We start from the raw sequence: 205,837 nt of genomic DNA, 5'->3' as shown, positions 1-205,837 counted from the left end.
GAAAAATGGCATCAGTATTTTGCTAAATATCAGCCGCCTATGCTGATTGTTTGGGGTAAAAATGACCAGTTTTTTACCGCACCAGGTGCAAATGCTTATAAAAAAGATAATCCAAGTGCAGAAATTCATTTCGTAAATGGAGGACATTTTGCATTAGAAGAACACTACTCAGAAGTATCAAAGCTGATTATTAATTTTTTGAGTAAAAAAGTTAAATAACAATATCAATGCTTTGGGAGACTTTAAAAATCTCACCAAGAAATTATCTATCAATCCAATTTAATTAATCAATAAATCTCAACTATTATGAAAAAGTTATTCTTAACAGCAACAGTTGTACTTTCGTCTCTGACTGCATTCGCACAAAAACCAAGCCCGCAATTATTAACTCCTAAAAACCATACATTGGTTTTAGTGGATCATGAAGGCCAGATGGCATTCGCAGTTGGTAACATACCTGTAGATCAGCTTCGAACAAATACCGGTATGGTTGCAGGAGCGTCAAAGATTTTTAAAGTTGCTACAGTAATTACAACAGTAGCAGAACAGTCTTTTAGTGGCCCTGTTTTTCCTGAAGTTCAAGAGTTTTATCCTAAATCGAGCACGAAATATTTTGACAGAAGCACTATGAATTTCTGGGAAGATGCCAATGCTTACAAAGAGGTAGTAAGCAAAGGAAACAAAACCATTGTAATGGGAGGTTTGTGGACTTCGGTTTGTATTGTCGGACCTGCGCTATCTGCTATAAATGACGGCTATACCGTTTATGTAATCACTGACGCAAGCGGGGATGTATCAGACGAAGCTCACAATCAGGCTGTAACCCGTATGGTTCAGGCTGGAGCAAGACCTATTACTTCAATGCAGTATTTATTAGAATTGCAACGCGACTGGGGAAGATCAGAAACGTATACAGCTGTTACAGATTTGGTTCAAAGATTCGGCGGATCTTATGGAATTGGTGTTCAATACAGCCGAGCAATGCTTAAACACTAATTTATTGTACAACTCAATAGTTTAATTTATTGGCCTTTAACAAGTCAAGTTCTGGATCGAGATTTTGGAAATTGTACTTAACTAGGCCAATAAAATTAAAAGTTACTTTAAAAATAAAAACTATGATACATATTTTTTTTTCACTGCTATATTCAAATGTTGGAACCAGATTGAATAACTTTGTTCTGCTCTTTTTTAGGATTGCCGTTTCTTTGGAACTTATTTTTGCGCATGGATTAAAAAAAATCGGCATTGGGACTGAATTAGCAGAAGTTGTTCCAAATCCTTTAGGCCTGCCTGATGCTTTCAATCAAGTTTTTGCCACAGCGGCCAATCTTGTAATGCCCCTTTTTATAATAGCAGGTTTAATGACCCGTTTAGCAGCTTTACCAATTTTAGCCGTTACACTGACAGGTTATTTTGTAGTGCATTTTAATGATCCAATATTAGTAAAAGATACGCCTCTAATTTACAGTCTTTGTTTTTTACTAATTTGCTTTACTGGCGCAGGTAAATATTCGATTGACCATTATATCATTAGCCGAAGAAAAATTTAAAATCTCTAATAACTTTAATCTGTGTAAAATTTAGATTATGAACTATCAAAAACTAGCATTTACGGACGCCATAAAAAAGCTTCAGGAAGAAAATGGAAGCAGATCAGCGTATGAAAATATGGAAAAGAGATCTATAGTTGATGGACTTACAGAAAATGAAATCGGATTTATTTCTGAAAGAGACAGCTTTTATATGGCCAGTTATGGTGAGAATGAATATCCTTACATACAGCATCGAGGAGGACCAACTGGTTTTATCAAAGTTATTGATGACAAAACAATCGGCATTGTAGATTTTTCAGGAAACAGACAATATATTTCGTTAGGGAATATTTCAAATAACAATAAAGTGGCTTTATTTCTGATGTCGTATCCGCAAAGAGCTAGGCTAAAAATTTATGCCCATGCGAAGGTGGTTGAATTAAAAGACAACGAGGAATTATACAATCAGCTAAAGCCTTCTGATTATAAGTTCAGACCTGAGAGAATGCTTGTATTTGAAATTCAGGCATACGATTGGAATTGCCCTCAGCACATTACACCCCGTTTTACCAAAGAAGATGTCGAAATGGCTTTTCAGCCCCAAAAAGAATATATTACCAAACTAGAAAATACGATTAGAGAACTGGAAGAAAAACTGGCTCAAAAATCGAAATAGCGCTTGGAAATTAGTCTAGCAAACTTTGTTTGCGGTAATCTAAAGGTGTTATTCCAGTATGTTTTTTGAAAAAAATGCTAAAATAAGAGGTATAGCTGAACCCTAGCATGAACGCAATTTCTTTCATGGTGTATTGAGAATCCTGAATTAAAATTTTTGCAGTACTAAGCGTTTTTTCAGCAATTAATTGACCGGCGGTTTTACCTGTTTTTTCTTTTAGGACGGTGGATAAGTAATTTTCATGAAGCTGCTGCATTTCAGCATAATCTTTTATATGAAGGATCTGTTTTACTTTTCCTTTTAGGAGCTGGTCATAATGATACTCCAGATTTTGTAAAAAATCATTCAAGATGTCAGGATTTTTTGACTGTACGTTATGAACGCTGTAGCCGACCCAAAATTCTTGTTTTATTTTAAGCAAAATCCTCGTCAGAAGGTTGGCGCATAATTTTTTCTTAAGCGGTGAATCCTTTTTCAGTTCCTGATGAATCAGCAAAATAATTGCTCTCAACTCCTGTTGGAATGCGGCTGATGTATGCAGAGGTAGATGTCTTTCAAATAATAAGAAAGGGAATACTTCATAGATAGAGATTCCTGCATATTTTAAAATAAAATCTTCTGAAAACAGCAAACCGTAAGTTTCTGTTACTTCTTCCCATCGTAATTCCTGAAGATCTCCCGGTTTGTTCATAAACAGCATGTTAGGTCTTATTTCGACCGTAGTATCTTCATACTTCATCGACCCATAGGAATCAATAACAATTCCAATGGTAAAAAGGGTAGAGCGGAATAGTGAATAAGTGTACGGAAGTCTTTCTTTCGGGTGCAGTATTTTTGAAATGATCAGCGAAAAATCGTCATCACCCATATGTCCTTCCGAGTAATCGATTCCCATTACTCTAACATTATCATAGAGTTCGTATGTTTCCTTTTTTTTAATTGTACTCATGATTGTAAAATCCTTAAATTGGCATATTCTGATAAAGGCAGTATCCTTTCTATGGAATTAGGTATTTTGATGCATTTTTCTGTATATCCCTGGAGCAGATTGGGTTTGCGTTTTGAAAAAGCTGTAAAAATAGTTCAGATCATTAAAACCGTATAGAAAAGCAATATCCTTCATCGATTTTTCAGAATGTTTCAGCAGGTATTTGATCTCATCGACAAGTTTTTTGTTAACCCATTCGTTAACCGTTTTTTTTGTGATGTTGCTTATGGTTTTGGATAAATAATTCTCATCCAGATTCAACAGCTGGGCGTGCTCTTTGATGCGCATCACCGAAATGCATTTACCTTGAGAAAGTTTGTTAAAATTATTTTCAATATTTTGGCGAAAGTCGATTACAATTTTATTGTTTTTTTCGTTATTTATTTTGAATTCTGGTTCATTCTCTTTTTCCAATTGCACAAAAAATAAAAGATTTAGTGTCAAGTTTGCCATTAAATCATTTTTATAGCATAAATCTGAAGTTGCTATTTTATGCATTTCAATACAGGTTTGTTCAAAATAATTCATGGTATCTTGAGTGACACAGCAACAATAGCCGTTCGTAGTATTGAATTCCATAATATTATCGATTCCACCAGGAAAGTGTTTTAAAATGAACGATTTCTTGAACGCTATATTGTAAACTTTTTCCATATCTGTCCAATGGATTTTAAAATAAGAATCAGGACAGGCCACTACGATATGATTAGGATGCAGTTCAAAAATATCATCTCCTACAGTAAAACTTCCATTTGCATTGGTGACAATGGTGAAACTGTAATAATCCGACCTGAATGTCGGGGAGTTAAATGGAAAAGTCAGATCCCATTCGTGCACTTTTACAATTGAAAATTCGTCATTATCAATATAATCATGATAAGAAAGCTTTAAAAACTCAATCTGATCTTTATAGGTACTGAGGTTTGTTGGTTGTGATATCATGGCTATAAAAATTGGTTATGGTAAGTTATCTGGCGAATTGGGAACTTTTATTATTCAAAGATATGAGAAAGGAAAATTACCATTATACCTTAAAAATGGCATTAATTTATAAAATTCAAAGATTAGGAGATTGCTGTAAACTTTTTCTATAATTCATAGGTGTCATTGTAGTCTGTTTTTTAAAGTAACGGCTGAATGAACGGCTGTCGGCAAATTGAAATAAGTTGCCTATTTCTGAAATTGGAATGGATGTTTCAGTCAATAGCACTTTAACCTCACCTAAGATTTTGCTGTTAATCCATGCAGTTGGAGTTCTGCCAGTTTTGTTTTTTATCATTCTACAGAAATAGTCCTCATTTAGAAATTGATTCGCAGCAAAATCACCAGCTTTTAGTTGCTTAGGCTTTTCGCCGTTTAGTATTTCACCAAAATATTTGTCCAGATCTTTATAGAATATGCTAACTACACTTGAATTAACATTTTTATCAGACATCGAATTTGATTGATTTTGAAAAAGCTCGTTAATTTTTATGAGCAGAAATTCTACCATATTGCCGATAAGAATCATATTTTGATTTTCTTTTTTTGTTTCGTGCTTAAGCTGGTCGATGTTGCTTTTTACTACTTGGTAATTTTCAGAGTCAACGATGCTGTACATAAAAGAATCTGATAATAAAAATGGAAACTCATTATAGATGTTACTAATGCAGTGCTTAGCAAGAAAATTTTCAGTAAAGCATATAAAATACGCCTTGGAAATATGGTCTATCGTGTAATTACGAAAATGTCCAGGCGTCGTTATAAAGATACTTGACGATTCCAAATGCATTTCTTGATTATTGTAAAGATGTGTTGCTCTCCCTTCATAAATGATGAATATGGTAAAGAAGTTTGCTCTGTACGGATTAGCTGCTTTAAGCAGTTTATTTTGATTTGACAGATCTATTTCCTGAATCATAAAATCTTCGCACAAAGGTCCTTCGGCGGGTATTCCAAACCAATCACGTATTTCAGTTAAAGTCTTGAGCATTTCTATTTTGGTTTCCATGTCAACGATATATAGAAGAAAAGTAATTTCACAATTGCACGAGCTGGTTATTGTCTGTTATTACATTTTCTAGGTTAGTACTATTGATGATCCTTAAGAGGTGAGATAGAATACGGGAATATTTAAAGTATGTTATTAAGATTTATTTCAGTAAAATACTCAATTTCAAACTCTTATATTATGCATAATTACTAAAGAAAAATGAGTTGCGCTAATGTTATCAAACAAACCTTTTTGGAATCTTAGGTTAGTATAATAATTTGTGGTTTATTCACAGAGAATGAGGTATTTCACCTCTAATTTCCAAGAGGAAATATCGAAAGGATAATCTGAAATTGTAATACTAATTTGGACGGAAAAATCGTAAGGATAAAAGCCAGCTCTTTGTAAAATATTATTTCAATAACAGCGAAAGCTTTCAGAAATGAAAGCTTTTTTTATCGATACAATGGGGATTTCTTTACTTTTGAATCGAAATTTAACCAAAAATAAAATTTATGAAAAGAATACTTTTTAGTATTGCCTTATTTTCTTCTGTTTATTTATCAGCTCAAACTGTGATTGTTGAGGAAAAATATGAGAAGAGGAATGAACCTATAGCATATAGATATCTTCCTAACTCTAAAAAGCTTGTAATTTTTAAAGGAGAGACATTACCACTATTTGCGGTCACATCTGAAACCATTTTCTTTATGACAAAATCTGCTTATAGTTTTGATGAAAGTGGAACTAGAACTATTTTGTTTGAAAATGAAAAATTGGCAAATTGTACATTTTCTTTAACTGAAAATTCTTTTAAAGCATTTGGAGGTAGTAAAATATCGGTTACATCAGATAGGAAATATTATCTAAACAATGTTTACACAAACAGTTTTACAAATGATGAAATTAAAAATATTAATTCCAGTTATTTTGGACTTTTAAATAATGATAATGGATTTTTTTTTAATGGATATTCTCGTACTCTTTTTTTTAATTCTTTTAATGACTCCTATGATTTAGGTTTTACAAATCAGAAAGGTAAGGAAAAGATTAATTTTGAGAAAGATGAAGTTTTTCTAGAGGTTTTTGATCTAAAATCAAAGCAAAAAAATAGAGTAAAATTAGAAACCCCTAAATTAGATTTGTTAAAAGGAAATTCATTTGTAGAATCAACGGATGGAGTGACTTTTAGTTGTAAGCTACAAGCAAATAATACCTTTGATATGGTGACAAAATCAGTTTCAAAAGAACAGAATGAAACTACTATTTATAAAACTACTTATGATATACAAGGTAAGAAGATAAAAGATGTAGCACTGAAATTAAATTTAAAAGACAACTTTTTTGTTTTATCTTCCTGTGGCGCTGGTTATGTTGACAATTTTGTTTGGGATGTACAGGCAGTCAATAATTATTACGAAGATTCTAAGAATGGTGATATGTATGTTTATGGAATCTATACCAATAAAAAATCTAAAATTCATAAAGGTTTTGACCCTGTTGGATTTTATATTTTTAAGTTTGATAAAGACGGAAATAAAATATGGGAATCTATTAATCCTATGAAGGATAAATATTTTGAAGGTTTATGTTGCGGTTTATACTTTAATCTTAATTTGTTTGAATACAATGGAAAACTCCTTTTTACTAATTCTGTAAATGAAGCGACTGAATTTTCCAATTATGCAATTGTTGATAAAACATCTGGTAATGTTTTAAAAATGAATAGAGTAGATTTTAATAATACAACAAGTTTTGCTAGAACTAGAGCGTTTATAAATAATACTTATGATAAAAGGGATTTGAAGAACAAAGCATTTTCACCTGTTTCATTTGTTGCGATGGATCTTAGCCCAGCAATGGATAACTATTTAAAAACAATTCCGAGTAAAGGAAATGCAGTTTATTTTGAAACCATTTTTTCTAATCAAGGAATATGGCTGGTAGAAACTGATAACAAAGAATATTATAAAGTTCTTTTATTTAAAGATTAAAAAAAAGGTCCAATTTGGCAGTCATGGTCGGAAGAAATTCCGACCATTTTTGGTAGTGCTACAGATTAGGTGTTTTTATAATTTAACCACTTAACTGAGAAAAAGAGAAGATCAGTTCAAATTTTGGGAGCTTTTTTTGCTATCTAAAAATTTTATAATATAAGATTAGAGAAACGGTATGCAGCTTACCTTCTAAAGAAGGTCCCGTATAAGTATTTGTTTGAGAGTAACTGTCTGTTTGAACATCACTTAATAAATTAGAGAGTCCCATATTGTATTTCAAAGCAAGTCTAAATTTGTTGTAACCCCCAGTTAATCCGAAAGAGACTCCATAATTTAATTTATTAATATCTGCCAAACTGTTTTCAGTAAGCCTATAAGGCAAATAATATTGATCATTTGCATCTTCCTTAGCATCAAGCTGGCCAGTATTTACAGAAACATAAACACCTGCTGAAGGGCCAAAATAAAATTTATCTTCATCAGGAGTTATGATATAATAATTCATACTAAAACCAGCATCAAAGCTGTGTAAAATATATTTTGCTTGACGAACAGTTAAAGCCTCAGAATCTACGTAGTCTAATTTTAATGCATTACCACTTATTAAAGTAGTAATTTCATAATTAAAACTTTCGTGATATCCCGTATTAAAAGTAAGTCCTGCATTATAACTTATATTAGGATCTGCAAGTAAATCTTTGGAATCAAGCATGGTCTGATTCATTCCTACACCAAAAGAAAATCCGCGAGGAACTTGCGCATGCATAGAAATAGTAATAAAAAGTAAAATAAATAAATGTAATTTTTGTATCATAATTGTAATGTAAATATTAGTTGCATTTTAAATAAATAGGTGAATCAAAAAAGCCAAGAATATCCATAAAATATTCGTCATTAGTATTAAAAGATTCCATTCGTTCAATAACTTTTGGGCAGTTTTTAAAATTTCTTTTAATCAATTCTGGCACCTTCTTTCTTAATTCAACATGACCTAAGCTTTTGTTAGTTCCTTTAAATTCAAGAGTTTCAATAATATTATTATTTAAATCTAAAACCAAAATATCATAATAAGTTATTGTAGAATAAAGACTTTTACCTTGTTTTGTTGTTACTGTAGTAACGAGACAAACTAATCGTTTATCTACATCCTCGGCTAAAACAAAATAACCTTTTTGTTTCTTATTAATTATAAAAGATTTAAAAACATATGGTCCAAAAGAGGCATAATCTAAATCTTTGTATGTTATGTACTTTTCCCATGTTTTTCCTGGAATTACATATGAAATTCTCTTATCGATATTTATGACCTCAAAGTCATCAAACTTATCAGATATTTCTATTTTAGTTCCATCTTTTTTTAGAATGAAAGAATTTTGAGAATAAGAATTCAAGCTAAAAAAGAATACTAAAAAAAATAAATTCTTCATTATTATCATTTTAATTGGTTAAACTAGTGTTCAGTAAACTTCGCCGATGCTGTAAACTCTTTTTGATTATTGGTACTCTTTACATTTGAAAAAGGTACATCACAAAAAGTAACCATAAATTTTCCATTAGAAAAAGAAACAGACACATCGCCAGATATAGCTTGATAATATAAAATGGAATGCCAGTTAAAATCAACATGAACTGTATTCGCAGAGAGAGCGGTAGCTGAATTTACTATTGTATAATTACCTGTTTTAGGAATATCATTTCCTTTAAAAAACACATTTAAATTAAGATCAAGATTACCTGCATTCAAAGTATAACTATTCTCTGGAGTACCATGTCCGTCAGTATAGTGAGGAAAAAATGTTTGTTTTGTAAACGGGGAATTTACAAAAGTCATTTCATAATTATTAATAGCACATGTTGTAACATTCTTTATTACGGTAACTTCTGTTGTTAATTCTTCTGTTTTACAAATTCCAATAGAAGTTACAAGCTTATACTCGCCAGACATGTCTACTGTAGAATTAGAAATAGTTGGATTCTGAACATTTGATTCGAAACCATTTGGCCCAGTCCAGTGATAAGTTGCTCCCTCAATTTTAGGTGTCTTTAAAATAATTGGATCATTGGAAATAATTGGTGAGTTACTACTAACAGTAGTCGCAGGAAGTATGCATCGTAACTCCCCTTTCTCAACACAACCTGAGAATAAAATTCCAATTCCAATGATTGGAAACAAAAAGCTTTTAGAATTCATTATAAATAATTAAATGTTAAAAGCACGAAAGTAATTTAATACTTATTAAAAAAACTGATTTATTTATTTGTATTTTTAAAAATTAATATCACCATGACCCCAATTTTAATTATCTTTTTTGTAATAGCTTTTTTTTATTTTCATGTCTTCCTTCTTTACAGTAAAGCAACAGGCTTCTGTAATTATAGAAAGATTTGGAAAATTTATAAGCGTTAGAAATTCAGGATTACAGCTTAAAATTCCTGTGAAGGACAGAATCGCGGGACGTTTAAATCTTAAGATTCAGACCTTGACGGAACAGAATTCGAACCACTTAATGGAGCCAGCTGGAAACAAATTCCAGACACATATTACTTTAGAGTATTTTTGTCATCGGCTGTTTATAATGCATCTGCCTGTAATCAGTTATTACAGGCAGATGCTTTGTTTTAAGCAAAACAAATATGTCTTTAGTAGTTTCGAACTTTAAGGCCACAACCATTGATTTTGCTATGTTTTTTTTCTATAAAACTGCAAGTGCCACGATTTTGCAACAAAACTTAGAATAGGTGAAAGAGGAATAAAAATTCGCTATATTTTTTGTAGCAGTAAGGTATCGATTCTATTCTTTTTGAACAATAAGATTTCTTTAAAATGCAAATTATAATTTCATATGAAGTATAGGATATTCTCTGCCTTTTTCATCAAACGCTGATCTTTTTACTATTTTGAAGCCCATATATTTGTAGAAGCCAACTGCTTGCGTATTCTGCTCATTCACATCAACTTTACTTGCTTTTAAATTGGTTATTGCGAATGCAATCAATTTTTTTCCTATTCCGATTCCTCGAAAATCATTATCAATAAACAGCATTTCAATATTTTCTTCAGAAGTTCCCATAAAACCAATTAATTCTCCATCTTTCTCAAATCCAAATAAGTCAACATGTTTGAAGTAGGTAGGAAGCATTTCCTTGTAGTATAAAAAATCTGTTTCTTTAAGAAAATCATGTGTGTTCAGTACCGCACTTTGCCAAATTTCCATTAATCGCGGATAATCCATCTCTGTAATTTCTCTAATCATAACTGTAAATTTTAAAAGAGCAAAGTTCCAAACTAATAAATAGATAACACTGAACCCAAGTTAAAAAATGCGTCTGCGTATTCTGCTCAATGCTTGTGGCGTAATGCCCAAATAGGATGCTATATCTTTTAACGGAATATGGTTTAAAGCCGTACCATATTCATCAATCATCTGCAGATAATACTGCTCGGGCGAGTTTTTGATTATGTCAATATTTCTTTTCAATATTTCTTTTCAATATTCTATTCAATAATATAGCAGTCAAGTCGCCAAATATTGGTTTTATCCTTGGAATAGAAGCATATAGTTCTGCTGCCTGTTCTTTGCTGATTCTATAAATAACACAATCTACGATAGCCTGCACATTAAAAGCCGAACTTTCCTGTAATGTAAATGATATGTTTGACATGGAAAATGTTCCTGGCTTACAGAACCAAAAAGTTTGCTCTTCTCCTTTATTATTTAATAGCCAGCAGCGCAACATGCCATCAAAAACAAAATAGCTGTAATTTTCTGTTTCACCCTCTTTAATTAGAAAGTTGTTCTTTTTGACCAATATTTGTTCAAAATAGTTATCATATATATCAGACTCCTCTTCAGTAAAAATATTGGTGTCTACATTAAACTCGTCAAGTAATTTTTCTAAAAGCATAATCTAAATATAATAATTCGTAGTGTTTTATAAATAAGTTCAGAATACCAAAATTTGATTTGCAATAAGTTTAATTTTATAATAGACAGAAACAGGATTTTGAACTAACAGTATGAGACTTCTGACAAGTAAAATTAAAAAAAAAGCCTCAGATTGCTCTGAAGCTTTTGTATTGATATTCTAACAGACAATTACTTTTTTTTGTACCATTCCAATGCATTGGCGTAAAAAATCTTTTTGTTAGCTCAACTTTACCATTCTCAAAGAACTCCAGCTGATTTTGGTAGATTATACAAAAAAACAAGCCGCCTGCGTGAAGATCAGTATCTGCGCGTAATCCTGGCAGGTACTTTTTATTAATTTCTATTTTCATTAGTGCATTATTAATGGACGTAAAATAATTTACTCTTTTATTGAATATAAAAACCGAGTCAGAAATGGCTCGGTTTTTTTATGCCTAATAATTTGTAGAGATCTACTGTCGTACGTCTTCTTATGGGATTTCCACAAACTGATAATTGTCATTTCCTGTTCGGATTCTTTTTCGTAATATTACTATTGTAAATTTTCATGAATGAGAAAGATTAAATACAAGAAAGGGCGCAAACTGCAACACATTACTTTAGAGTACACTGGCACGCATAAAGATCACGAAACAGAGATGCAACTTTTTGTATATAATGATGCTGATGTTGTCGAATACGATAAGTTTACGGTCTTAGCTTTAAATTCTTGTTTTGATTACACTAAAAACAATTGGCTCAATATTCATGGGCTTAATGATATCAATCTTATTAAAACGATCGGCTCACATTTTAAATTAGATGATTTTCTTCTTGCCGATATTTTAAACACTACAAAAAGAACGAAATTAGAAGAACAGCAAGATGTTTTGTTCTTTAATATAAAATCACTTCTTCCTTCTGAGTATTCAGATAATATTAGCGTTGAGCAATTAAGTTTTATTTTGAAAGACGGAATCTTGATTTCCTTTCAAGAAAAACGAAGCGACTTCTTTACACACATTCGCGAGCGTTTGCGTACACATGCAGGAATTGTTAGAACCAAAAAGGTAGATTATCTCTTGTATTTGCTTTTAGACGCTGTAATGGAGAATTTCTATATTACATTGGAAGATGAAGAAGATAAAATCGAAGACTTAATCAATTTGACTAAAAAAGATGCTAAACCAGTTATTTTAGAAAAAATTGAAAATCATCGGGATAATCTAAATTTTCTAAAACGTTCCATTGTCCCGCTTCGAGATTCGCTTTATTATCTGAAAACGAAAAAAGACGACGATGAAGATAATGGATTAATTCAGAAAGAAACGTTCAATTTCTTTATCAGATTGCATCAAAAAAGTTTAGAACTGTTAGATCAGATAGAATCAGATATGAGTGCTTTAGAAAGTGCATCCAATTTCTATTTTTCGGAGCAAAGCCGAAAAATGAATGAAATCATGAAAACGCTGACGATCATTTCAGCGATATTTATTCCGCTTACTTTTATCGTTGGAGTCTACGGAATGAACTTTGAAAACATGCCAGAACTCAAAATGCAAAACGGCTATTTTGTAGTCATGGGCGTAATGTTTTTGCTGGTAATAGCCCTAATCATTTATTTTAAAAAACGACGTTGGTTTTAACGTTTGTTTTGTTTTAGAAGAATGTGATTTTGTATAAATTTGTTATTTAGAATAAATATAAATAATTATGAGTAAAGCAATATATATAGCCACTAGCGACCATAATAGTGGTAAATCAATTATCACGCTCGGCTTGATGAGTATCTTAATTGGTAAAACAGCCAAAGTAGGATATTTTAGACCTATAATCGAAGATTTTGTCGATGGTGAAGTAGACAATCATATTGAAACTGTTTTGTCGTATTTCAACCTTGATATTCAGTTTAAAGATGCCTATGCTATTACCAAAAGCCAATTAATCAAAAAAAAGAACAAAGGTAAAATAGGAGAGGTTCTCGATTTAATCATCGAAAAATATAAAAAGCTCGAAGAACGCTTTGATTTCGTTTTGGTTGAAGGAACAAGCTTTACTGGAGAAGGAACTTCAATCGAATTGGATTTGAACGTTTTAATTGCTAAAAACCTTGGAATTCCGACCATAATTGTGGGTTCTGGAGTTGGTAAAACTTTAGAAGAACTTTTAGACAGTTTATATTTGGTTTACGATTCTTTCAAAGTAAAAGAAGTTGAAGTTTTGTCAGTTTTTGCTAATAAAGTGCAACCAGAAAATATTGAATTAGTTACGACTAGTTTGCAAAAGAGTTTGCCATCAAATGTTTTGATAAATACAATTCCGCTTATTTCGAGTTTGAATAATCCGACGATGCAGGAAATTGTACACGAATTGAATGCTAAAGTTCTTTTCGGTGAAAATTATCTGAACAACGAAATTGGGCATTATAGCGTTGGAGCGATGCAATTGCATAATTATCTAGTTCATTTGCATGACAATGCTTTAGTAATTACTCCAGGAGACCGTTCGGATATTATTTTGGGAGCTTTACAAGCTAATGAATCAGCAAATTATCCGACTATTTCGGGAATTATCCTGACAGGAAATATTGTTCCAGAAGAAAGTATTTTAAAGCTTATTGAAGGACTTTCTGCAATTGTCCCGATTATTGCTGTTGATGGCGGAACATATCATATTACGAATAAAATTGGTTCGATAAAATCGGAGATTTACGCTAATAACACTCATAAAATTGAAACATCGATCAATACTTTTGAAAAGTATGTTGAAATCGAAGCGTTGTCGCAAAGAGTAATCACTTTTGTAGCTGAAGGTATGACACCAAAAATGTTTCAATACAATATGGTTAAAAGAGCTAAACAGCATAGAAAACATATTGTACTGCCAGAAGGAAATGATGACAGAATTATTGCTGCAGCATCAAGATTGTTAGATATGGATGTGGTTGATATTTCTATTATTGGAGACAAAAAACAAATTGAAAGTAAAGTTGCAGAACTTGGACTTACATTTGATTTTTCTAAAGTAAACATCATCAATCCGATTGAATCTGAAATGTATGAAGATTATGCGAATACATACTACGAGCTTAGAAAAGCGAAAAACGTAAGTATCACAATGGCAAGAGATTTAATGGAAGACGTTTCGTATTTCGGAACTATGATGGTGTACAAAGGTCATGCAGACGGAATGGTTTCCGGCGCAGCGCATACTACACAACATACAATTTTACCAGCATTGCAATTCATTAAAACAAAACCAAATTCATCTGTAGTTTCTTCCGTGTTTTTCATGTGTTTAGAAGATAGAGTTTCAGTTTTTGGAGATTGTGCCATTAATCCAAATCCAACGGCTGAACAATTGGCAGAAATTGCGATTTCTTCTGCAGAATCAAGTTTAGCTTTCGGAATCGAGCCCAAAATTGCCATGCTTTCTTATTCTTCTGGATCATCAGGAAAAGGTGATGAGGTTGATAAAGTAAGAGCAGCTACGGCAATTGTAAAAGAGAAAAGACCAGATTTAAAAATCGAAGGGCCAATTCAGTACGACGCTGCAGTTGACTTAAGCGTTGGAAAAAGTAAAATGCCAGATTCTGAAGTGGCAGGACAAGCAAGCGTATTGATTTTCCCTGATTTGAATACAGGAAATAACACTTACAAAGCTGTTCAAAGAGAAACTGGAGCTTTGGCAATCGGACCAATGTTACAAGGTTTAAACAAACCTGTAAACGACTTAAGTCGTGGTTGTACAGTTGATGATATTATTAATACAGTAGTTATTACAGCAATTCAAGCCCAAGGAATGTAATATAATTGTGAATTATATTTTGCCTTAAAAAAGTTTTGAGTCTTTAAATAAAACTCAGCACCTTAGAAACTTAGCATCTTAGCACCTTTAAATAAAAATGAAAATACTAATAATAAACTCAGGAAGTTCTTCAATTAAATACCAATTAATGATAATGCCAGAAAACGAAGTAATTTGTTCTGGAATGATTGATAGAATTGGTTTAGAAACTTCAAATGTCACTTTTAAAACAGCAACAGCTTCTCGCGAAGAAACACTTCCTATTCCAAATCATAAAGTAGGTTTGCAGAAAGTGGCGAATATGCTTTTAGATGCCGAAAAAGGGGTAATTAAATCAACTTCAGAGATTGCGGCTGTTGGACATCGCGTTGTGCATGGAGGAAGCGATTTTAGCGCCACAGTAAAAATTGATGATAAAGTAAAAGAAAAAATCAAACAGCTTTTTGAATTGGCGCCTTTGCATAATCCGGCAAATTTAGAAGGGATTAATGTGGCAGAAGAAATTTTCAGTTCAGCAGAACAAATTGCTGTTTTTGATACCGCTTTTCATCAGACAATGCCTGAAGTGGCGTATAAATATGCTATTCCAAATTATCTTTTAACAGAAAATAAAGTTCGTGTTTACGGTTTTCACGGAACGAGCCATAAATATGTTTCTGAAAAAGCAATTAATTATTTAAAAGACAATTCAAAAATAATTACAATCCACTTAGGAAATGGCTGTAGTATGGCCGCTATTAAAGACGGAAAATGTATTGATACTTCAATGGGATTTTCGCCTTCAAATGGTTTAATTATGGGAACTCGTGCGGGTGATATTGATCAATCTGTTGTGTTTTATATGATTAAAAACTTAGGATATACTCCAGATGAGGTAAATGCTGTTTTGCTGAAACAAAGCGGTATGCTTGGGCTTACGGGTTACAGCGACTTACGAGATATCGAATCTGAGGCAGAAAAAGGCAACAAAGATTGTCAGTTGGCATTACAAATGAATGCTTATAGAATTAGAAAAACAATTGGTGCTTACGCCGCAGCTTTAAACGGATTGAACGCAATTGTTTTTACTGCAGGAATTGGAGAGAATTCTTCTTTCATGCGTAATTTAATCTGTACCGATATGGATTATTTTGGAATTGAAATCGACGCAGCAAAAAATCAAATTCGTTCTAAAGAATTAAGAGAAATCAATTCAGAAAATTCAATTGTAAAAGTTTTGGTTGTTCCTACGGATGAGGAATATGAAATTGCCAATCAGGTTTATCAATTGCTTGAAAATTAATTTCAAAATACTATCAGAAGAAACTCCTCAAGCTTGAGGAGTTTTTTTTGCCCTAAAAACAAATATTTGTGAGTATCTTTGGGTTTAAAAACGAATATCTTGAAATCGATACTTTTTAAATCAGTTTTCTTCTTTTTCATCGCTTTACAACTTCAAGCACAAGAATTACTTCCATTTGTCGAAAATTACAGCAAATCAGATTATCAGGGAGATAATCAGATCTGGAATGTGGCTCAAGGAAATGATAATGCGATGTATTTTGCCAATAATCATTATTTGCTTCGCTACGACGGAGTAAAATGGGAAAAATATACACTTCCGAACAAAACCATCATTAGATCTATTCTGATTGAAGGCGATAAAATATATTCTGGCTCTTATAAAGAATTTGGTTATTGGTACAGAAAAGATGGAACGATGCATTATGTCTCTATTACCAAAAACCTAAGATTATTTGACGAGAAAGACAACGAAGAAATCTGGAAAATATTCAGATTTAACGGTTCGCTTTATTTTCAATCTTTTAACGATGTTTTTATTTATAATGGAAAAACGATAAAGAAAATTAAATTTCCATTTCTTATTTCGTATTGTTTTGGTGTAGATAAAGATTTATATGTTGCTTCTGTTAGGGACGGAATTTATAAAATGAATGGTAAACATATTGCCAATCCAAAAGGATGGAATGTTTTGAAAAATACCGTTGTTCACGCGATAGAAAAATATAAAAATCAAACTTATATCTTCACTCAGAAAAAAGGTGTTTTTATTGTAGAAAAAAATGGACTTAGAAGTTGGGATAATCCAATAAATGAAATTTTAAAATCGGCTACAATTAATGTGGCGAAATTTGTCAAAAACGAAAAATTAATTTTCGGAACTGGAAATCGCGGTATTTTCATTTTAGATTTAAAAACCAATTCATTCAAAAATATTGAACGCGATAATGTTCTCATGAATAATTCGGTTTTGAGTTTAGGATTGGATAAAGAAAACGATTTATGGGTTGGTTTGGATAATGGAATCGCGCATGTTGAGGTGAATTCTCCAATTTCTTTCTTTTACGACAATTCTGGACTTTTGGGATCGGTTTACGCAGTTGCTTCCATTAATAAAGGTTATTTGATCGCTTCCAATCACGGTATTTTTGAATACAGTGCAGGAAAATTTAATATGATGCCAAATACGCAAGGGCAGGGCTGGAATATTTCTTTAATTGATGGAAAATATATTATAGGTCACAATGATGGTACTTTTTCATATGAAAATAATGCTTTGACCAAGATAAATGGTGTTAGCGGAGGATGGAACATGTCTAAAAGTAGCATCAATGATACGTATTTTCAGTCGACTTACAGCGGAATTTTGGTTTATGATGATCCTTCGAACATGTCTCATTATAAAATCATAAAAGAACTTGCAAAGCCTATTAAATATGTAGCTCAAAATAAGAAAAATGAAATTTGGGCGGCCGATAATTATCGTGGTTTATATCGTGTTCTGCTGGATGATAATTACAACACGCTAAAAGTTGAAAATGTTACGCAGCAAAGTAAAAATCAAAATGATTTTGGAATAAAGATTTTTGAGTTTAGAAAAGAAATACTTTTTCTAATTAATAATTCTTGGTATACCTATAATTCTATTTCAGGAAGGCTGGAAGAAAATGAATTGTTTAATACCAATTTCAAAAATGTTACCGATGTCGTTTCTATAGATGAGGATCATTTTATGGTTTTGCAAAACGGAATCTTATATCATATTTATGCACAAGGCAGCAAGTTTGTCTGGAATATTATTCAGGAGAAATATTATAAAGGAAAATTGATTAATGAGAATCTTAGAATTTTCAAAAAAGACAATTATTATTTATTCAATCTCGATGACGGATTTGTTTCGCTTAAACTTCAATACGAAAACAAACAAAATTCTGGAGTAAAAATTGAAGCGTTTAGTAATGATGCTTTAGTTCCGATTGATGAGAAAATTAAATTTAATACAGAATTAAGAATTAATGTCATTTCTGGAATTTACGGAGCAAGTAGACCAAATCTATTTTACAAACTTGATAAAGAAAAAGAGTTTTTTCCAATTTCAGACGGATTGATCGTTTTGAATAATTTAAGCAGCGGTTATCATTCTGTAGAAATATTCAAACATGATGGAGCAACTTATGATAAAGTTTCATTTTATAAATTTAAAGTTGCCGAGCCATGGTATTTTTCTTTTTGGATGATTCTGCTTTATTTTCTTGTTGTTGGTGCTGTTTTATTTTTCTATTATAAATGGAATAAACTTCGCTATATGCAAAAACTAAAATTACAAGGCGAGGAATTAAAACATCAGAGAGAAATTCTTGAGATGGAATTGAAGAAAGAAAACGAACTCAATATTCAAGAATACGAAAAACACATCTTAGAATTAGAATTGCAAGCCAAATCTTCGGAAGTAGCTGGAAAATCTTTATCAATTGCAAAGCAAACAGAAATGATTGATAAGATTCAAGGAATTTTAGAAACGGAGAAAGATTTCGGTAAACTGAAAAACGAAATTAGAAAAGCAATTAAGATTAATGAAGTAAATAAACACGAGTGGGAAACTTTTGAAACCAATTTGAATCAAATTCACAACGAGTTTATTATTAATCTTTCTAAGAAATATCCGCAATTGACTCCAAAGGATATAAAGCTTTGTGTTTATCTTAAAATGAATCTTTCTTCTAAAGAAATTGCTCCTATGATGAATATCTCTTTTAGAGGCGTAGAACTGCATAGATATCGCCTCAGAAAGAAGCTAAACCTTACTCAGGACGAAAACCTGTCAAAGTTTTTATTAAGTCTGTAAGATTTGGTTTTATTTTTTAGAGAATTTATATTTTTCAATATCATTTTTTATATAATTACGATACATCATTACTACATCATAACGTTATGTTAAAGAATTTATGTTAACATTTATTATATTGATAATCATTGTAGTAAAGTTGAATTTTAACATAATGATGTAGTTATGTTGTAGTGTTATTTGATGTACTACAACGTTGTAATTGCTTAATTTGGCTCTACTAACTTAAACGATTACGTACTGTATGAAAAATTTTATTTTTAGCTTTTTAGCTCTCTTGCTACTGCCTACATATATGATGGGGCAAGCGCAAGCAATCAAAGGAAAAGTGGTTGACAGCAGCGGAATGGGAGTTCCTGGAGCAATCATTAGTGCTTCAGAATCTAGAACTTCTGCTGATGCTGACTTTGATGGTAATTTTACCATAAATGTAAAAGCTGGAGAAATTTTAAAAGTCTCTATGCTTGGTTTCGATTCTATTTCTGTGCCTGCAGCGGCAGGAATGACGATTACATTAAAAGAAGCAGGTGACACTGCTTTAAAAGAAGTAGTTGTTATTGGTTACGGTACCAGAAAGAAAATAGACAATACTTCTGCAATTACTTCATTAAAAGCGGAAGACGTTACTAAAACAAAGGTAATGAATGCTTCTCAGGCTATTCAAGGTAAAGCTGCCGGTGTACAAGTAACTTCTTCAGATGCTCCAGGAAGTACACCTTCTGTAGTTATTAGAGGTTTGGGTACTGCATTAGGAGGAAGAAGTCCTTTATATATTGTTGATGGTATGCCAACAGAAAACATCAATAATATCAATACAAATGATATTACTTCTTATGAGATTCTTAAAGATGCGTCTTCATTAGCAATCTACGGAACAAGAGCTGCAAACGGGGTTATCATTATTACTACTAAAAAAGGTAAAGGTGACAGAGTTTCTGTAGAGATCGAAAGTTTTGGAGGTGTTAGAACACCGCTTAAGAAAGTTAAAATGGCAGATGCTAATCAATACGCAAGCTATACTAATGCTTCTTTAGGAACAGATAAATTTTCTTTAAATCAACCAGTTAATACTAATTGGCTTGATGAAATTACAAGAACAGGTACTTATACTCAAAATAATATTTCTATCTCTGGTGCCTCAGAGAATGTTAAATACTTTTTTAGTGCAGGTAACTACCAAGAACAAGCAATTCTTAATGGCTTAAACTATAGCCGTACAAATTTTAGAAATAATAATGAATTTAAGATTTCTAAAAAAATTACTTTAAATCAGAACTTTAGCTTTACATCGGCTAATTCTACTCCAAAACCATTAAGTGCTTTTACAAATGCATATAAACAATCACCAATTGTTCCTGTACGTTTTTCTAATGGAAAATATGGTGTGCCTTTTGTAGATGCTAATGGAGTTGCGAGCCCAACAGGTGCTTCATTTAATAATGTTGGAAATCCAGTATCACAATTAGATTTCTACAATGAGCAACAAAGAAGCATCACACTTCAAGGAGGTTTGAAATTAGATTACGAAATCTTAGAAGGATTAAAATTCACTTCACAATTTAATGGTGAATATTATACTTGGAAACAATATAATTTCGAGGATACTAGAAATATCTGGTTAGCAGCAAATCCAACTCGTGTTGAGTCTGGTTATAATTCTTCAGACCCTATTAACTTATTGACAAGAGGTAGAGAGCAGTATTTTAACTGGAACTTATCTAACTACTTGACTTATAATAAAGTTTTTGCAAATATTCATGATGTTGAGTTAACGGCAGGTATTGAAACTTCTGTAAAAGGTCCTAGAGAAAAATTAGCAATTGTTAGAAAAAATGTAAGTCCAGATTCTAATTATTGGTCTTTATATAATTCAACAGATTCTAAAGGTGTAGATTACGTTGGTACAGTAACTAGTTTACAAGATATTGTATTCAACGAAAGTAAATTAGCTTCTTATTTTGGACGTGTACAATATAAATTATTGGACAGATACTTAGTTACTGGTACTATTAGACGTGATGGATCTTCAAATTTTGCTAAAGATTACCGTTGGGGAACTTTCCCATCTGTAGGTCTTGGATGGATTATGACTAAAGAAAGCTTCTTGAAAGATATTAAAGGAGTTGATTTAATTAAATTAAGAGGAAGCTGGGGTAAATTAGGTAACCAAAATGTACCGTTAAATAATCAAGGATATGCTTCTGGACTTAACAGTTACTTAGGAGGCTCAATCTTAAATGAAGGTACAAGTATAACTTCTCAAATCGACCCTACTTTAACTTGGGAAATTACAGAAGAAGCGTCTGTAGGTTTAGATTTCGAATTCTTAGATAGCAGATTAAAAGGATCATTCGATGTTTATAACAAAAACACTGATAACGTTATTTTAAATATTAAACCTTACCCAACTTCAGGTATTACTGTTGCTACGCCATCTCATGTTGGAGAAGTATCAAACAAAGGATACGAGGTTGCTTTACGTTGGGATGATAAAATCACTGACGATTTAAGCTACTGGGTTGGAGGTAACTACTCTCACAACAAAAACGAACTTACAAGTTTGAAAAATGTTTCATTATCTCAGGTTATCGGAGGTAATTTAGGTAATGGTCAGGATACTAAATTGTTGTACAACAATTCAATTGGTCAGCCATTAGGTAGTTTCTACCTTTATCAATATGCAGGTGTAGATCCAGCAAACGGAAATATGCTTTATTATAATGCTTCTGGAGCTAAAGTAACTCAAGACGCTTTATCTGCAACAGCTGATAAAAAATATGTTGGTTCAATTTTACCAACATCTAACTATGGTGTTTCTTTAGGATTGGTTTACAAAAGCATCGATTTCTCAGTTGATGGATACGGAACTGGTGGAGCAAAAGTTTACAACGGTAAAAAAGCACAACGTTTTGGAGGTGAAAATATTGAAGCTTCTATGACTAATAATTATTGGACTCCAACAAATACAACTGCATCAAATCCAAGACCATTTAATACTGTTCCTGTTGCTTCTACTTACTATATGGAATCTGCGGATTTCTTCAGAATCAACAACATTACTGTAGGATATAAACTTCCTATTCCTGAAGGTCAATTTGTTAGTTCTTGCAGAATTTATTTTAATGCGATTAACCCTTTTATTACACAAAAGTTTTCTGGTTTCTCTCCTGAGTTAAACGGAGATGGTAACCCATACGGAACACAAGGTGTTGAATTGGATGCTTATCCAACATTAAGATCATTTGTAATTGGTGCTAATTTAAAATTTTAATATTATGAAAAAGATATATATATCAATCTTCGTATTATCTGCATTTACTTTTACAGGATGTGCTGATGATTACTTAGATGTTAAACAAACAGAAACTGTTTCTGTAGATGATATCGAATTGTTTAATAATGACAACGGAGCAAAAACATTTGTTACCTCAATTTACAGTAAATTTTTAGACTGGGATATGAGTTCATTCGGATGGATTGGATTAGCTAGTATTACATCTGATGATGCTGACAAAGGTTCAACTCCAAGTGATACAGGTACAGATAAAGATGTTTTAGATGCACTAACTTATAACGCATCAAACCCATCTGCTGAGAGCACATTTAATGCAAATTATGATGGAATCAACAGATGTAATCAGGCATTAGCAATTATTCCTAAATTAGATAAAGCTGATCCGGCTTTGAGAGCAAGATTAATTGGAGAAGCAAAATTCTTGAGAGCTTTCATGTATTTTACTTTAGTTAAATGTTATGGAGGGGTGCCAATTGTAGATCACGTTTCTAGTATTCCATTATCTCCAGAGGATAAAACAATGCAGTTAACTCGTAAAACTACAGCTGAGGTATATGCATTTATTGAAAAAGATTTAGCTGATGCTATCCAAGCTTTGCCAAATAGAACAGCATATGCAGATTCTGAAAAAGCAAGAGCATCAAAAGGTGCTGCTTACGCTTTATTGGCAAAAGTAAGTTTATACCAAAAAAATTGGCAGAAAGTAATAGACAATTGCGATCTTATTACAGGATACGGTCTTGCTCCAGATTATGCTAAAATGTTTAGACTTGAAGGAGAAAACGATATTGAGTCTATTTTTGAAATAAATGGAAACGGTGCAGTTCCTGCACGTGGTATTCAAGGATATTCAAACACTCAAGGTGTGCGTGATTCTTGGGGATGGGGCTTTAACCAGCCTTCTCAAAGTTTGGTAGATGCATACGAAACAGGAGATGTTAGAAAAGATGCAACCATTATTTTTAGAGGAACAACTTTATATGATGGTACTGTAGTTCCAACAGTAGAATTAGAAGAAGGACAAACAGATCCTAATCCAAGATATAACTTTAAAGCATATTCTTCTGCCTTTACTAATGCATGGGAAACAGATGCAAATATTAAATACCTAAGATACGGTGAAGTTCTATTAATGAAAGCTGAAGCTTTAAATGAATTAAGCAGAACTTCAGAAGCAATCACTTTGCTTAACCAAATTAGACATAGAGCAAAATTAGGTGATACTCCTGCAGCAAGTCAATCAGAAGTTAGAACTGCTATCTGGAAAGAAAGAAGAGTAGAGCTAGCATTTGAGTTCGACAGATTCTTTGATTTAGTAAGAACTGGCCAGGCAAAAGATGCTTTTGCAGCAGACAAAAGTATTTATTTCCCTAATGGAAGAGTATTTACAGTAGGTAAAAACGAAGTATTCCCAATTCCTGCTTCATTTATTTTACAAGCAGAAGGTTTGAGTTCTCAAAACCCTGGTTATAATTAATATTCCCTTATATATCACTTCCTTCAGTTTCTGAGGGAAGTGATTATTTTACAAAATCTTAAATTTTTATAATGATTAGAATTTCAGTTTTATTTTTAGCTTTTACTTTCTTTAGCTGCGGATCTAAGTCCGAGAAGCCACAAGAAAATGCACAGGAAAATACTTCTGGCGTTGCTGCATTAACAGATGAGCAGCTTTTAGATGCTGTTCAAAAACAAACTTTTAAATACTTCTGGGATTATGCAGAACCTAATTCTGGATTAGCTAGAGAACGTTACCATCCAGATGGGAATTATCCTGAAAACGATTCAAATATCGTAACAACAGGAGGTTCAGGTTTCGGATTAATGGCACTTGTTTCAGGAATGTCGCAAGGTTATATTACTAAAGACCAAGGAGTAGAAAGACTTAACAAAATTGCAGATTTTTTAGGCAAAGCAGATCGTTTTCATGGAGCATGGTCACATTGGATTGACGGAAATACAGGAAAAGTAAAACCTTTTGGAACCAAGGATAACGGAGGAGATTTGGTCGAAACCTCATTTTTGGTTGCAGGAATGATTACCGTTCGTGAATATCTTAAAGATGGTTCTGAAAAAGAAAAAGCAGTAGCTCAAAAATTTGATGCGCTTTGGAAAGGTGTTGAATGGCAATGGTTTACAAATAATAAAAATGTTTTGTACTGGCACTGGTCTCCAAATTATGCTTGGCAGATGAATTTTCCGTTGCAAGGATATAATGAATGTCTTATTACCTACGTAATGGCAGCATCTTCGCCAACACACACAATCGATGCGAAAGCATATCACGAAGGCTGGGCGAGAAGCGGTGGCATAGTTTCTTCAAAAACAAAATACAATATCCCGCTTATTTTAAAACATAATGGAGCTGAAGAATTTGGCGGTCCGTTATTCTGGGCACATTACTCTTATGTAGGTTTAGATCCGAACCAATTGAGCGATAAATACGCTAACTATTGGGATTTAAATGTAAATCAGACTAAAATTAACTACCAATATTGTGTTGAAAATCCGAATAAAAATGCAGGTTATGGCCCTGAATATTGGGGATTAACAGCTTCATATTCAAGAAATCCTGATGGTTCAATTGGCTACAATGCACATATGCCAAGCAATGATCAAGGTGTAATTTCTCCAACTGCGGCAATTAGTTCAATTGTATATACGCCAAAAGAATCAATGGCTGTTATTCGCAATTTATATGAAAATCATAAAGAAGAAACTTGGGGAGATGCAGGTTTTTATGATGCTTTGAGTTTAGGAAACAAATGGGTAGCAAAACGTTATTTGGCAATTGATCAAGGTCCAGAAGTTGTAATGATTGAAAATCACAGAACTGGATTATTATGGAAGTTGTTTATGAATGCTCCAGAGGTAAAACAAGGTTTAACAAAACTTGGATTTAAATCTGGGAAATACGGAATTTAAGATTCGATGAAAAATACATTAGCATTTATATTGATGTTAGTTTCTACTGTTGTTTTTGGGCAGAGTGAAACAACCGGAAAAATTAATACAGTTATAATGTCTAAATACGAACTGGGATATGTTTTGCATCGTCCAGCGAATATTAAAGAGAAAAAACCATTGATTGTTTTTATTTCTGGAGATGGAGAAAAAGGAACTGATCTGGAAAAAGTAAAAATAAATGGTCCTTTAAAATATTTGAAAAGCCACCAATTGGATGCTTATGTTTTGGCTCCACAATGCAAAGAAGATGAAAATTGGGATATAGAATCGATTTATCAGCTGATTGTAAAAATTCAGAAAGAAAACAAAATTGATTCAGATAGAATATATGTTACTGGTTTGAGCTCAGGAGGTTGGGCTTCATGGAATTTGGCTTTTTCACATCCAGATCTATTTGCAGCAAATGTACCTGTCGCTGGTTTTGTAGATTTAATTCAGTTAGAACACGCTTGTGAAATAGCCAATATTCCAACCAGGATTTTTCACGGATTACAGGACAATGTGGTAAATGTGAATTATGCAATTACAATTTATAATGAATTGAAAAAATGCAATGCAAAAGATGTAAAGCTGACCATTTTTGATGACGCAAATCATGACAGCTGGACAAGAGTTTATGATAACAAAGAGATCTACGACTGGATGTTTCAGCAAAGAAAAACGAATACAAACAAATAAATAGAATAGAATGAAAAACAAATTAGTCTTACTTTTTTTAGGATGCGCTGTTTTGGGCTTTGCTCAAAAAAAGACGCCTAAAAATACAGTGAAAATTAAACCAAAGTCTGAATTTGTGGCGGAGTTGATGTCAAAAATGACTTTAGACGAGAAATTGGGTCAGTTAAACTTGCCTACATCTGGTGATATTACCACAGGGCAAGGAAATAGCTCAAATGTGGCAAAAAATATTGCTGAAGGAAAAGTGGGTGGTTTGTTCAACATTAAATCAGTTCAAAAAATTAAAGAAGTACAGAAAATTGCGGTTGAAAAAAGCCGTTTAAAAATTCCGTTGCTTTTTGGTATGGACGTAATTCACGGTTACGAAACTACATTCCCGATTCCGTTAGGATTGTCTTGTACTTGGGATATGGGCTTAATCGAAAGAAGTGCTCAAATCGCTGCTAAAGAAGCAAGTGCAGACGGAATCAACTGGACATTCTCTCCAATGGTTGACGTTTCTCGCGATCCAAGATGGGGAAGAGTTTCTGAAGGTTCAGGAGAAGATCCGTACTTAGGAAGCCAAATTGCAAAAGCAATGGTAAACGGTTACCAACAGCATGATCTTTCTAAAAATAACTCAATCTTAGCTTGTGTTAAACACTTCGCATTATATGGAGCTCCAGAAGCGGGTCGTGATTATAACACGGTAGATATGAGTCACATCAGAATGTTTAATGAATATTTTCCTCCTTACAAAGCGGCTGTTGATGCTGGTGTAGGTTCGGTTATGGCTTCTTTCAATGAAGTTGACGGAATCCCTGCAACTGGAAATAAATGGTTAATGACCGATGTTTTAAGAAAACAATGGGGTTTCAAAGGATTTGTAGTAACAGATTACACTGGAATTCCTGAAATGATTCCTCACGGAATGGGAGATCTTCAAGATGTTTCAGCTTTAGCGTTAAATGCTGGTGTTGAAATGGATATGGTTGGAGAAGGTTTCTTAACGACTTTGAAAAAATCTTTGGATGAAGGAAGAGTAAAAATCGAAACAATCGATAATGCGGTTAAATTGATTTTAGAAGCAAAATATGATTTAGGATTATTCCAAGATCCATACAAATACTGTGATGAGAAAAGAGCTAAAACGGAGATTTTCACAGCAGACAGCAGAAAAGAAGCTCGTTCAATCGCTGCACAATCTTTAGTTTTATTAAAAAACCAAAATCAGCTTTTACCTCTTAAAAAATCTGGAACTATTGGTTTAATCGGACCATTAGCAGATGCTAAAGAAAACATGCCAGGTACTTGGAGCGTTGCTACAAAAATGGAAAATGCTGTTTCATTATTGAGAGGTATTCAAGAAGTTGCTGGAGCAGGAACTAAAGTTCTTTATGCTAAAGGAAGCAACTTAGATTACGATGAAACTTTTGAAACTAACGCTACAATGTTTGGAAAAACATTACACCGTGATTCTCGTTCAAAAGAAGATTTATTAGCAGAAGCTTTAAAAGTAGCAGAGCAATCAGATGTAATTGTTGCGGCTTTAGGAGAATCTGCTGAAATGAGTGGAGAATCTAGCAGCCGTACAAACTTGGAAATTCCACAAGCGCAAAAAGATTTATTAAACGCTTTATTAAAAACAGGAAAACCAGTTGTTGTAGTTTTATTTGACGGACGTCCGTTAGTAATTACTGAAGAAGAAAAAACAGTTCCTGCAATCTTAAACGCTTGGTTCGCTGGAACAGAAGCTGGTTACGCTATTGCTGATGTTTTATTTGGAGATGTAAATCCTTCTGGAAAATTAACTTCAACTTTCCCAAGAAGCGTTGGACAATTGCCAATTTACTACGCACACAAAAATACAGGAAGACCGCTTTCTAACACAGAAGGTAAATTCGAAAAATTCAGATCAAATTATATTGACGAAAGAAACGAGCCTTTATTCCCATTCGGATTTGGTTTAAGCTACACAACTTTTGATTATTCAAACATCAAAATTTCTTCTGATAAAATGAATGCCTCAGGAAAATTGAAAGTAACTGTTGATGTAACAAACACTGGAAATTTTGACGGAAAAGAAACAGTTCAATTATATATTAGAGATTTAGTTGGTTCAGTAACAAGACCAGTTAGAGAATTGAAAGGTTTCCAAAAAATAACACTTAAAAAAGGTGAAAAACAAACAGTAAGTTTCGACATTACTGTTGAGGATTTAAAATTTTATAACTCTGATTTACAATTCGTAGCAGAGCCAGGGCAGTTTGATATCTTCATTGGAGGAAATTCAAACGCCGATAAGAAAGTTAGTTTTGAGTTAACTAAATAGTTGGTTTATTTGATTAGTGAAAAGCCCTTCGTTTGGAGGGCTTTTTTTCTAAGAATGAAAGACCCTTTTGTAATTTTTTAACTACACAATATTATGAATAATTTAAAAATATTTAGTGCCGTTTGTCTTATTGCTTTTTCATCTAGTTATGCACAAAAAAATGCAATTGTAGCACATCGCGGAGCTTGGAAAAAGAACAATCTGCCAGAAAATTCGATTGCAGCTTTAAGACATGCAATCGATTTAAAATTGCCAGGTTCAGAATTTGATGTTTGGAGAACAGCAGACGATTCGCTTGTAATCAACCATGATGCTCATTACAACAAATTGCTTATCGAAGAAACGAATTATGCAGATTTAATAAAGTTCAAATTATCAAACGGAGAAAAACTTCCGACCCTTCATGAATATATTTCAGAGGGAATGCGAAATAATAAACATACACTTTTGGTTTGCGAAATCAAACCTTCAGAAATAAGTAAAGAAAGAGGACAAAAAACTGGTGTAGCAACCGTCGAAACCATTAAAAAATTAAAAGCCGATAAAAATACCTGCTACATCAGTTTTGATTATGATATTCTAAAGAAAATCAGAACAATAGATCCTAAAACTTCTTTGCAATATCTTGAAGGAAATAAATCTCCGAAAGAAGTAAAGGCTGATAAAATTAACGGAGTCGATTATCATTATTCTGTTTTCCAAAAGCATCCAGAATGGATTCAAGAAGCAAAGGATAACAAAATTATCCTAAACGCTTGGACTGTTAATGATGCGAAGGATATGGATTGGATTATTGAACACAAATTCAATTACATCACGACAAACGAACCCGAACTTCTGAAAGAAAGATTACAGGCAAAAAAATAATTCTTTCGACTTTACAAACTTAAAATCTAACCATGAAGAATATATTTAAACAATTTAAGCCAATTGTATTGCTTTCGATGCTTATCGGAACCAGTCTTTCGGCACAAAATTCTGGTAAAACAGAATGGTTTGACCCGAGCAAGCCTGCAACAACTTATTGTAATCCGATTAATATTGGATACAATTATACAACGCACAATCATAACGGAATTCCAGAATCTCGTCGTTCAAGTGCAGATCCAGTAATTATTACTTATAAAGGTGAATATTATTTATTTGCAACCAATCAAGCTGGTTTCTTTTGGAGTAAAGACATGTCAGATTGGAATTTTGTTTACGGAAGTTTCCAAAGACAGCCAGGAGATGATGACCAGTGCGCTCCAGCGGCTTGGGTTGTAAATGATACGTTATTTTACGTTGGTTCAACTTGGAAAAGAGATCATCCAATTTGGAAAACTGCAGATCCAAAATCAGGAAGATGGACACGTCATGTAGACAAAGCAATGTTGCCAACTTGGGATCCAGCGATTTTTCAAGATGATGACAAAAAAGTCTATATGTACTACGGTTCTAGTGGAAAACTACCATTAGTTGGTGTTGAGGTTGATTATAAAACTTGGTTACCAAAAGGAAATCAGGCAGATTATGCGACTTTATACAAAGCTACAGAAGTAGAGGATATTCAAAAGCCCTACGGACAAATCAAAGAAGTTGCAATTCTGGATCCATCAGCTCACGGATGGGAACGCTTCGGACCAAATAATGATATGGAACCTGCACCTTGGGGGAATTTCATTGAAGGCGCTTGGATGACCAAACACAACGGAAAATATTATATGCAATACGGTGCGCCAGCAACCGAATTTAAGGGTTATGCAAATGGTGTGCATGTTGGAGATAATCCGTTAGGGCCATTTACATATCAAAAACACAATCCAATGTCTTATAAACCAGGCGGATTTGTAATTGGCGCTGGACACGGAAATACGTTTGCAGACAATTACGGAAATTATTGGAATACAGGAACATGCAAAATTTCCATTAAAGACCGTTTTGAACGTCGTATAGATATGTTTCCTGCAGGATTCGACAAAGACGATGTAATGTATTCTATTACAGCTTACGGAGATTTTCCAATCGTTTTGCCTACAAGTCAGCGCGATCAGACAAAAGGAGCTTCTTCTGGATGGATGTTGCTTTCATATAAAAAGCCTGTAACAGTTTCTTCTTCTGAAGAATGTATGGAAGTAGAAACGCACAGAATGGACAACGGTGGAAAGAAAGTATACGAAAAATTCTGTTACGGACCTGAAAATCTAACAGATGAAAACATTCAAACGTATTGGTCGGCAAAAACGAATAATCCTGGAGAATGGCTTCAAATGGATTTAGGAAGACAAATGGAAATTAATGCACTTCAAATCAACTATGCAGATCATAAAGCAACTCAGTTTAATAAAGCAATGGATATTTATTATCAGTATAAAATCTTCATGTCTGATGATGCTCAAAACTGGACTTTGGTTGTAGATAAATCTAAAAACGATAAAGATGCGCCTCACGATTATGTAGAATTGACAAAATCGATTAAAGCGCGTTACATTAAAATGGAAAACATTCATAATGCATCTGGTTTATTTGCTGTTTCAGATTTCAGAGTTTTCGGAAACGGGTTGGCGGCAAAACCAAAAGCTGTAGCTTCTTTCAAAGTAGACAGAAACAAAGCAGATTCTAGAAATGCGATGATTTCTTGGAAAAAACAAGCTGATGCAATTGGTTATAACATTTATTACGGAATTGAACCAGATAAATTGTATAACAGCATTATGGTTTACGGTGATAATACTTATGATTTCAGAGGTTTAGATAAAGGAACGAAATATTATTTCACAATCGAGCCTTTTAATGAAAACGGAATTGGAACAAAAAATAAGATTATTGAAGTAAAATAATTTTTATTTATAAAATCTGTAAAAGCTCTAATTGCAAATTGAAGAATTTGTAATTGGAGCTTTTTTTTGAGAAAAGGTTGAGAAAAAAGCCTCAGAAATGTCAATTATTTTGTTCCTTTGTGAATGTGCCAAAAGCACTATAAACTCCAAAATTACTATCAAAACTATGAAAAAAACAATTCTTTTAACTGCATTAGTTTTAAGCGGATTGACATCTTTTGCTCAAACAAATGATGAAAAAAACATCAAATTATTTTACAAAAAAGCCTTAACTGAGTCAAAATGCTACACTTGGTTAGAATATTTGTCTAACGATATCGGAGCTCGTTTGTCTGGATCTAAAGGTGCAGAACAAGCAGTTGACTACACTAAAAGACAATTAGAAAGCTTAGGACTTGATAAAGTTTATTTACAAGAAGTTATGGTTCCTCACTGGGTTAGAGGCGAAAAAGAAACAGCTTATATTCTTGATGGAAAAGTAAAAACAAATGTGCCAATTTGCGCGTTAGGTGGTTCTGTTGCAACAGCAAAAACAGGTCTTACTGCAGAAATTATCGAGGTTCAAGGAATTAAAGAATTAGCTGAATTAGGAGCAGATAAAGTAAAAGGAAAAATTGTTTTTTACAACCGACCAATGAATCCTGAAAACATTGAAACTTTTACTTCTTATGGAGCTTGTGTTGACCAAAGATATGCAGGAGCAAAAGAAGCTGCAAAATTAGGAGCAGTAGGAACAATTGTTCGTTCTATGAACTTACGTTTGGATGATTTTCCTCATACAGGTGCTCAAAGCTATGGTGATTTGCCAAAAGAACAATATATTCCAACAGCTGCAATTAGTACAAATGGTGCAGAATTGCTAAGCAAAACTTTAAAAAGAAATCCAGCTTTGAAATTTTATTTCAAACAATCTTGCGAGACTTTACCAGATGCATTGTCTTATAACGTAATTGGTGAATTGACAGGAAGTGTATCTCCAGAAAATATTATGGTTGTTGGCGGACACTTAGATTCTTGGGATTTAGCAGACGGTTCTCATGATGATGGAGCAGGAGTAGTGCAAAGTATGGAAGTACTTCGTATTTTGAAAAACTTAAACTACAAGCCAAAAAATACAATTCGTGTGGTATTGTTTATGAACGAAGAAAATGGCGGAAAAGGTGGTGCTAAGTATGAAGAAGTTTCAAAACAAAATAAAGAAAACCACATTTTTGCTTTAGAAAGTGATTCAGGAGGATTTTCTCCAAGAGGATTTTCAATTGAAGCTGATGATGCTAACTTGAAAAAAATTCAAGGTTATAAAGATCTTTTCGAGCCTTATTTAGTGCACAGTTTTACAATTGGTCACGCAGGTTCAGATATTAGCCATTTGACTTCACAAGCTATCGTAAAAGCAGGTTTAAAACCAGATTCTCAACGTTATTTTGATTATCACCACGCAGCAAACGATAAATTTGATGCAATCAATAAAAGAGAATTAGAACTTGGTGCAGCTACAATGACTACATTAATGTATTTATTAGACCAAAACGGAATCGAGACTAAAAAAGCGAATTAAGATTCAAATTATAAAAAACAAAAAGCCATAAGTTTTACTTGTGGCTTTTTTTATGTCAAGATTTCATCACAATCAAATAATAAAAAAAGAGGATTGGAATATTAGAAAGCAAGATTAAAAGCTTCATTCCAATATCTTTTCGCTGTTGCGGAAGATGTACAAAACGATCGGTCAAATGTACAAACATGATCGAATTGACAACAATTCCAGCTAAAGCAAATGGCCAAGCAATAACCAAAACCATTGGATTTCCATTTGAAATAATATAAAGGACAAATAGAAGCGTACTGATTATAAATGTCCCAATAGCTAATTCTGTAGATTGTTTTTCTTCTGAAGGATTATGAATTGTTTTCATGATTTTTAAATTTTAAAAGTTTGCTGAATAGTTTGAATTGGCATAAAAAGCATTTTCGAAAAATCGAGATAATGAAAGGTGTGTGCTTTTTTTCCTTTTTTATATTGTTGAATGAAATAGCTCATTCGTTTTGGGTAAAAAATAGTGCCTGTCAGTATCACCATAAACAAATACAAGCTTTTCTTTCCATTTCCGAATAAATAATACTGCATTCCGATTTCTTCATAAACAGAAATTCCAGTACCAGTTAAAACGTGAATAATATCGTGATCTTCGAGTTTCTCCTGAATATCAAAATGGTTTTTGTAAAGAAAACTTCCTAAGCCAAATCCTAAACTTTCTTCTGGATAATCCATTAAAAGGCTTTTATCAATATTCCAAGGTTCATTTTTCTTGAAATATTTTTGATATGGTTTTTTTGAACATTCATACAGTTTTTCAATTAAATAGTCTTTCATAGGTTAGTTTTAAAAAGTTCTTTGAGTTTCAAAGTAAAATGATAAATAAAAAAGCTAGAAACAATAAAGCAATCTAGCTTTTTAAAATATTAGTAAGTGTCTACAACAGTTTTCAAAATATTAGAATCAGCAATATCAGAAGGAGCAACGACTTTTTCGTTTAATAGTATGTTGTTGCCATAGCGCTCTTTCAGTATTTTTTGAACTCTCGGATCTTTCAAATTAAAGTCTTTCAATTCTTTAAGTTGAGATAATTCAATTCCAGCCGCATTTTTATAAATCTTCCAAATCAATTCAGAACAATAAATTCTGTTATCCGTCCATTCAAAATAAGCGTCATATTCTTTACCATCAAATTGCTGACTGTAATCTTTCATTTTTTGCAAAACTACTGGCTTTAAAACGCTATCGTCTTTCAATCGTTTAACCACATATTTACTATCTCTTCCATGTTTAATCCAATCTTCTAACGGAGTAAGTTTTACAGGCTGAACAGCTTCAAAAACAAACCATTTTCCGTTGATGTCATAAATAATCCCACAATGAGAAAACTTTGAATTTGTCGCAATACGAACCGCTTCACATTGTTTAGATTCTGAAGTCTGAAAAATAAGATCTCCGTCTTTATACTTGCTTGCGCTTGCAGTTGTTTTTTCTACTTTGGTTCCTGTAAACGGATTGTTAGGAAAAACTTTTATAGCCACAAATAAAGCGCATCCAAAGCTTAAGAAGAAAGTTATAATCGGAAATAGGTATTTTTTATTTTTCATAAAGTAAAATTTAAAGTACTTTGAGTTGCAAAGTAAATAATAAAAAAAATAGCTGCCAAATAAAATGACAGCTATTTTCGAAATATATTTTTTGAAATATTTAGATTCTAAAAATACCTCCAACAGCAATGATTCGTTGGAAATAAGTAAAGTGCTGAGAAGCTTTATCTTCAGGACTTGTTGTAGTTTTGATATCCTGCATGTTGATATAACCACCTTTTAACTCTCCTTGAATGTAGAAATGTTTAAAAAAGGTAATGTTTAAACCAGCTTTAGCAGAAACACCATAACCTGAAACGTGAAAATCATCATGACGTTCTTTTCCTAAAAGTGTTGTATTGGTTTTAGGATATAAAACTCCAGCACCTAAACCTTCAGTTAAATTGATTTGAACTTTATCAATATTTGGTAATCCAAACCATTTTGAAATATCATCAAATCTAGCTACTTCAGTATTAATGTAATTCAAACCGTCGGTATGCTCATACATTAAGAAAGCAGGACCTCCTAAATGAGTCTCGCCTTTATCATAACCACCTTCTTTAGCGCCACCTTGAGACATATCTACTGGTCTGTTATTGTATTCGCCATTGTAGATTGAAGCTGGATCGTCAGAAGGTAAATTAATGTTTCCGTTTACGTTTGCAATTTGGTTTTGTGACATTACATATTTCATGTGGTCAACACCAATTGTAACGCTGTAATGATCGCTAAAAAAGTAACCCAATCTCAAATTCGTTTGCGGAATTGTCATATTAACAGGATTAACATAATCAACATGCCATCCTTTTGGTTTGTCATGAGCTTGCATGTTTTCAACTGTAAAGTTGTAATCTTTACCTCTGAAATTCACATCAGATTTTGAGTAGCTTTCTCTGTTACCGCCCCACATTACAAAGAATTTTCCTTTGTTGTGTGCCGCGTATTTTTGTACAGGTATTTCTTCCTGAGCAAATGTGCTTAAAGAAACACACATCAGTAAGAAAAATAAAATTTTTGTTTTCAAAGAACTTAAGTATTATAATTTAAAATGCGTTAACTGTTTTTCTGATAGCAACTAACTTGTTCATTAAGCCTTCAAAATAGTCTAAATGAAGCATATTAGCACCGTCACTTTTTGCATTAGCAGGGTCAAAATGCGTTTCGATAAAAATACCGTCAACACCAACTGCGATACCTGCTTTTGCTACTGTTTCAATCATGTCAGGTCTTCCACCTGTAACACCAGCAGTCTGATTTGGCTGTTGTAAAGAGTGTGTAACATCAAGAACCGTAGAAGCATATTGTTGCATAGTAGGAATTCCTCTAAAATCAACAATCATGTCTTGGTAACCAAACATAGTACCACGATCTGTAACCATAACGTTCTCATTATTACAGTCTAATACTTTTTGAACAGCGTGTTTCATGCTTTCTGGACTCATAAATTGTCCTTTTTTCAAGTTAACCACTTTTCCAGTATTAGCTGCAGCTACAACAAGATCAGTCTGACGAACTAAGAAAGCTGGAATCTGCAATACATCAACGTATTGAGCAGCCATATCAGCATCTTCGTTAGTATGAATATCTGTAACAGTTGGAACGTGAAAAGTTTCTGAAACTTTTCTTAAGATTTTTAATGCTTTTTCGTCACCAATTCCAGAAAAACTGTCAATTCTAGAACGGTTTGCTTTTTTGAAAGATCCTTTAAATACATAAGGGATCTGAAGTTTGTCAGTAATACCAACTAATTTTTCAGCAATTCTTAGTGCCATTTCTTCTCCTTCGATAGCGCAAGGCCCCGATAATAAAAAGAAATTCCCGCTGTCAGTATGCTTAATTTGAGGAATATGTTGTATGTTCATAAAATTATTTTTTTGCACTGCAAAGGTAGTTATGATTTATGAGTTTCAGATTAAGATTTAAGATTATTTTAAGAACTACAATGGCTGGCTAGCAGCTAATAGAATTAGTATTTTTCTATAATTTTTTAAAAATGATTAAATACTTTTTCCCAAGCAATATTAAAGCATAATCGAAAGTTAGAAAATGACATTTATCATGTTCTAAAGTTTTACATTTTATTCCTTTTTGCTCTCCATCTTTTAATCAAATACTGAATCGAAATAATTAAGATAAGAATCAAAAGAAATAAGATACAAGCTGCAGCGGTTCCTGCAAGAGATGTTCCGCATCTTACAGGATATGGTTCAAATTGCTTTCTAAGATGATAGTCTGCAATATTAAAAGCAGCAAAAGAGAATATAACTTGCAGTATAAAATTTATCCAAGAAATATTGCTGAATTTTAGAAAAGCAGTTTTATAAATTGAATAAAAACCAAGTATTATTTGCGACAATATTGGTAAAGTAATAAGAATTAACGGTAATAGACTAAGCATAATTTATGTTTAAAATTGTGGTTCTAAATTGACAGTTTGAAATATGCCACAATATTAAAGATTATAAATTAAAAATAAATATATTCTCACAAATCATAGTTTATTGAAATAGTTATGAGATATTAATTTTGCTTCAATCTCAATCCCATAGGAACCATCAAAATTCCTTTTTCATAAATATTCAAATAAAGCTTAACTGGCTTTTTTTGACCTTCCCATTTCAATTCATATACATTCAAAAATCCAGCACCCATACTGCTTCTTTTAGTAGGGAACGGGCAACAAGTTTCTAACCTGTGAAATGTTATTTTCTCTCCATTTGGACCAGCCAAAGCATTTAAAAAGCGGACTTCGTTCAGCGCTTCATTATTGGTATTCTGAAAAAATATATTAACCGGATAATCAGGGTCGTAACCGTATTTTTTGTCTTTCGCAAATTGTGTTATAGAAAAAGTATTGTCTTTTTTCAAAATCAAATCTGGCGCATTATCATCAACATTTTTCAAAGTCGATTTTGTGCTTACGCAAGAAGAAGCGCTAATTAATAAAACAATTAAAAGAGCTATTTTTTTCATGGGTTGAGGTTATTGCTAAAGTTAAACTGGTTGCTGTTCTTTTTTCGGATTTAGTTTTAAAACACCAACTACAATCAGATATTGTGCCAGAAGATAAGTTAGCATAATAAAAAATGAACTTTTCGGAATTGGAGCGTAAAATTTATTTATAGCCAAAATGCTATCAGAAATAATAAAGAAAAGAGCTCCAAAAAACACGAGCTGATTGCCTGGTTTTTCCCAAACCAAAAAGCCGTTGAAAGCAAATAAAAGCATAATTGAAATTACGGAAGCATAAATAGAAACCGGAATTTCAAGATCTCCTAAATAAGGCATCAAAACAGAAACCATTCCAATTAAGTAAATAGCAATTAGAATGCTGCCAAATATAAAAAATGGTTTGTTTTGTTTTTTTCTAGTTCTTCTCTGCTTATTAAAAAGAACACAATAAACAATGTGTGCCGTTAGGAAGCATACGAGTCCTAAGATAAAATAAATCTCTCCAAGATCTGTAAAAAGTAAAATCACATCTCCAAGCCAAGAAAGGATCAGCGCTGCCAATAAAATATTCTGACTCGGAAATTTTCTGTAAAAGTAAGCTCCAAAGCCCATAATTGGCATCAAAATGGGTTTAAGAAAGAGATCAAAATGCTCGTAGCCAGAAAGTAGTATGATTAGATAAATTATACTAAATGCTACATAAATTTTAAAAAAAGAAGAGTTTCTCATAATAGGGGTTATGAATTGATATATTGGTTTTGGTTGGTTTTAAAATCAAAATTGACAAAATAAAATGTCGCTAAAAAAGATAAGATCAGGTAGGTAAAAATAATATAATTACTAATTGGAATTACACGATTTAATCCAAACCAATCTCCATAGTAGCCAATAATACAAATTACAAATCCTAATCGTATGCCTTCCCATAAAAGCGCAAACCTACTTTTGTCCATTAACTCTGTATAGCTATATATGGTCACAAAAATGAAAAAGCCATAGATAAAAATATTTGGAAGTCCAATTTTAGCAATATTTTCAAACAGATAACTTACAAATAATAATGTTATTAAAACTTGTGCAACAGACCAGTATATTAATTTTTGAGAATTCTGTGTGCCGTATTTCTCAAAATCAAAAACATTTTCAATTTTGTTTACGGGATATTTTTCTTCAAAATTTTCTGGACGCCACCCTGTTGGCTTAAACCAAATGGTTAATTTGTCTTTCCATTTTGGAGCGCGCCAAGCATCTTTTATAAGTAAACTCAAATGCTGAAAATTTATTTTAATCGGATTCCATGTATTTGCAGGTCTTGTGATTCCGAAAACGGGAGGCACGTCGTCTAATTCTTCTTGAAAAGTACCGAAAAGCTTGTCCCAAAAAATAAAAATCTGAGAATGGTTTTTGTCTAAATATTCTGGATTAATGGCATGATGCACGCGATGATGCGAAGGAGTTACTAAAATATGCTCAATAAACCCCATTTTTTTAATATGTTTGGTATGATACCAAAATTGTAAAAACAAATGAAGAGGAAGCGTTATAGCAATTACAGAAGCAGGAACGCCCAATAAAGCCGCAGGAATCAACAAAAAGGTAAACAGATTAACCAAACTCGCAATTGGTTGTCGAAGGGCACAAGCAAGATTAAATTCTTCGCTGCTGTGATGTATGGCATGTTTGTTCCAAAGAAAATTAATTTGATGTGCCAAACGATGGCTCCAATATCCATAAAAATCGATTACAAAAAATGCGATGCAGTAGGAGAGAACATTAGCTTCAAGATGTTGCAAGGCAATTTTAGAAGCCAACCATTCGTAAGAAAGAAAAGTAATGCTTAGTCCCAAAACATCTTTAACCGAATTCGTTATGCCAGAACTTATGCTAGATACGCTGTCTATTAACGGAGCGGTGTCGTTTTTTTTATAAATGCCATAGATTTTTTCAATAACAATTAAAGCTAAAAAAACCGGCATCGCAATAATTAATATTTTTCCGTATTCTTCCATAAAAACATTGTATTTCATTCAAATATAGAATAAAATAGAATGCTTTTTAAATTATTGATAAATTAAACCGCTTTATTGTAGTATTTTGATTTAAAATAAGTAAAACAGAAAAGGGATTCTCACAAATGAAAAGAAAAGTTTACAGAAAACTATTTTCTTGTATTAAAAAACGCACCCTATTCAATTCTGATACAGAATAAATAGGGTGCGTTTTTTGAATTATGGATCAATTAGACAATTTCGGCGCTCAGACCAGCTTCCAAAAGTTGTGTGCATTGAGGTTTAAGTTTTTCTATCGGACCTGTTTTTACAGTGCATTTTCCATTGTAATGTACAATCAAAGAGCATTGTTCGGCTTGTTCAGCCGTGTGGTCGCAAACACGCATAAGAGTATCAATTACGTGATCAAAAGTATTTACATCATCATTGTAAACAATGATCTCGTTATTAAAAGCAATGGCTTCTTTTTCGCGAACTCTTTCTCTTACTTTTTCTTTAGTACTCATAGTTGTATAGTTTTGTACTGAATTGATTATCAGTATCTAATTTACGTATTTTAAAGACACCCAGTTATTTCTTTGAAGCTTTTTAACATAAGTTAAACCTTTTTCTACGCATGAAGCATCAATAAATGGAATGTCTTCTTCGTAAAAACCGCTAAAAAGAATTATACCTTTTGGGTTCAAAGCATCAACATAAGCCTGCATATCATTCAATAAAATATTTCTGTTGATGTTGGCAATAATCAAATCGTATTTTTTTCCTGCCAATAACGCTGCATCGCCCTCATAAACGCTGATATGTTTGCAATTATTGCGTTCAGCATTTTCAATTGAGTTTAAATAGCACCAATTATCAATATCAATAGCATCGATAGGCTCTGCGCCTTTCATTTCGGCCAAAATAGCTAAAATTGCAGTTCCGCAACCCATATCAAGGGTTTTTAGACCTTTTACATCCATTTCTAACAAATGCTGAATCATCATGTGAGTTGTCTCGTGATGACCTGTTCCAAAACTCATTTTAGGTTCGATTACAATATCAAACTCTGCATTGGTTTTTTCGTGAAAAGGAGCACGAACGTGACATTTTCCATCAACATCAATTGGCTCGAAGTTTTTTTCCCATTCTTCGTTCCAGTTTACCTGATCGATTTCTTCAATTGTATATTCAATCTTAAACTCTTCAGATTGTAAAATATAAATATCATCTAGAATATTCTCATCCCATAAATCTTTCTTCACAAAAGCCGAAATTCCGTTTTCAGTCTCTGTAAAACTTTCAAAAGCTTTTTCGCCTAATTCAGCCACTAAAATTTCTGAACCAAGTTCTTTTGGCTCAATTGTAAAATGATATCCTAAATATATATTCGACATAAATAAAAATTTTTGCAAAGGTAAGAATAGAAAATAGAAGTTGGGAAAGAACAGGGCAATTTTAACCATAAAAAAAGCGATACTTTTGGGTATCGCTTTTCATTTTATATAAATCTAAAAATTAGATAGCTGTAACAATTGCTAAGAAATCATCAGCTTTTAAAGCAGCACCTCCAATTAAACCACCGTCTACGTCTGGTTTAGAGAAGATTTCTTTAGCGTTTTCTGGTTTTACAGAACCACCGTATAAAATAGAAACTTCATCAGCGATTTCAGCTCCAAAAGCTTTACGGATAGTCTCTCTAATAAATTCGTGCATTTCTTGCGCTTGTTCTGGAGAAGCAGTTTCTCCTGTTCCGATAGCCCAAACTGGCTCGTAAGCTAAAACAATTTTAGACCAAGATTCTTTTGCAATATGGAAAACACCATCACGTAATTGGTTTTCAACAATGTTGAAGTGATTTTCAGATTGACGATCTTTTAATTCTTCTCCAAAACAGAAAATAACTGTCATGTCATGTTTTAAAGCTGTATCAACTTTGTTTGCAATTAAAGCATCTGTTTCGTGGAAAATAGCTCTACGCTCAGAGTGTCCTAAAATTACAGTGTTAACACCAATGCTAGTTAACATATCAGCAGAAATTTCTCCTGTAAAAGCTCCACCTTCAGCTTGGTGAACGTTTTGAGCAGAAACTCCGATAGTTGTATTTTTTAATTTTGTTGCTGCCGCTTGCAAGTTTACAAAAGTTGGCGCTACAATTACTTGTGCATTTGTTTTTGCTGGAATTTTAGCGATTAACTCGTTTAATAATTCTTCAGTTTGCGCTGCGTTTTTATGCATTTTCCAGTTTCCTGCAACAATCGATTTTCTCATTTTGGTAGTTTTATATTATTTTTTTGTTTTTTTGAAATTAAAGCCAAAGTCCAAAATTGATATTTGAATTTTGACATTGCCATTGAAAAATTATTTCAATGTTTGTAAAGTAGAATTGATTTTCTCGAAATCAGTTTCTATAGCGCGGTATAAAACGATTTTACCGGTTTTGTCAACAACAATATATCTCGGAATCCAATCTAAGTCGATTGCTTTTCCAAAAAGACCTTTCATACCATCATTCATCATGAAATGATCGCCTTTTAATTCGTGTTTTTCAATTCCAGCTTTCCATTTATCTGCTGTTTTATCTGCAGAAAGGAATAAGTAAGACACATCAGGATTATTAGCTTGCAATTCTTTTAATTTTGGCATTGCTTTTACGCAATCACCACACCAAGAAGCCCAAACTTCGATAACCAAAGTTTTTCCTTTATATTTTTTTAAGATGTTTTTGAAAGTAACCTGACTTCCGTCAAGAGCAAGCAATTTCTCCGATAAAGCTTCTTTAGAAAAAGCTGTTTTTTGAGCTTGTGAGCAAGAAAAAGAAATAAATGCAATTACGACAAGGACTAATTGTTTCATATTTTATAAAAATTATTTTTTATTAGGTACTGAATTCACAAAGTTAAACAAACAAATGGAATGCCAATTGTACATTAACAAAATTTGAAGAGTCGTTTATTTTGTAACAAATCGGCATTTTTTGGTTGAAAAAAGCCTATTGAAATCGTAATAGTAGCGCTGAAAAATTGTGTTTTATTTTAACTGAGACATTTTAGAAGAAAAAAAATGATAAAAATTTTATTTAGGGAAGAAGATTTCAATCAAAAAAACGTCAGATTTCAATCAAAAAAGCCTTCAATAAAATAAAAATTATTGAAGACTTTTTTATGTTTTTTGGAATGCTTAATTCAAATCATAATTTCCATTTGCCCATTTTTTGCTTGGAGCAATCCAATTGTCTGCAGCTTTGTATAAAAAACCATGTTTTAGACCTGTATTAAGTTCAATTTCTTTAAAATGAATTATTTTACACTTCGAAGTTTCCTTTCTTTTGATGGCAGAAACTCCATAAATATCTGATTTTTCGTAAATGGTTAAAATGTTTCCGCAGAAATTAATATCCGGAATTTCTGTAATATCGACATCTCTGAAACAACCGATAAAAACAAAATTTACATCAGGATTTGAAAGATAAGTAGAAACATATTGTGCAATATAACCACCTTGTGAAGTTCCTACTACTGTTATGTGATTTGGCGGAACACCATTCTTTATTAGCTTTTTGACTTGTTTTGCCATTTTTTCGGCATATTCTGCAGAATTGGTGTTTTTCTTTCTTTTTTCACTAAAAACAATAAAGCCATCTTTTCTATAAGATTCTAAAATCTCATTGTATTCTGCTCTGCCATATTCTGGATGAACTGCATTTAAATCATTTTCTTCAACAAATTTGTTATGGAAAAAGAAAATGTAACGTTGATTTTCATTTTTAGTTTGGCTGAAACCTGAAATACTAAATAAAATCGAGAACGAGAAAATAAGTGTTTGAAAGAGCCTTTTCATTGATTAAATTAGAGAATTATAAAGTAAAATTGATTTTAGTTTTTTGTATTAATCAAGATTTTAAAAGCTCCTGTATTCTTATCTTCAGCGTATGTAGCATTTTTAATTTCTTTAGATTTTAGTACAGTATTAGTGCAATGTTTTCCTTTTACTCTTTCTGTGACAACCGATACCTCAAACGCTACTTTATCTTCAAATTTAATAGCATAATTATATGTTCCTGGTTCAAATCCTACAAGTAAGTTTAGACGATTTAAATTATTACTATTTATATAAATAGACTGAATAACCTTGTTTTGGTTTAAATCTGTTATTGTTACTGGCTTTGTGCGGTCAAAAGTGCCGTTTTCAAATAAATTAGCTCCAGAATCTTGATCTACGAATTCAAAAGCAAGTGACACAGGTCCTGATGAACAATCTACATGAGACGAGTCACAGCCTGTGATTAAGATTAAAACAAGAAGCACTGAAATATTTAGCAGTTTTTTCATTATTAAATAGTTTTTGGTTGATTCAAATGTAGGATTATTATTCGAAATCTAAAATGTTATTATGAAAGTGAAACCTTAAAAAAATAAAAAAGCGCTAATAAACGTACTGTTTATAGCGCTTTTAAAATTTATAATTTTTTTTAAATTTTATAATTTCAAATCATCAACATCATTGTAATGTACTTTTTGAGCTATAGTTCCATCATTAACTACAACAATACTTGGATTTGCTCTTTCAACCGTTTTTAAAGCTGTTCCGTCGCAGAAATAGAAATCAATATCTAAAGCATAGTCTTTTTTCGCTTTAGCGATTTCATCAGCTCCAGAAGCGGTCATTCCGATTACTTTGTAGCCTTTTGCTTTTGCATCTGCTGTAACTTTTGCTAATTTTTTCATTCCTTCAGGATTCGATAAATTCAAATCGTAAGTTACATAAATTAACAATTTAGGCTCTTTTAATAATTCTTCTTTATAATCAGAATCATCTTTTGTCATTGTAAAATCGTGAATAGGAGGAACGTAACCTTCAGAAATTACTTTGTCTTTACGATCAACAAATACGGCTCCTTCTGGAATATTCATTAAATCTTTCTCTGTAAATTCTTTATCAACTCCGTTTACTTTGTAGATAAAAATCATTTCTACAACAGATTTTGGAGCGCCTTCCGGAATTTCCATTCCTTTTTCAATGTTTGTTCCCACTTTATAAGGACGGAAATCTTTAATCGGATTATGGTTAATAACCCAAACGGCCATGAAAACGCACAAAACAATGCTTAATAAAGTAAGGATGTTTGTAACCATTTTTGAAAATAACGGTTTCACTAATTTTTTGTTTATGAATAAAATCAAAATAAAGAAAAGTAAAACAACATCTTTTGTAAATGATTGCCAAGGCGTTAAGTGTAAAGCGTCTCCAAAACATCCGCAATCTTTTACTACATCAAAATAGGCAGAGTAGAAAGTAAGGAACGTGAAGAAAACAATCAATAATAATAAAGCCCAAATCGTTAGCTTTGACTTATACCCAACTAAAAGCATTACGCCTAAAACTACTTCTAAAATCACTAAAAAGATAGCTAAACCTAAAGCTAAAGGTTCTAAAAAAGGCATATTGAAAACGGGCTCGCTAAAATATTCAGCCAATTTATAAGAGAAACCAACAGGATCGTTTAGTTTGATTAATCCGGAAATGATAAATAGGACACCGACAAATAATCGGGAGAATTGGGTAATGATGTTTTTCATGGGGTAAAGTTTTTTCTGCCACGAATTACACGAATTTGATTTGTGTAATTTGTGGCTAAATATTATTTTATTGGATTAAGTATTAAAGCAAAAACAGAATAATTAATCATATCCTGATAATTGGCATCGATTCCTTCAGAAACCAAAGTTTTACCTTTATTATCTTCAATTTGCTTAACGCGAAGGAGTTTCTGCAAAATCAAATCGGTCAGAGAACTTACACGCATATCACGCCAAGCTTCACCGTAATCGTGATTTTTAGCTTCCATTAAGTCTTTGGTCAATTGTACTTTAGCATCATACAATTCAGTTGCTTTTTCTACGTCAAGATCGGGCTGATCTACAACGCCAAGATCTAACTGAATTAAAGCCATGATAGAATAATTGATAATTGCGATGAATTCTCCTTTTTCATCTTCATCAACTTTACGAACATCGTTTTCTTGCAAACTTCTGATTCGTTGTGCTTTTATGAAAATTTGATCGGTTAACGATGGCAATCTTAAAATTCTCCATGCGCTACCATAATCTTTCATTTTATTGATAAACAATGTTCGGCAAATCGCGATAACATTATCAAATTCTTGGGAAGTATTCTTCATTTATATGCTGTATATTTGCTAAAATTTCTTCAAAAATAGGGAAAAATTAAAGAGTTTCAAGTTTCAGGTTTCAAGTTTTTCTAAACAAATTGTTAATGGGGTTAACTTGAAAGTAATATTAAAAGTTTCAGGTTTCACGTTTCAAGTTCCAGAACTTGTGCGATCACATCAACTTGAAACTTGAAGCTTGAAACAAAAAATAAAAAAATCATGACAATTAATTGCAAAGGAGAACTTATCGATTTGTCGATTCCTAAAGTAATGGGAATTCTGAATGTTACTCCAAATTCTTTCTTTGATGGAGGAAAATATAAAAACGAAGACGAAATAATTTCGCAAGTAGATAAAATGCTTTCTGAAGGCGCAACTTTCATCGACATTGGAGCATATTCAAGTAAACCGAGCGCAGAGTTTGTAACCGAACAAGAAGAAATCGACCGAATTGTTCCTGCAATTGAATTGATTTTAAAGCATTTTCCAAAGACATTATTATCAATTGATACTTTCAGGGCTGAGGTTGCAAAAGCGAGTATAGAAAGCGGCGCAGCGATTATAAACGATATTGCCGCTGGAGAATTAGACGAAAAAATGTTTGACGTAATCGCACATTATAACGTTCCATATATTATGATGCACATGCGTGGCAATCCGCAGACGATGCAGAGTTTGACGCAATACGATGACATGATAAAAGAAATACTTTTTTATTTTTCAGAAAAAGTAAAAAAAGCAAGAAGTTTAGGAATCAACGATTTGATTTTGGATCCAGGTTTCGGTTTTGCTAAAACGACCGATCAGAATTATGAATTGATGCAGAAAATGGAGCTTTTCAATATTTTGGAGCTACCAGTTTTAGCTGGAATTTCAAGAAAATCAATGATTTATAAAGCGCTAGATATTACACCACAAGAAGCTTTAAACGGAACTACTTTCTTGAATACAATTGCTTTGATAAAAGGTGCCAAAATTCTTCGTGTTCATGATGTGAAAGAAGCTATGGAATGTGTTACTTTGTTTGGTAAAATGAGTTTTTAAATGTAATTTCATTTAGTTTGTCATTCCGACGAAGGAGGAATCTTCGTTGCAGAGTCGACAAAGATTGGAATTACTTTTAGGAGTTTCTTGTGGAGATTCCTCCTTCGTCGGAATGACAAACTTTACGTAAAATAGTTATCTGAAAAAATATGAAATACTTTTCTCTACTTATAATTTGCCTTCTATTTTCATGCGGAAAAAAAGAAGATGTTTTATTGCCAAAATCAAATGTTTCAATTGTAAAAGACGTACAAGATCATTCGCCGATCTATATTTTCTTTAAAGTTGATGGAAAAGATACAATCGCAGATTTAAACCGAAAAAGTGCTATTATTTCTACCAATTGGATTTTTAATATTGACAAGCGTCTGCCTTTAAAAACGGTGATTCCGGACGTAATTAAAATGCAAGAAAAGAAAAGAGCTGATAGCGCGCACAAAAATGAAAATGCTCAAAACTATTACTCTTATGCTGATTCTATTGGAAAGAATTTAGCCTTTTTGCCTTTCACGAAAGTGTTTTATAAAATGGAAAAACCGACTGCAGGAAGCTTTGTCGTTTACTTCAAAAAAGGAAAGCAACAGGTTTTTATGGCAAATCAGGAAATAAAAATTTCAGAAATATTGAAGCAATTTTACAGTATAAAATTTGAAAAAGTCCCAGATTTGGTGTTTTTATTTGATAAGGATATGAGTTATGAAGAATACATCCAATATAAAATTATATTACAAAAAGATGTGACTTATAATCTTGATACACTTCCAGTAGAATTTATAAACTAGGAATTTATTTCGGCATTAAAGCTGCGACTTAAAACTGCGACTGAATACTAAATCATTGATGGTGATAAGGTTCGTTGCGTAAAATCGTAAATCCACGGTACAATTGCTCGATAAAAAATAAACGAACCATTTGATGGGAAAACGTCATTAGCGAAAGCGAAATTTTTCCTTGTGCTTTTTTGTAAACGGTTTCAGAAAATCCGTACGGTCCGCCAATTACGAAAACCAAAGTTTTTACACCAGAATTCATTTTCTTTTGTAATTCTTCAGAGAAACCAACGCTTGAAAAGTTTTTTCCGTTTTCATCCAATAAAATCAATTGATCTGTTGCAGAAAGTTTAGAAAGAATCAATTCACCTTCTTTTTCTTTTTGCTGACTTTCAGATAAGTTTTTTACGTTTTTGATGTCTGGAATAATCTCCAATTCAAATTTGATGTAAAAGGATAAACGTTTAGTGTAATCGTCAATCAAAGTTTGAAGCGATTTGTTATCTGTTTTTCCTATTGCGATAAGTTTGATGTTCATATTTTGTTTTTGCCACGAATTGCACGAATTAAATTTAAAATATATTTTTTAACACATAGAGACATAGTTTTTCTTTGTCTGCAAAAAAGGTATTTCACTTGCATTAATTCACATAGCTGAATACAATATTGCGATGTGTTAAAATCTAGATTTTTTCTAATTTCTCAAACAAGATAATTTGCCTATGTTTCTATGTGTTTAAATTTTAGCCAAATAAAGCTTAATTATTTCTTTTTACTCTCAAAAACAGTTTCAAAATGCTCTACAATTGGAAACGGCTCATAATAATGGTGTAAAATCTTTTTCCATTCCAAATAGGCTTCAGAGGTCCTAAAACCAATTGTGTGATTTTCTAAAGTATTCCAATCCACTAACAAAAGATATTTGTTTTCAATTTCCAAACATTTTTCCAAACGATGCGCTAAATAGCCTTCAATTGAAGAAATGTATTGACTTGCTTTCGCAAAATCAGCTTCAAATTGAGGAGCTAATTCTGGTTTTACATAAAGAAATGCTGCTTCTAGAATCATAATTTATATATTTTTTTTTCACGCAGATTTTACAGATTTAAGCAGATTTAATTTTTGATGTTTCATTAAAAAAAATCTGCGTTCATCAGCTTAAATCTGTAAAATCTGCGTGCAATTTTCGCACAGATTGCAGATATTAATTTTTAGAAAATTTCGCTTCAAAATCTTTAAAACGACTGTCTAAATCTTTCAATAATTGTTTCTTAACCGAAGCATCTTGAATAAAACTGTAATTGATACTGTTGTAAACGTACTTTTTAATTGTCTCGTAATTTACATCAGGATATCTTTTCGCTAATAAAACATACTGTTCTGTCATACTGCTTCTTAAAATTCCCGCATCATCTGTGCTGATTACGATTGGAACATTAAATTCTTTGTAAAGCGTAAACGGATGTCTGTTTTCTTTTACTTTCAAAATGAATTCGTTACTCGCTAAATTGATCTCAATCGGAATATTATTTTTAGACATATATTTCAATAAATCGTATGAATTTGCTTCGTACGCAATGTCAACTCCGTGACCAATTCTGTTTGCTCCTGCGACGTAAATGGCGTCATTTATATGCCAAGTCAATTCTTCTGGCTGAACCAAACCTAAAGTCAATTCGCCCGCGTGAAGCGTATATTTTACGTCAGGAAATTTCGAATGGCAATATTTAAACATCACCATGTGTAGCCAGTAGTCTTTCATAGAAGTCTGTCCGTGTTCTGGAGAAACGATGTTTACACCGGCAGTCAGTTTGCTTTCGCTTGACGAAATAAAAGCGACAACAAGATTCTTGAATAAATCTACCGGTTCCATAAAACGAAGCACAAAGTTTTGATAGCGCATGGTGAATTTTTCGTCATCCATTTTTAAATCTTTATGCAGTTTTGCAATGAAATTAGTGTTGAAATTTTCAGCGTATTTTTTAGCATCTTTTTTCTGAAGAGATTTATACAATTCGTCCAAAAGTTTCAAAACTGCTTTTTCATCTTTTTGATCTGCTGCCTGACGTAATTTTGTATTGAAATCGGTCAAATCAGAAACATTCATATCACACGGAATTGTAGATAATTGTGTTTCGATATAAGAAACATTTTCTGCGATTGCGCGCTTTTTTAATTCCAACATTCCTTCAGCAAAATGGCCTTGAATTGTAGGTTCAAATTTCATGAAAGAATCAAAGAATTGATCATCAGAAGGAACAGAACCATTATAATCTTTAACAGACCAAGTTTGCATGATTTGCTGTTCGTAATAATCTAGTTTTCCTTTATTTGCAAGAGAAGAAAAGTTTTCCCAGTTCCCTTTTTCAGGTTTGGTTTTAGAAACCGCCATTGTTTCCAGATTCAAATAAAAGTCTTCTGCAATAGCTCTTTCTAAAAGAGGTTCTGCATAAACGGATCCTGAAAAATGGTGGTGTAAATCGCCTCCTTTGGGCATTTGTTGAAAGAAAGCTGTTAAGAGAGCTTCATTATTTCTGATTTTTTCTAAATAACTCTCAGCTGATTGAGAAAAGCCGATTTGTGCTATAAAAATACAGAAAAGCGTAATTATTCTTGTCATACTCTAAGATTAAATTACGCGCAAATATACGATTTTTCTTTGAGGTTCAAAGGTTCAAAGCGACAAAGGTTCAAAGTTTTGCTTATAGTTGTCATTTCGAGGAACGAGAAATCGCACTCGGTAATCGACAGAGATTGACTTACTTTCGCGGAATTTCTAGTGCGATTTCTCGTTCCTCGAAATGATAAATTGGTATGAATAAAAAAGAAAAGACGCACAGCAGTGCGTCTCTACAATAAACCTTTGTCGCTTTGTAACTTTAAACCTTTGTCCCTTAAAATTAAGAAAAAAGTACATCACGAATTTCTTCAACCTTATCAAAGACGCTTTTCGCGAAAGGGCAAAGCGGAATAATTTTTAGATTGTTAGCTCTAGCATATTCTACAGAAGCCATAACTAGTTTTTTACCAACACCTTTTCCGTTAAAATCTGGACTTACTTCAGTGTGATCGATGATGAATTTTGAATCTCCCGCCCAAGTATAAGTCATTTTTCCAGCTTCTTTTCCGTCTTCGATTGCCTCAAAATAGCCTCTTCTTGTATCGTTTATTTGTTGAATTTCCATGGTAATTATATGAGTGTGGTTTTAATTTCGATTGAATGTGTTAGTGTTTTATGAATCGGACAACTGTTTGCAATTGTCTCTAATCTACGTCTTTGCTCGTCGTCAACTTCGCCTATTACTTCAATTCTTCGGGTAAATGAGGTACAATTTCGCTCTGAATCTCTTTCAAAATCAATTTTTATATTGATTTCTTCAACGTTCCATTGTTTACGATTAATGTACATTCGTAAAGTAATTAATGTGCAAGACGCCAATGATGAAGCCAAAAGTTCAGTCGGATTTAAACCTAAATTTTTACCGCCCATTTGTACAGGTTCGTCTGAAATTAAAACATTTCCACTTGCTGAAGTGATTTCCGTGCGATACAAACGTGTATCTATTTTTGCTGAAATTGTATCCATAATTATTTAATTCTTGGTTCAGGTAAAGGAACAAATTCGGTTTCGCCATGAACTTTCGGGAAAGTTTGAGCTGTCCAATCTTGTTTTGCTTTTTCGATTAGGTTTTTATCAGAAGAAACGAAGTTCCAAAAGATAAAATGTTCTTCAGGAAATGGCTCGCCACCAAAAATATAAACGGTAGAGTTTTCGGCAATTTCGAATTCACAAAGCGAACTTTCTGTAGTAATCAGAATTTGTCTCGGATCGTAAGTGTGTTCGCCATTTTTAATGCTTCCTTCTAAAATATATAAACCGCTTTCGCCGAATAAATGTTTTCCAATATTGATTTTCTTAGCGGCTGCACTTTTGATTTCAATAAAATACAACGGACTATAAACAGGAACTGGTGATTTTTTTCCAAAAGCTTCACCAGCAATCAATTTGTATGAAACACCATCTTCTTCCCAAGCCGGAATATCGTCTGCTTCAACATGCGTAAAATTAGGTTCCATTTGCTCTAATTCTTTTGGAAGCGCTACCCAAATCTGCAATCCGTGAAGCATTTTATCAGAATGTCTTAAATATTCAGGAGTTCTTTCAGAGTGAACGATTCCCTTTCCAGCGGTCATCCAGTTTACAGCGCCTGGTTTTATTTCTAATTCTGTTCCTAAACTGTCGCGGTGCATAATACTTCCTTCAAACAAAAAAGTAAGAGTCGAAAGTCCGATGTGCGGGTGCGGAGGAACATCCATATTTTCGTGGTCACTTAAATGTGCAGGTCCCATATGATCGATAAATACAAATGGTCCGACAGCTCTTTTTTCACGGAAAGGCAATAATCTTCCTACCATAAAATTGCCAATATTGGCTGCGCGTTCTTCGATGATTAAACTGATGTTTGACATGTGATATTATTTGATTTTAAAACAAAATTACAGCAGTGATGCGTGTCTGTAACTTAATTTAGATTAAGAAAAGTTTTTTGGATTTTTTTGTGTTATAAAAATAAGGAAAATCGTTTAGCTAAGGTTTATGTGCTTATTAAATTTAAGTTTAAAAGTCCCAGCGGGACGAAATTTTTATAGAAGAAATAGTTGTCACGCAACGTAAAGCCCCCAGCGGGGTGAAATAAATATGTCGCTCCGCTGGAGCTTTAATACTATGCGTTATTATTTTTTTCTATAAATATTATACTCCGCTGGAGTATTTTAAATGATGAAATGAGAAATTAATCAACCAACTCAAATTCCAAAACCTCACTCTCAGTTCCATTAATTATAATCGACAATTGATGAATTCCGGTATGAAAAACGCGAGTCGTAATCAATTTAAAAGACTGATTTCTTTCAATCTTCGTTAATTGATTGGGATGATAAATTTTCTCACTGATTTTGAAGACTTTTTTCGCCAAATGTCCTTTTGCTTTTTTGTAATGAACAGCGTATTCTAAACGAATGGTTTTAGACTCTTCGTTTTTATTATTTAAGTGAAAATGAAACTGCAGATAATCTCCAATTTTTACTTTAGGTGTTTTAATTTCGAAAGAAGAAAGCTCAATATTGGTACTTTCTAAACCATAATGACTTAAGATTTCAGGATGTCCTTGTTTTAATAAAGTTCGGCAACCGTGTTTGATAATTCCATCGGTTTCTTTGCTTTGGCCTTTCCATCTTGAAGCGATTTCAAGAACAATTTCTGGGTTGTCTTTTACAATATCATTCAAATTATTGGCAACACTTCTTCGGACATATTCTGAAGGATCATTTTTTAGATTTTCTAAAATAGGAAGAATGGAAGTAGGGTCTTTTTTCAAGAACGGAATCGCCATAGCCCACGGTAATCTTGGTCTTGAACCTTCACTTGCCAATCTACGAACGTGATGATTTTCATGTAAAGACCATTTAATCATTTCATCGATCATTCTTTCTTTATATTTTAAAATGAAAGGACGAACGGCAAACTCGCAACTTATGAATTGTGTTATAGAAACAAAGGCTTTAACGGAAGTTTCAAAATCGTCTAAACCATACATTTCGATATAATCGGCGAAGAAAATGAAGGTTAAATTTCCTTCAGTAAAACTGTTTTTCTTTAAATTTTCGATGATTTTATCAATTAAAGAAGTCGCTTCTACAAAATTTTGAGGCATAAATTGATGCAGAACAACTGTAGTGTGTTTCATTCTGTCTTTCCATTCTTTTTTGGCGAAATCACCTTCATAAATGGCTTCAATGAATTTTTGTTTATTGAATGAAGGATGCACTTCGGCAACAGCTTGACCAAATTTTTCGTAGAAAGAAACCGAGTAAATATCTTTAATTAATCCCATAAATTTTGCTTGATTGAACCTCAAAGATATTTAATGTTTTTAATTGTTGAGGTAGATTTTGGTTGAAAAATTTAAACACATAGAAACATAGTTTTTTTATTTATAGTCATTTAGATTTTAGAAAAAATCTAGATTTTAACACATAGTTTTGACGTTCAGCTATGTGCATTAATGAAAGTGAAACGCCTTTTTTAAGTTTTTAAAAACCATGTTTCTATGTGTTTAATAAAATGCGTTATTCTAGATTTTAAAATGAAAATTTAAGTCAATAGAAAACTTTTCGTAGAATGGAAACTTTTAATTCCATAAAATATATCCTAATTTAGCATTATTATTAAAAATAGAAAAATGATAAGCGAAGCACAATTTCAAGCAGAATTACAACTTTTGATTAGTAATGCCATTAGAGAAGATGTCGGACCTGGTGATTACAGTTCGCTGGCTTGTATTCCAGACACTGCTCACGGTCAAGCTAAATTATTGGTAAAAGATCAGGGAATAATTGCTGGTGTTGAATTGGCTAAAATGATATTTGAACATGTTGATCCAAAACTAAAAGTGAAAACTTTTATCGAAGATGGAACGCATGTTGAATACGGCGAAGTTGTTTTTGAGGTTTCAGGAAGCTCGCAGTCTATATTAAAAGCCGAAAGAGTTGTTTTGAATACGATGCAGAGAATGTCTGCAATTGCTACAAAAACAAACCATTTAATGGAGCTTTTGGAAGGAACAAATGCAAAGATTTTAGATACGCGTAAAACAACTCCAAATTTTAGAGCTGCAGAAAAATGGGCTGTAAAAATTGGTGGAGGCGAAAATCATCGTTATGCTTTGTACGATATGATTATGTTGAAAGATAATCATATCGATTTTGCTGGCGGAATTACTCGTGCAATTTCTAAAACTAAAGAATATTTAAAAGAAAATAATCTGGATTTAAAGATTATCGTTGAAGCTCGTGATTTGGATGAAATCAGAGAGATTTTATTGAGTGATGGTATTCATAGAATTCTGATTGATAACTTCAATTATGAAGACACCAAAACTGCTGTTGAGTTAATTGGTACAAAATGCCAAACGGAATCTTCAGGAAATATCAGCGAAAAAACGGTTAGAGAATATGCTTTATGCGGTGTAAACTATATTTCGTCTGGAGCTCTAACGCATTCAGTTTATAATATGGATTTGAGTTTGAAAGCTTTTTAATGAAGTTATGAATTTTGAGTTATAAGTTATGAGTTTGTTTTAAATCTAAAATCTCCCGATAGCTATTGGGACTCAAATCTAAAATCAAAAATTTATGTCGAAAGAGATAGAAGCTCGGATTGAGAAAATACCCGTGGTACGTTTTTTAGTTCGACTTTTGAAGAAAATAAAACTGCCTTGGCTAGAAGGTTTTTCGCTGTATGATTTGCTTGAAATGTATACCATCGGGATTATTGATGGCGCTTTCTCTTATCATGCAAGTGCCGTTTCTTTTAGTTTCTTCATGGCTTTGTTTCCTTTTGCGCTGTTCATCTTAAACTTAATCCCGTTTATTCCGATAGACAATTTTCAGGAAGATTTCTTGCAGTTCGTTCAGCAAAGCGTTCCGCCAAATACTTATGATGCGATTAGTAAAATCATTAGCGATATCTTAAATAATAGTCACTCAGGCTTGTTATCGTCAGGTTTTTTGCTTTCGATTTTTTTAATGGCAAATGGTATTAATGGAATTTTAAGCGGTTTTGAATCATCCAAACATGTTTTTGATAAGCGAGGTTTTTTGCATCAATATTTAGTTGCCTTAGCCATTTCTCTAGTAATGACCATAATTCTGTTTGTTACGGTGGCGACAATTGTCGTTTTTGAGGTCTTTATTCAAAAAACGATTATTCAGGATGTGTTGAGTGATCGAATTCCGCTGATCATTTTAGGAAGGTATCTGTTTGTTGTTTTAATGATTTTAATAACCTCTTCAATATTATTGCGTTATGGAACAAAGCAATATAATAAAGTGCCTTTTATAAGTATTGGTTCTGTTTTTACAACGATCTTAATTGTTATATCTTCGTTCTTTTTTGGAATTTGGGTTATAAAATTTTCAAAATATAATGAACTTTATGGTTCTATTGGGACATTATTAATTCTAATGTTTTATATTTGGATAAACTGTATGATTCTGCTTTTAGGGTTCGAATTGAACGCTTCTATCAGAAAATTAAAACAAAAAAAAACTTACTAGTATGAAAAATTGGATGTTAACAATCGGTGTTTTTTTCTTTGCGCTAACCATGCAAAGCCAAGGTGTAATTGGGAAATGGAAAACAATTGATGACGAAACAGGTGAAGCAAAATCGATTGTAGAGATTTACGAAAAATCAGGAAAAATTTACGGCAAAGTAATAGATATACTTCGCGAAAGCCACAAAAAAGATGTTTGCGTAAAATGTGAAGGAGCCGAAAAAAACAAACCAATTTTAGGAATGGTTATTATTAATGGTCTTAAAAAAGATGGATCAGAGTATAATGGAGGGACGATTTTAGATCCTACAAGTGGTAAAAAATACAAATGTTACATATCATTAGAATCTACCGATAAATTAAAACTTCGCGGTTATGTTGGGATATCTTTAATGGGAAGAACACAATATTGGACGAGAGTAAAAAACTAATTAAAATCTAATGCGAAAATTAGCTTCGATAATTTTATTCTTAGTTATAGTTTCAAATAGCTTTGGACAATCTAAGAATTCGCCATTACAAATAAGTCATCTTACAGGTGACTTTTATGTTTATAAGACTTTTAACGATTATAAAGGAGTAAAGATTCCTGCCAATGCTATGTATGTGGTTACGAAGGAAGGTGTTGTTCTTTTTGATGCACCATGGGATAAAACGCAGTTTCAGCCTTTATTAGACAGTATCGAAGCAAAACATAATAAGAGTGTTGTAATGGTTTTTGCAACGCATTCGCATGAGGATCGCGCTGGCGGATTAGATTTTTATAGAAAAAAAGGAATAAAAACCTATTCAGGTAAATTGACAGACGAAATTCTTAAAGCAAATAATGAAGGAAGAGCAGAATTTACAATTCCAGACGACGCAACTTTTACCGTAGGACAATACAATTTTGAAGTATATTATCCGGGCAAAGGCCATGCGCCAGATAATATTGTAGTTTGGTTCGGAAAAGAGAAAATTCTTTATGGAGGTTGTTTTATAAAAAGCGTTGAAGCAAAAGATCTAGGATATTTAGGCGATGCTGATGTTAAGGAATGGGAAAAATCCATTAAAAAAGTTCAGTCAAAATTTAAAAATCCAAAATATGTTATTCCGGGGCACGATGGCGGAACAACAAATGAATCTATAGGACACACTTTAAAGTTGGTTCAGAATTATAATCTTTCAAATAACACTTCTCCAAAATCTGGTCAGAAATAATTTTACTGACTTATAAAAAACTTGCATGCATTTCATTGAAGTCATTTTACCGCTTTCTTTAGCTAAGACATTTACATACCGAATTTCTGAAGCCGAATTTCATTTCATTAAAAAAGGAATGCGTGTTGCTGTACCGTTTGGTAAAAGCAAAATATATACAGCACTTGTTTTGGACGTTCATGAAAATGCTCCAACATTATATGAGGCGAAAGAAATCCATCAAATTTTAGATGAAAAACCAATTGCAACCGAAATCCAGATTAAACACTGGCTTTGGGTTGCAAATTATTATATGTGTGGTATTGGAGATGTGTATCGCGGTGCATTTCCAAGCGGATTATTACTGGAAAGCGAAACGATAATTTCCCATAAACCAGATGTTGTTATAAATGACAGCGAACTTTCTGATGATGAATTTTTGATTTACGAAGCTTTACAACATCAAAGTTCATTAAAAGTTCAAGAAATTGCTTCTATTTTAAACAGAAAAAATATACTTCCAATTCTTCAAAAATTGATTGCGAAAGATATTATTTTTTTGGATGAAGAAATAAAAGAAACATACAAGCCAAAACTGGTTCGATATGTAAAATTGCATTCAAAATACGATTCTGATAATGGTTTGGCTGAATTGCTTGAAGTATTGAAAAGTGCTAATAAACAGAAAGAAATTGTTTTGACTTACTTTCAGTTGAATGCTTCGGAAAAAAAGCCAATTACGGTTAAAAGACTTACTGAAGTTTCAAGCGTAACTTCTGCAGTTGTAAAGGCTTTAATTGAAAAAGAAATATTCGAAGAGTATTATTTACAACACGATCGTGTTACCTTTAATGGAGAGGTATCAGATAAAGAATTACAACTGAGTAAAGCTCAAGAAAACGCATTTTTAGAAATTAAAAATATTTTTTTAGAAAAGGAAGTTTGTCTGCTTCATGGTGTAACTTCTAGCGGAAAAACGGAGATTTATATTAAGTTAATTGAAGAATATCTAGAGACAGGAAAGCAGGTTTTGTATCTGTTGCCAGAAATTGCGCTTACTACACAATTGGTTTCGAGATTGCGTCTTCATTTTGGAGATAAAGTAGCTGTTTTTCATTCTAAATATAGTAATAATGAAAGAGTTGAGGTTTGGAGACAAACGCTTGAGAATTCTTCAAAAGCACAAATTGTAATTGGAGCAAGATCTGCTTTGTTTTTGCCTTTTAATGATTTAGGATTATTAATCGTTGACGAAGAACACGAACAGACTTTTAAGCAAACAGATCCTGCACCAAGATATCACGCCAGAGACGCAGCAATTGTTTTGGCTAATTTTCATAAAGCAAAAGTTTTGTTAGGTTCGGCAACGCCTAGTATTGAAACGTATTTTAATGCACAAAACGATAAATACGGATTAGTAACCCTTTCCGAGCGTTATAAAAATGTTCGTTTGCCTGAAGTGCTTTTAGTCGATTTAAAAGACAAGCATTTCAGAAAAAAAATGACTGGGCATTTTAGCGACCTTTTAATCGAAGAAATTGCAGAATCATTGTCATTGGGTGAGCAGGTTATTTTATTTCAAAATAGAAGAGGATATTCGCCTATAATAGAATGTATGACTTGCGGGCACGTTCCGCATTGCCAACAGTGCGATGTCAGTTTGACTTATCATAAACATAAAAATCAGCTACGATGCCATTATTGCGGCTATTCAATAGCAAAACCTACAAATTGCCATAGCTGTTCTAGTATCGATTTAACTACAAAAGGATTTGGAACAGAACAGATAGAGCAGGAGTTGGTGTCACTTTTTCCGAAAGCAAAAACGGCTAGAATGGATCAGGATACTACGCGAGGTAAATTTGGTTTTGAAAAGATAATTGATACGTTTAAGAATCGTGAAATTGATATTTTGGTGGGTACACAAATGCTTGCTAAAGGATTGGATTTTGATAATGTAGGCTTGGTCGGAATTATGAATGCTGATAATATGCTTCATCATCCAGATTTTAGGGCTTTTGAGCGCAGTTTTCAAATGATGACGCAAGTTGCGGGAAGGGCAGGAAGATCAGAAAAACAAGGAAAAGTCGTGATTCAGACCTACAATCCGAACCATAATACAATTCAGCAGGTTACAAACCATAATTTTATGGGTATGTATAAAGAGCAATTGTATGATAGGCAGATTTATAGATATCCGCCTTATTTCAGGATTATTAAGCTTACGCTAAAACACAAAGATTTTGATAAACTGAAAGAAGGCGCTATGTGGCTGTATCAGGTTTTGAGTCAAAATTTAGGGATGCCGGTTTTAGGGCCAGAAGAGCCTGCAATAAGCAGAATCCGAAACGAATACATTAGAACTATTTTGATTAAAATTCCGCAAGAGCATCATTTAGGAAACACAAAAAAAACTATCCAGAAAATACTGAATAGTTTCGAAGCTGTGGCTCAATATAGAGCTATAAAAGTTGTGGTTAATGTAGATTTTTATTAACGGCAATTTTAAGAAGAAGTCGAAAGTGCTTTTACCAGATCTTCTTTTTTATTGCGGCTTAAAGGTATTTTGGTGATGCCGATTTCAGCAAATTTGCTGTTAAAACGTTCAACCTTATCTATATTAATGATATACGATTTGTGAACGCGAATAAATTTGTCTTTCGATAAATCATTTTCAAAAGATTTCATTGTCGAAAGAACCAGATTGCTGTCATCTTCTGTTACTACTCTTACGTAATCTCCAAAAGCTTCAATCCATTTGATTTTTGAAGTGAAGATTTTAAGTTTTTTTAGGTTACTTTTGATGAATATATGTTCGCCTTCTTCTTCTTTGACATCCTTTTTAAGCAAATGCATGTCGATTGCTCTTTTCACAGAGGCATTAAAACGATCAACTGCAATTGGTTTTTGTAGATAGTCGGTAGCGTCGTAATCAAAAGCTTTTAAAGCGTATTCCGCTTTAGAGGTAATAAATATAATTTGAGGTTTTGATTTTAATCCGTCAAGGAAATCAAATCCGTTAATAACTGGCATTTCTATATCAAGAAAAATTAAGTCAATATTGTTTAATGAGATACAACTTTTTGCTTCAATTGCATTAGAAAAATCCCCGATTAAATGCAAGCCTGGGTGATTATTAACCAATTTGGCAATAATTGTCCTTTGTATAGAACTATCATCTACAACAACACAGTTTAGTTTCATAACATTTATATTTAGAATAAATTCAGGATAGCAGTAGTAAATGTATTATTTTTTTGTAAAAAAAACTAAGGTTGGGGCATCTTTTTTGCATTATGACGAATAAAAGAAAAAAAATGTTGGATATGTAAATTAAATGCTTACTTTTGCACCCAATTTTAACAAATAAATTTTTTATTTATGAATCATTATGAAACTGTTTTCATTTTAAATCCCGTTTTATCTGAGGTTCAGGTGAAGGAAACAGTAACGAAATTTGAAGAATTTCTTACTAGTAGAGGAGCTGAAATGGTATCGAAAGAGGATTGGGGTCTTAAAAAAATGGCTTACGAAATCCAAAACAAAAAAAGTGGTTTTTACCATTTATTCGAATTCAAAGTAGCTGGAGAAGTTCTTGTAGCTTTTGAAACTGAATTCAGACGTGATGAAAGAGTTATGCGTTTCTTAACTGTAAGTTTAGATAAACATGCTATTTCATGGGCTGAGAGAAGAAGAGCGAAATTAAAATCTACTAAAGCGTAATTATTATGTCTACAATCGAACAATCTGCAAAAGGAAAAAAAGACGGAGATATCAGATATTTAACGCCTTTAAACATTGAAACTAACAAAACTAAAAAGTATTGCCGTTTCAAAAAATCAGGAATCAAATACATCGATTATAAAGATGCTGATTTCTTATTGAAATTCGTTAATGAGCAAGGAAAAATTCTTCCTCGTCGTTTAACAGGAACTTCATTAAAATACCAAAGAAAAGTTTCTGTAGCTGTAAAAAGAGCTCGTCACTTAGCTTTAATGCCATACGTGGCCGATTTATTAAAATAGTATAAAAAACTCTAGTCGCTGGTTTCTGTTATGCAGAACCTAACTTCTAAAATTTAAGGACAACAACATGGAAATTATTTTAAAACAAGACGTACAAAACTTAGGATTTAAAGATGATGTAGTATCTGTAAAACCTGGTTACGGACGTAACTTTTTAATTCCTCAAGGATTTGCTACTTTAGCTACTCCTTCTGCTAAAAAAGTTTTAGCTGAAAACCTAAAACAAAGAGCACACAAAGAAGCTAAAATTGTTGCTGATGCTAAAGCATTAGCTGAAACATTAAAAGGTCTTGAGATTAAACTTACTGCAAAAGCTGGTGGAGAGAAACTTTTTGGTTCTATCACTAACATCGATATCGCTGAAGCTTTAGAGAAATCTGGTAATGCTATCGATAGAAAATTCATCACTAGCGGTGTTGTAAAACGTTTAGGAAAATACAATGCTACAGTTCGTTTACACAGAGATGTAATCGTTGAATTAGCTTACGAAATTGTTGCTGAAAAGTAATAGTTTTTGAATCTATACAAAAATCCCGATGCAAATCGGGATTTTTTTTTATTTGGTGTTATTGTGAGGAAACGGAGCAATTACACATTTTTTAATTTTTAACAAATTGGAACGGGATTACTTCGTTCCTCGCAATGACATGAAATACGCAAGATTAACAAAAGAACAGTTTGACGAATTGCATGCTGAATTTGCAAGTTTTTTGGCTACACAAGCAATAGATAGAAAAGAATGGGATGAGCTTAAGGTTAATAAGCCAGAAGTTGCAGAACAGGAACTTGATGTTTTCTCAGATTTGATTTGGGAAGGTGTATTGGGTAGAGCGGAATATTTAGAACATTTTTCTAAAAACCATATTTTCCTGTTTCATTGTTTTGATACTTATATTAAGTCGATTGTTTTGAAAACATTTTCTCCAGAAGTTGATTTTTTGACTAAAGAAGGACTTCAATGGCTAAGTGATAATATGTTTACAGAAAATATCGAAATGAAAGTAGGGAAGAAAGTGTTTACAGATGAACGTAACTTTTCCATCTTTGAATTGATTAAACAAGGCGCTTTTTTAAGTGATGGTCAATTGTTTAATCAAATTAATACGATTATAGAATCTTAAATTAATTTTTGTAAGGTTTTTAATAAAAGCAGGCAGTTCTTGGCAATTGTCTGCTTTTTTTGTTTTTTAACTTTTGTTTAATCTTTTAAAAGTTTTAACCCCGTATTTCTACTTGTTTTTTTAAAATTCTTCAAAGTTTCCTGTATTTTAAATTTCATAATAAAGCTTATCATGGTATTTGGTCTTAATTACGGATAGTTTTGACGGTGAATTTATGTGAAATGTAGGATTTTACTTTATTTATATCGATTTAACATATTTTGTTTAATATTTTGTTTAATTAAAAAATGGCAATAGATTTATGTTAAAAGTAGCGTTTTTCCTGATGTTTTTGAGCTCTGTTAATTCTGATATTGTAGTTTTAAGAATAAATTATAAGAATTTTATGTTTGTTTTATGTTTTTGTTTTTTCTAATTTTAGGTAACAAAAGTTAAACAAAGTTTTCTTTTGGTTTTCAAAACATATTGGTTAGAAATTTATTTGCCATGTTGTTAAGATTGAAAATTGAAAAATTATACAACAACCTAATAAGTCTGCGTATGGAATTGACAATTACTTTCTTTATTAAATTTATTTTAATTGTACATTTTGTTTTATTTTTTAACCAATTAACCCCACTTCGTATTAACGATAATTTTAATCGTTATATCAGATCTAATTTTTTTTCAAAAGGTTTACATTTTTTTAGTTTGCTGTCTTATAATTATCCCATCAGGTGGCTTGATTATAAGGAGTAATAATTTCATTGAATATAAATAGGTTCAAATCAGCTTTTAGAGCTTGAATATTTTAAAGAAAGATTAATCAACTTTCTTTAAAGAAAAAGAATCGACTTACATAAAAGAATCCCCAGTTCTACTTCAACTAAAAATTTTCATTATGAAAATTAGACCTGCTACAAATCACTCCTCTGAGAAAATTGACTACAATCATTTTTTCTCACAAAAAGCGGAACTTATTTTGTCTCGTGGAGATAGGATCTGTTCTCCGGTATATTTTGATATACCGAATTCAGCATAATTTTTTTTTTTAATAAAACAGGATTTAGAAGCTTATTCTATAAGTTACTGATTTTGTTTTAACTGTTTCATTTTTAATTGATTGTTTAATTGCGTAGGTGCTTGCACTTACTGCGAGAGGTGTTTTATTGTCCATTTTCTAATCTTCCAAATTATGAAAAAAAAATTTACTTTTTGTAGTCTCAATCTTCAAATGAGATTATTAGGACTTTTAACTTTATTCTTGATATGCACTAATGCATTCTCTCAAACTATTTGTAGACCAGTGTCTCAGACAAATAGTGCGGGAGGAGGACTTTTGTGTTTAGGAGTAGATGTTAATAGCCCTGCCAATGCTTATGATAGCGCTGGCTTATCCACTTATGCAACATTAACAAATGGTGTTGCGGTACTTGGATGTTTTGCAGAAGAAACAATGACTTTAAATCAAACGGCCCGAGCCGGTGACCAAGTTGCAATATACTTTGGTACAGGCAACGGATTGCTTGATTTAAGCTTGTTAGCAAATGCAACAGTTCAAGCTAAAAATTCTGGAACCAATGTCGGTTCAAGTGTGGCTTTAAACAGTCCGCTTTTGAATTTGAATTTGCTAAGTGGCAATACAGTCGCTGTGGCAAAATTCCCTATTACGGGTGATACCAACCAAATTCAGATTCAAGTTGGTGGCGGACTTTTAAGTCTTTTAGTAAGCTTAAGAGTCTATGATGTTAGGTTAGAATTTGCACAACCAACTGTATCTGGCGGTTTATCGCAGACAGTTTGTGCGGGAGCTCCAACCACTCTTACAGCAACACCAGCGGCGGGTACTACGCTGGCTTGGTACAGTTCTGAATTTTCAACAACAGCTTTGGCGGTAGGTAATACTTATACTACTCCTGCTTTAACAGCAAATACAACATATTATATAGGAATAACTAGAGCTGCAGGTTGCGAAGGAAATGTTCGTGTACCTATTGTTTTAAATGTTTCTAACCCAGCCATTCCGGCAGTTAGTAATGTTGGAACAACGGTTTGTTCGACAGGCGCAACTCAGCAAACGACTTTATCAGTTGTAAATGCTGCTCCTGGAACAACTTATAACTGGTACTCTTCATCAACTGGTGGTCCTGTTTTAGCTAGCGGTACTACTTATTCTCCAACAGTACCTTTAGGAACAACTCAATTCTTTGTGGAGGCTGCTATTGGGACTTGCGTTAGTTCTCGTACACCAGTTAGTGTTGTGGCGACAGCTGTACCAGCAACACCTACAGTTCTTACACAAAGTGTAACAATACAATCTGGTCAGAATGCAACTTTAAGTGCATCGACTACTGAAGTTGGGGCACAATTAAATTGGTACGAAACGGCAACCGGTGGAACAGCTGTTGCAACGAATACAGCAAATTTTACAACACCAATTTTAACAGCTACGAAAACCTATTATGTTGAAGCACAAAGTCCAAATGGGAATTGTGTTAGTGCAACTAGAGTACCAGTTACGGTAACAGTTCAGCCTGCAGCTTTAGGAGGATGTCTTGAAGCTAATAGTCAAGTAACTAGTCAAGTTGGTATATGTTTATTGTGTAGCGCAACTAACTTAAATAATTCGGTAGATGGTAATCCTGCGACTGCTGCAACCTTAAGTGTTCCAGTTGGAGTTGCCGCATCGATACAGCAAACATTACAATTTAATAATCCTGGAAAAGCGGGTGATATTGTTGATGTTGATTTGGAATTACCGGGAGGTATAGCTGATCTTTCTTTATTAGGAGCGGTGACCTTAGCAACTTATAATGGTACAACGTATAATAATGATAGAGTAGCCATAACAAATCCGTTAATTAATTTGCAATTACTGACTGGAAATCGCTTTAGAGCCAGTGTAACTGCAGGAGCTAATTTTGATCGTGTAGAAATTCGATTAGCAGCTGTGGCAACAGTTTTGTCTACATTAAATATTTATCAGGCAGCTTATAGATATAAAGCTCCTACTATTACAGGAAATACAGCTATTTGTAGCGGAGCAACGACAACTTTAACGGCTGCACTTGCAGTTGGCGAAACTGTTAATTGGTATAATGTTGCTACAGGAGGTACTTCTCTAGCTGCTACAGCTGCATTTACAACACCAGCTTTAATTGCACCTACTACTTATTATGTACAGGTGACAAGAAATGGCTGTGTAAATAGTGTAAGATATCCGGTTCAGGTTTTAATTGATAATCCTGTTTTGCCAACTGTTACAGCATCACCTACAACTATTTGTGGCGGACAGTCTACAACATTATCAGTAGATGCTCCAGTCGCTGGGACTGATTATAATTGGTATGATGCAGGTGGAAATTTGGTGTTTACAGGAAATTCTTTTACAACTCCTGCATTAACTGTAAATACAGATTATTTTGTAGAAGCAGCTATTGGAAGTTGTGTAACGCCAACCCGTAGAACAGTAAACTTAATAGTTAATCCAATACCAGCAACGCCGACTTTTACATCATCTAATGTAATTATTCAGTCTGGTCAGAATGCTACATTGACAATTGCGAATCCAGTTGCTGGAGTACGATACAATTGGTATAATGCTGCTACGGGAGGTACACTACTAGCGACAAATGTGACTTCTTATACAACTCTTCCATTAACAAGCAATCAAACCTATTATGTAGAAGCTTCTATTATTGCAACAGATTGTGCTAATACAGCAAGAGGTGCCGTAACAGTTACTGTAATTGCTAACGCAAGTACTTGTTTGCAAGCTGGTTCTCAAACTTCTTCAACTGGTGGGGTATGTGTTTTATGTTCGCTTACTGATGCAAATGCAGCTACAGATGGTAGTATCACTACTTTTTCTCATCTTAGTGTGCCAGCAGGAGTGGCAGGTTATATTGAACAACAGTTGATTTTTGCAAATCCAGGTTTGGCAGGAGATATCATAGATGTTGATTTAGAAATTCCAGGAGGAGTTTTGGATTTAAGTGTATTATCTAATGTTACTCTTGAAACTTTTAATGGACTTGTTTCTAATAATGACACAAAAGCGATAAACGGCGGTTTATTAAATATTCAGATATTGTCTGGAAATAAATTTAAAGCTAGTTTTACAACAACAGCGCCATTTGATCGTATAGCAGTACGATTAGGAGGAGTTACTTTATTGAGTAATTTATATATTTATCAGGCTGCTTATAGATATCCAAATGCTACAATTACTGGAGCTTCGACACCAATTTGTGCAGGACAGACAGCTAATTTGTCTGCAACTCCAACAGGAGGTGAAACTTTTGTATGGTATGATTCTCCAACTTTAGGAAATGTTGTAAGTGTAGCTCCTACAGCTGCATTGACAACTACTACAACATATTACTTAGAGGCAACACGTGCAGGTTGTGTTAATAGCTTACGTCAAGCGGTTACAGTAAATGTTTTACCAATTCCAACTGCGGCAAATATTGTAATTACAAGTCCGGTTGAAGCTACTTGTGCAGGAACAGCTGTTTTGACTCCTTCTTCTGATATTGCTGGAGTTCAATTTAGATATTATACTGATCAAAGTAAAACTACAGAAATTGTAGATGGAAGTGTAATTGCAGGAGTAACATTTGCAAAAGATGCTAGTACTGGTGCTCTTTCATTAAGTGGTTTAACTTCTACCGGATCTTATAACTATTACATTTCTGCTCTAAATGGTGGCACTTGTGAAAATGTGGTTGGAGATTTAAAACAAGTAACAGTTACTTTTCCTTCAATTACTCCTTTAACGGTTATCACTGCACCATTACAAGCATGTGGAAGCGCGAATTTAATCAACGCGATCACTAATTTTGATTCATCAGGAAATACTACTTATACATTTTATGATCCTTCAAATAATGTAATAACTGCCGATGCTGCAGCAAATATAACTGTAGGCGGTATTTATTCTATCGAAGCACAAAGTACTGCAAGTACTTGTCCGTCAGCTAGAGAATCTGTAACAGTAACGATTGATGCATTGCCTACTTTAGTGGTAACCAATCCGCAAGAATCTGTAAATGTTGGGGTAGATGTTGCATTAAATGCTACTTCTACAGGAACGGTAACATGGTTTAATCCACAAGGAGTTGCACTTGCAGGTCCTCCATTTACAACTGGTCCGTTGAATATTCCAGGAGTTTATACCTATACGGCTGTTGCAACTATTGGAACTTGTACTACTACAGCAACTAAGATTATCAATGTGGTAGATCTTACAAGCTGTCAAAACTTAACAGAAAGAGTTTACGCAACAGGGCAATCTGCAGGTTCTATAATTACTGGAGGTGTTTCAAATGGTGCACTTGCAGTTGATGCAAACCCTCAGACATTCTCAACAATTACTACTGGTATTGGACTTTTAGGAATTGGTACAACTTGGCAAAATTTAACTTGGCCAGCTAACATCACTAAAGGTACTCCGGTAACTGTTAAATTAGGTTCTGAATATAGTTTATTAGCTGTTGGTCAGAATTTATCAGTAGTTGGTACAAAAAATGGTAATCTTATCGGTGCAGCGCAACCAGTATCTGGGTCATTATTAAACTTAATTTCTGGAGATAATACTTACGAGTTTACTTTTGTTCCTTCAGATGCATCTGGTCCACAAGATTATGATGGTATTCGTGTTGTATCTTCTTCACTTGTAAGTGTTGCTCAAAACGTAAAAGTGTTTGATGCTCATTACAATAAACCAGTTACAGCAGTAACTTGTACACCAGGAGATATTCAAGATATTTTTTATGGTGCAACAGATTTAGGGCTTCCGGTTGGAGCTTTAACTGCCGCAGTAGGTGTTAGTGACGCTTGGAATGTTGCAGATAATGATGTGACTACCTTCGCAACAATGTATAGCGGAGTAAGCGCTTTAGCATCAGCAGATTTAACAGTGCAATTTAAAACACCTTCTGTTCTTAGTGATACATTAAGAATCGTGGTTTCTAAACCAGGTACTCTTTTAACTGTTAACTTACTTACAGGATTTTCAGTTCAACGTTATTTAGGAAATGTAGCAGTTGGTGCTCCAATCCAAAATACAAGTCAATTATTAAGTATAAAATTATTGCCAGGAAATTCTTTGGCAATGGTATTGGTGTCTTCTCCAACAGAAATTTACGATAGAGTTAGAATTCGTTTAGGTGGTGTTGTAGGAGTTTTAGATTTCTTGAGAGTTCATACTGTAGAAAGAACAGCCAATACAACGGTCATCGGAGCAGATCCGCAGAATAAAATTACGGTCTGTCCAGGAACCGAGATTACGCTCCAAATTCCTGAAGTGGCTTGTTCAACATATTTTTGGTATGATGCAGAAACTGGAGGAAATCAAGTTGGAAGCGGACCAAGTTTTACAGTTCCAGCTAATCTAACAGCAGGTATTTATAAATATTATGTTCAGCCAGTACGCTATGGTTGCGAAAATTACGCACGAGGAGAAGTGACTGTTGAAGTAAAAGCTTCTGCCCCAGTAAATGCGTTAACAGATATTACTTTAAATGGAGGAACTACAACTTCAGTATGTTCAGCTTCAGGATCTGTAACTTTAGCAACAGGTTTAACAGGAACACCTGTTTTAACAAATCCTGTTTATCATTGGTATAAATTGAATGGTACAACAAGTGACTTAATTTCAGGTGAAATAACTGCACAGTTAATAGTAAATGGATTGATTCCAGGAACTTATACTTATTTTGTTGGAGTGAGTTCTGATGAATTGTGTGAAACTGCAGCAGCAGATAGAAAACAAATCACATTCACGATTTTACCTCCTTCAACAGGAAATGATATTTTAGTTGATGATGTAACGGTTTGTCCAGGCTTATCAGCATCATTAACTCCAACTGCACCAACATTGACAAGTCCAGTATTTACTTGGTACTTAGATGCTAATAAAACACAGCCAATTACAAATGGAGCTGTTATAGCTGGAGTTACTTATGCAATTGATGCTGCAGGTGTTTTAACCGTTACAGGTTTAACAAAAGCAGTAAGTCCGATTACATATCATGTAGCTGTTTCAAGCACTAACACCTGCGAAAATTTAGCAGGAACATTGCAAGACGCAGTAATTATTGTTAGTGATCCAAATACACCAACAACTGCAGAAAGTACTCAGAATTTCTGTCTGTCTGCTGCGGCAACGGTTGCCAATATTCAAGTGAATGAAAGCAATGTGATTTGGTACGATGCGGCTACGGGAGGAACAGCATTCGCTTTAACTGATTTGTTAACAAGCAGAATCTACTATGGAGCGGTTACAGATTTAGCTACAGGTTGCGAAAGTTCAGTAAGATTGGCTGTTACGGTAAATATAAACGATCCGGGAACTCCAACTTTAGTGACAGCAGGAATACAAAATTTCTGTACGGTAAATGCGCCAACTTTTGCAAGCGTTCAGTTTAATGAATCTAATATCGTTTGGTATACAGCTTTAACAGGCGGAACATTAATCGCTTCTACAACGGCTTTAACAAGCGGAACATATTATGCGGCGATTTCAGATCTTACAACAGGCTGTGAAAGCGCTACAAGACTTCCGGTTGATGTGATTGTAACTGATCCTGCAACGCCGACAACTACAGACAGCAATCAGAATTTCTGTTTGTCTTCTGCATCAACAGTTGCCAATATCCAAGTGAATGAAAGCAATGTGATTTGGTACGATGCGGCTACTGGAGGAACTGCATTTGCTTCAACTGATCTATTGACAGGCAGAATCTATTATGGAGCAATTAAAGATTTACTTACAGGATGTGAAAGTTCAGTAAGATTGGCTGTTACGGTAAATATAAACGATCCGGGAACTCCAACTTTAGTGACAGCAGGAATACAAAACTTCTGTACGGTAAATGCGCCAACTTTTGCAAGCGTTCAGTTTAATGAATCTAATATCGTTTGGTACACAGCTTTAACAGGCGGAACATTAATCGCTTCTACAACGGCTTTAACAAGCGGAACATATTATGCGGCGATTTCAGATCTTACAACAGGCTGTGAAAGCGCTACAAGACTTCCAGTTGATGTGATTGTAACCGATCCGGGAACGCCGACAACTACAGACAGCAATCAGAATTTCTGTTTGTCTTCTGCATCAACAGTTGCCAATATCCAAGTGAATGAAAGCAATGTGATTTGGTACGATGCGGCTACGGGAGGAACTGCATTTGCTTCAACTGATCTATTGACAGGCAGAATCTATTATGGAGCAATTAAAGATCTACTTACAGGATGTGAAAGTTCAGTAAGATTGGCTGTTACGGTAAATATAAACGATCCGGGAACTCCAACTTTAGTTACAGCAGGAGTACAAAACTTCTGTACGGTAAATGCGCCAACTTTTGCAAGCGTTCAGTTTAATGAATCTAATATCGTTTGGTACACAGCTTTAACAGGCGGAACATTAATCGCTTCTACAACGGCTTTAACAAGCGGAACATATTATGCGGCAATTTCAGATCTTACAACAGGCTGTGAAAGCGCTACGAGACTTCCGGTTGATGTGATTGTAACTGATCCGGGAACACCGACAACTACAGACAGCAATCAGAATTTCTGTTTGTCTTCTGCATCAACAGTTGCCAATATCCAAGTGAATGAAAGCAATGTGATTTGGTATGATGCGGCTACGGGAGGAACTGCATTTGCTTCTACTGATCTATTGACAGGCAGAATCTACTATGGAGCAATTACAGATCTACTTACAGGATGTGAAAGTTCAGTAAGATTGGCTGTTACGGTAAATATAAACGATCCGGGAACTCCAACTTTAGTGACAGCAGGAATACAAAATTTCTGTACGGTAAATGCGCCAACTTTTGCAAGCGTTCAATTTAATGAATCTAATATCGTTTGGTATACAGCTTTAACAGGAGGAACATTAATCGCTTCTACAACGGCTTTAACAAGCGGAACATATTATGCGGCAATTTCAGATCTTACAACAGGCTGTGAAAGCGCTACGAGACTTCCGGTTGATGTGATTGTAACCGATCCAGCGACGCCGACAACTACAGACAGCAATCAGAATTTCTGTTTGTCTTCTGCATCGACAGTTGCCAATATCCAAGTGAATGAAAGCAATGTGATTTGGTATGATGCGGCTACGGGAGGAACTGCATTTGCTTCAACTGATCTATTGACAGGCAGAATCTATTATGGAGCAATTACAGACCCAGTTGCAGGATGTGAAAGTTCAGTAAGATTGGCTGTTACGGTAAATATAAACGATCCGGGAACTCCAACATTAGTTACAGCAGGAATACAAAACTTCTGTACCGAGAATCAGCCAACATTTGCAAGCATTCAGATTAATGAAACTAATATTGTCTGGTATACGGCTTCAACAGGAGGAGTAGTAATTGCTCCGACAACAGCTTTAACAAGCGGAACATATTATGCGGCAATTTCAGATCTTACAACAGGCTGTGAAAGCGCTACAAGACTTCCGGTTGATGTGATTGTAACCAATCCGGGAACACCTACTTTAGTTACAGCAGGAATACAAAATTTCTGTACAGTTAATACGCCTACTTTTGCAAGCGTTCAATTTAATGAAGCTAACATTGTATGGTATACAGCTATAACAGGAGGAACAGTGATTCCATCTACGACAGCTTTAACAAGTGGCACATATTATGCGGCTATCAAAGATCCAGTAACAGGATGTGAAAGTGCAGTAAGAGCTCCAATAGTAATTAATGTAACAGATCCAGCTACGCCAACAACAAATGCTGCTGCACAGACTTTCTGTACAGGAACAAATCCAACAGTTGCTAATATTCAAGTAAATGAAAGCAATGTAGTTTGGTACACAACTCAAACAGGAGGAACAGCTTTAGCGGCTACAACAGCTCTAACTACAGCAACTTATTTTGGAGCGATTAAAGATCCAGCGACAGGATGCGAAAGCAGTTTAAGATTACAAGTGGCTGTAACAGTTGGTAACACAACAAACCCAACAACAAACAATGCTGCACAAACTTTCTGTTCTGTAAATGCACCGACAGTTGCTAATATCCAAGTGAACCAAAGTAATGTAACATGGTATACAGCTGCAACAGGAGGAACAGCAATAGCAGCGGGAACACCTCTAACTTCTGGAGTTTATTTCGGAAATATTGTTGATCCATCAGGTTGTGAAAGCTCAACTCGTTTACAAGTAACGGTTACAGTGGTTAATCCTAGTGCGACACCAACTACTGCCAACGCAACTCAAAATTTCTGTTCATTAGATAACCCAATGGTTGCTAATATTCAAGTAAATGAAGCAAATGTTGCGTGGTATAATACAGCAACAGGAGGAACGGCAATTCCGTTAACAACAGCTCTAACAACTGGCACTTATTATGGTGCAGTTTCAAGTGCTATTGGTTGCGAAAACCCAGTTAGATTGGCAGTTACTGTAAATGTAAATTCACCAAGTGTTATTACAACGCCAAGAACGACACAAACATTCTGTTTATCTGCTGTGCCAACATTGGCTAGTATTTTCGTAAACGAAACAAATGTAGTTTGGTATGCATCTGCAACTGGTGGAACAGCATTAGCAAATACGACTCCGCTGACTGCAACGACTTACTATGCGGGATCATTAACCAATACATTTAATGGTTGTGATAACGGACCAAGATTAGGTGTTACAATTGCATTTGAAGATGATGCAGCTGTTCAGATTGCAACTACAGATGATACGCCATGTGTATTCAAAGGTGTAACTTATTCAATTGCAAATGGTAAATCGAATTATGTTTGGACGATCAACGGAGGTACAATTGTTTCTGGTGGAGGTACAAGCGATGGATCTGTAACAGTTTCTTGGTCAGATGTTGGTCCAGGAACAGTAACTGTAGCTTATGTGAATAATTGTGACGAAAGAACAATTAAAACTCTAAATGTTAGTGTTGCAAGTTGTTCAGATTTAACGATTACTCATACTGTAGATAATCCAACTCCGAATTTTGGAGATAAGGTGACATTTACCATAACAGTAAACAATGTAGGTGAAGGTGATTTCATTAATACTATTGTTAGTGATTTACTTCCAAGCGGTTTACAATTAGTAAGTTCTTCAGCAACTTCAGGAACATACGATCCAGCAACACAGATTTGGACAATTCCAACACTAAACGCAGGACAAAGTACAGTATTGACAATTGTAGCAGAAGTTCTGCCAAGTGGTACTTACACAGTTGTTGCAGCAGTAGAAATTTCGACTCCTTTAGATGTTGATGCTTCAAACAATTCAGCTTCAGTAACGTTAGTGCCAATTTGTCTAACAGTTTACAATGAGTTTACTCCAAATAATGATGGTAAAAACGATTTGTTCAGAATTGACTGTATTGAATCTCATCCAAACAACGAGTTGAAAGTATTTAATAGATACGGGGCATTAGTGTATAGTAAAGCACATTATGAAAATGATTGGAACGGTACTGCAAATGTATCCGGAGTTGTTAATAGAGGAGATATGCTGCCAACAGGTACTTATTTTTATGTGATAACCATTGGAGATGGAACGGTTAAAAAAGGCTGGTTATCTATTATGAGATAATCCACTTCTATTAATCATCTAATTAATTAAACTAAATAAGTATCGTTATGAAACTATATATAAAATCATTAGAAACGTATTTAATTTTAATATGTTCTTTTATCTCTGTTTGTGCTTCGGCACAACAAGATCCCGAATATACCCAGTATATGTATAATACTATGGCGGTAAATCCAGCGTATGCTGGATCTACCGGAACCATAGAAGCAGCTCTTTTATATCGTTCTCAATGGGTAGGAATGCCTGGAGCTCCAGAAACACAGTCTTTCTCTATTCATTCTCCTCTTAGAAATGAAAAATTAGGACTGGGTTTGAGTATTGTAAATGATAAAATCGGACCTTCAAATGAACTATATCTTGACGGAAACTTCTCTTATTCATTGCCTCTTGGTTATGAAAAAAGATTGGCTTTTGGTATAAAAGCTGGTACTAGAATGTTAAACGTCGATTGGTCTAAAGGAAGATATTATGACAATGATGATGTTTTGTTAAATCAGAACATTAACAATCAGATGAAACTAGCAGTAGGAGCAGGTATTTACTACTATACAGAAAAATGGTATGTAGGACTCTCAGTTCCAAGTTTTATTCAGAATGATTATTATGACGATGTTCGTGAATCTATTGATTATGATCGTATGCATTACTATTTAATGGGAGGTTATGTTTTTGATTTGAATCCAAATTTGAAATTTAAACCAGCATTTTTAGTAAAAGCAGTAAGCGGTGCGCCACTTACAGCAGATATATCGGCAAATTTCATGATTCAAGAAAAGTTTGTTATAGGGGGAGCATATCGAACAGATGATTCGGTAAGCATACTGGCAGGTTTTCAAATATCACCAAGTTTCTATCTTGGATACGCATTTGATTATACTGTAAGCCAATTGAATAAATACAATGATGGCTCACACGAATTCATTTTGCGTTATCAGTTTGTGAAAAACCAAAGCAAAATTAAATCTCCTCGATTCTTCTAAAACCAAAACTTATGAGAAAACTATATATCCTATGTTTAATTTTGAGCGTTACGTTTAGTTTCGCTCAAAAAACTAATTTGAAGAAAGCCGATGCTTTGTTTAGAAACTTCTCGTATTTGGATGCTTCTAAAGCTTACGAAGAATGTTTGCAAAACATAAAAGATCCATCAGCTCAGACTTTGAAGAATGCAGCAGATTCTTACTATTTTATTTCTGATTCTAGAAATGCACTTAAATGGTACAAAAAATTGTATGAAGTGCAAGGAAATAATCTGACTGATATCTACTACTTGCGTTATATCCAATCTATGAAAGCAGTTATGGATTATGATGAAGCAGACAAAATCACAAAAGAATATCTAGATAAAAAAGGTGATAAAACGGAGATTAATAAATATGTTGTCCAAAAGAAATATATGGACAGCGTTGCAAAAGCAAAACCTCTTTACACCATTAAAAATTTAGATATTAATACTAGTAAATCAGATTTTGGAGCTACATTTTTTAAAGACAACGTAGTATTTACATCAGCTCGTGATACAACAAAGTTTATGGATAAGTTGTACACTTGGAATAATCAGCCTTTTCTTAATTTGTATCTAGCAGAAAGAAATCCTGCAGATGGAAGTTTATTCAACGAAACAGTCTTTATTCCGAATGTGATGACCAAATATCATGAGGCGACAGCTAGTTTTGATAAAGAAGGAAAGACTATGTATTATTCGACCAATATTGTAAAGAAAAACAAATTAGTCGTTGATGAAGCCAAAGTAAATAACTTTCAAATTATCAAAGGAGCAATTGTAGATAATAAATTAGAAAATCCGCAGAAAGTATTTTTTGACAGCGATGATTATTCTGTAGGACATCCATCATTAAGTGAAGATGGGCAATTGCTTTTCTTTGCTTCAGATATGCCTGGAGGATATGGAGAAACAGATTTGTACATGGTAAAAATTGCGGCCGACGGAACTATGAGCTCGCCTCAGAATCTAGGGCCAAATATTAATACGATTGGGAATGAAGTTTTTCCATTTTATCAAAACGGAGTTTTATACTTTTCTTCTGACGGACATTATGGTTGGGGAGATTTAGATGTCTACGAAAGCAAGTTTTTGGCAAATGGAAGTTTTTCAGCACCAAAGAATCTTGGAGCACCAATCAACAGTAACAAAGATGATTTCTCTTTCATAATCGATAAGACAAATGCTTACGGTTATTTTTCTTCTAACAGAGCAGGAGGAAAAGGTGATGATGATATTTATTCTTTCGTAAAAGGAAAACCAGTTTGCAACCAAAGTATTTCTGGAATGGCTATCGATCACAAAACGAAAAAGCCTCTTACAGATGTTACGATAATGGCGTATAACTCTTTTAGCGAAGTCTTAGGTGAAACCAAAACAAATTTTGATGGAAAATATGCTATTGAAGTTCCTTGCAACAAAGTAGTTAAAATGATTGCTGCAAAACCAAATTACAGCAGTGATGATAGAACAGTAGAAACAACTAAAGAAAATGGTGGCGAAATAAAAGATGTAAATTTTGAATTGAGCAATTACGATGACTTAGTTGTCAAAAAACAAGGAGTTGAAAAAGTCGATGTAAATCCAATTTATTTTGATTACAACAAGTACGATATTACGCCAAAAGCAATTGAAGAATTGTCTAAAGTTGTATTTATTATGCAGAAATTTCCAAATATTAGAATCAAAATTGAATCGCATACAGATTCACGCGGAAAAGATTCATACAATTTGAAACTTTCAGACAATAGAGCAAAATCTACACGTGATTATATTCTTTCACAAGGTATAGATGCTTCTAGAATCGAAAGCGCAATTGGATATGGAGAATCTCGATTAGTTAATAAATGTAAAAATGGTGTAAAATGTTCTGAAGAAGAGCATTCGCAAAATAGACGTTCGGACTTTATCATTATTCAAAAATAATTTTATATTTTCGTTGTAAAGTATTGATTTACAGTTAGAAATATAAAACGTCGAAACCATTTGGAAGTTGGTTTTTTTAATTCTTTTTTAAGAATAATGGACAAGGAGAAAATCAGGCTGCATGAATTTGCAGTCTGATTTTTGATTTTCTAAAACTTTTATTTTTTCTGCATTTGAACAAAAATAAATTCTAATTTTGATATTCAGTTTTTCATTACTATAATCTGCAATATTTTACTATTTATGAGCATTCAAGAGACCATTCAAGCATTACGAAATGAACTTAATCAGCACAACTATAATTATTATGTGTTAGACAATGCTACAATTTCAGATTATGATTTTGATATTAAGCTTAAAGAGCTTCAGGATTTAGAAAACAAACATCCAGAGTTTTTTGACGAAAACTCGCCAACTCAACGAGTTGGAGGAAGTGTGACTAAGAATTTTAAAACAATTGCACATCAATACAGAATGTATTCTTTAGATAATTCTTATTCTAAAGAAGATCTTCTAGATTGGGAAAACCGTATTCAGAGAGTTTTAGGAAACGTAAGTCTTCAATATACTTGCGAGTTAAAATACGATGGAGCTTCGATAAGCATTACATACGAAAACGGAAAATTAGTTCAGGCCTTAACACGCGGAGATGGTTTTCAGGGAGATGAGGTAACAAATAACATCAAAACGATAAAATCGGTACCGTTGCATTTAAAAGGAAATTATCCTGATAAATTTGATATTCGTGGAGAAATTATTCTTCCGCATGCAGGTTTTGAAAAAATGAACCAAGAATTAATAGAAATTGGAGAAACTCCATATTCAAACCCAAGAAATACAGCATCAGGAAGTTTAAAATTACAAGATAGTGCTGAGGTAGCAAAACGTCCTTTAGAGTGTCTGCTTTATTTTGTAATAGGAAATAATCTTTCTTTTAAAACACAATATGAAGGATTAGAATCGGCTAGAAGCTGGGGATTCAAAGTCCCTAAAGAAGCAAAATTGGCCAATAGTATGGATGAAGTTTTTGACTTTATCGATTATTGGGATACTCACCGTCATAATTTGCCTTATGAAACAGATGGTGTCGTGGTAAAAGTTAATAGCATTCAGCATCAGGAAGAATTAGGTTATACGGCAAAAGCACCACGCTGGGCAATTGCTTATAAATTTAAAGCGGAACAAGTTTCAACCAAATTAAAATCAATTTCGTACCAAGTTGGAAGAACGGGAGCTATAACGCCAGTTGCCAATTTAGAGCCGGTACAGCTTGCAGGGACGATTGTAAAAAGAGCTTCTCTTCATAATGCCGATCAGATTGAAAAATTAGACATTAGAATAAATGACACTGTTTTTGTTGAAAAAGGAGGAGAGATTATCCCAAAAATTATTGCAGTAGATTTAGAAAAGCGTCCAGAGAATTCAGAGAAAACAAATTATATCGCATATTGTCCAGAATGTCATACTGAATTGGTTCGAAATGTTGGAGAAGCCAATCATTATTGTCCTAATTTTTACGGATGTCCTCCGCAGATTATTGGAAGAGTGCAGCATTACATTTCAAGAAAAGCAATGGATATTGAAGGACTTGGAGGAGAAACAGTTGCCTTGTTGTTCAAAAATGATTTAGTGCACAATTATGCTGATTTATATGAATTGAAAGTGGAAGACATTCTGCATTTGGAAAGAATGGCTCAAAAATCAGCTGAGAACTTGGTCAATGGAGTTCAGAAATCAAAAGAGATTCCGTTCGAGAGCGTATTGTTTGCGCTAGGAATTCGTTTCGTTGGAGAAACTGTTGCTAAAAAACTAGCCAAACATTATAAAAATATAGATGCTTTAGCGCAAGCTTCTTTAATGGATTTAGTTTTGGTTGATGAAATTGGAGAAAGAATTGCTAAAAGTGTGATCGAATTCTTCGAAAATGAAGAAAATCAAAAAATTATTGAACGTTTAAAAAGTTATGGAATTCAATTTCAAATTGAAGAAAAAATAAACCCCAATGCTACTGATAAATTTGTTGGAAAAACTTTTGTGGTTTCTGGCGTCTTTAGTCAATTTTCTAGAGACGAACTTAAGAAAGCCATTGAAGATAACGGAGGAAAAGTAGGAAGCTCAATTTCTGCAAAAACAGATTTTGTAGTGGCAGGAGATAATATGGGACCAGCAAAACTGGAGAAAGCAACTAAGTTGAATATCGCCATATTATCAGAAGAAGATTTTATAAACAAATTGAATGAAGCCTAACAAACCATCATTAATTTTGTTCTTTATCGGCTTGTTTTGTACAATTATTTTTGATTGGACAGAACAAGAGGTTTTTGCGACATATGCAAAGGCTATCGTTCTCCCTGCTATTTTTATTTATTATTTAATTAGCAGTGAGTTCGAAATCGGAAAAACAGAAGGTGTAATTTTTCTCTTCTGTTTTGTTGGACAAGTATATGATTTAATGGATGTTGAAACTTCTGAATTAGGAGGGGTAATCAGTTTCTTGATTGTTTATAGCTTAATCGTTACCATATTTATTAGGCAACACGAAAGGATAAAATTAACAAGGCGTGATATTCTGCCTATTTCTATCGTAGTGGTTTTTATAGTCTATTTGTTAATCTCTGTTTTAAGCTTGCAGCTCGACAGCATGAGAAAATTTATACTGCTTTACACCGTCTACGGAATCGTCTTAAGTGTTCTCAGTTATTTCTGTTTCGTGAGCTACATTACAAAAGGAACGCACATAGCATTGCTGATGTCGCTCATGGCAGTAAGCTACATCTTCTCTGATATTTTTTATATTTTTAATGAATATTTCTCGTATTCTATTGTTTTAGTTTTGATACGAGATACAACTCAAATTCTAGCTTATTTCTTTATGGTAGAATACTTTTTAGAAAAAGCTAGAATTCAAAAAAAGACTATACAACAATAGTTGCGCTTTGATTTGTATGGGCTTTGTCTTTATCAAAATAGAAATCGATACGGCCTAAATTTATTCCGTAACATCCAACTTGATTTACCAATACATCTTTTCCAGCTTTATTTTTTACAATTGTAGGTTTGTCCAAGAAAGTATGAGTATGTCCTCCAATAATTAAGTCGATATCTTGAGTTTGTTCTGCAAAAGTCAAATCACTAATTTTTGTTGGTTCATCTTTGTATTTGTAACCTAAATGCGAAAGACAAATTACCAAATCACATTTTTCTTGCTTTCTCAAAAGCTGTGTCATGTCTTGAGCAACTTCAACAGGATTGTGGTAAACTGTTTCTAAATACAATTTTTTATCAACTAAACCTTGCAGTTCGATTCCAACACCAAAAACACCAACTTTAATTCCGTTTTTATTAAAGATTTTGTACGGCTTCACATGTCCATCCATAACCGTGTTTTTAAAGTCGTAGTTAGAATTGATAAAATCGAAAGTTGCGTGCGGAAGTTGCGCATACAATCCGTCAAGACCATTATCAAAATCGTGATTTCCAATTGTAGAAGCATCATATTTCATCATGCTCATCAATTTGAACTCTAATTCACCTCCATAATAATTAAAATATGGCGTTCCCTGAAAAATATCTCCAGCATCCAACAAAAGTACATTCGGATTTTCTTTGCGAATAGTTTCAATCAATGCTGCACGACGAGAAACCCCACCTTTATTAGGATTACGCGGATCATCAGCAGGAAAAGGATCGATGTGACTGTGCACATCATTAGTATGTAGAATCGTTAAATGCTTAATATCGTTACTTTCAAAACTGCTCAAAGACAATCCTAAACTTAGTAGGGCAGTACTTGCTGCTGTTTTTTCGATAAACTCTCTTCTTTTCATTTTGTATATTTTTTGCAGAAATGCTTTGCTTGTTCTTTATAATTTTTATTCCTCTGTGATTCTGATATTTTTAGGAGCAACAACAGTGTCTACTTCTTTAAAATAATCAATCAGTACATCTCTAAGTTTGTAGTTTAAGTCAAACTTTTGAGTGCTTTTTGCAAAGAAAGTCATGCTGTCACCTCCATTTGCTAAATAATCATTTGTAGCAACATAGTACGTTTTGTTTAGATCAAGCGGTTTGCCTTGTACCATGATGTTTTTTGCCTTATTGTCTTTCGTAATTGTAAAAGTCATTCCAGACAATGGCTGAGGTTTTTTCTCCTTAATAATATAAGCAGCAATTTCTGAGATCTGTTCTCCTTTTAAAGCCATAACAACCAAGCTGTTTTCAAAAGGCATAATTTCAAAAGCCGATCTTGTCGTTACATTTCCTTTTGGAAGAATAGCACGAATACCGCCATGATTTAAAAGACATAAATCAATATCTTTCTTTTCGCGAGCGTTAAAAACAATGTTTCCTCTTTGCACACAAACATCTGCCATTAGGCTTCCAATGCCAGTTTGCCATTTTCCAGTGCTTTTGTCAAGAGTTTCAGGGCAATAAGCCAATACATTATCCAAATCTTTGTTAATGTGATCGCGATAAGGCTTAATAAAGTTTTCAATTTCAGGAGTTTCCGCAGCTTTTTCGTTAACTGGAAGTTGTTTTCCTTCAATTTTTGTTAAATTGTAGTTACTCTTACTACAAGAAGAGATTAAAAAAAGTGTTAAGAATATAACAAAAAGTTTTAAAAATCCGTTATACTTTTTTAGTTTTACCATTTTAAATGCAACTTAAATAATTAATTTTGTAATCTGGTAAAAGTACTATGTTTTTGAATTATATAAAGGAGTTTTTTGTAAAAAAATCATTAAATGATAATTTAAATAATGAAAAAAGCGAAGTCTTTACTAAAAACGTTCAAACGGTTGGTTTATTGATAGATGAGAGCAATTTTGAATCTTCAGAAGCATTAATAAAGGAGTTAGCGCTCCACGGAATTGCTTCAGAAAATATAAAAGTTGTTGCTTACAGGGAGAAATTCAAGGAAAAAGAGACCTATCCTCGTGCGACTTTTGGTAAAAAACATATCAATTGGAGGGGAGAAATTACAGAAGGTTTCTTGACTGAATTTGTAAATTCAGAATTTGATCTTTTATTAAGTTATTATGATGTGGATAATATCATTTTAAAATTGATAACAAGCAAGTCAAAAGCTAAATTTAAAGTCGGATTCTCTGCTGTAGATCAAAGACTAAATCGCTTGATGATTAGTACAGAATTAGGAAGCTATAAACTATTCATTTCGGAATTGTTTAGGTATTTAGAAAAAATAAAATAAATTAATAATATGCAATCATTGATAGGAACTGGTGTTGCGCTTGTGACGCCATTTAAAAAAGATTTTTCAGTTGACATCGAGGCTTTACAGCGAATTGTAAACTTCTCTATAGATGGTGGAGTGGAGTATCTTGTTGTGATGGGAACAACAGCAGAAAATGCAACCCTTACAGCAGATGAGAAAGAGTTGGTTATAAAGACTGTAATCGATGTAAATAAAGGAAGATTGCCTCTAGTTTTAGGAGTAGGAGGTAATAATACTATGCAGATTGTTGAAGAGTTAAAAACAAGAGATTTTACTGCTTTTGAAGCGATATTATCTGTTTCTCCATATTATAATAAACCAACACAGGAAGGAATTTATCAGCATTTTAAAGCAATTGCTGAAGCTTCTCCAGTTCCTGTAATCCTATATAATGTTCCAGGAAGAACTTCAAGCAACATGCTTCCTTCTACTGTAGTGCGTTTGGCTAATGATTTCGAAAATGTAGTTGCAATTAAAGAGGCAGCTGGAGATATGGCTCAAGCAATGCAGATTATTAAAAATGCTCCGAAAGATTTCTTAGTGATTTCTGGAGATGATATGCTGGCGCTTCCAATCGTTTTGGCGGGTGGAGCAGGAGTTATTTCTGTAATTGGACAAGGTTTTCCTAAAGAATTTTCAGAAATGATTCGTTTAGGACTAAATAAAAAAGCGGTTGATGCGTTTAAAACACATTATTTCTTGTCAGACAGTATCGATATGATTTTTGAACAAGGAAATCCAGCCGGAATCAAACAGATCTTCCAAGCCCTTGGAATTGCTGAAAATACGGTTCGTCTTCCTTTGGTTTCTGTCGATGATTCACTTGCGGCAAGACTAAATGAGTTTGTAAAAAACAGCATTAAATAATTGTTAAAGTGTTAGTATTTTAAGATACTAAAAAATTATTTTGCAGTAGCTAAATTAATAACTAAATTTGCCACCGAAACTTCGGTGCGATTTCACTTTGGCATAATTGTCTGAGAGATTGTAATAACAGTAAGAAAATGAAAAAAATAGTATTGCTTTTAATTGTTGTAACTCTTTTTTATTCTTGTGGAGAATATCAAAAAGCGTTGAAAAATGAAGATGTTGCAGCAAAATTTGAAATGGCAACAAAAATGTATGATGCTGGTAAATACACAAAAGCGATTCGTCTTTTTGAGCAATTAGCAACTTCGTACAGAGGAAAACCTCAAGCAGAAAAGCTATTTTACATGTTTTCGCAGTCGTATTATAAAACAAAACAATATTATTTAGCTGGTTATCAGTTTGAAGCGTTTGTTTCTGGTTATCCACGAAGTGAAAAAGTGCAAGAAGCTGCTTTTTTAGGTGCCTATAGTTATTCTAAATTGTCGCCAGTTTATAGCTTAGATCAAGCAGATACTGTAAAAGCATTAGAAAAGTTACAGACTTTTATTGATAATTATCCAAATTCTGAATACATTCCTCAGGCAAATGAGACTGTACAATTGCTAAATGGTAAATTGGAGAAAAAAGCATATGAAAATGCTAAAGGATATAATACAATTTCAGATTATAAATCGGCTTTAATAGCTTTTGATAATTTTATCGCTGATTTTCCTGGAACGCCTTTCAAAGAAGATGCATTGTTTTATAAATATGATTCTGCATATAAGTTAGCAATTAACAGTATTCCTTCAAAAATGGAAGAACGTTTGCATGTTGCGCAAACAGCTTATGCTAATTTGATCAAATTTAAAAACGATACAAAATATAAAAAACAGGCAGAAGAAATGAATGCCAGAGTTGAAACAGATTTACAAAAATTTACTAAATAAAAGAAAGTCATGGATTTAAAAAAGACGAATGCTCCTGTAAACACAATAACTTACAATAAGACAGTTATTGAAGAGCCAACAGGAAATGTGTATGAGGCAATTACCATTATGGCTAAAAGAGCAAATCAAATTAATTCAGAGATTAAAAAAGAATTGACTGAAAAATTAGAAGAGTTTGCTACTTATAATGATAGTCTAGAAGAAGTTTTTGAAAATAAAGAACAAATTGAAGTTTCTAAATTTTACGAAAAATTACCAAAACCACACGCTTTAGCTGTTCAAGAATGGTTAGACGGTAAAACTTACCACAGAAGTTCAAACAAATAATAGTACAATGTCAGTTTTAAACGGGAAAAAGATTTTACTAGGTGTTTCTGGTGGAATCGCAGCGTATAAAACAGCCACTTTAGTACGACTTTTTATAAAAGCAGGTGCACATGTCCAAGTGATCATGACACCTGCTTCTAAGGATTTTGTAACCCCGCTTACATTATCTACTTTATCTAAAAATCCAGTACATTCAAGTTTCTTTAATCAAGATGATGAAGATGCAGTTTGGAATAATCACGTAGAATTAGCTCTTTGGGCAGATTTTATGCTGGTTGCGCCTGCTACTGCAAATACATTGTCTAAAATGGCTACGGGAAATTGCGATAATCTTTTAATTGCGACCTATTTATCGGCAAAATGTCCAGTTTATTTTGCGCCTGCAATGGACTTGGATATGTACAAGCATCCTTCAACTTTATCGAGCTTTGCTGCATTAAAACAGTACGGAAATATTATGATTCCTGCTGAAAGCGGAGAATTGGCAAGTGGTTTGTCAGGCGAAGGCCGAATGGCTGAACCTGAGAATATTGTCGCTTTTCTAGAGGCTGATTTAGAAAGTAAATTGCCTTTAAAAGGAAAAAAAATACTAGTTACTGCAGGACCGACATACGAAGCGATAGACCCTGTACGTTTTATTGGAAATCATTCGTCAGGAAAAATGGGGTTTGATATAGCTAATGAAGCGGCAAGCTTAGGTGCAGAAGTGTTTTTAATTGCAGGGCCTACTCATTTTAAAGCAAAAAACAGTTTGGTAAAAGTGGTAGATGTAATTTCGGCTCAAGAAATGTACGATGCTTGTCATTTATATTTTAATGAAGTTGACGCGGCAATCGCGGCGGCGGCAGTTGCAGATTACAGGCCAAAATTTGTTGCAGATCAAAAGATTAAAAAGAATACAGAAGAATTTTCGATAGAGCTTGAGAAAACAAAAGATATATTGTCGTCATTGGGAGCTATCAAAAAAAATCAGTTTTTAATTGGATTTGCATTAGAAACTGAAAATGAAATTGAAAATGCTAAGTTGAAAATTCAGAAAAAAAACTTAGATTTGATTGTTTTAAATTCCTTACAAGATAAAGGTGCAGGTTTTAAAAAAGAAACCAATAAAGTAACGTTTATTGATAAAAATTTTGAAATCAAACCTATGGAATTAAAATCAAAAGAATCTGTTGCGGCTGATATTTTGAATAAAGTTATTCTGCATTTTTCAAAATCATAAATTTAGAATATACGCCGAAAGCATAATTTGGAAGCAATTTATGTTTGTAAAATTAAATATTTAGACGATTATGAATAAGATAGTTACGCTATTAGTGTTTTTAAGCTTTGGTTTTGTACAAGCTCAACAGCTAAATTGTACAGTAACTATTAATACAGAACGTCTAACAAATCCAAACAATCAGGTTTTTAAAACACTTCAAACTTCTCTAGCAGAATTTGTCAATAAAACAGATTGGACGGGATCGGTTTTAAAACAAAACGAGAGAATAAACTGTTCGATGTATATTACTTTGTCTTCTAACAGTTCAGATCAATTTACGGGAACAATTCAAGTTCAGTCTTCGAGATTGATTTTTAATTCTACGTATTCTTCTCCAGTTTTAAATTACAACGATAAAGATTTCAATTTCAGATATACAGAATACGAGCCATTATTGTTTAATCCGAGTACTTACGAGTCAAACTTGGTTTCTGTTATATCTTTCTATTGCTATGTGATTTTAGGAATGGATGCTGATACCTTTCAAATGGGAGCAGGAAATCCGTATCTTCAAACCGCACAGAATATTGCCAACGTCGCACAGCAAGGAGGATTTAAAGGTTGGAATCAATCTGACGGACTTCAAAACCGCTATTATTTAATTAATGATATGATTGCGCCAACATATAGTGATTTGCGTCAAACAAGTTATGCTTATCACACAGGATTGGATGCCATGACATTAGATATAAAAGCATCTAAAGAAAAAATTAAAAATGCATTAATGCTTATTGGTAAATTAAATTCTGTTAAGCCAAATGCCTTTATAACTCGAGTTTTCTTTGATGCAAAATCAGATGAAATTGTTTCTATTTTCTCAGGAGGGCCAAGTATCACGATTACAGATTTAACCGATGTTTTAAATAAAGTTTCGCCGTTAAATTCTACAAAATGGTCACAGATTAAATACTAATCTCGTTTTTCATTTTTATCTTCGCTAACTTTTAACTTTTATTTTTACAAAATTGCCCTATGATTACATCGCTGTCAATTAAAAATTATGCTCTTATCGAAAAACTGGCCATAGATTTCTCTAAAGGTTTTTCTATAATTACGGGAGAGACAGGTGCAGGAAAGTCAATTATTTTAGGAGCTATTGGGCTTGTTTTAGGAAAAAGGGCAGATCTTACTTCGTTAAAAAATAAAGAAGAGAAATGTGTTATTGAAGCACAATTCGAAATTGGAAAATACAACTTAAAAGAATTTTTCGAAGCTAATGATTTGGATTATGAAAATGAAACCATCATTAGAAGAGAAATTTTGCCTTCTGGTAAATCTCGTGCTTTTATAAATGATAGTCCGGTAAATCTTCAAGAATTGCAGGATTTGAGTTTGTATTTGATAGATATACATTCTCAGCAGCAAACTCAGGAATTATCAGATGAAAACGTTCAGTTTAAAATTATTGATGCCATTGCTAACAATAATGAAGTAATTGCGGAATATCAAAAACTGCTTAAGTCTTACAAATCAGATAAATCGAAATTGAATGCTTTGCTTAAAAAACAAAGTGATGCAGGAAAAGAGCAAGAATATCACACGTTTTTATTGAATGAATTGGTGGCTGCTCAATTAAAATCTGGTGAGCAAGAAGAATTAGAAGCAGATTACGAAAAGTTGAATAATGTGGAGATTATTAAAGAATCTCTAGATAAATCTTTAGCAATTGCAAATGAAGAGCAATTTGGTGTTTTTCATAGTTTAAATGAAATCAAAAATGCATTGCAAAAAGTAGCTCCTTTTTCTGTAGAATATCAAAATTTATTTGAAAGAATAACAAGTCTGTCTATTGAGTTTGATGATGTTTCTAAAGAATTGGAAAGCAGCTCAGAAAAATTATTGAATGATCCTGTGCAATTAGAGTTGATCAATCAAAAATTGCAGACGATTTATAATTTACAGAAAAAACATCAAGTAAGTTCTGTAGATGAATTGCTTCAAATTCAATCAGATTTAGGAAACTCTCTTTTAGAGTTGGATAATATGGATGAAGAAATTGCTTCGTTGTCTAAAATTATCGAAGAAAAAGCTACAGAATTAGATAATTACGCTTCTAAAATACATGAAAATAGGGTGAATGCTATCCCGAGTTTATCGGCGCAATTGGTTTCAATTTTAGAAACATTAGGAATGCCGAATGCTCGTTTCAACATGGAATTGCAGTCTTCTGAAACGTATTTCCAAAATGGAAAAGACGAATTGCAATTCTTGTTTTCTGCAAATAAAGGAACCGATTTTGGTTTGCTGAAAAAAGTAGCTTCAGGAGGAGAAATGTCTCGTATTATGTTGGCTGTGAAAGCAATTTTAGCTAAATATTCAAAATTGCCAACTTTAATTTTTGACGAAATTGATACTGGAGTTTCTGGTGAAATCGCCATTAGAATGGGAGAAATTATGAAGGAAATGAGCAACACAATGCAGATTTTCGCTATCACACATTTACCACAGATTGCTGCAAAAGGAGATTCTCATTTTAAAGTTTCTAAAGCTACTGTTGGCAATGATACGCTGTCAGAATTGAAGCTTTTATCACAAGAAGATCGAATCATAGAAATAGCTCAAATGTTATCGGGAGCCAATATTTCTGATTCGGCTTTAAATCACGCAAAAGAATTATTGAATTAAAATATAGAAATGGAGAGTTTGAGTTTTTACGAAAATCAGTTTATAAAAGCAGATTCGTTAATTTCTGAAGGAAATTCGGCAGATGCAAAAGAATTACTGGAAGAAATCTTATCCCAGTATCCTGATTTCGGTAAAGCACACAATCATTTGGGTTGGATTTATTATAACAAGCTGAGCGATTACGAAAGAGGGATTTATCACTATAAATTGGCGATGAAATTTGATCCTAAATATGCTGCTCCATACTTAAACTATACTTATTTGCTTATTGATATTGGTCGTTACACCGAAGCAAAAGAGCATATTAAATTTACAATAGCAAATTTAGAAAATGCAGATAACTCTTCTTATAACAGTGAATTAGGAAGAATGGCCGAATACGAAAACGACTATACAGCAGCTTATAACTATTATAAAGAGGCTACGAAAAATGCATTAAACCCAAATTTTATTGACAATATGAAGGCCAATATGAAAAGGGTTAAGGATAAAATGTCTATTTTTGAAAAATTAAAACTGAAATTGAAATAATACAAAAAAAATAATTGCAAGATGATTATAGAACCTAGAATGAGAGGATTTATTTGTTTGACTGCCCATCCAACGGGAGCTGAGCAAAATGTAAAAAATCAAATCGAATACGTAAAATCTAAAGGAGAAATCGCTGGTGCTAAAAAAGTTTTAGTAATTGGTGCTTCTACAGGTTTCGGATTAGCTTCAAGAATTACTAGTGCTTTTGGTTCTGGTGCATCAACAATTGGAGTGTTTTTTGAAAAACCACCAGTTGAAGGAAAAACAGCTTCTCCAGGATGGTATAATTCTGCAGCATTCGAAAAAGAAGCTCATAAAGCAGGTTTATATGCAAAAAGTATCAACGGTGATGCGTTCTCAAATGAAATCAAAAGAGAAACTCTAGATTTAATTAAAGCAGATTTAGGACAAGTAGATCTTGTAATTTACAGTTTAGCATCTCCAGTGCGTACTAATCCAAATACAGGTGTTACGCACCGTTCAGTTTTAAAACCAATTGGACAAACGTTTACAAACAAAACAGTTGATTTCCATACAGGAAAAGTTTCAGATGTTTCTATTGCTCCTGCAAATGAGGAAGATATTGAAAATACTGTAGCAGTAATGGGAGGTGAAGACTGGGCAATGTGGATTGACGCTTTAAAAGCTGAAAACTTATTAGCTGAAGGAGCTGTAACAGTTGCTTACTCTTATATTGGGCCAGCATTAACTGAAGCAGTTTACAGAAAAGGAACTATCGGTCGTGCAAAAGATCACTTGGAAGCTACGGCATTTACTATTACAGATACTTTGCAATCTCTTGGAGGTAAAGCATATGTTTCTGTAAATAAAGCTTTAGTAACTCAAGCAAGTTCTGCAATTCCGGTAATTCCGTTGTATATTTCTCTTTTATACAAAATCATGAAAGAAGAAGGAATTCACGAGGGTTGTATTGAGCAAATTCAGCGTTTATTCCAAGACAGATTGTACAATGGTTCTGAAGTTCCTGTTGATGAAAAAGGAAGAATCAGAATTGATGACTGGGAAATGCGTGAAGATGTTCAAGAAAAAGTAGCGAAACTTTGGTTGGAAGCTACAACTGAAACATTGCCAGGAATTGGTGATTTAGCAGGTTATAGAAGTGATTTCTTAAATTTATTCGGATTCGAAGTTCCTGGTGTTGATTACAACGCAGATACTAACGAAGTTGTTAATATAGAAAGCATCAAATAATATATTTTTACTACGTAAAACGAAAAACCATCAGCTAAAAGTTGATGGTTTTTTTGTTAATATAACATATCTTTGTTAAAATTTTAAAACAATAAAAATACACCCTTTAATAACGCATATTCTGCTATGATTTTTTCTTTAATTATACCCGTGTATAATCGTCCAGATGAAGTTGATGAGCTTTTGGAAAGTCTCTCAAAATCTGATTATAATGAAGCTTTTGAAATTGTTCTTGTCGAAGATGGATCTTCTATTCCATGTCGAGATGTGGTGATGAATTATCAAGGAAAATTAAATATTTCATATTATTTTAAAGAAAATTCAGGTCCTGGAGATTCTAGAAATTTCGGAATGCAGAGAGCAAGAGGTGATTATTTTATCATTTTTGATTCAGATTGTATTATTCCGTCGCAATATTTAACAGAAGTTCGTAAAGAATTAGACGAACAGTATGTTGATTGTTTTGGTGGTCCAGATAAGGCATTAGATAGCTTTTCGAATATTCAGAAAGCAATTAATTTTGCAATGACTTCTTTCTTGACGACTGGAGGAATTAGAGGTGGTTCGGAGAAGATAAACAAGTTCCAGCCACGTAGTTTCAATATGGGAATTTCTAAAAAAGCTTTTGAAGCTTCAAAAGGTTTTGGGAATATTCACCCAGGGGAAGATCCAGATTTATCGATCCGTTTATGGAATTTAGGTTTCGAAACAAGACTTTTTAAAGAGGCTTATGTATACCACAAAAGAAGAATTGATTGGGAAAAATTCTCTATTCAAGTAAACAAATTTGGGATTGCTCGACCAATTTTAAATAGTTGGTATCCAGAACATAATAAGTTAACTTTTTTCTTTCCGACTTTGTTTATACTTGGATTATTATTAGCTTTTTTATTGTTAATTTTCAATATCGATATTTTATTACAATTATATTTCGTATATTTCGTTATAATTTTTCTTACAGCTAGTATTCAAAACAAAAGTATAAAAATTGGATATCTATCTGTAATAGCTGTGTGGAAACAGTTTTATGGTTATGGAACAGGATTTTTGAAATCATATATTAAAGTGATTTTATTAAAGAAAAAACCACAAGAAGCTTTTCCACGTATGTTTTTTAAATTATAAGAATGACAAAAGTTATTGGTCTTACAGGAGGAATAGGCAGCGGAAAAACGACTGTTGCAAACTATTTTCAAGAAATGGGCGTTCCTGTTTATATTGCTGATGACGGTGCTAAAAGAGTAATGCAGTCAAAAAATATTCTTGAAGAAGTAAAATCTGCTTTTGGTGGCAATATTTTTGATGATGAAGTTTTAAATCGTGCGAAATTAGCGCAAGTTGTTTTTAACGATAAAGAACAGTTAGCAAAATTGAATGCAATTGTGCATCCTGCAGTAAAATTAGATTTTGAAGAATGGGTAAAAGAGCACAAAAATTATGATTATGTAATGTATGAAGCCGCTATTTTGTTTGAAAGCGGGAGATATAAAGATTGTGATGTAATTATAACTGTTACTGCTCCAGAAGAAGTTAGGATTGAACGAGTTATAAAAAGAGATAAAACTACCCGAGAACAAGTTTTAAGTAGAATGAAAATGCAGTGGAATGACGAAAAACGAATTTCTAAGAGCAATTTCGTGATTAATAACAATAATCTTAAAAATGCCAAAGAAGAAGTTGTTAAAATCCTTAAAATTTTGAATATAAAACAAAAACAGTCTTAAATGTTAATATTTGGTTAATGTATTATTTAGTATATTGTTAAAATATTAATTTTGTTTCGATGAATAAATTATTTTTTAGAATACTTGTTTTACTGATGAGTCTGTCCTTGATAGGGATAATTCTGGTACAAGTATTTTGGTTCAATTCTTCGTTCAAAAACAATGAAGAACAATTCAAATACCACGTTACTCAAGTAATTGGAAATGTTGCAGATAAACTGGAACAGCAAGAAGAGTACAGTTTCTACGACAAATACAACCGTATAAAAGACAGTACGGGTAAAATTCCTAAAAAAGAAGATTTACTAGAAGTACTTTATGTACAGAGAAACACAAAAACGAATAAAACAATCGTTTATTCAAACACATTAACATCTGAAGATTACGATATTAATGGTTCTGTTTTTAACAAAAAATTCAGTAGCGAGAGATTTAAAAATTTTAGCTCAAAAAGAGTAACTGAAGTTTATAATAACAACGCCGGAATTGACAATAATAGTTTAGGACAGAGTATTATTCCTGATCTTAGAAGTGAAAAATCAGGAAGTTTAGATATTTTAAATAAAGTTCAGCAACAAATTCAATATAAAGATATTGCCTCTTTAACCCCAATTGAAGGGAGAATAACAAAAGATAAGCTTTTTAAATTATTAAAAAAGGAGCTTGAAGAATACGGTGTAAAAACCAAATTTGAATTCGGAATATACAGTAGCGGTAATCCAACGAAAATAAAATCGGATGGGTTTCATTTTGATAAAGAATCCACTTATAATATTCCAATTTATACAGATAATGAAGGGAATAGCAGGTACGAATTATCAGTTACTTTCCCGCACAAAAAGAAATTCTTATTATCTGAATTATTAAGTATTACTATTTTATCAATAGTTTTTACATTAATTATAATAGTTGCATACACAAGTGCGTTAAATCAATTATTGCGTCAGAAGCATATTTCTGAAATCAAGACAGATTTTATTAATAATATGACGCATGAGTTTAAAACTCCAATTGCAACTATAAACCTAGCATTAGATGCTATTAGAAGTCCGAAAGTTATTGAAGATAAAGAAAAGGTTTATCGTTATCTTCAAATGATTCGAGATGAAAACAAAAGAATGCACGCTCAGGTTGAGAACGTTCTTCGTATTTCAAAATTAGAAAAAAGAGAACTTGATATAACCAAAGAGCCAACTGTAGTTACAGATATAATTGATGATGCTATAGAACATGTGAACCTGATCTTAGAAGACAGAAAAGGTACTGTAGTTAAGCATTATAACGCGGCAAGAACGACTTGTTTGATCAACGAAGTTCACTTTACAAACGTACTGGTTAATATTTTGGAAAATGCCATTAAATATTCTCCTGACGAACCAGAGATCGAAATCTTTACTGAAAACATTAAAGATATGATTTTGATAAAAGTGAGAGATCATGGTTTGGGAATGAGTAAGATAGCTCAAAAACGAGTGTTTGAGAAATTTTACAGAGAACACACAGGGGATCTTCATAATGTGAAAGGACATGGTTTAGGACTTGCTTACGTAAAAAGAATAGTAGAGGATCACAATGGTCAAGTATATGTAGAAAGTGAAAAAGGAAAGGGTAGCACCTTTATAATAAAAATACCATTAATAAATTAAAATATGGAAAATACTAACAAAAGAATACTTTTAGTAGAAGATGACCTAAATTTTGGGGCGGTTCTTAAAGATTATTTAATGTTAAATGACTTTGAAGTTACTTTAGCTAAAAACGGTATGGAAGGTTTCGAGAAATTCAAGAAAGATGTATATGATTTGTGTATTCTTGACGTAATGATGCCTTATAAAGATGGTTATACTTTAGCCAAAGAAATTAGAGAGAAGAACAGTGAGGTGCCAATTATCTTTTTAACAGCAAAATCTATGAAAGAGGATGTGTTAAAAGGTTACAAAGCTGGTGCTGATGACTATTTAAATAAACCTTTTGATTCTGAAGTTCTTTTAATGAAAATTAAAGCAATCATTCAGAGAAAATCAGCAGATACAAAAGCAGAGCAAGTACAGTTTGAATTCAATATTGGTAAATTCCATTTAAATTCAAAATTAAGATTCTTGACTTTTCAAGATGAAGAGCCAATCAAATTGTCTCCAAAAGAAAACGAATTGTTGAAAATGCTTATTCTTCATGAAAATGATTTAATGCCAAGAGAATTAGCTTTAACAAAAATCTGGAGAGATGACAACTACTTTACATCAAGAAGTATGGACGTTTACATCGCTAAATTGAGAAAATATCTAAAAGCAGATGAAGATGTTGAAATCTTAAACATTCACGGTGAAGGTTTCAGATTAGTGATAAAAAGCAAAGTTTCTGAATAATTAATTCAGCAAAAAATATAGAAGCTCTGAGAAATCAGGGCTTTTTTTATGCAATAAACTAAAAATTTTTTGATTTATTTTTTCAAGATTATTTTTAAATTAATCGACTTGTTTTCAGTTTTTTACTGTTACTTTTTAACTCTTTCAAAATAGTGTGATAAATTATTTTGATGAATTTTCTTTAAAATAATTTGGAAAATCGAAAAAGTATTATGAATATTTGCAAACGAAAAAATTAATAACCCTTTAAAACGAAGAAATAGTGTTTGTACTTACATCGACATCTCAGAGCTTTACACCAAACGGATTTGGTGAAGCAATTCTTCGTGGCTTATTTCAATCTTAGAAATATATTTTTAGATATATAAAAAAAGCCCGAAGACAATAAGTTTCGGGCTTTTTTTTTATTCTAGACTCTTCAAAATTTTCCCGAAAATCGATTTTTAGAATTTATCCGTCAGGATAAATGGTTTTAGCCTTTTTGGCTGTTAATTTAATGCACGATAATTTTTTTATGGAAAATTATACGGTAGACGAGTATGCTTTATGTACTCGTTTTAAAAGTAAAAGAAGAAAGAAAAGATTAGTAAAAGAAGATTTTGAAAAACAATTAATTCAGTTAAGAGAGCTTGAAGTTGAGCTTTGGAAAAAGCGCAGAGACTTACCATTAGTTCCTTTAGAAATTCCTTATCAAAAAGGCTGGCAACGCAATTTCAAATTAAGAGATGATGTTGCAAGATCAAGCGAGGCCTCATTTTACATAGAGTTATTGGAAAAAATAAACACATGGCAGTTTTCTCCTGAAAAATCCTTCAAGAAAAGAAAAAAGAGAAAAAGAAAACATTTGTATGTTGAAAAACTCCAAACTGTAAAAGAGTTTTCAGAATGGGAATGGAAAAGTTCAAAACTTGAATTGACCGAAAAAGAAAAAGCACATTTTTATAAAAGGGAACGTTGGTGCAGCAATTGCAAACGATACAAAATTCATTATGTATTTAACGAGCCTTGGCGTTATGTGCTTCGTGTTAGCCCTTATATGATAACACACACCAAAATGGTCGATTCAGATTTAGAAAGTCAAATTCAACTTATTGACAATTATATTGTTAATCATAATCTGAGAAATAAAATAAATAGATTAATACACGGCAGATCTCATAAATGGAGTTACTATGAAAATGAAAATCCAAAAGAGATAAGTCCAATTAAAAATAAAAGTTTGCATGCATTGTATCAGCAATATGCAGATGAAATGATAGAAAATCATGGGAAATAAATTATCTGGAAAAGACCTGATTAAATTGGGTTTTCCAAAGAACAATTCAATAAACATCGCCTTAGGGCAGATAAACAGATATAGAAAAAGAGAAAAAAAGGAATCTATTCTAACAGAAGCAAAAGATGTGCTTTTAAATCCTGAAAAGTATGAAGGAAACGGAACGTGGGGGAAAGTGGCTGAAGGTTTAATAAATCCGGTTCATGTAAGAATGCATCAGCTTAAGACAACGAGAGCGCCATTTACCATTTTTGGTGAAAATGAAATCGATCAGCAGGCGAAATTTCAATTGTATGATTCTTTAAAACTGCCTATTTCAGTTGCTGGAGCTTTAATGCCAGATGCGCATTCTGGATACGGATTGCCAATTGGCGGTGTATTGGCTACTGATAATGCTGTAATTCCATATGGAGTTGGAGTTGATATTGGATGCCGAATGAGCCTTTCAATTTTTGATTTGCCAGCTTCTCATTTCAAAGGAAGAGAACATCAATTAGAAGCAATTTTGAGAGATCATACCAAATTCGGAATGAACGAAGTACAATCGTCTAGAGTAGATCATGAAGTTTTTCATAAAAGCGAATTTCAAGATATCCCATTGTTAAAGAATCTTTTACCGAAAGCGTATAAGCAATTGGGAAGTTCGGGCGGAGGAAATCATTTCGTAGAATTTGGAATCGCAAAAATTGATAATCCAGAAAACGAATGGAAATTGGAAAAAGGAGAATATTTTGCTGTTTTGTCGCACAGCGGTTCTCGCGGATTAGGAGCTAACATTGCGAAGCATTACACGTATTTGGCAACAAAACAATGTCCGTTACCGAAAAATGTACAGCATTTAGCTTGGTTGGATTTGAATACGCACGACGGTCAGGAATATTGGCTGGCTATGAATCTAGCAGGAGAATATGCAAAAGCATGTCACGATGATATTCATAGAAGAATTGCCAAAGCGATTGGGAAAAGAGTAGTGGTAACAATTGAAAATCATCACAATTTTGCTTGGAAAGAAATGGTAAACGATCAAGAATGCATTGTGCATAGAAAAGGTGCAACGCCGGCTGGCGAAGGTCAGTTGGGAATTATTCCAGGTTCGATGACTGCGCCAGGTTTTATTGTGAAAGGTAAAGGAAATTCAGAAAGTTTGAACTCCGCTTCACACGGTGCAGGACGTCTATTTTCAAGAGCAAAATGCAAAAGCAGTTTTACGCAAAGTCAGATTAAGAAAGAATTGAAGAAACATGATGTGACTTTAATTGGCGGTAATATTGACGAAGCTCCTATGGCTTACAAAGACATTGAAAAAGTAATGGCAAACCAAACCGATTTAGTAGAAGTTTTAGGAACATTTACGCCTAAAATTGTTAGAATGGATCGCTAAAAATTAAAGATTATGGAAAGATTTCAAGACGAAAATAAATGGCTGGGGAGCTTTTATAATGAGATTTTGGTTAAATGTCCAAAGTGCGAATCGAAAGCGACTGTAAAAGAAGAATTAAAGGAAAAATGTGAATGCGGAAGATGCCACAGTATGGTTTTTGAATGCAAAACATGCTTTCATAAGATTAAAGAACCTGTTTATCAGTACATAGTTTACATAAAAGAATACTGCAATAATTGTTTCGAAAAATTTGAGTATGAGTCGCAACCATTAAAAGAGAAACCTGAAACGTATAAAACTAAATGTCCTCATTGTGATTTTCAGGAGGAATGGAAAGCTAAAACATATCGAGTTAAAGAAGAATCGAAAGTTGACAATGGTTTAGTAAAAGAAATGTGGTATGATTTGCCGTTGTGGTTTCAAAAAGAGGTTAGCGGAAATCTTTTTTGGGCTTATAATCTGGATCATATTGATTATTTAGAAAGATACATTAAAGCAGATTTGAGAGAAAGAAACAATGAAGGAAGTGGTAATGGAACTATGATTTCGAGACTCCCACAATTTGTAAAAGCAGCGAAAAACAGAGAGAAGCTGCTCAAAATATTAAAGAAATGGAAAGAATAATTCAGATAACAGCGGGGCGCGGACCTGCAGAATGCACTTGGGTTGTGGCCCAAGTGCTTAAAAAAGTTCTCGAAGAAGCACAAGAACATCGACTGGAAACAGTATTACTGCAAAGAGAAGCAGGGACTGAAAACGGAACTGTTGAAACGGCTTCGATTGCTGTAAAAGGTGAAAACGCAGATCAGTTTGTGAATTCTTGGATTGGAACAGTTCAATGGATTGGTCAAAGTCAATTTAGGAAAATGCACAAACGCAAAAACTGGTTTATTGGCATTTTTGAAATTGAACAAGAAAAAAATAGTTCATTTTCTGAAAATGATATTCAGTATCAGGCTATGCGAAGCTCCGGAGCAGGAGGGCAACATGTGAATAAAGTGAGTTCGGCGATTCGGGCAACTCATATTCCAACAGGAATTGCAGTAGTTTCAATGGACAGCCGATCGCAACATCAAAACAAAAAACTGGCAACAGAAAGATTAATTAAAAAACTAGAAGACGAGAAATTGCTTCAGCTTAAAAATCATGTAGGGAAACAATGGGAAAATCAGCTAAATGTACAGCGTGGAAATCCTGTGAGAGTTTTTTCTGGAAGTGATTTTAAAAAGAATAAAGCAGAGAAAAGTTATAAAGGAACTCGTCAGAAACTAAAAAACGATTTACGAAATGAAAACAATTGATAAATACCTTTTTCAAGCTTTGGATAGTTATCCATATTCACTTGAAGAAACAATAGAATCTTTAGATTATGCTTTTTCATATGATTCAAAAAATACAATGATTTTGTGTTTGTACGGAAGAATTCAGGCGGAGCAATTATTGAACTATGAAGAAGCAAAAATATATTTTCAAGAAGCTTTAGCAATAAATATTCATGCTCTTGAAGTTTATCCGTATTATTTGCAGACTTTGATTTTAAATGAAGATTACGAGGAAGCACAAAAATTAATTGATTTTGCTTTGACTATTAAAGGGATTAGTAAAGCGATGATTTTTGTGAAGAAAGCAATTCTTTTAGAAGTGCAACATAAATTTAAAGAAGCTTTAAAAGAAATTAAACAGGCAAAATTATATTCGATTCAACACGATTATGATTCTGGAATTAGTGAAGTTGAAAAACGAATTAAAGATAAAGTTGCTTTGTTGGAAAAAAAGAAGCCTAAAGAAAAGAAGAAAAATTCTAAAAAGAAATCGAAATGATTTTAACAAAAAACGATGCAGTTCTATTGGAATTGCATCGTTTTTTTATTTTCTGTTTGCCACGAATTACGCGAATTTGCACGAATTCTTTTTTGCACAGATTAAAAGGATTTCGGAGATTTTTATCACACAGAAACTCTAATATTAGCAATTTCAAATTTTTAAAAATTAGCGAAAATTTGTGTAATTCGTGGCTAAAAATTTATTTCCAATGCAATTCTAATGCAAAGCAATTTTTATCTCCTTTTGTAATACTGAAAGTTGTTGCTGAATGGTCTTCGTTATCATTTTCGTGAATTATAACCTGATCATTTAGAGAAAGTTCTTTTAGGAAATTCATTTCGAAGCTTTTAACTTCTTGTTTTAGAATTTTTTTTGCGTCAACATGATCTAAACACCATTCTAAATATTTAACGTTATTGGCATGATTTACAATATCTAAATCAGATAAATAAACCGTTTTTTCGAAAACAGATTCTTTTTCAGGATTGATGTTTATTCTAGAAAAACCTTCTATAGTTGCTCTATTGTCTGGGAATAATTCAAAATGTTCGAAAGGTAAAGCCAAAGCTTCTGGACGGCGTGCTTTAGTATTGAAAACTGCCCAATACGTTTCGCTCCCAACAATCTTTTTCCCGTTTACATACATTTCAAGCGCACGAACCGAACGTGAATTTTCAAGACTGTTAATCCATGTTTTTACAGTCACAACATCTTGCCATTTTGGTAAAGCAGTTATTTCTACACGCATACGGCTTAAAACCCACGCTTGATCAAATTCTTGCATATCTGTAAAACTGATTCCGCCAACTTCAGAATGTGCTGCGGCTGTCAGCTGTAAAAGATTGCATAAATCGGTATATTTTAAGTAGCCGTTTGGCGTGCATTGTGTAAAATTAATTTCCCAGTCTTTACTTAAAACTGATGTGAAATTTGGTGATATTGGCATTTCTGAATTTTATTTTTTAGAGAAAAGAAACAAGAAGATAGACTACTTTACTTGTTCTTCAATATATTTTATGATTTGTTTTCTATCTAATGAATAATCGAACCATTTGGTGTTTTCATTTCGTTTGAACCACGTTAATTGTCTTTTAGAAAATCTTCGAGTGTTCTTTTTAATTTCTTCAATTGCGAATGGCAAAGTGAATTCTCCGTCAAAATAACTAAATAATTCTCTATAACCGACCGTTTGTAAAGCATTTAACTCTTTGTTAGGATAAAGTATTTCGGCTTCTTTAAGCAACCCTTCATTCATCATGATGTCGACACGCTGGTTGATTCTGCTGTAAATTACTTCTCTGTCGGCATCTAAACCAATTAAGATAGGAGTGAAGTTTCGGTTGTTTTTCTTCAAATTTAAAAAGGAAGAATATGGCTTCTTTGAACCAATGCAAACTTCTACAAAACGCATCATTCGCTGTGGATTTTGTAAAGTCTGAGGATTTTCGATTGTTATTTTTTGATAATAATCGGGATCCAAATTTTTTAATTGTTCTTGAAGATATTCGATTCCAAATTTTTCGTAGTTTGAATTTACTTCGGCGCGAACTTCTGGATCTATTTCTGGAAATTCGTCAAAACCTTTTAAAATCGCATCGACATATAGGCCTGATCCGCCAATTAGAATGGCAAAATCATTGGTTTGGTGTAATTCTTCTAGTTTTAAAAGCGCTTCTTTTTCGTAATCGCCAACGGTATAATTTTCAAAAATCGATTTGTTTTGAATGAAATGATGTTTCGCAGCGTTTAATTCTTCTTGACTAGGAACAGCTGTTCCAATCGTCATTTCTTTAAAAAATTGACGGCTGTCGCAAGAAATTATTTCGCATTTAAAATGTTGTGCCAAAGCGATGCTCAGGGCTGTTTTCCCGATAGCTGTTGGTCCGACGATTGTTATTAGGTATTTCATATTTTTTAGCCCAGATGGAAATGGAAACCCCGGACTTATATTTGTTTGTTTTTTTTGGAATAAAAGAGCGACCAACGGAAGCTCCTTTTATGACTTTAAAAAACAACAAAGATAAGGAGGAGTTGCAATGTACAGCTGGATTAGCTTCTTATTTTAATTATTTGGCAATTCTGTTCCGCATTGATAACAATATTTGGCGTTGTCAAAATGGACTTGAGATTGACATTTTCTGCATGTTTTTTTACTATTTACTGCGTTGTTTTTTAGACTGCTTTTTGCAAATTCGGCAGTTACAATTCCTGTTGGAACCGCGATTATTCCGTAACCTAAAATCATTACAAATGCTGCAATGAATTGTCCTGAAGGAGTTTGCGGAGAAATGTCGCCATAGCCAACTGTTGTCAGGGTAACAATTGTCCAATAAATTCCCATCGGGATACTTGTAAATCCTGATTCTTTTCCTTCGACTAAATACATTACAGAACCAATAATTATGGTGCTGATTAAAACGAAATAAATAAAAACTAGAATTTTTTCTTTACTTGCATCAATGGCTTCTTTTAACTGTAAAGATTGATGATTGATTTGCGGAATATGCAAAATTTTGAACAATCGAAGAAAACGTAACGCTCTTACGATTGATAAAATACTTGCACCAGGAAAAAATATAGACAAATACATGGGCAAAACGGCGAGCAAATCGATGATTCCGTAGAAGCTGAAAATGTATTTTATTGGTTTTTGAATGGAAATTATTCTCAAAATATATTCAATGGTGAAAAATATAGTGATTATCCATTCGCAAATTAATAGTTGTTCGTGATATTTAGAGTTGATTCCTTGAACGGTATCGAGCATTATTAAAAGAACGCTCAGCAAAATTAAACCTAAAAGAATTAAATCGAACATTCTGCCTAAAATGGTGTCTGTGCCATAAAGGATGATTTTGATTTTTTCTCTAAAGATTTCGTATTGTGATTTTTGCTTTTTCATATCCTTAAAGATAATCAAAGTTTTGTTTTGTTAAAAATGAAGTATTTTTAAAGATTTGCTTTTGCGCATATAACTTTGAAGAATATTTTTTACATCGCGATTATGTTGCATTGGAATTAGGATGTTTTTCAGGATATCAATATTCGTGATTTGATAGTTCAAATCGTAATATGCATAACCTTGATATATGCCGTTTTCAATTAAAATTGCGCTTCTTTCGTTTACATTTCTGCCTCTATCTATTAAGATCATGCTTTTGTTTTCAAAACTGTTTTCTGAAATAAATTGCTGTACTCTTAAATTGTAAACTTCAGGCGTGATTTCTCCAATACAAGCGCCATCGCATTCTTTGATTTTATATTGAAAACACTCTTTTTTGGTTTGATATAAACCTGTCAATTTTTGACATAAATGATATTTTGCTGTAAATCTAAAGAGTGCATTTTTGCCTTCTTGTAAAGATGCGAATGATGTAATTTCTTTTTTACGTCCGTCGGCTTTTTCCAGTTTTAGGTTGATGTATCCGTTTGTGTCTTTTTCGGCATATAATGCGAAAGGGAAAACGGTTTTCTTTTGCGAACGATTATGTCTCGGACGGTTGATTTTTACTTCTTGACTTTCTTTTAAAAGTGCAATTAATTCGCTTCCTGTTTCCTCATAAGTAATGGTAAAGACTTCTGCCTGAATTCTTTTGCTTTTGGTTGTAACACCAGTAAAATGCTGATTGACTCTCTTTTTGATGTTTTGGCTTTTGCCGATATAAATCAAAGTTCCGCCTTCATTATAGATATAGTAAACCCCAGTTTTGGCTGGCATTTGGTTTAAAATATCTAAGAATTTTGGAGAGATTCCTTTTTCGACTTCGAGTTTTATAAAGTCTTTTACAATTGTTTTCTCGGTGTCTTTTTCTAAAAGCATTTTAAACAGCTTTGTCGTTGCCATAGCGTCTCCACTTGCACGATGTCTGTCTGCCATCGGAATTCCGAGTGCGCGTACTAATTTCCCTAAACTGTACGAAGGTTGTTCTGGAATTAGTTTTTTGGCTAATTCTACCGTACAAAGTGTTTTAGCTTCAAAATCATAGCCTAAACGACGGAATTCTGTACGAAGGATTCTATAATCAAAAGAGGCGTTGTGAGCCACGATTACGCAATCTGAAGTGATTTCGATAATTCGTTTGGCAACTTCATAAAACTTTGGCGCCGACTGTAACATAGCGTTATTAATCCCAGTCAGTTTTACTACAAACGGCTGAATCGGAATTTCGGGATTAACAAGACTGATGAATTGGTCGATTACTTCGTGCCCGTCAAATTTATAGATGGCGATTTCGGTAATTCCTTCTTCATTAAATTGTCCTCCAGTGGTTTCTATGTCAAGTATTGCGTACAAATTCAGTATTCAGTCTCAGTTTTTAGTAATCAGTTAAAATCTACGATTTATTTTTAGCGGCCTCCAAAAATGCTGCTTCCAATTCTTACCATTGTGCTTCCGCATTCGATGGCTAATTGATAATCTCCAGACATTCCCATTGAAATTGTTTTTAAATCAACAATTTGCAGTTTTTGGATGGAATCAAAAATAGATTTTAAATGTGTGAATTCTTTTTTTATTTGGTTTTGGTCTTCGGTGAAAGTGGCCATTCCCATTAAACCTAAGATACGAATATTTTTCAATTCTTTGAACTCTGCAGAAGTTAAAAGTTCGTTTAGTTCATTTTCGTCCAAACCAAATTTAGATTCTTCTTCTGCAATATAAATTTGAAGAAGACAATCTATAATTCTGTTATTTTTTAAAGCTTGTTTGTTAATTTCTTGCAATAATTTCAAACTGTCAACACCATGAATCAAAGTGACATACGGCGCCATAAATTTGACTTTATTCGACTGAACATGACCAATCATATGCCATTGAATGTCTTTTGGCATTTCTTCCCATTTATCAGTCATTTCCTGAATTTTGTTTTCTCCAAAAATGCGTTGACCAGCTTCATAAGCCTGCATCAAGTCTGAAACAGGTTTAGTTTTTGAAACGGCAACAAGAGTTACATGTTCAGGTAAAGTTGCTTTAATTGTATTTAAATTCGATTGAATCGACATGATATTTCTTTTTTATGAAAGAATAAACTGCTTTGAAATTTTCTCCGCTTTTTTGCTTTCGCTATAATCGTAAAAACCTTCTCCAGATTTAACTCCCAATTTTCCAGCTCTCACCATATTCACTAAAAGTGGGCAAGGAGCATATTTAGGGTTTTTAAATCCGTCGTACATTACATTTAAGATGGCAAGACAAACGTCAAGACCAATAAAATCAGCTAATTGAAGAGGTCCCATTGGATGCCCCATTCCTAATTTCATTACAGTGTCAATTTCGTAAACTCCTGCAACTTTATTGTATAACGTTTCAATTGCCTCGTTTAGCATTGGCATTAAAATTCTGTTTGCTACAAATCCTGGATAATCGTTTACTTCAACAGGAACTTTACCTAATTTTTCAGATAAAGTCATGATGATTTTTGTTACTTCATCGCTTGTATTGTAACCGCGAATGATTTCAACCAATTTCATAATCGGCACCGGATTCATAAAATGCATTCCGATAACACGCTCAGGGTGTGCTACAACAGATCCAATTTGTGTAATTGAAATAGAAGATGTATTTGTTGCTAAAATCGTATTGTGAGAGCAATATTCGTTTAATTGTTTGAAGATGTTCAGCTTTAATTCCACATTTTCAGTTGCTGCTTCCACTACTAAATCAGCGCCAACAACCCCATCTTTTATATCTGTATAAGTGATAATATTGGTGATTGTTTTAGTAACATCACCTTGCGTGATTGTTCCTTTAGACAGCATTCTATCTAAATTGGCTGCAATAGTTGCCATTCCCTTATCTAATGATTTTTCAGAAACGTCGATTAATTTCACGGTAAATCCGCTTTGCGCGAAAGTATGCGCAATTCCGTTACCCATTGTTCCAGCCCCAATTACAGCTATTGTTTTCATATTGCTTTGGTATATTATATTTTACGATTTAGCCACGAATTCACAATTTTATCGCGAATTTCGTGGCTAATTTATTTTTTTAAATTCCTTTAATTATTTATCGAAACAATCAATAATTTGATAAGCCACTCTTAATGCATCTGTAGCTTGCTCTAAAGTTACAACTGGCGTAGTATCTGTATTGATTGCATTTGCAAAAGATTCTAATTCGTCCAGAATAGCATTGTTTTGCTCAACATCTGGATTAGTGAAATAGATTTGTTTTTTTACACCTTCAGCATTTTGAAGAATCATATCAAAATCTCCAGGTACTTCTGGCGCATCTTTCATACGAACTACTTCGCATTTCTTTTCTAAGAAATCAACTGAAATGTAAGCATCTTTTTGAAAGAAACGTGATTTACGCATGTTTTTTAATGAAATTCTGCTCGCAGTTAAGTTCGCAACACATCCATTTTCGAATTCGATTCTAGCATTGGCAATATCAGGAGTGTCACTAATTACAGAAACACCGCTTGCGTGGATATCTTTTACCTTTGAATTCACAACGCTTAAAATAGCATCAATATCATGAATCATTAAATCTAAAACAACAGGAACGTCTGTACCACGCGGATTAAATTCGGCTAAACGATGCGTTTCTATAAACATCGGATTTTCGATCATGTTTTTTGTAGCAATAAAAGCGGGATTAAAGCGCTCTACGTGACCAACTTGTCCTTTCACGTTGTATTCTTTCGCTAAAGCAATGATTTCTTCAGCTTCTTCTACAGTGTTGGCAATTGGTTTTTCAATAAAGATATGTTTTCCAGATTTGATCGCTACCTTTGCACATTTATAGTGTGAAAGTGTTGGAGTAACAATATCAATCACGTCGACAGCGTGAATAAGTTTTGCAATTGTGCTGAAGTTTTTATAGCCAAACTCTTTTGAGATTCTTTCGGCATTTTCTTGATTTTCGTCGTAAAATCCAACTAATTCGTATTGGTCAGATTGTTGTAATAAGCGTAAATGTATTTTACCAAGATGACCAGCACCTAAAACTCCTACTTTTAACATGAGAATGTATTTTAAACAAAAATATAATTTATTTGTTGAAAGTGAAAATGAATTTAGGTAATTATTGGTTGTTGGCTGTTGGTTGATTGTTGTTGGTCGTTTTTCGTTTGTTGTTTGTTTCTTTTGAAACTTGACACCCTGAGCGAAGTCGAAGGGCTATGCGGGGCGAAGGGCTTGGATTCCGCTCAGTCTGACAGATAGTGAATTTTCGACTTTTGACTTTCGACTTTACACATTATTATTTAAAAATCAATATTTGAAATCCTGTTTTGTTTCTTATTTTTGCGAAAATAAAACCTACCCATTTTGAAAGACACTGCCAAACATCAAGGACTTCGTAATCAATTAGTAACTACTTTAGAGCAAAAAGGAATTACTGATAGAGCGGTTTTGGATGCGATAAAAAAAATCCCAAGACACCTTTTTTTGAACTCAAGTTTTGAAGATTTCGCTTATCAAGACAAAGCATTTCCTATTGGAGCAGGGCAGACTATTTCTCAGCCTTATACAGTCGCTTTTCAGTCGCAATTACTTGAGGTTAAGAAAGATCATAAAGTTTTAGAAATAGGAACAGGTTCTGGTTATCAGACTGCCGTTTTATTTATGCTTGGCGCGAAAGTTTTTACTGTTGAAAGGCAAAGTGAATTGTTTAAAACAACATCTAATTTATTTCCAAAGTTAAATATTCGTCCAAAACATGTTTCTTTTGGAGACGGATATAAAGGATTGCCAAATTTTGCTCCGTTTGACAGTATTATCGTTACTGCAGGCGCGCCTTTCATTCCACAGCCTTTAATGGCGCAATTAAAAATAGGAGGAAGGCTGGTTATTCCTTTGGGAGAAGATGTTCAGATTATGACTTTATTAATCAGAAAGAATGAAACTCAATTTGAAAAACATGAGTTTGGAGAGTTTAGATTTGTTCCTTTATTAGAAGATAAAAATTAAAAGAAAGCCCGTTTGATGCGGGCTTTTTTATTGCGTTAGAATTGAAATATATCTTTCTAAACTTTCTTTTTCTCTTTGTGCAATGAAAAGGAAAAAATCTTCTTTGTCTTTTTTAGTTTGGGCTATTTCTAAAGATTGATAATATTGCATTCGATTTTCATAATCGCCTTTAATATTTGCTATTGGATAACCTTTTTGCATCAAAATTAAATTCATAATCAATCTTGACGTTCTTCCATTCCCATCAATAAAAGGATGAATTGTGACTAAGCGTTCGTGCATTTCAGCAGCTAGAATCACGGGATGTAATTTGTTTTTGTTGATTTCATACCAAATAAAATATTCTTCCATTTCTTGCTGAACCATTAAAGGCTGAGGAGGCATGTGCGAACTTCCTTGTATCATAACCTGAACTTTTCTGTAACGTCCGGCATCTTCTGGAATTATTCCGCGAAGTATCAAATTATGAATAGATAAAAGATCTCGTTCGTTTAAAGAATTACTTTTGTTCATTAATTCTTTTATAAAACCAATTGCTTCCTGATGGTTAATAGCTTCAAGATGTTCACGCATACTTTTTCCCGAAATTGTCAAACCTTCATTGATAACCATATCCGTTTCGCGAAGCGTCATAGTATTTCCTTCAATCCTATTGCTTTCAAAAGTGTATTCTAGTTCGAGTGCTTGTTTGATTTTAAAACTGTCATTTTGACGATGAGAATCAAGTTTTGCTTTTAGAGAATCGATTTCTTTTAAAATCTTTTCTAATGAAGTAGATAACTTAAGATGTGAAACAGTTTTATTGTATTTGATTTCATCTTCGGCAACTTTTAAAGCTTTCAAAGCAAATTCATCATCTCCAATTTCATAAAGAATTTTTTCTTTAAGCCAAGCTACCATCAAAGTTTCGTAATCAATCTCTAGAAGTTGAGATAATCTAGTTACTTGATCTTTAGTTGGTTTTCGAGTGCCAGATTCAAATTTGCTAATTAAAGCTTGGTCAATACCGGCAAGCTGGGCCAACTCACGAGTTTTTAAACCTTTTTGTTCTCTAGCATTTTTTAGTAGCGATTTCATTTATGAAAAATTTAGTCTTGACAAATTTAGTCATTTTTTCTAATAAAGGAAAAGCAGCATTTTACGATACTGCTTTATGATATTTTATTTTGGAGGAAGCGAACCGTCTTTTCTCATTTCTTTTACAACGGCTTGCATTATAGCGTCAACAGTTTGTCCTAAATCGGTAACATATTGCGATTCAGTAGTTCCTGTCCAAATTAATTTATTTTGTTTTAATGAAAAAATATTAGTTTCAACCATATAAGAAGTGGTTTCTTGATAATAACCCGGATCGTAGAAATTTGGAGAATACATTCCGTACCAGTTTCCAAAACCGTAACCATACATTCCAGTATACATTCCGTCAAATCCTCCATAGTACATTCCGGTGTAAGTTCCTGGAACATAATTGACTTCTTTTTCTTTGCTGACTAAACGCATAGTGACAACTCCGTCAAAATTTTCGTCTTGTAAAACCTTTAGTTTTTGTTCTTGTGTTAATTGTGTGGTTGCATTTAAGTATTGATATGAAGTCTTAAATATAGGACTGCTTGCTGCAATTCTGTTTTCAGTAATTCGTCTCGAAGCTTCATCTTTGACCAAAGCTACAACCAAAACTTTTTTAAATTGTTCCTGAGTGATTGTTACGTCAGGATCTCTCCAGCTGTTTACAATAGAAGTATTACTGCCACAACTTGAAAACGCCGCAATAGCGAAAAACAAAACGAAGTACTTTTTCATATTTTACAGTTAAATTGGTTATAAGTAAAAATAACTATAAAATGTTAATTATAAGCGTTTTGTGTAAAAATAAAAAAGCTTACTAGTTGTAAGCTTTTTTTATACGGTCTAAATCTCGTTTGGTATCTTGTTCTTTTAAAGATTCTCGTTTGTCATAGTTTTTCTTTCCTTTACAAAGTCCGATTTGCAGTTTAGCTAAACCTTTTTCATTTGTAAACAGTTTTAAAGGAATAATTGTAAGCCCTTTAGCTTGAACACTCTTATGGAGTGTTTTCAATTCTTTCTTGTTAAGAAGTAGTTTTCGTTCGCTTCTTGATTTATGATTGAATTGGTTTCCAAAAGAATATTCTTCAATATAAGTATTAATGGCAAAAAGTTCCATGCCACTGAATTCGCAGAAGCTTTCGGTAATATTTGCTTTTCCTAGACGTATAGATTTAATTTCTGTTCCCGCCAAAACAATTCCAGCAGTATAAGTGTCGATTATTTCGTAATCGAATCTGGCTCTTTTGTTAAGTATATTGACTGATTTTATCATGATTGCAAATGTAAGACAAAATTGAAAGAAATCGTAGCAGTTAAAGATAATTAAAGATTTTTTTTAATCTATGATTTTAATCAGTCTTATGGCAAAACCTTACTCATAAGTTTGTCTTGTAATTTTTAAAAAACAAAATAAAATGAAAAAGATTTTTACGATCATGAGTATGGTGTTAATCGGTTTAACTGCTAAAGCCCAAGATTCATCTCAAGGATTAAAAGGCGCTTGGTTTGCTACTTCTCAATTTGGCTATCAGCAGACTAAAAATGATGATAATAAAAATACCAATTTATCTGTAATTCCAGTTGTAGGTACATTTATAACGCCATCAGTTGCTGTAGGAGCAGGTGTAGGATATATTAATATTAAAGCGGAAACAGCTGCAGGAACTGCTGCGAAAACAGATTTAATTGTTGTTCAGCCTTTAATTAGAAAATACTGGAATATAGCAGGTTCATTATACTTCTTCGGACAGGCAGCAATACCGGTTATTACTGGTAAAGAAAAAGAAAGCGAGTTGAAAGTTAATCAAGTAGGATTATCTGTATCAGGAGGTTTAGATTATTTTGTGACTAAAAACTTCTCAGTAGAATTCTCTTATGATCTAGCTAATTTTACTTCTACAACTTTAAAAGCTAAAGATGGAGAAAAAACAACTGTTACCAATTTCGGATTGGCGCATGTTGCGAATGTAGATCCGTTTTATAATACTGCTTTAGCGGGAAGTAACCCAAACTTGACTACTCCAGTTTCTGTTGGATTTAAATTCATATTCTAATTTATTCTTTATTTGATTAACGTAAAATTCTATTTTAGTAATTTTGCAAAAAAAAAAGACCGTACTAATAGTGCGGTCTTTTAATATTATTTAAAAAGTATACGATGCAAAATCAATCTAAAGATCCACTACACGGAATTACACTTCAAAAAATTGTCGAAACTTTAGTCGACTATTATGGTTTTGATACTCTAGGCGAATTAATTCCTGTTAAATGCTTTAACTCTAATCCGAGCGTAAAATCTAGTCTTACTTTTTTAAGAAAAACAGATTGGGCTCGTAAAAAAGTAGAAGAGCTTTATGTTAAAACGCTTCCTAAATTAAGCTGATTTTTTATAGTTTATAAGAAATCATAATTCCTCCACGGTATGGAAGCCATTCTCCACTTTTATTGTAATTAGGGGCTTTATCGTATCTTCCTGGAGTTCCATCATTGTAATGCCCCTTATAAAATCCTTGATGCCATCCTCCACCTACGAAAAAGTCAAGTAAAAATTTATCATTAAGTTTTAAATTGTAACCAACTGTAGCTCCAATTCTATAGCCAAAACCATCTTCATATTTGTTGGTGTCCCAATAGTTCCATTTTTGGATCTGATATTTATCGGCTCCAATATGTGCTCCAGCATAAAAGCCATTATATTTTTCTTTAAAATGGTAGCGAACTTCAGGAGTAACAGTAATAAATTTCATTGGGTTTTGTCCGTTAAACGATTCCCAGAAAGAAGCCATTACGTCGGCACTAAATGTAGTTTTCTCTCCAATGCTAGTTTCTATTCCAATATTTGGAACTAATAATAAAGCTGTTGCTCCGTTAAACTTTACAAATGTCTGACTTTGTAATTGCAAACAAAATAAAAGAACAAGTAGGGCGGATATTTTTTTCATAACTATTTTTTGAATTCAAAAACAGCCATTTTTAGCTGATTTCGAGCGCAAATATAACCTATAATGCTTGAGAACAATTATCTATAAGATTATTTTAACAAGTAAAAAAACTTACTTTTCTAGTAATGAATAAATTACCTTGTCGAGAAATTTTCCTTCCCAAAATTCTGACTGTTTTAAATGAGCTTCTTTAACAAATCCGCATTTTTGTAATACCTTTTCAGAAGCGTAATTTTCGGGATCAATTACGGCTTCTATTGAGTGTAGTTTTAAATCTTCAAATCCAAATTTAATCAGTCTGTTTACAGCTTCTGGTATAATTCCTTTTCCATGATGATCTGGCGAAAGCATATAGCCGATTTCAGCTCGGTAATTTTCCGGTTGCATTCTGTAATAACCAATAATCCCCAATAATTTAGGACCACCTTTAAGTCTAATGCCCCAATTTATTCCAGTATTATTTTCAATTTTTTCATCAATCATTCGAATATGTTCCAAAGCATCCTCGTGATTTTTCACCAAAGGCCTCGGAATATATTTCATAGTTTCAGGATTCGAACGCAATTCAAAAACTTCTTGAACATCTTTGTCTGTAAGCCTGTCTAGAAGTATACGTTCTGTTTCTATTATAGGAAATGGAGTGAAGTTAAAATCTAACATTTTGTTCGTTATAATATTGTGATACTAAATTTTGCACTGAAATCTTTGTTTTCTTCCAATGTCAAAATTCCTTCTTTTTGGTATAAATCGCCTGTGTTTTCATCTGTATCCGAATAGCCAAGCCACGGTTCGATACAGATAAACGGCGCATTTTCTTTTGTCCAAATTCCTAAACTTGGAAAATCGTAATAATCAACTTTTACGTATGGTTTTGAATTATTTAGGATCGTTAAAGATTTTGATTCTAATGTTTTAAAGATTAAAGCGTCATTTTTAAACAGCTCATAATTTAAAGGAACTAAATTATTTTTTGTTTCCAAAACTTTAGTTTTAGATGAAATCAAATCGTTTTCAAGAAGATAATATTTTAAATTTTCTTCTTTTTCGAATTGAAAAGCATAATCCTCAAAATTATCAGGAAGTGCAATTGCAGGATGCGCGCCAATTGAAAAAGGCATTTTTTCTTTTCCGTGATTAATTACTTTGTATTCAAGTTCTAAAGAGCTTTCGTTAAGTGTATAAATAAGTTGTAATTCAAACTCAAAAGGGTATTTCTGTAATGTTTCGTCAGAAGATTTAAGAGAGAAAATAGCTTTGTTTTCAGTTTTTTCAATCAAAGAAAATTCCATATCACGTGCAAAACCATGACGCGGCAAATGATATTCTTTTTCATTGATTTTATAAGTATTGTTTTTTAAAGTTCCGACAATCGGAAAAAGAACAGGAGAGTGCTTACCCCAAAAATCTGGATTTCCTTCCCAGATATATTCGTTGTTCTGATTGTCTTTTATAGAAAATAATTCAGCTCCAGCATGTTTGATAGAAGCTTTTAATATTGAATTTGAAATAGTTGTAGTCACAATGTTGAATATAAAATGAATGATTTTTATAGAGATGTAAATATATTTTATAAAATTTAGTTTTTTAAGAAAAAAGGCTGAAATTATTTTATTGATAAAATTTTGCTAAAATTGAATTTATGTTTTGAAGTTTCTCTGTAAATAGCTTTTTTTTTCATTAATTTGCTACATAAACAGCTAAAAAATATGAAAAAGCAATCTGGGAAAGCCATTTTAACCGCGGCTTTATTTTTTGGGATTTCTTCAGTATGGGCGCAGCAAACTCCGTCAGCGACAACAGCAAATCCAGTAAACAATTACAATTATCATGATGCCTTTGGTCCTCATTTCTACACAAAAAATGGTACGCCAACTCGTACTGCTAGCGGGCAGCCAGGAGTAGAGTATTGGCAGAACAGAGCCGATTATCAGATTACGGCAAAACTGAATGCAACTACAAATGAGATTGTTGGTACAGACGAAATTACGTATACTAATAATAGTCCTGAAAAATTAGGGTTTCTTTGGCTGAATTTAGATCAGAACTTGTTTAAAGACGATTCAAGAGGAAATGCTATTTTGCCTTTAACAGGAAGCCGTAATGGAGCTCAAGGGCAAGTTTTTGATGGCGGAAATAAAATTAAATCTGTAAAAGTAATTTCTGGAGGAAAAACTAAAACAGAAGTTGAAGCAAAATACATTGTTACAGATACAAGAATGCAGGTTTTCCTTCCACAGGAATTAGCAGCAAAAGGAGGTTCTGTAAAACTTAAAATTGAATTCTCTTTCATCGCGCCTTTTGAAGGGTCTGATAGAATGGGAGTTTTAGAAACTAAAAACGGGAAAATCTTCACGATTGCACAATGGTATCCACGTATGTGTGTGTTCGATGACGTGAGAGGTTGGAACACAGCTCCATATTTAGGTGCGTCTGAGTTTTACTTGGAGTATGGAGATTTTGATGTAAAACTTACAGTTCCAGGAAATCACTATGTTGTGGCTTCTGGTGAATTATTAAATGGTCAGGAAGTATTTTCTGCTGAGCAATTAAAAAGATATAAAGACGCTTCTAACAGCGACAAAACGGTTATGATTCGTACAGCTTCTGAAGTTGCGGCAACTGCAAATAGCAATTCAGGAACTGAGAAAACATGGCACTATAAAATTAAAAATGCACGTGATTTCTCTTGGGCATCGTCTCCAGCTTTTATCTTAGATGGAGCTAAGATTAACCTTCCAAGCGGTAAAAAATCATTAGCATTATCTGCTTATCCAGTTGAAAGTGATGGTAGAGATGGTTATGGGCGTTCTACAGAATATGTAAAAGCATCAATTGAGCATTATTCAAAACAATGGTTCGAATATCCTTATCCAGCAGCGACAAACGTTGCAGGTAACGAAGGAGGAATGGAGTATCCTGGAATTGTTTTCTGCGGATGGAAGTCTAAAGGAGCAGATTTATGGGGAGTTACAGACCACGAATTTGGTCATATTTGGTTTCCAATGATCGTTGGTTCAAATGAAAGACTATTTGCTTGGATGGATGAAGGATTTAATACTTTCATTAACTCATTGAGTACAGCAGCATTTAATAATGGAGAATACAAAGAAGATCCAACAGATTTGCATCATCAAGCAGAACCGTTCACAAGACCTGACTTAGAAACGATTATGAGTTCTCCTGATAATATGAAGGAAGGTAATATCGGTATGTTGTGCTATTTTAAACCAAGTGCTGGTTTAGTAATTTTAAGAGAACAGATTTTAGGGAAAGAGCGTTTTGATACTGCTTTTAGAACATATATTCAGCGTTGGGCATACAAACATCCACAGCCGGATGATTTCTTTAGATCTATGGAAAACGTTGCTGGGGAAGACTTAAGCTGGTTCTGGAGAAGCTGGTATGTAAACAACTGGCGTTTTGATCAAGGTATTAATTCAATTAAATATGTAAAAAATGATCCTGCAAAAGGAGTCGTAATTACAGTCGAAAATTTTGATAAAATGCCAATGCCGATTGTTTTAGATGTTAAAACAAAAAGCGGAAAAGTATCAAGAGTTAATTTACCAGTAGAAATTTGGCAGAGAAATAAATCTTGGTCTTTCAAACACAATTCTACAGAAGAAATTGAAAGCATTACTTTAGATCCTGACCATGTTTTTCCAGATAATAATGAATCAAATAATGTTTGGACAGCAGGAAAAGGAATTGTAGAAAAAGCGATTATAATCGATGGTTATTTAGGTAATTACACTACGGCAAAATCTCCATTAACTATTGAGTTAGTAGATAAAAATAGTGTTTTGACAGCACAGTTGCCGAATTATCCTAACTTCTCTTTAGATCCTGTTGCAAACGAAAAAGATACTTTCGAATCAAAAAGAGCAGGGTTGAAATTTAAATTCAATGAAGCTAAAACTGGATTTGAAATGATTTTCTTAGATAATGGTCAATCAATGCAGTTTACTAAAAAATAAAAAGCAAAAATATAATTGATTAAAAACCCGATAATTAGAAATAATTATCGGGTTTTGTTTTTCGGTATATTCACAAAACGTAAAAAAAATGTTAGAATTTTAATTTTTTGTTTTGTAAATAAAAAAATAATGTACTTTTGCACCGATGAATAAAATAAGTTTACATATAACTTCTTTGTCACGGACAAACTCACCGATTACTTCTCCCGAAGTACGGACACTATCTCTATAGTGTTCACTGAGTTTTATAGCCGTATATTTATTCATATCCATTTTTCATTTTGAAATCACATAATTTGTCCATTGGACAAACGTATCCTAAAAGTATTTATTATTTTGTAAATTTTCTTAATCAATGTTTTGATTTTGAGAATGTTACTTCTTTTATGTTTAATTTTATTGGATTCAATTCTGGATTTCAAGCGAATCAATATGCTTTAATTTTTAACTCTAACTTCAATAATTGAAATGAAGATCTCTATTGTTGTAACTCAAGAAGAACATTTTAAGTATGCGCAGGAAATCTGCGATACGATAGAATCATCTGCCTTATTAAGAGGTACGGGGATTGCTAAAAGAACTCCTGAGTACATTCAGAAAAAAATGGCAAATGGTGATGCGATGATTGCTTTGGCAGACGGAAAATTTGCTGGTTTTTGCTACATAGAAAGTTGGCAACACGGAAAATTTGTGGCGCATTCGGGGTTAATTGTACATCCAGATTATAGAAGCCATGGTTTGGCTAAAAAGATAAAATCAAAGGTTTTTGATTATTCTTTGAAGAGATTTCCAGATGCTAAAATATTTGGTATCACTACTGGTTTGGCGGTTATGAAAATTAACTCTGAACTAGGCTATAAACCAGTTCCTTTCTCAGAACTTACAACCGATCCAAGTTTCTGGGCTGGCTGTAAAACCTGTACTAATTTCCCGATTTTACAAAGTAAAGAAAACAAAATGTGCCTTTGTACCGGAATGTTATATGACCCGAAGGAAAAACAAAAAACACCACCAAGACATCCTTTTAATGAGGCTGTTTTAAACAGGCTTAAAAAAATCAAACAGGCTTTATTCTTGAATAAAATATTGTCATTGTTTGTTTAAGTCAATTAATTAGAAAAAATCTCAAACTGCTACATACGAAAGTATTAGCCTAAATTATAAAAAATGAAAAAAGTAGTATTAGCTTATAGCGGAGGATTAGATACCTCGTATTGTTTGAAATATTTAAAAAATGAAAAAGGATACGAAGTTCACACTGTTCTTGTTGACACAGGAGGATTCGACGAAGAAGAATTATCAGCTATTGAAAAAAGAGCTTACGAATTAGGAAGTGCGCAACACGCAAATCTTACAATCGTTGATAAATATTATGATAAAGCTATAAAATATTTGATTTTCGGAAACGTATTAAAAAACAATACTTACCCGTTATCAGTAAGTGCAGAACGTGTTTTTCAAGCTATTGAAGCAATTAAATACGCTAAAAAAGTTGGAGCAAGCGCAATCGCACACGGAAGTACAGGTGCAGGAAATGACCAAATTCGTTTTGATTTGATTTTCCAAACTATTGCTCCAGAAATCGAAATCATTACCCCAATTAGAGATTTAAAACTTTCAAGACAAGAAGAAGTAGAATACCTTCAAAAAAATGGAGTTAGCTACTCTTGGGAAAAAGCACAATATTCTATCAATAAAGGACTTTGGGGAACAAGCGTTGGAGGTAAAGAAACTCTAACTTCAAGCCAGCCTTTGCCAAGTGAAGCTTATCCTTCGCAATTGCAAAAAGAGGGTGAAGAAAAAGTAACGCTTCATTTTGAAAAAGGAGAATTAGTTGCATTGAATGGTAAAAAAGATGTTCCAGAAAAAAATATTGTAAAACTTGAAAAATTAGCAAATGCTTATGCAATTGGTAGAGATATTCACGTTGGAGATACTATTATCGGAATTAAAGGAAGAGTTGGTTTCGAAGCTGCTGCTCCATTAATTATCATCAAAGCGCATCATTTATTAGAGAAACATACTCTAGGAAAATGGCAACAATATTGGAAAGAGCAGTTAGGAAACTGGTACGGAATGTTATTTCACGAAGGTCAGTTTTTAGATCCTGTTATGAGAAACATTGAAACTTTCTTGCAAGACACTCAAAAAACAGTGAATGGAACAGTAACTGTTTCGTTAAAACCATATCATTTTTCGCTTGACGGAATTGAATCTAAAAATGATTTGATGAATACTGGTTTTGGTCAGTATGGCGAAATGAACAATGCTTGGACATCAGAAGATGCAAAAGGATTTATTAAGATTTTAGGAAATGCACAAAACATATTTTCATCAGTAAATCATTTAGAGCATGATTAATATCGGAATTATTGGTGGTTCGGGCTATACAGCTGGAGAACTCATCAGAATATTAATGTATCACCCCAATGTAAACATCGATTTTGTTTACAGTACAACAAACGCTGGAAAACCACTTTCTGTAGCGCACCACGATTTGATGGGTGATATTGAAATGAATTTCACGGCCGAAATCAATCCGAATGTGAATGTTGTTTTCTTGTGTTTAGGTCACGGAAAATCGATTTCATTTTTGAAAGAAAATCAGTTTGCAAGTCATACTAAAATCATTGATTTAGGAAACGATTTCAGATTGAATAAAGATGCTAATTTCGAAGGAAAAGAATTCGTTTACGGATTGCCTGAAATCAATAAAGCGGAAATTAAAAAAGCAAATTATATTGCCAATCCAGGTTGTTTTGCAACGGCTATACAGTTGGCTTTGTTACCTTTAGCAGAACATAATTTGTTGAATAATGATGTTCATATTAATGCAACAACAGGAAGTACTGGAGCAGGAGTAAGTCTTTCAGAAACTTCTCATTTCAGCTGGAGAAACAACAATTTTTCGCATTACAAAGCTTTTGAACACCAGCATTTAGGTGAAATTTCAGAAAGTTTGGTTCAGTTGCAAGATGATTTTGACAGCGAATTGCTTTTTATTCCAAACAGAGGAGATTTTCCAAGAGGAATTTTTGCAACGCTTTACACAGTATGTGATGACAGTTTAGAGCAATTGGTTGAAAAATACGAAGAGTTCTATAAAAATGAGCCTTTTGTAACGGTTACAACCACTAATATCAACATGAAACAAGTGGTTCAAACAAACAAATGTATCATTAGTTTATTGAAAAAAGGAAACCGGGTTCTCATAACATCAATTATAGATAACTTAACCAAAGGTGCTTCAGGACAAGCGATTCAAAACATGAATTTAATGTTCGGATTGGAAGAAACCACAGGTTTACATTTGAAACCAAGCGGATTTTAATTTTTTTAGTTTCAAGTTTAAAGTTTCAGGTTTCACGTTCTGTACGTGACTTGAAATGGATACATAGAAACATAAACTAGTTTCAAGTTTAAAGTTTCACGTTGCAAGTTAACTTGAAACCTGAAACCTGAAACAAAATAAACAAAACAAAATGAACTTATTCAACGTTTACCCATTATACGACATTACTCCAGTAAAAGCAATTGATTGTAAAATTATCGATGACAAAGGAGTAGAATATTTAGATTTATACAGCGGACATGGTGTGATTTCTATCGGACACACACAGCCAGATTATGTAGCAAAACTTAAAAATCAAATCGATCATTTAGGTTTTTATTCGAATGCGATTCAGAATCCTTTGCAGGTTGAATTGGCACAGAAATTAGGAAAGCTTTCAGGATTAGAAGATTATGAATTATTTTTGTGTAGTTCTGGTGCTGAGGCAAACGAAAATGCTTTAAAATTAGCTTCTTTCCATAATGGAAAATCTAGAGTTGTGGCTTTTCATAATTCTTTCCACGGAAGAACTTCTGCAGCAGTGGCAGTTACTGATAACAAAAAGATTGTTGCGCCAATAAACGCACAACAGGAAGTAACATTTTTGCCTTTAAACCAAATCGAATTGGTTGAAGCAGAATTAGCAAAAGGAGATGTTACAGCTGTAATTATAGAAGGAATTCAAGGAGTTGGAGGTTTAGACCAAGGAACAACTGAATTTTTCCAAGCTTTAGAAAAAGCATGTAAAAAACACGATGTGGTTTTAATCTTAGACGAAGTACAGTCGGGATACGGAAGAAGCGGGAAATTCTTCGCTTTCCAACACCACGGAATCAATGCTGATATTATTTCAGTTGCAAAAGGAATGGGGAACGGTTTCCCAGTTGGAGCAATTTTGATTTCTCCAAAATTCGAAGCTAGTTTCGGATTATTAGGGACTACTTTCGGCGGAAGCCACTTGTCTTGCGCAGCAGGAATTGCAGTTTTAGATGTAATTGAAAAGCTTGATTTACAAAAGAATGTAAATGAAGTTTACGAATATTTCTTAGAAAAAATCAAAGAAGTTGACGGAATCAAACAAGTAAAAGGAAAAGGCTTAATGCTTGGAGTAGAGTTTGATTTTGATGTAGCGGCTTTAAGAAAGAAGTTGATTATCGAAAAACACATTTTTACAGGAAGTGCGAACAATAAAAATCTATTGAGAATTTTACCGCCTTTAACAGTGAAAAAAGCAGATATCGATACGTTTGTAAAATCGTTGAAAGAAAGTTTAGAAGAACTTAGAGCTTAAGAATTAATTTTCTAAAGTAAAAAAATGTTCATTTAATTTCAGAGTATAAATAGTATGGATAACGCGAAGTGTCAACTCATTCTTCAAGAATATTTCGATTCGATTAACGATAGAGATTATGAAAAGTATTTAGATCTTCTACTGTATAAATTTGAAGATAAGATTACTAAGGATGATTTAAACTTTGTTTTTGGATTAAATCACGAATTTAAGACTGAATTTGCTCAATTTGATTTACACTCTTTGTCAGATCCAACGTCAGAAGGAGATTTTCTTATATTAAAAATGGATTATAGTTTTTCTCTGAAAGATGAAAATGATAAAGTTTTCAATACAGATACAGTTGTCTGGTTATTTTATGATCAGGAAGATGAAACCTTAGCTTTTTTGCCTTATCTGCCAGAAAAAAAAGAATTGATTTTTAGTTTTCTTCCAGTAAAGATAGTTAATGAGGTTTTGAGAAGTGAGCAAAAATCATATTCTGTTGATTTAATTCCATATCCAGAGTTTGAGGACGTGTTTACAGAAGAAACAGATCCTAAAGCAAAATTTGTTTTTTTGCCTTTAGTTACTATAAAAATTAGGAATCATGAACAATTTAATGATAAAACATTTCATTTGATTTCGCTTTGGGATACAGGAGATTACGAAACAGAGTATTTTGGTGACTATAGAATTGATGTAAACGAAATTGCATTTGATTTAGTTGGTGATAAATTAGGTTATAAAGACAAAATTGATTTTCCAAAAATTGAATTTTTAGAAGAAGCTTATACTATTATAAGCGAAGATTTTGAGACACAAAAAGAATATTATCTAAGTAATTTAAATTACAAAGAGTATAAGTCTAAAATTGAACGGGGAGGAAATTTAATTTTAGATAGAATTCCAGAGTTTGGAAAGTTTGAATCAGAATATTACTTTGAAAGAGTTACCTCTGTTCTTCTTTCCAAATACAGGTTTAAAAATTATGGAGTGGTAAATTCCTGTTTTGATGATAATTCTTTTTTTAAATATAAATTTAAAGGAGACTATTCTGATGAGGAACTTGAAAAAATAGATTTTAATAAAATTGGTAAAATTGATTTTGTTGATAATCTGTTATTACGACCTGAATTTATTCAAAATGATGAGTTTCCATCAGGAACTATTTTTATTGGTCAGACAGATGAAGGCGATTTTATTTCTTCAAGCGCTACTAATACATTTCTTTTTTACAACAATGAAAAAGAGCAACAAATACAAATTTTTCAATGGGATTAAAAATTTAATGCTTTTAAAACAACCAACCAACTAAAACTATGAAACCATTATCAATTGAAATACGTAACGCTGTTTTGCGGACTATGGCAAAGCTGGTCGAACAAGAGCGGAATCAGATTATCTTGACAAATCAGGAAGATCTTAGCGATTACGACGGTTCAGATTTAGCGATGGAAGAACGTCTGAAAGTAGATGATAAAAAAGTAGATGAAATGATTTTGTCATTGAATCAGTTAGCTTCACAAGAAGATCCCATCGGCATTGAGCGTTTTCATTTTACTCATGATAATGGAATTAAAGTCATAAATAAAACCGCAGCTTTCGGAACTATTTTAATTATTTACGAATCTCGTCCAGATGTTACAATCGAAGCAGGAGGAATCGCTTTTAAATCTGGAAATAAAATTTTATTGAAAGGCGGAAAAGAATCTCTAAAGTCGAATTTAAAGATTGTAAGTCTTTGGCATAAAGCTTTAGAGGAAAACGGAGTTTCAAAAGGCTGGGTAGAATATCTGAATTATAACAGAACCGAAACTCAGGCATTTTTAGAAAAACCAACTCAAAAAGTAGATTTAATTGTTCCGAGAGGAGGAGAAAAATTAATTGAGTTTGTAAAAGCGCATGCGACTTGCCCGGTAATTGTAAGCGGACGTGGCAATAATTTTGTTTACGTTCATGAAGATGCTGATACAGATTTGGCTTTAAAAGTAATTTTAAATGCTAAAACTGCTAAAATCTCGGCTTGTAATGCTTTAGATAAAGTTTTGATCAGTTCTAAACTTCCAAATTTTGAAGGTTTTACGGCGATGTTAATTGAAGCTTTAATCGAATCAAAAGTGGAAGTAATTGTCGATAAATCGTTAGAGAATTTCGAGAATACAAAAACCATTCAAAACGAAGATATTTGGTACGAAGAGTTTTTAGATTATAAAATCGTAATCGGAACCATCGATTCTCAAGATCATGCGATTGATATGATTAATAAATACTGCGGAGGACATTCTGCAGCAATTATTACAAGAGATAATGAAGCTGCTCAGCAGTTTATGGAATCGATAGATGCAGCGGCGGTTTACCAAAATGCATCAACGAGATTCACAGACGGCGGACAATTCGGTCTTGGCGGAGAATTAGCAATAAGCACTGATAAACTGCATCAAAGAGGACCAATTGGTTTACAGCATTTGGTAACCAATAAATGGTATGTGTACGGAGAAGGGCAAATTCGATAATTGAGATAATTTGTCAATTAGATAATTAGAAAATTTTCATTTTGAGAAAAAAAAGACTTAGTCCCGATAGTTGTCGGGATAGTATCTCAGAATCTTAGCATCTTAGAAAATGACTAAAAAACGGATTTTATTAAAAATAGGAAGTAATACTTTAACCAAAGAAACGAATCATATTTCGCGGGGAAAGATTGAAGATCTTGGAATTCAGATTGCGGCTTTAAACGGCGAATATGAATTTATCATCGTAAGTTCTGGAGCAATTGCAGCAGCAAAGCAATTTGTAAAACTTGACAATCAAGATAAAGATGTTTTTGTAAAACAGGCTTTAGCTTCAATCGGACAGCCTCATTTAATGCGGATTTACAATGAGAATTTTAAGGATTTAGGATTAAATACTTCGCAGTGTTTACTTTCTTATTCTGATTTCGAAAAAGAGCAGACCAAAAAGAACATTGTAAATACGATTAATGTATTGGTTAAGAACAATTACATTCCGATTATCAATGAAAATGACACTGTGGCGACAGATGAGATTCGGTTTGGAGATAACGACAAATTAGCGGCTTTAACGGCGGTTCTTTTAAATGTTGATATTCTGATAATTGCAACCAATACAAACGGAATTTATACGAAAGAGACTTTTCAAAATGAAGTTCCAAAAACAATTAAATTGGTAAATGATTTAAAATCGCTCGAAAAAGAAATCGGAGATTCAAAATCATCGCATGGAACAGGAGGGATGCAGTCCAAAATCGAAGCGGCCGCAATTTCAAAAGCAGCCAACATAGAAACCTGGATCGTCAATGGATTAAATGATAATTTTATTCTGCGGGCACTGAAAGACGAAATTCCATTTACTAAAATAATTTAATGAGTCAATTAGGTAATTAGAAAATGTCACAATTGTCTAATTATCAAATCATCAAATTTTCTAATTAATAAAAAAAACATGAACTATATCTCAATAAAAGAAATCAACTCATTATCAAAATGGGTAAATCAAGCGATCAAAATCAAAAAGAATCCGCTTAAAAATCAAAGTTTAGGAAAAAACAAAACTTTAGGAATGTTATTCTTCAATCCTAGTTTAAGAACGCGTTTGAGTACTCAGAAAGCGGCTATGAACTTAGGAATGAACGTTATGGTAATGAATTTTACCAACGAAGGATGGACTTTGGAATTCGAAGACGGAGCAGTAATGAATTCTGGTGCATCAGAACATATTAAAGAAGCGGCAGAAGTAGTTTCTCAATATTGTGACATCATTGCAATCCGTGCTTTTGCAGGTTTAGTTGATAAAGAAAAAGATTATGCGGAAACTGTAATTTCTGGATTCCAAAGATATGCTACAGTGCCAATCGTAAACATGGAAAGTGCTGTACGTCACCCATTGCAGTCATTAGCAGATGCGATTACAATGGAAGAATTCAAACCTAGACATAAAAACAAACAAAAAGTAGTGCTTTCTTGGGCGCCGCATCCAAAAGCTTTACCGCAGGCAGTTGCCAATTCATTCGTAGAAATGATGCAAATGCAAAAAGATATGGATTTTGTAATCACACACCCAGAAGGTTATGAACTTAGCCCAGAAATTACAAAAGACTGTGTAATTGAATACGATCAAGATAAAGCTTTCGAAAATGCTGATTTCGTTTATGTTAAAAACTGGAGTAATTTTAACGATTACGGAAAAGTAACCAACAGTGATCCAAATTGGACAGTTACAGCTGAAAAAATGGCTTTAACCAACAACGGAAAATTCATGCACTGTCTGCCAGTTCGTCGTAATGTAATTGTAACTGACGAAGTTTTGGATGGTGAAAATTCAATTGTAATCGAGCAAGCAAATAATAGAACATATTCTGCACAATTAGTGTTGCAGAAGATTTTGAAAAAATTGTAAATTTTAGGTACAAAGCTACAAAGCTGCAGAGGTGCAAAGGAAAAGCCTCTGAGCCTTTGTTCCTTTGTTCCTTTGAACCTTAAAAGAAATGAACGTCTCAGTAATCAAAATTGGTGGAAACATCATTGACAATCCAGCAGAATTAGAACAATTTTTAACTGATTTTTCTAAAATTGAAGGACATAAAGTTTTAGTTCACGGTGGTGGAAAATCGGCTACGAAAATGGCTCAGAGTATTGGTTTAGTTCCACAAATGATTGACGGACGCCGAATTACAGACGCTCCAATGCTTGATGTTGTGGTAATGATTTATGCTGGTCAGATCAACAAACATATTGTAGCGCAATTGCAGGCAAAAGACAATAATGCAGTTGGTTTTTCTGGAGCTGACGGAAATTTAATTCAGTCCACAAAAAGAAATCACCCGACTATTGATTACGGATTTGTAGGCGATGTAAAGCAAGTCAATACAAAATTATTGGCAACTTTATTAGAAGCTGGGATTGTTCCTGTTTTCTGTGCGATTACACACGATAAAAACGGACAATTATTAAACACAAATGCCGATACAATTGCAAGTGAATTGTCAATTGCATTGTCTGAAGTTTTTGATGTTACGCTGACTTACTGTTTTGAAAAACAAGGCGTTTTGATGGATTCAGAAGATGATTCATCTGTAATTACAGAAATCAACGAAGTTTTGTACAATAAACTAAAAGAAGAAAAAGTAATCCATTCCGGAATGATTCCGAAATTGGATAACTGTTTCAATAGTTTATCAAGAGGTGTGCAGAAAATCAAAATTGGGCATCACAAAATGCTTCAAAATGCAGATGTTCCGCATACAACGATTACATTATAAAAGTTGCTGTCACGAATTTAAAAAAATTGACACTAATTTTTTCTGTTAAAGGAGAAAATAATTTTCAGTTGTGCATTAAAAAGTTATTTTGATTTTAAATCTGAGACAAAAAAATAATTTGCGAAAATGCGTGTAATTCGTGGCAAAAAAATAGAGCGCACAAGGTATTTTAAATAAATTTGCGCAAGTAAAAATGGTCATAGGAAAGCTCAAAAACTTTGTTGCTTTGTCCCTTTGAGCCTTTGAACCTTATTAAAATGAAAAATATAGATACGCTTACCCAAGAAGCAATTAGTTTATTAAAAAGCTTAATCGAAACGCCTTCATTTTCAAGCGAAGAAGATCAAACAGCTCTTTTAATAGAAAATTGGTTCAATCAGAATGAAATTCCATTCAAGAGAGAAAACAACAATGTGTGGGCTTTCAATAAATATTTCGACGAAAAGAAACCAACACTTTTATTAAACTCACATCACGATACAGTAAGACCGAATCAGGCTTACACCAACGATCCGTTTAAAGCGATTGAAAAAGACGGCAAATTATTCGGTTTAGGAAGTAATGATGCAGGAGGATGTTTAGTTTCGTTATTAGCGACTTTTGTTCACTTTTACGAAAATCAAAATTTATCACATAATATTGTTGTCGTTGCTTCGGCAGAAGAAGAAAGCAGCGGAAAAAATGGTTTAAACAGTGTTTTAAAACATTTGCCAGAATTAGATTGTGCGATTGTGGGCGAACCAACTTTAATGCAATTAGCTGTTGCAGAAAAAGGTCTTTTAGTTTTAGATGTAAAAGTAAAAGGAACTGCAAGCCACGCAGCGCATCAAAATGATGATAACGCTTTGTACAAATCAATTCCAGTAATGGAATGGTTTAAAAACTATAAATTCGACAAAATTTCAGATGTTTTAGGTCCTGTAAAAATGACTGTAACGCAGATTAATGCTGGAAAACAACACAATGTAGTTCCGTCAGAATGTGATTTGGTTGTTGATATTCGTGTAACTGATTGCTATTCAAATGCTGAAATTCTTGAAGTAGTAAAAGCAAATGTAAACGCCGAAGTTACGCCAAGATCAATGCACTTAAATGCTTCTTCTATTCCAGTTGAACATGGTTTAGTTCAGGCAGGAATTGCTTTAGGGCGAACAACTTATGGATCTCCAACACTTTCAGATCAATCGGTTTTAAGCTGTCAATCGTTAAAACTTGGGCCTGGAGAAACATTGCGTTCACATTCAGCAGACGAATTTATTTTTGTAAACGAAATTGTAGAAGGAGTCGATTTGTATATTAAAATACTAACTGATTTCTTTAAATTATAAGAAAAGAAAAACCGCCACGAATTCACGAATTTTTTTTTAATCTTAAACATAAAAATTCGTGAATTCGTGGCGAAAAAAAACACAACCTATGAAACTTTGGGAAAAAGGAATACCAACAGATAAACAAATCGAGCAATTCACAGTAGGAAACGACCGTGAACTAGATTTGGTTTTAGCAAAATACGATGCTTTAGGTTCAATTGCACACGCCAAAATGTTAGGACAAATTGGTTTATTGACTTCAGAAGAAACGACTTCTTTGGTTGATGCTTTAAATGAAATCATTGCGGATATCGTAGTTGGAAATTTCGAAATCGAAGACAGTTTTGAAGATGTTCACTCTAAAATTGAATATTTACTGACTGTAAAATTGGGCGATGCAGGGAAAAAAATCCACACGGCGCGTTCTCGTAACGATCAAGTTTTAGTAGACGTTCATTTATATTTAAAAGACGAATTAAAAGCAATAAAAGAACAGGTAAAAACACTTTTTGATTTGTTGATGGAATCAGCAGAGAAACATCAAAATGTATTATTGCCAGGATATACACATTTGCAAATCGCTATGCCATCTTCTTTCGGAATGTGGTTTTCGGCTTACGCAGAAAGCTTTATTGACGATATTACAATGTTGAATGCAGCGTCGAAAATTGTAGATCAGAATCCTTTAGGATCTGCGGCAGGTTACGGAAGTTCATTCCCAATCAACAGAACTTTTACCACTCAAGAATTAGGTTTCGAAACTTTAAAATACAACGCAGTTGCGGCACAAATGAGCCGCGGAAAAGCAGAAAAAACAGTTGCTTTTGCGATGACAAGCGTTGCAGGAACATTATCAAAATTTGCAATGGACGTTTGTTTGTATATGAGTCAGAACTTCGATTTTATTGGTTTGCCGGCACATCTTACAACAGGTTCAAGCATTATGCCTCATAAGAAGAATCCAGATGTTTTCGAATTAATTAGAGGAAAATGCAATAAGATTCAGGCACTTCCTTACGAAATCACTTTAATTACAAATAATCTTCCGAGCGGTTATCATAGAGATTTGCAACTTTTAAAAGAAGGTTTGTTTCCAGCGATTCAAAACTTAAAAGCTTGTTTAGATATCGCTATATTTTCAATAAAAGACATCACAGTAAAAGATCATATTTTAGAAGACAAAAAATACGATTACTTATTTACAGTTGATACTTTAAACGAAATGGTGGTTGCAGGAATGCCATTTAGAGATGCTTACAAAGCTGTTGCCGAACAATTAGAAGCAGGAACGTATAAATCTCCAAAAGAAACAAAACACACGCACGAAGGAAGTATCAATAATTTATGCCTTGATGCAATTAAAGATAAAATGAAAGCTGCTTTTTAATAATAAGCTTAAAAATAAAAAAGGTCATTGATTTGTTTCAATGACCTTTTTTTATGGAGTAAATTTAGTTTTTTACGAGTTTAAAAGTTTTGCTTCGGTTTTCGATTTGAACTTTACAGATGTAAATGCCTTTCGCAAGATTTCCAACATTCAATTCTAATTTTTCATCTGGAGTAATATTTTTGGAATTCGAATATACTTTAGATCCATTTGAAGAAAATAAATCTACTTCAGCTAAACCATTATCCGAACTTGAAAAATCAATATTCAAAAGGCGATTGATAACTGACGGATAGTATTTTAATTCTAGATTATTTTTGACATTGTCGTTTAATCCTAAATTAGTACAACTTGTCGAAATAGTGCCTTGAGCTGTAACCTGTAGCGTTGCTCCAGCACCGCAAGTTGAGTTTGAAACAAATCCCGCAACATTTGCAATTGGAAGAGTGCTGTAAGTATAAGAAGGTTTTGTTACAGTAGTTCCTGAACTTGCAGGCGCATTTAAACAATCTGTAAAAGCAATTCCGATTGTTCCGCCATCTGTGCTTACGTAGCTTTTAAAAGCAGTTCCAATGTTAGCAAAATTAGTTCCTTCAACATAACAAGTTGTATTGTTGCTTCCTCCGCCTAAACCAATCGCTAATGAACCCGAAACAGAAGTGTTGTAATAGCAGTTTAAAATGTGAAGTTCTGCATTTCTAGCTCTTGGCATTCTTTCTTTGCAGCCTTCAGCCCAATAGCAATTTTTAAAAGTGATACTGTAATGACCATCAGAAGGAGCATCAGTTTTAGAAGAACCAACCAAATCAGAAAAACGATGATCGTCAGCTCCGCCAGAACCTCCAGCTTTTGGAGCTTTTAGATAAATAAATTTACACCAAGAAACAGTTACGTTGTCAGCTGCGCCTTTATTATCAAAATTGCCATCCATTCCGTCTTGAAATTCACAATGGTCAACCCAAAGATTAGTTGCTTCAGAAGTTAGATTGTCGCGTCCGTCAACATCATACGCGCCAGGTCCTTCAAAAATCAAGTTTCTTATAATAATGTTGTTAGATGCTGGTTTTAAACTTAAAATACCCGATCCTGCTGCTGTTTGATCTAAATTTACCAATCGCGCTCCAGGGAGACCAATTATGGTTTTATCGTTTACCAGCAAACTAGTGTAAGTACAGTTTATGGTTCCTGAAACTAAGATAACTTGCGGAGTAGTTAATTTTAATTTAGCGGTTAAATCTGTTAAAGTAGAGACTGTTACAGGAGTCGCAGTCCCGCCTCCAGTGGCTGAAGCTCCAAATCCTTCTGGTGCACTCATATAATAATTTTGTGCAAACAAGAAGGAGCAAGGCAAAAGCAATGCTAATAAGATAAGTTTTGTTTTCATTTAAGTGTGGTTTTTTGTGGTTTCAATAGTTAATGTAATCGATTGCACAAATGTAAAAGAATAAAAATAATTACAAATTAATTTAGCAAATTTTTATTTATAAAGTTTTGGTTTAAGGAACTTTAAGTGTTGTTTTTACACTAATTTTTACAAGGGTTAATTGAGATGTTTTTTATGAACTTTAAAAGGTTTTAATTGTGAAAAGGAGAAAATTCATGCTAAATACATATATTTGATTTACCAGTTTATAAAATAAAATGAAAAAATTTAACGAACAATCTAGTCTCAATCTATTTGAGAAAGGGCTAATTACTGAAAATCAGTTTGATGAAGTTAAAACGTATCGAAGCTTAAATATTTTTTCGCTAAATGCGGAATTAAAGCTTTTTCTTTATCTCTCAGTGCTATTATTTACATCTGGAATCGGGATTTTGATTTACGAAAATATCGATTCAATAGGGCATATTGCGATATTATCATTGCTTTTGATTGTGATTGCAGTTTGCTTTTTTTATTGTTTTAAACACTCTAAAGGTTTTCAGAAAGAAGAAACCACTTTTGAGCATCCTGTTTTGGAATATCTTGTTTTAGCAGGAAATATTCTGACTTGTATTTTTATTGGATATCTTCAGTTTCAGTACAAGCCTTTTGGAGAACATTACGGATTGGCAACTTTAGTTCCGACAATTGTGAGTTTCTTTTGTGCGTATTATTTTGATAACAGAAGTGTTTTGACAATCGCTATTACGGGTTTGGCAGCATACATCGGACTTTCGGTAACGCCACAAGATTTATTAAGAAATAATGATTTTTATGCTAGCCAAAATCTGAGTTATTCGGCTGTTGCTCTTGGTGCATTGTTGGTTTTATGGGTAATCTATAGCCGTAAAATTGCTCTAAAAACACATTTCGGGTTGATTTTTTTAACTTTTGCATTGCACATTACCAGTATTGCTTCTATAGCAAACATGACTAGCAATGATATAATTACTTGGATACCATTTACTTTTATTCTAGCGGGTTCAACCTACTATTTTTATAAAGCAAGTTACGATTACGAAGCAATGTCGCTTTATGTCTTTATGATTATTTATGGTTATATCGGAGCCAATATATTTTTGTTTAGAATTTTTGAAAACGTTGATTTCTCAGATATTTGGGAAATATTTGTTTTCTTATTGCCAGCATATTTTGTTGGCTCAATTGTAATCTTTATTAGATTAATTAAAAACTTCCATAAAGTAATTTCAGAATGATAGCGTACGATAAAAAAATGTTAGACAATGAAGCTCTAATTGATGAAGCAGGCACATTGTACAAAGGAGGTTTTATTAGTAAAGATCAAAAAAAGTTTATTGAGAAAGAATTGCCAGATTTAAAAAGCCAAAGCAATATTTTGGTTAGAATTGGATTCTTTTTGCTGGGTTCTTTTTTGTTCGGTTCCATTTGCGGGGCAATTTCCTTGTTTGGAGTAAGTAGTGAACACATATTTTTTCAGATCTGTTGTTATATTTTTGCAGTAGTCGGATTTGCTGGGGTAGAATTATTAGCAACACAAAATTTTCGCAATCACGGACTCGATGACGCTTTCATTTTGGGAACTCTTTTAAATGTCGGATTTGCGATCGCAATTACAACAGAAGGTTACGAAATGGTCATTGCTACATTTGTTTCAATTGCCTCATTATTCATGTTTTTAAGGTATTTGCATGTTTTGTCAATGCTGGTATTTTGTTTGTCAACAACTGCTTTTTTGTTTTATGGAATGTTTGAATTCGGAGATATTGGAAAAGCGATTCTGCCATTTACGGCGATGATTTTTGCTGGAGCCTTTTACTTTTTTACAAAAAAGCTAATCAATAATTTAAAGGAAAGATACTATTACAACGGATTGCTATTAGCGAATAGTTTTTGTTTGATTCTATTTTATCTTTCTTGTAATTATTTGGTTGTAAGAGAGCTTTCTGCAGAACTTTTAGGAGTAGAAGTAAAACCGGGAACAGATATTCCGTTTGCTTTTTTCTTTTATGCATTTACTTTTATAGTTCCAGTAGTTTATCTCGTTCAGGCTTTAAGAACAAAAGACCGTTTAATGCTCTGGATTAGTTTTTTAGCTATCGGATTTTCAATTTATACGATTCGATTTTATCATTCAATTTTGCCTATAGAAGTCGCGCTAACACTTGGCGGAGTGGTTTTATTTGCAATTGCTTTTTTTTCAATTAAAAAATTAAAAGAAAAAGAAAGTGGTTTAACGTTCAAACCAGATAGAATCAATCATTCAGATACACTTTTAAATGCAGAAGCTTTGGTCGTAGCTTCAACTTTCGGAATGAAGCCAGAAGTAAAACCGCAAGCATCTCCAATGGATTTTGGAGGTGGAGGTTTCAGCGGAGGAGGTTCTGAAGGAAGCTTTTAAGTTTAATTATGAGTTATGAATTATGAGTTATGAATTATGAGTTGATTTGAATTCAAATAAATAAAAAGAAAAAGAAAAAGCCTGAAATTATATGCGTATAATTTCAGGCTTTCTAGGTTTTAAATTTCGTTGTAATTTAAATTGAGTAATTAACTCATAATTCACAATTAGATTTTGTTTTTCAACGCTTCAGCATCAATATCGCTGTGTGAAACATCGTAAACTGCTTTTCCGTTTTTGATTAAAATCAATTGAGGAGATTCGTGGTAAACTCCGAATCTGCTTGCAATTTCGTTTGAAATATCTCTGTGTGCTATTAAATCTAAAAAGTACGCATCAACAACATTTTCAAGATCATAATCTCTTTCAAATTGTTTTAAAGCCATACGGCTAATGCTGCATCTTGTGCTGTGTTTAAAAATAACAACTGGCTTTTCATTAGAAATAGCTTCGATTTCTATTAATTGAAGGATATCTGTTAATTCTGTCCAGTTTACTTTACTTTTTGGAGCTTCTGAGTTCTCTGAACTTCCGAAGATTGAATTAAAAAAACTCATATTTGGCTTGTTTTATGACTTTTTGACGTGCTAAAATTAAAAAAACCTGATTTTAAGCGTCATTTTGTCTGTTTTTTTACTATGGAATATAATTTGTCTATTTCAATGCAAAGTTAAATTATTTGGGTCAAAAAATTGCCTCAATAAACCGTAACTTTAATCTTATAAAATTCAAACAGTTAAATCAATCAAATCACATAAAAATATGAATATAAATAAGTTTACTATTAAATCGCAAGAAGCCATTCAGTTGTCGCAACAATTAGCACAGCGCAATGGCCAGCAGCAAATTGAAAATGAACACATTTTCAAAGCTATTTTTGAAGTTGATGAAAACGTAGCGCCGTTTATTTTGAAAAAACTAAATGTAAACGTGCCATTGTTTTTACAAATTTTAGACAGTACAATTCAGAGTTTTCCAAAAGTTTCTGGAGGCGAAATCATGCTTTCAAGAGACGCAAATAAAGCTTTGAACGAAGCTGAAATTATTGCACAAAAAATGAACGACGAATACGTTTCGATCGAACATTTAATCTTAGCTATTTTTGATTCTAAAAGCCGAGTTTCTCAGATTTTAAAAGATCAAGGAGTTACTGGTAAAGGTCTTAAAGCAGCAATTGAAGAATTAAGAAAAGGCGAAAGAGTAACTTCGGCTTCAGCTGAAGAAACGTATAATTCGTTGAATAAATACGCTAAAAACCTAAACGAATTAGCACGTACAGGAAAATTAGATCCAGTTATTGGTCGTGATGAAGAAATTCGTCGTGTATTGCAGATTTTGACTCGTAGAACCAAAAACAACCCAATGCTTATTGGTGAGCCTGGGGTTGGTAAAACGGCTATTGCAGAAGGTTTAGCGCATAGAATTGTGGACGGAGACGTTCCAGAAAACTTAAAAGAAAAAATCGTTTTCTCATTAGATATGGGAGCTCTTATTGCGGGAGCGAAATACAAAGGAGAATTTGAAGAACGCTTAAAATCGGTTGTAAAAGAAGTTACAGCTGCAGAGGGTGACATCGTTTTGTTTATTGATGAGATTCATACGCTTGTAGGAGCGGGTGGAGGTGAAGGCGCGATGGATGCGGCAAATATCTTGAAACCAGCTTTGGCTCGTGGTGAATTGAGAGCAATTGGAGCTACAACTTTAGATGAATATCAAAAATATTTTGAAAAAGATAAAGCGCTTGAAAGACGTTTCCAAAAGGTTTTAATCGACGAGCCAGATACAGAAAGTGCAATTTCGATTCTTCGTGGAATCAAAGAAAAATATGAAACACACCATAAAGTTCAAATTAAAGACGAGGCAATTATTGCGGCAGTTGAACTTTCACAAAGATACATTACGAATCGTTTCTTGCCAGATAAAGCGATCGACTTAATGGATGAAGCGGCTTCTAAATTGCGTATGGAAATCAATTCAAAACCAGAAGAATTAGATGTTTTGGATCGTAAAATCATGCAATTGGAAATTGAGATTGAAGCCATCAAACGTGAGAAAGAAGAAAGCAAGCTGAAAATTTTAGGTATGGAATTGGCCAACCTGAAAGAAGAACGCAACGAAATCTACGCAAAATGGAAACAAGAAAAAGATATCGTTGACGGAATTCAAGCTGTAAAACATGAAATTGAAGACTTTAAGTATGAAGCAGAACGTGCAGAACGTGAAGGCGATTACGGAAAAGTAGCGGAGATTCGTTACGGAAAAATAAAAGAAGCGCAAGAACGTCAGGAATCTTTGCAAAAACAATTGCAGGAATTCCAATCTGGAAATTCTTTGATTAAAGAAGAAGTTACGAGAGAAGACATTGCAGAAGTTGTAGCAAAATGGACTGGAATTCCGGTTACTAAAATGCTTCAGACAGAAAGAGAAAAACTATTGCATTTAGAAGACGAATTGCACAAACGTGTAGTTGGTCAGGAAGAAGCGATAGAAGCGGTGAGTGATGCCGTTCGTAGAAGCCGCGCCGGTTTACAGGACATGAAAAAACCTGTTGGAACATTCTTATTCTTAGGAACAACCGGAGTTGGTAAAACCGAGCTTGCAAAAGCTTTGGCCGAATATCTTTTTGATGATGAAAATGCAATGACTCGTATCGATATGAGTGAGTACCAAGAACGCCACAGTGTGAGCCGTTTGGTTGGTGCGCCTCCAGGATACGTAGGTTATGATGAAGGTGGACAATTGACAGAAGCAGTTCGTAGAAAACCTTATTCTGTGATTCTGTTAGATGAGATCGAAAAAGCGCATCCAGATACATTCAATATTTTATTGCAAGTTTTGGATGAAGGTCGTTTAACAGACAACAAAGGACGTTTGGCTGATTTCAAAAACACGATTATTATCATGACTTCTAATATGGGAAGCCAGATTATTCAAGAGAAATTTGAAAACTTGAAAGGCGGAGTTGAAGCGGCTACAGAAGCAGCTAAAAATGAAGTTTTAGGATTATTGAAACAAACTGTTCGTCCAGAATTTATCAACCGTATTGATGAGATTGTAATGTTTACACCGCTTACAGTAGATAATATTTCAAGAATTGTAGGCTTACAGTTAAAAGGCGTTACCAAAATGCTGGGACAACAAGGCATTACAATGGATGCAACTCCAGAAGCGATTGCTTATTTGTCAGACAAAGGATATGATCCGCAATTTGGAGCGAGACCAGTAAAACGTGTCGTGCAGAGAGAAGTTTTAAATCAGCTGTCGAAAGAAATTTTGGCAGGAAATATAACGACAGACAGCATCATTTTATTAGATGCTTTCGATGGCAAGTTGGTTTTTAGAAACCAGACAGCTAATTAATTTTTTTTTCATTTTGTTAATCTTAAAAAGCATCAGTTTTACTGGTGCTTTTTTTGTTTAAAATTCTGAAACTTTTTAAGCAATTCATATAACATATTATTCCCAAAAAAGAATCAATTTTAAATTTATAAAAATCAGCAAATTATTAATTAAAATTAGAAATCATGAACAATATATTTAGAGGATTATTGGCAGGATACGGTGCTAAAAAACTTGGCGGAGGTTGCTTCGGAACTATTATCGTTTTCATTATTCTTTGGGTTCTTTTAGGTCAATGTAGTTAAGAACCACATTACAGAAAATTAGGAATAAAAAATGCAAATTTTGATACAATATTATTGGGCAGATTAAGTCAAAATGTCTAGATTCGCACCACTAAAAATAAATTAAAAAATGGGATCAGGTTTTTTCGCTCTATTAGACGATATCGCAGCAATTATGGATGATGTTGCAGTAATGAGTAAAGTTGCTGCAAAAAAAACAGCCGGAATCTTGGGTGACGATTTAGCGGTAAATGCCGAAAAAGCTTCAGGATTTGCTTCATCAAGAGAGTTGCCAGTTTTATGGGCAATCAGTAAAGGTTCGTTATTAAACAAAATCATTATTCTTCCAATCGCATTTTTACTAAGTGCGTTTTTTCCAATTGCCATTATGGTAATTTTGGTATTGGGAGGATTGTTTTTAGCTTACGAAGGAGCTGAAAAAATCTACGAATTCATTGTTCCTCACGCACACGAAGAATCTGAAGGAATAACAGACGAAGTGCTTACTGAAGAAGAAATTTTAGTAATCGAAAAAGACAAAGTTAAATCGGCAATCGTAACCGATTTTATTCTTTCTGTTGAAATCGTAATTATCGCTTTAGGAACTGTAATCGGGAAACCACTAGTATCACAGATCATTACAGTTTCTATCATTGCATTAATAGCAACTATAGGGGTTTACGGAATCGTAGCGCTTATTGTTCGTATGGATGAGGTAGGTTTTAAAATGATTCAGCGTAGCAAAAATGAAAAAAGTCTTTTAAAAAGTATTGGAAATATATTGGTTCAGGCACTTCCAAAGGTAATTAAAGCCTTAACTGTTATTGGAACTATTGCTTTAATCTTGGTTGCTGGCGGATTATTCGTTCATAACATCGAATTTTTTCACCACCTTTTGCCAAACTTTCCTTCAATTATAAAAGAATTTGCAATCGGACTTATCATCGGTTTTATTGTATTGGCAATAGTAAATCTTTTCAAGAAAATATTCAAAAAGAAAGAAACGGCAGCTTAATTTCTGCTTTTAAATATAAAGGAACACCAGTCGAAAGGCTGGTGTTTTTTTTGCAGCAGAAATAATGTTTTCAGTTCAAGTCCAGTCCCGCTATCCACTTTATCTTTTGGGGCGGTCCCGATAGCCATCGGGACCGCCCCAAAAGGATGTCGTTTCTATCGGGGCTAAGACAAAAAGGTTTATTTTTTATTAGAAATATTGGTTGGTGCGAGTTTTTTTTTTAATGAATAAAATGTTGATTTATAGTTGCTTAATTTTTTAGTAAAATTTTTAACATTTTGTTTAAAGCAACCATTGCAACCTCACAGCATCTTCATAGTAATTAACAATTAATTATTATTTTATATGAAAAGTTTTAGATTTAAATTAGTTTTAGTAGTATTATTTTTATCAATTGGATTTGTATCATGCAGTAACGATGATGATAATAAAACACCAGCTCCAACAGAAAAAGCTGCTTTAGCAACAGAAATTAAAGGGCCAGCAACAGGAAAAGTAAATGACGAATTAAGCTATGATGTGACATATGTTGTGGATAATGCTTGCGCCGAATTTGATAAAATCTCAGAAGTAACTATTGGATCGGTAAAAGGGCTTCAAGTAATTGCAAAATATCCATCAGAAGTTTGTACGCAACAAGTGCCTGAACCAAAAAAGACAGTTTATAAATTTAAGTCAGCTACAAAAGGAACTTTCGAAATTAAGTTCAAAAAATCAGAAACAGAATTCCTTACTCAAAAAGTAGTGATTGAATAATAAAAAGCTTAGTTGATTTTTTTTAGGTTGAGAAGCCATTTTGCAAAGATTTACTTTTTTAAATTGATGTAAAATGGCTTTATTTTTAGCTAGATTTAAAATATTTTGCATTATTTCAAGCAACCTTTGTACTTTAGCGCCATCTACATAATAGAACTTAATTAAATTTATATGAGAATTTTTAGAATACAATCGGTTTTGGCGGTGCTTTTTTTAGCTGTTTCTTTAGTTGCGTGTAGCAGTGATGATAACAATAAAGAGACACCTCAAACTGTTTCAAAAGCTGCAGATGTTTCTGGTATTAGCGGACCAGCTACAGGAAAAGTAGGTGTCGATGTTAATTTTGATGTATCTTTTATAGTTGATAATGCTTGCGGTGAGTTTGATAGAATTAGCGACATCTCAATTGGTAAAGAAAGCGGATTTCAGGTAGAAGCTAAATATCCTACGGGAACCTGCGCTAATCAAACGCCAACTGCATTGCATACGGTTTATACATTTTCACCACAGTCAAAAGGAACTTTCGAGATTAAATTCAAAAAATCAGAAACTGAATTCTTGGTTAAAAAAATAGTTATCGAATAACTATTTTAAACAGATAATTTCAATTTAAGCCATTTTACAGAGATTTTAAAATCAATGTAAAATGGTTTTTTTATGCTTTTTAAAATAACAAAGTATTAATATATGTTTTAAATGTTTTTTTGGGTTATTAAAAATTCATAAAATTATTCTTAATTATTTTTAGGAATTATTATTTTTGAAGCTCTATATTTTTTTTTTGGAATTAAATTAATGCTTATGATTAGAACTTTACATTCTTGGGTTATCATTTTGTTTTTCAGTTTAGGATTTTGTCTTAATGGGTTTGCTCAGCAAGGTTGGGAATTGTTAAATCCAACTCCAACAAACAGAACAGGGCTAAATATTCAATTTGTATCAAATAGTAGAGGATATATTATTACCGAAAACGAAATTTTGGAAACTTTAGATTCTGGTGGTACTTGGGTGAAAAAACAAAATATTAATAGTGGTAAAGATCTAAAATTTAATGGCACAACTGGATTTATTGTTGGAAATGGTGGTTCGGTCTTAAAATCTACAGATTCTGGAAACACATGGAATGCAGTAAATACAGGATATTTCGAAAATTTTAATTCTGTGACCATTATTGATGCAAATACAATAATAATTTCAAGTTTATATGGGTTGGTAAAAACGCAAGACGGAGGAATCACTTGGAATCGTTTAGAAATTACAAAAGGGACAGTCATTAAAACATTTTTTACTAGTAGTTTAGTTGGTCATGCTGCTTGTATGGATGGCATAATGTTAAAAACAATTGACGGTGGTGTTACTTGGTACACTACGATGACTTCAAATACTATTCCATCTGACTTTTTTACAGTTTTCTTTGTTAACGATAAAATTGGTTTTGCAACAAGAGAGCATAATAATAAATATAAAACAGTTGACGGGGGGGAAACATGGACATTGCTAACAGAATGGACAGATGCTTTTTATACAGTATATTTTGTAAATGAAAATGTTGGATATGGAGCAGGTGATAATGGTGCGATTTTTAAAACAACAGATGGAGGACTAACTTGGAAATGGGTAAGTTTTCAAAATGGGAGATATTATGCAACTGATCTTTTCGGCATATTTTTTACAGATGAAAATACAGGATATGTAACAGGTATGAAGGGAATGATTTATAAGACTACAGATGGCGGAATGACATGGACTCCAAATTCACCAACTTACAATGATATACGACAACTTGACTTTTTAACAAAAGATGTTGGTTTTGCGTTGGTTGGAAATACATTTTATAAAACTATCGACGCGGGGAAAAAATGGAATCTAGTTGGAACAGTTAACAGCGGGAATAATGGTGTAAGTTCTTTTGATTTTATCGATGAAAATATCGGATATGCAGCAACTGGTGGAACTTATGGAGGCCAGTTTTTTAAAACAACAGATGGGGGAGTTTCTTGGGCGATGGTTCTTAATTATGATATTGTTGATGCAGGAATAAATACTATGACAGTTATTAATGAGCAAACGATTTATATCAGTGGAGGATTTAATAGCCCAAGGATGATGAAGAGTGTTGATGGTGGAAAAACTTGGGAAGAGCGCTCGAAGCATAGCTTTATAGATATGAAGTTTTTAAATGAAAATGTTGCCTATGCTCATAATACTTATGATAAAAAAGTGTACAAAACAACTGACGGAGGATACAACTGGTCTGTTGTTTTTACAGGTGAAGAATATGTGCAATCTATTGATTTTGTTGATGATAATAATGGATACATTGTTGGATCTAATGCCTTGATTTATAAAACAGAAAACGGAGGTTTGAACTGGCAAAAACTAACACTTCCATATGAATATTATGAAAAGGTGAAGTTTTTTAATAAGAACATAGGTTATGTTTTTGATGAAGAAGGGCAGCTGTTTAAAACTGAGAATGGAGGAAAGACTTGGGAGAGAGATATCTATTTTTGGGGAGGATCTTCAAATCCAAAAAATATCTATTTTGTAGATAAAAATGTTTATATAGCAGGGGGGAATGGAACAATAATGAAAAATAAAGTTGAAGCTCGACCTTACTATCTTGAGTTGTATCCAGCAAAAGATGTGCATAATAGATTCGCGAACTTGCCAGGAAGTATTATTTCAAATGATGGCGAGATTACTAATATGTGGATAGAGGTTTTTAAAGATTATTCTTTTGTAAAAGCAGTTGAGATAGAGCCCAAAAAGGTTAGTTCGGGATCGTCATTAGATTTTATGATTCCTGTATGGGATTTAGATCCAGATACAGTTTATCAATATAGACTTGTAGCTGTTCAGAATGGTAGTGGAATTTTTAGCGATATTTTGAATTTTAAAACGGAAAAAAACTACGTTATGTCAATAAATCCTATTTCAAGTGTTTATCCAACTAAGGTCTTGGTTTCAGGAAGTGTGCAATCTTTCGAAGAAGATATTTCGGATATCGAATTTGAATATAGCGTTAAAGGAGATTTTTCGGATTCTAAGAACTTGAAAATTGATGCACTAGTTAAAGGAGGTGCAACAGAGAATATTTCAGGGACGTTGCCAGATTTAAAGATTAAAACTCAGTATTATGTTAGGATGAAGGCGGTTCAAAATGGAATCAAAATTTATAGTGAGGCTCTTGTTTTTACAACTCCATCGGAATATGAAATATTGATCTATAATCCCACTTCAAATGATGGTAACATAATAGTAAACGCCTACATAATTGCCAATAATAAAGATATAACCAACATAGCTTTTGAATATGGGGAAATGAATTTGAATAAAAGCGTTTCGGCACTTTCTGAAGTGGTTTTATCGGGAACAACAGGTTTTGTAAATGGTAATTTAGGATTACTAGACAGGACTAAAGTGTATTTTTATAGGCTTAAGGCACTTCACGATGGAAAAACAATCTATAGTGAAATGCAAATTATAAATTTTACGAATTCGGTTGTATTACAGCCTCAAACCATTTCAAAAGATGATAACAACATTTTTGAATTTAAAGGTATTGTAAATTCTGGCGGAAGGTATTTGGTCAATGTGGAGTTAGAATATGGTACCACAGAAAGTTTCGGGATTTCTATATTGGCTAATCCTAATTATCTTAGTAGTTTTTCTACCGTGCCAGTGAGTGCTGTTTTAGGAAATCTCCCTGCTAATCAGACCTATTATTATAGATTGAAAGCAAAGTTAAATGGTACTACAACGGTGTTTTATTCAGATACCTATTCGTTTAACACTAGTAACTTAGGAGTTAATGATTTTAATTACGAAAACAATATTGTTTTATATCCTAATCCTACGAAGGGGATTGTGAAAATTGAAGCGATTGAAAATAAAAGAGTTACTGCAGTGAATGTTATAGATCAGACAGGAAATGTAATATTTCGCAGATATGATGGCAATTCAGAAAATTTAAAAGAAGTTGATCTTTCAGGTAAGCCGACAGGGGTTTATTTTATTCAGCTTATTTTGGATGATCATTTAGAGGTAAATAAAAAAGTTATTCTGAAATAAATATTAGAGAGTCTTATTGGTAAATTTTAAAAATCACTTTAAAATTTACTACTTTTGCGCTCTAAATTTTATGTCATGGCGAAAAGAAAGTATAAAATATCGGTTATTCAGTTAAACCTGAATGATGTTGCCGAAAATAATCTTAAAAAATGTATCAGCTGGGTAAGAGATGCTGCAAGTCAAGGTGCAGAAGTAATCTTACTTCCTGAATTATATAGCAGTCATTATTTTTGTCAAAGTGAAGATGTAGATAATTTTGCGTTAGCAGAACCACTTTACAGCACTTCATTTATTGCATTCAGCGAATTGGCAAAAGAATTAGGAGTAGTAATTATTGTTCCTTTCTTCGAAAAAAGAATGGCTGGAATCTATCATAACAGTGCTTACATCATTGATACTGATGGAACTGAGGCTGGTTTGTACCGTAAAATGCATATTCCAGACGATCCTCATTTCTATGAGAAATTCTATTTCACACCAGGGGATTTAGGTTTCCAAGCAATTGAAACTAAAAAAGGAACTGTTGGAACTTTAATCTGTTGGGATCAATGGTATCCAGAAGCAGCTCGTATCACGGCTCTTAAAGGTGCTGAGGTTTTATTTTATCCAACAGCTATTGGATGGCATCCTAAAGAAAAAGAGCAATACGGGGAAAACCAATATGGTGCTTGGATGAATGTTATGAAAGGTCACGCTGTAGCGAATGGCGTTTTCGTAGCAGCAGCAAACCGAATTGGTTTAGAAAAATATCTTGAAGGAACAGAAGGAATTCAGTTCTGGGGAGCTTCTTTCATTGCAGGACCGCAAGGAGAAATTTTAGCTCAAGCATCTCATGATAAAGAAGAAATCTTAATTGCTGAAGTTGATTTAGATTTACAAGAAAATGTTCGCCAAAACTGGCCATTCTTCAGAGACAGAAGAATTGATGCTTTTGGAGATATTACAAAAAGAGCAATTGATAAATAATTAGATTTATCTGAAATATAGAAAAAGGACAAAATGTGAATTTTGTCCTTTTTTGTTTTAACTCAAATAAAAAAGGCGGTTTCAGATTCTGAAACCGCCTTTTTTCAATTTATATAGATTACTTCACTTGGAAAGTAACTCTTCTCACGATCTGACGTGCCTCTTTAGAATTTTTGTTAACAGAAGTATCTTCTCCGTTAGCAATTACATTCAATCTTGATGCATCAATTCCTGCATTAACCGCTACTTTTTTCACAGCTTCAGCTCTTTTTCTAGATAATTCTGTGTTGTAGTTTGAATTTCCAATTTCGTCAGCATATCCAATAATGTCAGCTGATTTTTCTGGATTGTTTTTCATGTATTTCACTAAGAAATCTACTCCTGATAAAGATGCGTTTGTTGGTTTAGACGAATTGAAATCGAAGTAAACATTTACATAACCACCGTTAATTAATTCCTCAACAGTATTGTTTGTAGCTGTTCCTGCACCTTTCTTTTCGTAAGTTTTATCTAAATAGCTTTCTAACTCATCTGGCACACCATTTTGGTTAGTATCAATAGATTGTCCTTTTGTGTTAACAGCAACTCCTGCGATTGTGTTTGGTTCTAAATCGTATAAATCAGCAACTCCATCTTTGTCTGAATCGATAAGACCAGTTTCGATTAAGTCCACTCTTTTTTCCAATTCACCAATTCTATCTTCTTCACCAACCCAGTCAGCATGTTTTGCTTGTTTTCCTAAGTAAAAAGTCAAACCAACAGAAGCGTTTAATAAAACACCGTCGAAAGACCCTGTTGATGTGTTACCCATTCCGTCGAAGTTCCAGTTTTGTCTTCCGTTTACAATTCCTGTTAAGTCTCCAGTCAAAGCTACTCGGTTGCTTAATCTAATTTGTCCAGTTAAACCAGCAATTCCGTGAGCCATGTAATCTTGTCCTCCAAATCCTGTTTGTGTACTAATTTGAGAAACTCCAAAACCACCATGCGCCAAAAGACCAATTGTGTTTGTCCAAGTTTCAAAATTTAAAGCACGTCCAACGTTGATAACCCCTTGTAAACTTGCTCTAACATAACGGCTTTCAAAATCTGGAGTATCTTTTTTCTCTTGGAATTGGTCGTAACCTACGTCTAATTTCACCCCAAACTTTGGACTAAACATATATCTTACACCTAAATCTCCGTGAAAAAAGTTCAATGATTCGGTAGTATAACCTGGAGTCATTGCTCTGGTTGGTTTGTTTACACCACCATTAAGTTCAAGAGACCATTTATTGTATTCTTGTTCTGTGCTTGGTTTTGTAGAAGTTGGAGCCATATTTTGCGCACCTGCGGCGAAGGATAGTAATAATAAAGAGGCTGATACTAATTTCTTTTTCATGATATCAAAAATTAAATTGTTTTTATTTTAAACTCATGAACAAAATTAGAGGTCGAATCCTAGAATGCGTTGCATATGCTCTTACATAATTTCCATCTTTTGGCTTTTAATTATGTAAATACGTTAAAATAAGTACAATAGAAAGCATAAAAAAAGGACAAAATTCACATTTTGCCCTTTTGCTATCCTGAAAAAGTTTGTATTATTTCAAATCTGGCTGATAAATTTTAACAGATCCATCTCCTTCGCTGCTTACTACTAACAAGCTTCTTTTCGTTGGACTTTTTGAAGCCGGAATAAAAAGAATGCCTTCTGGAGCATCTCCTGTTTTTACAGTTTGAAGGTATTGTGGTGAAGTTGGATTTGTTGCATCATAAACCATAAAAGCATCAGATCTTTCTAAACCAACAAATATAATATTCTGATTTCCCATTTTAGCTGCAACTACAGCTTCTGGCTCAGAACCTTTATCATCACTCCTTTTATCGTCGTATGTGCCAATTTCGTTTGTCTTTTTGTCAACATCATTTTTACTGTCAAAAACGATTTTTCCAGTGTTTCCGTTCCAAATAGAGAATGATCTTCCTCCAAAACTTACCATTTCGTCCAAATCTCCATCTCCGTCAGTATCTCCCATGTCAGCAACAAGGTTTAATCTTCCTAAATTAGCATCTAATTTTAAAGTAGCAGCATCAGGGAAAGCAGTTGCATCAAGTGTCATGCTTTTCATACGCTTCACATCAGAATAAGCTGTATATTCTCTTGCGTCACCTTCGTTAGCAGTAACAAAATAAGGAGTGTTATTTACAGTAAAATGGCTAATTGCATCTGGCATGTAAAGCCCTTTTACTTTCCACGGGTTAAAAGCAATTTTATTGTCGCTATCGCTTGCATCAATTGCATTTTCAGCAGTATTGTAATCTTTTAAACCTAAAGGATAAATCGCTGTGATAGTTTTAGAAGTTAAATCTACTTTTGCAACTCCATTATTTTCTTGTAAAGTTACCCAAGCCGTTTTAGAATCGTCAGAAATCGTGATGTATTCTGGTTCGATATCTTGAGCAAAACTAGTTTTAGCAAATTTTGAAATTCTAAAACCGTCTTTTGCTAAAGCAGCAGCTTGATTAGCAAACGAACTGAAATCTAAAGTTGTAACATTATAAGTACTAGTTTCAATAATAGAAATTGTTCCGTTCGGATCTTGAGAATAATCAGTATTTGGTTCTCCTTCGTTAGCAGTCATGATATATTTTCCGTCAGGAGAAAAAGTAATCATGTCTGGCAATGCGCCAACTGTAACTTGTTTGATTAAACTATAATCTGAAGTATTAAAAATAACAACTTTACCGTTTGCTTGTTTGTTTGTAGTAGATTCTAAAGCAACAGCCAATTTTCCGTCAAAAACAGAAACACTGTTTGCTGCGCCTTCGTAAGCAACTAAATCAATTTTTCCAATACCTTTTGGTTTTGTCGGATCAGTAATATCAATAACATCGATTTGGTTTACACCGCTGTTATTTACTGTAAATAATCTTTTTGTTTTTTCGCAATAAGCAGAGATTTCTGCAGCAGCTTCTCCACCAATTGTAATAGAGCCAATTTCTTTAAAAGTTCCTGGGTTTTCGTTTACAACAACTTCTGGTTCGCTGTTCGAATTTTCATCATTATTACAGCTTGCTAATATAAAAAGAGCAGCTAAAAATGAGATTGATAAATTTTTCATGTGTTAGTTTTTAGTTTTCGCAAAAGTAATTCTGAGGCCTGTGTTAAATATTAAGGCTGTATTATTTAATCTTTAACTTAATTTTTGCAAGATATTTTTTGTGAAATTATATATGATTTTTACTAAGATGTTTTAAAATTCTAACGAATGCTTATCTTTGCACTTTCTAAATTAGAACGTATTTATGTCAACAAATAATAGAAGATTTCCAGCAGAATGGGAAAAACAGCAAGGAATTGTATTGTGTTTTCCGCATAATGGCAACGACTGGCCGGGAAAATACGAAGCTGTTCAATGGGCTTTTGTAGAGTTTATTAAAAAAGTAGCCACTTTTGAAACTGTTTTTTTGGTAGTTGCCGATGAAAAGCTAAAAGAAAAAGTAGCTGATATGCTTGAAAGAGCTCGTGTAAACCTTGATAACGTTTCTTATATTATTCATAAAACCAACAGAAGCTGGATGCGCGATTCAGGACCAATTATTGTACAAAATGGTTCTAAAAGAGAAGCTTTAAATTTCAATTTCAACGGTTGGGCAAAATATAAAAACTACCAGTTAGATAAATTTGTTCCTGGTAAAGTAGCAGATTTTATTGATGTTCCTTTAACTCAGGTAATGTACAAAGGAAAACCAGTAATTGTTGAAGGTGGTGCAATTGATGTAAACGGAAAAGGAACTTTATTAACTTCTGAAGAATGTTTGATGCATCCAACAATTCAAGTAAGAAATGCTGGTTTTACAAAAGAAGATTACGAAGTAGTTTTTAAAGAATATCTTGGAGTTACCAATGTAATCTGGTTAGGAGACGGAATCGAAGGTGATGATACACACGGACACATCGACGATTTATGCCGATTTGTAAATGAAGATACGATTGTAACGATTGTTGAAACAGATAAAAACGATTCAAACTACAAGCCTTTGCAAGATAATTTGAAACGCCTTCAGAATGCAAAATTAGAAAACGGAAAATCTCCTGTAATTGTAGCGTTGCCAATGCCAAAACGCGTAGATTTTGAAGATTTACGCTTACCAGCAAGTTATGCTAATTTCTTAATTTTGAATAATTGCGTTTTAGTGCCAACATTTAATGATAGTAACGATCGCGTTGCTTTAAATATCTTAGCAGAATGTTTCCCAGATCGTGAAGTAATCGGTATTAGCTGTATTGATTTTATTTGGGGATTTGGAACTCTACATTGTTTAAGTCAGCAGATTCCTGCATAAAAATAGTAGACGCAGATTATAAAAAATCACTTTGATTTTTTTTATCTGTGATAAAATTATCAGATATACAGAGACTTTCTTATAAATATTTGAGCTGTCACCAAAAGTGGCAGCTTTTTTTTGTTGTATATTTAACAAAGAGATTTGCTTGTGTCTCAACATCCTTCTTATATTCGTATGTTCAACAATGCAGAAATGCAGATTTAATTTTATATGAAGAAAATATTTTTTATCCTTTCCGTGCTTTCTTCCGGAGTTCTTTTTTCACAATCTGATTCGCAAGAAAAAATTGAACTTACATTTGCTACCTACAATGTAAGTATGGAATCTGATAATTATTCTCCCAAAGGCGCAATGGGAAAATCGGAGCTGATATTGATTGATCAGCTTAATTCAGGGCATAATACTCAAATCAGAAATATCGCCCACATTATTCAGACCGTTAGGCCGGACGTTATTCTGTTAAATGAATTTGATTACATTAAAGATCCTGAACTTGGTGTAAAAGCGTTTATTAAAAATTATTTGAACGTAAGCCAAGGCGGAGCAGCAGCCATTGATTATCCTTACTATTATTATTCAACGGTGAATACTGGCCAGCCGAGTCCTTACGATTTGAACAATGATGGAAAGTTGGATAATTTTGGAAATGATGCATGGGGATTTGGTCTGTATCCTGGGCAATATGGAATGATGCTTTTGTCTAAATATCCGATTGATGCTAATGCGATTCGTACTTTTCAACATTTTAAATGGAAAGATATGCCTGGAGCATTGGTTGCCAAAAAAGCAGATGGATCGGATTGGTATAGTAAAAAAGCATGGAAGGAATTTCCATTATCTTCAAAATCTCACTGGGATGTTCCTGTAAAAATTGGCAATAAAACAGTTCACATTTTAGCCAGTCATCCAACTCCTCCTACTTTTGATGGTGATGAAGATCGCAATGGAAAAAGAAATCACGATGAAATCCGATTTTGGAAAGATTATATTTCAGACAATTCTGCTTCGTACATTTATGATGATAAAGGTGTAAAAGGCGGTTTGTCTCCGAATTCTCAATTTGTTATATTGGGTGATCAAAACGCTTCGCCAGTTGAAGGAAATGCCATCAGAGAAGGTATAAAGTCTTTAATAGAAAACCCAAAGATTAATAGTGATTTCACTCCTGCGAGTAAAGGCGGTGCTGAATATAGTCCTGAAAATCCTTTTGGAGTTAATCATACTGCTTTTTGGAGAATGCGCGCTGATTATGTATTGCCATCGAGACTTGGTTTTAAATTCGTTAACAGTGGTGTGTTCTGGCCTGCAAAAGGCGAACCAATGTCAGAATTAGTTGAAAAACGTGAATCAAGTTCAGATCATCGTTTAGTTTGGGTAAAGGTTGTCTTAGAATAAATAACTTTTCCTTTCAATTTTTGAGAAATTATAAAGCATAAAAAAACCTTGGCATCGCCAAGGTTTTTTATTTTCTATATCTCTTCAGACTTATCTGCTCTTCATTGTTTGATGAAAGGAGGCAATAACTGGCTAGAAACTTCTCCAAAACCAATTCTTACTTCTGTATTTTCACAGAAACCGCGAATAATTACAGTATCATTATCTTCAATAAATTTACGTTCGCTTCCGTCTTTTAATTTAAGCGGATTTTTTCCTCCCCAAGTTAATTCTAGCATAGAACCAAAACTATCAGGAGTTGGACCAGAAATTGTTCCAGAACCCATCATATCTCCAGAATTTACACGGCATCCGTTAGAGGTATGGTGTGCTAACTGCTGGCTCATTGACCAATATAAATATTTGAAGTTAGATCTTGAAATAACAGTTTCTTCTTCTTGATCCTCAGGTTTTAATGAAACTTCCAAATGAATATCAAAAGCTTTTTTACCTTTTGTCTGTAAGTAAGGAAGTGGAGTCGGATCTTGTTTAGGGCCTTTTGTTCTAAAAGGCTCCAAAGCGTCCATAGTAACAATCCAAGGCGAAATTGAAGTCGCAAAGTTTTTAGCTAAGAATGGTCCAAGTGGTACGTATTCCCATTTCTGGATATCACGAGCACTCCAGTCATTTAGTAAAACCATTCCGAAAATATAATCTTCAGCTTCGAAAGTTGAAATATTTTCGCCCATTACATTTACATCTGTTGTAATAAAAGCAGTCTCTAATTCAAAATCTACTAAACGAGAAGCTCCAAAAACAGGCGTATCATGTCCAGCAGGCAAAGTTTGTCCCATTGGTCTGTGAACTGGAATTCCAGATGGCACAATTGTAGAACTTCTTCCGTGGTATCCAACTGGAATATGAAGCCAGTTTGGCAACAAAGCATTTTCAGGATCACGGAACATTTTACCTACGTTTGTAGCATGTTCTCTACTTGAATAAAAGTCAGTATAATCACCAATTAAAACTGGCAATTGCATCTCTACATCTTCTATTTTAAATATAACAATATCTCTATGTTTTGTTGAATCTCTTAATTGCGGATTAGTTTCGTCGAATATATCTGCGATACGATTTCGAACTAAACGCCATGTTTTTTTTCCGTCAGAAATAAAATCATTTAGCGTATCCTGCATAAACATATCATCGGTTAATTCTATTCCCTCGAAATAGTTTAGTTGCTGTAAAGCCCCTAAATCTATAGCATAATCGCCAATTCTTGTTCCTACTGTAACGACATTTTCTTTGGTAAGAAACACGCCGAAAGGAATATTCTGAATAGGGAAGTCGCTATTTTCTGGTACTTCTAACCATGATTTTCTACTGGTATCGTTAGCGGTTATAGGCATGTTTAATGTTAATTGTTTTGTTGAAAAATTGTATGTCAAATATATCATAATCTAGCAGTTTGACAAACGTTTTTTTGTATTTTTGCGTGAAATTAACGAAAAACAAAAAAATGCAACGCGACGAACAAATTTTTGATCTTATCCAAGAGGAGAAAGAAAGACAAATTCACGGATTAGAGCTTATTGCTTCAGAGAATTTTGTAAGTGATGAAGTAATGGCAGCAGCAGGGTCTGTTTTAACGAATAAATATGCAGAGGGTTACCCTGGTAAAAGATACTACGGCGGTTGCGAAGTAGTTGACGTTATTGAGCAAATTGCTATTGACAGAGCTAAAGAATTATTTGGAGCTGAATATGCAAACGTACAGCCTCACTCAGGTTCTCAAGCCAATACATCTGTTTACCACGCTTGTTTGAATCCTGGTGATACTATTTTAGGTTTCGACTTATCTCACGGTGGTCACTTAACTCACGGTTCTCCGGTAAACTTTTCAGGACGTTTATATCGTCCAGTTTTCTACGGTGTAGATGCTGAAACTGGTCGTTTAGATTATGATAAAATTCAAGAAATTGCAACTAAAGAACAGCCAAAATTAATTATCGCGGGAGCTTCGGCTTATTCTCGTGATATGGATTTTGCTCGTTTCAGACAAATTGCTGACAGTGTAGGAGCGATCTTATTTGCTGATATTTCTCACCCAGCAGGTCTTATTGCAAAAGGATTATTAAACGATCCAATTCCACATTGCCATATTGTTTCTACAACAACTCATAAAACATTAAGAGGACCACGTGGTGGACTTATCTTGATGGGGAAAGATTTCCCAAATCCACAAGGATTAACAACTCCAAAAGGAGAAATCAGAATGATGTCTTCATTATTAGATTTAGCTGTTTTCCCAGGAAATCAAGGTGGACCTTTAATGCACATCATCGCTGCTAAAGCGGTTGCTTTTGGTGAAGCTCTTAAAGATGAGTTCTTTACTTACGCAATGCAATTACAAAAAAATGCAAATGCAATGGCTGATGCTTTCGTAAAAAGAGGATACAACATCATCTCTGGCGGAACTGATAACCACATGATGCTTATTGACTTAAGAAATAAAAATATTTCTGGTAAAGAAGCTGAAAACGCATTAGTAAAAGCTGAAATTACAGTAAACAAAAACATGGTTCCTTTTGACGATAAATCTCCATTTATCACTTCTGGGATTCGTGTTGGAACAGCTGCAATCACAACTCGTGGTTTAGTTGAAAAAGATATGGAAACTATCGTAGCTTTAATCGACAAAGTTCTTACAGATCATACAAACGAAGATCTTATCGAAGAAGTTGCTGAAGAAGTAAACGAATTAATGAGCGAAAGACCAATTTTTGCATATTAATTAAGATAAAGCCTTAAAGTTTTTAAAATCGAAAGTCAAAAGTCTTATTTTTGACTTTCGATTTTTGCTTTTATAACTCATAACTTTTAATTCATAACTCATAATTTAAAATGGGCGTATTAAGATTACAATTGCCAACCGACCCAAGATGGGTAAATATCGTTGAGAAAAACATTGAAGAAATCTTGACAGATCACGCTTGGTGCGAACAAAAAGCAGCAACAAACGCGATTACGATTATTACAAATAATTCTGAACATCAAGATTTAGTGAAAGATTTATTGGCTTTAGCCAAAGAAGAAATCGATCATTTTGAGCAAGTTCATAACATCATTATCAAAAGAGGATTGAAATTAGGTCGCGAGCGTAAAGACGATTACGTAAACGAACTATACCAATACATGAAAAAAAGCGGAGACGGAAGCCGTGTTTCTGGTCTTGTTGAAAGACTTTTATTTTCAGCAATGATTGAAGCAAGAAGTTGCGAACGTTTTAAAGTTTTGTCTGAAAATATTCAGGATGAAGAATTAGCAGTTTTCTATAGAGAATTAATGGAAAGCGAAGCTGGACATTATACAACATTTATCACTTACGCACGTAAATACGGAACAGGAATCGACGTTGAAAAACGTTGGAGAGAATGGCTTGCTTTTGAAGAATCAATTATTACCAATTACGGAAAAGGAGAGACGATTCACGGGTAAGTTTTAGTTTTCAGTCGCAGTCACAGTTTTCAGTCTTATGATTGTTTTGTTTCAGGTTTGAAGTTTAAAGTTTGTCAGGCTGAGCGAAGTCGAAGCCCACGCAAAGTATATCAATTTCTGAAATAAAAAAAACGTTTCTAATTTTGCGCTTTCGCGAAAGCAAACCAGAAACCCAATTGTTCAAAAGTTCAAGGTTTTGTTAATCTAATATCTGAAATCTAAAATCAGAAATTCTTAAATTTGAGAGTAATCAAAATCTCGAACTATGAGAATAGAAATGGATTTAAAATTAGGGTTTAAAGATGTAATGTTTAGACCTAAAAGATCAACGCTTAAAAGCAGATCGGAAGTTTCATTAGAACAAAATTTTAAATTCTTGCACAGTACTTCAAGCTGGACAGGAATTCCAATCATGGCAGCCAATATGGATACCGTGGGAACTTTCGACATCGCAAAGGTTTTGGCGAAAGAAAAGCTTTTTACAGCGATTCATAAACATTACACTTTAGAAGAGTGGAATTCATTTCTAAAAAATGCAAGTCCAGATTTCTACGATTACATTGCGGTAAGTACAGGAACAGGAAAAGAAGATTTTGAAAAGATTCAAAAAATAATTACTGCAAATCTGTCACTGAAATTCATTTGTATTGATGTTGCAAATGGCTATTCGGAGCATTTTGTTCAGTTTTTAAAGAAAACCCGTAAACAATATCCAGACAAGATTATTATTGCCGGAAATGTGGTTACTGGCGAAATGACCGAAGAACTTTTATTGGCTGGTGCAGATATTGTAAAAGTCGGAATTGGCCCAGGTTCTGTTTGTACAACTCGCGTTAAAACAGGGGTTGGTTATCCGCAACTTTCTGCAATTATTGAATGTGCCGATGCGGCGCACGGTTTAGGTGGACATATCATAAGCGACGGCGGTTGTACAACTCCAGGCGATGTTGCCAAAGCCTTTGGTGCTGGTGCAGATTTTGTAATGTTAGGCGGAATGCTAGCAGGACACACTGAAAGCGGTGGCGAATTAATCGAAGTAAAAGGCGAAAAATTCAAACAATTTTACGGAATGAGCTCTAAAACTGCAATGGACAAACACGCTGGCGGAGTTGCCGAATACAGAGCAAGCGAAGGAAAAACGGTTCAAGTTCCGTTTAAAGGAGATGTCATTCACACCGTTTTAGATATTTTAGGCGGAATAAGAAGTACTTGTACTTATGTTGGAGCTTCAAGATTAAAAGAACTCACAAAACGAACAACTTTCATCCGCGTAAGCGAACAAGAAAATCAAGTTTTTAAAAAATAATATGATTCAAATTACCGAAGCATCGATTGAAGATATTGCTAAAATTCAAGAGATTGCACATATAACATGGCCAATTACGTATGGCGAAATTTTAACAAAGGAACAATTAGAATATATGTTGGATTTAATTTATTCTGATGCGGTACTTTCAAAACAAATTCAGAATAAAGAGCAGTTGTTTTATTTAATTTCAGATTCTAATTCCGTAATTGGTTTTATCGGAATTGAGCATAACTATAACAAAGAAGCAACAACCAAAATTCATAAAATTTATCTTTTACCAGAAACACAAGGAAAAGGTTATGGTAAGATTGTTTTTGAAGAAATTGAAAAAATGGCTTTAAAAAACAATTCTACAGAACTTTTATTAAACGTAAACCGTTTCAATACCGCTTTGAATTTCTATAAAAAACTTGGTTTCGAAATTAAAGAAACTGTAGATATAGAGATTGGAAATGGTTACTTAATGGAAGATTATGTGATGGGGAAGAAAATCTAAAAAATAATTTTTCCACAATCTTGTCATTCCGACGAAGGAGGAATCTCCACGAGAAACTCTACAAAGATTGGCGACATTCTATAAGGAGCTACTTGCGAAGATTCCTCGTTCCTCGGAATGACAAACTTTGCGGTAAATTTCAAAAAGAAAAATAAAAAAGCCAGTTAACAACTGGCTTTTTTATTTGTTATCACTCACAATCACATCATGCTTAAACAATAATCCTTTCACTTCATTCAAAGAAAAAATAGCTTTCTTCAATTTAGTTTTGGATGGATCAATAGTGTAATTGTAACTCGTTTTAAAATCGGTTTTGTTGGCGATTGCTTTGTTAAACTCGGCACGATATAAATCACAATTATAGAAAACAACACTCGTAAGATCTGTGGCCATAAAATCAACGGCAATCAAACTACAGTTGGTGAAAAATGTTCCTTTTAATTTTAAAGTATAAAATTTCGAAAAGTCTAAAATGCAGTCGTTAAATTCAATTTCAAATATTAATTTATCGCACATTGCAAAATTGACGTCTTTAATTTCGCATCTATTGAAAGTTGCGGTTCTAAAAGCAACGTAGTTAATTTTGGCTTCAGTAAAAATGCAATCGTTAAAAACGCAGTCGATAAAAGTAACGGCAAGAAAAGTGCAAGCAGAGAAATTACAATTATTAAAAACGCAGCATTCGAAGTCTTTAAAATTAAGATCATCTTTAGCGTAAATAATCGCATTGTATTCTTTATCAAGAAAATATTCGCTTTCTTTTTTCAACTCTTTTCCAATAATTATTTGAGGCTGAAAAGGTAATAATTTGCTGTAGAATTTTCGATGAAAATCGTAAATCATTTTGGAATTATTGGCAACTTTAGAATAAATTTGATGTAGCTTTACACTTATTTTTTAAGCTAAAATTTATCAATTTTACAATATGGAATCAACAAGAAAAGAACATGATTTTCTAGGAGAATTAGAAATTCCAAATCATTTATACTACGGAATCCAAACGTTTAGAGCGGTAGAAAACTTCAATATTACAGGTATTCCAATTTCAAAAGAACCGTTATTTATCAAGGCTTTAGGTTATGTAAAAAAAGCTGCAGCCATGGCAAACAAAGATTGTGGCGCGATCGATTCTAAAATTGCAGAAGCGATTTGCTACGGAAGCGATCAGGTTATTGCAGGTAAATTTGATCAAGAATTTGTGAGCGATTTGATTCAGGGAGGAGCAGGAACTTCTGTAAATATGAATGCTAACGAAGTCATTGCCAATATCGGACTAGAATATTTAGGTCATAAAAAAGGAGAATACAAATTTCTTCATCCAAATAATCACGTAAACTGTTCGCAGTCTACAAACGATGCTTATCCATCCGCTTTTAGAATTGCTTTGTATTTAAAAATGGAAAGCTTCATTAAAACTTTTGCAGGTCTTGAAGTTGCTTTCGCTAAAAAAGGAGAAGAATTTAAGGAAGTTCTAAAAATGGGAAGAACGCAATTGCAAGACGCCGTTCCGATGACTTTAGGGCAAGAATTTAAAGCGTACGCAACAACGATTGGAGAAGATATTCAGCGTTTGAAAAATGCGCAGGAATTATTGTTAGAAATCAATATGGGCGCAACAGCGATTGGAACAAAAGTAAATGCTCCAGAAGGTTATCCAGAAATCTGTGTGAAATATTTGGCCGATGAGGTTGGAATTCCATTAACGCTTTCGCCAGATTTGATTGAAGCTACTGTAGATACAGGTGCTTACGTACAGATTATGGGAACTTTAAAACGTTCTGCGGTTAAGATTTCTAAAATCTGTAACGATTTAAGATTATTGAGTTCTGGACCAAGAACAGGTTTAAACGAAATCAATCTTCCAGCGCGTCAGCCGGGATCTTCTATTATGCCAGGAAAAGTAAATCCAGTAATTCCAGAAGTGGTAAACCAAACTTGTTTTTATGTGATTGGTCAGGATTTAACGGTTACAATGGCAGCAGAAGCGGGACAATTGCAGTTGAATGTAATGGAGCCTGTTATTGCTTTTGCGATGTTTACTTCGTTAGATTATCTTGCTAATGCAATCCAGACTTTAATCGATAAATGTATTAACGGAATCACTGCAAACGTAGATCATTGCTACAATATGGTAATGAACAGCATCGGAATCGTAACACAATTGAATCCGATTATTGGTTATGAAGAAAGCGCAAGTATTGCTGGAGAAGCTTTAAAAACAAACAAAAGCGTGCATCAGATTGCAGTTTTAGAACGAAAGCTAATTACGCAGGAAAAATGGGATGAGATTTATTCTTTAGACAATCTAATTCATCCAAAATTTATAACTAAATAATATAAGTTGAAATAGCACAAAGCCGTCAAATATTTTTTGACGGCTTTTTTTGTTAAAATATTTTAAAAATTATTTAAATGTAAATCTTAACATGTTGAAAATAAGACTTATATTTACAATGAGATTTGATTCTTATTTCTAAAACAAACTTTGTAAATGGTGCTTTTTTTTCAAAATAATGCCGTTCAGTACAAGTCTAAAATCTTAGGATTATTATTTCTTATTTCCTTTAATTTATTTGCTCAAGAGGAAATTAAAAATCCTGAAATAGAAACGCCAACTCTCTGTCCTCCTAAAACATTATTTGACCTTTTTAAGAAAAAAGACGATGCTTTGGTCGTTAAACCAACAAAGAACAATTTCTTTTTATTAATTCCGGCAATTGGTTCACAGCCTGCAACTGGTTTCTTTTTTGGTGCTGTGGCTCAGTATACTTTTAAAGGAAAAGAAGAAAAAGATAAATATTCAATTGCTAACGTGGGAGTTACTTATACGGTCAAAAATCAGTGGTTGGTTAATGTTAAAAACAATATTCTGCTGAAGAATAATAAAATCTTTTTGAGCGGAGATTATCGATTGTATTTGTTTTCGCAGCCTAATTATGGCTTAGGAACTGATATAATTCCGCCGAGACGTGATCAAGTTCCCGGTTTTAGCGTAGATTCACTTGCTCAAGATATGGATTACAATTACTTGAAATTCCATCAAACCGTATCTTTTGAGGTTAAAAAGGATTATTATATTGGAGGAGGCATTAATATTGATTGGTATTCGAGTATCGATGATAGGGAATTGGATGTTGCAAACGGGAAATATACTTACCATTACAATTACAGTCAAAAATACGGATTTGATAATTTTGAATATTTCTTAAACGGAGTAAGTTTGAATCTCGTTCATGATTCACGTGATAATCAGGTAAATGCGTCAAAAGGCTGGTTTGCTAATATTAATTACAGATTTAATCCAGTATTGTTTAATAATCAGGATTATAGTAATGTATTGTTTGCAGAATACCGCCATTTTATACCTGTTTCACATAAAAATCCACGCTACATTTTGGCAATTTGGACTTACGGGCAATTTGTGACCAAAGGAAAAGTACCTTACTTAAATCTTCCTGCAATTGGCTGGGACCAGCGTAGTAGGAGTGGAGAAGGCTATACGCAGGGGCTATTTAGAGGAAATGGCTTGGTTTATTTGTCTACAGAATTTCGTTTTCCTATTACATGCAATCAGATGTTGAGCGGTACGGTTTTTACCAATTTTGTAACAACCAGTAATTCTGATACTAATTTGCAACTATTCAAATCGATACAGCCTGCTGTAGGTGCTGGTTTGAGAATTTTAATTGATAAAGCTTCCAAAACCAATCTAATTTTAGATTATTCATGGGGTAACAGCTCTAAAGGATTCTATTTGAATGCAGGTGAGACTTTCTAAAAATTAAGAATAAAAAGCTTTACGCGTAAAATAATATTAAAAAGCAGGCGATTATGTCTGCTTTTTTGATTCTTCATAATTAAATCATAATTTGTAATGATGTGCCAAATTATGTTAAATTGTATTCCTATTTTTGTTGTATATACAAACTTCTTAAGATGAAATTACTTATAGTCGAAGACGAGCCAAATCTATTATCGATTTTACGAAAAGGTTTTGCAGAAAATAATAATGAAGTAAGCGTTGCTATGGACGGTAAAACGGCTATGGAAATGATTCATAATTATACCTTCGATGTAGTAATTTTGGATGTGATGCTTCCTGATATTAACGGAATTGAAATTTGCAGAAGACTTCGCGCAGCCAAAAACTTCGTTCCTATTTTGCTTTTAACGGCTTTAGGGACCTCAGAAAACATTGTAACTGGATTGAACGCTGGTGCCGATGATTATTTGGTTAAGCCTTTTAAATTTGGCGAATTAGATGCTAGAATAAATGCGCTGTACAGAAGATCGCAACAGGAAACAGAAAAAATAGATACCATCACAATTGCTGATTTAGAAATAAACGGACGTGCAAAAACCGTTAAAAGAGACGGGGAAAACATCATTTTGACTGCTAAAGAATTCAAATTATTATATTATTTGGCTAAAAATACGGGTCGAATCGTTTCGCGCGATCAGATTTTGGATAACGTTTGGGATATCAATTTTGATATGAATACCAACGTTGTCGATGTCTATATTACATACTTAAGAAGAAAGATTGATAAGCCTTATTCGACCAAACTTATTCATACCATGAAAGGTTTGGGGTATGTTATAAAACCATAATATGGATATTAGAAAAAAAATTACCTTTAATTACGTTGCCCTTTCTACCTTTAGTACATCGCTATTGTGCATCATTGTGTTTTTCTTGTTTAGAGAAAACAATCGATACCATTTTTTGAAGCGTTTAGATGACAGAGCAAAAATTGTTTCTTCTATTCATTTTCAAAAAGATCCAGAAAAGATCAAATATTACAAGAACCTTAAAAAAAATGGTCTTGAAGAATTGATCGAGGAGGAAGAATATGTATTGAAAATCAACAGCCACAATAGTTTTGATTATAATACGAATTTAAATCTTCCGAATTCTTTTTATACCAATATTTTAAGGACAGGAAAAGATTCTTTCGAAAGAGATAATAAATATTATTTAGGACAGATTTTTCAAGAAAACAATCAAAAATATATTGTAATTGTTGGTGCGAGAGATCGTAAAGGAAAAGATACGACCGTTTATATTGTCAAAATCATGCTTTTTGGCGGAATAGGTTTTGTGATTTTAGCTTTTCTTTTGGGACGATTTTTAGCCAAACGCGTTATCGATCCTGTAGCAAGAATTACAAAAGAAGTAAAAAGAATTAGCGCTTCTAATCTTCATAATCGTCTTCCGGAAGTCAAAAACTCTGATGAGATTTCAGATTTGACGAATACTTTTAATAATATGCTGGATCGTCTAGAAACTTCTTTTGAGATTCAAGCCAACTTTATTAATAATGCCTCTCACGAATTAAAAACGCCAATAACAACTATTATTGCTGAAGCAGAAATTATGCTGCTTAAAGAAAGACAGCAACATGAATATGTAGAATCGCTGCAAAATATTTACAGTCAGGCTTCAAGATTAGGAAACTTAACAGAAAGTTTGCTAAAATTGACGCAAACGGGTTATGACGGACAAAAACAAGTGTCTGATATTGCTCGAATGGACGAGCTTTTGTTGGAAGTGAAATCGGATCTCGATAAAATTTATCCAGACAACCGAGTGAGTATCAGGCTTAATTTTGCGCCAGAAGATTCTAATTTATTATTGTTGCCGTGCAATAAACCACTTTTAGAATTGGCAATCAATAACATTATTACGAATGGAGTTAAATATTCTGATAATAACGAAGTATTTGTGAGCCTTTCTGCTAATAAAGAAATGATTAAAATCTCGATTAACGATATCGGAATCGGAATTCCACCTGAAGATATTCCACATTTGTATGAGCCTTTCTTTAGAGGAAAAATTGCTGCGAAATACATTGGATATGGTTTAGGACTTCCCTTAGCTTCTAAAATCATTCGCATGCATGACGGTGAACTTCAAGTGCAGTCTGAGCAAGATAAAGGAACAATCGTTACGATTATCTTTAAAAAACTCAACATTAAAAAATCTAATGTTTAAGTTTAGAAAATTCTAATTTTAGATTAATAAAGGTCTAATTTGCGGACAGTTATTTTGTAGGTATAAACTAAAAGATTATGCTTATGAAAAATTTTCTTATACCTACGACTTTAAAAGATGATACAATTTCGGCTGTTAAATCTGCGGTGAATCAGTCCAAAAATACTGAATCAGAAATTATTTTAGTATTAGTTTCAGAAGCGCCTGATACGTTTTCTTCTTCTGGTTTTTTAAGGGAAATGAAATCCGGACTTACCAGAAGTCAGGAAGAAGTTTTAGAAACTTGCAGATATATTGTCGAACACACTTCAAACATAAAATTAAGAGTTCATACTCAATACGGACTTTCAGCACCAATTTTTAAAAGACTAATTGAAGTTTTTTCAGTGAAATTAGTCATTTTGACACATTCTTATAAACAAGAAACCAAAAGAATTCATCAATATTTGGTGCAATTGGCAGGAAATCAGAAATGTCCGATTCTGCATTTGAGCACAGAAATTAATAAAGAGGTTTTCCATAAAGCGCTTTACGTAGAAAATTCTAGCATGAACATTCATGTTAAAGATGTTCAGGATTTCTTGAGCGCCAATTTCTCTTTCGAAATTGTAAGCCAAACAGCTAGTTTTGAAGACGATTATGAAAAAGTTGCTCCATTTTTGTCAGAAGCCATTTCTAAACACAATATCGATATGTTGGTAGAAACTAGAAAAGGCGAAAAAATCAAATTTAAAAAATCGAAAAAAGAAAATGTCAATGAAAAACTAGGACTTCCGGTTCTTTCATTGTACGAAGAGATGGTTTGATTTTTAAGCTTCTAAGTTTCTGAGCTGCTAAGCTACTAAGAATTAAAAAACTTAGAAACTTAGAGACTAAGAATCTTAGCCCCTTAAAAAATATTAACTTAATTAAATCCGAAAATATGTTATTAAAGAAAAGAATACCAATGAAGTACGTTCTCGGGAAAATTAAAGTAGAAATTGTTCTAGTATTGGCTTATACCATACTATTTGAAATTTTTCACCATTATTTTATCAATCTTCCCGTAGATATTCCAATTGCCATTCCGACCATGATCGGAACCATTATATCCTTATTATTAGCCTTTAAGTCGAATCAGGCTTATGACAGATGGTGGGAAGCGCGAATTGTTTGGGGCGCTGTTGTAAACGACTCAAGAACTTTAATTCGTCAGGTTTTAACTTTTTATGAAGATCCAGATTTTTCTGTTGAAGCAAGCGAATTCAAAGAAAATTTTGCCAAAAGACAAATTGCGTGGTGTTATAGTCTTGGGCAGTCGCTTAGAAATAGAGACGCTGTAAAACCGCTTGAAGGTTTAATGAATGAAGAAGAAATTAAATACATCAAGAACCATCAAAACGTTCCGAATGCGATTTTAATGTTGCATGCAAGAGACTTGAAAAATGCAAAAAATGAAAAGAGATTGAATGTATATCAGCAAGTTGAAATCGATAATACATTGTCTAGATTGTGTGATGAAATGGGAAAATGTGAACGAATTAAAAACACGATTTTTCCAACAACATACAGCATGTACATTCGATTAACGCTGTGTTTGTTTATTCTGTTATTGCCTTTCGGATTAACAAGTGTTCTAAGCTGGTTTGCGATTCCGTTGATTACAGCAATTGGCGCTGCTTTCTTTTTGATTGAAAGAATGGCGATTCATTTGCAAGATCCGTTTGAAAACAGACCTACAGATACGCCAGTTACAGCAATTGCAAACACAATTGAAAAAAATATCAAGCAAATGCTGAACGAATATCAAAGCGAATTTGATATTCTAAAAGAATTTGATTTAAAAGATGAACCTAAGAAAGTCGAAAAGGACGCTTATTTTGTCTTATAACTATTTAATTTTGGTCTTCTTTTAATTGTTGGTTGGACAGTGAGTAGTTGCGCTGTCCAACATTTTTTTAATTCTAACACATAGAAACATAGTTTTTTAGGTGTGAAAAGGCGTTTCACTTATTTAAATACACATGGCTATGTGTGAGAAACTAGTTTCTTTCTTTATTCTTCTTCTTCGTAAAAGTAAAATCTATGTTTCTATGTGTTTAAAAAATTATAATTGCTTCGCCAATCTCCCCAATGTCTGAATCGCAGTTCTCAATTCATTAGACCAAGGCAATCCAAAACTTAATCGCATACAATTTGAAAACTGGTTCTGAAATGAGAAAATTCTCCCAGGAGCGATACTAATATTGTGTTTAAGCGCCAAATGATAAAAAGCAGCCGTATCGATTTTTTTATCCAATTCTACCCAAAGAAAAAATCCGCCTTGTGGCTGACTCACTTTGGTTCCCGCAGGAAAAGATTCTAAAATGGTATTGATATAATTCGTGCAATTTCGATTCAAAATCTGACGAATTTTTCTTAGATGATTTTCATAACGGCCATTTTTTAAGAAATCTCCAACCACTTCATGCGTAATAGTTGTATTGGAAATCGTATGATACAATTTCGTTCTTAAAACTTCCTTTTTAAATTTCCCTGGAGAAACCCAACCCACGCGGTAACCAGGAGCTAAAGTTTTAGAAACCGAACCGCAGCACAAAACAATTCCGCTTTCGTCATAGGTTTTGCAATTTGTTGGTCGGCTTGTGCCAAAATATAGATCTCCATGAATATCGTCTTCAATTAACGGAACATTGTAGAAATCCATCAAACGGACAATTTCTTTTTTATGTTCGTTAGGCAACATACTTCCAGACGGATTACTGAAATTGGACATCAAAACACAAGCTTTAACTTTGTTGGTAGAAAGCGTTTTTTTAACCGCTTCTAATTCAATTCCTGTTGTCATATTGGTTGGAAGTTCCATTACGTACAGCCCTAAAGATCGCGCCAATTGTAGGATTCCGAAATAAACTGGACTTTCAGTAATAATAGTATCGCCAGGTTTGGTCAGCGTTAATAAACAATCTGAAATAGCCGAAATACAGCCCGGAGTCGTTATAATATCATCTTCAGTCAAAGAACCACCCCACGTAAAAGACCAGCGGGCAATTTCCTTTCTTAAATTGCTATTTCCTTGAATTTCCTCATAACTCGTTCCGCTGTTGGGCAACTGACGCATGGCCTGAACCATTCCTTTATTCAATTTTGCAATCGGAAGTAATTCATTTGACGGAAATCCAAGCGAAAGCATTGTCACATCTTTAGAGCGCATGTCGCCATAAACCAAGTCGATTAAATCTTCACGTTCAATGTTTTCCAAACTTAAAATTGGAGTACTGGCAGAAGGTTCTGGAATAATTCGCGCAGAGATATTACTCACATAATAACCCGATTGAGGCCTTGATTCTATGAGAGAACGGCTTTCAACTTCGTAATACGCCTTGCTTACCGTACTCATGCTATAACCTGTTTCGGCACAAACTTCTCGTATAGAAGGCAGTTTGTCGCCAACGTTTAAAACACCCGATTTAATCTGTTTTTCGATTCGGTCAGCAAATTGAAGATATAAGTAATTCGAATTTTTCATGAGAAAATAAAAACTGTTACGCTGCAATTTACAAAAACTGTATCTGTATTGCTGTTTTATTTTTAAGAAATTTGCGTCATCAAAAGAAAACAATTCAAAAAAGCAATTTTGTGAAAACAACAAAGTATTATATCGCGGCGATTTCAGCCTTTATTATATGGGGACTTTTCAGTTTGGTTTTAAAGCCAATACACGAATATCCTTCATTAGATATTTTGTTTTTTCGCGTTTTTAGCTGTGCTGGTTTAATGCTTTTAATTGCTTTTTTATTCAAAAGAAAACAGATAAAAGAAACCGTTCAGATTTTTAAAGCTTTATCAAAATCAGAAAAAAGAAAATCGATTCTGCTAAATATTGGCGGAAGTGCATTTTTGATGGCCAATTGGTTTACATTCATTTATGTCGTAAATCATGTAAGCGTAAAAGCAGCTTCTTTGGCATATTTGGTTTGCCCAATTTTGACAACTTTACTAGCTTATTTTATATTGAAAGAAAAACTGCTAAAAACACAATGGCTTTCAGTAGGATTAAGTATTTCAGGATGTATCTTGCTTTCTTACAGCGATATAATGGATATGTTTTTCAGTATTGTTATTGGCTTAACGTACGCTGCGTATTTAGTAAGTCAACGTGCCAACAAAGGGTTTGATAAATTTATCGTTTTGACTTTTCATATTACATTGGCTGCATTATGTTTATTACCATTTTATCCAAGTTATGGAGGACCGGTTCCAACGGAATTTAAATTCTATTTCTGTATTGAAACAATCGCAATCTTATTTACAATTGTACCGCTTTTCCTGAATTTGTACGCACTTTCCGGAATCAATTCTTCGACAGTTGGAATGTTATTAAACATCAATCCGATGATAGCATTTGGATTGGCAGCCTTTGTTTTCAAAGAAAATATTACACCTTTACAAATTACAGCATACGGAATTATTTTTGCCGCAGTGTTAGTTTTTAATTCACATCATATTTTTGCTATAAAGCAAAAAATGGCCTCAATATCCAAAGGTTCATAGGGTTTAGTTTTCATATTTTTTATTGGTTTAAAATCGAAAATTATAAGAACCTTAACAGGATGTTTAAACAGGAATGATTATTTTTCATTCCTGTTTTTTTATGCGACAAAGTGTAATAAAATGATTGCCACGAATTTCACAAATTTTTATTCTTCATTAATTTTAATTCGTGGAATTCGTGGCGAAAAACTATTAAAAACCGAATACTATTGATATGAAAAATACCAAACTTCAAGCCTTTACTCCGTTATTTTATTTAGTGTGGTCAGACGATTTATTGACACAGAAAGAATTTGCAACTTTAAAAGAGTTTATCAATTCTCTGAATGTTCTGTCTGATGAAGAAAAAGAATATTTACTTTCTAAGGCAGATATTTCAAACCCGCCTTCGCGAAATGAACTCACACAATGGAAATTGGATATTGAAAAAAGTATTCAAGATACCTCTTCAATCAAGTCGATTTTTGATATTGCAAAAGCGCTTTCAGGAAACGATTTGGATTTAACTCCAATTGAATCTGATTTCAAAAAACTAGAAAATGATTTAGGTATTTTAGGAGAAGAAGCACTTCAAAACTTTAAAACTAAAGCCGGTTCTTTTACGGCCAATTCTCATACTGATGCGAGTTTCGATATTCAGAAAATCACTCAAATTTTAGATGGAAAAGAGGCTGCAATAATCGAAAGGGTAAAATCGGTGATTTCAAGACCTGAATTTGCTTATGAAACTTCGACTGATATTAATGTTTTCAGACAAACGGTTTACAAATGGTGTAAAATTCTAGCCGATGAAAATTTAGGAAGCATGGCGTATCCGAAAGAATACGGTGGAGGAGGAAATATCGAAGATTATTTTGCCATTATGGAAACGCTGAGTTACCACGATTTGAGTTTGGTAATTAAATTCGGAGTTCAGTTCGGGCTTTGGGGAATGAGTGTTCAATCTTTAGGAACAGAAAAACATTATGCTAAATATTTAAAAGATATTGGTTCGCTGAAACTTCCTGGCTGTTTTGCAATGACCGAAACGCATCACGGATCGAACGTGAAAGGTTTAGAAACTACAGCAACTTACAATCATAACGATCAGACTTTTACGATTCATACGCCAAATAAAAACGCTCAAAAAGAATATATTGGAAATGCAGCAGTTCACGGACAAATGGCAACTGTTTTTGCGAAATTAATTATTGATGATCATGATTATGGAGTAAACGCTTTTGTGGTTCCGTTACGAGATCCAAACGGAAATGTGGTAAACGGTGTTACAATTGGCGATTGCGGTCATAAAATGGGATTAAATGGCGTTGATAACGGAACAATTAGTTTCGATAACGTGGTGATTTCGAAAGAAAATATGCTGGATCGTTTTGCTTCTGTGAATGATAAAGGCGAATTCGAAAGTCCAATTCCGAGTGATAACAGACGATTTTTTACGATGTTAGGAACTTTGGTTGGAGGAAGAATCGGGATTCCGCGTTCGGCTTTAGCGGCAGCGAAATCAGGATTGACAATTGCCATTCGCTACAGCGATCAAAGAAGACAATTTGGACCAGAAGGAGGTTCTGAAGTTCCAATTTTAAACTACAGAATGCACCAACGCAGATTGTTGCCGCCTTTGGCTAAAACCTATGCTGTTCATTTTGCACTTCAATATTTAACAAACAGATTTTTAAATAGAACCGAAGCCGAAATGCAGGAAATCGAAGCATTGGCAGCCGGAATGAAATCATATTCTACTTGGAGCACGAGAGATATTTTGCAAGAATGCAGAGAAGCGTGTGGAGGAAAAGGTTATTTATCTGAAAACAGAATCGATGCGCTTAAAAACGACACTGAAATTTATACCACTTTTGAAGGCGATAATACTGTTTTAATGCAATTGGTTGCTAAAAATCGTTTAGCAGAATTCAGAAAGTCATTTGGAGAAATGGGTTCGTTAGGAATTATCAATTATGTGTATGAAAATGCTCTAACTGCAATTACAGAGAAAAATCCGATTGCTACACGCAAAACTGATGACGAACATTTGTTAGATGGAGAATTTCATCTTCAAGCATTCGTTCATAGAGAAAAAACAATTTTGGCTTCTGCTGCAAGACGTATCAAGAAATTGATCGATGGCGGATTAGAACCTTATGATGCTTTCAATGTAGTGCAACACCAAATGATTGATGTAGCTGAAGCCTATTTAGAGAGAATAATTTTAGAGCAATTTCAAATCGCAATAAAAGCGGTTGAAGACGAATCAGCGAAAGCTATTTTGACGAAATTGAATCAGTTATATGCGCTTTCTCAAATCGAAAAAAATAAAGCTTGGTATCTAGAAGACGGATATATGGAAGCAGTGAAAACTAAAGCTGTTCGTAAAATGGTAAATCAGCTTTGTTGGGACATTCGTCCAGATGCTGTGGCTCTGGTAAATGCCTTTAATATTCCAGAAAGCTGTTTATCTGCGCCGATTGCAACGCATTCATAGTTTTGAAAAAGAATTTTTTTATAAATGATTTCGGTTTGGATCATTCCAATTCGGAATCATTTTATTTATAACAAAGCTTATTTTGTTGTTTGGTTTTTGAATATCATAAAAATAATAAACACTCATTTTTGGTAGTTTCTAACCACTGTCAAATTAATTCATTTTTTATATTTTCGCTTTGTTATATTTGTAATTCCTTTATATAAAATCGCTTTGAAAAAATATTACTTATTTCTGTTTTTTATATTGAATTTTCCGCTTTTTGCATCGGAGAATACAGATGTTATTTTAAAAGAATTAAACGAAGCGATTAAAAATAAACAGCATTACGTAAAGATTAAAGAAGAGCGAATTCTTAATTTCAAGAAAATAAAATCGGATAATCTTACGAAAGAGCAGGAGTACAATTATAACAAAACATTGTATTTTGAATATCAGAAACTAAATTCAGATTCGGCTATTCAATACGTAAAAAAGAACCTTAAAATTGCTGAAGAACTTCAGAACAAAGAACTTTTCAATTTAGCGCAATTGCAATTGGTAACGCTTTATTCTTCATCAGGAAAATACCGTGAATCTGAAGCTCTTTTAAAAAGCATTAATAAAAAAAGTTTAGCAGCTTCATTGCTTCCAAACTATTATATTTCATATCGCGAGTTTTTCGAACATTATGCAGCAAATAGTTATAGCCCAGAATACAGAAAACAGATTGGAAAATATCGAGATTCGTTATTGAGTATTCTAAATCCGAATACGTTAGATTATAAAATCAATAGAATTCAGCAAGACATTTTTATTGATAGAAAATACACTGATCCCAAAAAGCAATTATTGGTTTTATTAAATAAAACAAAAGAGGAAAGTCCGCAATATGCGATGATTACTTATTTATTGGGAAAAATAGCAGAAGTTACACATGACTTAGAGTCTAGAAAAAAATACTATGCGCTTTCTGCCACTTCAGACATTAAAAATGCCAACAAAGACAATGCTTCATTGCAAGAATTGGCTTTGGTTTTTTACGAAATCGGCGATGTAGATATGGCGTATAAATTGACGCAATCTGCCATTGAAGATGCTTTGTATTGCAATGTTCAGTTTAGAACTTTATTGATGTCAGAAGTTTATTCGATTATCAACACCGTTTATTTAGAGCGTGAAGCCCAGCGAAAAAGCGACTTACAGATTTCTCTGCTTTGTATCAGTTTGCTTTCTTTGTTTTTATTGGTTGCAATTATTTACGTTTATAAACAGATGAAAAAGGTTTCGAGAATTAGAAGTGAACTTTATGAAACCAGTCAAAAATTAGCAGAATTAAACAAAGATATTACCGAAACCAACAATCAGCTTCAGGAAAGCAACTTGCAATTGTCTGAGTCTAATTTGGTTAAGGAAGAATATATTGCACATTTTTTCAGTCTTTGTTCGACTTACATCAACAAGCTGGAGAATTACCGCATTATTTTAAATAAAAAAGCTACGGCTAAACAATTCGACGAAATTTATAAAATATTAAAATCAACTACTTTGGTTGATAATGAATTAGAAGAATTGTACAAAAACTTCGATATTATATTTCTGAATTTATATCCAACATTCGTTAAAGATTTCAACGCACTATTAATTCCAGAAGAACAGATTGTTTTAAAGCAAAATGAATTGCTAAACACAGAGCTTCGAATTTTTGCTTTAATCAGACTTGGAATTACAGACAGTGTTAAAATAGCAGCATTTTTACGTTATTCTTTAAGCACAATTTACAACTACCGAACAAGAGCTCGAAATAAGGCGGCAGTTTCGCGAAATGATTTCGAAGAAATGGTGATGAAAATCGGTTCTATGGCTTTGAAAGCGTAAATATTTATTTTAAAACTACTACTTTTTTTGATGTAGTTTTAATTTTAAATGTTTGTTAGTCAGTATTTTAATTTTTTAAACCACTACTTTTTTCTATCTAAAAATAGAACTTGTACGATAACGTTTTAGTTTTACAATATGATAAAAAAAGTTTTTATATATAGACTTTATACTATTATCTAACTAATGCTTTAATTATTACTGTTATGTTAAAAAACGTTAAAACAATTGTTGTTTTACTTTTACTAGGTTCTGTGGGAATGAATGCGCAGAACAAAGTTCCAGTTTATCTAGACGATAAAAAACCGATTGAAGAGCGTGTAGAAGATGCGCTTAAACGAATGACTACCGATGAGAAAATTGCCATGATTCATGCGCAGTCTAAATTTAGTTCTCCAGGTGTAAAACGCCTTGGAATTCCAGAAAACTGGATGACCGATGGACCACACGGAATTCGTACAGAGGTAAAATGGGACGAATGGGATCAAGCAGGATGGACAAACGATTCTTGTATTGCTTTCCCAGCGCTTACTGCACTTTCATCAACTTGGAATAAAGAATTATCTTCTTTGTATGGTAAATCTATTGGAGAAGAAGCACGTTTCCGTAACAAAAACGTATTATTAGGACCTGGTGTAAACATCTACAGAAGCCCATTAAACGGCCGTAACTTCGAATATATGGGAGAAGATCCGTTTTTGGCTGCAAAAATGGTGGTTCCTTACATTAAGGGAGTTCAAGCAAATGGAGTTGCTGCCTGCGTAAAACACTTCGCATTAAACAATCAAGAAACAAACCGTAACTCAGTTAACGTAATTGTTGACGATCGTGCATTGTACGAAATTTATCTTCCTGCTTTTAAAGCTGCAGTTCAAGAAGGTGATGTTTGGTCAATTATGGGATCTTACAATAAATATAAAGGACAGCAATGTTGCCACAACGAATATTTGTTAAACGATATTCTTCGCGGAGAATGGGGTTTCAAAGGAGTTGTAGTTTCAGATTGGGGTGGAGTTAACGATACTAAACAAGCGATTCACAATGGTTTGGATATGGAATTCGGTTCTTGGACAAATGGGCTTTCTTGGGGAACAAGCAATGCTTATGACAATTACTATTTAGCGAAACCATATTCTGAAATGATCAGAAAAGGAGAAATTGGGACTAAAGAATTAGACGAAAAAGTACGTCGCATTCTACGTTTATCTTTCTTGACTACAATGGATAGAAACCGTCCTTTCGGATCTTTTGGAACTGAAGAACACGCTATTGCTGGCCGTAAAATTGCTGAAGAAGGAATTGTTTTATTGCAAAACAATAACAACATTTTGCCAATCAATCTTTCTAAAACGAAAAAGATTGCTGTAATTGGAGAAAATGCGATCAAAATGATGACAGTTGGTGGAGGAAGTTCTTCGCTTAAAGCAAGATACGAAATTACGCCGCTTGAAGGTTTAAAGAAAAGAATCGGAAACCAAGCTGAAATCGTTTATGCTAGAGGTTATGTTGGAGATCCAACAAGTAACTATAACGGAGTTGTAGCAAAAGTAAGTTTAGAAGAAAAACGTCCGCAAGCAGAATTAACTGCAGAAGCTTTAAAAATTGCTAAAGATGCAGATATCGTTCTTTTCATTGGAGGTTTGAACAAAAGTGAAAATCAAGATGACGAAGGACATGATCGTAAACATTTAGAATTGCCTTATGGTCAAGATAAATTAATCAGCGAATTAGCGAAAGTAAATAAAAACATTGTTTTCGTAAATATCTCTGGAAATGCTGTGGCAATGCCTTGGATTAAAGAAGTTCCTGGAGTTGTTCAAGGATGGTTTTTAGGAACTGAAGCTGGAAATGCTTTGGCAAATGTTTTGGTTGGAGATGTAAATCCTTCTGGAAAATTATCTTTCACTTTCCCAGTAAAATTAGCTGATAACGGAGCTCACGCTTTAGGAGAATTTCCAGGTGGAGACGATGTAAAATACAACGAAGGAATTTTTGTTGGATACCGTTGGGTTGACAAAAACAAAATCAAACCATTGTTCTCTTTTGGACACGGTTTAAGCTACACGACTTTTGCTTACGGAAAAGTAACAGCTGACAAAAAACAAATTAACGCAGGAGATAAAATTACATTCTCTGTTAATGTAAAAAATACTGGAAGCAGAGAAGGTTCTGAAGTGGTGCAATTGTACATCACAGATGTAAAATCTTCATTGCCTCGTCCGATAAAAGAATTAAAAGGTTTTGAGAAAGTAGCTCTTAAAGCTGGAGAAGAAAAAACAGTTACGTTTACAATTGATAAAGCGGCTTTAAGTTTCTTCGATGATAAAAAACATGACTGGGTTGCAGAACCTGGTGATTTTGAAGCGATTATTGGTGCTTCATCAACAGATATAAAATCTAAAGTGAATTTCACACTTAAATAAGTTTATTTCTAAAAATTGGTTGGTTGGTAAAGCTGCAAGTGTAAAAATTTGCAGCTTTGCTTTATATGTAAAATGTTAGATGTTTAAAGTTTTGACATCTATTAAAAATATATTTTATGAAACGAATAGTACTATTTGGAACTTTATTTCTTTTATTTCAAAATCTTTCAGCACAAAGCCTAAATAAAATGCAATGGTTTAATGAACCTGAAAAATGGGAAATTAAAAACAATGCATTGATTATGAATGTTACCGCAAACAGCGATTATTGGAGAATCTCACACTACGGATTCACAGTTGACGATGCGCCTTTTTACTATGCCAATTATGGTGGAGAATTTGAAGCAAAAGTAAAATTGACTGGAAATTATATCGCACGTTTTGACCAAATGGGATTAATGATTCGTATTGATGAGAAAAATTACATCAAAACAGGAGTAGAATTTGTTGACGGAAAATTTAATGTTAGCACCGTTGTAACACACGATAAAAGTGATTGGAGCGTAACAACTTTAGATAAAGTGCCACCTTTTATTTGGATTAAAGCCGTAAGACGATTAGACGCCGTTGAAATATTCTATTCTTTTGATGATAAAAACTACATTATGACCAGAAATGCGCCTTTGCAAGATAATACGCCTGTTATGGTTGGTTTAATGGCAGCTTCTCCAGATGGAAAAGGCTTTGAAGCTAAATTCGAAAACTTTACCGTAAAACATCTTCCAGACCAAAGAAGAGCAGAATGGCTTAAAAATCACCAGTAATAATTATGAGTTATGAGTTATGAATTAGAAGTTTTGCGAGCTTTATTTAATTCACTAGTTTAACTCTCAACTGACACCATCAACCATCAACCATCAACAATAAACTATCAACCAAATGAATATTAAACCAAAAAAACATTACGAAATTCTGGACGGACTGCGTGGAGTTGCGGCTATTTTGGTCGTTGCTTTTCATATTTTTGAAGCTTTTGCAGGCGGAAATCGTTTTGTACAAATTATAAACCACGGATATCTTGCTGTAGATTTCTTTTTCCTTTTATCTGGATTCGTTGTCGCTTACGCGTATGATGATCGCTGGGGAAAAATGACGCAATGGGAATTTTACAAACGTCGATTAATCCGTTTACAGCCAATGGTGATCATGGGAATGATAATCGGGGCAATATTTTATTATTTTCAAGCCTCAGATATTTTATTTCCAATGATTGGAGGAATGGAAGTGTGGAAAGTTATTCTAACTATGGTAATTGGTTTTACATTATTGCCAATTCCGCCTTCATTAGAAATTAGAGGTTGGGGAGAAATGCATCCTTTAAATGGTCCGGCATGGTCACTTTTTTTCGAATATATTGCAAACATCTTGTACGCCTTAATCTTCCGTAAATTTTCGAATAAAGTAATGTCAGTTTTTGTATTGATATTTGCCGGACTGTTAATTAATTATACAGTTTTTGGACCAAAAGGAGATGTAATTGGCGGATGGTCACTGAATTTGGAACAAATGAATGTTGGTTTTACACGACTATTATTCCCATTTTTCGCTGGAGTTTTATTATGCCGTTTAGGAAAATTAATCCATGTAAAAAATGCATTTTGGATTTGCAGTATTTTAATCACGATTGTTTTAGCATTGCCAAGATTCGGAGACGAAAATAGCCTTTGGATCAACGGTATTTACGAATCAATTTGTATTATTTTAATTTTTCCACTTATTGTAGCAATTGGAGCAGGAGGAGAGATTAAAAACGAGTTTTCATTAAAAATATGTAAACTTCTAGGAGATATTTCATATCCAATTTATATTACACATTATCCGTTAATTTACTGGTTTACAGCTTGGGTTGTAGACAATAAAGTAACTATGGAAAAAGGATATTTAGAAGGAATTGGAGTTCTAATTGTAAGCATAATATTGGCTTTTGTATGTTTGAAATTATACGATGAACCAGTTAGAAATTGGCTTGTCAAGAAGTTTCAAAATAAAAAGATAATACAAGCATAAAGAGTTTTTTTAGAGTTTGTAATTTTTGTTAGTTACAAATACGAAAAGGGATAAAACGTTTTGTTTTATCCCTTTTTTATTTATTATTTCCAATGAAAAACAACTATTGTAATTCGTAAAAGTTTCTTTTTCCAATTTTAATCTTTGTTTCTTTTTTCAACGAAATCAATTCATATGGATTGATAATTTTTTCATTGTTAATCTGAACAGCGCCGCTTTCAATCAATCTTCTGTTGGCTGATTTTGTAATGTCATTTTTGATGAATGCACAAAGATCTATTAATGCCATTTCATCAGTCTTATTTTCTAAAGAAGAAATTAAAACAGGAATAAACGATTTTGTTTCTGCATTTTTACTTTGAAATTGATTAATGAAAAATTGTTCTGCTTGTTCTGCTTCATTTTGATTATGGTATTGACTGATGATATTTTTAGCAATCAATTTTTTAATATTCATCGGGTTTTCATTCTCTAATCTTTTCTTAATTTCTTCTTTTTCTTCGAATGAAAAGTCGGTTGTCAATTCCAAAAATTCCAAAATAAGGTCGTCGGGGATTGACATGGTTTTGCCAAACATTTCATTCGGTTCGTCAATCAATCCGATTGTATTATGAAGCGATTTGCTCATTTTTTCTTTTCCATCCAATCCTTTCAGTAAAGGCATGCACATCACAATTTGTCCTGAAAGTTTAAAACTTTCTTGTAATTGTCTCCCCATTGTGCAATTAAATAACTGATCTGTTCCGCCCATTTCGATATCAGCATTAATTTTAACCGAATCAAAACCTTGCAAAATGGGGTAAACCAGTTCGTGCATTGCAATTGGTGTATTTTCAGTAAAACGTTTATTAAAATCATTTCGATGCATTAATTGTGCAACTGTCACATTCGACATAATCTGAATTACTTCAGAAAAAGGAAGTTCGTCCAACCATTCCGAATTAAAAACAATTTTAGCTTTTTCAACATCAATAATTTTAGATAATTGCGAAATGTATGTTTCTGCATTATGCTGAACTTCTTCAATGCTTAAAGGCTTTCGACTTTTATTTTTTCCAGTTGGATCACCAATTCTAGCTGTAAAACTTCCCACAACAATGACGATTTGATGCCCTAAATCTTGAAATTGTTTTAGTTTTTTAAGCACAACAGCATGTCCCAAATGCAAATCTGGAGCAGTTGGATCAAAACCTAGTTTGATAATTAATTTTCTGTTCTCTTTTTCAGCCTGATTTAATTTTTCTTCTAAGCCATTTTCAGGAAGAAATATGGCGGCATTTTCTTTTAGTTTTTGAATTGTTTCCATTTTTTTGAAAATAAAAAAGCCCGGACAAAATGCCCGGGCTTTAAGGTTTATATAATTTATCGATTTAATTTATAGTCGTGAATACGTTGAATTATATGCATAGCCTATCCGAGCAGATATTATTGCATAATAATAAGTGCTGAAAAATGGAAGACGTAATATGCTGTTCAAGAATTTCATATCGACTGCAAAGATAAATGTTTTATACTAAATTTTAATTCGTTGTGTGAAATACAATAAATAAAATCGAATTTGATCTGCTGAAATCTTTTAAAATCTGCGTGAAAAATTGATGCGCAAAAGTATTTCACGCAGATTTTAAAAGATTTCAGCAGATTTACACAGATTTGAATTTAAAACCTGTATTATAGAAAATAAAAAAGGTTCAAAGGGAAAAACTTTGTCCCTTTGAACCTTTGCAACTTTGGATCTTAAAAAAAACTTATTCTAAAACTAATTCTGCTAAAGCTTCTTTAGTGAAACCTTTTAATTCATCTGTTTTTCCAGCTTTGATTTTAGCAACCCAGTTTGGATCAGATAAAAGAGGTCTTCCAACAGCAACCAAATCAAAATCACCTCTGTCGAAACGTCTGTTTAATTCCTCTAAAGAAGTTGGCTCAGAACTTTCTCCAGCAAATGCTCCGAAGAAATCACCAGAAAGTCCAACAGAACCCACTGTAATAGTTGGAGCTCCCGTTACTTTTTTAGCCCATCCTGCAAAGTTTAAATCAGAACCTTCAAATTCTGGCTCCCAGAAACGACGCTGTGAAGCGTGAATAATATCAACACCAGCATCAACAAGAGGAGTAAGCCAAGCTTCTAATTCTTGCGGATTTTTAGCCAATTTATAATTGTAATCAGAAGGCTTAAATTGAGAAAAACGCATAATTACAGCAAAGTCATTTCCAACTTGTTTTCTCACTTCTTTTACTACTTCAATGGCAAAACGGTTACGTTCTGGAAGTGTTTTTCCTCCATAAATATCTTCACGCAAGTTAGTTTCAGCTCTAAAGAATTGGTCAATTAAATAACCGTGTGCACCGTGAATTTCAACAGTATCAAAACCTAATCTTTTAGCATCAGCAGCAGCTTTTCCAAAAGCAAGAATAGTTTCTTCAATATCTTTTTCAGTCATGGCAACACCATTTCTAAAATCAGGACGGTTTAATCCAGACGGACCTTCAAAAGGAACTGGTGGAACCCATCCAGAATGGTGGTTGTCCATAATTCCCATATGCCAAATCTGCGGAGCCATTTTTCCGCCCGCAGCATGAACTTCGTCAATAACTTTTTTCCATCCGTTTAAAGCCAAATCACCATGAAAGTGAGGAACATTAGCATCATTAGAAGAAGATTTCCTGTCAATAACAGTTCCTTCAGATAAAATTAATCCAACTTCGCCTTCAGCTCTTTTTTGGTAATAAGCTGCGACTTCATCCGTTGGAACTCCGTTAGGAGAGAAAGAGCGCGTCATTGGCGCCATTACGATTCGGTTTTTAAGATTTAACGTCTTTAGGTTAAATTCAGAAAATAGGTTGTTTGTACTCATAGTAATTTTACAAATTAGATTGAATTAATTTACTGAGTGCTTCAAAGGCACCTTCGTTACGTTTATAATAAGTCCATTGTCCAACACGTTTGGCTTCGATAAAACCAGCGCGCTGTAAAATAGACAGGTATTCGGATACTGTGGATTGTGTCAAACCAGCTTTAGCCTGAATCTGCCCAACGCAGACACCGTGCTCAAATCCAGCATGTTCAAGCTGTCCCGGAAAGTTAATTTCTGGTTCTTTTAGCCATTCCAGCATTTGTAATCTGGATTTATTGGATAATGCTTTAAAAATTTCGATCGTTTCCATGGCGCAAATATATCGACTTTTCTCGATATACCAATTAAGCAAATAAGATTTAGGATAAATTTATGATAGGATAGGAGAAAGTTTTTATTAAGCTTAGGGATTTTGTCAAAGAAAAATTATATTTGTTTTTAGAAAAATCTCGTAATCGTGATAGCTGTCAGAATTGCGAGAAACTAAAACAGCCCCATAATTTATTAAATAAACTTAATCATGAAAAAAACTTTACTTATCGTAGCGTTCTTATGTTGCGTAATTACCAGTTCTAAAGCACAAGTTGTAGGTGTAGATGTTGGAGATATTGCTCCAGAAATTGATCTTCCAAATGCAAGAGGAGAAAAAATAGCATTGTCTTCTTTAAGAGGTACTTGGGTTTTAGTTGACTTTTGGGCTTCTTGGTGCAAACCTTGCATTGATGAGCAACCTCTATTGATAAAATTACACAATCAATATGCTGGTTACTTATCTATTTATGGTGTTTCTATGGATACAAAAAAGCCATTATGGACAGGAGCAATTGCAAAAGCAAAATTGCCTTGGACAAACGTTAGCGACTTAAAATACTGGCAATCTCCAGTAGTTGGCGATTATATGTTGCAAGCTGTTCCATTAAACTTTTTAATTGATAAAAACGGAATTATCGTAGCAAAAAATATTCACGGACAGGCTTTAGAAGATAAAATCAAAACTTTGTTTGTAGAGTAATTGATTTAAGAGAAAAGCGCTTTACGTCTTAAAAATAAAAAAGCCTAATCGTAATGATTAGGCTTTTAATTTTTTCTAAGACTCTTTAATAACTTTCTTCACCCCGCCAAAACTCGTTTTCAGCATTTCTCTAATCTGAAACTGCGTTTTGTTTCCCGATGCGTTTTTCCAATCTTTGAGATCAAAAATATGAATTTGATCTGCGTAAGGATTTGTTAAAAATGAAATTCGTGAAATCGTATATTTATAATATTTCAGTTCGTGCGAAACATGTCGATTAGGAACAACAATTATTATATTTTCCCAATTCAAAAAGTCTTTCGGAACATCTTTTCTTTCTAATAATCCTAAAGATTCAAAAAAGGCAACAATCTTCTGATCATTAAGTTTACTAATCTTATGATCAAGGCTTTTAAAAGTACTTTGGAGTCTATTTTCGTTAATAATAGTACTCATAGTGTAATTGCTTTTTGTGATTTTAATATAAAATTACGCCAAAAGAAAATCATTTTTAAATCTAAAGCCATTAGATTCATTCTAAATTTTAAAACCTGCTTTATAGCTATTTGAGATGAACGAGTTATCATGTTTTGATAAAATACTATTAATTCTTTTTCTTTAAAAGCCTTATTTTTATCGTTATTTGATTTTACTAACAACCAAACCTATGAAAACCACTTTTTTACTAAGAACAATTTTTTATGTTTTAATTCTATTTTCAATTCCTGTTTGTGCGCAAAACAAATCGAACAGAGAGCTTATTTTAATTGATAAAGATTGGCGATTTTCATTCGGACATTTGTACGATACCAAAAAAGATTTCGGTCACGCAGAAGGTTATTTTTCCTATTTAACTAAAACTGGATTTGGCGACGGGCCTGCTGCAAAAGATTTTGACGATCGTGCTTGGAGAAAATTAGATTTGCCGCACGATTGGGCAGTCGAACAGCCTTTTAGCGAAAGCGCAAGTTTCAGCCACGGATTTAAAGCAGCGGGTAAAAACTATCCTGAGAAAAGCATTGGATGGTACAGAAAAAAGATAAATGTTTCTAATGATGATTTAGGAAAAATTATTTCTTTAAAATTTGATGGTGTTTTTAGAAATTCAAAGGTCTTTTTTAACGGATTTTATTTAGGAACACAAGAAAGCGGTTATAATGGTTTTGAGTATGATGTAACGGCTTACGTAAATTATGGAGGAGAAAATACAATCGTTGTTCGAGTTGATGCTTCGATGGAAGAAGGATGGTTTTATGAAGGCGCAGGGGTTTATAGACACGTTTATTTGCAGAAAACAAATCCGATTCACGTAGTTCAAAACGGGACTTATGTTACTTCAGAAATTACAAATGATAATGCTTCGATTACCGCAGAAGTAAAGCTCGAAAATAAAGGTCATTTTAAAGTAAATGTAGAAATAAATCAAACAATTTTGGATGTTTCAGGAAAACAAGTTGCTATAAATTCTGAAAATGTTAAGGCTCCTGAATTCTACAAAACAAATGCTTATTCGTCAAAATTAAATGTCAAAAATCCGCTTTTATGGGATATTGATTCGCCAAATTTATATCAATTAATTACAGAAATAAAAAGCGAAGGAAAAGTAATTGACAGCTATAAAACCTCTTTCGGAATCAGAACAATAAAATTTGATCCAGAAAATGGTTTTTTTCTTAACGGAAAACCTGTAAAACTGAAAGGAACAAACAACCATCAAGATCACGCCGGAATTGGAACAGCGCTTCCAGATGAAATTCAGTATTACAGAATTGCAAAACTGAAAGAAATGGGTTCCAATGCGTATCGTTGTTCGCATCATCCGCCAACGCCAGAATTGTTGGATGCTTGTGATAAATTAGGAATGCTCGTTATTGATGAAACTCGATTGATGGGAATTAACGATTATCATTTAAATGATTTACAGCGAATGATGGAACGTGACCGTAATCATCCGAGTATTTTCTGCTGGTCGGTTGGAAATGAAGAATGGCAGATTGAAGGCGGAATTACAGGCGAAAGAATTACGAATATCATGCAGGATTTCAGCAAAAGCATTGATCCGACAAGACCCGTAACAGTAGGAATCAGCAGTGGATTTAAAAGCGGAATTTCTAATGTAGTTGAAATTATGGGTTATAATTATTTAGGAAACGGAGATATAGATGCCCACAGAAATCAGTTTAAACAGCAGCCAGGAATGGGAACCGAAGAAGGTTCGACGTTTGCAACACGAGGAATTTATTTTATAGATGATACAAAACATTATCAAAGTGCTTACGATAAAAAGCCTAGACCAACTTTTTACAGTATAGAAGAAGGCTGGAAATTCTATGCTGAAAGGCCTTATTTGGCAGGAATGTTTATCTGGACAGGTTTTGATTATCGTGGCGAACCGACGCCTTATGGTTGGCCGTCTGTAACTTCTTATTTCGGAATGATGGATGTTTGCGGTTTCCCGAAAGACAATGTTTTCTATTTAAAATCTTGGTGGGGAAAAGAGCCAGTTTTGCATTTGCTCCCGCATTGGAATTGGAGCGGAATGGAAGGCAAGCAAATTGATGTTTGGGCTTATTCGAATTGCGATGAAGTAGAGCTTTTTCTAAACAAAAAGAGTTTAGGAAAAAAGAAAATGGAACAAAACGGACATTTAGAATGGAAAGTAAATTACGCTCCAGGAACTTTAGAAGCCATTGGATATAAAAACGGTAAAAAAGTTTTGACTGATGTTCAAAAAACAACTGGAAAATCAGAAAATATCAAATTATCATTAGATAAGGAAAATGTTTTTAAAGGAAATGTTTCTGTCATAACGGTTGAAACGACAGATAAAAATGGTTTGCATGTTCCAACAGTAAATGATGAAATTACGTTCTCTGTAAAAGGTGGAAAAATTTTAGGAGTTGGAAATGGAGATCCAACTTCGTTAGAAAGAGATCAGTTTATTGATAACATAGAGTTGGTTGCTATAAGTAATTTTAAAGAACAAAAAGAAACAAATGCGACTCTGCCTCAGAATTTGCCAAATTATTCTGAAAATGAATGGACAGAAGCTTTTAAAGATCGTGATTATAAAAAACAAGCGCCGTCGTATATTTATAAAGGTGAATTTGATTTGAAAAATAATTCAGCTTCCAATGTGGTGAGTTTCTTTTATAAAAAAATAGGAGTAGAAACTGTAGTTTTTGTGAACGGAAATAAAGTAGAACCAAGTAAAGAAGATGCTCAAAAATATATTTTGAATGCCTCTATTTTAAAAGAAGGAAAAAATACAATTCACATTGCCTCAACTCCTTTGCAAAAAGTAAAAGACTGGGATGTTATGAATACAGATCCAGGAACTATTCAAGTCATAACACCTGCGGAATCTTGGAAGAGAAAGCTTTTTAATGGTTATGCTCAAATCATTATCCAGAAAGATGAAAATGGAAAAGAAGTGGTTTTGTCTGCTTCCGCGAAAGGATTGCTGATAGGAACTTTAGTTGTAAAATAGTTTCACGCAGATTAAAAAAAGATTTAAGCAGATAAATACAGATTATTATTGATCAAAATTAAATCTGCTTAAATCTGTAAAATCTGCGTGAAAATTAACTTTGCGCCTCAGCGACTTTGCGAGCATATCCCTTTAAAAAAATACTTTGCGAACTTTGCAAAAAATCTTTGCGTGCCTTGCGGTTAAATTTCAAACAAAAAATTAACAAAAGAATAATGTTTGATTTTCATAACTTTGCAAAATGAATAATCAAACAGAAACTCAGAATTGCGATTTCACTTCAGATTTGAAGATGAAAGGTTTTAAAGTTTATCCTATAAATGGTGATTTCAGTAAAGTTCCCGTTTACAGTAGAAGAGACTTTTATAAAATTTGCATTAATACCAGCAAAAGCATCATACAATACGCTGACCGCGGAATAGAAACCGACGGAACAATTCTGTTTTTTGGTAATCCGATTATTCCTTATTCTTGGGAAACTGTTTCTGAGAAATACGAAGGCTATGCCTGTGTTTTTACGGAAGAGTTTTTTAAAACCAAAGACAGATCAGAAACACTTCAGGAATCGCCTTTATTCAAAATAGGAGGAACACCAATTTTTACTTTAACCCCTGAACAAAAAGTGTTTATCGATTCATTATTCCGAAAAATGATTGAAGAATATGATACAGATTATGCATTTAAAGACGATTTGATGCGCAGTTACGTTAATTTGATTATTCATGAATCAATGAAAATGCAGCCTTCAGAGAACTTTTTTAAACATAAAAATGCTTCTTCGAGAATTACTTCTTTGTTTTTAGAATTGCTAGAAAGACAATTTCCGATAGAGACTAAAAACCAGCCTTTAGCTTTAAAAACACCTCAGGATTACGCGCAGAGCCTTTCTGTACACGTAAATCATTTAAATCGTTCGGTAAAAGAAATTACAGGAAGACCAACTACGGCACACATTACCGATAGAGTCATCAACGAAGCAAAAGCTTTATTGCAGCATACAGATTGGAGCATTTCTGATATTGGTTATTCGCTTGGATTTGAATATCCGAGTTATTTCAATAATTACTTTAAAAGACTTACAGGAACGGTTCCGAAATCGCTTCGGATGTAAATTGTTTCAATTTCTTAATTTTTTGTTTGAATATTGTTATTTCGGCATTGTAGTATTGTTCTACATTTGCCCTGAAATAAACAACGAATCTTTGTATCAGTTTTTAAATGACTAAATAATACTTCACAAAAGCGATGTCCAGCTTTACTATTTAGTTTTAAAATTTTTGATAGTAGAAAAATATAAATTTTTAAAGTATTGCTAAAAATCAAAATCTCCTTCTAGAAAGAGATTCGCTGTACTGATTATTTCACTGAAATAATAACAACTTTAAAATTAATTATTAACCTAAAAACAACGAAATTATGTCGACACATTTCACTGCTGTAATCGAAGAAGGTAAAATTCCAAATACTTATATGACAGGCGAAGTGTCATATAAAAAGCAGACAAGCGAAATTCACCCCGAAAATACTGTTATCAAAGATATTTCTTTTGAACCCGGAGCAAGAAGTAACTGGCACAGTAACGCAAGTCTGCAATTAATCATTGTAACCGATGGAGTTGGATATTACCAAGAACGAGGCGGGCAAATTAATCTTATCGAAAAAGGAAAAGTAATCACAGTTTTACCAGGTGTAGAGCATTGGTACGGAGCAACTCCGAAAACTAGATATTCTCACATCACAATTGTCACAGAAGTAGACAAAGGTTCTGGAACATGGTTGGACAGTGTTACTGATGAAGAATATTATTCTTTTTAAGGTTCTGAGATACTAAGATACTGAGGCGCTAAGTTTTTTAAGCAGATTTTGCTGATTTATAACAGATTATATTTTTTGATTCGATTAAAATAATCGAAATTTATATAACTGTTTGTGAATCAGTATGAATCAGCCGGATCTCTATTGCGATTTCAGAACGGTTTAAAAACCTGAAACTTGAAACAAAAAAACAATAACAACAAATAAAAAATTATGGAAACAAAAAGTATTAAAGCCTTTGGTACAGAAGCAGCCGAAGCACCATTAAAAACTCTAGATATTACAAGAAGAGAAGTACAAGCACACGACGTAGAAATCGAAATTTTATATTGCGGAATCTGTCACTCAGATTTGCACTCAGCTAGAAATGAATGGCATGGCACTATTTATCCGATTGTTCCGGGACATGAGATTGTAGGTCGAGTGACTAAAGTTGGAGATCACGTAAAAGGTTTTAAAGTTGGTCAATTGGCAGGAGTTGGTTGTATGGTTGATTCTTGTAGAGAGTGCGAACATTGCAAAAATGACTTAGAGCAATTCTGTGATGAAGGAAACATTCAGACTTTTAATTCGCCAGACAAACACTTAGGAGGACAAACTTTTGGAGGATATTCTCAAAGTATTGTAGTTGATGAAAGCTTTGTATTACACATCTCAGATAAATTAGAACTTTCAGCTGTTGCTCCATTATTGTGCGCAGGTATTACAACTTATTCGCCATTAAAACATTGGAAAGTTGGTCCTGGACAGAAAGTTGGAATTGTAGGTATCGGTGGTCTTGGTCACATGGGAATCAAAATAGCGAAAGCTATGGGTGCTCATGTAGTAGTTTTTACAACATCTTTATCTAAAACAGAAGATGCAAAACGTCTTGGAGCAGATGAGGTTGTATTGTCTACAGACGAAGCGCAAATGGCAGCTCATGCTAGAAGTTTAAACTTCATTTTAGATTGCGTTTCTGCAGAACACAGTATCGATTCGTACTTAAATTTATTAAAAGTAGATGGAACTTTAACTTTGGTTGGAGCACCAATGGATCCGCTTCCTGTAACTTCTTTCAGCTTGATTTTAGGAAGAAGAAGCTTCTCAGGATCTCTTATCGGAGGAATTGCTGAAACTCAAGAAATGCTTGATTTCTGTGCAGAACATAATATCACATCAGATGTCGAAGTAATCAGTGTTAATGATGTAAATGATGCCTACGAAAGATTATTAAAAGGAGACGTTAAATATCGTTTTGTAATTGATATGGAGTCTTTAAAATAAGATACTAAGTTGCTAAGGTTCTAAGATGCTAAGTTTTTTCTTTTGCGCTTAGAACCTTAGCATATTTACTAAATAATAAATAAGTGACTGAGATTTAAAGATACGAATAAGAAAACTTAGAATCTTAGCATCTCAGAACCTTAGAAACTTTAAAAAAAATATGCAAACACGTAAACTAGGAAATAGCGGCTTAGAAGTCTCATCATTAGGACTTGGCTGCATGGGAATGAGTTTTGGTTATGGGCCAGCTCATGACAAAAACGAAATGATCAGTTTGTTGCGTTCGGCTTATGAAAAAGGAATTACCTTTTTTGATACAGCAGAATGTTACGGACCATTTTTGAACGAAGAATTATTAGGAGAAGCATTAGCGCCTTTTCGTGATAAAATTGTAATTGCTACTAAATTCGGATTTTTGGAAGGCGATTCTAAAAAAGGATTAGATAGCCGTCCAGAATGGATTAGAAAAAGCGTTGAAGGTTCTTTAAAAAGATTGAACACAGATGTAATCGATTTGTATTATCAGCATCGTGTAGATCCGAATGTGCCAATGGAAGACGTTGCAGGAACTATTAAAGACTTGATTCAAGAAGGAAAAGTAAAACATTTTGGACTTTCAGAAGCTGGTGTAGAAAGCATTCGTCGTGCGCACGCGGTTCAGCCTGTTACTGCACTTCAGAGCGAATATTCGCTTTGGTGGAGAACTCCAGAAGAAGAAATTTTTCCTGTATTAGAAGAATTAGGAATTGGTTTTGTGCCTTTCAGTCCGCTAGGAAGAGGTTTTCTAACAGCTAAAATTGATGAAAACACGCAATTTGACAGTACAGATTTTAGAAATACTTTACCGCGTTTCACACCAGAAGCAAGAAAAGTAAACCAAGCTTTAGTAGATTTATTATCTAAAATTGCTGCTGACAAAGGAGCAACAAATGCACAAGTAGCACTTGCTTGGATTTTGGCTCAAAAACCTTGGATTGCACCAATTCCAGGAACAACAAAATTACATCGCTTAGAAGAAAATCTTAGCGCAGTAGAGTTAAAACTTTCAGCACAAGATCTTGCAGAAATTGAAAACGCAGCTTCAAAAATAACAATTGAAGGATCAAGATATCCAGAACATTTGCAGAAGCAAGCGGGGAAATAATTTTAAAAGGTTCAAAGGAACAAAGATTCAGAGGGACAAAGGCAAAACCTTTGAGCCTTTGTATCTCTGCAACTTTACACCTTAAAAAAAAGAAAACCCCTCAAGCAATTCAACTCTTGAGGGGTTTATTTAGCAAAGATTTGAGGTTCTTAGATTCTCAATTACTTAGAATCTTAGAGGCTCAGAATCTTAGCATTTTATAAAATAAATAATAACCAATTAAATTTATTTTACTTTTTGTCTAGGTTTTGTTTCAGCATTTTAGCGTGTTCTAAATGCGCTGTTAAACCTGCAATATTGTTAGAAGCCCAAGTTCTTACTTCTTGATCGTTAGCATCTTTTGCGGCTTTATCTAGTTTTTTAATTGCTTTTTCGTGACCATCAATCATCATGTCAGCGAATTTTTTATCGAAATCAACTCCAGATTTTTCGTTTAATTTATTGTATTCCTCTTGACCTTCTTCAGTTAGAGAAGTTGGTAGAGTAAAGTTTTTAGCTTTTGCTAAAGCACTTACTTCAGAAGCCGATTTAGTATGCTCGTCAACAAGCATTTTACCAAATTTTTTCACTTCAGGATTGGTACTTTTTGTTTGAGCCAGTTTACCAATTTCGATTTCAGCTAAATTAATTTCGGCTTGATCTACTAAAAATTCAGAATCGTCTTCTTTGCTGTCAATCGAATCAAATTTTGCTTCGTTTGCATCTTCTGCAACTTCTTTTGGGTCTTCCTGTTTGGTTTCGTTTTTACAAGATTGAAGGAATAATATAAGTAGTCCTGCTCCTAAAATGGTTTTTCCGGCTAATAGTAACTTTTTCATGATTTTAATAGTTTAATGTTATAATGTAAAATTATTAAGAAGCTGTAAGAAAAATTTACAGGATTTTTAGGGATTGTTATAGGATTTGGATGCTTTTTATAAATTAGAAATGTATGTTTGTATATAAATTATAACGAGTTAAGGAAAACATCTGATTCATGAAACAAAAAATTACATTCCTATTTCTTCTAGCGACAGCTTTTGTATCAGCCCAAATCAATTATAAAGGTTTTATTGATAAATATCCAATTGAGTTTGTAACCGATATTTATTCAGATGGACAAGGAACAGCGATTTATGCTTATTCTAATTACGATACTCCGATTGTTTTAAATGCCAAGCTTTCGGGCAAAACTTTGGTATTTACAGAAAAAGATAAAAGCGGAAAAGAAACTGCAAAATTGAGGTTCGAAAATTACAATGCAGAAAACGATCAGTTAAAAGGGATTTGGAAAGATTTAAATTCAGGAAAGGAACTTAAAATTAGTTTGACAAAAGAATTTGATTTAAATTCTAATACAGGTGAAGAATGGACGGAAAGAGAAATTCTACAGTCCGTTTCTATGAAGGGAAAGTATATTAAATTGGTTATTTCGAAAGATAACGATGGTTCTTTTGGAGTTTCAGGAATAAAAGTAATTGAAAAAAAGACCGATAAATTAATTCAGAAAATTGACATAGGATCTCCGAATTTGGGATTATTTAATGTAAGTGTTGGAGACTACAATTTTGATGGATTTGAGGAATTTTCTGTTTTCGAATCAAGTTATGCAGGACCAAATACTTCCAGAGTATATTTTCTATACAATCCGCAAACAGGAAAATACTTTGAGAGCAGTTTTACTGGCACTTCATTAGAATTTGACAGCAAAACAAAAAGAATAGTTGAACACAATCAATGTTGCGCAGGTAGAAGCATTGAAAGAACCGAATATAAATTAGTCAATAATAAAATGGTTTTGGTAAAAAAGACATGCTTTGAATATGACCAAAAAACAAAGGACTATAAGAAGCTTAAATGTGATTAGATTTTGTTAAAAAATTAAACCAAATTACGTTTTCCCGTAAGGATTAATTGTGATATAATTTAATATTTGTTCCTGTAAATCAACAACTCAAATCAAATTTATGGGAAACAAAAAAGATAATCCAATTTCGCAAGCTTTATTAGGGGTATTTATAACTGGGTTAGGAATATATTCTTATAACTTGTTTGGCAAATCAGGCGATAATAACGCTTTGTCAGTAGCTTATGAACTTTTGTTTAAATATGCATTATCAGGATTTTTATTTATAATTGGAATAAAAACGATTTTTGTTGGTATTAAAAGAACAATTGCTCAGGATGAAGAAGATGAGTTTGAATATGAAGAACCCATTACTAATATTAAAAGCATTGATAATGAAGTAAAAACAGAATCGGAAAATATTACTTTTGATATACAAAAAGATGAGTTTGGAGTGAAGAAAACCTATAACTTTAAAAAAGATGTTATAGGTAGTACAATTCGAACAGAGAGAATTATTAAAACTAGTTATTCTGATTATGTTTGTGACGTAAAAAATAAAAAATTGTATTTTGAAACTCTTATTCTCTTGATGAAATTTATTCAATTAAATGATAGAAGTGTCGATATAACGAAAAATAGATTTTATGTTTTAGCCCTAGAACATGCTAGTGAAGTAGAGGATATGGATGCAGTTGAGTTAGAAAAAAGGATCATGGAAAATATTATAAATTGCGAAATAGAATTTAACGATTTTGAGAATAAATATCTACTTTCAAATAGCCTTGATATTCTAAAAGGAAAATTTGCAATAAGCCCAGTAATAACCAATTTATATTTTAAATTATTTAGTGTATTAAAGATACCTGTTCAAAATGATGAACATTTTTTTTACAGTTTATTGAATTAGATTATTTAAAATAAATGAATTTAGAAAAATCCCAACTCCAAAAGAGTTGGGATTTTTTTTTTGCAAATATTCCACAACTCTCATTTTACATTTTACCTTTCAGAATTCCCATCTCAAAAATTTGAAAATTCTGACCAAAATTCTATAACAAAATCGCCTTACTTTTTGAGGAACTTTGACTTATGAGATTTTTAGAATTTTAATCCTATAAAAATAAAAGCCATGCCAGATCCAAGAATTAAGAATGAAGCGCAATATGAAGCATTGGTAAAAAAAGGATACAGCAAAGAAAAATCAGCTCGTATCGCTAATACTCCAGATGCTGGAAAGAAAGGTGGAAAAGCAAAGCCTTATGACGAATGGACGAAAGAGGAGCTTCTAAAACAAGCCAGTAAAGTAGGGATAAAAGGAAGATCTTATATGAATAAAAAAGACCTAATCGAATCTTTAAGAAATAACTAAAATTTAAAATAATATATTCTTGTGATAAAAATTTAAATACCATGAACGCGGCGAGAAAAGAGAATTTAATGAATCAGCTGATTAAAGAGCCACATTTAGTAATCGAAAAACTAGACTTAGAATACATTAATGACAATCAGTTGACAATTGTACGCTGCCGCGAAGGAGAGAATTTCGTTTATAAAAAGAAAGGGAAAGAGGTAAAGAGCAAAAACGAAATTAAACGAATTAATAGTTTGGTTCTTCCGCCTGCATGGGAAAATGTTCGAATCACAGATATTACAAATGGTCATTTACAAGCCGTTGGAACAGATCTTAAAAATAGAAAACAATATCGTTATCATCCGAGATGGAATTTGATTCGAAACCAAACTAAGTTTTACAAAATTGCTGAGTTTGGGGCGAAACTTCCAGCGATTAGAAAACAAGTCGATTTGGATTTGGAAAAGAAAGAATGGTCGAAGGAAAAAGTTACGGCTTTGGTAATTCGGTTGATGGAAGAAACGCATATTCGAATTGGAAATGAAAAATATGCCAAAGACAACAAATCGTACGGACTTTCGACTTTAAGAAAACGACATATCAATATCAATAAAAATTCGCTTCGATTTGAATTTATTGGTAAAAAAGGAAAACAGCACACGATTACAACTCGAAACAAACAGTTGGTAAAATTGGTAAGCCGTTGCGAAGAAATTCCAGGCTACGAAGTTTTTAAATATTACGATAAAAACGGCGAAAGAAAAGTTTTAGACAGTCATGCTGTAAACGAATATCTGCACAATATTTCGGGCGAATATTTTAGCGCGAAAGATTTCAGAACGTGGGCAGCATCGATTATTTTCTTTGAAAGTTTAATGGAAATGGGAATTACGTCAGAAGAAAAAGAAATCAAACAGAACATTATCACAGCTTTTGATTTAACAGCTGAAGCACTCGGAAACACGAGAAAAGTTTGTAAAGATTATTACGTTCATCCGCTTTTGATTTCGACTTACGAAGATGGTTCTATTCAGAAATATTTTGCTTTGGCTCAAAAAAGCCAAAGCACAAGAAAATATTTTACAAAATCAGAAATAGCGTTTTCAGAATTGATTCAGAATTATGAAATCAATTTAGAAACACCTTGCACATAAAAGAGTTACTGCATCTCTCCAAAAGCTTAAAATTTACATACAAACAGAATCAAAAATCAGTATTAACTAAAAAACTATTATTATGTTACGTTGGACAGTCACTTTTATTATTCTAGCCATTGTGGCAGGAATATTTGGTTTCGGTGGAATCGCCGCTGGAGCTGCAAGTATCGCTAAAATTTTATTCTTTATATTTTTAGTTCTATTCGTTATTTCGTTAATCAGCGGAAGAACGAGAGTATAAGAAGAATAGATATAGAACAATTTAAAACGGCACATTCCTTTGAAAATGTGTCGTTTTGTGGTTTTAATAAATAAAAACAGCCAGTCATGAAAACAAAGAGCGGCGCTTATCAAGATGTTTATATAAAGAGAGAAGATGCTATGGTAAGCCTAAAAGATGATGTGACAGATTTTTGCGAAAAATACATAAAGCCAGTTCATCCTAAAGATTGGGATTGGTCGGTTCGTGATTTTGAAAATCCTGAAAATGACCCAACAATTGCAGAAGCAAGAGCTATTGCAAATGTTGTTTTCAAGGATTTAAATGATAAAAAACATACAGATGTTGATCTTTCGACGATGAATAATGTGCATGCAATAAAAGCGTATTTAGATCCAAAAAGTAAATATGAAGCTTTTAATATGGAAGAATTTGCTTTTGCTTTAAAAGTGGAATTGGAACACGGAAGAGTAAAAGATGTAAATGTGACCAATAATCATCCTTTTTTAACCGCTATGATTGCACTCGCGCACATGACAGAAAGTTTGACTTATTATAAAAGGCTGAAAGTAATGGAAGCAGAGGGCGAAATCTATGAAATTGTCCGAAAATTGGAAACATCACCAGTCGGAAAAGAAAAATGGTATATAGAATTGGGCAAAGCCGAACAGGAACTCAACGAAGCCAGAGCAGGATTAGCAGAACGCCTGGCGCGTATGGACGATATTCCAGTATTGAAAATTATTGGAGATTAAGTAGTTAAATTTTAAACTCAAAAAAACCGTTAAGCAATTAACGGTTTTTTCTTTTTCTTAGAATAAAATATTAAAATCGGCGAGGATCATTTTCTGGATATTCTTCATCATCGTTATCTTCCTGAACATCATCTTCGATATATTCATTTTCGTCTTCGTCAATATCTTCTTCTACATAATCGTCTTCATCATCTTCGTCGTCATCAATGTCTTCTAAAGCATCTTCGGTTTCGTTAAAATCATATTCATCTTCTTTTAGATCTGAAGGATTGTCGAATTCGTCATTTTCTTCGACATAATTATCATCTTCTAGTTCGACTTCATAAATATCATCGTTATTGTCTTCGAGGTCTCGATCATTATGAAAATCATCATTTAAATCGTCTAAATCATCATCACTTACAAAATCTTCCTGATCAGGATTTGGCTTATTCGGATTGTAGCCATTTCGTACCGTATAACCTCTTTCTGCAATTTCGCGGATATCGTTATCTGATTTTTTGATATCAGCGTTGAGATCTTTACCCAGATTTCTGTCGCTTGAGATATGCTCATTCAAATCTCTATTCGTTCTGTTTTTATTGTTGATAGTGTCCATAACATCTAGTTTTTATAATTAGTACTTACAAAGCTACCATGAAAAGAAAGGAATGTATTACAGAATTATTAAGTCTAATTGTGTAATTAACAGGTGCTTAGAATAGAATTTTAATCTAAAATCTTATAACCCCTTAGAAAACGCAGGCAGTAATTTTATAATCCTATTAATTATAAAAATTATTGCCATGAAAACTACTGATAGTAAAACTACAAAAGAAACAACGCCAAGAGGAGTTACAAAGCCAAAGTCAAACGCTGCATCTGGATTGACGGAATTATTTGAAGAAGGTCTAAAAGACATTTATTGGGCAGAAAAAGCATTGACAAAAGCTTTGCCTACAATGGTTAAAAATGCTTCTTCTGTTGAATTGAAAGATGCAATTGACAACCATTTAACCGAAACCGAAGAACAAATTACTCGTTTGGAAGAAGTATTTAAAATTATTGGTAAAAAAGCCACAGCCAAAAAATGCGATGCCATGGAAGGTCTGATTGAAGAAGCCAAAGGAATGTTGGAAGAAACAGAAATTGGAGTAGTGCGCGACGCAGGAATTATTGCTGCAAGTCAGAAAATTGAGCATTACGAAATAGCAACTTATGGTACTCTAAGACAATTTGCAGAAACGCTCGGTTTGCCAGAGGCCGCTACTTTGTTGGAGCAAACGCTCGATGAAGAAAAAGGTGCTGATAAAACGCTTACAGAAGTCGCTGTAAATGCAATAAATCTAGAAGCTGCTGAAATTGAATAAAGCATAAAGAAAGGAGTGAAGGTGCAGTTTTCGAACTGCACTTTTAGTTTTATAAAAATATAGTATATGCCTGAAGGTCCGTCCATATTGATCTTAAAAGAAGAAGTTTTGCAATTTACTGGACAGAAAATAATTTCTGTTTCCGGAAATACTGATGTTGATATTTCTCGTCTGAAAGACAAAAAGATTCTTGTTTTTAAAACTTGGGGAAAACATTTTTTGATCTGTTTCGATTCTTTTACAGTAAAAATTCACATGCTGATGTTTGGAACTTATCGAATCAATGAGCGTAAAGAATCTAAGCCCAGACTGAGTTTGGTTTTTGAAAATGGAGAACTTAATTTTTATACCTGTTCAGTTAAAATTCTAGAAGGTGACATTAATTCTTATTACGATTGGAGTGTTGATGTTATGAATGAAAATTGGGATCCGAAGAAAGCGCAAATTAGCATAGAAAAATTGCCTGAAAAGATGATTTGTGATGTGATTTTAGATCAAGATATTTTCTCTGGAGTTGGAAACATTATAAAAAACGAAGTGTTGTACCGCTGTTATGTTCATCCAGAATCGATTGTAGAAAAAATTCCGCCTCATGTAAAAAATCAGATCATTGGTGAATGCTCAACTTACAGCTTCGAATTTTTATATTGGAAGAAAAAATTTGAACTCAAACAACATTGGGAGGCCTATACCAAAAGTGTCTGTTTAAGATGTAATCTTCCATTTGAGAAAAAACAGACTGGAGAACGAAAACGCAGAAGCTTTTTCTGCACTAACTGCCAACAATTATATATATGAAAAACCAAGTAAAAATAGGTTGTTCCAGCTTTTACAACAGTTTTTGGAAGACTGTTTTTTATCCTCAAAATCTTCCTTCCAAAAAATGGTTTGATTTTTATTGCCAGCATTTTGATACTTATGAGTTTAACGGTAGTTTTTATAAATTTCCGACCATTCGTATTTTTCAAAATTGGTACAATAAAACGCCCGAATCTTTTTTATTTTCGATCAAAGTGCCGAAAGAAATTACACATGTCAAAAAACTGATAGATTGCGAAAGCCGTTTAAATGACTTTTATAATGTTTGTAAAGAAGGAATGAAAGAGAAACTCGCCGCGATACTCTTCCAATTTCCGCCAAGCTATGATTTTAGCAAAGAAAAATTAGGAGCGATAATAGGAATCTTGAATTATGATTTTAAAAATGTAGTCGAATTTCGTCACGAAAGCTGGTGGAATGATGAGGTTTGGAATGCATTTAAAGCAAATAATATTACGTTTTGCAGTGTAAGTCATCCCAATCTTCCTCAGACTATTTTCAAAGATTTTCCAATATTTTACATGCGTTTCCATGGAGTTCCGAAATTATTTCATTCCAGTTATTCTACAGAAGAATTACAGCATGTAAACCGTCAGATTCATACCAAAAAAGGATTTATCTATTTTAATAATACAGCAAGTGAAGCAGGTATTTTGAATGCTTTAGAATTAAAAAGAATGGCTGTTTAAAGTTTTCTTAACCGCAAAGACGCAAAGGTTGCGCAAAGTTCGCCAAGTTTTTGGTTTTGCCACAGATTAAAAAGATTAAAAAAAATCTATTTTAAATCTGCCTAAATCTGTTAGATCTGCGTGAAATAAAATTACGCAACAGCAAAAAAATAACCGCAAAGGTCAAAAATTTAACGCAAAGCAAGAAAGATAAATCTTAGCGAACTTTGCGCAACCTTTGCGTCTTTGCGGTTAAAATAAACAGTTAAGAAAACTACAATTTCAAACTTCCTTCAATTCCGTCATCCATTGTTTTTCCTGTTATTAGCGCTGCTGTCATTTTAGCAATAGCAACCATTTTTCCGTTTTTGTTATTCCAATAATAACCATCTTCAGGAGTAAATTTAATAACACTCAAATTCGGATCATCTACGCCGCCTGGCATCCAGATTTTAACTGCAGGATTCCATAATTTTTCAATCGTTTCTCGATCATACGAAATACTTGCCGTTCCGTGAAGCGTTAAAAACTTATCATGCGGTTCAGAAAAGAAAATTTCGACCATCGGATTCAAAGTTATTTCAGCATTCTGACCACTATTTCTGTCAGAAAGAAACCAAAGCTGTCCTAAATCATCAATTTCCTGAACAGACATTGGTCGAGATTGAATTCTGTATTCGTTATACGTACAAAACATGCACGTTTTTATGTGTGCAGCAAGATCTTTTATTTTATCTACTGCAAATTCATCTGTAAGGTCTTTATGATCGCCCATAACATTATATTTTTAAGTTAGATTTTATAATTAATAGCTTGACAAATAACATTTTAATTTGCTTTGAAATAGCTAAAAGTAAAGTTGGCTCTTTTTAGCCTTTTTTAGATTATATAATTAAACTTATAAATTATGAGATTTCAATTCGTTGCATTTTTGTAAGAAAATAGTTTAAAATCTGTTTGTTACATAAAATTACATTACATTTGGGAGATTATAATTCTAAGCCCAGAGATACAATGACAGATTTTACAATATTCTATACCGATGATGATGAAGATGATTTATGTATTTTTGCAGATGCTGTAGAATCTATACCTCAAAACATTAAACTTCAAACTTATTCTGGCGGACAGAATTTCTTAAATGCAATTTTCGAACCGCCTGTTACGCCTTACGTAGTTTTTTTAGACTTAAATATGCCTGGAAAAAATGGATTTGATGTTCTAGAAGAACTTCGAAATTCAGATTACAAAAAAGATATTCCAGTTGTGATTTACTCAACTTCAAGCGAACCTAGTATTATTGAAAAATGCCGTAATCTTGGAGCTAATTGCTTTATTACGAAGCCAGTTCTAATGAACGACATTATAAAAGCAATAGAGCACGCAATACAAATTGATTGGAAAAAATTCATTCCCAACCAATCAAATTTTGTGCTTAAATATTGAGATCGGATAAATCTGGAATGTAAATATTAAAAGTAGAACCTTTGTCTTTTTCGCTAGAAACCGTGATGAAACCTTTATGATTTTCAACGATTTTTTTCACAATGGCAAGACCAATTCCGGTTCCTTTGTACTCGCTTTCGGTATTTAAGCGCTGAAAAACTTCAAAGATTTTTTCTTTATAAATCAATTCAAAACCAATTCCGTTATCTTCTACTTGAAGATGATGGTAAATTTTGTCTTTAAATTCAGCATTAGGAAGTGATTTTCCGTCAACTTGTGTAACCGAAATTTTTACTTTTGGAGGAACGCCAGGATGAGAAAACTTCAAAGCGTTTTCAACCAAATTATGAAGCATTTGTCTGAACTGAAACTGAATAAGCGTAGCTTCTCCTAAATCGTGATATTCTACAACAGCATTTTTTTCTTCAATTCGATCAGAAAAATCACTGATTACTTCCTCTGCAATTTCATCTACTTTTACAGTTGTAAAAACGCGATCGGCAGAGTTGGCGCGGGAATAAGTCAATAAATCCTGAATTAAATTCTGCATTTTCTTCGCCGAAAATTCAATTCTGGTTAAATAAGATTTGGCATTCGCTGAAATATTCTGCTCATCCAAATCGGCTAATCGGCTGGCAAAAGTCTGGATTTTTCGAAGCGGTTCCTGCAAATCATGACTTGAGATATAAGCAAACGACTGCAATTCGATATTCATATTAACCAAATCTCTGTTTTTGAGTTCCAGTTGCGTTGTACGTTCTATAATTTGATCTTCCAATTGATTGGTGAAATTCTTCTGTTCTTCAATATCGGTGCTGGTTCCAACCCACATTTGAACCTGTCCAGATTCGTCCAATTGCGCAATCGCACGGCTGAGCTGCCATCTGTATTCGCCGTCATAACGTTTGAAACGGTGAATGAAAAGAAAATCTTTTCCTGTTTTTACAGATTCCATCCAAAGTTTTACGTTTTCCTCGCGATCATCTGGATGTACAATTTGCAACCAGCCGTTTTTCTCGATTTCTTCTTTAGACAATCCAGAATAAGTGTAAACTGTTTCATTAAAATAATTCAGATTTCCTAAAATATCGCTCGTCCAGATAAGCTGAGGCATAGAATCGGCGAGGAGTCTGAATTTTTTTTCGTTCTTCATCAAAACATGTTGAATCTCTTTTTCGATTGTAAAATCCATTACAGTTCCCAACATTTTCGTTGGTTCTTTATTTTCATCAAAAAAGATTTTGCCATGAACTTTAATCCATGCAATCGAATTGTCTAATTTTAAAATTCGAGCTTCATATTTATAAATTCCAGTTTTTAATGCTTTCGCGAAAGCGTCTAAAACAATATGCTCATCTTCTGGAAGTATACGGTTGCGAATATCCTGATGCACAATTTTTTTGTTTTTTTCGAAACCGAAAATGTCAAGAATAGTATCGCTGTAGATCAATTTTTTGGTTGTAAGATTTAAATCCCACATCGCAATTTCGGCGATTTCGGCGGCTAAACGTGCTCTTGCTTCGGCGGTTTCTAGTTTTTTTCGAGCTTTAACTTTAGAAGTAACATCATTTACAGTACACATAATACCTGAAATCTGTCCGTTTTTTTCGTAGAGCGGAGTATATTCGTAGTCAAGATAGAATTTTCTCAATTTGTCTTTAATATCAACATATGCAATCGCTTCATTTTCACGAATTGTTCTTCCTGTCGCTAAAATATCATGCAATAATTCTGGATATTTTTGATTTTCCAACTCTGGAAAAACTTTCAATAAAGGTATTCCAATACAATCTTTTTCTTCTTTTTGCCAAATATTATGCATCATGCTTTTATTGGCCATTTCGATTGTCAAATCCTTGCCTCTAAAAATCGCCATTGCAATTGGAGAATCCATTACAATATGTCGAAAAGCTTTTTCGCTTTCCGCTAAAAGATATCTGGCTTTTACTTCTTGGGTCACTTCGTACGCAACAACAATAACTCCAGTAATCTTATTTTCTTCGTTTAAAGGATAAAAAACGAGATTGAAATAAGCCAATTCTTGTTTGTTGTAACGATTTAAGGTTACAGCAAATTCATCTGCATAATAAGGTTCTCCGGTTTCGTAAACATTTTTTAAAATAGGATATGCCGTTTCTTTCGTTTCGGGAACAGAATCAAAAATAGATTTATTTAAAATTGAGTTTTCTTCTTTATCAATGATATGAAGATAAGTCGCATTGGCCATTTCGACAATTAGATCGGCTCCTTTTAAAACACAAATTCCGAGTGGCAATTGTTTGACCGTATTTCTAAAACGTCTTTCGCTTTCTTCTAGTTTTTTTCGAGTAATTACTTGATTGGTAGTTTCATTGCAAATGACTAAAACACCATTTGTTTTTCCGTTTTCATCATTTACAGGACTGTAGCTAAATGTCCAGTAAACGTCTTCCATTTTTCCATTTCTATAGATCGGCAAAAATTGGTCTTCGTGCCAAGTGGCCTCGCCTTCATGAAGCACTTGATCAATTAAAGGTTTGATAAAATCCCAGATTTCAGGCCAGTAATCAGCTCCTTTTTGACCTAGGATGGAAGGGTGTTTTCCATTATTTCCTAAACTTGGGCGATAGGCGTCATTATAAAAACAAATATGATCTGGTCCCCAAAATAAAAACATTGGGAATTTAGAGTTTAGAAGAATTCCCAAAGTGGTACGAAGACTTTGAGGCCATGATTCTACAGGTCCAACTGCTGTTTTGCTCCAATCTTTGGCACGGGTAAGTGTACCCATTTCTCCTCCATTTGCCAAAAAATCATAATTGTTGTTATTCATTAAAATCTTATTTTTTTGTCTTGCTAATAAGCTAATTTCTCTTACTATTAAAGTTAGTAATTCTTGTTTTGAATTAAGCTTTATTAAAATTAATAAAAAATAAATATTCGCAGAAATGCGATTTTTGAATGAGGCAAGATTAAAATCGTTAGAGTTAATTTTATCTTTTTTCTATGCGGAAATTTGAATAACAGTTAAAAATAAAAAGCAATGAAAAGGGAAGATTCAAAACACGAAACCGATAATATAAAGAGATATCAGGAAGAAGGATATACAGTAAATTATTTATTCGAAAACGATAATCTGATAGACTCAGAAAGTAAAGTAGCGTATAAACCAGAAGATATATTTATTGTAGCGCACCATCGTTATGAAGGTATGAGTGATCCCGATGATATGTCGATTTTGTACATTATAGAAACTAAAGACGGCGGAAAAGGAACTCATTTGTTAGGATATGGTCCAACGGCAGATTTGGAAGAAGCCGAATTTTTTAAAGATATTCCGAAAGACAATTATTCCAAAAATGCAGACATAAACGAACTAACATAAAAGAATAAAAATAGATTGGTATTTTTATTTTGCTGATGAGCAGTTGTTTCAAATTTATTTGAGGCAGCTGCTTTTTTTTGAAGGTTCAAAGGTTCTGAGAGGCAAAGGTTCAAAGGTTTCATTTCTATGTTTAAAAACTTTGTTCCTCTGAACCTTTGAACCTTTGTCCCTTCAAAATAAAAATTATGAAATATCTCACCAAAATTGTATAAAGTTTTGACTGACAATATGAACGAAATTTGGGTTATAGAAATAAGTTAACAACCAGGGTTAGTTTTTATAAGTAAATAAAGTACTGACCGTTTTGATAAACCAAACTGTACGATGAAAAAACTTTACTTAAATACTGGAAGCTTTGATGCTGTTTTTAATAATCTAAAAGAGAGTTTTGGCGGAAACTTAAAAGTCAGTGCCAATGAATACAAATTGACAATTAAGTCAAAATGGGCAAAAGGAAGCATTTCTGGCGTTCGTTTTGAAAAAGAAATGACTTACTTGAATTTTGATTTGACTTTCAATCAAGAGATTAGTTTAAGTATCGAATCGAATCCGTTTGCGCCTGTGTTTTTTGCTTATTGCGAGAAAGGAAATGTTTTGCATAGTTTTGGTGCCGATGGGGCTACTCATTGTCTTAAAAAACAGCAGTCGGGTATTATGAGTAATTCTTCTACGATTAATAGTGTATTGTATTTTCAAGGCCACCAGCAAATTCAATTCTCCATAATTGGAATGCCAACAACAATTGAAAATGAGGAAACTGAGTTTGTTTCTCAAGTAAAAAAAATATTTACGAGCAATTCTGGAAATTACATTTATATAGGAGATGAAAATCATAAAATTGAAGAGAAATTTCAGGAGCTTAAAAGAATTCCAAATCAAGGAGCACTTCGTTATGTGTTAATGAAAAGCATTCTTCGTGAAGTTTTAGAACTAGAGATAGCGCAACATAGTTATAATTATTTTACTTCGTTTGAGCCTATTTTGAACTTTGCAGTAAAACAATTAAGCGAGATCAAAAAGCTATCTCATATGAAATTAACCGCAATTACAGCACCAGTACAGTTTTTAAAACGAAACTTACAACCTCGAAAATACCAATTGGAATTAAAAACATACGACCAAAAATTAGCTAGCTAGTAAGCATACCATATTCTTCACCTTCAAAAAAACAGCTTCAATCGAGCTGTTTTTTTCTTTTTATGACTTTATTCTTTTTCGTAGTAAATAATGAAATAAACCATAATCAGATTTAAAACTAAAGAAATGCTATTGGTTAGAATAATCGGAAGATCTTTTTTTAGAATTCCATAAACAATCCACATCGCGATTCCGAACGTTAAAATACTGAACATTCGAAGCGAAATTTCTTTTACTTTCTTGGTTTTCCAAACCTTTAAAATTTGCGGAATCGTAGATAATGTAATGCACGCTCCAGCGAAAAGTCCGATGATGTCTATGAAATTCATTTTTTTTGTTTTTAAGGTTCAAAGGTTGAAAGGGACAGAGGGACAAAGTTTTTTAAGATTCGTGTTTGTCATTCCGTCGTCCCTCGGAATGACAAACTTGATGCTTAAAAAATAAGCTCAAAGTAAAAAACTTTGAACCTTTGTTACTTTGCAACTTTGAACCTTTAGATTAGCCCACCAACTCCCCGCCATTAATATGAATAAATTGCCCAGTAATATAACTGCTATCTTCAGAAGCCAGAAAAACATAAGCAGGTGCTACTTCTGAAGGCTGTCCGGCTCTTTCCATCGGATTGTCTTTTCCGAATTCAGATAATTTATCAAAACTTGCTACGATTAAAGGAGTCCAAATAGGACCAGGAGCAACGCCGTTTACCCGAATTTTCTTTTTAGCCAACATGGTTGAAAGCGAACGAGTAAAACTCACAATTGCGCCTTTTGTACTCGCGTAATCGGCCAAATGTTCGCTTCCGCGAAAGGCAGTTACAGAAGTCGTATTGATGATCGCATCGCCTTCTTTTAAGAACTGAAGCGCGGCTTTAGTAACATAAAAAAACGGATAAATATTGGTTTCAAAAGTCTTATGAAGTTGAGCGTTTGTTATCTTCTCAAAATCATTTTGCGGAAATTGTATAGCAGCATTATTCACCAAAATATTGATGTTTTTAAAAGTCGTTTGGCATTTTTTTATCGCTGCACGACAAAACTTCTCATCCTTCAAATCACCGCTTATCAAGAGACATTGCTGACCTTCTTTTTCAATCATTGCTTTAGTTTCTAGAGCGTCTTTATCTTCTTTCAAATAAACAATAGCAATATTGGCGCCTTCTCTCGCAAAATGCACGGCAACACTTCGTCCAATACCGCTGTCGCCTCCAGTAATAAAAGCTGTTTTTCCTAACAATTTACCGCTTCCAACATAATTCTCTCGAATGATTTCGGGTTCAGGCGTCATCATATGTTCATTTCCGGGAAGATTTTGTTTTTGTTCAGGGAATGTTGGTTTCTTTTTCATGATTCTCTCTCTTTTAAACTTTTGTATGCTAATTAAAATTAGCTGATAACTAAAATTTTACTTGTCTTGAAAGAAATTTTGTTTGCCTCAATCAAAAGAAAAAACAGAATTGTGTATGAAAATACATTCATTTGGCAAAAAGGTTGAAATAATAAGAAATATCTAATAAGCTAACAATCATACATTACATCAAATCTGATGACAAAAGATGGGAATTTTGTAACTATTTACGGTTTAAATAAAAAACCTCCCCGTTAATTTTTTTATACATTTGAGAATTTCCGCGCCATTTTTTAACAGCTCATTTTGCAATTCATTAAAAAAAATAGGAAAATTTTTATGTTTTATTTTAAAGTAATTATTTTGATTTACAACCGATTTAGCTTCCCGACATGGTATTAATTGTAGACGATATAAGAGCGAATATTATTGCTCTGAAGAAAACATTGGAACTGCATAATATCGATGTTGATAGTGCCGAATCTGGAGAAGAAGCTTTAAAAAAGATTTTAAAAACAGATTATTGTTTGATAATCATGGACGTTCAAATGCCTGGACTTGATGGCTTTGAAGTGGTAAAAATCCTTTCTGGAAATATACGTACAAAAGATATTCCTGTCATTTTCCTTTCGGCTCTTAATACCGAGAAAAAATACATCTTCAAAGGTTACGAAACTGGCGCCGTCGAATACATTACAAAGCCCGTAGATAGCGATTTACTGATACTAAAAGTAAAAACCTTCATTAAAATCTACGAACAGCAAAACGAACTTAAAGCGATTAAAGACCTGCTTTCTAAAGAAATAAAAATTAGAAAAGAAGCTCAGGACAATCTAGAAATCAAAATTGCAGAAAGAACAAAAGAGTTGGTTCAAAAAAATGAAGAACTCGAACTTCGGAATCACGAATTACAACAGTTTTCTTGGGTTGTATCCCACGATTTAAATGAGCCGATTAGAAAAATTCAAATCTTTATCAAAATTATAAAAGACCTTTACTTAAAAGCAGACGACAAAGCAGTTGATTATGTTGACCGAACGATAAAATCGGCAGAAAGAATGCAGACTTTAATTACCGATCTTTTGGCTTATTCAAGACTTTCTGCTCAAGTAAAACCTGAAAAAACCGATTTAAATGTGGTTTTGCAAGAAGTATTGGGCGATTTTGATTATTTGATCGAACGCAAAAACGCTACGATTAAAACCAACGAACTTCCAACGATTGACAGTATTCCGAGTCAAATGCGTCAGGTTTTTCAAAATCTGATCGGGAACGCTTTGAAATTCTCTGGAAATGAAGATAAGCCAGTAATAGAAATTACTTCTGAAATTATTTTAGACAAAGCAATCGATAGTCCGACTTCTCCAGAAGGAAAATTCTGCAGGATTATGGTAAAAGATAACGGAATTGGTTTTGACGAAATTTACTTAGACCGTATTTTCATTATTTTCCAAAGTTTAAATGACCGACAGTCTTATGAAGGAACAGGAATTGGACTGGCAATTGCCAAAAAAATTATAGAAAAACATAACGGATTAATCACTGCTAAAAGTAAACAAGGCGAGGGGGCAAGCTTTATTATTGTGCTTCCGCTGAAATACGAATTAAAATAATTAAGAAAATATATGAACGGTAATTTTAAAAGAAATTTATTAATTAGTTCGCTAGTTTCACTTTTTGTACTTACAATTAGTTCCGTTGCTTCGTTTGTAAGTATTAAAAGTCTCTTAAGCAGCAACTTTTGGGTAAATCATACTCAAGATGTAATTTACAACTTGAATGAAGGTTCGTCAATTATTACCGAAGCTCAAACAAGTATGAGAGGCTATTTGCTAACTGGCGACGAGCAGTTTGTAGAACGTTTTAATGATGCTGAAAGAAGATCAAATAATTATTTTGAAAAGTTGGATGAGCTCACATCCGATAATCCTTCGCAGACAAAATTATTGGAAGAATTACGTGTTAAACGCTCAGGTTTCTTTAAATATTTAAACAATCAGATTGTAAAAAAACGTTTAAGCAAAGAAACGCTGATTTTTAATTTGAATGAAGGCAGAAACATGATGAACGAAATGCGAGCGATCATCAAAAAAGTTGAAAATACAGAACAAAAGCTTTTGGATGAACGTAACTCAAATTCAGAACGTTATGGTAATTATAGTTTAGCTTTAATTGTTGTTGCTTTCTTTATTGCTTTTCTTATTTCTATTGTTTTCCTAATCAGAATTCTGAAAGATTACAACGAAAGAACTTTGTTGCAGCAGGAATTAATTAAAAAAGATAAAGAAACAGCTGATAGACTTCAAGTTATTGGTGGAATTGCAACTCAAATTTCTAAAGGAAATTACGATGTTCAAATCGATGACAGAAAAGCTGATACATTGGGCGCACTTGGATCTTCGATTCATGAAATGAAAGATTCGTTAAAAACTTCTTTCGAATTATTATCTCAAAAAGAATGGCTTCAATCGGGAGTTGCAGCTTTGAATGATAGAATGTTGGGCGAAAAAACGATGCAGAAATTATCTAAAGATGTTATCGAATTTTTGTGCCAATATACCAATAGCAGTGCGGGAGTTTTGTATGTTGTAGATGGCGAAGAAATGACCATTTCTGGCGGTTACAGCTATATTCCAAGCAAGAACAGAGAAAGAATTAGAAAAGGCGAGGGCTTGATTGGTCAGGCAATTGTTTCTGGAAAAATGTTAGAATTAAAAGCACTTTCGCCAGACGATATTCAAATTAATTACGCTTTAGGCGAAATAAAACCAACTCATATTGTGGCGCTTCCGCTAATGGATTTTAAAGTGGAAGGAGCAATCGAGTTGGCTAGCATTTACGGCTTCTCGGTATTGCAATTGGAGTTTTTAAACTTGGTTGCGAATAATATTGGAATTGCGCTGAAAGCGACTCAAAACCGTAAACGTGTTTTAGAACTTCTTGAAGAAACAAAATCACAAGCAGAAGAATTGCAGATTCAGCACAGTGAATTGGAAGCGATAAACGCAGAATTAGAAGCGCAAACCGAAAAATTGCAAGCTTCAGAAGAAGAACTTCGCGTACAGCAAGAAGAGTTGGAACAAACGAACGAAGAGCTTTCAGAAAGAAGTGTTTTATTGGAAGAAAAAAATACAGAAATTCAGAAAAAATCAGAAGCTTTAGAATTGACAACTCGTTACAAATCAGAGTTTTTGGCAAATATGTCGCATGAGTTGAGAACGCCTTTGAACTCGATTTTATTATTGAGCCGTCTGCTTTCTGAAAATAACAATCAAACGATGAACAATGAAGAAATTGAATTTGCAAAAGTAATTCAGAGTTCAGGAAACAGTTTGTTGGGATTAATTGATGAAATTTTGGATTTATCTAAAATTGAAGCAGGTAAAATGGATTTGGAGTTCTTGGATGTTTCGACAAAAGAAATCACAGATACGCTTTATAATTTATTCCATATCGTTGCTAAAGAGAAGAATATCAACTTTGAAATCATTGCGAAAGAAGCGCCAATCGTTATTAAAACAGATAAAATGCGTTTGGAGCAAATCTTGAAAAACCTGATTTCAAACGCGATTAAATTTACAGAAAAAGGAACCGTTAGCCTTGAAATTAAAGTTAGCGATGACAACGATAAAATAATCTGTTTCATTGTAAAAGATACCGGAATCGGAATTCCGTTAGAAAAACAACCGTTAATTTTTGAAGCTTTCCAACAAGCAGACGGTTCAACTAAACGCAAATATGGAGGAACTGGTTTAGGATTATCAATTAGCCGTGAATTGGCAAAATTGCTTCGAGGAGAAATTGTATTGCATAGTAAAGTAAATGAAGGAAGTTCGTTTACGCTTTGCCTTCCAGTTTTAGGAATCGCAGTAAACAAAATTTCGGTTAATAGAATAGAGGAAGAAGAAGTTTTTGAAGAAGTTATTGAAAACGGAGATAACAAACCAAAATACATCAGCGATGTTGTTCCGGCTGAAATTGAAGACGACAGAGATTCGATTGAAGAAGGCGATAAAGTAATCCTCATTGTAGAAGACGATATTAGTTTTGCTAAGTCATTATTGGCTTTTACACAGAAAAAAGGCTACAAAGGAGTTGTTGCTGTAAGAGGAGATTACGCCTTGAATTTTGCTTTAATTTACAAACCAATCGGAATTTTATTGGATATCGAATTGCCAATTAAAAGCGGTTGGGAAGTTTTGGAAGAATTGAAGAATAATTCGCAAACCAAGCATATTTCGGTTCATATCATGTCATCGCACAAATTGAAACAGGAAAGTTTGCTTAAAGGAGCTGTAGATTTCTTAGACAAACCAGTTGCTTTCGACAAAATTCCAGAAGTTTTTATGCGCATCGAGCACATCATCAATAAAGAATCGCAGAAGGTTTTAATTATTGAAGATAATCCGAAACATGCAAAAGCTTTGGCTTATTTCTTAGAAACGTATGATATCAATTCGGAAATTAAGAGCGAAGTTTCTGCAGGTTTATCCGCTTTAGGAAAACAAGAAGTAGATTGCGTAATTCTAGATATGGGAATTCCAGACAAGCAAGCATACGAAATTCTAGACGGAGTTAAGAAAAGCCCAGGATTAGAAAATCTGCCTGTAATTGTCTTTACAGGAAAAAGTTTGTCTATAAAAGAGGAACTTAAAATTAGAAAATATGCCGATTCTATTATCGTAAAAACGGCACATTCGTACCAAAGAATGCTCGATGAGGTTTCGCTTTTCCTTCACTTGGTTGAAGAAAAGAAAGAAGGAAATAACACGAAGGAAAACCACAAAAAGCTGAATTCGCTGAATAATATTTTATTTGAGAAAAAAGTATTAATCGTAGACGATGATGTACGAAATATATATTCGCTTTCAAAAGCTTTAGAAGCCTTTAAAATGACTGTAATTACGGCTTTTGATGGAAAAGAGGCTATTAAAATTTTAGAAGAAAATACAGATACAGACGTGGTATTATTAGATATGATGATGCCAAACATGGACGGTTACGAAACAGCTGAAAAGATAAGAAGTAATCCGAAATTTCTTAACTTAGCTGTGATTGCGGTTACAGCCAAAGCGATGACAGGAGACAGGGAAAAATGTATCAAAGCGGGAGCCTCAGATTATATTACAAAACCTGTCGACGTCGACCAGCTTTTATCGTTATTGCGAGTTTGGCTGTATGATAAAATCTAATACTTTTAAAATCTGTAAATGGAAAAGAAACGTATATTAATAGTAGATGACGATTCTAGGAATATTTTTGCTATGGTGAATACACTAAAAGCAAAATCTTATGACTGTGTCTCTTGTTTAAGTGCCGAAGAAGCACTAAAAATTTTAAAAGAAGACTCGTCTATAGATGCGGTTTTAATAGATATGATGATGCCAGAAATGGATGGTTATGAGGCGATTCCGCTTATAAAAGAAATTCCTTCGCAAGAATCTACATTGGTGGTTGCCGTAACGGCACAGGCCATGGCAGGAGATAGAGAGAAATGTATAGAAGCTGGAGCGGATGCCTACATCTCAAAACCAGTTGATGTAGATAAATTACTTCATATTTTGGGAGAAATTTAGATGAATTATGATTGAAGATATTGAATTAGAAACTCTTATAAATGATGTTTACGAATATTATGGTTTTGATTTTGGAAGTTATTCCAGAGCTTCACTTAAAAGACGAGTAAGCCGGGTTTTTTATTTAGATGGATTTAAACATTTTCATGAATTTTTATCTAAAGTCCGCACCGATCCAGAATATTGCAAAAGAATGATTGACGAAATTACGGTTAATGTAACCGAGATGTTTCGCGATCCGTCATTTTATCTTACACTAAGAAAAGAAATCCTTCCGCTATTAGCGACAAAACCTTTTATCCGTATTTGGCATGCAGGCTGTTCTACGGGAGAAGAAGTGTATTCGATGGCTATTATGTTGCAAGAAGAAGGTTTGCTGCATAAATCGATATTATATGCAACTGATATAAATGCAACGGTGCTCGAAACAGCCAAAAGCGGAATTTTTCCGTTAAGGATGATAAAAGATTACGCAGACAATTACCGTGATGCAGGCGGACAACAGGATTTTTCAGATTATTATATTGCCAATTATGGTTTTGCAAAGTTCAACGAAAATCTTTCAGAGAAAATGGTTTTCTCACAGCACAATTTAGTTTCAGACACTTCGTTTAACGAATTTGATCTTATTTTGTGCCGAAACGTTTTAATTTATTTTGATAATAATTTGCAAAAAAGAGTCGTTAATCTTTTTGACGACAGTTTGGCTGTTCTAGGCTTTTTAGCGCTTGGAACAAAAGAAACTATAAAATATTCTATATCTCCAACCAAATACAAACAGTTTGAAAGAGAAAAAATATGGAGAAAAGTACGAGAATAACAAATTGTAAAGCAGTTATAATTGGCGGTTCGGCAGGAAGTTTACAGGCATTATTGCAAATTTTGCCTTTTGTAGAAAAACCTGTTTCTTTTGCCATTATAATTGTAGTTCATAGAAAAAACTCAGACGAACAAACCTTAGAAGATTTAATTGCTTTAAAATCGCAAATCATAGTAAAAGAAGTAGAAGATAAGGTAAAACTGGAACCAGGATTTATCTATATCGCTCCGTCTAATTATCATTTATTGTTTGAAAAAAATGAAACGCTGTCTTTAGACACTTCAGAAAAAATAAACTACAGCAGACCAAGTATAGACGTCTCTTTTGAATCTGCTGCAGAAATATATGGCAATCATTTGATCGGAATTTTACTTTCGGGTTCCAATTCAGATGGAACTATCGGATTGAGAGCTATTCAAGCAAATGGCGGAATAAGCGTTGTACAGAATCCACTTTCTGCAGACATGCCTTTTATGCCTAATAATGCTATTTTGCATACCACTCCCGATTTTGTTTTAACCACAGATGAAATTCTTCAGTTTATAAAAGAAATTAATATTGCTGATTTTTGATTTCAGATGGAAGAAATAAAAAATCGTTAATCCTCAGTCTAAAATCTTCAATCAAAATCTCTTAATTTTTTTCATCTTCAGGAACAATTACTTTATTGAATTCAGCTTCTTGTTCGGCTCTTCGTTTTGCTGCTTTTCCTTTACCAATAGGAATTCCAGCAGTAATATACCAAGATCTGTTGAATTGATTATTTGGTCCGTCGCCTTTCATTACGGTAACAAGACCATGATAATACTGAACGGTGAAATTTAAACCATTCCCAACATTTAAATGATATCCAGTTCCAATTGCAAGACCGGCATCAATAACGTGAATTTGATCTCGAATGTTTTTTTTGTAAATAACATCGTCATTGTTTATTTCCTTTTTAAACTCGTCAAAAGCTTTTGCTAGCAAACCAAATTGAGGCCCAGCTTTAACGTAGATATTATTTTTGAATTGGTATTTAATCAAGATCGGAACATTAAAATAACGAATTTCACGATTTACGCTTCCGCCCGCAAAAGTATTGTCCAGATTTTGATCGTTTAGAGAATAAACCGGAATATCCTGCGCTCCCATAGGCGATTTTACAATCACTCCAGTATTGATCATCCAAGCAGGATTTTTTCTTGATTTTAAGTCAAAGTAAAAACCAAGATTGAAACCCGGATTTGTAGCAGAAGATCCCATGTTTGAAATGGTAGAAAAATTGACACCACCTTCCAAACCAAATTCTAGAAATTCCGAGTTGAGTTTATCTCCAAAAATCAAGGAAATCAAAACTTGCGATTGCGCCGTAGTAATACAAAAAAAAGTGACAAAGATTAGAAAACCTTTTTTCATACAATTGCTAAATTAAAGTCCAAAACGGTACTGAAAACTGCCTAAAACCTGAGTACGACTTCCTAAGAAACCACATTCAGCACGAAACATAAAATGTTTATTGAATTGATATTGCGAACCTATAATAAAGTTCCACATGTCTTTTGGTCTTTTTTGTAAAGAGTATTGCACAGAAGAATCTGCACCTCTTGCTAACGCATCATCGAGAGTTCCTAAAATAGTTCCAGCACTTTCCAAAGCTCTATTAGCAGTATTGTGTTTAGCAATGTTTGAAGGTTTTTTTTGTTCAGCTGGCGTTAAGCCATTCCACCAACTATCTACCTTGGTTTGATTTTCATCAACTTTGGCTAGACCGCTGTCAACTTTAGCTTGTGCATTATCTAGA

At 33.4% G+C, this 205,837-nt stretch carries 184 protein-coding genes and 1 pseudogene (1 of these 185 running past the window's edge); 116 read left to right on the top strand and 69 right to left on the bottom strand.

What is annotated here, in order from left to right; genetic code table 11:
- The 4 genes from ACE01P_RS06090 to ACE01P_RS06075 form a co-directional block, all read left to right on the top strand.
- A partial coding sequence (locus ACE01P_RS06090) for an alpha/beta fold hydrolase (protein WP_379695321.1) occupies nt 1-219 on the top strand: 219 nt, incomplete at its 5' end.
- Between the two features lie 87 nt (nt 220-306).
- Entirely contained in the window at nt 307-996 is a 690-nt protein-coding gene (locus tag ACE01P_RS06085; RefSeq protein ID WP_379695319.1) for an isochorismatase family protein, read from the top strand.
- Between the two features lie 122 nt (nt 997-1,118).
- A complete protein-coding gene (locus tag ACE01P_RS06080) occupies nt 1,119-1,553 on the top strand; it encodes a DoxX family protein (RefSeq protein WP_379695317.1) in 435 nt (144 codons plus the stop codon).
- Between the two features lie 37 nt (nt 1,554-1,590).
- Entirely contained in the window at nt 1,591-2,211 is a 621-nt protein-coding gene (locus tag ACE01P_RS06075) for a pyridoxamine 5'-phosphate oxidase family protein (protein ID WP_379695315.1), read from the top strand.
- A gap of 10 nt (nt 2,212-2,221) precedes the next feature.
- Here ACE01P_RS06075 and ACE01P_RS06070 read toward each other — a convergent pair whose 3' ends face one another.
- The 3 genes from ACE01P_RS06070 to ACE01P_RS06060 all read right to left on the bottom strand — a co-directional run bounded on the left by ACE01P_RS06070 (nt 2,222) and on the right by ACE01P_RS06060 (nt 5,189).
- Complete coding sequence (locus ACE01P_RS06070) at nt 2,222-3,160, bottom strand: helix-turn-helix domain-containing protein (protein WP_379695313.1); 939 nt, start codon at nt 3,158-3,160, stop codon at nt 2,222-2,224.
- 57 nt (nt 3,161-3,217) lie between these two features.
- Nucleotides 3,218-4,141: a helix-turn-helix domain-containing protein gene (locus ACE01P_RS06065; protein WP_379695311.1), complete on the bottom strand. Its 924-nt coding sequence runs from the start codon at nt 4,139-4,141 to the stop codon at nt 3,218-3,220.
- A 115-nt stretch (nt 4,142-4,256) separates the two neighbouring features.
- Nucleotides 4,257-5,189 (bottom strand): helix-turn-helix domain-containing protein, encoded by a 933-nt coding sequence (locus tag ACE01P_RS06060; protein WP_379695309.1) that lies wholly within the window; start codon nt 5,187-5,189, stop codon nt 4,257-4,259.
- Between the two features lie 497 nt (nt 5,190-5,686).
- Here ACE01P_RS06060 and ACE01P_RS06055 point away from each other — a divergent pair, with 497 nt between their 5' ends.
- The gene (locus tag ACE01P_RS06055; RefSeq protein ID WP_379695307.1) at nt 5,687-7,165 is read left to right on the top strand and encodes a hypothetical protein; all 1,479 of its coding nucleotides are present in this window, start codon (nt 5,687-5,689) and stop codon (nt 7,163-7,165) included.
- Between the two features lie 139 nt (nt 7,166-7,304).
- On the opposite strand, the gene ACE01P_RS06050 is transcribed toward ACE01P_RS06055, so the two are convergent.
- From ACE01P_RS06050 to ACE01P_RS06040, 3 genes are read right to left on the bottom strand one after another with little or no spacing between them, the layout of a single operon-like run.
- Nucleotides 7,305-7,982 carry a hypothetical protein gene (locus tag ACE01P_RS06050; protein ID WP_379695305.1) on the bottom strand — a complete coding sequence of 226 codons (678 nt, stop codon included), beginning with the start codon at nt 7,980-7,982 and terminating at the stop codon, nt 7,305-7,307.
- A gap of 16 nt (nt 7,983-7,998) precedes the next feature.
- Nucleotides 7,999-8,595: a hypothetical protein gene (locus ACE01P_RS06045; RefSeq protein WP_379695303.1), complete on the bottom strand. Its 597-nt coding sequence runs from the start codon at nt 8,593-8,595 to the stop codon at nt 7,999-8,001.
- A gap of 23 nt (nt 8,596-8,618) precedes the next feature.
- A complete protein-coding gene (locus ACE01P_RS06040; RefSeq protein ID WP_379695301.1) occupies nt 8,619-9,359 on the bottom strand; it encodes a hypothetical protein in 741 nt (246 codons plus the stop codon).
- A 93-nt stretch (nt 9,360-9,452) separates the two neighbouring features.
- On the opposite strand from ACE01P_RS06040, the pseudogene ACE01P_RS06035 reads away from it, so the two are divergent.
- A pseudogene (locus ACE01P_RS06035) lies at nt 9,453-9,651 on the top strand (SPFH domain-containing protein); the annotation flags it as partial.
- Between the two features lie 348 nt (nt 9,652-9,999).
- Here the strand turns inward: ACE01P_RS06035 and ACE01P_RS06030 are convergent.
- From ACE01P_RS06030 to ACE01P_RS06020, 3 genes are all read right to left on the bottom strand, one after another.
- Nucleotides 10,000-10,422 (bottom strand): GNAT family N-acetyltransferase, encoded by a 423-nt coding sequence (locus ACE01P_RS06030; RefSeq protein ID WP_379695299.1) that lies wholly within the window; start codon nt 10,420-10,422, stop codon nt 10,000-10,002.
- A gap of 208 nt (nt 10,423-10,630) precedes the next feature.
- The gene (locus tag ACE01P_RS06025) at nt 10,631-11,074 is read right to left on the bottom strand and encodes a Crp/Fnr family transcriptional regulator (RefSeq protein WP_379695297.1); all 444 of its coding nucleotides are present in this window, start codon (nt 11,072-11,074) and stop codon (nt 10,631-10,633) included.
- A 148-nt stretch (nt 11,075-11,222) separates the two neighbouring features.
- The gene (locus ACE01P_RS06020; RefSeq protein WP_379695295.1) at nt 11,223-11,447 is read right to left on the bottom strand and encodes a hypothetical protein; all 225 of its coding nucleotides are present in this window, start codon (nt 11,445-11,447) and stop codon (nt 11,223-11,225) included.
- Nucleotides 11,448-11,648: 201 nt separating this feature from the next.
- On the opposite strand from ACE01P_RS06020, the gene corA reads away from it, so the two are divergent.
- The 12 genes from corA (at nt 11,649) to ACE01P_RS05960 (ending at nt 32,637) form a co-directional block, all read left to right on the top strand.
- The gene (gene corA / locus ACE01P_RS06015) at nt 11,649-12,722 is read left to right on the top strand and encodes a magnesium/cobalt transporter CorA (protein ID WP_379695293.1); all 1,074 of its coding nucleotides are present in this window, start codon (nt 11,649-11,651) and stop codon (nt 12,720-12,722) included.
- Nucleotides 12,723-12,789: 67 nt separating this feature from the next.
- Entirely contained in the window at nt 12,790-14,883 is a 2,094-nt protein-coding gene (pta, locus tag ACE01P_RS06010) for a phosphate acetyltransferase (RefSeq protein ID WP_379695291.1), read from the top strand.
- Nucleotides 14,884-14,980: 97 nt separating this feature from the next.
- Complete coding sequence (locus ACE01P_RS06005; RefSeq protein WP_379695289.1) at nt 14,981-16,165, top strand: acetate/propionate family kinase; 1,185 nt, start codon at nt 14,981-14,983, stop codon at nt 16,163-16,165.
- Nucleotides 16,166-16,264: 99 nt separating this feature from the next.
- Nucleotides 16,265-19,009 (top strand): LuxR C-terminal-related transcriptional regulator, encoded by a 2,745-nt coding sequence (locus ACE01P_RS06000; RefSeq protein WP_379695287.1) that lies wholly within the window; start codon nt 16,265-16,267, stop codon nt 19,007-19,009.
- Between the two features lie 244 nt (nt 19,010-19,253).
- Nucleotides 19,254-22,280 (top strand): SusC/RagA family TonB-linked outer membrane protein, encoded by a 3,027-nt coding sequence (locus ACE01P_RS05995; RefSeq protein WP_379695285.1) that lies wholly within the window; start codon nt 19,254-19,256, stop codon nt 22,278-22,280.
- 4 nt (nt 22,281-22,284) lie between these two features.
- Nucleotides 22,285-23,781, top strand: coding sequence for a RagB/SusD family nutrient uptake outer membrane protein (locus ACE01P_RS05990; protein ID WP_379695283.1), 1,497 nt, complete (start codon nt 22,285-22,287; stop codon nt 23,779-23,781).
- Nucleotides 23,782-23,852: 71 nt separating this feature from the next.
- Nucleotides 23,853-25,229: a glucoamylase family protein gene (locus ACE01P_RS05985; protein ID WP_379695281.1), complete on the top strand. Its 1,377-nt coding sequence runs from the start codon at nt 23,853-23,855 to the stop codon at nt 25,227-25,229.
- Nucleotides 25,230-25,235: 6 nt separating this feature from the next.
- Nucleotides 25,236-25,949, top strand: a complete 714-nt coding sequence (locus ACE01P_RS05980; RefSeq protein WP_379695279.1) for a prolyl oligopeptidase family serine peptidase — start codon at nt 25,236-25,238, stop codon at nt 25,947-25,949.
- Between the two features lie 10 nt (nt 25,950-25,959).
- Nucleotides 25,960-28,260, top strand: a complete 2,301-nt coding sequence (gene bglX, locus ACE01P_RS05975) for a beta-glucosidase BglX (protein WP_379695277.1) — start codon at nt 25,960-25,962, stop codon at nt 28,258-28,260.
- A gap of 93 nt (nt 28,261-28,353) precedes the next feature.
- Nucleotides 28,354-29,127 carry a glycerophosphodiester phosphodiesterase family protein gene (locus ACE01P_RS05970; RefSeq protein ID WP_379695275.1) on the top strand — a complete coding sequence of 258 codons (774 nt, stop codon included), beginning with the start codon at nt 28,354-28,356 and terminating at the stop codon, nt 29,125-29,127.
- A gap of 32 nt (nt 29,128-29,159) precedes the next feature.
- Nucleotides 29,160-31,079 (top strand): discoidin domain-containing protein, encoded by a 1,920-nt coding sequence (locus ACE01P_RS05965; protein WP_379695273.1) that lies wholly within the window; start codon nt 29,160-29,162, stop codon nt 31,077-31,079.
- A gap of 166 nt (nt 31,080-31,245) precedes the next feature.
- Nucleotides 31,246-32,637 (top strand): M20/M25/M40 family metallo-hydrolase, encoded by a 1,392-nt coding sequence (locus ACE01P_RS05960; protein WP_379695271.1) that lies wholly within the window; start codon nt 31,246-31,248, stop codon nt 32,635-32,637.
- A gap of 55 nt (nt 32,638-32,692) precedes the next feature.
- Here the strand turns inward: ACE01P_RS05960 and ACE01P_RS05955 are convergent, their stop codons facing one another.
- From ACE01P_RS05955 to ACE01P_RS05875, 17 genes are all read right to left on the bottom strand, one after another.
- Nucleotides 32,693-32,995, bottom strand: a complete 303-nt coding sequence (locus ACE01P_RS05955; RefSeq protein ID WP_379695269.1) for a hypothetical protein — start codon at nt 32,993-32,995, stop codon at nt 32,693-32,695.
- A gap of 5 nt (nt 32,996-33,000) precedes the next feature.
- Nucleotides 33,001-33,453 (bottom strand): hypothetical protein, encoded by a 453-nt coding sequence (locus ACE01P_RS05950; protein ID WP_379695267.1) that lies wholly within the window; start codon nt 33,451-33,453, stop codon nt 33,001-33,003.
- A gap of 89 nt (nt 33,454-33,542) precedes the next feature.
- Nucleotides 33,543-34,223: a YiiX family permuted papain-like enzyme gene (locus tag ACE01P_RS05945; RefSeq protein WP_379695265.1), complete on the bottom strand. Its 681-nt coding sequence runs from the start codon at nt 34,221-34,223 to the stop codon at nt 33,543-33,545.
- A gap of 100 nt (nt 34,224-34,323) precedes the next feature.
- Nucleotides 34,324-35,229: a hypothetical protein gene (locus ACE01P_RS05940; RefSeq protein WP_379695263.1), complete on the bottom strand. Its 906-nt coding sequence runs from the start codon at nt 35,227-35,229 to the stop codon at nt 34,324-34,326.
- Between the two features lie 19 nt (nt 35,230-35,248).
- Nucleotides 35,249-36,067: a 3-deoxy-8-phosphooctulonate synthase gene (gene kdsA / locus ACE01P_RS05935; RefSeq protein WP_379695261.1), complete on the bottom strand. Its 819-nt coding sequence runs from the start codon at nt 36,065-36,067 to the stop codon at nt 35,249-35,251.
- A 209-nt stretch (nt 36,068-36,276) separates the two neighbouring features.
- Complete coding sequence (locus ACE01P_RS05930; RefSeq protein ID WP_379695259.1) at nt 36,277-36,603, bottom strand: hypothetical protein; 327 nt, start codon at nt 36,601-36,603, stop codon at nt 36,277-36,279.
- Nucleotides 36,604-36,725: 122 nt separating this feature from the next.
- Nucleotides 36,726-37,178: a 2-dehydro-3-deoxyphosphooctonate aldolase gene (locus ACE01P_RS05925; RefSeq protein ID WP_379695257.1), complete on the bottom strand. Its 453-nt coding sequence runs from the start codon at nt 37,176-37,178 to the stop codon at nt 36,726-36,728.
- A gap of 21 nt (nt 37,179-37,199) precedes the next feature.
- Entirely contained in the window at nt 37,200-37,886 is a 687-nt protein-coding gene (locus tag ACE01P_RS05920) for a lysoplasmalogenase (protein WP_379695255.1), read from the bottom strand.
- Between the two features lie 8 nt (nt 37,887-37,894).
- Nucleotides 37,895-39,166 carry a sterol desaturase family protein gene (locus ACE01P_RS05915; RefSeq protein ID WP_379695331.1) on the bottom strand — a complete coding sequence of 424 codons (1,272 nt, stop codon included), beginning with the start codon at nt 39,164-39,166 and terminating at the stop codon, nt 37,895-37,897.
- A gap of 230 nt (nt 39,167-39,396) precedes the next feature.
- Nucleotides 39,397-39,672 carry an ATP-dependent Clp protease adaptor ClpS gene (locus ACE01P_RS05910; RefSeq protein ID WP_095927736.1) on the bottom strand — a complete coding sequence of 92 codons (276 nt, stop codon included), beginning with the start codon at nt 39,670-39,672 and terminating at the stop codon, nt 39,397-39,399.
- 36 nt (nt 39,673-39,708) lie between these two features.
- Nucleotides 39,709-40,542 (bottom strand): 50S ribosomal protein L11 methyltransferase, encoded by an 834-nt coding sequence (gene prmA, locus ACE01P_RS05905; protein WP_343588843.1) that lies wholly within the window; start codon nt 40,540-40,542, stop codon nt 39,709-39,711.
- Nucleotides 40,543-40,663: 121 nt separating this feature from the next.
- On the bottom strand, nt 40,664-41,416 hold the full coding sequence (tpiA, locus tag ACE01P_RS05900; protein WP_379695252.1) for a triose-phosphate isomerase: 753 nt from the start codon (nt 41,414-41,416) through the stop codon (nt 40,664-40,666).
- Nucleotides 41,417-41,506: 90 nt separating this feature from the next.
- A complete protein-coding gene (locus ACE01P_RS05895; RefSeq protein WP_379695250.1) occupies nt 41,507-42,001 on the bottom strand; it encodes a TlpA family protein disulfide reductase in 495 nt (164 codons plus the stop codon).
- 324 nt (nt 42,002-42,325) lie between these two features.
- Nucleotides 42,326-42,985, bottom strand: a complete 660-nt coding sequence (locus ACE01P_RS05890; RefSeq protein ID WP_379695248.1) for a YqiA/YcfP family alpha/beta fold hydrolase — start codon at nt 42,983-42,985, stop codon at nt 42,326-42,328.
- Between the two features lie 35 nt (nt 42,986-43,020).
- Nucleotides 43,021-43,476 (bottom strand): hypothetical protein, encoded by a 456-nt coding sequence (locus ACE01P_RS05885; RefSeq protein WP_379695246.1) that lies wholly within the window; start codon nt 43,474-43,476, stop codon nt 43,021-43,023.
- 147 nt (nt 43,477-43,623) lie between these two features.
- Nucleotides 43,624-44,724, bottom strand: a complete 1,101-nt coding sequence (locus tag ACE01P_RS05880) for a BT_3928 family protein (RefSeq protein WP_379695244.1) — start codon at nt 44,722-44,724, stop codon at nt 43,624-43,626.
- Nucleotides 44,725-44,786: 62 nt separating this feature from the next.
- The gene (locus ACE01P_RS05875; RefSeq protein WP_379695243.1) at nt 44,787-45,326 is read right to left on the bottom strand and encodes a DUF1599 domain-containing protein; all 540 of its coding nucleotides are present in this window, start codon (nt 45,324-45,326) and stop codon (nt 44,787-44,789) included.
- A 210-nt stretch (nt 45,327-45,536) separates the two neighbouring features.
- Between ACE01P_RS05875 and folP the strand changes: the two genes are divergently transcribed.
- Nucleotides 45,537-46,361, top strand: coding sequence for a dihydropteroate synthase (gene folP, locus ACE01P_RS05870; RefSeq protein ID WP_379695242.1), 825 nt, complete (start codon nt 45,537-45,539; stop codon nt 46,359-46,361).
- 149 nt (nt 46,362-46,510) lie between these two features.
- Nucleotides 46,511-47,143 (top strand): hypothetical protein, encoded by a 633-nt coding sequence (locus tag ACE01P_RS05865; protein WP_379695240.1) that lies wholly within the window; start codon nt 46,511-46,513, stop codon nt 47,141-47,143.
- Between the two features lie 52 nt (nt 47,144-47,195).
- Here the strand turns inward: ACE01P_RS05865 and rlmH are convergent, their stop codons facing one another.
- The 7 genes from rlmH to ACE01P_RS05830 all read right to left on the bottom strand — a co-directional run bounded on the left by rlmH (nt 47,196) and on the right by ACE01P_RS05830 (nt 53,025).
- Entirely contained in the window at nt 47,196-47,669 is a 474-nt protein-coding gene (gene rlmH, locus ACE01P_RS05860) for a 23S rRNA (pseudouridine(1915)-N(3))-methyltransferase RlmH (protein ID WP_379695238.1), read from the bottom strand.
- A gap of 224 nt (nt 47,670-47,893) precedes the next feature.
- The gene (locus ACE01P_RS05855) at nt 47,894-48,199 is read right to left on the bottom strand and encodes an antibiotic biosynthesis monooxygenase family protein (RefSeq protein ID WP_379695236.1); all 306 of its coding nucleotides are present in this window, start codon (nt 48,197-48,199) and stop codon (nt 47,894-47,896) included.
- Between the two features lie 136 nt (nt 48,200-48,335).
- Nucleotides 48,336-49,751, bottom strand: a complete 1,416-nt coding sequence (locus tag ACE01P_RS05850) for an adenosine deaminase (RefSeq protein WP_379695234.1) — start codon at nt 49,749-49,751, stop codon at nt 48,336-48,338.
- Between the two features lie 280 nt (nt 49,752-50,031).
- On the bottom strand, nt 50,032-50,316 hold the full coding sequence (locus tag ACE01P_RS05845) for a GNAT family N-acetyltransferase (protein ID WP_379695232.1): 285 nt from the start codon (nt 50,314-50,316) through the stop codon (nt 50,032-50,034).
- Nucleotides 50,317-50,321: 5 nt separating this feature from the next.
- The gene (locus ACE01P_RS05840; protein WP_379695230.1) at nt 50,322-50,717 is read right to left on the bottom strand and encodes an OsmC family protein; all 396 of its coding nucleotides are present in this window, start codon (nt 50,715-50,717) and stop codon (nt 50,322-50,324) included.
- Nucleotides 50,718-50,719: 2 nt separating this feature from the next.
- On the bottom strand, nt 50,720-51,601 hold the full coding sequence (locus ACE01P_RS05835; protein ID WP_379695228.1) for a pirin family protein: 882 nt from the start codon (nt 51,599-51,601) through the stop codon (nt 50,720-50,722).
- Between the two features lie 323 nt (nt 51,602-51,924).
- Entirely contained in the window at nt 51,925-53,025 is a 1,101-nt protein-coding gene (locus tag ACE01P_RS05830; RefSeq protein ID WP_379695226.1) for a DNA alkylation repair protein, read from the bottom strand.
- 348 nt (nt 53,026-53,373) lie between these two features.
- On the opposite strand from ACE01P_RS05830, the gene nadC reads away from it, so the two are divergent.
- The 5 genes from nadC (at nt 53,374) to priA (ending at nt 58,924) form a co-directional block, all read left to right on the top strand.
- A complete protein-coding gene (gene nadC / locus ACE01P_RS05825; protein ID WP_379695224.1) occupies nt 53,374-54,231 on the top strand; it encodes a carboxylating nicotinate-nucleotide diphosphorylase in 858 nt (285 codons plus the stop codon).
- Between the two features lie 94 nt (nt 54,232-54,325).
- Nucleotides 54,326-55,249: a YihY/virulence factor BrkB family protein gene (locus ACE01P_RS05820; protein WP_379695222.1), complete on the top strand. Its 924-nt coding sequence runs from the start codon at nt 54,326-54,328 to the stop codon at nt 55,247-55,249.
- Nucleotide 55,250: 1 nt separating this feature from the next.
- Nucleotides 55,251-55,679: a DUF2147 domain-containing protein gene (locus ACE01P_RS05815; RefSeq protein WP_379695220.1), complete on the top strand. Its 429-nt coding sequence runs from the start codon at nt 55,251-55,253 to the stop codon at nt 55,677-55,679.
- A gap of 10 nt (nt 55,680-55,689) precedes the next feature.
- Complete coding sequence (bla-B1-FLAV, locus tag ACE01P_RS05810) at nt 55,690-56,448, top strand: subclass B1 metallo-beta-lactamase (protein WP_379695218.1); 759 nt, start codon at nt 55,690-55,692, stop codon at nt 56,446-56,448.
- A gap of 25 nt (nt 56,449-56,473) precedes the next feature.
- Complete coding sequence (gene priA / locus ACE01P_RS05805; protein ID WP_379695216.1) at nt 56,474-58,924, top strand: primosomal protein N'; 2,451 nt, start codon at nt 56,474-56,476, stop codon at nt 58,922-58,924.
- 8 nt (nt 58,925-58,932) lie between these two features.
- Here the strand turns inward: priA and ACE01P_RS05800 are convergent, their stop codons facing one another.
- Nucleotides 58,933-59,631: a LytTR family DNA-binding domain-containing protein gene (locus ACE01P_RS05800; protein WP_308068294.1), complete on the bottom strand. Its 699-nt coding sequence runs from the start codon at nt 59,629-59,631 to the stop codon at nt 58,933-58,935.
- 177 nt (nt 59,632-59,808) lie between these two features.
- Between ACE01P_RS05800 and rpsF the strand changes: the two genes are divergently transcribed.
- The 9 genes from rpsF (at nt 59,809) to ACE01P_RS05755 (ending at nt 78,988) form a co-directional block, all read left to right on the top strand.
- A complete protein-coding gene (rpsF, locus tag ACE01P_RS05795) occupies nt 59,809-60,150 on the top strand; it encodes a 30S ribosomal protein S6 (RefSeq protein WP_026729424.1) in 342 nt (113 codons plus the stop codon).
- A gap of 5 nt (nt 60,151-60,155) precedes the next feature.
- A complete protein-coding gene (rpsR, locus tag ACE01P_RS05790; protein ID WP_002987043.1) occupies nt 60,156-60,452 on the top strand; it encodes a 30S ribosomal protein S18 in 297 nt (98 codons plus the stop codon).
- A gap of 67 nt (nt 60,453-60,519) precedes the next feature.
- A complete protein-coding gene (gene rplI / locus ACE01P_RS05785) occupies nt 60,520-60,960 on the top strand; it encodes a 50S ribosomal protein L9 (RefSeq protein ID WP_379695213.1) in 441 nt (146 codons plus the stop codon).
- Nucleotides 60,961-61,099: 139 nt separating this feature from the next.
- Nucleotides 61,100-61,573, top strand: a complete 474-nt coding sequence (locus ACE01P_RS05780) for a DUF6495 family protein (RefSeq protein ID WP_379695329.1) — start codon at nt 61,100-61,102, stop codon at nt 61,571-61,573.
- Between the two features lie 1,174 nt (nt 61,574-62,747).
- A complete protein-coding gene (locus ACE01P_RS05775) occupies nt 62,748-73,130 on the top strand; it encodes a gliding motility-associated C-terminal domain-containing protein (RefSeq protein ID WP_379695211.1) in 10,383 nt (3,460 codons plus the stop codon).
- Between the two features lie 47 nt (nt 73,131-73,177).
- On the top strand, nt 73,178-74,110 hold the full coding sequence (locus ACE01P_RS05770; RefSeq protein WP_379695209.1) for a type IX secretion system membrane protein PorP/SprF: 933 nt from the start codon (nt 73,178-73,180) through the stop codon (nt 74,108-74,110).
- An 11-nt stretch (nt 74,111-74,121) separates the two neighbouring features.
- Entirely contained in the window at nt 74,122-76,059 is a 1,938-nt protein-coding gene (locus ACE01P_RS05765; RefSeq protein WP_379695207.1) for an OmpA family protein, read from the top strand.
- A gap of 243 nt (nt 76,060-76,302) precedes the next feature.
- Nucleotides 76,303-78,306 (top strand): NAD-dependent DNA ligase LigA, encoded by a 2,004-nt coding sequence (gene ligA / locus ACE01P_RS05760; protein WP_379695205.1) that lies wholly within the window; start codon nt 76,303-76,305, stop codon nt 78,304-78,306.
- Nucleotides 78,296-78,988 carry a hypothetical protein gene (locus tag ACE01P_RS05755; protein WP_379695203.1) on the top strand — a complete coding sequence of 231 codons (693 nt, stop codon included), beginning with the start codon at nt 78,296-78,298 and terminating at the stop codon, nt 78,986-78,988. The genes ligA and ACE01P_RS05755 overlap by 11 nt, the downstream gene beginning before the upstream one ends.
- Here ACE01P_RS05755 and ACE01P_RS05750 read toward each other — a convergent pair.
- Both ACE01P_RS05750 and ACE01P_RS05745 read right to left on the bottom strand, forming a co-directional pair.
- Nucleotides 78,975-79,886 carry a bifunctional metallophosphatase/5'-nucleotidase gene (locus tag ACE01P_RS05750; protein WP_379695201.1) on the bottom strand — a complete coding sequence of 304 codons (912 nt, stop codon included), beginning with the start codon at nt 79,884-79,886 and terminating at the stop codon, nt 78,975-78,977. The two genes, ACE01P_RS05755 and ACE01P_RS05750, sit on opposite strands and share 14 nt — an antisense overlap.
- 45 nt (nt 79,887-79,931) lie before the next feature.
- Nucleotides 79,932-80,711, bottom strand: a complete 780-nt coding sequence (locus ACE01P_RS05745; protein WP_379695199.1) for a 5'-nucleotidase C-terminal domain-containing protein — start codon at nt 80,709-80,711, stop codon at nt 79,932-79,934.
- Between the two features lie 47 nt (nt 80,712-80,758).
- On the opposite strand from ACE01P_RS05745, the gene ACE01P_RS05740 reads away from it, so the two are divergent.
- The 18 genes from ACE01P_RS05740 (at nt 80,759) to ACE01P_RS05655 (ending at nt 97,621) form a co-directional block, all read left to right on the top strand.
- Nucleotides 80,759-81,271, top strand: coding sequence for a DUF6913 domain-containing protein (locus ACE01P_RS05740; RefSeq protein ID WP_379695197.1), 513 nt, complete (start codon nt 80,759-80,761; stop codon nt 81,269-81,271).
- A gap of 9 nt (nt 81,272-81,280) precedes the next feature.
- Nucleotides 81,281-82,162 (top strand): 4-hydroxy-tetrahydrodipicolinate synthase, encoded by an 882-nt coding sequence (gene dapA / locus ACE01P_RS05735; protein ID WP_379695195.1) that lies wholly within the window; start codon nt 81,281-81,283, stop codon nt 82,160-82,162.
- Between the two features lie 137 nt (nt 82,163-82,299).
- Nucleotides 82,300-83,094 carry an outer membrane protein assembly factor BamD gene (locus ACE01P_RS05730; RefSeq protein ID WP_379695193.1) on the top strand — a complete coding sequence of 265 codons (795 nt, stop codon included), beginning with the start codon at nt 82,300-82,302 and terminating at the stop codon, nt 83,092-83,094.
- Nucleotides 83,095-83,103: 9 nt separating this feature from the next.
- Entirely contained in the window at nt 83,104-83,421 is a 318-nt protein-coding gene (locus tag ACE01P_RS05725; RefSeq protein WP_008463064.1) for a DNA-directed RNA polymerase subunit omega, read from the top strand.
- A 7-nt stretch (nt 83,422-83,428) separates the two neighbouring features.
- Nucleotides 83,429-84,643, top strand: coding sequence for a bifunctional phosphopantothenoylcysteine decarboxylase/phosphopantothenate--cysteine ligase CoaBC (coaBC, locus tag ACE01P_RS05720; protein ID WP_379695191.1), 1,215 nt, complete (start codon nt 83,429-83,431; stop codon nt 84,641-84,643).
- Nucleotides 84,644-84,713: 70 nt separating this feature from the next.
- A complete protein-coding gene (locus ACE01P_RS05715; RefSeq protein ID WP_379695189.1) occupies nt 84,714-85,598 on the top strand; it encodes a DUF4835 family protein in 885 nt (294 codons plus the stop codon).
- 59 nt (nt 85,599-85,657) lie between these two features.
- Complete coding sequence (recN, locus tag ACE01P_RS05710; RefSeq protein WP_379695187.1) at nt 85,658-87,310, top strand: DNA repair protein RecN; 1,653 nt, start codon at nt 85,658-85,660, stop codon at nt 87,308-87,310.
- Between the two features lie 9 nt (nt 87,311-87,319).
- The gene (locus tag ACE01P_RS05705) at nt 87,320-87,841 is read left to right on the top strand and encodes a tetratricopeptide repeat protein (protein WP_379695185.1); all 522 of its coding nucleotides are present in this window, start codon (nt 87,320-87,322) and stop codon (nt 87,839-87,841) included.
- Between the two features lie 21 nt (nt 87,842-87,862).
- Entirely contained in the window at nt 87,863-89,053 is a 1,191-nt protein-coding gene (fabV, locus tag ACE01P_RS05700; protein ID WP_379695183.1) for an enoyl-ACP reductase FabV, read from the top strand.
- A 126-nt stretch (nt 89,054-89,179) separates the two neighbouring features.
- On the top strand, nt 89,180-90,178 hold the full coding sequence (locus ACE01P_RS05695) for a glycosyltransferase (protein WP_379695181.1): 999 nt from the start codon (nt 89,180-89,182) through the stop codon (nt 90,176-90,178).
- Between the two features lie 2 nt (nt 90,179-90,180).
- The gene (gene coaE, locus ACE01P_RS05690) at nt 90,181-90,777 is read left to right on the top strand and encodes a dephospho-CoA kinase (protein ID WP_379695179.1); all 597 of its coding nucleotides are present in this window, start codon (nt 90,181-90,183) and stop codon (nt 90,775-90,777) included.
- Nucleotides 90,778-90,836: 59 nt separating this feature from the next.
- Nucleotides 90,837-92,423: a sensor histidine kinase gene (locus tag ACE01P_RS05685; protein ID WP_379695177.1), complete on the top strand. Its 1,587-nt coding sequence runs from the start codon at nt 90,837-90,839 to the stop codon at nt 92,421-92,423.
- Nucleotides 92,424-92,426: 3 nt separating this feature from the next.
- The gene (locus tag ACE01P_RS05680; RefSeq protein ID WP_095927693.1) at nt 92,427-93,143 is read left to right on the top strand and encodes a response regulator transcription factor; all 717 of its coding nucleotides are present in this window, start codon (nt 92,427-92,429) and stop codon (nt 93,141-93,143) included.
- A gap of 514 nt (nt 93,144-93,657) precedes the next feature.
- Nucleotides 93,658-94,419: a hypothetical protein gene (locus ACE01P_RS05675; RefSeq protein ID WP_379695175.1), complete on the top strand. Its 762-nt coding sequence runs from the start codon at nt 93,658-93,660 to the stop codon at nt 94,417-94,419.
- On the top strand, nt 94,409-95,800 hold the full coding sequence (locus ACE01P_RS05670) for an RtcB family protein (RefSeq protein ID WP_379695172.1): 1,392 nt from the start codon (nt 94,409-94,411) through the stop codon (nt 95,798-95,800). The genes ACE01P_RS05675 and ACE01P_RS05670 overlap by 11 nt, the downstream gene beginning before the upstream one ends.
- A gap of 12 nt (nt 95,801-95,812) precedes the next feature.
- On the top strand, nt 95,813-96,424 hold the full coding sequence (locus ACE01P_RS05665) for a hypothetical protein (RefSeq protein ID WP_379695169.1): 612 nt from the start codon (nt 95,813-95,815) through the stop codon (nt 96,422-96,424).
- Nucleotides 96,412-97,101: a peptide chain release factor H gene (gene prfH / locus ACE01P_RS05660; RefSeq protein ID WP_379695167.1), complete on the top strand. Its 690-nt coding sequence runs from the start codon at nt 96,412-96,414 to the stop codon at nt 97,099-97,101. The genes ACE01P_RS05665 and prfH overlap by 13 nt, the downstream gene beginning before the upstream one ends.
- Nucleotides 97,088-97,621, top strand: coding sequence for a hypothetical protein (locus tag ACE01P_RS05655; RefSeq protein ID WP_379695165.1), 534 nt, complete (start codon nt 97,088-97,090; stop codon nt 97,619-97,621). Before prfH ends, ACE01P_RS05655 begins: the two co-directional genes overlap by 14 nt.
- A gap of 202 nt (nt 97,622-97,823) precedes the next feature.
- On the opposite strand, the gene ACE01P_RS05650 is transcribed toward ACE01P_RS05655, so the two are convergent.
- The 7 genes from ACE01P_RS05650 to ACE01P_RS05620 form a co-directional block, all read right to left on the bottom strand.
- Nucleotides 97,824-98,570 (bottom strand): acyl-[acyl-carrier-protein] thioesterase, encoded by a 747-nt coding sequence (locus tag ACE01P_RS05650; RefSeq protein ID WP_379695163.1) that lies wholly within the window; start codon nt 98,568-98,570, stop codon nt 97,824-97,826.
- A 42-nt stretch (nt 98,571-98,612) separates the two neighbouring features.
- Nucleotides 98,613-99,533, bottom strand: coding sequence for a tRNA (adenosine(37)-N6)-dimethylallyltransferase MiaA (gene miaA, locus ACE01P_RS05645; RefSeq protein ID WP_379695161.1), 921 nt, complete (start codon nt 99,531-99,533; stop codon nt 98,613-98,615).
- A gap of 153 nt (nt 99,534-99,686) precedes the next feature.
- On the bottom strand, nt 99,687-100,526 hold the full coding sequence (locus ACE01P_RS05640; RefSeq protein WP_379695159.1) for an ion transporter: 840 nt from the start codon (nt 100,524-100,526) through the stop codon (nt 99,687-99,689).
- A gap of 30 nt (nt 100,527-100,556) precedes the next feature.
- On the bottom strand, nt 100,557-101,918 hold the full coding sequence (locus tag ACE01P_RS05635) for an exonuclease domain-containing protein (RefSeq protein WP_379695157.1): 1,362 nt from the start codon (nt 101,916-101,918) through the stop codon (nt 100,557-100,559).
- 53 nt (nt 101,919-101,971) lie between these two features.
- Entirely contained in the window at nt 101,972-102,625 is a 654-nt protein-coding gene (locus ACE01P_RS05630; protein WP_379695155.1) for a YggS family pyridoxal phosphate-dependent enzyme, read from the bottom strand.
- Between the two features lie 12 nt (nt 102,626-102,637).
- Nucleotides 102,638-103,531, bottom strand: a complete 894-nt coding sequence (locus ACE01P_RS05625) for a 3-hydroxyacyl-CoA dehydrogenase family protein (RefSeq protein WP_379695153.1) — start codon at nt 103,529-103,531, stop codon at nt 102,638-102,640.
- A gap of 93 nt (nt 103,532-103,624) precedes the next feature.
- Nucleotides 103,625-104,590: a Gfo/Idh/MocA family protein gene (locus ACE01P_RS05620; protein WP_379695151.1), complete on the bottom strand. Its 966-nt coding sequence runs from the start codon at nt 104,588-104,590 to the stop codon at nt 103,625-103,627.
- 306 nt (nt 104,591-104,896) lie between these two features.
- Here ACE01P_RS05620 and ACE01P_RS05615 point away from each other — a divergent pair, with 306 nt between their 5' ends.
- Complete coding sequence (locus ACE01P_RS05615) at nt 104,897-105,538, top strand: protein-L-isoaspartate(D-aspartate) O-methyltransferase (RefSeq protein ID WP_250835697.1); 642 nt, start codon at nt 104,897-104,899, stop codon at nt 105,536-105,538.
- Nucleotides 105,539-105,565: 27 nt separating this feature from the next.
- Here the strand turns inward: ACE01P_RS05615 and ACE01P_RS05610 are convergent, their stop codons facing one another.
- From ACE01P_RS05610 to smpB, 3 genes are all read right to left on the bottom strand, one after another.
- Nucleotides 105,566-106,615, bottom strand: coding sequence for a Fic family protein (locus ACE01P_RS05610; protein WP_379695149.1), 1,050 nt, complete (start codon nt 106,613-106,615; stop codon nt 105,566-105,568).
- Nucleotides 106,616-106,699: 84 nt separating this feature from the next.
- The gene (locus tag ACE01P_RS05605) at nt 106,700-107,338 is read right to left on the bottom strand and encodes a hypothetical protein (protein ID WP_379695147.1); all 639 of its coding nucleotides are present in this window, start codon (nt 107,336-107,338) and stop codon (nt 106,700-106,702) included.
- An 82-nt stretch (nt 107,339-107,420) separates the two neighbouring features.
- Nucleotides 107,421-107,876: an SsrA-binding protein SmpB gene (smpB, locus tag ACE01P_RS05600; protein WP_095927676.1), complete on the bottom strand. Its 456-nt coding sequence runs from the start codon at nt 107,874-107,876 to the stop codon at nt 107,421-107,423.
- Nucleotides 107,877-108,018: 142 nt separating this feature from the next.
- Here smpB and ACE01P_RS05595 point away from each other — a divergent pair, with 142 nt between their 5' ends.
- Complete coding sequence (locus tag ACE01P_RS05595) at nt 108,019-108,657, top strand: hypothetical protein (protein ID WP_379695145.1); 639 nt, start codon at nt 108,019-108,021, stop codon at nt 108,655-108,657.
- A 104-nt stretch (nt 108,658-108,761) separates the two neighbouring features.
- On the top strand, nt 108,762-108,986 hold the full coding sequence (locus tag ACE01P_RS05590; RefSeq protein WP_379695143.1) for a VF530 family DNA-binding protein: 225 nt from the start codon (nt 108,762-108,764) through the stop codon (nt 108,984-108,986).
- Between the two features lie 4 nt (nt 108,987-108,990).
- Here the strand turns inward: ACE01P_RS05590 and ACE01P_RS05585 are convergent, their stop codons facing one another.
- From ACE01P_RS05585 to ACE01P_RS05575, 3 genes are all read right to left on the bottom strand, one after another.
- Nucleotides 108,991-109,545, bottom strand: coding sequence for a DUF3575 domain-containing protein (locus ACE01P_RS05585; protein WP_379695141.1), 555 nt, complete (start codon nt 109,543-109,545; stop codon nt 108,991-108,993).
- A gap of 111 nt (nt 109,546-109,656) precedes the next feature.
- Nucleotides 109,657-110,205, bottom strand: a complete 549-nt coding sequence (locus ACE01P_RS05580) for a GNAT family N-acetyltransferase (protein ID WP_379695139.1) — start codon at nt 110,203-110,205, stop codon at nt 109,657-109,659.
- 8 nt (nt 110,206-110,213) lie between these two features.
- Nucleotides 110,214-111,065, bottom strand: coding sequence for an aldose 1-epimerase family protein (locus ACE01P_RS05575; RefSeq protein WP_379695137.1), 852 nt, complete (start codon nt 111,063-111,065; stop codon nt 110,214-110,216).
- Nucleotides 111,066-111,251: 186 nt separating this feature from the next.
- Between ACE01P_RS05575 and ACE01P_RS05570 the strand changes: the two genes are divergently transcribed.
- Nucleotides 111,252-113,522 carry a M1 family metallopeptidase gene (locus ACE01P_RS05570; RefSeq protein WP_379695135.1) on the top strand — a complete coding sequence of 757 codons (2,271 nt, stop codon included), beginning with the start codon at nt 111,252-111,254 and terminating at the stop codon, nt 113,520-113,522.
- Between the two features lie 99 nt (nt 113,523-113,621).
- On the opposite strand, the gene ACE01P_RS05565 is transcribed toward ACE01P_RS05570, so the two are convergent.
- Nucleotides 113,622-113,789: a hypothetical protein gene (locus ACE01P_RS05565; protein WP_162615021.1), complete on the bottom strand. Its 168-nt coding sequence runs from the start codon at nt 113,787-113,789 to the stop codon at nt 113,622-113,624.
- Nucleotides 113,790-113,990: 201 nt separating this feature from the next.
- On the opposite strand from ACE01P_RS05565, the gene ACE01P_RS05560 reads away from it, so the two are divergent.
- From ACE01P_RS05560 to argH, 11 genes are all read left to right on the top strand, one after another.
- Nucleotides 113,991-114,626, top strand: a complete 636-nt coding sequence (locus ACE01P_RS05560) for a GNAT family N-acetyltransferase (protein WP_202001541.1) — start codon at nt 113,991-113,993, stop codon at nt 114,624-114,626.
- Nucleotides 114,627-114,689: 63 nt separating this feature from the next.
- Complete coding sequence (locus ACE01P_RS05555) at nt 114,690-115,883, top strand: argininosuccinate synthase (protein WP_379695133.1); 1,194 nt, start codon at nt 114,690-114,692, stop codon at nt 115,881-115,883.
- Nucleotides 115,876-116,853, top strand: a complete 978-nt coding sequence (gene argC, locus ACE01P_RS05550) for an N-acetyl-gamma-glutamyl-phosphate reductase (RefSeq protein ID WP_379695132.1) — start codon at nt 115,876-115,878, stop codon at nt 116,851-116,853. The genes ACE01P_RS05555 and argC overlap by 8 nt, the downstream gene beginning before the upstream one ends.
- A 151-nt stretch (nt 116,854-117,004) precedes the next feature.
- On the top strand, nt 117,005-118,144 hold the full coding sequence (locus tag ACE01P_RS05545; protein WP_379695131.1) for an aspartate aminotransferase family protein: 1,140 nt from the start codon (nt 117,005-117,007) through the stop codon (nt 118,142-118,144).
- A gap of 54 nt (nt 118,145-118,198) precedes the next feature.
- Nucleotides 118,199-119,407: a hypothetical protein gene (locus tag ACE01P_RS05540; RefSeq protein WP_379695130.1), complete on the top strand. Its 1,209-nt coding sequence runs from the start codon at nt 118,199-118,201 to the stop codon at nt 119,405-119,407.
- A 38-nt stretch (nt 119,408-119,445) separates the two neighbouring features.
- Complete coding sequence (locus ACE01P_RS05535; protein WP_379695128.1) at nt 119,446-120,639, top strand: glutamate-5-semialdehyde dehydrogenase; 1,194 nt, start codon at nt 119,446-119,448, stop codon at nt 120,637-120,639.
- 109 nt (nt 120,640-120,748) lie between these two features.
- The gene (proB, locus tag ACE01P_RS05530; RefSeq protein ID WP_379695126.1) at nt 120,749-121,510 is read left to right on the top strand and encodes a glutamate 5-kinase; all 762 of its coding nucleotides are present in this window, start codon (nt 120,749-120,751) and stop codon (nt 121,508-121,510) included.
- 78 nt (nt 121,511-121,588) lie between these two features.
- Entirely contained in the window at nt 121,589-122,542 is a 954-nt protein-coding gene (locus ACE01P_RS05525; protein WP_379695124.1) for an N-acetylornithine carbamoyltransferase, read from the top strand.
- An 88-nt stretch (nt 122,543-122,630) separates the two neighbouring features.
- Nucleotides 122,631-123,404 carry an acetylglutamate kinase gene (gene argB / locus ACE01P_RS05520; protein WP_379695122.1) on the top strand — a complete coding sequence of 258 codons (774 nt, stop codon included), beginning with the start codon at nt 122,631-122,633 and terminating at the stop codon, nt 123,402-123,404.
- 257 nt (nt 123,405-123,661) lie between these two features.
- Nucleotides 123,662-124,732, top strand: coding sequence for a M20 family metallo-hydrolase (locus tag ACE01P_RS05515; RefSeq protein WP_379695120.1), 1,071 nt, complete (start codon nt 123,662-123,664; stop codon nt 124,730-124,732).
- Between the two features lie 88 nt (nt 124,733-124,820).
- Complete coding sequence (gene argH, locus ACE01P_RS05510) at nt 124,821-126,101, top strand: argininosuccinate lyase (RefSeq protein ID WP_379695118.1); 1,281 nt, start codon at nt 124,821-124,823, stop codon at nt 126,099-126,101.
- Between the two features lie 64 nt (nt 126,102-126,165).
- On the opposite strand, the gene ACE01P_RS05505 is transcribed toward argH, so the two are convergent.
- Complete coding sequence (locus tag ACE01P_RS05505; protein WP_379695116.1) at nt 126,166-127,485, bottom strand: T9SS type A sorting domain-containing protein; 1,320 nt, start codon at nt 127,483-127,485, stop codon at nt 126,166-126,168.
- Between the two features lie 257 nt (nt 127,486-127,742).
- Here ACE01P_RS05505 and ACE01P_RS05500 point away from each other — a divergent pair, with 257 nt between their 5' ends.
- Both ACE01P_RS05500 and ACE01P_RS05495 read left to right on the top strand, forming a co-directional pair.
- On the top strand, nt 127,743-128,741 hold the full coding sequence (locus ACE01P_RS05500) for a DUF2157 domain-containing protein (RefSeq protein ID WP_379695114.1): 999 nt from the start codon (nt 127,743-127,745) through the stop codon (nt 128,739-128,741).
- Nucleotides 128,738-129,904 (top strand): hypothetical protein, encoded by a 1,167-nt coding sequence (locus ACE01P_RS05495; RefSeq protein WP_379695112.1) that lies wholly within the window; start codon nt 128,738-128,740, stop codon nt 129,902-129,904. Before ACE01P_RS05500 ends, ACE01P_RS05495 begins: the two co-directional genes overlap by 4 nt.
- A 167-nt stretch (nt 129,905-130,071) precedes the next feature.
- Here the strand turns inward: ACE01P_RS05495 and ytxJ are convergent, their stop codons facing one another.
- Nucleotides 130,072-130,461: a bacillithiol system redox-active protein YtxJ gene (gene ytxJ / locus ACE01P_RS05490; protein ID WP_379695110.1), complete on the bottom strand. Its 390-nt coding sequence runs from the start codon at nt 130,459-130,461 to the stop codon at nt 130,072-130,074.
- 205 nt (nt 130,462-130,666) lie between these two features.
- On the opposite strand from ytxJ, the gene clpB reads away from it, so the two are divergent.
- The 6 genes from clpB to ACE01P_RS05460 all read left to right on the top strand — a co-directional run bounded on the left by clpB (nt 130,667) and on the right by ACE01P_RS05460 (nt 140,338).
- Complete coding sequence (clpB, locus tag ACE01P_RS05485) at nt 130,667-133,264, top strand: ATP-dependent chaperone ClpB (protein WP_379695108.1); 2,598 nt, start codon at nt 130,667-130,669, stop codon at nt 133,262-133,264.
- A gap of 393 nt (nt 133,265-133,657) precedes the next feature.
- A complete protein-coding gene (locus ACE01P_RS05480) occupies nt 133,658-134,542 on the top strand; it encodes a DUF808 domain-containing protein (protein ID WP_379695106.1) in 885 nt (294 codons plus the stop codon).
- A 345-nt stretch (nt 134,543-134,887) separates the two neighbouring features.
- Nucleotides 134,888-135,298, top strand: a complete 411-nt coding sequence (locus ACE01P_RS05475) for a hypothetical protein (protein WP_379695105.1) — start codon at nt 134,888-134,890, stop codon at nt 135,296-135,298.
- A 171-nt stretch (nt 135,299-135,469) separates the two neighbouring features.
- Entirely contained in the window at nt 135,470-135,883 is a 414-nt protein-coding gene (locus ACE01P_RS05470) for a hypothetical protein (protein ID WP_379695103.1), read from the top strand.
- Nucleotides 135,884-136,099: 216 nt separating this feature from the next.
- Nucleotides 136,100-139,372 carry a YCF48-related protein gene (locus tag ACE01P_RS05465; RefSeq protein ID WP_379695101.1) on the top strand — a complete coding sequence of 1,091 codons (3,273 nt, stop codon included), beginning with the start codon at nt 136,100-136,102 and terminating at the stop codon, nt 139,370-139,372.
- 75 nt (nt 139,373-139,447) lie between these two features.
- Nucleotides 139,448-140,338 (top strand): carbon-nitrogen hydrolase, encoded by an 891-nt coding sequence (locus ACE01P_RS05460; RefSeq protein WP_095927649.1) that lies wholly within the window; start codon nt 139,448-139,450, stop codon nt 140,336-140,338.
- 118 nt (nt 140,339-140,456) lie between these two features.
- Here the strand turns inward: ACE01P_RS05460 and ACE01P_RS05455 are convergent, their stop codons facing one another.
- Nucleotides 140,457-141,716 carry an OmpA family protein gene (locus tag ACE01P_RS05455; protein WP_379695099.1) on the bottom strand — a complete coding sequence of 420 codons (1,260 nt, stop codon included), beginning with the start codon at nt 141,714-141,716 and terminating at the stop codon, nt 140,457-140,459.
- A 202-nt stretch (nt 141,717-141,918) separates the two neighbouring features.
- A complete protein-coding gene (locus ACE01P_RS05450; RefSeq protein WP_379695097.1) occupies nt 141,919-143,439 on the bottom strand; it encodes a choice-of-anchor I family protein in 1,521 nt (506 codons plus the stop codon).
- Nucleotides 143,440-143,623: 184 nt separating this feature from the next.
- Here ACE01P_RS05450 and ACE01P_RS05445 point away from each other — a divergent pair, with 184 nt between their 5' ends.
- Nucleotides 143,624-144,664, top strand: coding sequence for an agmatine/peptidylarginine deiminase (locus ACE01P_RS05445; RefSeq protein WP_379695095.1), 1,041 nt, complete (start codon nt 143,624-143,626; stop codon nt 144,662-144,664).
- Between the two features lie 213 nt (nt 144,665-144,877).
- Nucleotides 144,878-146,062, top strand: a complete 1,185-nt coding sequence (locus ACE01P_RS05440) for an endonuclease/exonuclease/phosphatase family protein (RefSeq protein WP_379695093.1) — start codon at nt 144,878-144,880, stop codon at nt 146,060-146,062.
- A gap of 101 nt (nt 146,063-146,163) precedes the next feature.
- On the opposite strand, the gene fahA is transcribed toward ACE01P_RS05440, so the two are convergent.
- Entirely contained in the window at nt 146,164-147,450 is a 1,287-nt protein-coding gene (gene fahA, locus ACE01P_RS05435) for a fumarylacetoacetase (RefSeq protein ID WP_379695327.1), read from the bottom strand.
- A 110-nt stretch (nt 147,451-147,560) separates the two neighbouring features.
- Here fahA and glyA point away from each other — a divergent pair, with 110 nt between their 5' ends.
- From glyA to ACE01P_RS05415, 4 genes are all read left to right on the top strand, one after another.
- A complete protein-coding gene (gene glyA / locus ACE01P_RS05430) occupies nt 147,561-148,835 on the top strand; it encodes a serine hydroxymethyltransferase (RefSeq protein WP_379695091.1) in 1,275 nt (424 codons plus the stop codon).
- 110 nt (nt 148,836-148,945) lie between these two features.
- Entirely contained in the window at nt 148,946-149,539 is a 594-nt protein-coding gene (locus ACE01P_RS05425) for a tRNA-(ms[2]io[6]A)-hydroxylase (protein ID WP_142449243.1), read from the top strand.
- 265 nt (nt 149,540-149,804) lie between these two features.
- Entirely contained in the window at nt 149,805-150,845 is a 1,041-nt protein-coding gene (locus ACE01P_RS05420) for a GMP reductase (protein WP_379695089.1), read from the top strand.
- A gap of 1 nt (nt 150,846) precedes the next feature.
- Nucleotides 150,847-151,344: a GNAT family N-acetyltransferase gene (locus tag ACE01P_RS05415; RefSeq protein WP_379695087.1), complete on the top strand. Its 498-nt coding sequence runs from the start codon at nt 150,847-150,849 to the stop codon at nt 151,342-151,344.
- A 180-nt stretch (nt 151,345-151,524) separates the two neighbouring features.
- Here ACE01P_RS05415 and ACE01P_RS05410 read toward each other — a convergent pair whose 3' ends face one another.
- The gene (locus ACE01P_RS05410; protein WP_379695325.1) at nt 151,525-152,112 is read right to left on the bottom strand and encodes a pentapeptide repeat-containing protein; all 588 of its coding nucleotides are present in this window, start codon (nt 152,110-152,112) and stop codon (nt 151,525-151,527) included.
- Between the two features lie 157 nt (nt 152,113-152,269).
- Between ACE01P_RS05410 and aspA the strand changes: the two genes are divergently transcribed.
- The 6 genes from aspA to ACE01P_RS05380 all read left to right on the top strand — a co-directional run bounded on the left by aspA (nt 152,270) and on the right by ACE01P_RS05380 (nt 159,209).
- Entirely contained in the window at nt 152,270-153,679 is a 1,410-nt protein-coding gene (gene aspA / locus ACE01P_RS05405) for an aspartate ammonia-lyase (protein ID WP_379695085.1), read from the top strand.
- A 156-nt stretch (nt 153,680-153,835) separates the two neighbouring features.
- Entirely contained in the window at nt 153,836-155,122 is a 1,287-nt protein-coding gene (locus tag ACE01P_RS05400; protein ID WP_379695083.1) for a BamA/TamA family outer membrane protein, read from the top strand.
- Nucleotides 155,123-155,280: 158 nt separating this feature from the next.
- Nucleotides 155,281-155,955 carry a response regulator transcription factor gene (locus ACE01P_RS05395; protein ID WP_379695081.1) on the top strand — a complete coding sequence of 225 codons (675 nt, stop codon included), beginning with the start codon at nt 155,281-155,283 and terminating at the stop codon, nt 155,953-155,955.
- Between the two features lies 1 nt (nt 155,956).
- Nucleotides 155,957-157,339, top strand: a complete 1,383-nt coding sequence (locus ACE01P_RS05390; RefSeq protein ID WP_379695079.1) for an ATP-binding protein — start codon at nt 155,957-155,959, stop codon at nt 157,337-157,339.
- An 83-nt stretch (nt 157,340-157,422) separates the two neighbouring features.
- Entirely contained in the window at nt 157,423-158,145 is a 723-nt protein-coding gene (locus tag ACE01P_RS05385) for a hypothetical protein (RefSeq protein ID WP_379695077.1), read from the top strand.
- Between the two features lie 116 nt (nt 158,146-158,261).
- On the top strand, nt 158,262-159,209 hold the full coding sequence (locus tag ACE01P_RS05380) for a bestrophin family protein (RefSeq protein ID WP_379695075.1): 948 nt from the start codon (nt 158,262-158,264) through the stop codon (nt 159,207-159,209).
- A 216-nt stretch (nt 159,210-159,425) separates the two neighbouring features.
- On the opposite strand, the gene ACE01P_RS05375 is transcribed toward ACE01P_RS05380, so the two are convergent.
- The gene (locus ACE01P_RS05375; RefSeq protein WP_379695073.1) at nt 159,426-160,847 is read right to left on the bottom strand and encodes a PLP-dependent aminotransferase family protein; all 1,422 of its coding nucleotides are present in this window, start codon (nt 160,845-160,847) and stop codon (nt 159,426-159,428) included.
- 110 nt (nt 160,848-160,957) lie between these two features.
- On the opposite strand from ACE01P_RS05375, the gene ACE01P_RS05370 reads away from it, so the two are divergent.
- The 6 genes from ACE01P_RS05370 (at nt 160,958) to ACE01P_RS05345 (ending at nt 170,638) form a co-directional block, all read left to right on the top strand.
- Nucleotides 160,958-161,872, top strand: a complete 915-nt coding sequence (locus ACE01P_RS05370) for an EamA family transporter (RefSeq protein ID WP_379695071.1) — start codon at nt 160,958-160,960, stop codon at nt 161,870-161,872.
- A gap of 214 nt (nt 161,873-162,086) precedes the next feature.
- On the top strand, nt 162,087-164,351 hold the full coding sequence (locus ACE01P_RS05365) for an acyl-CoA dehydrogenase (protein ID WP_379695069.1): 2,265 nt from the start codon (nt 162,087-162,089) through the stop codon (nt 164,349-164,351).
- 213 nt (nt 164,352-164,564) lie between these two features.
- Complete coding sequence (locus tag ACE01P_RS05360) at nt 164,565-166,208, top strand: DUF6377 domain-containing protein (RefSeq protein WP_379695067.1); 1,644 nt, start codon at nt 164,565-164,567, stop codon at nt 166,206-166,208.
- 206 nt (nt 166,209-166,414) lie between these two features.
- The gene (locus ACE01P_RS05355) at nt 166,415-168,631 is read left to right on the top strand and encodes a glycoside hydrolase family 3 C-terminal domain-containing protein (protein WP_379695065.1); all 2,217 of its coding nucleotides are present in this window, start codon (nt 166,415-166,417) and stop codon (nt 168,629-168,631) included.
- A gap of 116 nt (nt 168,632-168,747) precedes the next feature.
- Complete coding sequence (locus ACE01P_RS05350) at nt 168,748-169,395, top strand: DUF1349 domain-containing protein (RefSeq protein ID WP_379695063.1); 648 nt, start codon at nt 168,748-168,750, stop codon at nt 169,393-169,395.
- A 115-nt stretch (nt 169,396-169,510) separates the two neighbouring features.
- On the top strand, nt 169,511-170,638 hold the full coding sequence (locus ACE01P_RS05345) for an acyltransferase family protein (protein WP_379695061.1): 1,128 nt from the start codon (nt 169,511-169,513) through the stop codon (nt 170,636-170,638).
- 103 nt (nt 170,639-170,741) lie between these two features.
- On the opposite strand, the gene tyrS is transcribed toward ACE01P_RS05345, so the two are convergent.
- The 3 genes from tyrS to ACE01P_RS05330 form a co-directional block, all read right to left on the bottom strand.
- Entirely contained in the window at nt 170,742-171,944 is a 1,203-nt protein-coding gene (tyrS, locus tag ACE01P_RS05340; protein WP_379695059.1) for a tyrosine--tRNA ligase, read from the bottom strand.
- Nucleotides 171,945-172,386: 442 nt separating this feature from the next.
- Nucleotides 172,387-173,493: an NADH:flavin oxidoreductase gene (locus ACE01P_RS05335; protein ID WP_379695057.1), complete on the bottom strand. Its 1,107-nt coding sequence runs from the start codon at nt 173,491-173,493 to the stop codon at nt 172,387-172,389.
- 7 nt (nt 173,494-173,500) lie between these two features.
- Nucleotides 173,501-173,803: a helix-turn-helix transcriptional regulator gene (locus ACE01P_RS05330; RefSeq protein WP_091496855.1), complete on the bottom strand. Its 303-nt coding sequence runs from the start codon at nt 173,801-173,803 to the stop codon at nt 173,501-173,503.
- A 210-nt stretch (nt 173,804-174,013) separates the two neighbouring features.
- Between ACE01P_RS05330 and ACE01P_RS05325 the strand changes: the two genes are divergently transcribed.
- Nucleotides 174,014-174,505, top strand: coding sequence for a TlpA family protein disulfide reductase (locus ACE01P_RS05325; RefSeq protein ID WP_379695055.1), 492 nt, complete (start codon nt 174,014-174,016; stop codon nt 174,503-174,505).
- Between the two features lie 75 nt (nt 174,506-174,580).
- On the opposite strand, the gene ACE01P_RS05320 is transcribed toward ACE01P_RS05325, so the two are convergent.
- A complete protein-coding gene (locus ACE01P_RS05320) occupies nt 174,581-174,961 on the bottom strand; it encodes a hypothetical protein (protein ID WP_379695053.1) in 381 nt (126 codons plus the stop codon).
- A gap of 211 nt (nt 174,962-175,172) precedes the next feature.
- On the opposite strand from ACE01P_RS05320, the gene galA reads away from it, so the two are divergent.
- The 5 genes from galA to ACE01P_RS05295 all read left to right on the top strand — a co-directional run bounded on the left by galA (nt 175,173) and on the right by ACE01P_RS05295 (nt 182,220).
- Nucleotides 175,173-177,995, top strand: a complete 2,823-nt coding sequence (galA, locus tag ACE01P_RS05315; RefSeq protein ID WP_379695051.1) for a beta-galactosidase GalA — start codon at nt 175,173-175,175, stop codon at nt 177,993-177,995.
- A gap of 241 nt (nt 177,996-178,236) precedes the next feature.
- The gene (locus ACE01P_RS05310; RefSeq protein WP_379695049.1) at nt 178,237-179,106 is read left to right on the top strand and encodes a helix-turn-helix domain-containing protein; all 870 of its coding nucleotides are present in this window, start codon (nt 178,237-178,239) and stop codon (nt 179,104-179,106) included.
- A 305-nt stretch (nt 179,107-179,411) separates the two neighbouring features.
- Nucleotides 179,412-179,810, top strand: coding sequence for a cupin domain-containing protein (locus ACE01P_RS05305; RefSeq protein ID WP_379695047.1), 399 nt, complete (start codon nt 179,412-179,414; stop codon nt 179,808-179,810).
- 213 nt (nt 179,811-180,023) lie between these two features.
- Nucleotides 180,024-181,076 carry an NAD(P)-dependent alcohol dehydrogenase gene (locus tag ACE01P_RS05300; RefSeq protein WP_379695045.1) on the top strand — a complete coding sequence of 351 codons (1,053 nt, stop codon included), beginning with the start codon at nt 180,024-180,026 and terminating at the stop codon, nt 181,074-181,076.
- A gap of 160 nt (nt 181,077-181,236) precedes the next feature.
- Nucleotides 181,237-182,220, top strand: coding sequence for an aldo/keto reductase (locus ACE01P_RS05295; RefSeq protein WP_379695044.1), 984 nt, complete (start codon nt 181,237-181,239; stop codon nt 182,218-182,220).
- 230 nt (nt 182,221-182,450) lie between these two features.
- Here the strand turns inward: ACE01P_RS05295 and ACE01P_RS05290 are convergent, their stop codons facing one another.
- A complete protein-coding gene (locus ACE01P_RS05290; protein WP_379695042.1) occupies nt 182,451-183,038 on the bottom strand; it encodes a DUF4142 domain-containing protein in 588 nt (195 codons plus the stop codon).
- A gap of 158 nt (nt 183,039-183,196) precedes the next feature.
- Between ACE01P_RS05290 and ACE01P_RS05285 the strand changes: the two genes are divergently transcribed.
- The 6 genes from ACE01P_RS05285 (at nt 183,197) to ACE01P_RS05260 (ending at nt 187,531) form a co-directional block, all read left to right on the top strand.
- Nucleotides 183,197-184,066, top strand: coding sequence for an XAC2610-related protein (locus tag ACE01P_RS05285; RefSeq protein ID WP_379695040.1), 870 nt, complete (start codon nt 183,197-183,199; stop codon nt 184,064-184,066).
- Between the two features lie 100 nt (nt 184,067-184,166).
- On the top strand, nt 184,167-184,955 hold the full coding sequence (locus ACE01P_RS05280) for a hypothetical protein (protein ID WP_379695038.1): 789 nt from the start codon (nt 184,167-184,169) through the stop codon (nt 184,953-184,955).
- Nucleotides 184,956-185,177: 222 nt separating this feature from the next.
- On the top strand, nt 185,178-185,417 hold the full coding sequence (locus ACE01P_RS05275) for a Rho termination factor (RefSeq protein WP_379695036.1): 240 nt from the start codon (nt 185,178-185,180) through the stop codon (nt 185,415-185,417).
- 41 nt (nt 185,418-185,458) lie between these two features.
- A complete protein-coding gene (locus tag ACE01P_RS05270; RefSeq protein ID WP_379695034.1) occupies nt 185,459-186,553 on the top strand; it encodes a DNA topoisomerase IB in 1,095 nt (364 codons plus the stop codon).
- Nucleotides 186,554-186,635: 82 nt separating this feature from the next.
- The gene (locus ACE01P_RS05265) at nt 186,636-186,797 is read left to right on the top strand and encodes a DUF1328 domain-containing protein (RefSeq protein ID WP_082586828.1); all 162 of its coding nucleotides are present in this window, start codon (nt 186,636-186,638) and stop codon (nt 186,795-186,797) included.
- Between the two features lie 86 nt (nt 186,798-186,883).
- A complete protein-coding gene (locus ACE01P_RS05260) occupies nt 186,884-187,531 on the top strand; it encodes a DUF5661 family protein (RefSeq protein ID WP_379695032.1) in 648 nt (215 codons plus the stop codon).
- Between the two features lie 70 nt (nt 187,532-187,601).
- Here ACE01P_RS05260 and ACE01P_RS05255 read toward each other — a convergent pair whose 3' ends face one another.
- Nucleotides 187,602-188,129, bottom strand: coding sequence for a hypothetical protein (locus ACE01P_RS05255; protein WP_379695030.1), 528 nt, complete (start codon nt 188,127-188,129; stop codon nt 187,602-187,604).
- Nucleotides 188,130-188,316: 187 nt separating this feature from the next.
- Here ACE01P_RS05255 and ACE01P_RS05250 point away from each other — a divergent pair, with 187 nt between their 5' ends.
- The 3 genes from ACE01P_RS05250 to ACE01P_RS05240 all read left to right on the top strand — a co-directional run bounded on the left by ACE01P_RS05250 (nt 188,317) and on the right by ACE01P_RS05240 (nt 190,388).
- Nucleotides 188,317-188,880: a ferritin-like domain-containing protein gene (locus ACE01P_RS05250; protein WP_379695028.1), complete on the top strand. Its 564-nt coding sequence runs from the start codon at nt 188,317-188,319 to the stop codon at nt 188,878-188,880.
- Between the two features lie 66 nt (nt 188,881-188,946).
- Nucleotides 188,947-189,678, top strand: a complete 732-nt coding sequence (locus tag ACE01P_RS05245) for a DNA-formamidopyrimidine glycosylase family protein (protein ID WP_379695026.1) — start codon at nt 188,947-188,949, stop codon at nt 189,676-189,678.
- The gene (locus tag ACE01P_RS05240; RefSeq protein ID WP_379695025.1) at nt 189,675-190,388 is read left to right on the top strand and encodes a DUF72 domain-containing protein; all 714 of its coding nucleotides are present in this window, start codon (nt 189,675-189,677) and stop codon (nt 190,386-190,388) included. The genes ACE01P_RS05245 and ACE01P_RS05240 overlap by 4 nt, the downstream gene beginning before the upstream one ends.
- A gap of 253 nt (nt 190,389-190,641) precedes the next feature.
- Here ACE01P_RS05240 and ACE01P_RS05235 read toward each other — a convergent pair whose 3' ends face one another.
- The gene (locus tag ACE01P_RS05235; protein WP_379695023.1) at nt 190,642-191,142 is read right to left on the bottom strand and encodes a pyridoxamine 5'-phosphate oxidase family protein; all 501 of its coding nucleotides are present in this window, start codon (nt 191,140-191,142) and stop codon (nt 190,642-190,644) included.
- Nucleotides 191,143-191,324: 182 nt separating this feature from the next.
- On the opposite strand from ACE01P_RS05235, the gene ACE01P_RS05230 reads away from it, so the two are divergent.
- Entirely contained in the window at nt 191,325-191,813 is a 489-nt protein-coding gene (locus ACE01P_RS05230; protein WP_379695021.1) for a response regulator, read from the top strand.
- On the opposite strand, the gene ACE01P_RS05225 is transcribed toward ACE01P_RS05230, so the two are convergent.
- A complete protein-coding gene (locus ACE01P_RS05225) occupies nt 191,803-194,625 on the bottom strand; it encodes a PAS domain S-box protein (RefSeq protein ID WP_379695019.1) in 2,823 nt (940 codons plus the stop codon). The two genes, ACE01P_RS05230 and ACE01P_RS05225, sit on opposite strands and share 11 nt — an antisense overlap.
- Nucleotides 194,626-194,835: 210 nt before the next feature.
- Between ACE01P_RS05225 and ACE01P_RS05220 the strand changes: the two genes are divergently transcribed.
- Both ACE01P_RS05220 and ACE01P_RS05215 read left to right on the top strand, forming a co-directional pair.
- Nucleotides 194,836-195,177 carry a hypothetical protein gene (locus ACE01P_RS05220; protein ID WP_379695017.1) on the top strand — a complete coding sequence of 114 codons (342 nt, stop codon included), beginning with the start codon at nt 194,836-194,838 and terminating at the stop codon, nt 195,175-195,177.
- 324 nt (nt 195,178-195,501) lie between these two features.
- Nucleotides 195,502-196,314 (top strand): hypothetical protein, encoded by an 813-nt coding sequence (locus ACE01P_RS05215; RefSeq protein ID WP_379695015.1) that lies wholly within the window; start codon nt 195,502-195,504, stop codon nt 196,312-196,314.
- 68 nt (nt 196,315-196,382) lie between these two features.
- Here the strand turns inward: ACE01P_RS05215 and ACE01P_RS05210 are convergent, their stop codons facing one another.
- Together ACE01P_RS05210 and ACE01P_RS05205 are read right to left on the bottom strand one after the other, a co-directional pair.
- Nucleotides 196,383-196,643 carry a SemiSWEET family sugar transporter gene (locus tag ACE01P_RS05210; RefSeq protein ID WP_379695013.1) on the bottom strand — a complete coding sequence of 87 codons (261 nt, stop codon included), beginning with the start codon at nt 196,641-196,643 and terminating at the stop codon, nt 196,383-196,385.
- A 169-nt stretch (nt 196,644-196,812) separates the two neighbouring features.
- Nucleotides 196,813-197,658 (bottom strand): SDR family oxidoreductase, encoded by an 846-nt coding sequence (locus tag ACE01P_RS05205; protein WP_379695011.1) that lies wholly within the window; start codon nt 197,656-197,658, stop codon nt 196,813-196,815.
- Between the two features lie 392 nt (nt 197,659-198,050).
- Between ACE01P_RS05205 and ACE01P_RS05200 the strand changes: the two genes are divergently transcribed.
- The 5 genes from ACE01P_RS05200 (at nt 198,051) to ACE01P_RS05180 (ending at nt 204,626) form a co-directional block, all read left to right on the top strand.
- On the top strand, nt 198,051-199,271 hold the full coding sequence (locus tag ACE01P_RS05200; RefSeq protein ID WP_379695009.1) for a response regulator: 1,221 nt from the start codon (nt 198,051-198,053) through the stop codon (nt 199,269-199,271).
- 12 nt (nt 199,272-199,283) lie between these two features.
- Complete coding sequence (locus ACE01P_RS05195) at nt 199,284-202,850, top strand: response regulator (RefSeq protein WP_379695007.1); 3,567 nt, start codon at nt 199,284-199,286, stop codon at nt 202,848-202,850.
- A gap of 72 nt (nt 202,851-202,922) precedes the next feature.
- Complete coding sequence (locus tag ACE01P_RS05190) at nt 202,923-203,234, top strand: response regulator (RefSeq protein WP_379695005.1); 312 nt, start codon at nt 202,923-202,925, stop codon at nt 203,232-203,234.
- A 7-nt stretch (nt 203,235-203,241) separates the two neighbouring features.
- On the top strand, nt 203,242-204,054 hold the full coding sequence (locus tag ACE01P_RS05185) for a CheR family methyltransferase (RefSeq protein WP_379695003.1): 813 nt from the start codon (nt 203,242-203,244) through the stop codon (nt 204,052-204,054).
- Nucleotides 204,033-204,626 carry a chemotaxis protein CheB gene (locus tag ACE01P_RS05180; protein ID WP_379695001.1) on the top strand — a complete coding sequence of 198 codons (594 nt, stop codon included), beginning with the start codon at nt 204,033-204,035 and terminating at the stop codon, nt 204,624-204,626. The genes ACE01P_RS05185 and ACE01P_RS05180 overlap by 22 nt, the downstream gene beginning before the upstream one ends.
- Nucleotides 204,627-204,687: 61 nt before the next feature.
- Here the strand turns inward: ACE01P_RS05180 and ACE01P_RS05175 are convergent, their stop codons facing one another.
- Nucleotides 204,688-205,452 (bottom strand): porin family protein, encoded by a 765-nt coding sequence (locus ACE01P_RS05175; protein ID WP_379694999.1) that lies wholly within the window; start codon nt 205,450-205,452, stop codon nt 204,688-204,690.
- Between the two features lie 12 nt (nt 205,453-205,464).
- Nucleotides 205,465-205,837: the final stretch of a hypothetical protein gene (locus tag ACE01P_RS05170; RefSeq protein WP_379694997.1), read on the bottom strand. 746 nt of this gene lie beyond the right edge of the window; 373 of the gene's 1,119 nt are visible here — the last part of the coding sequence; its start codon lies beyond the right edge, outside the window; the stop codon is at nt 205,465-205,467.

Origin of the sequence: Flavobacterium sp. HJSW_4 (assembly GCF_042436695.1) — a bacterium.
Classification (GTDB): domain Bacteria; phylum Bacteroidota; class Bacteroidia; order Flavobacteriales; family Flavobacteriaceae; genus Flavobacterium.
This window is presented reverse-complemented; position numbering and strand designations above follow the sequence as displayed.

Bases quoted from the DNA above. Each gene is read 5' to 3' on its own strand.
- ACE01P_RS05605 (WP_379695147.1), bottom strand. From the start codon at position 107,338: ATGAAAAAGTACTTCGTTTTGTTTTTCGCTATTGCGGCGTTTTCAAGT.
- ACE01P_RS05880 (WP_379695244.1), bottom strand. From the start codon at position 44,724: ATGAAAAACATCATTACCCAATTCTCCCGATTATTTGTCGGTGTCCTA.
- ACE01P_RS05540 (WP_379695130.1), top strand. From the start codon at position 118,199: ATGGATAACGCGAAGTGTCAACTCATTCTTCAAGAATATTTCGATTCG.
- ACE01P_RS05715 (WP_379695189.1), top strand. From the start codon at position 84,714: ATGAATAAGATAGTTACGCTATTAGTGTTTTTAAGCTTTGGTTTTGTA.
- ACE01P_RS05830 (WP_379695226.1), bottom strand. From the start codon at position 53,025: ATGGGATTAATTAAAGATATTTACTCGGTTTCTTTCTACGAAAAATTT.
- ACE01P_RS05595 (WP_379695145.1), top strand. From the start codon at position 108,019: ATGAAAAAGATTTTTACGATCATGAGTATGGTGTTAATCGGTTTAACT.
- rlmH (WP_379695238.1), bottom strand. From the start codon at position 47,669: ATGAACATCAAACTTATCGCAATAGGAAAAACAGATAACAAATCGCTT.
- ACE01P_RS05500 (WP_379695114.1), top strand. From the start codon at position 127,743: ATGAAAAAATTTAACGAACAATCTAGTCTCAATCTATTTGAGAAAGGG.
- ACE01P_RS06085 (WP_379695319.1), top strand. From the start codon at position 307: ATGAAAAAGTTATTCTTAACAGCAACAGTTGTACTTTCGTCTCTGACT.
- ACE01P_RS05885 (WP_379695246.1), bottom strand. From the start codon at position 43,476: ATGAAAAAACTGCTAAATATTTCAGTGCTTCTTGTTTTAATCTTAATC.
- folP (WP_379695242.1), top strand. From the start codon at position 45,537: ATGACAATTAATTGCAAAGGAGAACTTATCGATTTGTCGATTCCTAAA.
- ACE01P_RS05650 (WP_379695163.1), bottom strand. From the start codon at position 98,570: ATGCCAATATCACCAAATTTCACATCAGTTTTAAGTAAAGACTGGGAA.
- ACE01P_RS05395 (WP_379695081.1), top strand. From the start codon at position 155,281: ATGAAATTACTTATAGTCGAAGACGAGCCAAATCTATTATCGATTTTA.
- clpB (WP_379695108.1), top strand. From the start codon at position 130,667: ATGAATATAAATAAGTTTACTATTAAATCGCAAGAAGCCATTCAGTTG.
- ACE01P_RS05730 (WP_379695193.1), top strand. From the start codon at position 82,300: ATGAAAAAAATAGTATTGCTTTTAATTGTTGTAACTCTTTTTTATTCT.
- ACE01P_RS05875 (WP_379695243.1), bottom strand. From the start codon at position 45,326: ATGAAGAATACTTCCCAAGAATTTGATAATGTTATCGCGATTTGCCGA.
- ACE01P_RS05365 (WP_379695069.1), top strand. From the start codon at position 162,087: ATGAAAAATACCAAACTTCAAGCCTTTACTCCGTTATTTTATTTAGTG.
- ACE01P_RS05185 (WP_379695003.1), top strand. From the start codon at position 203,242: ATGATTGAAGATATTGAATTAGAAACTCTTATAAATGATGTTTACGAA.
- galA (WP_379695051.1), top strand. From the start codon at position 175,173: ATGAAAACCACTTTTTTACTAAGAACAATTTTTTATGTTTTAATTCTA.
- ACE01P_RS06055 (WP_379695307.1), top strand. From the start codon at position 5,687: ATGAAAAGAATACTTTTTAGTATTGCCTTATTTTCTTCTGTTTATTTA.
- ACE01P_RS05215 (WP_379695015.1), top strand. From the start codon at position 195,502: ATGAAAAAACTTTACTTAAATACTGGAAGCTTTGATGCTGTTTTTAAT.
- ACE01P_RS05695 (WP_379695181.1), top strand. From the start codon at position 89,180: ATGATTTTTTCTTTAATTATACCCGTGTATAATCGTCCAGATGAAGTT.
- ACE01P_RS05960 (WP_379695271.1), top strand. From the start codon at position 31,246: ATGAAAAAAACAATTCTTTTAACTGCATTAGTTTTAAGCGGATTGACA.
- ACE01P_RS06075 (WP_379695315.1), top strand. From the start codon at position 1,591: ATGAACTATCAAAAACTAGCATTTACGGACGCCATAAAAAAGCTTCAG.
- ACE01P_RS05655 (WP_379695165.1), top strand. From the start codon at position 97,088: ATGAAAACAATTGATAAATACCTTTTTCAAGCTTTGGATAGTTATCCA.
- nadC (WP_379695224.1), top strand. From the start codon at position 53,374: ATGATAAGCGAAGCACAATTTCAAGCAGAATTACAACTTTTGATTAGT.
- ACE01P_RS05910 (WP_095927736.1), bottom strand. From the start codon at position 39,672: ATGAGTACTAAAGAAAAAGTAAGAGAAAGAGTTCGCGAAAAAGAAGCC.
- ACE01P_RS05220 (WP_379695017.1), top strand. From the start codon at position 194,836: ATGAAAAGGGAAGATTCAAAACACGAAACCGATAATATAAAGAGATAT.
- ACE01P_RS05290 (WP_379695042.1), bottom strand. From the start codon at position 183,038: ATGAAAAAGTTACTATTAGCCGGAAAAACCATTTTAGGAGCAGGACTA.
- ACE01P_RS05505 (WP_379695116.1), bottom strand. From the start codon at position 127,485: ATGAAAACAAAACTTATCTTATTAGCATTGCTTTTGCCTTGCTCCTTC.
- ACE01P_RS05675 (WP_379695175.1), top strand. From the start codon at position 93,658: ATGGAAAATTATACGGTAGACGAGTATGCTTTATGTACTCGTTTTAAA.
- ACE01P_RS05755 (WP_379695203.1), top strand. From the start codon at position 78,296: ATGAAGCCTAACAAACCATCATTAATTTTGTTCTTTATCGGCTTGTTT.
- ACE01P_RS05380 (WP_379695075.1), top strand. From the start codon at position 158,262: ATGTTATTAAAGAAAAGAATACCAATGAAGTACGTTCTCGGGAAAATT.
- ACE01P_RS05175 (WP_379694999.1), bottom strand. From the start codon at position 205,452: ATGAAAAAAGGTTTTCTAATCTTTGTCACTTTTTTTTGTATTACTACG.
- ACE01P_RS05985 (WP_379695281.1), top strand. From the start codon at position 23,853: ATGATTAGAATTTCAGTTTTATTTTTAGCTTTTACTTTCTTTAGCTGC.
- ACE01P_RS05800 (WP_308068294.1), bottom strand. From the start codon at position 59,631: ATGAAACTAAACTGTGTTGTTGTAGATGATAGTTCTATACAAAGGACA.
- ACE01P_RS05320 (WP_379695053.1), bottom strand. From the start codon at position 174,961: ATGAGTACTATTATTAACGAAAATAGACTCCAAAGTACTTTTAAAAGC.
- ACE01P_RS05970 (WP_379695275.1), top strand. From the start codon at position 28,354: ATGAATAATTTAAAAATATTTAGTGCCGTTTGTCTTATTGCTTTTTCA.
- ACE01P_RS05835 (WP_379695228.1), bottom strand. From the start codon at position 51,601: ATGTCAAACATCAGTTTAATCATCGAAGAACGCGCAGCCAATATTGGC.
- ACE01P_RS05260 (WP_379695032.1), top strand. From the start codon at position 186,884: ATGAAAACAAAGAGCGGCGCTTATCAAGATGTTTATATAAAGAGAGAA.
- ACE01P_RS05265 (WP_082586828.1), top strand. From the start codon at position 186,636: ATGTTACGTTGGACAGTCACTTTTATTATTCTAGCCATTGTGGCAGGA.
- ACE01P_RS06065 (WP_379695311.1), bottom strand. From the start codon at position 4,141: ATGATATCACAACCAACAAACCTCAGTACCTATAAAGATCAGATTGAG.
- ACE01P_RS05400 (WP_379695083.1), top strand. From the start codon at position 153,836: ATGGTGCTTTTTTTTCAAAATAATGCCGTTCAGTACAAGTCTAAAATC.
- ACE01P_RS06030 (WP_379695299.1), bottom strand. From the start codon at position 10,422: ATGATTAGAGAAATTACAGAGATGGATTATCCGCGATTAATGGAAATT.
- ACE01P_RS05325 (WP_379695055.1), top strand. From the start codon at position 174,014: ATGAAAAAAACTTTACTTATCGTAGCGTTCTTATGTTGCGTAATTACC.
- ACE01P_RS05420 (WP_379695089.1), top strand. From the start codon at position 149,805: ATGAGAATAGAAATGGATTTAAAATTAGGGTTTAAAGATGTAATGTTT.
- ACE01P_RS05740 (WP_379695197.1), top strand. From the start codon at position 80,759: ATGTTTTTGAATTATATAAAGGAGTTTTTTGTAAAAAAATCATTAAAT.
- ACE01P_RS05285 (WP_379695040.1), top strand. From the start codon at position 183,197: ATGAAACAAAAAATTACATTCCTATTTCTTCTAGCGACAGCTTTTGTA.
- miaA (WP_379695161.1), bottom strand. From the start codon at position 99,533: ATGAAATACCTAATAACAATCGTCGGACCAACAGCTATCGGGAAAACA.
- ACE01P_RS05925 (WP_379695257.1), bottom strand. From the start codon at position 37,178: ATGAAAAAAATAGCTCTTTTAATTGTTTTATTAATTAGCGCTTCTTCT.
- ACE01P_RS05470 (WP_379695103.1), top strand. From the start codon at position 135,470: ATGAGAATTTTTAGAATACAATCGGTTTTGGCGGTGCTTTTTTTAGCT.
- ACE01P_RS05980 (WP_379695279.1), top strand. From the start codon at position 25,236: ATGAAAAATACATTAGCATTTATATTGATGTTAGTTTCTACTGTTGTT.
- ACE01P_RS05815 (WP_379695220.1), top strand. From the start codon at position 55,251: ATGAAAAATTGGATGTTAACAATCGGTGTTTTTTTCTTTGCGCTAACC.
- ACE01P_RS05335 (WP_379695057.1), bottom strand. From the start codon at position 173,493: ATGAGTACAAACAACCTATTTTCTGAATTTAACCTAAAGACGTTAAAT.
- ACE01P_RS05995 (WP_379695285.1), top strand. From the start codon at position 19,254: ATGAAAAATTTTATTTTTAGCTTTTTAGCTCTCTTGCTACTGCCTACA.
- ACE01P_RS05345 (WP_379695061.1), top strand. From the start codon at position 169,511: ATGAATATTAAACCAAAAAAACATTACGAAATTCTGGACGGACTGCGT.
- ACE01P_RS05460 (WP_095927649.1), top strand. From the start codon at position 139,448: ATGGCGAAAAGAAAGTATAAAATATCGGTTATTCAGTTAAACCTGAAT.
- ACE01P_RS05525 (WP_379695124.1), top strand. From the start codon at position 121,589: ATGAACTATATCTCAATAAAAGAAATCAACTCATTATCAAAATGGGTA.
- ACE01P_RS05585 (WP_379695141.1), bottom strand. From the start codon at position 109,545: ATGAAAAAAATATCCGCCCTACTTGTTCTTTTATTTTGTTTGCAATTA.
- fahA (WP_379695327.1), bottom strand. From the start codon at position 147,450: ATGCCTATAACCGCTAACGATACCAGTAGAAAATCATGGTTAGAAGTA.
- ACE01P_RS05465 (WP_379695101.1), top strand. From the start codon at position 136,100: ATGATTAGAACTTTACATTCTTGGGTTATCATTTTGTTTTTCAGTTTA.
- coaE (WP_379695179.1), top strand. From the start codon at position 90,181: ATGACAAAAGTTATTGGTCTTACAGGAGGAATAGGCAGCGGAAAAACG.
- ACE01P_RS05765 (WP_379695207.1), top strand. From the start codon at position 74,122: ATGAGAAAACTATATATCCTATGTTTAATTTTGAGCGTTACGTTTAGT.
- ACE01P_RS05245 (WP_379695026.1), top strand. From the start codon at position 188,947: ATGCCTGAAGGTCCGTCCATATTGATCTTAAAAGAAGAAGTTTTGCAA.
- ACE01P_RS05255 (WP_379695030.1), bottom strand. From the start codon at position 188,129: ATGGACACTATCAACAATAAAAACAGAACGAATAGAGATTTGAATGAG.
- ACE01P_RS06005 (WP_379695289.1), top strand. From the start codon at position 14,981: ATGAAAATACTAATAATAAACTCAGGAAGTTCTTCAATTAAATACCAA.
- ACE01P_RS05225 (WP_379695019.1), bottom strand. From the start codon at position 194,625: ATGAATAACAACAATTATGATTTTTTGGCAAATGGAGGAGAAATGGGT.
- ACE01P_RS05725 (WP_008463064.1), top strand. From the start codon at position 83,104: ATGGATTTAAAAAAGACGAATGCTCCTGTAAACACAATAACTTACAAT.
- argC (WP_379695132.1), top strand. From the start codon at position 115,876: ATGATTAATATCGGAATTATTGGTGGTTCGGGCTATACAGCTGGAGAA.
- ACE01P_RS05610 (WP_379695149.1), bottom strand. From the start codon at position 106,615: ATGAAATCGCTACTAAAAAATGCTAGAGAACAAAAAGGTTTAAAAACT.
- ACE01P_RS05535 (WP_379695128.1), top strand. From the start codon at position 119,446: ATGAAACCATTATCAATTGAAATACGTAACGCTGTTTTGCGGACTATG.
- ACE01P_RS05580 (WP_379695139.1), bottom strand. From the start codon at position 110,205: ATGTTAGATTTTAACTTCACTCCATTTCCTATAATAGAAACAGAACGT.
- proB (WP_379695126.1), top strand. From the start codon at position 120,749: ATGACTAAAAAACGGATTTTATTAAAAATAGGAAGTAATACTTTAACC.
- smpB (WP_095927676.1), bottom strand. From the start codon at position 107,876: ATGATAAAATCAGTCAATATACTTAACAAAAGAGCCAGATTCGATTAC.
- pta (WP_379695291.1), top strand. From the start codon at position 12,790: ATGAGTAAAGCAATATATATAGCCACTAGCGACCATAATAGTGGTAAA.
- ACE01P_RS05190 (WP_379695005.1), top strand. From the start codon at position 202,923: ATGGTGAATACACTAAAAGCAAAATCTTATGACTGTGTCTCTTGTTTA.
- corA (WP_379695293.1), top strand. From the start codon at position 11,649: ATGAGAAAGATTAAATACAAGAAAGGGCGCAAACTGCAACACATTACT.
- ACE01P_RS05630 (WP_379695155.1), bottom strand. From the start codon at position 102,625: ATGTCGATTCAATCGAATTTAAATACAATTAAAGCAACTTTACCTGAA.
- rpsR (WP_002987043.1), top strand. From the start codon at position 60,156: ATGTCTACAATCGAACAATCTGCAAAAGGAAAAAAAGACGGAGATATC.
- ACE01P_RS06040 (WP_379695301.1), bottom strand. From the start codon at position 9,359: ATGAATTCTAAAAGCTTTTTGTTTCCAATCATTGGAATTGGAATTTTA.
- ACE01P_RS05355 (WP_379695065.1), top strand. From the start codon at position 166,415: ATGTTAAAAAACGTTAAAACAATTGTTGTTTTACTTTTACTAGGTTCT.
- ACE01P_RS05200 (WP_379695009.1), top strand. From the start codon at position 198,051: ATGGTATTAATTGTAGACGATATAAGAGCGAATATTATTGCTCTGAAG.
- recN (WP_379695187.1), top strand. From the start codon at position 85,658: ATGATTACATCGCTGTCAATTAAAAATTATGCTCTTATCGAAAAACTG.
- ACE01P_RS05275 (WP_379695036.1), top strand. From the start codon at position 185,178: ATGCCAGATCCAAGAATTAAGAATGAAGCGCAATATGAAGCATTGGTA.
- aspA (WP_379695085.1), top strand. From the start codon at position 152,270: ATGGAATCAACAAGAAAAGAACATGATTTTCTAGGAGAATTAGAAATT.
- ACE01P_RS05620 (WP_379695151.1), bottom strand. From the start codon at position 104,590: ATGTTAAAAGTAGGAGTTTTAGGTGCTGGTCATCTTGGTAAAATACAT.
- ACE01P_RS06045 (WP_379695303.1), bottom strand. From the start codon at position 8,595: ATGAAGAATTTATTTTTTTTAGTATTCTTTTTTAGCTTGAATTCTTAT.
- bla-B1-FLAV (WP_379695218.1), top strand. From the start codon at position 55,690: ATGCGAAAATTAGCTTCGATAATTTTATTCTTAGTTATAGTTTCAAAT.
- ACE01P_RS05895 (WP_379695250.1), bottom strand. From the start codon at position 42,001: ATGAAACAATTAGTCCTTGTCGTAATTGCATTTATTTCTTTTTCTTGC.
- ACE01P_RS06050 (WP_379695305.1), bottom strand. From the start codon at position 7,982: ATGATACAAAAATTACATTTATTTATTTTACTTTTTATTACTATTTCT.
- ACE01P_RS05560 (WP_202001541.1), top strand. From the start codon at position 113,991: ATGAAGATCTCTATTGTTGTAACTCAAGAAGAACATTTTAAGTATGCG.
- tpiA (WP_379695252.1), bottom strand. From the start codon at position 41,416: ATGAGAAAATCGATTGTTGCAGGAAACTGGAAAATGCATAAAAACGCA.
- ACE01P_RS05205 (WP_379695011.1), bottom strand. From the start codon at position 197,658: ATGAAAAAGAAACCAACATTCCCTGAACAAAAACAAAATCTTCCCGGA.
- ACE01P_RS05745 (WP_379695199.1), bottom strand. From the start codon at position 80,711: ATGGTAAAACTAAAAAAGTATAACGGATTTTTAAAACTTTTTGTTATA.
- ACE01P_RS05280 (WP_379695038.1), top strand. From the start codon at position 184,167: ATGGGAAACAAAAAAGATAATCCAATTTCGCAAGCTTTATTAGGGGTA.
- ACE01P_RS06025 (WP_379695297.1), bottom strand. From the start codon at position 11,074: ATGCTTTTAGAAAAATTACTTGACGAGTTTAATGTAGACACCAATATT.
- ACE01P_RS05425 (WP_142449243.1), top strand. From the start codon at position 148,946: ATGGGCGTATTAAGATTACAATTGCCAACCGACCCAAGATGGGTAAAT.
- ACE01P_RS05890 (WP_379695248.1), bottom strand. From the start codon at position 42,985: ATGAAAAGGCTCTTTCAAACACTTATTTTCTCGTTCTCGATTTTATTT.
- bglX (WP_379695277.1), top strand. From the start codon at position 25,960: ATGAAAAACAAATTAGTCTTACTTTTTTTAGGATGCGCTGTTTTGGGC.
- ACE01P_RS05920 (WP_379695255.1), bottom strand. From the start codon at position 37,886: ATGAGAAACTCTTCTTTTTTTAAAATTTATGTAGCATTTAGTATAATT.
- ACE01P_RS05495 (WP_379695112.1), top strand. From the start codon at position 128,738: ATGATAGCGTACGATAAAAAAATGTTAGACAATGAAGCTCTAATTGAT.
- ACE01P_RS05300 (WP_379695045.1), top strand. From the start codon at position 180,024: ATGGAAACAAAAAGTATTAAAGCCTTTGGTACAGAAGCAGCCGAAGCA.
- ACE01P_RS05455 (WP_379695099.1), bottom strand. From the start codon at position 141,716: ATGAAAAAGAAATTAGTATCAGCCTCTTTATTATTACTATCCTTCGCC.
- ACE01P_RS05235 (WP_379695023.1), bottom strand. From the start codon at position 191,142: ATGGGCGATCATAAAGACCTTACAGATGAATTTGCAGTAGATAAAATA.
- prfH (WP_379695167.1), top strand. From the start codon at position 96,412: ATGGAAAGAATAATTCAGATAACAGCGGGGCGCGGACCTGCAGAATGC.
- glyA (WP_379695091.1), top strand. From the start codon at position 147,561: ATGCAACGCGACGAACAAATTTTTGATCTTATCCAAGAGGAGAAAGAA.
- ACE01P_RS05865 (WP_379695240.1), top strand. From the start codon at position 46,511: ATGAAATACTTTTCTCTACTTATAATTTGCCTTCTATTTTCATGCGGA.
- ACE01P_RS06060 (WP_379695309.1), bottom strand. From the start codon at position 5,189: ATGGAAACCAAAATAGAAATGCTCAAGACTTTAACTGAAATACGTGAT.
- ACE01P_RS05685 (WP_379695177.1), top strand. From the start codon at position 90,837: ATGAATAAATTATTTTTTAGAATACTTGTTTTACTGATGAGTCTGTCC.
- ACE01P_RS05570 (WP_379695135.1), top strand. From the start codon at position 111,252: ATGAAAAAGCAATCTGGGAAAGCCATTTTAACCGCGGCTTTATTTTTT.
- ACE01P_RS05440 (WP_379695093.1), top strand. From the start codon at position 144,878: ATGAAGAAAATATTTTTTATCCTTTCCGTGCTTTCTTCCGGAGTTCTT.
- ACE01P_RS06070 (WP_379695313.1), bottom strand. From the start codon at position 3,160: ATGAGTACAATTAAAAAAAAGGAAACATACGAACTCTATGATAATGTT.
- ACE01P_RS05625 (WP_379695153.1), bottom strand. From the start codon at position 103,531: ATGAAAACAATAGCTGTAATTGGGGCTGGAACAATGGGTAACGGAATT.
- ACE01P_RS05330 (WP_091496855.1), bottom strand. From the start codon at position 173,803: ATGGAAACGATCGAAATTTTTAAAGCATTATCCAATAAATCCAGATTA.
- ACE01P_RS05445 (WP_379695095.1), top strand. From the start codon at position 143,624: ATGTCAACAAATAATAGAAGATTTCCAGCAGAATGGGAAAAACAGCAA.
- ACE01P_RS05250 (WP_379695028.1), top strand. From the start codon at position 188,317: ATGAAAACTACTGATAGTAAAACTACAAAAGAAACAACGCCAAGAGGA.
- ACE01P_RS06080 (WP_379695317.1), top strand. From the start codon at position 1,119: ATGATACATATTTTTTTTTCACTGCTATATTCAAATGTTGGAACCAGA.
- ACE01P_RS05965 (WP_379695273.1), top strand. From the start codon at position 29,160: ATGAAGAATATATTTAAACAATTTAAGCCAATTGTATTGCTTTCGATG.
- ACE01P_RS05375 (WP_379695073.1), bottom strand. From the start codon at position 160,847: ATGAAAAATTCGAATTACTTATATCTTCAATTTGCTGACCGAATCGAA.
- ACE01P_RS05590 (WP_379695143.1), top strand. From the start codon at position 108,762: ATGCAAAATCAATCTAAAGATCCACTACACGGAATTACACTTCAAAAA.
- ACE01P_RS05770 (WP_379695209.1), top strand. From the start codon at position 73,178: ATGAAACTATATATAAAATCATTAGAAACGTATTTAATTTTAATATGT.
- kdsA (WP_379695261.1), bottom strand. From the start codon at position 36,067: ATGAACATACAACATATTCCTCAAATTAAGCATACTGACAGCGGGAAT.
- ACE01P_RS05855 (WP_379695236.1), bottom strand. From the start codon at position 48,199: ATGATTCTAGAAGCAGCATTTCTTTATGTAAAACCAGAATTAGCTCCT.
- ACE01P_RS05180 (WP_379695001.1), top strand. From the start codon at position 204,033: ATGGAGAAAAGTACGAGAATAACAAATTGTAAAGCAGTTATAATTGGC.
- ACE01P_RS05670 (WP_379695172.1), top strand. From the start codon at position 94,409: ATGGGAAATAAATTATCTGGAAAAGACCTGATTAAATTGGGTTTTCCA.
- ACE01P_RS05195 (WP_379695007.1), top strand. From the start codon at position 199,284: ATGAACGGTAATTTTAAAAGAAATTTATTAATTAGTTCGCTAGTTTCA.
- argH (WP_379695118.1), top strand. From the start codon at position 124,821: ATGAAACTTTGGGAAAAAGGAATACCAACAGATAAACAAATCGAGCAA.
- ACE01P_RS05240 (WP_379695025.1), top strand. From the start codon at position 189,675: ATGAAAAACCAAGTAAAAATAGGTTGTTCCAGCTTTTACAACAGTTTT.
- ACE01P_RS05415 (WP_379695087.1), top strand. From the start codon at position 150,847: ATGATTCAAATTACCGAAGCATCGATTGAAGATATTGCTAAAATTCAA.
- ACE01P_RS05780 (WP_379695329.1), top strand. From the start codon at position 61,100: ATGAAATACGCAAGATTAACAAAAGAACAGTTTGACGAATTGCATGCT.
- ACE01P_RS05840 (WP_379695230.1), bottom strand. From the start codon at position 50,717: ATGGATACAATTTCAGCAAAAATAGATACACGTTTGTATCGCACGGAA.
- ACE01P_RS05950 (WP_379695267.1), bottom strand. From the start codon at position 33,453: ATGAAAGACTATTTAATTGAAAAACTGTATGAATGTTCAAAAAAACCA.
- ACE01P_RS05385 (WP_379695077.1), top strand. From the start codon at position 157,423: ATGAAAAATTTTCTTATACCTACGACTTTAAAAGATGATACAATTTCG.
- ACE01P_RS05945 (WP_379695265.1), bottom strand. From the start codon at position 34,223: ATGAAAAATAAAAAATACCTATTTCCGATTATAACTTTCTTCTTAAGC.
- priA (WP_379695216.1), top strand. From the start codon at position 56,474: ATGCATTTCATTGAAGTCATTTTACCGCTTTCTTTAGCTAAGACATTT.
- coaBC (WP_379695191.1), top strand. From the start codon at position 83,429: ATGTCAGTTTTAAACGGGAAAAAGATTTTACTAGGTGTTTCTGGTGGA.
- fabV (WP_379695183.1), top strand. From the start codon at position 87,863: ATGATTATAGAACCTAGAATGAGAGGATTTATTTGTTTGACTGCCCAT.
- ACE01P_RS05565 (WP_162615021.1), bottom strand. From the start codon at position 113,789: ATGAATAAATATACGGCTATAAAACTCAGTGAACACTATAGAGATAGT.
- dapA (WP_379695195.1), top strand. From the start codon at position 81,281: ATGCAATCATTGATAGGAACTGGTGTTGCGCTTGTGACGCCATTTAAA.
- ACE01P_RS05750 (WP_379695201.1), bottom strand. From the start codon at position 79,886: ATGAAAAGAAGAGAGTTTATCGAAAAAACAGCAGCAAGTACTGCCCTA.
- ACE01P_RS05990 (WP_379695283.1), top strand. From the start codon at position 22,285: ATGAAAAAGATATATATATCAATCTTCGTATTATCTGCATTTACTTTT.
- ACE01P_RS05555 (WP_379695133.1), top strand. From the start codon at position 114,690: ATGAAAAAAGTAGTATTAGCTTATAGCGGAGGATTAGATACCTCGTAT.
- argB (WP_379695122.1), top strand. From the start codon at position 122,631: ATGAACGTCTCAGTAATCAAAATTGGTGGAAACATCATTGACAATCCA.
- ACE01P_RS05955 (WP_379695269.1), bottom strand. From the start codon at position 32,995: ATGAAAACAATTCATAATCCTTCAGAAGAAAAACAATCTACAGAATTA.
- ACE01P_RS05915 (WP_379695331.1), bottom strand. From the start codon at position 39,166: ATGGAAGAATACGGAAAAATATTAATTATTGCGATGCCGGTTTTTTTA.
- ACE01P_RS05705 (WP_379695185.1), top strand. From the start codon at position 87,320: ATGGAGAGTTTGAGTTTTTACGAAAATCAGTTTATAAAAGCAGATTCG.
- ACE01P_RS05390 (WP_379695079.1), top strand. From the start codon at position 155,957: ATGGATATTAGAAAAAAAATTACCTTTAATTACGTTGCCCTTTCTACC.
- ACE01P_RS05845 (WP_379695232.1), bottom strand. From the start codon at position 50,316: ATGGAAATTCAACAAATAAACGATACAAGAAGAGGCTATTTTGAGGCA.
- ligA (WP_379695205.1), top strand. From the start codon at position 76,303: ATGAGCATTCAAGAGACCATTCAAGCATTACGAAATGAACTTAATCAG.
- ACE01P_RS05515 (WP_379695120.1), top strand. From the start codon at position 123,662: ATGAAAAATATAGATACGCTTACCCAAGAAGCAATTAGTTTATTAAAA.
- rplI (WP_379695213.1), top strand. From the start codon at position 60,520: ATGGAAATTATTTTAAAACAAGACGTACAAAACTTAGGATTTAAAGAT.
- ACE01P_RS05820 (WP_379695222.1), top strand. From the start codon at position 54,326: ATGTCGAAAGAGATAGAAGCTCGGATTGAGAAAATACCCGTGGTACGT.
- ACE01P_RS05350 (WP_379695063.1), top strand. From the start codon at position 168,748: ATGAAACGAATAGTACTATTTGGAACTTTATTTCTTTTATTTCAAAAT.
- ACE01P_RS05665 (WP_379695169.1), top strand. From the start codon at position 95,813: ATGGAAAGATTTCAAGACGAAAATAAATGGCTGGGGAGCTTTTATAAT.
- ACE01P_RS05680 (WP_095927693.1), top strand. From the start codon at position 92,427: ATGGAAAATACTAACAAAAGAATACTTTTAGTAGAAGATGACCTAAAT.
- ACE01P_RS06020 (WP_379695295.1), bottom strand. From the start codon at position 11,447: ATGAAAATAGAAATTAATAAAAAGTACCTGCCAGGATTACGCGCAGAT.
- ACE01P_RS05850 (WP_379695234.1), bottom strand. From the start codon at position 49,751: ATGACAAGAATAATTACGCTTTTCTGTATTTTTATAGCACAAATCGGC.
- rpsF (WP_026729424.1), top strand. From the start codon at position 59,809: ATGAATCATTATGAAACTGTTTTCATTTTAAATCCCGTTTTATCTGAG.
- ACE01P_RS05480 (WP_379695106.1), top strand. From the start codon at position 133,658: ATGGGATCAGGTTTTTTCGCTCTATTAGACGATATCGCAGCAATTATG.
- ytxJ (WP_379695110.1), bottom strand. From the start codon at position 130,461: ATGAGTTTTTTTAATTCAATCTTCGGAAGTTCAGAGAACTCAGAAGCT.
- ACE01P_RS05775 (WP_379695211.1), top strand. From the start codon at position 62,748: ATGAAAAAAAAATTTACTTTTTGTAGTCTCAATCTTCAAATGAGATTA.
- ACE01P_RS05930 (WP_379695259.1), bottom strand. From the start codon at position 36,603: ATGCTTAGTCTATTACCGTTAATTCTTATTACTTTACCAATATTGTCG.
- ACE01P_RS05475 (WP_379695105.1), top strand. From the start codon at position 134,888: ATGAAAAGTTTTAGATTTAAATTAGTTTTAGTAGTATTATTTTTATCA.
- ACE01P_RS05210 (WP_379695013.1), bottom strand. From the start codon at position 196,643: ATGAATTTCATAGACATCATCGGACTTTTCGCTGGAGCGTGCATTACA.
- tyrS (WP_379695059.1), bottom strand. From the start codon at position 171,944: ATGGAAACAATTCAAAAACTAAAAGAAAATGCCGCCATATTTCTTCCT.
- ACE01P_RS05545 (WP_379695131.1), top strand. From the start codon at position 117,005: ATGAACTTATTCAACGTTTACCCATTATACGACATTACTCCAGTAAAA.
- ACE01P_RS05640 (WP_379695159.1), bottom strand. From the start codon at position 100,526: ATGAAAAAGCAAAAATCACAATACGAAATCTTTAGAGAAAAAATCAAA.
- ACE01P_RS05310 (WP_379695049.1), top strand. From the start codon at position 178,237: ATGAATAATCAAACAGAAACTCAGAATTGCGATTTCACTTCAGATTTG.
- ACE01P_RS05305 (WP_379695047.1), top strand. From the start codon at position 179,412: ATGTCGACACATTTCACTGCTGTAATCGAAGAAGGTAAAATTCCAAAT.
- ACE01P_RS05450 (WP_379695097.1), bottom strand. From the start codon at position 143,439: ATGAAAAATTTATCAATCTCATTTTTAGCTGCTCTTTTTATATTAGCA.
- ACE01P_RS05295 (WP_379695044.1), top strand. From the start codon at position 181,237: ATGCAAACACGTAAACTAGGAAATAGCGGCTTAGAAGTCTCATCATTA.
- prmA (WP_343588843.1), bottom strand. From the start codon at position 40,542: ATGTCGAATATATATTTAGGATATCATTTTACAATTGAGCCAAAAGAA.
- ACE01P_RS05270 (WP_379695034.1), top strand. From the start codon at position 185,459: ATGAACGCGGCGAGAAAAGAGAATTTAATGAATCAGCTGATTAAAGAG.